The sequence below is a fragment of the Gordonibacter pamelaeae genome, from assembly GCF_003340385.1.
GTDB classification, from domain to species: domain Bacteria; phylum Actinomycetota; class Coriobacteriia; order Coriobacteriales; family Eggerthellaceae; genus Gordonibacter; species Gordonibacter pamelaeae.
This window is the reverse complement of sequence record NZ_PPTS01000002.1, coordinates 227,332-455,958: the sequence shown is the minus strand read 5'-3', so window position 1 is coordinate 455,958 and position 228,627 is coordinate 227,332. Positions and strand designations below refer to the sequence as shown.

At 68.2% G+C, this 228,627-nt stretch carries 208 protein-coding genes, 1 tRNA gene and 1 riboswitch (2 of these 210 cut by a window edge); of the genes, 160 read left to right on the top strand and 49 right to left on the bottom strand.

Annotation, left to right across the window (positions count from 1 at the left end; translation table 11 throughout):
* The 21 genes from C1877_RS04615 to C1877_RS04510 all read left to right on the top strand — a co-directional run.
* Positions 1-1,210, top strand: partial view of a DUF4430 domain-containing protein gene (locus C1877_RS04615; protein WP_147274504.1) — the final stretch only. 4,262 nt of this gene lie to the left of the window's left edge; the window shows 1,210 of its 5,472 coding nt (coding positions 4,263-5,472); its start codon lies off the left edge, out of view; the stop codon is at positions 1,208-1,210.
* A gap of 2 nt (positions 1,211-1,212) precedes the next feature.
* Positions 1,213-2,076: a DUF4430 domain-containing protein gene (locus tag C1877_RS04610; protein ID WP_181813788.1), complete on the top strand. Its 864-nt coding sequence runs from the start codon at positions 1,213-1,215 to the stop codon at positions 2,074-2,076.
* A 17-nt stretch (positions 2,077-2,093) separates the two neighbouring features.
* Complete coding sequence (locus C1877_RS04605; RefSeq protein ID WP_114568498.1) at positions 2,094-2,975, top strand: energy-coupling factor transporter transmembrane component T family protein; 882 nt, start codon at positions 2,094-2,096, stop codon at positions 2,973-2,975.
* Complete coding sequence (locus tag C1877_RS04600) at positions 2,963-4,504, top strand: ABC transporter ATP-binding protein (protein WP_114568497.1); 1,542 nt, start codon at positions 2,963-2,965, stop codon at positions 4,502-4,504. Before C1877_RS04605 ends, C1877_RS04600 begins: the two co-directional genes overlap by 13 nt.
* On the top strand, positions 4,501-5,208 hold the full coding sequence (locus C1877_RS04595; protein WP_114568496.1) for an ECF transporter S component: 708 nt from the start codon (positions 4,501-4,503) through the stop codon (positions 5,206-5,208). The genes C1877_RS04600 and C1877_RS04595 overlap by 4 nt, the downstream gene beginning before the upstream one ends.
* Positions 5,209-5,330: 122 nt before the next feature.
* The gene (locus C1877_RS04590) at positions 5,331-5,933 is read left to right on the top strand and encodes an L-threonylcarbamoyladenylate synthase (protein WP_114568495.1); all 603 of its coding nucleotides are present in this window, start codon (positions 5,331-5,333) and stop codon (positions 5,931-5,933) included.
* A gap of 384 nt (positions 5,934-6,317) precedes the next feature.
* Positions 6,318-7,298 (top strand): alpha/beta fold hydrolase, encoded by a 981-nt coding sequence (locus C1877_RS04585; RefSeq protein WP_114568494.1) that lies wholly within the window; start codon positions 6,318-6,320, stop codon positions 7,296-7,298.
* Positions 7,277-8,773 carry a glycerol kinase GlpK gene (gene glpK / locus C1877_RS04580; RefSeq protein WP_114568493.1) on the top strand — a complete coding sequence of 499 codons (1,497 nt, stop codon included), beginning with the start codon at positions 7,277-7,279 and terminating at the stop codon, positions 8,771-8,773. Before C1877_RS04585 ends, glpK begins: the two co-directional genes overlap by 22 nt.
* 47 nt (positions 8,774-8,820) lie before the next feature.
* Positions 8,821-9,261, top strand: coding sequence for a ribose 5-phosphate isomerase B (rpiB, locus tag C1877_RS04575; RefSeq protein WP_015540413.1), 441 nt, complete (start codon positions 8,821-8,823; stop codon positions 9,259-9,261).
* A gap of 118 nt (positions 9,262-9,379) precedes the next feature.
* The gene (gene glyA / locus C1877_RS04570; RefSeq protein ID WP_015540412.1) at positions 9,380-10,636 is read left to right on the top strand and encodes a serine hydroxymethyltransferase; all 1,257 of its coding nucleotides are present in this window, start codon (positions 9,380-9,382) and stop codon (positions 10,634-10,636) included.
* A 20-nt stretch (positions 10,637-10,656) separates the two neighbouring features.
* A complete protein-coding gene (upp, locus tag C1877_RS04565) occupies positions 10,657-11,298 on the top strand; it encodes a uracil phosphoribosyltransferase (RefSeq protein ID WP_015540411.1) in 642 nt (213 codons plus the stop codon).
* A 255-nt stretch (positions 11,299-11,553) separates the two neighbouring features.
* The gene (locus C1877_RS04555) at positions 11,554-12,015 is read left to right on the top strand and encodes a deoxycytidylate deaminase (RefSeq protein ID WP_015540410.1); all 462 of its coding nucleotides are present in this window, start codon (positions 11,554-11,556) and stop codon (positions 12,013-12,015) included.
* A 417-nt stretch (positions 12,016-12,432) separates the two neighbouring features.
* Positions 12,433-12,714: a hypothetical protein gene (locus tag C1877_RS04550; RefSeq protein WP_015540409.1), complete on the top strand. Its 282-nt coding sequence runs from the start codon at positions 12,433-12,435 to the stop codon at positions 12,712-12,714.
* A gap of 18 nt (positions 12,715-12,732) precedes the next feature.
* Complete coding sequence (gene atpB / locus C1877_RS04545; RefSeq protein WP_041239755.1) at positions 12,733-13,518, top strand: F0F1 ATP synthase subunit A; 786 nt, start codon at positions 12,733-12,735, stop codon at positions 13,516-13,518.
* 146 nt (positions 13,519-13,664) lie between these two features.
* Complete coding sequence (atpE, locus tag C1877_RS04540; protein WP_041239754.1) at positions 13,665-13,883, top strand: ATP synthase F0 subunit C; 219 nt, start codon at positions 13,665-13,667, stop codon at positions 13,881-13,883.
* Positions 13,884-13,968: 85 nt separating this feature from the next.
* On the top strand, positions 13,969-14,553 hold the full coding sequence (gene atpF / locus C1877_RS04535; protein WP_015540408.1) for a F0F1 ATP synthase subunit B: 585 nt from the start codon (positions 13,969-13,971) through the stop codon (positions 14,551-14,553).
* Positions 14,554-14,581: 28 nt separating this feature from the next.
* The gene (gene atpH, locus C1877_RS04530; protein WP_227153853.1) at positions 14,582-15,121 is read left to right on the top strand and encodes an ATP synthase F1 subunit delta; all 540 of its coding nucleotides are present in this window, start codon (positions 14,582-14,584) and stop codon (positions 15,119-15,121) included.
* Positions 15,115-16,686: a F0F1 ATP synthase subunit alpha gene (atpA, locus tag C1877_RS04525; protein WP_154270391.1), complete on the top strand. Its 1,572-nt coding sequence runs from the start codon at positions 15,115-15,117 to the stop codon at positions 16,684-16,686. Before atpH ends, atpA begins: the two co-directional genes overlap by 7 nt.
* Before the next feature lie 12 nt (positions 16,687-16,698).
* On the top strand, positions 16,699-17,628 hold the full coding sequence (gene atpG, locus C1877_RS04520; RefSeq protein ID WP_015540407.1) for an ATP synthase F1 subunit gamma: 930 nt from the start codon (positions 16,699-16,701) through the stop codon (positions 17,626-17,628).
* Entirely contained in the window at positions 17,629-19,077 is a 1,449-nt protein-coding gene (gene atpD / locus C1877_RS04515) for a F0F1 ATP synthase subunit beta (protein WP_015540406.1), read from the top strand.
* On the top strand, positions 19,070-19,522 hold the full coding sequence (locus C1877_RS04510; RefSeq protein WP_049784192.1) for a F0F1 ATP synthase subunit delta/epsilon: 453 nt from the start codon (positions 19,070-19,072) through the stop codon (positions 19,520-19,522). Before atpD ends, C1877_RS04510 begins: the two co-directional genes overlap by 8 nt.
* 96 nt (positions 19,523-19,618) lie before the next feature.
* Here C1877_RS04510 and C1877_RS04505 read toward each other — a convergent pair whose 3' ends face one another.
* A complete protein-coding gene (locus tag C1877_RS04505; protein ID WP_181813787.1) occupies positions 19,619-21,001 on the bottom strand; it encodes a helix-turn-helix transcriptional regulator in 1,383 nt (460 codons plus the stop codon).
* 303 nt (positions 21,002-21,304) lie between these two features.
* Here C1877_RS04505 and C1877_RS04500 point away from each other — a divergent pair, with 303 nt between their 5' ends.
* The 4 genes from C1877_RS04500 (at position 21,305) to C1877_RS04485 (ending at position 24,760) form a co-directional block, all read left to right on the top strand.
* Positions 21,305-23,539, top strand: coding sequence for a molybdopterin-dependent oxidoreductase (locus C1877_RS04500; RefSeq protein ID WP_015540403.1), 2,235 nt, complete (start codon positions 21,305-21,307; stop codon positions 23,537-23,539).
* A 3-nt stretch (positions 23,540-23,542) separates the two neighbouring features.
* Positions 23,543-23,884 (top strand): 4Fe-4S dicluster domain-containing protein, encoded by a 342-nt coding sequence (locus C1877_RS04495; RefSeq protein WP_114568491.1) that lies wholly within the window; start codon positions 23,543-23,545, stop codon positions 23,882-23,884.
* A gap of 59 nt (positions 23,885-23,943) precedes the next feature.
* On the top strand, positions 23,944-24,480 hold the full coding sequence (locus C1877_RS04490; RefSeq protein ID WP_015540401.1) for a hypothetical protein: 537 nt from the start codon (positions 23,944-23,946) through the stop codon (positions 24,478-24,480).
* A 73-nt stretch (positions 24,481-24,553) separates the two neighbouring features.
* Positions 24,554-24,760: a hypothetical protein gene (locus C1877_RS04485; RefSeq protein ID WP_041239750.1), complete on the top strand. Its 207-nt coding sequence runs from the start codon at positions 24,554-24,556 to the stop codon at positions 24,758-24,760.
* Between the two features lie 15 nt (positions 24,761-24,775).
* On the opposite strand, the gene C1877_RS04480 is transcribed toward C1877_RS04485, so the two are convergent.
* Positions 24,776-25,501, bottom strand: coding sequence for a B3/B4 domain-containing protein (locus C1877_RS04480; protein ID WP_015540400.1), 726 nt, complete (start codon positions 25,499-25,501; stop codon positions 24,776-24,778).
* Between the two features lie 257 nt (positions 25,502-25,758).
* Here C1877_RS04480 and C1877_RS04475 point away from each other — a divergent pair, with 257 nt between their 5' ends.
* Positions 25,759-27,171: an ATP-binding protein gene (locus C1877_RS04475; protein WP_114568490.1), complete on the top strand. Its 1,413-nt coding sequence runs from the start codon at positions 25,759-25,761 to the stop codon at positions 27,169-27,171.
* A gap of 58 nt (positions 27,172-27,229) precedes the next feature.
* Here the strand turns inward: C1877_RS04475 and C1877_RS04470 are convergent, their stop codons facing one another.
* Positions 27,230-27,721, bottom strand: coding sequence for a pyridoxamine 5'-phosphate oxidase family protein (locus C1877_RS04470; protein WP_015540398.1), 492 nt, complete (start codon positions 27,719-27,721; stop codon positions 27,230-27,232).
* Positions 27,722-27,965: 244 nt separating this feature from the next.
* On the opposite strand from C1877_RS04470, the gene dnaE reads away from it, so the two are divergent.
* From dnaE to C1877_RS04445, 5 genes are all read left to right on the top strand, one after another.
* Entirely contained in the window at positions 27,966-31,430 is a 3,465-nt protein-coding gene (dnaE, locus tag C1877_RS04465) for a DNA polymerase III subunit alpha (protein WP_015540397.1), read from the top strand.
* A 97-nt stretch (positions 31,431-31,527) separates the two neighbouring features.
* The gene (gene truA, locus C1877_RS04460; protein WP_114568565.1) at positions 31,528-32,379 is read left to right on the top strand and encodes a tRNA pseudouridine(38-40) synthase TruA; all 852 of its coding nucleotides are present in this window, start codon (positions 31,528-31,530) and stop codon (positions 32,377-32,379) included.
* Positions 32,380-32,482: 103 nt separating this feature from the next.
* Positions 32,483-33,445 carry a hypothetical protein gene (locus C1877_RS15435; protein ID WP_220149895.1) on the top strand — a complete coding sequence of 321 codons (963 nt, stop codon included), beginning with the start codon at positions 32,483-32,485 and terminating at the stop codon, positions 33,443-33,445.
* A 98-nt stretch (positions 33,446-33,543) separates the two neighbouring features.
* Positions 33,544-35,556: an arsenosugar biosynthesis radical SAM (seleno)protein ArsS gene (arsS, locus tag C1877_RS04450; RefSeq protein WP_220149894.1), complete on the top strand. Its 2,013-nt coding sequence runs from the start codon at positions 33,544-33,546 to the stop codon at positions 35,554-35,556.
* Between the two features lie 147 nt (positions 35,557-35,703).
* Positions 35,704-37,215, top strand: a complete 1,512-nt coding sequence (locus C1877_RS04445) for an SLC5/6 family protein (RefSeq protein WP_220149893.1) — start codon at positions 35,704-35,706, stop codon at positions 37,213-37,215.
* Between the two features lie 152 nt (positions 37,216-37,367).
* On the opposite strand, the gene asnB is transcribed toward C1877_RS04445, so the two are convergent.
* Together asnB and C1877_RS04435 are read right to left on the bottom strand one after the other, a co-directional pair.
* Entirely contained in the window at positions 37,368-39,350 is a 1,983-nt protein-coding gene (asnB, locus tag C1877_RS04440) for an asparagine synthase (glutamine-hydrolyzing) (protein ID WP_114568488.1), read from the bottom strand.
* A 131-nt stretch (positions 39,351-39,481) separates the two neighbouring features.
* Positions 39,482-41,311 (bottom strand): amidohydrolase, encoded by a 1,830-nt coding sequence (locus C1877_RS04435; RefSeq protein ID WP_015540390.1) that lies wholly within the window; start codon positions 41,309-41,311, stop codon positions 39,482-39,484.
* A 379-nt stretch (positions 41,312-41,690) separates the two neighbouring features.
* Here C1877_RS04435 and C1877_RS04430 point away from each other — a divergent pair, with 379 nt between their 5' ends.
* From C1877_RS04430 to C1877_RS04415, 4 genes are all read left to right on the top strand, one after another.
* Positions 41,691-43,073 (top strand): sodium-dependent transporter, encoded by a 1,383-nt coding sequence (locus tag C1877_RS04430; protein WP_015540389.1) that lies wholly within the window; start codon positions 41,691-41,693, stop codon positions 43,071-43,073.
* A 251-nt stretch (positions 43,074-43,324) separates the two neighbouring features.
* Positions 43,325-43,678, top strand: a complete 354-nt coding sequence (locus C1877_RS15880; RefSeq protein ID WP_015540388.1) for a hypothetical protein — start codon at positions 43,325-43,327, stop codon at positions 43,676-43,678.
* A gap of 6 nt (positions 43,679-43,684) precedes the next feature.
* The gene (locus C1877_RS04420; RefSeq protein ID WP_114568487.1) at positions 43,685-44,734 is read left to right on the top strand and encodes a hypothetical protein; all 1,050 of its coding nucleotides are present in this window, start codon (positions 43,685-43,687) and stop codon (positions 44,732-44,734) included.
* Positions 44,731-45,690, top strand: coding sequence for a peptidase U32 family protein (locus tag C1877_RS04415; protein WP_015540387.1), 960 nt, complete (start codon positions 44,731-44,733; stop codon positions 45,688-45,690). Before C1877_RS04420 ends, C1877_RS04415 begins: the two co-directional genes overlap by 4 nt.
* A gap of 53 nt (positions 45,691-45,743) precedes the next feature.
* Here the strand turns inward: C1877_RS04415 and C1877_RS04410 are convergent, their stop codons facing one another.
* From C1877_RS04410 to C1877_RS04395, 4 genes are all read right to left on the bottom strand, one after another.
* Entirely contained in the window at positions 45,744-46,448 is a 705-nt protein-coding gene (locus tag C1877_RS04410; RefSeq protein WP_015540386.1) for a TorD/DmsD family molecular chaperone, read from the bottom strand.
* Positions 46,449-46,590: 142 nt separating this feature from the next.
* On the bottom strand, positions 46,591-47,733 hold the full coding sequence (gene nrfD / locus C1877_RS04405; RefSeq protein ID WP_114568486.1) for an NrfD/PsrC family molybdoenzyme membrane anchor subunit: 1,143 nt from the start codon (positions 47,731-47,733) through the stop codon (positions 46,591-46,593).
* A 12-nt stretch (positions 47,734-47,745) separates the two neighbouring features.
* On the bottom strand, positions 47,746-48,309 hold the full coding sequence (locus C1877_RS04400) for a 4Fe-4S dicluster domain-containing protein (protein WP_015540384.1): 564 nt from the start codon (positions 48,307-48,309) through the stop codon (positions 47,746-47,748).
* 65 nt (positions 48,310-48,374) lie between these two features.
* Positions 48,375-50,804: a molybdopterin-dependent oxidoreductase gene (locus C1877_RS04395; RefSeq protein WP_114568485.1), complete on the bottom strand. Its 2,430-nt coding sequence runs from the start codon at positions 50,802-50,804 to the stop codon at positions 48,375-48,377.
* Positions 50,805-51,129: 325 nt separating this feature from the next.
* Between C1877_RS04395 and C1877_RS04390 the strand changes: the two genes are divergently transcribed.
* From C1877_RS04390 to ychF, 3 genes are all read left to right on the top strand, one after another.
* Complete coding sequence (locus C1877_RS04390; RefSeq protein ID WP_167536687.1) at positions 51,130-52,047, top strand: LysR family transcriptional regulator; 918 nt, start codon at positions 51,130-51,132, stop codon at positions 52,045-52,047.
* Positions 52,048-52,102: 55 nt separating this feature from the next.
* Positions 52,103-52,366, top strand: coding sequence for a LysR family transcriptional regulator (locus C1877_RS04385; RefSeq protein WP_015540381.1), 264 nt, complete (start codon positions 52,103-52,105; stop codon positions 52,364-52,366).
* 77 nt (positions 52,367-52,443) lie between these two features.
* The gene (gene ychF, locus C1877_RS04380; RefSeq protein WP_015540380.1) at positions 52,444-53,508 is read left to right on the top strand and encodes a redox-regulated ATPase YchF; all 1,065 of its coding nucleotides are present in this window, start codon (positions 52,444-52,446) and stop codon (positions 53,506-53,508) included.
* Here the strand turns inward: ychF and C1877_RS04375 are convergent.
* Positions 53,394-55,385, bottom strand: coding sequence for an oleate hydratase (locus tag C1877_RS04375; RefSeq protein ID WP_244909791.1), 1,992 nt, complete (start codon positions 55,383-55,385; stop codon positions 53,394-53,396). The two genes, ychF and C1877_RS04375, sit on opposite strands and share 115 nt — an antisense overlap.
* A gap of 204 nt (positions 55,386-55,589) precedes the next feature.
* Here C1877_RS04375 and C1877_RS04370 point away from each other — a divergent pair, with 204 nt between their 5' ends.
* Entirely contained in the window at positions 55,590-56,081 is a 492-nt protein-coding gene (locus C1877_RS04370; RefSeq protein ID WP_015540379.1) for a hypothetical protein, read from the top strand.
* A gap of 120 nt (positions 56,082-56,201) precedes the next feature.
* On the opposite strand, the gene C1877_RS04365 is transcribed toward C1877_RS04370, so the two are convergent.
* A complete protein-coding gene (locus C1877_RS04365; protein ID WP_015540378.1) occupies positions 56,202-57,128 on the bottom strand; it encodes an alpha/beta fold hydrolase in 927 nt (308 codons plus the stop codon).
* Positions 57,129-57,402: 274 nt separating this feature from the next.
* Here C1877_RS04365 and C1877_RS04360 point away from each other — a divergent pair, with 274 nt between their 5' ends.
* The 6 genes from C1877_RS04360 to C1877_RS04335 all read left to right on the top strand — a co-directional run bounded on the left by C1877_RS04360 (position 57,403) and on the right by C1877_RS04335 (position 63,164).
* Positions 57,403-58,524, top strand: a complete 1,122-nt coding sequence (locus C1877_RS04360; protein ID WP_114568484.1) for an aldo/keto reductase — start codon at positions 57,403-57,405, stop codon at positions 58,522-58,524.
* A 420-nt stretch (positions 58,525-58,944) separates the two neighbouring features.
* Positions 58,945-59,811 (top strand): ATP-dependent sacrificial sulfur transferase LarE, encoded by an 867-nt coding sequence (gene larE / locus C1877_RS04355; RefSeq protein WP_244909790.1) that lies wholly within the window; start codon positions 58,945-58,947, stop codon positions 59,809-59,811.
* Positions 59,811-60,593: a nickel pincer cofactor biosynthesis protein LarB gene (larB, locus tag C1877_RS04350; protein ID WP_114568483.1), complete on the top strand. Its 783-nt coding sequence runs from the start codon at positions 59,811-59,813 to the stop codon at positions 60,591-60,593. The genes larE and larB overlap by 1 nt, the downstream gene beginning before the upstream one ends.
* A 5-nt stretch (positions 60,594-60,598) precedes the next feature.
* Positions 60,599-61,153 carry a nickel pincer cofactor biosynthesis protein LarC gene (larC, locus tag C1877_RS04345; RefSeq protein ID WP_114568482.1) on the top strand — a complete coding sequence of 185 codons (555 nt, stop codon included), beginning with the start codon at positions 60,599-60,601 and terminating at the stop codon, positions 61,151-61,153.
* A gap of 145 nt (positions 61,154-61,298) precedes the next feature.
* Positions 61,299-61,805, top strand: coding sequence for a GNAT family N-acetyltransferase (locus C1877_RS04340; RefSeq protein WP_041239744.1), 507 nt, complete (start codon positions 61,299-61,301; stop codon positions 61,803-61,805).
* Positions 61,806-61,853: 48 nt separating this feature from the next.
* Positions 61,854-63,164: an amidohydrolase family protein gene (locus C1877_RS04335; RefSeq protein ID WP_154270437.1), complete on the top strand. Its 1,311-nt coding sequence runs from the start codon at positions 61,854-61,856 to the stop codon at positions 63,162-63,164.
* Here C1877_RS04335 and C1877_RS04330 read toward each other — a convergent pair.
* From C1877_RS04330 to C1877_RS04320, 3 genes are all read right to left on the bottom strand, one after another.
* Positions 63,161-64,984, bottom strand: coding sequence for a vWA domain-containing protein (locus C1877_RS04330; protein WP_227155043.1), 1,824 nt, complete (start codon positions 64,982-64,984; stop codon positions 63,161-63,163). The two genes, C1877_RS04335 and C1877_RS04330, sit on opposite strands and share 4 nt — an antisense overlap.
* A gap of 106 nt (positions 64,985-65,090) precedes the next feature.
* Complete coding sequence (locus C1877_RS04325) at positions 65,091-65,984, bottom strand: hypothetical protein (protein WP_147274501.1); 894 nt, start codon at positions 65,982-65,984, stop codon at positions 65,091-65,093.
* Positions 65,971-66,480, bottom strand: a complete 510-nt coding sequence (locus C1877_RS04320; protein ID WP_227155042.1) for an RNA polymerase sigma factor — start codon at positions 66,478-66,480, stop codon at positions 65,971-65,973. Before C1877_RS04320 ends, C1877_RS04325 begins: the two co-directional genes overlap by 14 nt.
* Before the next feature lie 661 nt (positions 66,481-67,141).
* Between C1877_RS04320 and C1877_RS04315 the strand changes: the two genes are divergently transcribed.
* Positions 67,142-69,094, top strand: coding sequence for a RecQ family ATP-dependent DNA helicase (locus C1877_RS04315; protein WP_114568479.1), 1,953 nt, complete (start codon positions 67,142-67,144; stop codon positions 69,092-69,094).
* A 69-nt stretch (positions 69,095-69,163) separates the two neighbouring features.
* Here the strand turns inward: C1877_RS04315 and C1877_RS04310 are convergent, their stop codons facing one another.
* From C1877_RS04310 to C1877_RS04300, 3 genes are read right to left on the bottom strand one after another with little or no spacing between them, the layout of a single operon-like run.
* Positions 69,164-70,222 (bottom strand): DUF4097 family beta strand repeat-containing protein, encoded by a 1,059-nt coding sequence (locus tag C1877_RS04310; RefSeq protein ID WP_114568478.1) that lies wholly within the window; start codon positions 70,220-70,222, stop codon positions 69,164-69,166.
* A complete protein-coding gene (locus tag C1877_RS04305; RefSeq protein WP_114568477.1) occupies positions 70,206-71,045 on the bottom strand; it encodes a DUF1700 domain-containing protein in 840 nt (279 codons plus the stop codon). The genes C1877_RS04310 and C1877_RS04305 overlap by 17 nt, the downstream gene beginning before the upstream one ends.
* Positions 71,042-71,356 (bottom strand): PadR family transcriptional regulator, encoded by a 315-nt coding sequence (locus tag C1877_RS04300; protein ID WP_015540377.1) that lies wholly within the window; start codon positions 71,354-71,356, stop codon positions 71,042-71,044. The genes C1877_RS04305 and C1877_RS04300 overlap by 4 nt, the downstream gene beginning before the upstream one ends.
* A 614-nt stretch (positions 71,357-71,970) precedes the next feature.
* Here C1877_RS04300 and gatC point away from each other — a divergent pair.
* The 21 genes from gatC to C1877_RS04195 all read left to right on the top strand — a co-directional run bounded on the left by gatC (position 71,971) and on the right by C1877_RS04195 (position 98,151).
* Positions 71,971-72,282 (top strand): Asp-tRNA(Asn)/Glu-tRNA(Gln) amidotransferase subunit GatC, encoded by a 312-nt coding sequence (gene gatC, locus C1877_RS04295; RefSeq protein WP_041239741.1) that lies wholly within the window; start codon positions 71,971-71,973, stop codon positions 72,280-72,282.
* Positions 72,282-73,787 (top strand): Asp-tRNA(Asn)/Glu-tRNA(Gln) amidotransferase subunit GatA, encoded by a 1,506-nt coding sequence (gene gatA / locus C1877_RS04290; protein ID WP_114568476.1) that lies wholly within the window; start codon positions 72,282-72,284, stop codon positions 73,785-73,787. Before gatC ends, gatA begins: the two co-directional genes overlap by 1 nt.
* A 2-nt stretch (positions 73,788-73,789) precedes the next feature.
* Positions 73,790-75,364, top strand: coding sequence for an Asp-tRNA(Asn)/Glu-tRNA(Gln) amidotransferase subunit GatB (gene gatB / locus C1877_RS04285; protein ID WP_015540376.1), 1,575 nt, complete (start codon positions 73,790-73,792; stop codon positions 75,362-75,364).
* An 82-nt stretch (positions 75,365-75,446) separates the two neighbouring features.
* Positions 75,447-76,961, top strand: a complete 1,515-nt coding sequence (locus tag C1877_RS04280; RefSeq protein WP_015540375.1) for an alanine/glycine:cation symporter family protein — start codon at positions 75,447-75,449, stop codon at positions 76,959-76,961.
* 148 nt (positions 76,962-77,109) lie between these two features.
* On the top strand, positions 77,110-77,394 hold the full coding sequence (locus C1877_RS04275) for a hypothetical protein (RefSeq protein WP_015540374.1): 285 nt from the start codon (positions 77,110-77,112) through the stop codon (positions 77,392-77,394).
* A 219-nt stretch (positions 77,395-77,613) separates the two neighbouring features.
* Positions 77,614-80,841, top strand: coding sequence for a hypothetical protein (locus C1877_RS04270; protein WP_015540373.1), 3,228 nt, complete (start codon positions 77,614-77,616; stop codon positions 80,839-80,841).
* 207 nt (positions 80,842-81,048) lie between these two features.
* Entirely contained in the window at positions 81,049-81,966 is a 918-nt protein-coding gene (locus tag C1877_RS04265; protein WP_114568475.1) for a DUF2797 domain-containing protein, read from the top strand.
* A gap of 203 nt (positions 81,967-82,169) precedes the next feature.
* Positions 82,170-84,074, top strand: coding sequence for an ATP phosphoribosyltransferase regulatory subunit (gene hisZ, locus C1877_RS15615; protein ID WP_244909789.1), 1,905 nt, complete (start codon positions 82,170-82,172; stop codon positions 84,072-84,074).
* 10 nt (positions 84,075-84,084) lie between these two features.
* Complete coding sequence (gene hisD, locus C1877_RS04250; RefSeq protein ID WP_041239734.1) at positions 84,085-85,455, top strand: histidinol dehydrogenase; 1,371 nt, start codon at positions 84,085-84,087, stop codon at positions 85,453-85,455.
* Positions 85,448-86,539, top strand: coding sequence for a histidinol-phosphate transaminase (gene hisC / locus C1877_RS04245; protein ID WP_114568562.1), 1,092 nt, complete (start codon positions 85,448-85,450; stop codon positions 86,537-86,539). Before hisD ends, hisC begins: the two co-directional genes overlap by 8 nt.
* Before the next feature lie 91 nt (positions 86,540-86,630).
* A complete protein-coding gene (hisB, locus tag C1877_RS04240) occupies positions 86,631-87,224 on the top strand; it encodes an imidazoleglycerol-phosphate dehydratase HisB (protein ID WP_114568474.1) in 594 nt (197 codons plus the stop codon).
* A gap of 77 nt (positions 87,225-87,301) precedes the next feature.
* Complete coding sequence (hisH, locus tag C1877_RS04235) at positions 87,302-87,988, top strand: imidazole glycerol phosphate synthase subunit HisH (protein WP_114568473.1); 687 nt, start codon at positions 87,302-87,304, stop codon at positions 87,986-87,988.
* Positions 87,989-87,991: 3 nt separating this feature from the next.
* On the top strand, positions 87,992-88,765 hold the full coding sequence (gene hisA / locus C1877_RS04230; RefSeq protein WP_114568472.1) for a 1-(5-phosphoribosyl)-5-[(5-phosphoribosylamino)methylideneamino]imidazole-4-carboxamide isomerase: 774 nt from the start codon (positions 87,992-87,994) through the stop codon (positions 88,763-88,765).
* A 174-nt stretch (positions 88,766-88,939) separates the two neighbouring features.
* Positions 88,940-89,704, top strand: a complete 765-nt coding sequence (hisF, locus tag C1877_RS04225) for an imidazole glycerol phosphate synthase subunit HisF (protein ID WP_114568471.1) — start codon at positions 88,940-88,942, stop codon at positions 89,702-89,704.
* Between the two features lie 593 nt (positions 89,705-90,297).
* Positions 90,298-90,615, top strand: a complete 318-nt coding sequence (gene hisI, locus C1877_RS04220; RefSeq protein WP_015540371.1) for a phosphoribosyl-AMP cyclohydrolase — start codon at positions 90,298-90,300, stop codon at positions 90,613-90,615.
* A gap of 252 nt (positions 90,616-90,867) precedes the next feature.
* On the top strand, positions 90,868-91,530 hold the full coding sequence (fsa, locus tag C1877_RS15425) for a fructose-6-phosphate aldolase (RefSeq protein WP_220149892.1): 663 nt from the start codon (positions 90,868-90,870) through the stop codon (positions 91,528-91,530).
* Positions 91,527-93,218: a transcription termination factor Rho gene (gene rho / locus C1877_RS04215; RefSeq protein WP_220149891.1), complete on the top strand. Its 1,692-nt coding sequence runs from the start codon at positions 91,527-91,529 to the stop codon at positions 93,216-93,218. The genes fsa and rho overlap by 4 nt, the downstream gene beginning before the upstream one ends.
* A gap of 15 nt (positions 93,219-93,233) precedes the next feature.
* Positions 93,234-94,304: a signal peptide peptidase SppA gene (gene sppA / locus C1877_RS04210; RefSeq protein WP_114568469.1), complete on the top strand. Its 1,071-nt coding sequence runs from the start codon at positions 93,234-93,236 to the stop codon at positions 94,302-94,304.
* Positions 94,285-96,339: a methionine--tRNA ligase gene (locus tag C1877_RS04205; RefSeq protein ID WP_244909788.1), complete on the top strand. Its 2,055-nt coding sequence runs from the start codon at positions 94,285-94,287 to the stop codon at positions 96,337-96,339. Before sppA ends, C1877_RS04205 begins: the two co-directional genes overlap by 20 nt.
* Before the next feature lie 47 nt (positions 96,340-96,386).
* Positions 96,387-96,863, top strand: coding sequence for a ribonuclease HI (gene rnhA, locus C1877_RS04200; protein WP_015540368.1), 477 nt, complete (start codon positions 96,387-96,389; stop codon positions 96,861-96,863).
* Between the two features lie 169 nt (positions 96,864-97,032).
* Positions 97,033-98,151 (top strand): coiled-coil domain-containing protein, encoded by a 1,119-nt coding sequence (locus C1877_RS04195; protein WP_015540367.1) that lies wholly within the window; start codon positions 97,033-97,035, stop codon positions 98,149-98,151.
* A gap of 86 nt (positions 98,152-98,237) precedes the next feature.
* On the opposite strand, the gene yihA is transcribed toward C1877_RS04195, so the two are convergent.
* Positions 98,238-98,819 (bottom strand): ribosome biogenesis GTP-binding protein YihA/YsxC, encoded by a 582-nt coding sequence (gene yihA, locus C1877_RS04190; RefSeq protein WP_015540366.1) that lies wholly within the window; start codon positions 98,817-98,819, stop codon positions 98,238-98,240.
* A 288-nt stretch (positions 98,820-99,107) separates the two neighbouring features.
* Here yihA and C1877_RS04185 point away from each other — a divergent pair, with 288 nt between their 5' ends.
* The 16 genes from C1877_RS04185 to rpmE all read left to right on the top strand — a co-directional run bounded on the left by C1877_RS04185 (position 99,108) and on the right by rpmE (position 115,511).
* On the top strand, positions 99,108-99,653 hold the full coding sequence (locus tag C1877_RS04185) for a YbaN family protein (protein WP_114568467.1): 546 nt from the start codon (positions 99,108-99,110) through the stop codon (positions 99,651-99,653).
* 7 nt (positions 99,654-99,660) lie between these two features.
* Complete coding sequence (cydC, locus tag C1877_RS04180; RefSeq protein WP_114568466.1) at positions 99,661-103,179, top strand: thiol reductant ABC exporter subunit CydC; 3,519 nt, start codon at positions 99,661-99,663, stop codon at positions 103,177-103,179.
* Positions 103,180-103,429: 250 nt separating this feature from the next.
* Positions 103,430-104,239: a 30S ribosomal protein S2 gene (gene rpsB / locus C1877_RS04175; RefSeq protein WP_114568465.1), complete on the top strand. Its 810-nt coding sequence runs from the start codon at positions 103,430-103,432 to the stop codon at positions 104,237-104,239.
* Positions 104,240-104,379: 140 nt separating this feature from the next.
* On the top strand, positions 104,380-105,246 hold the full coding sequence (gene tsf / locus C1877_RS04170; RefSeq protein ID WP_041239727.1) for a translation elongation factor Ts: 867 nt from the start codon (positions 104,380-104,382) through the stop codon (positions 105,244-105,246).
* A 174-nt stretch (positions 105,247-105,420) separates the two neighbouring features.
* A complete protein-coding gene (gene murA, locus C1877_RS04165) occupies positions 105,421-106,710 on the top strand; it encodes a UDP-N-acetylglucosamine 1-carboxyvinyltransferase (protein WP_015540365.1) in 1,290 nt (429 codons plus the stop codon).
* Between the two features lie 12 nt (positions 106,711-106,722).
* Positions 106,723-108,219, top strand: coding sequence for an LCP family protein (locus tag C1877_RS04160; RefSeq protein ID WP_114568464.1), 1,497 nt, complete (start codon positions 106,723-106,725; stop codon positions 108,217-108,219).
* A 148-nt stretch (positions 108,220-108,367) separates the two neighbouring features.
* Positions 108,368-108,604 carry a NifU family protein gene (locus tag C1877_RS04155; protein ID WP_015540363.1) on the top strand — a complete coding sequence of 79 codons (237 nt, stop codon included), beginning with the start codon at positions 108,368-108,370 and terminating at the stop codon, positions 108,602-108,604.
* Between the two features lie 17 nt (positions 108,605-108,621).
* Positions 108,622-108,912: a hypothetical protein gene (locus C1877_RS04150; RefSeq protein ID WP_015540362.1), complete on the top strand. Its 291-nt coding sequence runs from the start codon at positions 108,622-108,624 to the stop codon at positions 108,910-108,912.
* A gap of 150 nt (positions 108,913-109,062) precedes the next feature.
* Entirely contained in the window at positions 109,063-109,953 is an 891-nt protein-coding gene (pdxS, locus tag C1877_RS04145) for a pyridoxal 5'-phosphate synthase lyase subunit PdxS (RefSeq protein WP_015540361.1), read from the top strand.
* A 9-nt stretch (positions 109,954-109,962) separates the two neighbouring features.
* Positions 109,963-110,553 carry a pyridoxal 5'-phosphate synthase glutaminase subunit PdxT gene (pdxT, locus tag C1877_RS04140; protein ID WP_041239725.1) on the top strand — a complete coding sequence of 197 codons (591 nt, stop codon included), beginning with the start codon at positions 109,963-109,965 and terminating at the stop codon, positions 110,551-110,553.
* A 73-nt stretch (positions 110,554-110,626) separates the two neighbouring features.
* Positions 110,627-110,845 (top strand): UDP-N-acetylmuramoylalanyl-D-glutamate--2, 6-diaminopimelate ligase, encoded by a 219-nt coding sequence (locus C1877_RS04135; protein ID WP_041239724.1) that lies wholly within the window; start codon positions 110,627-110,629, stop codon positions 110,843-110,845.
* Positions 110,846-110,940: 95 nt separating this feature from the next.
* Positions 110,941-111,780 carry a prolipoprotein diacylglyceryl transferase gene (lgt, locus tag C1877_RS04130; protein WP_015540360.1) on the top strand — a complete coding sequence of 280 codons (840 nt, stop codon included), beginning with the start codon at positions 110,941-110,943 and terminating at the stop codon, positions 111,778-111,780.
* A gap of 94 nt (positions 111,781-111,874) precedes the next feature.
* Positions 111,875-112,255: a desulfoferrodoxin family protein gene (locus C1877_RS04125; protein WP_015540359.1), complete on the top strand. Its 381-nt coding sequence runs from the start codon at positions 111,875-111,877 to the stop codon at positions 112,253-112,255.
* Between the two features lie 180 nt (positions 112,256-112,435).
* Positions 112,436-113,893 (top strand): pyruvate kinase, encoded by a 1,458-nt coding sequence (gene pyk / locus C1877_RS04120; protein ID WP_114568463.1) that lies wholly within the window; start codon positions 112,436-112,438, stop codon positions 113,891-113,893.
* 95 nt (positions 113,894-113,988) lie between these two features.
* On the top strand, positions 113,989-114,897 hold the full coding sequence (gene rhaD, locus C1877_RS04115; protein WP_114568462.1) for a rhamnulose-1-phosphate aldolase: 909 nt from the start codon (positions 113,989-113,991) through the stop codon (positions 114,895-114,897).
* A gap of 134 nt (positions 114,898-115,031) precedes the next feature.
* Complete coding sequence (gene rpmE / locus C1877_RS04110; protein WP_015540358.1) at positions 115,032-115,511, top strand: 50S ribosomal protein L31; 480 nt, start codon at positions 115,032-115,034, stop codon at positions 115,509-115,511.
* Between the two features lie 118 nt (positions 115,512-115,629).
* Here the strand turns inward: rpmE and C1877_RS04105 are convergent, their stop codons facing one another.
* From C1877_RS04105 to C1877_RS04090, 4 genes are all read right to left on the bottom strand, one after another.
* A complete protein-coding gene (locus C1877_RS04105; protein WP_114568461.1) occupies positions 115,630-116,769 on the bottom strand; it encodes an ABC transporter substrate-binding protein in 1,140 nt (379 codons plus the stop codon).
* A gap of 36 nt (positions 116,770-116,805) precedes the next feature.
* Positions 116,806-117,588 (bottom strand): ABC transporter ATP-binding protein, encoded by a 783-nt coding sequence (locus tag C1877_RS04100; RefSeq protein WP_114568460.1) that lies wholly within the window; start codon positions 117,586-117,588, stop codon positions 116,806-116,808.
* Positions 117,585-118,562, bottom strand: a complete 978-nt coding sequence (locus tag C1877_RS04095) for a FecCD family ABC transporter permease (protein ID WP_244909787.1) — start codon at positions 118,560-118,562, stop codon at positions 117,585-117,587. Before C1877_RS04095 ends, C1877_RS04100 begins: the two co-directional genes overlap by 4 nt.
* 504 nt (positions 118,563-119,066) lie before the next feature.
* A complete protein-coding gene (locus C1877_RS04090; protein WP_114568458.1) occupies positions 119,067-119,960 on the bottom strand; it encodes a DUF364 domain-containing protein in 894 nt (297 codons plus the stop codon).
* A gap of 153 nt (positions 119,961-120,113) precedes the next feature.
* On the opposite strand from C1877_RS04090, the gene C1877_RS04085 reads away from it, so the two are divergent.
* Both C1877_RS04085 and C1877_RS04080 read left to right on the top strand, forming a co-directional pair.
* Positions 120,114-120,956, top strand: coding sequence for a hypothetical protein (locus C1877_RS04085; RefSeq protein ID WP_114568457.1), 843 nt, complete (start codon positions 120,114-120,116; stop codon positions 120,954-120,956).
* Between the two features lie 69 nt (positions 120,957-121,025).
* The gene (locus C1877_RS04080) at positions 121,026-121,715 is read left to right on the top strand and encodes a flavin reductase (protein ID WP_114568456.1); all 690 of its coding nucleotides are present in this window, start codon (positions 121,026-121,028) and stop codon (positions 121,713-121,715) included.
* A gap of 97 nt (positions 121,716-121,812) precedes the next feature.
* On the opposite strand, the gene C1877_RS04075 is transcribed toward C1877_RS04080, so the two are convergent.
* Positions 121,813-122,760, bottom strand: a complete 948-nt coding sequence (locus tag C1877_RS04075) for a LysR family transcriptional regulator (RefSeq protein ID WP_114568455.1) — start codon at positions 122,758-122,760, stop codon at positions 121,813-121,815.
* A 543-nt stretch (positions 122,761-123,303) separates the two neighbouring features.
* Here C1877_RS04075 and C1877_RS04070 point away from each other — a divergent pair.
* The 5 genes from C1877_RS04070 (at position 123,304) to C1877_RS04050 (ending at position 128,931) form a co-directional block, all read left to right on the top strand.
* Entirely contained in the window at positions 123,304-124,554 is a 1,251-nt protein-coding gene (locus tag C1877_RS04070) for an MFS transporter (protein WP_015540355.1), read from the top strand.
* 90 nt (positions 124,555-124,644) lie between these two features.
* Complete coding sequence (locus tag C1877_RS04065; protein WP_015540354.1) at positions 124,645-126,861, top strand: molybdopterin-containing oxidoreductase family protein; 2,217 nt, start codon at positions 124,645-124,647, stop codon at positions 126,859-126,861.
* On the top strand, positions 126,861-128,321 hold the full coding sequence (locus tag C1877_RS04060; RefSeq protein ID WP_114568454.1) for an MFS transporter: 1,461 nt from the start codon (positions 126,861-126,863) through the stop codon (positions 128,319-128,321). Before C1877_RS04065 ends, C1877_RS04060 begins: the two co-directional genes overlap by 1 nt.
* Positions 128,322-128,396: 75 nt before the next feature.
* Positions 128,397-128,591, top strand: coding sequence for a zinc ribbon domain-containing protein (locus tag C1877_RS04055; RefSeq protein WP_114568453.1), 195 nt, complete (start codon positions 128,397-128,399; stop codon positions 128,589-128,591).
* Between the two features lie 112 nt (positions 128,592-128,703).
* Positions 128,704-128,931, top strand: coding sequence for a hypothetical protein (locus tag C1877_RS04050; protein ID WP_114568452.1), 228 nt, complete (start codon positions 128,704-128,706; stop codon positions 128,929-128,931).
* A gap of 294 nt (positions 128,932-129,225) precedes the next feature.
* Here the strand turns inward: C1877_RS04050 and C1877_RS04045 are convergent, their stop codons facing one another.
* The gene (locus C1877_RS04045; RefSeq protein WP_147274500.1) at positions 129,226-129,660 is read right to left on the bottom strand and encodes a hypothetical protein; all 435 of its coding nucleotides are present in this window, start codon (positions 129,658-129,660) and stop codon (positions 129,226-129,228) included.
* A gap of 158 nt (positions 129,661-129,818) precedes the next feature.
* Here C1877_RS04045 and C1877_RS04040 point away from each other — a divergent pair, with 158 nt between their 5' ends.
* Positions 129,819-133,637, top strand: a complete 3,819-nt coding sequence (locus C1877_RS04040; protein ID WP_114568450.1) for a BadF/BadG/BcrA/BcrD ATPase family protein — start codon at positions 129,819-129,821, stop codon at positions 133,635-133,637.
* Here C1877_RS04040 and C1877_RS04035 read toward each other — a convergent pair.
* Positions 133,618-134,562: a class I SAM-dependent methyltransferase gene (locus C1877_RS04035; RefSeq protein WP_114568449.1), complete on the bottom strand. Its 945-nt coding sequence runs from the start codon at positions 134,560-134,562 to the stop codon at positions 133,618-133,620. The two genes, C1877_RS04040 and C1877_RS04035, sit on opposite strands and share 20 nt — an antisense overlap.
* Before the next feature lie 112 nt (positions 134,563-134,674).
* Here C1877_RS04035 and thyX point away from each other — a divergent pair, with 112 nt between their 5' ends.
* From thyX to C1877_RS03990, 9 genes are all read left to right on the top strand, one after another.
* Positions 134,675-135,355, top strand: coding sequence for an FAD-dependent thymidylate synthase (gene thyX, locus C1877_RS04030; protein WP_015540351.1), 681 nt, complete (start codon positions 134,675-134,677; stop codon positions 135,353-135,355).
* 1 nt (position 135,356) lies between these two features.
* A complete protein-coding gene (locus C1877_RS04025) occupies positions 135,357-136,691 on the top strand; it encodes a DUF1385 domain-containing protein (RefSeq protein ID WP_114568448.1) in 1,335 nt (444 codons plus the stop codon).
* Positions 136,692-136,733: 42 nt separating this feature from the next.
* Positions 136,734-137,660 (top strand): CPBP family intramembrane glutamic endopeptidase, encoded by a 927-nt coding sequence (locus C1877_RS04020; RefSeq protein ID WP_015540350.1) that lies wholly within the window; start codon positions 136,734-136,736, stop codon positions 137,658-137,660.
* 148 nt (positions 137,661-137,808) lie between these two features.
* Positions 137,809-138,585 carry an ABC transporter ATP-binding protein gene (locus C1877_RS04015; RefSeq protein ID WP_015540349.1) on the top strand — a complete coding sequence of 259 codons (777 nt, stop codon included), beginning with the start codon at positions 137,809-137,811 and terminating at the stop codon, positions 138,583-138,585.
* Positions 138,582-139,757, top strand: coding sequence for an ABC transporter permease (locus tag C1877_RS04010; protein WP_015540348.1), 1,176 nt, complete (start codon positions 138,582-138,584; stop codon positions 139,755-139,757). Before C1877_RS04015 ends, C1877_RS04010 begins: the two co-directional genes overlap by 4 nt.
* A gap of 184 nt (positions 139,758-139,941) precedes the next feature.
* Positions 139,942-140,673 (top strand): amino acid ABC transporter ATP-binding protein, encoded by a 732-nt coding sequence (locus C1877_RS04005; protein WP_041239717.1) that lies wholly within the window; start codon positions 139,942-139,944, stop codon positions 140,671-140,673.
* A 7-nt stretch (positions 140,674-140,680) separates the two neighbouring features.
* Positions 140,681-141,505: a transporter substrate-binding domain-containing protein gene (locus tag C1877_RS04000; RefSeq protein ID WP_015540347.1), complete on the top strand. Its 825-nt coding sequence runs from the start codon at positions 140,681-140,683 to the stop codon at positions 141,503-141,505.
* Complete coding sequence (locus tag C1877_RS03995; RefSeq protein ID WP_114568447.1) at positions 141,498-143,213, top strand: amino acid ABC transporter permease; 1,716 nt, start codon at positions 141,498-141,500, stop codon at positions 143,211-143,213. The genes C1877_RS04000 and C1877_RS03995 overlap by 8 nt, the downstream gene beginning before the upstream one ends.
* Positions 143,210-143,872, top strand: a complete 663-nt coding sequence (locus tag C1877_RS03990) for an amino acid ABC transporter permease (protein WP_015540346.1) — start codon at positions 143,210-143,212, stop codon at positions 143,870-143,872. Before C1877_RS03995 ends, C1877_RS03990 begins: the two co-directional genes overlap by 4 nt.
* A gap of 100 nt (positions 143,873-143,972) precedes the next feature.
* On the opposite strand, the gene C1877_RS03985 is transcribed toward C1877_RS03990, so the two are convergent.
* Positions 143,973-144,440: a hypothetical protein gene (locus C1877_RS03985; protein WP_015540345.1), complete on the bottom strand. Its 468-nt coding sequence runs from the start codon at positions 144,438-144,440 to the stop codon at positions 143,973-143,975.
* A 572-nt stretch (positions 144,441-145,012) separates the two neighbouring features.
* Between C1877_RS03985 and C1877_RS03980 the strand changes: the two genes are divergently transcribed.
* The 5 genes from C1877_RS03980 to C1877_RS03960 all read left to right on the top strand — a co-directional run bounded on the left by C1877_RS03980 (position 145,013) and on the right by C1877_RS03960 (position 150,897).
* Entirely contained in the window at positions 145,013-145,369 is a 357-nt protein-coding gene (locus C1877_RS03980) for a type II toxin-antitoxin system RelE/ParE family toxin (protein ID WP_114568446.1), read from the top strand.
* Entirely contained in the window at positions 145,362-145,634 is a 273-nt protein-coding gene (locus C1877_RS03975) for a helix-turn-helix domain-containing protein (protein ID WP_114568445.1), read from the top strand. The genes C1877_RS03980 and C1877_RS03975 overlap by 8 nt, the downstream gene beginning before the upstream one ends.
* 254 nt (positions 145,635-145,888) lie before the next feature.
* Entirely contained in the window at positions 145,889-148,450 is a 2,562-nt protein-coding gene (locus C1877_RS03970; protein WP_114568444.1) for a DNA topoisomerase I, read from the top strand.
* A gap of 400 nt (positions 148,451-148,850) precedes the next feature.
* Positions 148,851-149,774: a malate dehydrogenase gene (mdh, locus tag C1877_RS03965; RefSeq protein ID WP_114568443.1), complete on the top strand. Its 924-nt coding sequence runs from the start codon at positions 148,851-148,853 to the stop codon at positions 149,772-149,774.
* A gap of 331 nt (positions 149,775-150,105) precedes the next feature.
* Positions 150,106-150,897 (top strand): nitroreductase family protein, encoded by a 792-nt coding sequence (locus tag C1877_RS03960; RefSeq protein ID WP_114568561.1) that lies wholly within the window; start codon positions 150,106-150,108, stop codon positions 150,895-150,897.
* 43 nt (positions 150,898-150,940) lie between these two features.
* On the opposite strand, the gene C1877_RS03955 is transcribed toward C1877_RS03960, so the two are convergent.
* Positions 150,941-151,951, bottom strand: coding sequence for an NADP-dependent oxidoreductase (locus C1877_RS03955; RefSeq protein ID WP_220149890.1), 1,011 nt, complete (start codon positions 151,949-151,951; stop codon positions 150,941-150,943).
* A 292-nt stretch (positions 151,952-152,243) separates the two neighbouring features.
* Between C1877_RS03955 and C1877_RS03950 the strand changes: the two genes are divergently transcribed.
* The 12 genes from C1877_RS03950 to C1877_RS03895 all read left to right on the top strand — a co-directional run bounded on the left by C1877_RS03950 (position 152,244) and on the right by C1877_RS03895 (position 163,635).
* Positions 152,244-152,564 (top strand): hypothetical protein, encoded by a 321-nt coding sequence (locus C1877_RS03950; RefSeq protein ID WP_114568442.1) that lies wholly within the window; start codon positions 152,244-152,246, stop codon positions 152,562-152,564.
* Between the two features lie 12 nt (positions 152,565-152,576).
* Positions 152,577-152,768, top strand: a complete 192-nt coding sequence (locus C1877_RS03945; RefSeq protein WP_041239713.1) for a helix-turn-helix transcriptional regulator — start codon at positions 152,577-152,579, stop codon at positions 152,766-152,768.
* Between the two features lie 80 nt (positions 152,769-152,848).
* Positions 152,849-153,718 carry a fumarate hydratase gene (locus C1877_RS03940; RefSeq protein ID WP_114568441.1) on the top strand — a complete coding sequence of 290 codons (870 nt, stop codon included), beginning with the start codon at positions 152,849-152,851 and terminating at the stop codon, positions 153,716-153,718.
* Positions 153,715-154,257 (top strand): FumA C-terminus/TtdB family hydratase beta subunit, encoded by a 543-nt coding sequence (locus C1877_RS03935; protein WP_114568440.1) that lies wholly within the window; start codon positions 153,715-153,717, stop codon positions 154,255-154,257. Before C1877_RS03940 ends, C1877_RS03935 begins: the two co-directional genes overlap by 4 nt.
* A 43-nt stretch (positions 154,258-154,300) precedes the next feature.
* Complete coding sequence (tmk, locus tag C1877_RS03930) at positions 154,301-155,242, top strand: dTMP kinase (protein ID WP_181813786.1); 942 nt, start codon at positions 154,301-154,303, stop codon at positions 155,240-155,242.
* Positions 155,243-155,245: 3 nt separating this feature from the next.
* A complete protein-coding gene (locus tag C1877_RS03925) occupies positions 155,246-156,415 on the top strand; it encodes a DNA polymerase III subunit (RefSeq protein WP_041239354.1) in 1,170 nt (389 codons plus the stop codon).
* 13 nt (positions 156,416-156,428) lie between these two features.
* Positions 156,429-157,991, top strand: a complete 1,563-nt coding sequence (locus tag C1877_RS03920; protein ID WP_114568439.1) for a PSP1 domain-containing protein — start codon at positions 156,429-156,431, stop codon at positions 157,989-157,991.
* Positions 157,992-158,072: 81 nt separating this feature from the next.
* Complete coding sequence (locus tag C1877_RS03915) at positions 158,073-159,551, top strand: nicotinate phosphoribosyltransferase (protein ID WP_181813785.1); 1,479 nt, start codon at positions 158,073-158,075, stop codon at positions 159,549-159,551.
* 57 nt (positions 159,552-159,608) lie between these two features.
* Positions 159,609-160,511, top strand: coding sequence for a DegV family protein (locus C1877_RS03910; protein WP_114568438.1), 903 nt, complete (start codon positions 159,609-159,611; stop codon positions 160,509-160,511).
* A 56-nt stretch (positions 160,512-160,567) separates the two neighbouring features.
* Entirely contained in the window at positions 160,568-161,494 is a 927-nt protein-coding gene (locus tag C1877_RS03905; protein WP_041240313.1) for a DegV family protein, read from the top strand.
* A 59-nt stretch (positions 161,495-161,553) separates the two neighbouring features.
* Entirely contained in the window at positions 161,554-162,516 is a 963-nt protein-coding gene (locus tag C1877_RS03900; protein WP_114568437.1) for an NAD(P)-binding domain-containing protein, read from the top strand.
* 168 nt (positions 162,517-162,684) lie between these two features.
* Positions 162,685-163,635 (top strand): radical SAM protein, encoded by a 951-nt coding sequence (locus C1877_RS03895; RefSeq protein ID WP_114568436.1) that lies wholly within the window; start codon positions 162,685-162,687, stop codon positions 163,633-163,635.
* Positions 163,636-163,813: 178 nt separating this feature from the next.
* Here the strand turns inward: C1877_RS03895 and C1877_RS03890 are convergent, their stop codons facing one another.
* From C1877_RS03890 to C1877_RS03880, 3 genes are all read right to left on the bottom strand, one after another.
* Positions 163,814-164,944, bottom strand: a complete 1,131-nt coding sequence (locus C1877_RS03890) for a DUF362 domain-containing protein (protein WP_114568435.1) — start codon at positions 164,942-164,944, stop codon at positions 163,814-163,816.
* Positions 164,945-165,068: 124 nt separating this feature from the next.
* The gene (locus C1877_RS03885; RefSeq protein ID WP_244909786.1) at positions 165,069-166,172 is read right to left on the bottom strand and encodes a TIGR03915 family putative DNA repair protein; all 1,104 of its coding nucleotides are present in this window, start codon (positions 166,170-166,172) and stop codon (positions 165,069-165,071) included.
* Positions 166,169-167,680: a putative DNA modification/repair radical SAM protein gene (locus C1877_RS03880; protein ID WP_114568434.1), complete on the bottom strand. Its 1,512-nt coding sequence runs from the start codon at positions 167,678-167,680 to the stop codon at positions 166,169-166,171. Before C1877_RS03880 ends, C1877_RS03885 begins: the two co-directional genes overlap by 4 nt.
* 145 nt (positions 167,681-167,825) lie before the next feature.
* On the opposite strand from C1877_RS03880, the gene C1877_RS03875 reads away from it, so the two are divergent.
* A tRNA-Thr gene (locus tag C1877_RS03875) sits at positions 167,826-167,900 on the top strand.
* Between the two features lie 219 nt (positions 167,901-168,119).
* Here C1877_RS03875 and C1877_RS03870 read toward each other — a convergent pair.
* The gene (locus tag C1877_RS03870) at positions 168,120-169,214 is read right to left on the bottom strand and encodes a hypothetical protein (protein WP_114568433.1); all 1,095 of its coding nucleotides are present in this window, start codon (positions 169,212-169,214) and stop codon (positions 168,120-168,122) included.
* Positions 169,215-169,643: 429 nt separating this feature from the next.
* Between C1877_RS03870 and C1877_RS03865 the strand changes: the two genes are divergently transcribed.
* The 3 genes from C1877_RS03865 to C1877_RS03855 are packed head-to-tail and all read left to right on the top strand — an operon-like array spanning position 169,644 to position 172,037.
* Complete coding sequence (locus C1877_RS03865; RefSeq protein ID WP_114568432.1) at positions 169,644-170,294, top strand: TetR/AcrR family transcriptional regulator; 651 nt, start codon at positions 169,644-169,646, stop codon at positions 170,292-170,294.
* On the top strand, positions 170,291-171,247 hold the full coding sequence (locus tag C1877_RS03860) for an ABC transporter ATP-binding protein (protein WP_114568431.1): 957 nt from the start codon (positions 170,291-170,293) through the stop codon (positions 171,245-171,247). Before C1877_RS03865 ends, C1877_RS03860 begins: the two co-directional genes overlap by 4 nt.
* A complete protein-coding gene (locus C1877_RS03855) occupies positions 171,240-172,037 on the top strand; it encodes an ABC transporter permease subunit (RefSeq protein WP_114568430.1) in 798 nt (265 codons plus the stop codon). Before C1877_RS03860 ends, C1877_RS03855 begins: the two co-directional genes overlap by 8 nt.
* A 133-nt stretch (positions 172,038-172,170) precedes the next feature.
* Here C1877_RS03855 and C1877_RS03850 read toward each other — a convergent pair whose 3' ends face one another.
* Entirely contained in the window at positions 172,171-173,004 is an 834-nt protein-coding gene (locus tag C1877_RS03850) for a nitroreductase family protein (protein WP_220149889.1), read from the bottom strand.
* Entirely contained in the window at positions 173,001-173,387 is a 387-nt protein-coding gene (locus C1877_RS03845) for an ArsR/SmtB family transcription factor (RefSeq protein ID WP_114568429.1), read from the bottom strand. The genes C1877_RS03850 and C1877_RS03845 overlap by 4 nt, the downstream gene beginning before the upstream one ends.
* 305 nt (positions 173,388-173,692) lie before the next feature.
* Between C1877_RS03845 and C1877_RS03840 the strand changes: the two genes are divergently transcribed.
* A complete protein-coding gene (locus C1877_RS03840; RefSeq protein WP_181813784.1) occupies positions 173,693-173,983 on the top strand; it encodes a hypothetical protein in 291 nt (96 codons plus the stop codon).
* Positions 173,984-174,060: riboswitch (Fluoride riboswitch) on the top strand.
* A 90-nt stretch (positions 174,061-174,150) separates the two neighbouring features.
* Entirely contained in the window at positions 174,151-174,552 is a 402-nt protein-coding gene (gene crcB / locus C1877_RS03835; protein WP_114568427.1) for a fluoride efflux transporter CrcB, read from the top strand.
* A 42-nt stretch (positions 174,553-174,594) separates the two neighbouring features.
* Here the strand turns inward: crcB and C1877_RS03830 are convergent, their stop codons facing one another.
* Positions 174,595-176,094: a response regulator transcription factor gene (locus C1877_RS03830; RefSeq protein ID WP_181813783.1), complete on the bottom strand. Its 1,500-nt coding sequence runs from the start codon at positions 176,092-176,094 to the stop codon at positions 174,595-174,597.
* Between the two features lie 356 nt (positions 176,095-176,450).
* On the opposite strand from C1877_RS03830, the gene C1877_RS03825 reads away from it, so the two are divergent.
* The 12 genes from C1877_RS03825 to C1877_RS03770 all read left to right on the top strand — a co-directional run bounded on the left by C1877_RS03825 (position 176,451) and on the right by C1877_RS03770 (position 189,339).
* A complete protein-coding gene (locus C1877_RS03825; protein ID WP_162524397.1) occupies positions 176,451-177,698 on the top strand; it encodes an MFS transporter in 1,248 nt (415 codons plus the stop codon).
* Between the two features lie 226 nt (positions 177,699-177,924).
* On the top strand, positions 177,925-178,161 hold the full coding sequence (locus tag C1877_RS03820; RefSeq protein WP_087191976.1) for a hypothetical protein: 237 nt from the start codon (positions 177,925-177,927) through the stop codon (positions 178,159-178,161).
* 30 nt (positions 178,162-178,191) lie between these two features.
* Positions 178,192-180,504, top strand: a complete 2,313-nt coding sequence (locus tag C1877_RS03815) for a molybdopterin-dependent oxidoreductase (RefSeq protein WP_114568424.1) — start codon at positions 178,192-178,194, stop codon at positions 180,502-180,504.
* Positions 180,505-180,537: 33 nt separating this feature from the next.
* Positions 180,538-180,870 carry a 4Fe-4S dicluster domain-containing protein gene (locus C1877_RS03810; protein WP_114568556.1) on the top strand — a complete coding sequence of 111 codons (333 nt, stop codon included), beginning with the start codon at positions 180,538-180,540 and terminating at the stop codon, positions 180,868-180,870.
* Positions 180,871-180,940: 70 nt separating this feature from the next.
* Positions 180,941-182,446: an MFS transporter gene (locus C1877_RS03805; RefSeq protein ID WP_114568423.1), complete on the top strand. Its 1,506-nt coding sequence runs from the start codon at positions 180,941-180,943 to the stop codon at positions 182,444-182,446.
* A 134-nt stretch (positions 182,447-182,580) separates the two neighbouring features.
* Positions 182,581-182,817, top strand: coding sequence for a hypothetical protein (locus C1877_RS03800; RefSeq protein ID WP_087191973.1), 237 nt, complete (start codon positions 182,581-182,583; stop codon positions 182,815-182,817).
* A gap of 34 nt (positions 182,818-182,851) precedes the next feature.
* Entirely contained in the window at positions 182,852-184,150 is a 1,299-nt protein-coding gene (locus C1877_RS03795) for a trigger factor (RefSeq protein ID WP_114568422.1), read from the top strand.
* A gap of 6 nt (positions 184,151-184,156) precedes the next feature.
* Positions 184,157-184,432, top strand: coding sequence for a hypothetical protein (locus C1877_RS03790; protein WP_114568421.1), 276 nt, complete (start codon positions 184,157-184,159; stop codon positions 184,430-184,432).
* On the top strand, positions 184,425-186,731 hold the full coding sequence (locus C1877_RS03785; RefSeq protein ID WP_114568420.1) for a molybdopterin-dependent oxidoreductase: 2,307 nt from the start codon (positions 184,425-184,427) through the stop codon (positions 186,729-186,731). Before C1877_RS03790 ends, C1877_RS03785 begins: the two co-directional genes overlap by 8 nt.
* Positions 186,732-186,751: 20 nt before the next feature.
* Complete coding sequence (locus tag C1877_RS03780) at positions 186,752-187,087, top strand: 4Fe-4S dicluster domain-containing protein (RefSeq protein ID WP_114568419.1); 336 nt, start codon at positions 186,752-186,754, stop codon at positions 187,085-187,087.
* A gap of 155 nt (positions 187,088-187,242) precedes the next feature.
* Positions 187,243-188,415, top strand: a complete 1,173-nt coding sequence (locus C1877_RS03775) for an MFS transporter (RefSeq protein ID WP_114568418.1) — start codon at positions 187,243-187,245, stop codon at positions 188,413-188,415.
* 210 nt (positions 188,416-188,625) lie between these two features.
* Positions 188,626-189,339, top strand: coding sequence for a VanZ family protein (locus tag C1877_RS03770; protein ID WP_114568417.1), 714 nt, complete (start codon positions 188,626-188,628; stop codon positions 189,337-189,339).
* Between the two features lie 127 nt (positions 189,340-189,466).
* On the opposite strand, the gene pyrE is transcribed toward C1877_RS03770, so the two are convergent.
* A complete protein-coding gene (gene pyrE, locus C1877_RS03765) occupies positions 189,467-190,144 on the bottom strand; it encodes an orotate phosphoribosyltransferase (RefSeq protein WP_114568416.1) in 678 nt (225 codons plus the stop codon).
* A gap of 597 nt (positions 190,145-190,741) precedes the next feature.
* Between pyrE and C1877_RS03760 the strand changes: the two genes are divergently transcribed.
* Positions 190,742-192,487 carry a sensor domain-containing diguanylate cyclase gene (locus tag C1877_RS03760; RefSeq protein WP_114568555.1) on the top strand — a complete coding sequence of 582 codons (1,746 nt, stop codon included), beginning with the start codon at positions 190,742-190,744 and terminating at the stop codon, positions 192,485-192,487.
* 28 nt (positions 192,488-192,515) lie between these two features.
* On the opposite strand, the gene C1877_RS03755 is transcribed toward C1877_RS03760, so the two are convergent.
* A complete protein-coding gene (locus C1877_RS03755; protein ID WP_114568415.1) occupies positions 192,516-193,358 on the bottom strand; it encodes a hypothetical protein in 843 nt (280 codons plus the stop codon).
* A gap of 134 nt (positions 193,359-193,492) precedes the next feature.
* On the opposite strand from C1877_RS03755, the gene C1877_RS03750 reads away from it, so the two are divergent.
* From C1877_RS03750 to C1877_RS03735, 4 genes are all read left to right on the top strand, one after another.
* Positions 193,493-194,191, top strand: a complete 699-nt coding sequence (locus tag C1877_RS03750; RefSeq protein WP_114568414.1) for a lantibiotic protection ABC transporter ATP-binding protein — start codon at positions 193,493-193,495, stop codon at positions 194,189-194,191.
* On the top strand, positions 194,188-194,964 hold the full coding sequence (locus C1877_RS03745; RefSeq protein WP_114568413.1) for a lantibiotic immunity ABC transporter MutE/EpiE family permease subunit: 777 nt from the start codon (positions 194,188-194,190) through the stop codon (positions 194,962-194,964). The genes C1877_RS03750 and C1877_RS03745 overlap by 4 nt, the downstream gene beginning before the upstream one ends.
* The gene (locus C1877_RS03740; RefSeq protein WP_244909785.1) at positions 194,961-195,779 is read left to right on the top strand and encodes an ABC-2 family transporter permease; all 819 of its coding nucleotides are present in this window, start codon (positions 194,961-194,963) and stop codon (positions 195,777-195,779) included. Before C1877_RS03745 ends, C1877_RS03740 begins: the two co-directional genes overlap by 4 nt.
* Before the next feature lie 227 nt (positions 195,780-196,006).
* Positions 196,007-196,966: a sensor histidine kinase gene (locus tag C1877_RS03735; protein ID WP_244909784.1), complete on the top strand. Its 960-nt coding sequence runs from the start codon at positions 196,007-196,009 to the stop codon at positions 196,964-196,966.
* Between the two features lie 79 nt (positions 196,967-197,045).
* Here C1877_RS03735 and C1877_RS03730 read toward each other — a convergent pair whose 3' ends face one another.
* On the bottom strand, positions 197,046-197,630 hold the full coding sequence (locus C1877_RS03730; protein WP_096228211.1) for a type 1 glutamine amidotransferase family protein: 585 nt from the start codon (positions 197,628-197,630) through the stop codon (positions 197,046-197,048).
* Positions 197,631-197,691: 61 nt separating this feature from the next.
* Entirely contained in the window at positions 197,692-198,579 is an 888-nt protein-coding gene (locus C1877_RS03725; RefSeq protein ID WP_114568411.1) for a helix-turn-helix transcriptional regulator, read from the bottom strand.
* Between the two features lie 301 nt (positions 198,580-198,880).
* Here C1877_RS03725 and C1877_RS03720 point away from each other — a divergent pair, with 301 nt between their 5' ends.
* Both C1877_RS03720 and C1877_RS03715 read left to right on the top strand, forming a co-directional pair.
* Complete coding sequence (locus tag C1877_RS03720) at positions 198,881-199,090, top strand: helix-turn-helix transcriptional regulator (protein ID WP_087191957.1); 210 nt, start codon at positions 198,881-198,883, stop codon at positions 199,088-199,090.
* Positions 199,087-199,569: a hypothetical protein gene (locus C1877_RS03715; protein WP_114568410.1), complete on the top strand. Its 483-nt coding sequence runs from the start codon at positions 199,087-199,089 to the stop codon at positions 199,567-199,569. Before C1877_RS03720 ends, C1877_RS03715 begins: the two co-directional genes overlap by 4 nt.
* Positions 199,570-199,684: 115 nt before the next feature.
* Here C1877_RS03715 and C1877_RS03710 read toward each other — a convergent pair whose 3' ends face one another.
* The 5 genes from C1877_RS03710 to C1877_RS03690 form a co-directional block, all read right to left on the bottom strand.
* Positions 199,685-200,476 (bottom strand): class I SAM-dependent methyltransferase, encoded by a 792-nt coding sequence (locus C1877_RS03710; protein WP_114568409.1) that lies wholly within the window; start codon positions 200,474-200,476, stop codon positions 199,685-199,687.
* Between the two features lie 24 nt (positions 200,477-200,500).
* Positions 200,501-200,857 carry a DUF1048 domain-containing protein gene (locus tag C1877_RS03705; protein WP_114568408.1) on the bottom strand — a complete coding sequence of 119 codons (357 nt, stop codon included), beginning with the start codon at positions 200,855-200,857 and terminating at the stop codon, positions 200,501-200,503.
* Positions 200,854-201,177, bottom strand: coding sequence for a PadR family transcriptional regulator (locus tag C1877_RS03700; RefSeq protein ID WP_114568407.1), 324 nt, complete (start codon positions 201,175-201,177; stop codon positions 200,854-200,856). Before C1877_RS03700 ends, C1877_RS03705 begins: the two co-directional genes overlap by 4 nt.
* A gap of 218 nt (positions 201,178-201,395) precedes the next feature.
* Positions 201,396-201,875: a type III toxin-antitoxin system ToxN/AbiQ family toxin gene (locus C1877_RS03695; protein ID WP_114568406.1), complete on the bottom strand. Its 480-nt coding sequence runs from the start codon at positions 201,873-201,875 to the stop codon at positions 201,396-201,398.
* Between the two features lie 325 nt (positions 201,876-202,200).
* The gene (locus C1877_RS03690; protein ID WP_244909783.1) at positions 202,201-203,133 is read right to left on the bottom strand and encodes an EamA family transporter; all 933 of its coding nucleotides are present in this window, start codon (positions 203,131-203,133) and stop codon (positions 202,201-202,203) included.
* A 279-nt stretch (positions 203,134-203,412) separates the two neighbouring features.
* Between C1877_RS03690 and C1877_RS03685 the strand changes: the two genes are divergently transcribed.
* The 17 genes from C1877_RS03685 (at position 203,413) to C1877_RS03610 (ending at position 221,947) form a co-directional block, all read left to right on the top strand.
* A complete protein-coding gene (locus tag C1877_RS03685) occupies positions 203,413-204,528 on the top strand; it encodes a helix-turn-helix domain-containing protein (RefSeq protein ID WP_114568404.1) in 1,116 nt (371 codons plus the stop codon).
* A 217-nt stretch (positions 204,529-204,745) separates the two neighbouring features.
* The gene (locus C1877_RS03680) at positions 204,746-205,432 is read left to right on the top strand and encodes an ABC transporter ATP-binding protein (RefSeq protein ID WP_114568403.1); all 687 of its coding nucleotides are present in this window, start codon (positions 204,746-204,748) and stop codon (positions 205,430-205,432) included.
* Positions 205,433-205,436: 4 nt separating this feature from the next.
* Positions 205,437-206,966 carry a hypothetical protein gene (locus C1877_RS03675; protein WP_244909782.1) on the top strand — a complete coding sequence of 510 codons (1,530 nt, stop codon included), beginning with the start codon at positions 205,437-205,439 and terminating at the stop codon, positions 206,964-206,966.
* A gap of 255 nt (positions 206,967-207,221) precedes the next feature.
* Positions 207,222-208,634, top strand: a complete 1,413-nt coding sequence (locus C1877_RS03670) for a DNA polymerase Y family protein (protein WP_114568402.1) — start codon at positions 207,222-207,224, stop codon at positions 208,632-208,634.
* 267 nt (positions 208,635-208,901) lie between these two features.
* Positions 208,902-209,222 carry a hypothetical protein gene (locus C1877_RS03665; RefSeq protein ID WP_015540267.1) on the top strand — a complete coding sequence of 107 codons (321 nt, stop codon included), beginning with the start codon at positions 208,902-208,904 and terminating at the stop codon, positions 209,220-209,222.
* Positions 209,223-209,562: 340 nt separating this feature from the next.
* Positions 209,563-210,579 (top strand): GNAT family N-acetyltransferase, encoded by a 1,017-nt coding sequence (locus C1877_RS03660; RefSeq protein ID WP_390624758.1) that lies wholly within the window; start codon positions 209,563-209,565, stop codon positions 210,577-210,579.
* Between the two features lie 974 nt (positions 210,580-211,553).
* A complete protein-coding gene (locus C1877_RS15610) occupies positions 211,554-211,967 on the top strand; it encodes a response regulator transcription factor (RefSeq protein ID WP_227155001.1) in 414 nt (137 codons plus the stop codon).
* Positions 211,961-212,254 (top strand): winged helix-turn-helix domain-containing protein, encoded by a 294-nt coding sequence (locus tag C1877_RS15605; RefSeq protein WP_244909781.1) that lies wholly within the window; start codon positions 211,961-211,963, stop codon positions 212,252-212,254. Before C1877_RS15610 ends, C1877_RS15605 begins: the two co-directional genes overlap by 7 nt.
* Before the next feature lie 261 nt (positions 212,255-212,515).
* Positions 212,516-213,466, top strand: coding sequence for an ABC transporter ATP-binding protein (locus C1877_RS03650; protein ID WP_015540265.1), 951 nt, complete (start codon positions 212,516-212,518; stop codon positions 213,464-213,466).
* The gene (locus C1877_RS03645) at positions 213,463-214,236 is read left to right on the top strand and encodes an ABC transporter permease (RefSeq protein ID WP_157007776.1); all 774 of its coding nucleotides are present in this window, start codon (positions 213,463-213,465) and stop codon (positions 214,234-214,236) included. Before C1877_RS03650 ends, C1877_RS03645 begins: the two co-directional genes overlap by 4 nt.
* Before the next feature lie 27 nt (positions 214,237-214,263).
* A complete protein-coding gene (locus tag C1877_RS03640) occupies positions 214,264-215,211 on the top strand; it encodes a sensor histidine kinase (protein ID WP_041239692.1) in 948 nt (315 codons plus the stop codon).
* A gap of 140 nt (positions 215,212-215,351) precedes the next feature.
* Complete coding sequence (feoB, locus tag C1877_RS03635) at positions 215,352-217,946, top strand: ferrous iron transport protein B (RefSeq protein ID WP_114568400.1); 2,595 nt, start codon at positions 215,352-215,354, stop codon at positions 217,944-217,946.
* Positions 217,947-218,128: 182 nt separating this feature from the next.
* Positions 218,129-218,692 (top strand): alkyl hydroperoxide reductase subunit C, encoded by a 564-nt coding sequence (gene ahpC / locus C1877_RS03630; protein WP_114568399.1) that lies wholly within the window; start codon positions 218,129-218,131, stop codon positions 218,690-218,692.
* Between the two features lie 105 nt (positions 218,693-218,797).
* Positions 218,798-219,268 (top strand): GNAT family N-acetyltransferase, encoded by a 471-nt coding sequence (locus C1877_RS03625; protein ID WP_015540261.1) that lies wholly within the window; start codon positions 218,798-218,800, stop codon positions 219,266-219,268.
* Positions 219,269-219,315: 47 nt separating this feature from the next.
* Positions 219,316-220,005, top strand: a complete 690-nt coding sequence (locus C1877_RS03620; RefSeq protein WP_114568398.1) for an MBL fold metallo-hydrolase — start codon at positions 219,316-219,318, stop codon at positions 220,003-220,005.
* 146 nt (positions 220,006-220,151) lie between these two features.
* Positions 220,152-220,748 carry a hypothetical protein gene (locus C1877_RS03615; protein WP_114568397.1) on the top strand — a complete coding sequence of 199 codons (597 nt, stop codon included), beginning with the start codon at positions 220,152-220,154 and terminating at the stop codon, positions 220,746-220,748.
* A gap of 71 nt (positions 220,749-220,819) precedes the next feature.
* A complete protein-coding gene (locus C1877_RS03610) occupies positions 220,820-221,947 on the top strand; it encodes a DUF3810 domain-containing protein (RefSeq protein WP_015540258.1) in 1,128 nt (375 codons plus the stop codon).
* 115 nt (positions 221,948-222,062) lie between these two features.
* Here C1877_RS03610 and C1877_RS03605 read toward each other — a convergent pair whose 3' ends face one another.
* From C1877_RS03605 to C1877_RS03590, 4 genes are all read right to left on the bottom strand, one after another.
* Positions 222,063-222,941, bottom strand: coding sequence for a sensor histidine kinase (locus tag C1877_RS03605; RefSeq protein WP_114568396.1), 879 nt, complete (start codon positions 222,939-222,941; stop codon positions 222,063-222,065).
* 3 nt (positions 222,942-222,944) lie between these two features.
* A complete protein-coding gene (locus C1877_RS03600; RefSeq protein WP_244909780.1) occupies positions 222,945-223,817 on the bottom strand; it encodes an ABC transporter permease in 873 nt (290 codons plus the stop codon).
* Complete coding sequence (locus C1877_RS03595) at positions 223,810-224,721, bottom strand: ATP-binding cassette domain-containing protein (protein WP_114568394.1); 912 nt, start codon at positions 224,719-224,721, stop codon at positions 223,810-223,812. Before C1877_RS03595 ends, C1877_RS03600 begins: the two co-directional genes overlap by 8 nt.
* 244 nt (positions 224,722-224,965) lie before the next feature.
* The gene (locus C1877_RS03590; RefSeq protein ID WP_114568551.1) at positions 224,966-225,670 is read right to left on the bottom strand and encodes a response regulator transcription factor; all 705 of its coding nucleotides are present in this window, start codon (positions 225,668-225,670) and stop codon (positions 224,966-224,968) included.
* A gap of 1,113 nt (positions 225,671-226,783) precedes the next feature.
* Here C1877_RS03590 and C1877_RS15600 point away from each other — a divergent pair.
* Positions 226,784-227,404: a hypothetical protein gene (locus C1877_RS15600; RefSeq protein WP_244909779.1), complete on the top strand. Its 621-nt coding sequence runs from the start codon at positions 226,784-226,786 to the stop codon at positions 227,402-227,404.
* Positions 227,405-227,837: 433 nt separating this feature from the next.
* Here C1877_RS15600 and C1877_RS03580 read toward each other — a convergent pair whose 3' ends face one another.
* Positions 227,838-228,494, bottom strand: a complete 657-nt coding sequence (locus tag C1877_RS03580; RefSeq protein ID WP_015540254.1) for a DUF6320 domain-containing protein — start codon at positions 228,492-228,494, stop codon at positions 227,838-227,840.
* Positions 228,491-228,627 carry the 3' portion of a phthiocerol/phthiodiolone dimycocerosyl transferase family protein gene (locus C1877_RS03575; protein WP_244909778.1) on the bottom strand. 1,375 nt of this gene lie beyond the right edge of the window, so 137 of the gene's 1,512 nt are visible here — the last part of the coding sequence; the start codon falls outside the window, past its right edge — the gene reads right to left on this strand; its stop codon occupies positions 228,491-228,493. The genes C1877_RS03580 and C1877_RS03575 overlap by 4 nt, the downstream gene beginning before the upstream one ends.

Below are 228,627 nucleotides of genomic sequence, written 5' to 3'. Positions count from 1 at the left end.
CGCCGCCGTGTCGGGCGCCGACCTCGTGGTGGGCAACGATGCGGGTCTCGTGCAGCTGGTGGACGGCGGGACGGGCCGGGTGAAGGTGACGGTCGACGTGGGGGCCCCGATCCGCGCGGGCGTCGTCGCCCTTCCCGGGTCGAGTCGGACTGGTGCGGCCGATCGGTTCGTCGTGGTGTCGAGCGACGGCGTGCTGCACCTCGTCGCCCGCGAGGGCGACCAGCTGGCGGAGACGGGCTCGGCGAGGTTCGCCGCCAAGTCGACCTCCACGCCGGCCGTGTCGGGCGGCAAGGCGTTCGTGTGCGGTGCCGACGACCAGTGGTACGGCACGCTCTCGGTCATCGACTTGGCGTCGCTTGCCGTGGAGCGCACGGTGCGCGGCGGGAAAGGCGAGGCGCAGTCGTCGCCGCTCGTGTCGGTGCAGGGCGACGGCACGTACGCGTACTTCACCTGCAACGGGCTGCCCGGCGGGGTGTACGGCTACCGGTTGGGCGACGAGGCGGCCTATGCGCTGTTCACGCCCGCGGCCGATGGGCAGGACTTCTGTTTCGCCTCCGTCGTGGCCGATGGCGCAGGCAACCTGTACTACACGAACGACGCGGGCCGCCTGTTCGCCCTGAAGGGGCTGGAGGGCGTGCAGGTGACGTTCGACGTGCAGGGCGGCTCGTTCGTGCCGTCGGCCTTCGTGGCGCTGGGCAAGCCGGTGCTCCAGCCGGCGGACCCGGTGCGCAGCGGGTACACGTTCGCGGGATGGTTCTCCGACAAGGCGTGCACGACGGCATGGGACTTCGCGACGCCGGTCGATTCGGCCCTCACGCTGTACGCCAAGTGGGAGGGGGCATCCGGCCAGCAGGGAGGGTCGGCGGAGGGCGAGGCCCCGTCGGGCACGGCGCCCGGCTCCCGCACGCCGCTCGGCGGTGCGCCGGCGGCCGCGCATGCCCCGCTCGTGCAGGAGGCTGCCGCCAAGGCGCAGGACGAGAAGGCCGCGGCCGCGAAGCAGGCCTCGACGCGTGCGGGCGGCGCGTCGGCGGCGACGGCGGTGTCCGCGGATAGCGGCGCCGCGAGCGCCGAGACGACCGGCGGCGCGAACCCATGGGCCGTCGGCGGCATCGCCGTGGGCGTCGCGGGCTTGGCGGGTGCCGTCGCATACGCGTTGCTGGGTCGTCGGCGGCCGGACGCCCCGGCGCCGCGCGGGAAGGGAAGGAGCTAGCCATGGCCGAAGGCAACAAGCCGGACGAGCGCATCGCCCCGCGCGCCCCGCGCGCGGCGGGCGAGGCCGCCGCGCCCTTTGAGGGGCGGGACGAAAGTTCTTGCACTTGCGGGGGCGAGACGGAGGGAGCGCCTGCGCCCTGCGAGGAAGCGGCCGCGCCCGCCCGCCCAGACGGTGCGGAAGGACATGCTGTCGAGGCCCCGCGGGCGAAGCGCGCCCCGCTGAGCGCTGCTCAGAAAGCGGGCGTCGGCGTGGCGGCTGCGCTCTCCGTGGCCCTCATCGCCGTGTCGGCGTACTTTGTCGCCGCCCCGGCTGCCGAGGGGTCCCGGGCTGGCGACCTGCTCGCCACGACCCAGGAGGCGGAGCCCTCTGCCCCGGCCGACGAGCCCGTCGCGGACGACCCGCAGCCGGCAGAGGAACCGGGCGGGGCGGACGCCGCCGCGACCGGGGACGCCGCAGGGGAGGGCTCGTCGGGTCCTGCGGCCGAAGCGGTGCCGTTCGAGTCCGGTGCCGCTTCGGCCGGCACCGTGTCTCCCCCTTCGGCTGCCCCCGCGCAGCCGGCCACCGTCACCGTGAGTGTGAGCGTGGATTCGTCGGCCGCCGACGGGCGCGTGTCGGGCGGCGCCAATCCCACGTTCGAGCAGGGCGCCACCGTCTACGACGCGCTCATGGCGTGCGGCCTTTCCGTGAACGCGTCGAGCACGCCGCTCGGCATCTACGTGAGCGCCATCGGCGGCCTGGCGGAGAAGGAGTATCCTGGCGAGAGCGGATGGAAGTTCTCCGTCAACGGCGAGGTCATCATGAGGGCCTGCGATAGCGTCGTCCTCCAAGACGGCGACGTCGTGCGCTGGTTCTACGTCCGATAGGGAAGGGAGGCGCGGCGATGCTCGGCAGCGGGGGCTCGAAGCCCACGGCGTTCGACCGGTACCATCCGGCGGTGGCGTTCGGCTACTTCGCCTGCATGCTCGCGTTCAGCATGGCGGCGATGCAGCCGGTCTACCTCGCCCTCTCGCTCGCTGCCGCGCTTGCGTACAGCGTCGTCCTGCGGGGCATGCGCGCCACGCTGCGCACGGTGCTGTGGCAGATGCCGCTCATCTTGGTGATGGCGGTGGCGAACCCGCTGTTCTCGGCCATGGGCTCCACGGAGCTCTTCCGCATCGGCCTGCGGGCGTTCTACCTTGAGAGTCTCGTGTTCGGCGCCTGCATGGGCGCCATGCTGTCGTGCGTGCTGCTGTGGTTCTCGAACGCCTCGCGCGCGCTCTCCTCGGACAAGGTCATGGCGCTGTTCGGCAACGCGGCCCCCACCATCGGCCTCATGCTGTCCATGGCGATGCGCCTCGTGCCCCAGTTCATGCGACGGGGCGCCGCGGTGGGCGACGTGCAGCGCGCGTGCACCTCGGCGGGCGCCGCGGGGCCGCGCGAGGGTGCGCGCTCGCGGTTGCGCCTGACGTCGGTGCTGATGGGATGGGATATGGAAGACTCGCTCGATACCGCCGACGCCATGCGCGCCCGCGGGTGGGGCGCCTGCGCGCGGCGCACGACCTACCAGCGCTGCCGTTTCCGCGCCCGCGACGGCGCGGCGCTCGGTGTGCTGGCGGCGCTCGTCGCGCTGAACGCCGTGCTCGCGTACGCTGCCTGCACGCAGTTCCATTTCTACCCTGTGCTGAGCGTGCTCGCGGTGTGGTGGGGCTACGTCCCCTTCGCCGTGCTGGCGTTCGCGCCGTTGGCGCTCGAGGCGAGGGAGCGTGCGCGATGGACGCGGTGAGGGCGCAGGGCTTCGCGTTCACGTACCCCGATGCGCCGGCGCCCACGTTCGGTCCGCTCGACTGGCGGGTGGCGGAAGGATCGTTCACGCTGCTTCTGGGCGCCACCGGCTGCGGCAAGACCACGCTTCTGCGCTGCCTCAAGCCGGCGCTCGCCCCGGCGGGCGCCCAGGAGGGCGCGCTCGAGGTTTTGGGCCGCGCCCCCGCAGCGTTCGGTGCCGCCGAGGGGGCCGCGCAGGTGGGCTACGTCGCGCAGAACCCGGAGAACCAGCTGGTGTGCGACACCGTATGGCACGAGCTGGCGTTCGGGTTGGAGAACGTGGGCCTCGGCCAGGACGCCATGCGGCGGCGCGTGGCCGAGGTCGCGCACTTCTTCGGCATAGAGCCGTGGTTCCGCGCGTCCGTGGCCGACCTGTCGGGAGGCCAGCAGCAGATGGTGAACCTGGCGGCCGTGCTGGCCCTGCAGCCGCGGCTGCTCGTGCTCGACGAGCCCACCGCGCAGCTGGACCCGGTGGCCGAGAAGAACTTCCTGCACGCGCTCTTCCGCGTGAACCGCGAGCTGGGCATCACCGTCGTCATGGCCACCCACGCTCCGGAGGCCACCGCCCCCTACGCTACCGACCTCGTGGAGCTGGCGAACGGCCAGGTGCGCCCGGTTGCCGTTCCCCCGATCCTCGCACCCGTCCCTGCTTCCGCACCTGCGGCGCCTCGCCTGACCCGCGAGGTGTCCTCCGCCCGCCCGATCCACGAGGCGCTTCCCGCCGCAACCCGCGAGGCGCCCCCCGTCCTCTCTTTCCGCGATGCGCACTTTCGCTACGCGCGCGAGGACGGCTGGGTGCTGCGCGGCTTGGACCTGGACGTGCGCGCGGGCGACGTCCATGCCGTCGTGGGGGGCAACGGCTGCGGGAAGTCCACGCTCCTGCGCCTGGCGGCCGGCGTCCTCAAGCCCGAGCGCGGCCGCGTGGCCAACCGCCTGGCCGCCCGCCAGGCGCTGCTGCCCCAGAACCCGAAGGCGCTCTTCGTGTGCGACACCGTGGCCGACGAGCTGCGCGAGTGGCAGCGCGGTTGCGGCTACGGAGACGATGCGGTGGATGCGGCGCTCGAGCGCTTCTCGCTCGCGGCGCATGCCGCGCGGCATCCCTACGACCTGTCGGGCGGGCAGCAGCAGCTGCTCGCCTTCGCGAAGATCCTGCTCACCGACCCCGACCTGCTGCTGCTCGACGAGCCCACCAAGGGCCTCGACACGCCCACGAAGTGCGCGCTGGCCGGCGCGGTGCGCGCCTGCGCCCGCCGCGGGGCCACCGTCGTGCTCGTGACGCACGACCTGGCGTTCGCCGCCCGCGTGGCCGACCGCGCCACCATGCTGTTCGACGGCGAGGCCGCCTGCACGGAGCCCGCCGGCGAGTTCTTCGCGGGCAACCTGTTCTACCGCCCGGTGCCCGATGCGTTCTTCCGCACCTGGCGCGACGGGGCGGAAGTCGGTTCGCCCGGCTCCTCCGCGCCCGCTTCCGACGGCGGGACGGCCCGATGAGCGCCGCCCGCGTGCTGCGCGCGCTGGAGGCGCCCGCGCTTGTGGCGGTGCCGCTCGTGCTGGCCGCGTGCGCCTTCCTGAACCTCGACCAGAGCGCGCTGCTCACCGTGGTCACGGCGTTTTTGGCGGTGGGGGTGTTCTTCGCCTCCTTCGAGACCTCGCGTCCCTCCTTGCGGCAGGTCATGCCCACGGTGGTGCTTGCCGCCCTCGCGGCGGCCGGCCGCATGCTGTTCGCGCCCATCCCCGACTTCAAGCCGGTGTCGGCCATCTGCATCCTGGCGGGCGCGGTGTTCGGTCGGCGCAGCGGCTTCATGGTGGGCGCGCTCGCAGCGCTCGTGTCGAACTTCTTCTTCGGGCAGGGGCCGTGGACGCCCTGGCAGATGTACGCCTGGGGACTCGTGGGCTATCTGGCCGGCGTGCTGGCCGACCGCGGCTGGCTCGACCGCACGCCGGTGCTGCTCGCGTTCGGCTTCTCGTCGGCGCTCCTGTACGGCCTGCTGCTGAACGGCTGGAACGCCATCGGCTTCATCCACCCGCTCACCGTGCCCGCCGTGCTCGTGTCGTTCGGCGCCGCCCTGCCGTTCGACCTTCTGCACGGCGTCGCCACGGTGGTGTTCCTGGCCGCCCTGTACCTGCCGTGGAAGAGGAAGCTCGAGCGCATCAAGAGGAAGTACGCGCTCATGCCGGATGGCGGCGCGCGATGAAGCCCCATCAGCCGGCCGGCTGCACGGCGCCCGGCGACGTGCGTCGCGGCGCGCCTGGGGCGGCGTGCTACAATGGCGGCTCCCCGCACGGTGCGGGGAGGGCGGCAGGAGGCGAGAATCCCATGCGAACCAGCACGATCGACCAGGCGGTCTGCGCGCTCAAGCGCGGCGAGGCGGTCATCTTCCCCACGGAGACGGTGTACGGCCTGGGCGTGTCCGTCGAGGCCGCGGCAGGCCCCGACGTGCTCTACGACCTGAAGGAGCGCGACCGAGGCAAGCCCATTTCCTGGCTGGTGGGAGACGCGGACGACCTCGACCGCTACGGCGCGCGCGTGCCCGAGCTCGCGCGCAGGCTGGCGGGCGCGTACTGGCCCGGCCCCCTCACCCTCGTCGTGCGAGCCGCCGACGAGGTGCCCGAGGCGTTCCGCTCGAACGCGGGCACCATCGGCCTGCGCATGCCCGACAACGCCACGGCCCTCGCGCTCGTCCGCGCCGCCGGCTGCCCGTTGGCCACCACGTCGGCGAACCTCTCGGGCCGTGCGGCTGCCGGTGCCCTCGACGCCCTCGACCCAAAGCTCGCCGCGCGCGTCGGCACGATCGTGCCCGACGGGGCCGACGACGACAAGAGCGGCGTGGCCTCCACCGTGCTCGACTGCACGCAGGACCCCCCTGCCATCGTGCGCGAGGGCGCCGTGACCCTCGCCGACATCCGCGCCCTCGCCTAAGGGCGCCGCTCCCTATTCGGCACAGCAATCACCGATTTTCGACGTTATTGCGCGGGAAAATGTCGCTTTCCCTGTCTCGCGGTGCGAACGATTCCCATTTCGCCTGGTCGCGTCGCTTCGAGGAAGCGCAGATCCTGCCGAGGTGGATGCAGGGCGTAGAAAATCGGTGATTACTGTGCCGAGGTCTCGACCAGCCAGACAGGGGGCCGCCCGCCCGGCCCGCCGGCATCCATCCGCCCGGCACACCGGCATCCGCCTGCCCAGTTTGCCGAAGGGCGCCCGCCCGACCCGCCGGCATCCAGCCATCGTGCCCATCCGTCCGTCCGCCGCTCGCGGCTTCTCGGGTATAATGGAACCTCCACACGATTCCCGGGGAGGGCGCACATGGCTGCTACGGTTTCCACTGCTCCGATCGGCTTCCGGTCCCACGACGGCACGTCCCAGATCAGGGGCCTGATCTGGGCACCCGAGCGTCCGGCAGGCACGCGCGCGCCCGCGCCGCGCGGCGTCGTGCAGATCGTGCACGGCATGTCCGAGCACCTGGGACGCTACGACGGGTTCGCGCGCTACCTGGTGGGCCGCGGCTTCACGGTGTGCGCGAGCGACCACGTGGGCCACGGGAAGAGCGTGCCCGGCCCCGAGAAGCTGGGGTGCCTGCCCGCGCAAGGCGGCAAGGACGTGCTCATCGAGGACGTCCACGAGCTGCGCCGAACGGTGGCCGCCCGCTACTCGCGCCAGGCGCCCTATATCCTGTTCGGTCACTCCATGGGAAGCTTCGTCGTGCGCGCCTACCTGGCCCGCCACGCCGAGGGCCTGGCCGCGGCCGTCATCTGCGGCACCGGCACCCAGCCGCTTGCGCTGTCGAAGGCAGGCAGCTTCCTCGCGCGCCGCATCGCGGCGTCGAAGGGGGAGGACTACCGGAGCGCCTTCCTCGACGGCCTGGGCGCCGGCGCCTTCGCCAAGCAGATCGAGAACGCCCGCACGCCGTTCGACTGGCTCTCCACCGATCCGGAGGTCGTGGACGCCTACATCGCCGACGAGATGTGCGGCGCCATGTTCTCCGCGGGCGGCTACGCCACGCTCACCGACCTCACGGGCGAGGTGGTGACGCGCGCTTGCGCCGCCAAGGTGCCGCACGACCTGCCCGTGCTGTTCGTGGCCGGCGCCGAGGACCCGGTGGGCGGCTGCGGCAAGGGCGTGCACGCGGCCGCGGAGCTCCTGCGCGGCGCGGGGGTGCGGCGCGTGGACGAGGTCCTCTACCCGGGCATGCGCCACGAGATACTCAACGAGCCCGGCCGCGCCCAGGTCTATGCCGACATCGCACAGTGGATGGAGGAGCACGCATGCGAAAAGCCTACGTCATAGCGCTCGACCAGGGCACCACCTCGTCGCGCGCCATGCTCGTCGATGCCGACGGGCGCGTCGTCGATGCGGTGCAGAACCCGTTCCCGCAGCGCTACCCGCAGCCGGGCTGGGTGGAGCACGACCCGCTGGATATCCTGTCGTCCCAGCTGGGCGCGCTTGCCGAGCTCACGGTGTCGCACGGGCTGGGGCCCGCCGACATCGATGCCATCGGCATCACGAACCAGCGCGAGACCACCGTCGTGTGGAACCGCGAGACGGGCCGGCCCGTGGGCAACGCCATCGTGTGGCAGTGCCGCCGCACGGCCCCCATCGTGGAGGAGCTCTGCGGCGACCCGGCCGTCGCCCGTCGCATCGCGGACACCACCGGCCTCGTGCCCGACGCCTACTTCTCGGCCAGCAAGGTGAAATGGCTGCTGGACAACATTCCCGGCGCCCGCGCTGACGCCGAGGCGGGGAAGCTCGCGTTCGGCACCGTGGACAGCTGGCTCGTGTGGTCGCTCACGGACGGGCAGGTGCATGCCACCGACGTCACGAACGCCAGCCGCACCATGCTCTACGACATCCACGAGATGCGCTGGGACCCGTGGCTGCTCGACCTGTTCGGCATACCCGCCTCGATGCTTCCCGACGTGTGCCCCTCGTCGGCCGATTACGGCGTGACGGCGAACCCCGGCGTGGTGCGCGGCGTGCCCATCCGCGGAGTGGCGGGCGACCAGCAGGCCGCGCTCTTCGGCCAGTGCTGCTTCGAGGCGGGGCAGGCGAAGAACACGTACGGCACCGGCTGCTTCCTGCTCATGCACACGGGGCGCGAGGCGTGCCGCTCCACCCACCGGCTGGTCACGACGCTGGCCGCCTCGGCGCCGGGCGCGCCCGGGCCCGAGTACGCGCTCGAGGGCAGCGTGTTCATGGCCGGCGCCCTCTTGCAATGGCTGCGCGACGAGCTGGGCCTCATCGACGACGTGGCCGAGACGTGCGCCATCGCGCGCAGCGTGCCCGACACGGGCGGTGTGTACGTGGTGCCCGCCTTCACCGGGCTCGGCGCGCCGTACTGGGACGCCGAGGCGCGCGGCGCCATCTACGGCCTCACGCGCGGCGCGGGCCGCGCCCACATCGTGCGCGCCGCGCTGGAGTCGCTGGCCTACCAGGTGCACGACCTGGCCGTGGCCATGGAGGCCGACGCGGGGATGCCGCTCAAGGTGCTCAAGGTGGACGGCGGCGCGTCGGCGAACGATTTTCTCATGCAGTTCCAAAGCGACCTCTTGCGCACGCCGCTGCACCGTCCCCAGAATACGGAGACGACGGCGCTCGGCGCAGCCTACCTGGCCGGCTTGGGAACTGGTTTCTGGAAGGACACCGCCCGCCTGTGCGACCTGCGCTCCTCGGACACGGTCTACGCGCCGGGCATGGAGGACGCCCGCCATGCCCGCCTGCTGGAGGGCTGGGCGCGCGCCGTGCGGCGCACGATGGCGCCCTGATCGGGCGGAGCGAGCCGAAGAACCCACCACTACGAAAGGAACCGCCCATGAACATCAGCATCGCCAGCGACCACGCGGGCTTCGAGCAGAAGCAGGCGCTCGTGGACTACCTGGCCGCGCAGGGTCACGACGTGATCGACCGCGGCCCGGACACCGACGACCGCGTGGACTACCCGGACTACGCCGAGCTCGTAGCCCGCGACGTGGCGGGCGGGGCGGCCGAGCGCGGCGTGCTCGTGTGCGGCACGGGCATCGGCATGGCCGTGGCCGCGAACAAGGTGGACGGCATCCGCGCCGTGAACGTGGTCACCCCGCAGTTCGCCGAGCTGTCGCGCGAGCACAACGACGCGAACGTCGTCACGCTCTCCGGCCGCTTCGTGGACGAGGAGACGAACCGTGCCATCCTCGACGCGTTCCTCGCCACTCCCTTCGGGGAGGGCCGCCACGCCGGCCGTGTGGAGAAGATCATGGCCCTCGAAGCCAAGTGAGGCCGAACCGACGGCCCGCGCCTGCTCAACCGGTGCGGGCCGTTGTGCTAGCATAAGCTGCATCATCAGCGACGCCGCCTTTCGCGCGACCCGCGCCCGTATCCCGAAAGGAACCGCCATGCCCTTGACCTACCTGCCCGAGCAAGACCCCGCCGTCGCCGACGCCCTGCGCCAGGAGCTCGCCCGCGAGCGCGACTCCGTGGAGCTCATCGCCTCGGAGAACTTCACCTCACCCGCCGTCCTCGAGGCCGTGGGCAGCGTCCTCACGAACAAGTACGCCGAGGGCTACCCGCGCAAGCGCTACTACGGCGGCTGCGAGAAGGTCGATATCGTGGAGGACCTCGCCCGCGAGCGCGCCTGCGCCCTCTTCGGCGCGAACTTCGCGAACGTGCAGCCCCACTGTGGCGCGAACGCGAACCTGGGCGCGTACGAGGCGCTCATCGAGCTGGGCGACACGGTGCTCGGCATGAGCCTGGCCGAGGGCGGCCACCTCACGCACGGCTCGCCGGTGAACTTCTCCGGCCGCCACTACCACTTCGCCAGCTACGGCGTGGACCCCGAGACCGAGACCATCGACTACGACGAGGTGGAGCGCATCGCCAAGGAGGTGCGCCCGAAGCTCATCGTGGGCGGCGCGAGCGCGTACCCGCGCATCATCGACTTCGAGCGCATGGGCGCCATCGCACGCGAGGTGGGCGCGTACTTCATGGTGGACATGGCCCACATCGCCGGCCTCGTGGCCGCGGGCGCGCACCCGAGCCCCGTGCCGCACGCCGACGTCGTCACCTCCACCAGCCACAAGACCCTGCGCGGCCCGCGCGGCGGCTTCATCCTCGCAAACGACGAGGACATCGCCAAGCGCGTGGACAAGGCCGTGTTCCCCGGCTCCCAGGGCGGCCCGCTCATGCACGTCATCGCCGGCAAGGCCGTGGCGTTCGGCGAGGCCGCGCAACCTTCGTACAAAGAGTACATCGGCCATGTGGTGGAGAACGCCGCGCGCCTCGGCCAGGGCATGATGGACGGCGGCTTGCGCCTCGTGTCCGGCGGCACCGACAACCACCTGTGCCTCGTGGACCTCACGCCCGCCGACGTCACCGGCAAGGACGCCGAGAAGCTCTTGGAGAGCGTGGGCATCACGGTGAACAAGAACTCCATCCCCAACGAGCCGCGCAGCCCCTTCGTCACGAGCGGCATCCGCGTGGGCTCCGCCGCCGCCACCACGCGCGGCTTCACCGCAGAGGACTTCTACGAGGTGGGCCAGCTCATCGCCGCCACGGTGTTCAACGCCGAGAGCGACGCCAAGCTCGCCGACATCCGCACCAAAGTGGACGCGCTGCTCGCCGCCCATCCCCTGTACCCGGAACTCGACTACTAATTAAAGAGGAGCACTTTCCCATGACGAAAGAGTACGACCGCGTCACCGTCGTCGACCATCCCATGGTCCAGCACAAGCTGTCCAAGCTGCGCAACAAGGACACGTCCTCGAAGGACTTCCGCGCCCTCGTGCGCGAGCTCGCCCTGTTCGAGGGCTACGAGGCCACGCGCGATCTGGCCCTCGAGGATGTGGAGGTGGAGACCCCCATCTGCAAGACCACGTGCAAGCAGGTGTCCGGCAAGAAGATGGTGATCGTGCCCATCCTGCGCGCCGGCCTCGGCATGGTGGAGGGCGTGCAGGAGCTCATGCCGTCCACGTTCGTGGGGCACCTCGGCATGTACCGCGACCCCGACACCCACGAGCCGCACGAGTATTACGCCAAGATGCCCGACAGCATCGCGCAGCGCGACGTGCTCGTGGTGGACCCCATGCTCGCCACCGGCGGCTCGGCCGTGGCCGCCATCCAGTACCTGCGCAGGATCGGCGTGAAGAATATCAAGCTCATGGTGCTCGTGGCCGCCCCGGCGGGTATCGAGGCCGTGCTCGCCGCCGACCCGGACGTGCAGATCTACACCTGCGCCGTCGACGAGGGCCTGAACGACCACGCCTACATTGTCCCCGGCCTGGGCGACGCCGGCGACCGCATCTTCGGCACGAAGTAGGACGAAGCCTCCCGCCCAGGTTGAACCCCTCCAAACGGGAGACCAGATCCATGAACCCCCCCCGCCGGAGAGCGCTTTGCGCGTCTCCGGCCCGGACTCGAAGCACCGGAGAAGGCGGAAGGGCGGCGCAGCGCCCACCAAGCGAGTTCCGCACGAGCCGAAACGTCCACTGGACGTTTCGTGCGAGCCAGGACTGCCGAGCGACTGGGCGCTGCGCCGCCCTCCCGCCGCCCCGCAGGTTGAAAGGAAGCACGCATGACCGAGACGATCGACCACCGCCCCAGCTGGGACGAGTACTTCATGAAGCTGGCGAACGAAGTCGCCACGCGCACCACCTGCATGCGCCGCGGGGTGGGGGCCGTCATCGTGAAGGACCGCCGCATCCTGGCCACGGGCTACAACGGCGTGCCCACCGGCATGCGCCACTGCGCCGAGACGGGCTGCTTGCGCCAGCAGCTCGGCGTGCCGAGCGGCCAGCGCCACGAGATCTGCCGCGGCCTGCACGCCGAGCAGAACGCCATCATCCAGGCGGCGCGCTACGGCATCAACATCACGGGCGCGTCCATCTACGTGAACACGCAGCCCTGCGTCGTGTGCGCCAAGATGCTCATCAACGCCGGCATCGAGGAGATCGTCTACCAGAACCCGTACCCCGACGAGCTGGCCATGTCCATGCTCGAGGAAGCCGGCATGAAGCTGCGCGTGTTCGAAGGGTAGGGCGCCCGCGCTCCGGGGAGGCCGCCCGGCGCATCCGTCCAACCTCCGGGACCCCCTTATGCGCCGGACCTGCCGCATCTGCTCGCACGTCCCCGTCCGGCTGACGGGAGCGGCACTGCCGGTCGCGTCCGATCCGTCCCTCTCCGCCCGGCTGAAAAGAGACGGCGCCTTCCGACCGCTCACCCCCGAAATGGGGTTATTCACCTAGCATTTCAACCGCCCTCTTTTTGGCGTGGAATATACAGTTTCGCCCCTCCGCACCGCAGGGTTTATTCAGTTTTCTGCCGGATTTATCCACCACTCACCCGAAAATCGGATGTTTTTGTTACCTTCTCGTAGAATAAATCGAACGTTCCGTTATCATACGTACCGGTTTAATAGGGCGCGTCTGCGAGCGCATGGATTTGAAAGCAGGCTATGGTACTAGCGATCGTTTTGGGGGCGTTGTCCGGGGCGCTCGGCGTGTTGCCGCTGTTTCTCGGATTGCGAATGACGAGGCGGGTGACCGACACCAGCAATTTGGGCCATGCAGGCGCCCTGATGCTCGGTGTGCTGTTGTCGTTCGTCATCCTTTTCCTCGGAGCCATCGCCTGCGTCGTCCTCGCGCGCGACATAGCGGTGCCCTTCGTCTTGGCGGAAGCGGCGGTGCTCGTTGCCTGCGCAATCGGCTACGGCGTATATACATTTGTACGGAAGTAGGATGGGAAGGTAAGACACGTGAATCCACTTGATCAACTAGCGGCCGAGGTGCCCCATCTGCAGCATTCGTTCGACCCGGTCTTTGTGTTCGGCTCGGGCTCGTTCGGCATGACCCAGTACGTGCTGTGGATGATCATCTGCTTCGTCATCACGCTCATCGTCGTGCTGACGGCGGGGAAGCGCCTCACGCTCATCCCCACGAACAAGTTCACGAACATGGTCGAGTACGGCTACGAGTTCGTGAAGAAGGACATGGGAGAGAGCGCCATCGGCCACGGCTACAAGAAGCACATCCCGTTCTTGGCCACGCTGTTCTTCTTCATCCTCATCAGCAACTTCGTGGGCCTCATCCCCGGCTGCAAGACGCCCACCGGGTCCATCTCCATCACGTGGGCCCTCGCCGCCATCTCGTTCGTCTACTTCATCTTCTACGGCATCAAGGTCAAGGGCCTGGGCGGCTACCTCAAGTCGTTCGCGCCGTCCGGCCTGCCCGTGGTCATGGTGCCCATCGTGTGGTTCCTCGAGCTCTTCTCCACGGTGCTGCGCGTGCTCACGCTGGCCGTGCGACTCTACGGCAACATGTTCGCAGGCCACATGGTGCTCGGCATCTTCGCCTTGCTCACCAGCGTGTTCATCGGCTCCGCCATCCAGGGCGCGGGCGTTGCGGTGGGGTCCATCTCCATCGCCTGGATGCTGTTCCTGTTCGCCATGTACGCGCTCGAGGTGCTGGTGGCGTTCCTGCAGGCCTACGTGTTCACCATCCTGAGCGCGGTGTACATCGGCCTGGCCACGTCCGACCACTAGGATCGTCCCCGCCGTCCGCGCGAGCGGACGGCATGCGCCCGACGGGCGCGGAACCACGGTTCATACCGGCACTCCACGGCCGGTTGACATAAACAGGTTGTCCAAAGTCTCCGAGGTTGGCTCGGAAACGGTAAAAGGAGGAAATTGTGGAAACTACCATCGTTCTTGCGGCTCTGAAGCTCGTGGGCTACGGCCTGTCGACCATCGGCCCCGGCGTCGGCATCGGCATCGCCTGCTACGGCTGCTGCGTCGCGACCGCCCGCCAGCCCGAACTGCAGGGTCGTCTGTTCACGAACTTCATCATCGGCGCCGCCCTCGCCGAGGCCCTCGGCCTCATCGGCTTCGTTCTGACCTTCATCGTGTAACTCGGCCTTATTCGGACATATTTGCCGCAAGAAGGCTAAAGGAGGTTACAACGTGAAAGACAGAGCGAAAAAAGCATCGACTCGCATGGGGGTCGCCGCAGTTGCCGGCGCCGGCATGACGTTTGCTTTTCCCGCGCTCGCGTTCGCCAGTGAGGAGGAGGCAGGCGGCATCAGCGCCATCCTGCCCGACATGGCGGAGTTCATCCCCATGCTCGTCATCTTCATCTTGCTGTGGATCGTCCTCGCGAAGCTCGGCTGGCCCAAGTTCGAGGCCATGCTGTCCAAGCGCGAGACGATGATCAAGGATGCCCTCGAGAAGTCCGAAGAGGCCCGCATCGAGAGCGAGCGGGTGCTCGAGGAGTACCGGGTGCAGCTGGCCGATGCCAAGGCCCAGGCGGCCCAGATCGTGGCCGACGCCAAGCAGACCGGCGAAGCCGCCAAGGCCGACATCACGGCCAAGGCCCAGTCCGAGGCGACCGACATGATCGCCAAGGCGCGCACGGCCATCGAGGCGGAGAAGAAGGCTGCCATCGCCGAGCTCCAGAGCTCCGTTGCCGACACGTCCGTCGCGGTTGCGGCGCGCCTCATCGGCGAGGACCTCTCTGAGAGCGAGCATCGCAAGATGATCGAGCGCTACGTGAACGAGGCGGGCAGTTTCGATGCCAACTAATCGTCTTATCGTCAAAGAGGAAGTGGCAGTGTATGCCGCCGTCCTGTTCGATGGGGCGTTCGAGGCGGGCGGCCAGGAGGCGGTCCTCGAGGTGCGCGACCAGATGGTCCGCGTAGCCGGGGCCATGCGCACGAACATGGAGCTGTCCGTTGCCTTGTCAGACCCGGGCTACACGCCCGAGCAGCGGGGCGAGCTTGCCAGGAACGTGTTCGCTGGCTGCAACCCGGTCCTGCTCGACGTGTTGGCGGTTCTGGCCGAACGGGGCGACGCCGCGCTGCTGCCCCGCGTGCTCGAGAACTACGCAGAGCAGCTGCAGAGCAAGTTGAACCTGTGCGTGGTGGACGTTACGACGGCGGTTCCGCTGGACGACGCCCTGCGACGCATCATTACGGAAAAAGCCGAAGCCGATCTGGACACGAACGTCGTCCTGCGCGAGAGCGTCGACAAGTCCATATTGGGCGGCATCATCATGAGCACGAACGGGAAGCGCATCGACGCCAGCGTGGCGTCCCAGCTCGACCATGCCCGCAACGTGCTCAAAACGACTACAGATGGAGGTGAATGCTAGTGACTGAAATCACCGCTAAGTCCATTGACGATGCGTTGCGCAAGCAGCTTGACGCCCTGAAGGTCAACATCGAGTCTCGCGAGGTCGGAACCGTTATCCAAATCGGCGACGGCATCGCCCGCGTCGACGGCCTGCGCGACGCCATGGCAGGCGAGCTCCTCGAATTCGTCGGCCAGGGCGGCAAGACCGTCTACGGTCTGGCCCAGAACCTCGAAGAAGACGAGGTCGGCGCCGTGCTTCTCGGCGATGTCACGGCAATCAGGGAGAACGACCAGGTCCGCACGACCGGCCGTATCGTGGAAGTTCCGTCGGGCAGGGAAATGCTCGGCCGCGTGGTGAACCCGCTCGGCATGCCCATCGACGGCAAGGGCCCCATCAAGGCCGAGGGCATGCGCCCCGTGGAGTTCAAGGCTCCCGGCGTTATCGCCCGCAAGCCGGTGCACGAGCCCATGCAGACCGGCATCCTGGCCATCGACTCGATGATCCCCGTCGGCCGCGGCCAGCGCGAGCTCATCATCGGCGACCGCCAGACCGGCAAGACCGCCATTGCGGTTGATGCTATCATCAACCAAAAGGGCAAGGACATGATCTGCATCTACGTGGCTATCGGCCAGAAAGCCTCCACGGTTGCCGGCATCGTCGAGACGCTCGAGCGCCATGGCGCCATGGACTACACGATCATCGTGTCGGCCTCTGCGTCCGACTCCGCGCCGCTGCAGTACATCGCTCCCATGGCGGGTGCCGCCATCGGCGAGTTCTTCATGTACAACGGCGAGGACGGCAAGCCGGCTTCCGCCGAGAACCCCGGCCGCCACGTGCTGTGCGTCTACGACGACCTGTCCAAGCAGGCCGTGGCCTACCGCCAGATGTCGCTGACGCTGCGTCGTCCTCCGGGACGCGAGGCGTACCCCGGCGACGTGTTCTACCTGCATTCGCGCCTGCTGGAGCGCGCGGTGAAGATGAACGACGAGAACGGTGCGGGCTCCCTCACGGCGCTCCCCATCATCGAGACGCAGGCCGGCGACGTGTCCGCCTACATCCCGACGAACGTCATCTCCATCACCGACGGCCAGATCTTCCTGCAGACCGACCTGTTCTTCCAGGGCCAGCGCCCGGCTGTCGACGTGGGCATCTCCGTGTCGCGAGTCGGCGGCTCCGCGCAGATCAAGGCCATGAAGCAAGTTGCCGGCTCGCTGCGCCTCGACCTCGCGTCCTATCGCGAGCTGCAGGCGTTCACGCAGTTCGGCAGCGACCTGGACAAGGCCACTCAGGACCAGCTGAACCGCGGCGCCCACATGACCGAGCTGCTGAAGCAGGGCCGCTACAACCCCATGCCGGTCGAGGAGCAGGCGGTGTCCATCTATGCGGGCGGGCACGGCTACCTCGACGACATCCCGGTGGGCGACGTCGTGCGCTTCCGCGGCGAGCTGCTCGATTACATCCGCGCCTCCAAGCCGGAGATCTTCGAGAACATTGTGAAGGAGCAGAAGTTTACCGACGCGATCGAAACCGAGCTGAACGCTGCCATCGAGGCCTTCAAGCTGACGTTCTCGGCTTCGGCTTAAGGCAGGTAGACCATGCCCAACCTTCACGACATAGAACGGCGCATCAACTCCGTCTCCTCGACGAAGCAGATCACGCGTACCATGGAAATGGTTGCGGCCGCCAAGATCCGCCGCGCCTCGGAGCGGGTGTACAACGCCCTTCCGTGGGCGAGCGCCATCTCGGAGATGCTCATTTCCACGGCGAAGTACGCACCGCTCGACTCCGAGCCGCTGCTCGCCACGCATGACGAGGTCAAGCGCGCTCTGATCGTGGTCATCGCGTCCGATCGCGGGCTTGCCGGCGGGTTCAACAGCAACGTGCTGCGCCATGCCGAGAAGCTCATCAAGGAGAAGGAGCGCCAGGGCATCGAGGTCGAGATCGTCGCCTGCGGCAAGAAGGCCATCGGGTACTTCAGCTATCGCAACATCGTGCCGGTTTTCGAGTTCCGCGACCTTTCGGCCGACCCGACGTACGAGGAGGCGGCCGAGATCTCGCAGTTCGCCGGCGACAGCTACCGCGAGGGCAAGCTCGACGAGGTCATCATCGTGTTCAACCATGCGAAGAACGCGGCCGAGCAGCGGTTGATCGAGCAGCAGGTGCTGCCCATCAACACCACGAGCTATGCCGATCTCCTGGGCCTGGCTCCCAAGGAGAAGGACTACTTCGAGCACTTCCGCGAGAAGGACCTCGACCACCTGCCCGGCGACATCGACTTCGAGCCCGATGCCGAATCGGTCATGCACTATCTGATGCGCGCCTACCTGCGCAACACGTTCTACTACGCGCTCATCGACTCGGCGGCTGCCGAGCAGGGCGCGCGCCGCACCGCAATGAAGTCGGCGACCGACAACGCCAGCGAGATGGTCAACACCCTGACCCGCGTGTACAACCGCGTGCGCCAGGGCGCTATCACGACCGAGATCTCGGAGATCGTTGGCGGCGCCGCAGCTTTGGAGGAATAAATGGCTGAAACCAAGAACACTGCATCGGCCACGGGCGCGACCGGACGCATTGTCCGCATCGTCGGCGCTGTCGTCGACGTTGAGTTTCCGCCGGATCAAATGCCGGCGATCTACAACGCCCTGACCGTGGATGCAACGACCCCCATCGGGGAAGTGAAGACCGTGCTGGAGGTGCAGACGCACCTCCCGGGCGACCTCGTCCGCACTGTCGCCATGTCGTCCACCGACGGCATGGTGCGCGGCCTCGAGGTCGTCGACACCGGCAACCCCATCATGATGCCCGTGGGCCCGAACACGCTGGGCCGCATCTGGAACGTGATCGGCGAGCCGGTCGACGGCAAGCCCATGCCCGAGGTTGCCGAGTGGATGCCCATCCACCACCCGGCCCCGGACTACGACACGCTGACTACCACGACGGAGATCTTCGAGACCGGCATCAAGGTTGTCGACCTCATCGAGCCCTACGTCAAGGGCGGCAAGACCGGCCTCTTCGGCGGCGCTGGCGTCGGCAAGACCGTTATCATCCAGGAGCTCATCAACAACCTGGCCCAGGAGCACGGCGGCACGTCGGTGTTCACGGGCGTGGGCGAGCGTACCCGCGAGGGCACCGACCTGTTCCTCGAGATGAGCGAGTCCGGCGTCATCGACAAGACCTGCCTGGTGTACGGCCAGATGAACGAGCCTCCGGGAGCGCGTCTGCGCGTGGGCCTGGCGGGCCTGACCGAGGCCGAGTACTTCCGTGACCAGGGCCAGGACGTGCTGCTGTTTATCGACAACATCTTCCGCTTCACGCAGGCCGGCTCCGAGGTGTCCGCACTTCTCGGCCGCATGCCCTCCGCCGTTGGCTACCAGCCCACGCTGGCAACCGAGATGGGCGACCTGCAGGAGCGCATCACGTCCACCGAGACCGGCTCCATCACCTCGGTGCAGGCTGTGTACGTTCCCGCCGACGACCTGACCGACCCCGCGCCGGCCACGACGTTCACCCATCTCGACGCGAAGACGGTTCTGTCCCGTTCCATCGCCGAGTTGGGCATCTACCCGGCCGTCGACCCGCTGGAGTCCACCTCCCGCGCGCTCGACCCGGAGATCGTGGGCGAGGAGCACTACCGCGTGGCCGTGGGCGTGCAGGAGGTGCTGCAGAACTACAAGGACCTGCAGGACATCATCGCCATCCTCGGCATGGACGAGCTCTCCGAGGAGCAGAAGCTCGTCGTGAACCGTGCCCGCAAGATCCAGAAGTACCTGGGCCAGCCGTTCCACGTGGCCGAGGTCTTCACCGGCAACCCCGGCAAGTACGTGAAGATGGAGGATACCATCCGCTCGTTCGCCGAGATCCTCGACGGCAAGTGCGACCATATCCCCGAGCAGTGCTTCGTGTACAAGGGCGCCATCGAGGACGTGTACGCGGCCTACGAGGAAATGACGAAGGAAGAAGCTCATGCCTAATCTGCTTTGCATGGTGGCTACGCCGACGCGCGAGCTGTTCTCGGGAGAGATCGCCTACGCGGACGTCCCGGGTTCCGAGGGCAACTACGGCGTGCTGAGCGGCCATGAGATGCTCGTGGCCAAGAACAGCCCCGGCGTCCTCACGCTCTGGATGGATGCCGCCGGCAACGAGAAGCGCCGTTTCGCCCTGTACGAGGGTGCAACGCAGGTGTATGCGGACCGTTTGACCGTTCTCGCGCGCTTCGGCGTGGATGTGGACAACATCGACGCGGAGGCGGTTCGCAAGAAGGCCGACGGGATGCGCGAGCGCGTCGCCGAGCTGGAGGCGAAGCATGCCGACGATCCCGAGGTGGAGTCCTACGGCGCCATCTTGGAAACGTCCCGGGCGCGCCTTGCCTGGTACGAGACCCAGCTGCGCGTGGCGGAAGGCGCACCTGCCAAATAGCGCGGCCGCCGCATCATAAGGGTACCAACCGAGGAGGGGGACAGCCAAGCTGCCCCCTCCTCTCATGTTCGGCTCCGCTCTGGGGCATCCCTCGCCCTATGCGTCGTCGGGATTCGCAGCCTCGATGGCGTCGAGGAGCTCCTCGCGGGAGTTGATGCCCATCTTCTTGTAGATGTTGTACGTGTGCGACTTCACCGTGTGGCTGGAGATGCACAGCTTGTTCTGGATGTGCTCGATGCCGCGGCCCTTCGCCATGAGGAAGAACACCTCGGTCTCGCGCGCGGAGAGCTTGGCTTCGCGCGCCACCACGGTGCAGCGGGCCTTCCAGCGGCCCTGCTCGTGCTCCTGCTCGGGGGCCTCGGCGGCATCGTCGTCGTCGGCGGGGCGGCGGCTCGGGGCGAACGTGATGAACGCGGCCAGCACCACCACCAGTCCCAGCGCGACGCCCGAGAGCACGGCGTAGTTCGTGGCGCCGGCAGCCGCCGGCAGCAGCCCCAGCGCGAATCCGGCGGCCATGCCGCAGCCGAGCACGCCTTGGCTCATGCCCACGAAGTACAGGGGCGCCGCATGCCGGTTGTGCGCCGTGTGCACCTCGAAGGCCATGCTCACCACCACGAGGAACACGTAAACGGCCAAAAGCAGCAGGTTCGAGAGCGCGTACACCGGCCCGGTGAACAGGGCCATGGACACGAGCGACACCACGAGGAACGGGAACACCATGCGCAGCACGTCGATCTGGCGCATGCGCCCGGCGAAGCGGTGCATGAACGCGAGCGCCGCCAGCGCGCCGGCCAGCGCGAACCCGGCGATGCCGGCGAACAGCAGGGGGTCGCCGGCCAGCTGCGTGATGGAGCCGGCGCCGAGGCCGAACACGATGCCGTACACGATATAGATGACGCCGAACGCCCATGAGAGGCCCGCCTTCTCCTGGGAGACGGCCAGCGGTATGCGCAGGCCCTCGTCCGGCCCCGCCTCGTGCCCCACCACGCGCTCGACGGCCAGGCTGACCAAAGGGCACACCACGAGCATGACGATGCTGAAGTAGGACGGCAGCAGGTTGATGACCAGGTAGAGGAAGCCGCCGCAGGCAGTGGAGAGCGCCATGCAGCGTGCCACCGACCGCTCGTCGAGGCGCGAGACCGCGGGCATCCAGCTGAACAGCAGGCAGCCCAGGCCGGCCCCCGAAAGCCCCCACGCTGCGAGGTCGAAGGCGAGCGGCAGCGGCGTGCCGAGCACCGCGTAGGCCGTGGACGACACGGCGGCGATGAGGCAGAACGCCGCCACGAATCCCGTCATGGCGCGCCGCGCGCGGGGCGACGGCAGCCCCTCGGGTGCGCGCGATATCGTGAGGCAGCAGGCCCCGAAACCGATGAAGAACGCGATGCGCAGGGCAAGGTGGTACCACAGCCGGTCGATGCCGGGGTCCAAGAACGAGTTGCGCATGAGCATGGCGAAGAAGCAGGCCCAGAAGAGCGCCATGCCTCCCACCATCGTGAGAAGCATGGTGGGAGATACGCTCTGACGTGGTGTTTCGTGGCTATTCAGACTTTTTTCCATAGGCGTTTGCGCGGCCCCCTCCCGCTTATCGCCGAGGCCCCTCCGAAGAAACCAGACGATTTGTCGATGGCGCCCATGATAAACGGTCTCTAGGATCGTGGCAAGGAAAGGCACCACCGCCGTTGCGAACCCCGAAGACGGGGAGTGGAACGGGGAGGCCCTCGGGCCGCCTCCCGCGGGGAGCGGGGCGGGTGCATCCGAGACGAAAGGACGAGGAGGCAAGGTATGGCTGAGGAGTATCGAACCGTGCAGCACGACAAGCCGTTCCAGTACGAGGAAGGCGGCTACCAGGTCACGCGCGGCTGCGCATGGACGGGCCCGGGCTGCCACCTGGGTTGCGGCGTCATCATGTACCAGGATGCCGACGGCAAGCTGGCCAAGTGCGAGGGCGACCCGGAGGACCCGTGGACGAACGGACGTCTGTGCATGCGCTGCCTTGACGTGCCCGAGGTGACGCACCACAAGGAGCGCCTGCAGTATCCCATGAAGCGCGCCCGCGAGGACCGCGGCCTCGACAAGTGGGAGCGCATCTCGTGGGACGAGGCCTACGACCTCATCACCGACGAGTTCATGGCCATGAAGGAGAAGTACGGCGCCGAGTCCGTCATCTTCGCGCAGGGCACCGGCCGCGACATCGCCGCGTACATCACGCGCCTGTCCTGGTCGTTCGGCAGCCCGAACTACACGGGCCTGCTCTCGGGCCAGGCATGCTACCTGCCGCGTATCGCCGGCATGGCCGCCACCACGGGCGCACCGTGGATCCCCGACGCCGCCCAGCAGTTCCCCGAGCGCTACGACCACCCGGACTACGAGGTTCCCGAGGTCATGTTCGTGTGGGGCAACTACCCGCTTAAGTCGAACATCGAGGGCTTCTACGGCCACTGGGTCATCGACCTCATGAAGCGCGGCATGAAGCTGGTCACGGTGGACCCGAAGGTCACGTGGCTGGCGTCCAAGTCCGAGCTGCACCTGCGCGTGCGCCCCGGCACCGACGCGGCGCTGGCGCTCGGCATGATGAAGGTCATCATCGAGGAGGACCTCTACGACCACGAGTTCGTCGACAACTGGTGCTACGGCTTCGACGAGCTGGCCGAGCGCGCCAAGGAATTCGACGTGAAGCGCGTGAGCGAGATCACGTGGGTTCCCGAGGAGAAGATCATCGCCGCCGCCCGCATGCTGGGCAACGCGAAGAACTCCACGCTGCAGTGGGGCGTGGCCGTTGACATGACCCGCGAGGCCATGCCGGCCGGCCAGGCCATCCTCGCCCTCTGGGAGATCACGGGCAACATGGAGCGCCCCGGCGGCATGATCGTGGCACCGGAGATCCTGTCGGTGGCCGGCGGCTGGGGCCGCGAGATCCTGGGCCCGGAGCAGGAGGCCAAGCGCATCGGCATCAAGGACTACCCGCTGTACAACTTCGGGTTCGCCGTGTCGCAGCCCGACGAGACCGTGAAGACCATCGAGACGGGCGTGCCCTACGAGATCCACGGCGCCTGGCTGCAGACCACCAACCCCATCGCCTGCATGGGCGCCGACCCGCAGCGTTTGTACAAGGCCCTGAACAAGCTCGACTTCATCGTGGTGGTGGACCTGTTCAAGACCCCGACCATCGCCGCTCTGGCCGACGTGGTGCTGCCGGCCTGTACGTTCCCCGAGCGCAACGGTATCGCCTTCGTGTCCGGCGCGCAGCGCGGCTCCACCATCAACAAGGTGACGGACGTGGGCGAGTGCCGAAGCGACATGCAGATCAACCTTGAGCTCGGCAAGCGCTGGAACCCCGAGGCGTGGCCGTGGGACAACGTGGACGAGATGTTCACCGACATGCTCAAGCCCACCGACATGAGCTTCGAGGAGCTGCAGGAAGTGGCGCCGGCCTACCAGCCCATCGAGTACTACCGCTACAAGACGGGCAAGCTGCGCAAGGACGGGCAGCCCGGCTTCAACACGCCCACCGGCCGCATCGAGCTGTGGAGCAACTTCTACAACCAGGCCGGCCTCGACCCGCTGCCCTACTTCGAGGAGCCCGAGCCCGGCCCCGGCTCCACGCCGGACCTCATGGGCGAGTACCCGCTGGTCATGACGAGCGGCGCGCGCACCTGGGGCATGTTCCACTCCGAGCATCGCCAGATCGAGCGCATGCGCCACTACCGCCCGTGGCCCCTCATGGAGATCCATCCCGAGACGGCTGCCAAGTACGGCATCAAGGACGGCGACTGGGTGTGGATGGAAGGCCCCATGGGCCGCGCGAAGCGCAAGGCGAAGCTCACGCCCGTCATGGATCGCCGCATCGTGTCGTGCGACCACGGCTGGTGGTTCCCCGAGGGCGACCCGGAGAAGTTCTACGACGTGTTCGACCTGAACATCAACAACACGCTGCCGTGGATCCCGGGCAAGAGCGGCTTCGGCTCGAACTACAAGAGCTCTATCTGCAAGATCTACAAAGTGGAAGAGGGGGAATAGACCATGGCTAAGTACGGAATCCTGGCCGATGCGCAGTGGTGCTCGGGCTGCCACAGCTGCGAAGTGGCCTGCCAGATGGAGCACGGCCTGCCAGTGGGCGAGACCGGCATCAAAGTGGTGAAGATCGGCCCGTGGGCCATCGGCGACGAGGCCGACGAGAACTGGCAGTTCAGCTACCTGCCCATCCCCACGAAGCAGTGCGATACCTGCGCCGCGCGCCGGGGCCTGGGCAAGGTGCCCACCTGCGTGCAGCACTGCCAGTCGCAGTGCCTGGAGTTCGGGCCGCTCGACGAGCTGTCCCAGCGCATGGACGTGAAGCAGAAGACGCTGTTCGTGGTGGCGTAAAGGAGCTTTCCTGATCTGAGCGGGCCCGCCGTGCGCGGGCCCGCGGACAAGGGGCGGATATGCATTCCAAGAAGTACTACATCGTGTACGGCCTGTTCTTCTCGCTCATCGTGGCGGCGGTGCTGTGCCTGTGCCTGACCATCATGCAGGGCATGCCGCACATCGATCCTATGTTCTACCTGATGAGCTTCGGCGTGGCGTTCGTCACCTCGTTCGTGGTCACGGCGGTGCTCCCGCTGGCGCGCATCGCCGCGGCGTGCGCCGTGTACTACGACGCCAAGCCGGGCAGCGTGGCGTTCCGGCTCATCCAGAACGTGTTCTTCAGCACGCTCATCATGTTCGTGCTGGGCATCGTCATGACGGCGTTCATGACGGGCGTGGGCGAGGTGGAGGCCATGAGCACCATGACGGGGCAGATGATGGGCACGAACCTGTTCGACCGTTTCGTGAGCCTGTGCCTGCAGTTCTGGCCGACCATCGTCATCGTGGCGTTCCTGTCCGATCCGGCCGCCGGTGGCCTGGCCGGGCTGCTGGTGAAGGAGAAGGCGCCCGGGACGGACGGCGCCCCCGCACCGAAGGAGGCGCCCGTCGCCTAGGCGCTGTCCAGGGGTTCGGAGCTTGTTCGGGGAGCCGGCCGCGTGCCGGCTCCCTGTGTTCGAAAGGAAGGATATGGAAGATCGTGACGACCGCGCGCTGAGCCAGAAGCTGGCGACCCCCACGCCCGACGAGATCGACGAGGTTATCGACGCTGTGACGGGTGCCACCTGGGGCGAGCGCAACCGTATCATGGAGAACCGCTTCGCCGAGCGCCTGAGCGAGAACCCCGATGCCGTGCCCGCCTTCAGCCCGCCCGGCACCCCGCTCTCGCAGGCTTGAACCGCAGGCGGGGCGCTACGGCTCGATGACCAGCTCTGGGTGCGCGCGGTCCACCACGGCGCGCACCTCGATGGACGCCCCCAGGTAGCGCTCCATGAGGGCGGCGAACTCGTCCAGGGCGGCCTCGAGGTCGGCGCGGCGGGCCGGGTCGACGCATTCCACGACCAGGATGGCGTTCGCGGAGTCGTCCGTGAGCGCCGTGCGCTGGCCGTCGCGCCAGTTCCAGCAGCGGCACACGGCCCCCTCGTCGTCGCGGTAGCAGAGCTCGCCCGGCAGTGTGGGGTCCTCGGCGTCTTCGCCGAGCGGCAGAAACGCATCGCCGCCCTCGGTGACGCCCAGGCGCAGGTCGCCGGCGAGTGAGTCCAGGTCCTCGCCGCCCACCGGAAGGGCGTACTTGAGCGAGATGGCGTTGTACACGTCCACCGACGGCGTGATGGAGCCCACCGGGTTGCCCTTGAGCACGCGCTTGAGCAGGTTCTCGATGGAGCAGCGCGCCCCCTTCTTCGTCTTGAACATCCGGTACGTCTCGCGCCATACGCGCACGGCCTCGTTCTCGGAGATGGTGTTGCTGGTCAGGTGGCGGTTCGCCTGCTCGTTCGCGTCGCGCAAAAGCCGCGCGACGGCGGCCGCGTCCTCGGGCGGCACCTCGGCGGCCGGCCTCATGTCGCGCACCGCCAGGATGCCGATGGCCGCGTCGGGGAACAGCTCCCAGAACGAGTTCTCTGCAACGAGCTTCTTCATTCGTCCTCCTTAACGAGAAAAGCATGCGGCCTCCCTCGTCTTCTAAGGCCTAACGACGAGGGCGCGCATGCTTGCGTTGGTCTACCCGGCGGCAGACGGTTCTATGGGGTTGGCCCGCAGGTTACTACACCGGGAGGGCCCGGTCAAGGTGAAGGCCGAAGTGCCCAGCGGGTGTGTTTTCCGACCAAGGCTTGCATTCTGGTGCTCATGATAAGATAATTAAGATTATTATAAGTACGATTATCTTAGGAGCACCTATGGAGAGCTTCATTGGTCGCCGAAGCGAGTTGGCGGTTCTCGAAAAGCAGTACGAGCGCAAAAGCGGATTCGTCGTGCTCTACGGGCGTCGTCGCGTGGGGAAGACCACGCTCATAAAGGAGTTCATCAAGGGCAAACCCGCCCTCTACTTCCTCGCGTCCCGCGAGGCGGAGGCGCTGAACATCCGCCGCTTCGCCGGGGACATGGCAGATTTCGTCGGCCAGCCAGCTCTCAAAGAGGGGAACTACACAGACTGGCGCCCTCTGTTCAAAGCCTTCGCCGACCATGAGGCATCGGAGCGCAAGGTGCTGGTCATCGACGAGCTGCCGTATTTGGTGAAGGGCAACCCCGCCTTTCCCTCCGTCCTGCAATACGCATGGGACGAGCTGCTGCGAGACGCCAACGTCATGCTTGTGATCTGCGGCTCCTCTGTGCATATGATGCGGGATGTGGCGCTCTCCCACGACAGCCCCCTCTACGGAAGGCGCACGGCTCAGATTCGCCTCAAGCCCATGCGCTTCTCCGAGATGGCCTCTGGTTTCCCGGAATACGGGTTCTCGGATCTTGTCGATTTGTTCGCGCTCACCGGCGGCGTGCCCAAGTACTTCGAGTTCTTCGAGCCCATCGACCGGTTCGAGGAGTGTGTCAAGGAGAACGTGTTCTCCACCTCGGGATTTTTGTATGAGGAGCCGCGATTCCTCCTCGACGAGGATATACGCGATCCTATGAACTACCTATCCATCTTGAGGGCCGTGTCGGCGGGCAATCGGAGGCAGTCGGATATCGCGGGGATGCTCGGCAGGAAGACGGGCGAGATGTCCCCCTACCTCAAAACACTCGCCGGACTCGGCTTCATAGAGCGGCGCGTGCCGTTCACGGAGAAGTATCCCGAGCGCAGCAAATCGGGCCTCTACTACATCTGCGACACGTTCGTGGACTTCTGGTTCCGCTACGTGCAGCCGTTCACGGGGGAATTGGAAATGGGGAACATGCGGCCGAGTCTCGAGGCGGTTGAGAGGACGTTCCAGAGCAACTTCGTACCCTTCGTGTTCGAGACGGTGTCGCGCCAGGCGTTCGCGGATCTCTGCGCGGCGGGCCAGATCGACTTCGCTCCGAGTCGCATCGGCTCGTACTGGAACAGGCGAGGGTCGGTCGAGATCGACGTGGGGGCGGTCGACAATTCCTCCGGCCGCTGCTTCTTCGGCGAGTGCAAGTACCGCGAGCGCGAGCCTGTCTCGATGGGGGACTTCGAGGTGCTGCGCGTCAAGGCGGAATCCGTGCCCGGACCGTTCGACGCGCCGCCCCTGTTCGGACTGTTCTCGAGGACGGGGTTCTCGAAAGAGCTGCGGGCGCATGCGGCGGGTACGAGCGACGTGGTGCTTGTGAACGAGAACGAGGTAGTCGAAGGGTGAGGGAGCGGCCTTGATCGCGCCTCGGGCGGGATCAAGGCTCTTCTACGTTGCCCACAGTTCAGCGGGGGAGGCGCCGGGCGCCCTTGCCGCGCACTTCCTCCAGGTCCACGGCCCAGATGGCGGTGTCGTCGATCTCGCGGGCGATGCCCTCGCCGATCTTGTCCTTGTACTCGGGCAGGTACTTCATGCACAGCGCCACCAGCACCTTGCGCATCGCGGCGCCGTCCTCCACCCGGCGCACGCGCCCGCGCGCGATGACCGACGCGAAGCGCGTGGTGAAGAAGTCGTCCTCGTAGCAGGCCTCCACCTCGGTGGCCACCGTCACGCACGCGCGCCCGTCGCGCGCGAAGTTGTCAAGCTTGTGCCCCGCCTTGTTCGTGGTGTGGAAGCACAGCGCGCCGTCCAGCATCACGTAGGACAGCGGCACGCCGTAGGGCATGCCGTCGGCGTCCACCGTGGACACGACGCAGAACTCGCCCTCCTCCAGCACCTCGAGCGCCTCGTCGGCGGAAAGCTCGCGGTCCTTCGCAAGCAGGGGGTAGTCGATCATGGTTCGTCTCCTTTCGTGCGCGCGTCCTCGCCGCACGCCCTCGTGTTGCCGCACGATGATTATAAGGCAACGCCGCCGGCTGCGCGCCGGCTCGCGCATCCGCGCAAAAATCATCGTTTGTTCGCTGTTTGTGGGCGGCGCCCGTCGGCCAATGCTGCTAGAATGTCAACGACACCATGACACCGCGCGCATACACCCCGGACACCCCACCAAGCGCATTTCTGACTGATTAGAGGCACAAGATATGGCATTCGTCCACCTGCACAACCATACCGAGTATTCCCTGCTCGACGGGCATACGCACATCTACGACATGGTCAAGCGCGCAGCCGACCTCGGCATGCCGGCCGTGGCCATCTCCGACCACGGCGTGATGTCGGGCGTGCCGCAGCTGTGCGAGATGTGCGACAAGGTGGAGGAGGAGACCGGCAAGCGCGTCAAGCCCATCTACGGCTGCGAGGTGTACTTCACCACCGACGAGGAGCTCAAGCGCGACGGCAAGCCGAAGCTCTACCACCTGCTTCTGCTGGCCAAGACGAACGAGGGCTACCACAACCTGGTGAAGCTGGTCAGCGAGTCGCACGTCGACAACTTCTACTACAAGCCCCGCACCACGTTCTCCATGCTGCAGAAGTACGGCAAGGGCATCATCGGCTCGTCGGCCTGCATCGCCGGCATCATCCCGAAGCTGCTCGACAACCGCCAGTTCGACGACGCCGTGGCGTGGGCCAACAAGTTCGCCAGCTGCTTCGAGCCGGGCGACTTCTACATCGAGCTCCAGAACCAGGGCATCCGCACCGACGCCGGGTTCACGCAGACCGAGCTCAACCACATGCTCACCGACGTGGCCCGCGCCGCCGGCCTGAAGACCATCGCCACGAACGACTTCCACTACCTCACGAAGGAGGACGCGAAGGCCCAGGACTACATGTTGTGCGTGGCCCAGGGCGCTGCCGTGAACGACGAGAAGCGCATGCGGTTCTCGAACGACGAGTTCTACATGAAGTCCGAGGAGGAGATGCGCGAGGCGCTGAAGGACTTCCCTGAGGCCTGCGACACCACGGTGGAGGTGGCCGAGAAGGTGGACGTGGTGCTGGAGCGCGACTCCATCCTCCCGCGCTTCCCCTTGCCCGAAGGCGAGACCGAGGAGAGCTACTTCCGCCGCCGCGTGCAGGAGGGCCTGGTCAAGCACTATGGCAGCCCGGTGCCGCAAGAGGCGCAGGAGCGCGCCGACTACGAGATGGGCATCATCATCCAGCAGGGCTTCCCGGCGTACTTCCTCATCGTGCAGGAGTACATCGAGTGGGCGCGCAGCCAGGGCATCGGCGTGGGGCCGGGCCGCGGCTCGGCCGCAGGCGCCATCGTGGCCTACGCCATGGACATCACCGCGCTCGACCCGCTGTCCAACGGCCTGCTGTTCGAGCGCTTCCTCTCGCCCGAGCGCGTGGAGATGCCCGATATCGACGTCGACTTCGAGCAGGGCCGCCGCGAAGAGGTCATCAACCACATCAAGGACGTGTACGGCGAGGACCATGTGTCCCAGGTCATCACGTTCGGCACCCTGCAGGCCAAGAACGCCGTGCGCGACGCCGCGCGCGTGCTGGACTACCCGTACAACACGGGCGACCGCATCTGCAAGCTCATCGGCGACGAGCTGGGCATCACCATCGACAAGGCGCTCGCCACGAACCCCGACCTCAAGAAGGCGTACGAGACCGAGGAGGACGTCAAGGCCGTCATCGACGCCGCGAAGTCCATCGAGGGCCACGTGCGCGGCGAGGGCGTGCACGCGTGCGCCACCATCATCTGCCGCGACCCCATGGCCGACCACGTTCCCATGAAGCGCGACACCAAGGGCGGCGGCATCATCACCCAGTACGACGGCCACTACACGCCGGAGCTCGGCCTGCTGAAGATGGACTTCCTGGGCTTGCGCACGCTCGACGTGCTCTCCATCGCGTGCCGCAACGTCGAGCAGCGCTTCGGCACGAAGGTGGTCCCCGAGGAGATCCCGATCGACGACGAGGCCGCGTTCAAACTCATGCAGTCCGGCAACATGGACGGCCTGTTCCAGGTGGAGGGTGCGCTGTACGTGAGCCTGTTCGCCCGCCTGCCCCCCACGCGCTTCTCCGACATCGTCGCCTCCATCGCGCTCAACCGTCCGGGCCCGCTGGAGTCCGGCATGGTCGACGACTACGTCAAGGTGGCCAGCGGCAAGACCCAGATACACTACTACGACGACCGTCTCCGCCCCATCTTGGAGGAGACGTACGGCACCATGGTCTACCAAGAGCAGATCATGCAGATCTCCATGGCCATGAGCGGCTTCTCCGCCGGCAAGGCCGACAAGCTGCGCAAGGCCATGGGCAAGAAGAAGCTCGACGTCATGCGCGCCCTGCAGGAGGACTGGAACACGGGCGCCGTGGAGAACGGCTTCTCGCTGGCCATCGCCAAGCAGATCTGGGAGGATGCCGAGAAGTTCGCGAAGTACGCGTTCAACAAATCGCACTCCGCCGCCTACGCCATCCTGGTCATGCGCACGGCGTACCTGAAGGCGCATTACCCGAACGACTTCATGGCCGCCGTGCTGTCGTCCTACATGGGCAACACCGACCGCCTGATTCGCTACATTGCCAGCTGCAACCACAACGGCACGCCCGTGCTGCCGCCGGACATCAACTCCTCGAACGCGGAGTTCACGCCCACCGACGACGGCATCCGCTTCGGCCTGGTGGGCGTGCGCGGCGTGGGCGCGAACGTGGCCGAGGCCATCATCGAGGAGCGCGAGGCCAACGGCCCGTACACGAGCCTGCACGACTTCGTGAACCGCCTGGATGCGAAGTGCTACAACCGCAAGACGCTCGAGGCGCTCATCAAGGGCGGGGCGTTCGACTCCACCGGCTACACGCGCAAACAGCTCATGTACTTCGTGGACGAGACGCCGCTGCTGGAAAGCGCGTCGAAGCGCCAGAAGGACCGCGACCGCGGACAGGTGTCCATGTTCGACCTGTTCGGCGACGATCCCGACTCCGGATTCGAGGAGGAGGTGCCCGAGCCCGACGGCGTGGAGTGGCCCAAGCGCCAGCTTCTGTCCTACGAGAAGGAGATCATGAAGATCTACGTCTCGGACCATCCGCTGCGCCCATACGAGGGCACCATCGCCCGCATGACGAAGTTCCAGCTGGGAGACCTGGCCGAGCGCACGAAGGAGATCAAGTCCGCCACGTTCGTGGGCATGATATCCACCGTGGTGACGAAGCTCACGAAGCGCGGCACGAAGATGGCCACGTTCACGCTGGAGGACACGACGGGGCACATCGAGTGCATCTGCTTCAAGTACGACGAGAACGCCGAGGCCATCCAGGAGGATGCCATCGTCAAGATCAAGGGCAAGTTCGAGCACAGCGACCGCGGCAACCAGATCATGGCCTTCGAGGTGGAGGCCATCGAGCTGAACGAGGCTGACGCGCGCCCGTCGCATCTGGAGCTGAAGGTGTCGTCCGCCGACTTCAACCAGGCCACGTCGCAGCGCTTGAACCGCATCCTGAAGTCCTATCCGGGCCGCGACGGCGTGGTGCTGTTCGTGAGCCAGGGCGACGGCCGCAAGTTCCGCGCCGAGCTGCCGGTGACGGTGGACGCCCGCTCCCAGATCATGCTCTCGGAGATTCAGGACCTGTTCGGCCGCCCGGTGTGGAGCCGCGCGTCGTAGGGGAGGGCCGCCCGCCGCGGCGTTTCATTACAGTTTGGCAAGCGGAAACCGGTCGCGCTTCGCAGGGCGGCCGGTTTCGTTTATGATGGAGCGCATCATGACTCAGACTACTCAACATACCCAGACGCGCCCTGCCGGATCCGCTGCGGGAGCTCTTGCCGCCGCCGACGGAGAGCGCCCGGTGCGCGAGCACACCCTCGCGCTCACCCTCTCGTACAACGGCGCTCCCTTTTCCGGGTTCGCTCGGCAGCCCGGCCAGCTCACCGTGCAGGGCGACGTGGAGGCGGCCCTCGAGCTGCTGTTCCGCCGGCCCATCGAAACGACGTGCGCCGGCCGCACCGATGCGGGCGTCCATGCGCTCGGCCAGGTGGTGAGCTTCGACGTGGACGACGTCGACATCGCCGGGCGCTCGCTGCCCAGCCTGCGCCGCTCGCTCAACGCGCTCACGAACGACGCCATCACGGTGCGCGAGGTGGAGCCGAAGCAGAAGGGCTTCTCGGCCCGCTTCGACGCCCAGGCGCGCGAGTACCACTACCACCTGTGCGTGGACAGCACGGCGCCCATCTTCATGAAGGACTTCTCGTGGTTCGTGCCGGGCGGGTTGGACGTGTCGGCCATGGAGGCCGGGGCCCAGTACCTGCTGGGCGAGCACGACTTCAAGAGCTTCTGCATGGCGGCATCGGCCGTGGGCAAGCCCACGAACCGCAACGTGCGCGAGATATCGTTTCATCCCGAGACGGTGCTTGGCGAGAACATCCTGGCCATCAAGGTGGTGGGCAACGCCTTCCTGCACTCCATGGTGCGCACTATCGTGGGCACGCTCGTGATGGTGGGGAAGGGCCAGCGCCCCTCGTCGTGGGTGGGCGAGGTGCTGGAAGCGCGCGACCGGCAGGCGGCCGGCGAGAACGCTCCCGCGCAGGGCCTCGTGTTCTGGCGCGTGATCTACTAGCGGTCCTGTTCCGCTGCGCCCGGGCGAGGAGCCTCGCCGGATCGGGATGCGTGCTATACTGGACGAACGCTTGTATCAACCACCTGTTCGGTAAAAGGAAGCCATGCTGTTCGGTAACACGCCAGAGAAGCGCATCGCCCGCGAGGCCGACAAGGTCGCGTCGCTGAAAGAGGATCTGGACGCGCTCTCGTGGGGGCGGGTGCTCGACATAGGCAGGGAGCTCCAATCCAAGGGTGCCGAAGGCGCCGAGCTGGGCGCCGAGCTGGTGTCGATAGCCCAATCGAACTTGTCGCTGGCCACGCGCCTGGACATCGATCCGGCTCCGCCCGAGAACCGCGTGATGGCATCGGGCGTAGAGATAGTCGAGGGCGGCCTGGCAGAGGCCGCGCTGGCCGTGGGCGAGACGGCGGATGCCGATGCCGACACGTTCGACCCGCAAGAGCCCGTCGAGGAGCTTGCGTTCCGCTCGACCACCGAGCTTCCGATTGCCGTGCCGTCGTTGGCGCATGCCGTCGAGGTGCGGGCGGTGCGCACGGAGGCCGCGGTGGATGATTGCGAGGAGGCGGGCGAGCCGCTTTTCGATCCCGAGCCGGCGCCGGAACCATCGTTTGACGTGCCGGTGGCGGAAATCGCCACCCTTGGCACGCCTTCCCCGTGCGAGCCTTTCCCAGAACCAGAACCAGAACCAGAACCAGAACCAGAACCAGAACCAGAACCAGAACCAGAACCAGAACCAGAACCAGAACCAGAACCAGAACCAGAACCAGAACCGGAACCGGAACCGGAACCGGAACCGGAACCGGAACCGGAACCGGAACCGGAACCGGAACCGGAACCGGAACCGGAACCGGAACCGGAACCGGAACCGGAGCCGGAACTCGTGGCGGGCGAGCCGGCGGCTTGCGGCGGGGATGCGCCCGATGAGGCCGGCGAGTGCGCCGAGCGCCCGCAGCGCGCGCGGTTCGCACGGTTCCGCAACCTGTACGAGAGCCGCGACGGGGCCCTGTGCGTGTTCGAGGACGAGCACGGCCATCTGGTGGCGGTGGACGCTTCGAAGCTCGCCTAGCCGAGCGCCCTGTTTTCGCCAACCTATCGTTGGCATTCCGCGATTATTGGATATAATCCTATAGTAACGAGAACCGCAGCGAGAAAGGACGCGCTCCCATGTCGTCATGCTCCGTGTCCGGCCAGGTGCGCCGGGTGTTCAAGGATGCAGGCCGGGTCTGCCCGGTCGACTACCGCTTGGCCCCCGACGCCTTCGCTGGCGGCCCCGAGGTTGCGTGCGACGTGCTGTACGTGGTGGGAGGCCTGTACGGCAACCCGTTCGCGCTCGACGCGGTGGACCGCCTGGTGGCGGCCGAGCAGGGCGACGTGCGCGTCGTGCTGAACGGCGACCTGCACTGGTTCGACAAGACGGCCGAGAACTTCGCCGCGCTGGAACGGCGGGCGGCGCGCTACACGCCGCTCGTGGGCAACGTGGAGGCCGAGCTGCGCCGCCAGGTGGACGTGGGCGTGGGGTGCGGATGCGCCTACCCGGACTGCACGGGCGACGATGCGGTGAGCCGCTCGAACCGCATCCACAAGAAGCTGTCCGAGGCCGTGGATGCGCATCCCGAACTCAAGGAGCCGCTGGCCGGCCGGCCCGCAACCTGCACGGTGGGCGTTGCGGGCAGGAAGGTGGCCGTCACGCATGGCGACGAGCAGCTGATAGGCGGCTGGGCCTGCTCGCGCGAGTCGCTGCAGGACGTGCTGCGCCAGGACGAGCTCGACCGATGGATGGCTGCCAACGACGTGGACGTGTTAGCCACTACGCACACATGCGCGCCTGCGGCGCTCTCGCTCGCGCGCGGGCTCGTGGTGAACAACGGGGCAGCCGGCCTGCCGAACTTCGCCGGGCAGCATTTCGGCCTGACCGTGCGCGTGGCGGCTGCGCCGCACCCGGACGCGCTGTTCGGCGCCGAACGCGACGGCCTCCACGTGGAGGCCGTGCCGGTGCGCTACGACCGCGACGCCTACCTCGCCTGGTTCGACGGCCTGTGGCCGGCGGCCAGCCCGGCAGCCGTGTCGTACCGCAGCCGTATCGTGGACGGCGCGGACGACCGGCTGGAGGACGCGCTGCTCGGCGGCTTTCGCCGCGGCCCGTCCGCCCGCACCGACGCCCCGCCGCGGCGCTCGCGCGCCACGAAGGACGACGTGGAGCTGGCACTGGCCGGGCTCGTGTACTTCGAGGACGTCGTGGACGATTCCTCCTGTCTGCATACGGCGGGCGAGCCGTCTACGATCCAGGTCAACGTCACGGCCCGCTGCAACCTGGCCTGCGCCCACTGCCATGTGGAGTCCGGCCCGCACCGCACCGAGGCCGCCGACCGCGCCGTGCTCGAGGCCGTGCTGGCCGTGGCCGCGCGCCCCGGCATCGACACGGTAGACGTGACGGGCGGCGCGCCCGAGCTGCATCCCGACTTCGCCTGGTTCGTCGAGCGCGCCTCCGGGGTCGCCCGCGTCATGGTGCGCACGAACCTCGTGATCCTGCGCGACCCTGCGTACCGGCCGCTCATGGACCTGTACGCCCGCTTGGGCGTGGAGGTGGTGGCGTCGCTGCCCAACGTGCACGACGCGCAGGCCGAGCAGCAGCGCGGCGGCGGCACGTTCGACCCGAGCATCGAGGTGCTGCGGGAGCTGAACGCGCGCGGCTACGGCCGCGACGGCGAGCACGTGCTGGACCTGGTGTTCAACCCGCAATGGCCCGTGCTTCCGCCCGACCAGGCCGAGCTCGAGGCCGTGTATCGCCGCCGGTTGGCCGCGCTGGGCGTGTCGTTCGACCACCTGTTCGCCGTTGCGAACAACCCTATCGGGCGTTACGGTGCGCACCTCATCGACACCGGAGCGTTCGACGGCTACCTGAACCTGCTCATCGACAGCTTCAACCAACAGGCGTGCGACGGGATGATGTGCCGCCGCCAGCTGTCCGTGGGCTGGGACGGGCGCGTGTACGACTGCGACTTCAACCAGGCGCTCGGCCTGCCCGTGCGCCGCGAGGACGGCGGCGACCGCACGGTGTTCGACTACGCGGCCGACCCTGCGCTGCCGCTCGCGCGCCCCATACGCTTCCGCAACCACTGCTACGCCTGCACGGCCGGCAGCGGCTCGAGCTGCGGCGGCACCATCGTGCGGGGATAGCCCCCGCCGCGCCGCCGCCTGGCTTGCGCGACGCCGCCCGCTTCGCCGGCCGCCGGGCCATCTTTCTAGTTGACATACCATATTAGTAGATATAATCTAATACTAGCATCAATCAAGTTAAGCGATCGTACGTAAGGGGACGGCTGCATGGATTCGACCACCGGGATCTTCTTCTGGGGATTCCTCATCATGTACGGCATCGTGATGTTCCTGCTCTCGCCGAAGACCGTCAGCCTGGGCGGGTTCTTCAAAGGCGAGGACAAGCAGGGCCGCGCCGCCAACCCGTGGATGATCACCGCCTCCATCTTCATTGCGTGGATCTTCGCGAAGTCGGTCACGAACGCCGCCAACATGGGCGCGAACTTCGGCATCGTGGGCGGCATCGGCTACGCCATGTACTGGCTGTGCATCCCGCTGACCGGCTGGGCGCTGTACCGCCTGCGCCGCAAGTTCAAGGCTACGGGCATGATCAGCTTCCTCACCGAGCACTACGGCATCGCGGCCGCGTTCTGCTTCTCTGCCGCCATACTGGTGCGCCTGTTCAACGAGGTGTGGTCTAACACGTCGGTCGTGGGCGCGTACTACGGCGCGTCCGGCTCGGCGCCGTTCGTCATCGCGGCGCTGCTGTTCACGGCCATCACCGTGGGTTATTGCTGCTGGGGCGGCATGCGCGGCTCCATCATCACCGACGTGGCGCAGGCCATCCTGTTCGCGGTGCTGCTCATCGCCGTGCTCGTGTGGGTGGTGCCGATGCACGACCTGTCGGATTTTGCGACGTCCGGCACGTGGACGCTCGGGGGCGGCGTGGACTTCATCATAGGCGCGGGCCTGCAGTGCCTGTCGTACGGCTTCCACGATGCCGTGCTCACCGACCGCGGCTTCATCTGCGAGGAGAGGAAGATGCTCAAGAGCTTCACGGTGGCGGGCCTTCTGGGCTTCGTGGCCATCGTGCTGTTCTCGCTCATCGGCGTGCACGCCTACCTCGACGGCATGAGCATCGCCGGTTCCAGCGCGCCGGTCGTGGTGGCGCAGAGCCTGGGCATTGTGGCGTTCTTCATGATGGCCGTCATCATGATTGCCACCGCCGGCTCCACGCTGGACTCCACGTTCAGCTCGCTGGCGAAGCTCACGGCGCGCGACCTGCCGGGCATCCTGGGCCGCACGCCCAAGATGAACCCGCGCATCATCGGCATCGTGTTCATGATCATCTTCGGCATCGTGGGCAACCTGCCCATGATCATGGGCGCCGATATCATCGCAGCCACCACCATCTCGGGCACCATGATCATGGGCCTGGGCCCCATCTTCCTGATGCACGGCGTGGTGAAGCCGACGAAGGTGGGCTTCCAGCTGGCCTTCTGGATAGGCATGGCGCTGGGCATCGTGGACACGGTGGCGCCGGCCGCGCTCGCCTTCATGAACGTCGGCGACGGATCGTACGCGAACTTCCTCGGCGTGAACCTGTGGGGCGCCGTGGTGTGCTGGGCCGCCTATATCGTGCCCGGCCTGGTGGCGCAAGCGGCCGAGAAGCGCGCCGGCATCGAGCCTGCGTGGAAGGGCCGCACGAAAGAGGAGCTGGCCCAATATGACGCGGACGTCAGGCGACGCGAGCTGGGCGTCGACCTGGACCCCGAGGACCTGGCCCCCACAGGAGCGTAGGAGCCGCAGGAAACGCCCCGCACCCGCGGGGCGTTTCCTGCGGCAAAGGGCGCACCGGCGCCCCTCCGGTCGGGCGATCGAAGGGGCGCCGGACCTCGCACTCATCCGCCAATGGGAAGCGCCTCGCGAACCGCGAGGCGCTTCTTCTTTCGCTACGCCGCCGGCTTCTCCGGGGCCTTCTGGTCCACGAAGTAGATCTTGTACCACATGAGGAACATGTAGACGATCCAGATCTTGCGGGAGCGGTCGGCGCCGGCCTTGTGCTCGTCGAGCAGGCGCACGAGCTCGCCGGTGTCGAAGAACTTGGCGGCGATATCGCCCGTGAACCACGCCTTGATCTCGTCGTAATAGCGCTCCTGGCGCAGCCAGTTCACCACGGGCACGGGGAAGCCCAGTTTCTCCTTCTGCGCCCAGTCCTTGGGGATGGCGCGCTCGGCGGCCTCGCGCAGCGTGAGTTTCGTCTGCTCGCCGTTCGCCTTCAGGCGGGTGGGGATGGTGGCCGACACCTCGAACACGCGCTTGTCCAAAAACGGCACGCGGCTCTCCAGCGAGTGCGCCATCGACATCTTGTCGGTCTTGAGCAGGATGTCGCCCACGAGCCAGAAGAACAGGTCGACGTACTGCATGCGCGTGGTGTCGTCGAGGCCCGCGACCTCGGCGTACGCCGGCGCGATGAGCTCCTGGGGGGACGCTGGGCGCAGCACTCCCGCCGCGCGCTTGCCCGCGCGCAGACGCTCGCGCTCCTCGGGGCTGAACGCAACGCCGTTCGCGTTGGTGTAGTACCAGTCCTCGGGCCGCTCGCTCGCGCGCTCAAGGTAGTTCGCGCCGCGCACCCCCAGCGCCCGAGCCGCCTTCGACGCGCCCTTGAGCAGGCCCTTCGGCGCCCAGGACAGCTTGGCGTTCGCGAACGGCGTCTGGTAGATGCGGTAGCCGCCGAAGAACTCGTCGGCCCCCTCGCCGGAGAGCACCGCCTTCACCTGCTCGGCCGCTATCTGGTCCACGAAGTAGAGCGCCACGGCGCTCGGGTCGGCCGAGGGCTCGTCCATGTGCCACTGCACGCGCGGCAGGCTCGCCCAGTACTCCTCCTCGCCGATGTGCTTGGAGCTGTTCGCGATGTGCAGCTCGTCGGCCAGCTCGCGCGCCCAGGTTATCTCGTCGCGCCCGCCCTCGTACTCGGCGAAGCCCACGGTGAACGTCTTGATGGCGGGGTTCTCCTTGGCCAGGCATGCGGCCATGTAGCTGGAGTCGATGCCGCTCGACAAAAACGAGCCCACCTCCACGTCGGCCACGTTGTGGTAGCGCACGCTCTCGCGCATGGCGGCGTCGATGGCCTCCACGGTGTCCTCGCGGCTGCGGCCCTCGTCGAAGGCGTACTCCGGGCGCCAGTAGCGGCGCATCTCGACGGCGCCGTCGGCGCGCACGGTCATGCAGTGGGCGGGGGGCAGCTTGAAGATGCCCTTGAAGAACGTCTCGTCGAGCGCCGAGAACTGGAAGCACAGGTACTGCTCGAGCGCGTCCTCGTTGAGCGCGCGCTCGTAGGCGGGGTGCTCCAGGATGCACTTGATCTCGGAGGCGAAGATGAGCTGCGGTCCGGCCGCGCCCTGCTGCACCGTGTAGTAGAGCGGCTTGATGCCGAAGAAGTCGCGCGCGCAGAAGAGCTCGCGGGAGGCGCGGTTCCAGATGGCGAACGCGAACATGCCGCGCAGGCGGTCGAGCACGCCCTCGCCCCAGGCGAGGTAGCCCGTGAGCAGCACCTCGGTGTCCGAGCTCGTCTGGAACTCCCAGCCCTCGGTCTCGAGCTCCGCGCGCAAGTCGCGGTAGTTGTAGATCTCGCCGTTGAACACGATGGCGTAGTCGCCCTTCGCGGCGGCCGCCTCAGGGCTCGCGCAGGGCGCGCCGTCGGGCATGAGCGCGGGGGAGGTGACGGCGGAGGCATGATCGCCGGTCGCGCGCACCATGGGCTGGTTGCCGCCCTCGAGGTCGATGAGCGAGAGCCTCCGGTGCCCGAGCGCGATGCCGTCGTCTATGTACTGCCCCTCGCCGTCCGGGCCGCGATGCGCCATGACGTCGCACATGGCCTTCAAGATGGGCAGGTCGGCCTCGACAGCCCCGGTGAACCCGCAGATTCCGCACATGGATGGTTCTCCTTCTCACGTTCGTCTGCAACCATGATAGTGGAAACCGCGCGAACCCCCAAGCGCCTCGCGCACCCCTCGCCAAAACCGCAGATTTGCCTTTTGGGCCCGCGCGGAACGAGGGAGCGGGGCTATTCCTTGGGGTCCGTAGCCTGCGCGGCGTCGAAGATCTTCTCGCCGCGCAGGTAGGTGGCGAGCACCTTCGTGTCCTTGATGGCAAGGGGGTCGGCGTCGAGGACGTTCTGGTCCACCACGATGAAGTCGGCCGACTTGCCGGGCTCAAGCGTGCCCGTCTCGCCTTCCAAGCCCAGGGCCCAGGCGGCGTCGGCGGTGAAGCTGCGGATCATCCGCTTGATGTCAACGCGCTCTTCGGGCCACAGCAGGTAGGCGGGATCGTCCATGTCGGTGATGTTGGGCACGCCGTAGGGCTCGCCGTCCACGAGGTTGCGCGTCACGCCGAACTGCATCGCGTAGAAGGGGTTGGGGTTCGAGGTCACGGGGAAATCGGAGGCGGAGACGAGCGTCGCGCCCGCATCCGCGAACGACTTCATCGGGTACATCTTCTCGGCGCGCTCGCCGAGCGCCGGGCTTTCCTTCGATTCCCAGTACTGCGGCTCCTTGAAGTGCCAGTAGGGGTCGGCCACGGCCGTCACCTCCAGCTCGGCGAAGCGCGGGACGTCGCCCTCCTTCACGAGCTGCAGGTGGGTGATGGCGTTGCGCTCGTCGTCGTCCGGCACGTTCTGCTCGGCGTACTCGATGGCGTCGAGCCCCATCGTCACGGCCTCGTCGCCGATGGCGTGGATGTGCGCGAGCATTCCGGTGCGGTTGATGGCCGCGACCGCCTGGTTGAGGGCGTCCTGCTCCCAGCCGGTCTCGCCGTAGCTGGAGGGGTCGTCGGTGTAGGGCTCGGACAGCAGGGCCGATTCGTTGTCCATCACGCCGTCGACGAATATCTTGCCGGCGATCACCTTGAGCGCGTCGCCGTCGTACTTCTTCTTCAGCTCCTCGAGCTTGGCCAGGTCCTCGTCGGTCTGCCAGCTGGTGACGATGCCCGCGCCGCGCACGCGCATGGTGAGCTCGTCGCGATCCGCGAGCGCCTGGTAGCCCTCGTAGGGCACGGGGAAGAAGCCGTTGCCGGGCGGCGTGAAGAGGGACGTGTAGCCCAACGCGTTGAGGCCCTGCAGAAACGCGGCCAGCCCGTCGGCAACGTTCTCCTGGTTGACGGGGTACTTCGAGGTCAGCGACATGGCGGAGTCGGCCAGCGTGCCCCACAGTCCGCCGTCCGCGTCCTTGTAGATCGCGCCGCCGGGCGTGGAGGGCGTGTCGGGCGTGATGCCGAGGTACGCGAACGCCTTCGAGTTCAGCCACGCGCCATGGCCGTCGAACGAGTACACGAGCAGCGGCTTGTCGGGGCTGATCTGGTCGAGGCGCTCCTTCTTGGGCCCCTTCTCCAGCTCCTCGCCGGGGTAGAGGCTGGCCATGTAGCCGTAGCCCAGGTACGTGTCCTTCTCGGGATGCGCGTCGACGTACTCCTTGATGGCGGCGAGCTCCTCTTCGGCGGTGGAGAGGCCGACGAGGCTGAAGTCGAAGAAGTCGGGCGATCCCGAGTGGATATGGCCTTCGATGAGGCCCGGCAGCACGAAACTGCCCTGGAGGTCCACCACCGATCCGGCCACGTCCTTGTATGCCTGGCCGTCGGCCGCCGAGCCGGCGAACACGATGCGCCCGTCCTTCACGGCCAGGGCCTCCACGATGTCGTCCTGATCGTTCACCGTCGCGATGGTCCCGTTCTCGAAGTACTGGTCGGCCCTTTTGGCTGCCTTTCCCCGGTTGACATGCGCGGCGCCGTTGTCGGCGGGCTCGGCGCAGCCGTAAAGGCCGAAGCCGAGCGAGGCGAACGCGAGCGCGCTGCCGGCAATGAAGGAGCGGCGCGAGATGCACGTGATCCCGGGTTGGTCCATGGGGTCCTCCGTTTCGGTAGGTCGGGGCCGCTGCGGCCCCGATACGCTTGCAGGGGAACCAGTATCGTTGGCGCGAGCGCCTTGCCCGGGTTGCGGGGCAAGGGGTCACAGCGGGGTTGCCCAACCGTCTGCGGGCCGTCATGCGCCGCGTGGGTCCCGGCGGCTTTGGAGGAGGCCCGGACCGTTCCGGATCGCTCCGGCGTCCCACACGGCGCCTTCTGCGAAAACGTGGTCGCCAGGCGGGGTTTTGCCGCTATAATGATGCATTCGGATCGTGGTGCCGAGGGTGAATGTTCGGCGGCGCCCCGTATCCGGGCTCCCGCGGACGCGTCCGCGCAGGGGCACCCTTGCATTGATCGATCGACAACGGAGGTTATCGATGTCTTCTACCGGCACGCCCGCGCGCTCGTCCTGGTCGGGCAAATGGGCGTTCATCCTGGCCGCAGCCGCTTCCGCCGTGGGCCTGGGGAACATGTGGCGCTTCCCGTACCTGGCGGCGAAGTACGGCGGCGGCACGTTCCTGCTCACTTACCTGGTGCTCGTGTTCACGTTCGGCGTGTCGCTGCTGCTCCTGGAGACGGCGCTCGGGCGCACGACGGGGCAGTCGGCCATCGGCGCGTTCAAGCAGTTCGGCAAGAAGTACGCCTTCATCGGCATCCTCGCCTCGGCCGTGCCGTTCATCATCACGCCGTACTACTGCATCATCGGCGGCTGGGTGACGAAGTACGCGGCGGCCTACCTGATCAACGGGCCCGAGGCGCTGGCCGACGGCGGCGACTTCTTCACGGGCTTCATCACCAGCAACACCGAGAGCTTCCTGTGGATGCTCCTGTTCATGGCCATCGTGTTCATCGTGGTGTCGCTGGGCGTGAAGGGCGGCATCGAGAAGGCGAACCTCATCATGATGCCGGCGCTCATCGTCATGGCCGTGGCCATCGCGGCCTACACGCTCATGCAGCCGGGCGCGGCCGAGGGCGCGCTGTACTACCTGGTGCCCGACTTCAGCAAGTTCTCGCCGGAGCTGGTCATCGGGGCGCTCGGGCAGATGTTCTACAGCCTGTCGCTGGCCATGGGCATCATGATCACGTACGGCTCGTACCTCGACCGCAAGTCCAGCCTCACGCAGAGCGTCACGCGCATCGGCTGCTTCGACGTGGGCGTGTCGTTCCTGGCCGGCCTCATGATCGTGCCGGCCGCATTCGTGGCCATGGGCTCGGGCGACGCCGTGGCGGGCGCGGCGGGGCCGTCGCTCATGTTCATCACGCTGCCCGGAGTGTTCGCGGGAATGGGCGACGCGGCCGTGGTCGTGGGCTTCGTGTTCTTCCTGCTGGTGCTGTTCGCGGCGCTCACCAGCGCCATCTCGCTCACGGAGACGTGCGTTTCCATCATCCAGGACGGCGCGGGCTGGTCGCGCAAGAAGGCGCTCGGCACGGTGATCGGCGTGGTCGTGGTGGCGGGCATCTTCGTGAACCTGGGCTACAACGGCTTGTCGTTCATCGAGCCCTTGGGCGCGGGCACCACGCTTTTGGACTTCTTCGACTTCTTCTCGAACTCGGTGCTCATGCCCATCGTGGCGCTGCTCACGTGCGTGTTCATCGGCTGGATCGTGAAGCCGGGGCTCATCGTGAAGGAAGTGAAGCTCTCGAGCCCGTTCAAGGCCGAGAAGGCGTGGACGGTCATGATCAAGTTCGTGGCGCCGGTGCTGGTGGTGGTGATCTTGGTGGCCTACGTGGCCGCGCAGTTCGGGCTGTTCAGCATGTAGCCTGCTCGGCAACCAGAGAAGTGCTTCGCGGGGCGCCCTCGGAAACGGGGGCGCCCCGCTCGTTTTCGGGATGCTGACGGGGCGAGTACGGGCGGGAAAGGGACGCCCGGCGCGGCGGCTCCTGCGCCCGGCGCGCGCTACCATGTTGGGAACGCGGCGCCACCGGCCCATCCTCCGCCGGGAGGCGTCGCGACGGCGGTCCGAGGGGCCGCCTTTTTCAACCGCGCATTCTACGACGAAAGGGGTCTGCCATGATGGAAGACACGATCGACGAGTTGAAGGGCCAGCCGCGCGACGAGGGCTACGGCAAGGGCGAGGGCTACGGGCACGGCGAGGGCGGCCGCGAGGGCGAGGATTACGGCAGGGGCGAGGGCGGCCGCGAGGGCCGTCGAAGCGGCGAAGGGTACGGCGAAGGGCACGGCTCCGGTGAAGGTGGACATGCCGGCGAGCGCTACGGCGAAGGCTCCGGCAAGGAGGCCGGCGAGCAGTACGGCCGCGGCGAGGGCTACGGCGAAGGCTCCGAGCAGGGCGAGCGGTATGCCTCCGGCGAGCGCTACGGCAAGGGCGAGCAGTACGGCCAGGGCGTCGCCGAGAACGAGCAGTAGCCGGCAATGCAATCGATACCCGCGTGCAGCGTGGCCGACGTGGCCGCGGCGGCCCGTGCGCACGGCATGACGCTCTCCACGATGGTGGAGCGCACCATGCAGGCGGCGGGCCGCCGCTCGGTGAGGCGGCTCTACGTCGGCTCCAACTTCTGCAGCCAGTACTTCCTGCGCCAACCCGACCAGGTGTGGCGCGAGGCGTTCTCGCTTTGCCGCCGCGAGGGCATACCGGCCACGCTCGTGGTGCCGGTGTTCTCCCAGAAGGACCTGGCCGAGGCGCGCCGCCGCATCGACGAGCTCGTGGGCGCGAACCGCGGCGTCGTCGACGAGATAACGGTGAACGACGTGGGCATGGTGGCGTACTGCCTCGACCGGTACGGGCTGCCGCTGAACGCGGGGCGCCTGTTCTCGAAGGAGCCGCGCGACCCGCGCTATGCGGAGCTCTTCGAGGAGCGGCATGCGGTGGGCGTTCCCGCGCTCGTCACCGAGCTGTTCCGCCAGGGCGAGCTGCAGGGGCTGGAGCTCGACCCCACGCATGCGGCGCTCGACCTGTCCGAGCTGCGCGGCTACATGCCGCATCTCGAGGTGGGCGTGCACATGCCCTACTGCTATATGTCCACGGGCTCGGTCTGCGAGCTGGCCGGCATCGGCCACCCCGTGCGCGAGAAGTTCCGCCCGAACGCGCCGTGCAAGCTGGAATGCACGCGCTGCGCCATCGGCTACGGGCTGCCGTACGGCGCGCGGCTGCTGAAGCTCGGCCGTGCCGTGTACTTTCCGAACCACAGCTGCACCGTGTGCGAGGGGGAGGACTTCCGCATGATCGTGTCGCCGTTCGACGTGCTGGTGCCGCGTCGCGACGCGCGGGTGGAGCACGGCCCCGCGGCCGTGCGCTTCCAGGAGGCGGAAGGGGCGGGGTGCGGGCGCGCGGCGGCCTGCGCGGCGGCGTCCGCTGGGGACCCGGCGGCGGCGCTCGGCTCGGGCAAAGGTCCGGCGGCCGCGCTCGATCAGGGCGGGGCGGCGGCCTGCATGCCCCTCGCGGCTGCCGGGAGCGCGCGATGAACCCGCTCGTGCCGGTGAACGACCGGGCGTACCTCGGGCGCTATGCCGAGGCGGGCGGCGAGGAGTTCTACGTGGGCTTCCACGATGCGGCCTGGCATGAGCGCTTCGGCGACGTGGCGGACCTCAACCGCATGACGGGCTTCCAGCGTCAGGCGAACCCCTACGGCTTCGACGAGGTGCTCGACATCGTGGACGAGGTGCACGGCCTGGGCAAGAGGCTCTACGTCACCTTCAACGCGAACGCCTACACCAAGGAGCAGCTGGATTTCCTATACGGCTACTTCGAGCGGCTGCACGCGGCCGGCGCGGCGGGGGTCATCGTGTCGGTGCCGGAGGCCGTGGAGCCGGCAGCCGACAGCGGCCTGGCGGTGGTGGCGTCGACCATGTGCGGCGTGTACAACGCCGACATCGCCCGCTTCTACCGCGAGCTCGGCTGCACGCGCGTGATCGTGCCGCGCGACATGGGCCTGGCCGAGATCGAGGCGCTGGCGGAAGCCGTGCCCGACCTGGAGCTGGAGGCGTTCCTCATGCGCAACGGCTGCATCTTCGCGGACGGCTACTGCCTGGGCCGCCACTTCCAGGACCGCAATGCGCTCTGCTGGGACGTGCGCCACGCCGATCGGGAGTTCTACACCGTGGGGCGCGGCAGCGGCCTTTCGCGTGCCGCACGCGAGAACAACGAGGCCTACGGGCGGTTCCACCGTACCGCCTGCGGCCTGTGCGCCGTGTACCGTCTGGAGCGCGCCGGCGTGGCGGCGGCGAAGATCGTGGGCCGCTCGGACGACTCGGCCTGCATCCTGCGCGACATCGAGGCCGTCGTGTGCAACGTGGAGATCGCGCGCGCGTGCGCCGACGAGCAGGAGTACCTCGAGCGCATGGACGTGCCGCCCGAGCGCGCCGCCGCCTGCGCGGACGGCCTGTCATGCTACTACCCGGAGGTGCGGTTCCCCCGTTAAGGAGCCTCTGCGCCTCCCTGGCGGGGGGCGCAGAGGCAGGGCGGGCCCTGCCGCTATGCGCGGTCCTTGAGATACCGTTCCATGAAGACCGCCCCTATCCGGCCGAGCCAGGGGTACACCGTGCCGCACCCCGAGCGCTCGCATGCGCTGAAGAAGTCGGGGACCCAGCTGGTCAGGTGCGGCTCGAATTCGGAGAGCGCCTCCTCCCAGCGCCGGTGCGCGTCGAGGTCGTTGCGCTCGAGTGCCTCGGCCAGGCGGGCGTTCAGGTAGGCCATGAACTCAAGCTCGATGGCGAGGTGGTCTCCCGGCTCGCGCGACCGGCTGCCGTCCAGGGAGAGGCCTGCCGCGCGGTAGCAGCTCTCGGCATGCAGGGCCGCCTCGTTGAGGAAGGGCGTGGAGGGCGTCTCGGCACGGTCGCGCCCATCCCGAAACCTCATCTCGCAGATTGCCACGAGAGGGCGTTCGGGATGGGTGAACAACGCGGTGTAGTCGCGCCGGAGCTCCGTTCTCATTTCGCTTGCCGTGGGGTTTTCCCGACGGAGCGCGCTCTCGTGCGCGAAAGCCGCGCATGAGGGGTCGAGGCCGGCGTCTTCGAAGATGGCGCGCATGTCGTCGAAGACGCTGCCGTCGATGACTCCCTGTGCAAGCTCCTCGGAGGGGCTTAGGAAGAACATCGACGCCAGCCTGAAGAAATCAGCGTATCCTTGGAACCGCAGAAGGTCCGGGTGCATCGGGTTGCCGGTCGCAGCGTTGCTCATCGAGGGTGCTCCTTTGCTCGTACGAAGGGAAAGGGCGGGAGGGCCGGAGGAGGGTGAGGGGAGGGCCTTCCCGCCCGAGGAGGGGTTGGCTGGGGTGCGGGTTGCCGCGCGCGCGGCGGGCATCCGCACCCGGGGGGCGCGACTACTTTCCCAGTTTGAGCTTGGAGATGCCCAACGTGAGGGCGAGCAGTCCGATGCCGATGATGCCGAGCGCCACGCCCCACTCGATCATTGCGGGGAAGTACGCGCCCGCCGGGGCTCCCGGCGCGGCAACGGGGCCCGCGAAGCCGATCAGCGGGTTGTGCAGCTGCGCTTGCAGCATGTTGTACTTCACCAGGAAGATGGATGCAAAGGCCAGGGCGGCTCCCGCGACGTGCAGAGGCTGCGACTTTTGCAGAAGCAGCGCGATGCCGGCTGCGGCGCATGCTGCCTGCATCCAGAAGAAGGGTGCTCCCGGTCCGCTTGTCAGCCAGGCGGCAACGGCGGCCTCTTCGCCCACGGCGATGTACAGGCCGCTGAACGCCTCGGCCAGCGAGAAGGCGAGCTCGGCGACAAGGAACAGGGCGACGGCGCGCGAGAAGCCGCGGGCCACCTTCGCGCTCATGGGCAGATAGCCGCTGCGGTCGAGCATGGCGTACACGATGACGAGCACCGATCCGCCGGCAACGACGGCCGCGATGAAGAACGAGAGCATCAGGCCGGGGTTGTTCCAGGTGGGACGTGCTACCTGGAGCGCGAATGCCAGCGAGGTCACCGTTACCAGCAGGGCGGCGACGAACACGGCGATCGCCAAGGGGCGCACGGAGCTTTCGGCCAACTTGCCTTCGGCCGCTTTGACGAGCGCGACGGTGAACGCGCAGCCCAGCGCCACGTAGGCAATCAGGATGACGGTGTCCCAGAACAAGGGGGACATGATCTGGAAGCTGGTCAGGATGGAGAACGCGCGAAGCGGGTTTCCCGTATCCACCAAGATGAACAGGCCCGCGCACAAGCATCCGTATGCTACGGCGACGAAGGAGGCCACGCGCGCATAGGGGCGGTAAGCTTCCAGGCCGGAGAAGACGAACGGTGCCGAGGCGAACAGCAAGCATCCTGCGGCAACGCCGGTGAACAGCAGGAAGCCGACGATGTAGAGGCCCCAGGTGACGTCGTTGCCCAGGTTTGCCACGTGCAGGCCCTGCATGGTCTGGAAGACGAAGCAGGCGGTTCCCGCAAGGGCGAACGCAGCGAATATCCCAAGCAGGACGGCGGTCGAGGAGCGTTTGATCGTGGTCGATTCAGTCATTGAGGCACTCCTTTACGCCAAGTAGTACACGGAAGGCTCCGTGCCTTTGTCTTCCAGCAAGCGAACGGTGGGACGTCCTGCGATCGCGCGAGACACGTCGCTGCCAGGATCGTCCAGATCGCCCCAGTACCGCGCTCGTCCGGGGCAGTGCTCCATGCAGGCGGGCTCTTCGCCGCGTGCAAGGCGGTTGGCGCAGAAGGTGCACTTCTCCACCGCGCCGGCAACGTGCTTGGGGGCATCGAAGTCGCCCAGGGGGAAGTCAACGGCGTAGGCCGGCTCTTCCCAGTTGAACGTGCGGGCGCTGTAGGGGCAGGCGCCCATGCACATGCGGCAGCCGATGCACTTGTCGACGTCCTGCACCACGATGCCCGTCTTCTCGTCGCGCCAGGTCGCCCCGACCGGGCAGACCTTCGCGCAGGCCGGGTTTGCGCAATGCTGGCACCCGACGGGGTAGTGAGCCATGCTTACCTGGGGATACGTGCCTTTTGCGGTGTCGGGGTAGTCACCTCCGTCGGTCAGCACGCGGTTCCACCACATGTTGTTGGGCAGGTTGTTGTTCGATTTGCACCCGCGCATTCCGTGCAGCCGAAGCACAGCTGCAGGTCGATTGCCATTCCGTAATGCATGCAGGCTCCTCCTTTCTAGACCGTTGCCTTCTCGATTTCGATGAGCGTGTCGAAGTAATAGCTGTTCGCCACCACGGGGGTTACGTTGTATCCCAGCAGGTCGCAGTAGAACCCGTCGACGAACTGGTCAAGATCCCAGCCGTGGTCGATCACGACCATGCCGGGGCGTATGCCGTTGTTGAACCGCACGCGCAGCGTGCAGGTGCCTCGATCGTTGAACATGCGGATGTAGTCGCCGTCGGCGATGCCGCGCGCTTCGCAGTCTACGGGGTTGACGGCAACGTAGGGCTCGTCTTCGAACTCGAGCAGCCAGGGCACGCGCGTGTACTGCGTATGGACCTTGTACTTGCTTCGCTCGGACGTGAACACCAACGGGTACTTCTCTGCCAGGGGGTTTTCCTTCCAGGCCTCCATGGGCGGCTCCCAGTAGGGCAGGCGCTCTTTCATGAAGTCGATCGTCTGGCCGTAGTCGGTGTCGAGCGGGATGGATTCCTGGTAGAACTGCAGGCGCCCCGTCGGCGTGCCGTACGTGCCCTCCTGGCCCATGACGCGATCGTCGGGCTCGAAGGTCAGGACCGATCCCTCTTCCTTCACGCGATCCCAGGTGAGATTGATCTTCTTCGCCGTGGGGTTGTCGAATACGGCGTTCATGAGCTCGTCGATGTCCTTGAAGTCGTACTCCTGCAAATCCATCTTCTCGAACAGCATCTTGAAGATGTCGAAGTCGCTCTTCGACTCGTACAGAGGCTCTGCGGACTTCGCGTTATGGAACACGTAGCGCGTGTCGTCGCCCGAGGCGGTTTCCGTTTCGAAGTAATGGCAGGCCGGCAAGACGATGTCGGCGTAGTTCGTGGTGCTGGTGGAGACCACGTCGGCCACCACCAAAAGCTCGACGTCTTCCAGGAACTTGCGCCAGCGCACGCCTCCCACCTGGGTGCCGAACAGGTTGTGGTCCCAGATGTAGAGGGTCTTGATGTTGATGTCCTTGTCGCCGTATTTTTTGGATTCCATGCAGTTGAGCAGGGCGGGCGAGTAGAACACCTGGCTGCCGGGCGCTCCCTTGGGGTTCGCGAGGCCGTAAGGCATCCATCCGATGGATATCTCGCCGCGGAACATGCCCTTCGCCGTGTTGCCGGGGTGGCCGTACTGGCCGGCGATCATGCACATGGAGAGGATGGACGAGAACGTTGCCATGCCGTTGGTGACGTGGTCGAGGCCAAGGCCTATGTTGACGGAGTTGTGGCCGTCTTGGACCAGGTGGGCAAGTTCCCTGATGGTTTCGACGGGAACGTCGCAGATCTCGGAAGCCTTCTCGGGGGTCCACTCGGACACGCGCTCAAGCAGCAGATCGTATGCCGTTCTCACCTCGATGCCCTCGATGGCGAACGTGCCGCGGATCACCGGGTTGGCAACTTCGCCCAGCGCGCCCAGGGATCCGTCCTCGGCGCGTACGACGCACTTGTCCTCGGGCGCGCCGACCGTGGCCTTGCCTATATCGCTCAGGCGGAGGTATTTGCCGTCCGCCTCCTTGACCAGGCACGGAGCTACGGTGTCCGACTTCAGGAAGTCTTCCTTGGCAAGGCCTTCGTTTACCAAGACATTGGCCATGGCCAAGGCAAGGGCGCCATCGGTGCCGGGGTGGATGGGGACGAGCAGGTCGGCTTTCGAGGCTGCGATGGTGAACGTCGGATCGATGACGATCATCTTGGCGCCATGCTCGACCTTTGCGCGCAGGAAGTAATGAAACGTCTGGCTATCGCCTTCGGAAGGGTTGAATCCCCAGATGAATATATGCTTGGCGTTCTTGAGGTCGTTGCGACCGCCTCCGCCGGCCCCCTTGAACGAGCCTACGATCGGGGGAAACGATGCGTAGAAGACGCGGTCTTGGGCGGCATCGAGCAGCGTTGCGCCCATGGCGGAGCACAGGCGCTTTCCATGTTGGGAGTCGGGGGTGATGTTTCCGGAGCCGCACAGGAAGCCGTTGGCTCGAGGGCCGTGCTTCTCGGCGACCTCTTTCCATTTGTCGGAAATGGTGGTGATGGCCTCGTCCCAGCTGATCTGCTCCCATTTGCCCTCGCCGCGCTCGCCTACGCGCTTCATGGGATATTTCAGGCGGTCTTCAGCATAGACGCGCAGCGCATGGGTCAGCCCCTTGTTGCAAACGCGGGTTACGTCGGGGTCGCTTTGCTTTCTCCGGGACGTCTTGACGATTTTCCCGTCTCGGACGTGCACGTTCATCTGGCAGCCGGCGCCGCAGCCCCCTCGGCAGGTGCCGGGCTTGACGATGTCCTCGCTTGCGCCGGTCTTCTTCTCGTCGGCAACGGCGGGCTGGCTTTCGCACAAGCTCGATCCCAGGCCGGCCGCGATGACTGCCGCGGCAGAGCCCTTCAGAAAGCTCCTTCTCCCAATGGCAGCGCCCAGGATGGTTCCTTCGACATGCTTCATGCGTATGCTTCTCCTTCTTTCTTGAAGTCGCGGTTTTTCGCGGCGAGAACTTGCTGGAGGTTGCAGAGATGCGCAAAGCTTCGCGCGTGAGCTTCGCGGACTCCCCTCAAGCTGTCCTGCGCCTTGCTCCTCGTTAACGGGCGTGAGTATCTTAACGAGGATGCGACAGGGGCGAGCGTTCGCATTTTTTATACGCCGATTCGATTTGGCTTCGCAGGTGGGATGCTTTGCCTGCGAAGAGGTGCGTGAAGCTGTTGCCGGGAAGGGGGACACCCGGTATCATCAAGGCGAATGCTCGGATCGGGATGGTCGGGGGAGGGACGCCGTGAAGCTGGAGCATATCAGGGAGTTCGTCGCATCGGCTCGATGCGACAGCTTCCAAGAGGCCGCAGACGGGCTGTACGTCGCGCGTCCGACGTTGAGCAACCATATGAGGGGTCTTGAGCAGGAGCTGGGGTTCGCCCTGTTCGATCGCTCCGACAGCAACGAGCTCACCGAGACGGGGATGGTGTTCCTTGACGGCATGGAACGGGCGCTGGAGGTAATCGACTCGGGCTTGGAGCGGTGCCATGCGCTTGCGGACCTGCGTGAGGAGCAGGACCCGGTGGTGAACATATCGCTGCGCTGCTCGGTCTTCGAACTGCGCGCTATGCTTGAGAAGAGCTGTCCGTGTCGTTACGCCTTTGCGAGCTACGACAACAAGAGGCCGATGCTGTACCCGTTCACGCAAGAGGGCGCCGATGTCATGGTCATGTACGATCTTGACCTGCTGCCGTCTTTGCGGGCGGAGGCCGCGGGCATGGGTTTGCGCTACGAACGGTACGGGCACGAGCCATGTGCCATCGCGATGAGGAAGGACCACCCGCTCGCGCAGGGCCCCCTGACGCGCGAACGCCTGCGCGGCGTAGAGATAGCCCAGCTCGACGTCATAGAGTCGGAGAGCTGGAAGCGCATCATCGTTCATATGTTGGGCGATGGCATGGACTTGAGGTTCCATCTCATCCCCATGGACAACCTCCTGAGCTTCTGGACCGTCGACTTGGGAGATTCGATCTTCATCTCCATCAAATCGATGCTCTCGCAGTATTTCGCCCGTCGGGAAGGCTACGTGATCAGGGACCTGGTCGACGATGCTCCTTTGCTGATGCCGCGAAGCCTGGTGTACCGGCCAATCTCCGAGCGACCTTGCATAGTGCCGGTCCTCGAGGCGTTTCGCGAGCATCTTTCCCGGGGCGGGCTATGAGGCGGGCGCGGGACGTGCGCAGCGGGCGTTCGAGGTTCGGAAGGGAGGGGCTTCGATGAAAATCGAGCTTTTGAGGGAGTTCGTGGCGCTTGCCCACTACGGCAGCTTCCGGGCGGCATCCGAGAAGCTGTTCGTCTCCCAACCCACGTTGAGCAACCATATCAAGGCGCTTGAGCAAGAGCTCGGCTTCGAGCTGTTCGACCGCTCGCGCGACAACGAGCTGACCGACGAGGGCGCGCTTCTCCTCGATGCGGCCCAGTCGGCCCTGCTGATCATCGATTCCACGCTGGAGGAGTGCCGCAAGAGGTCAGAGGGATAGCCGCGCGTACCTGCACAGCCTCTCTTCATTTGCTATCATGGGACGATACGTTTGCATCGATCGTCAAAGGAAGTCCCATGTCGCTTTCCATCGGTATCGTCGGCCTGCCGAACGTCGGCAAGTCCACGCTGTTCACGGCCCTCACGAACAAGGGCGGCCTTGCGGCCAACTACCCGTTCGCCACCATCGAGCCCAACGTCGGCATCGTGCCGGTGCCCGACGCGCGCCTCGACGCGCTGGCCGAGATCGACCATCCGGCGCGCATCGTGCCGGCCACTGTGGAGTTCGTGGACATCGCGGGCCTCGTGGCGGGGGCGAGCCAGGGCGAGGGCCTGGGCAACCAGTTCCTCGCGAACATCCGCGAGACGGACGCCATCTGCGAGGTCGTGCGCTTCTTCGGCGACCCGGACGTCGTGCACGTGGCGGGCAAGGTGGACCCGCTCTCCGACGTGGACACCATCAAGACCGAGCTGATACTCGCCGACATGGCAACGCTCGAGAAGGCGCTGCCGCGCCTGGAGAAGGAGGCCAAGCGCGACAAGGCGGGTGCGGCCAAGGTGGCCGCCGCGCAGAAGGTGTTCGAGGGCCTGAACGAGGGGCACCGCACCCGCACGCTCGACCTCTCCGATGACGAGCGCGCCGCGCTGCACGATTTGCACCTGCTCACGATGAAGCCGATGCTCTACATCGCCAACGTCGACGAGGACCAGCTGGACGCCGACCTGCCCGAGATCGACGGCTGCGCGCCCGTGCCCATTTCCGCGAAGGTGGAGGCCGACCTGGCCGAGCTCGACCCGGCCGAGGCGCGCGAGTACCTGGAGGCCATGGGCCTCGAGGAGAGCGGCCTGGCTCGCCTCGTGCGCGAGGCGTACAAGCTGCTGGGGTTGCAGAGTTACTTCACGAGCGGCGAGACCGAGACGCGCGCCTGGACCGTCCCCATAGGAGCCAAGGCCCCCCAGGCCGCCGGCGTCATCCACACCGACTTCGAGCGCGGCTTCATCAAGGCCGAGACGGCCGCCTTCGAGGACTACGTGGGCCTCGGCGGCGAGAAAGGCTGCCGCGACGCCGGCAAGCTCCGCCAGGAAGGCAAGGAGTACGTGGTGCAAGACGGGGACGTCATGCACTTCAAGTTCAACGTGTAGAGGCGCCTGCCGGCGTCCTGCTTGGCCGCATGCCCCTCTTCAGCAGGGGCATGCGGCTTTGAAACGTTTAGTGCATGCCGGGGTACACCGCTCCGGTGGCGGGCGCGGATGCGTTGGCGCCGTCGGACGGGATCACGCCGAACTCGGCCAGCAGCCCGTAGAGGTCGGTACCCTTGAGCTTCTCGAGGGGGGTTCATCTCCATGTCGGTGACGGGCTTGCCGTCCCTGATGAGCGTCGTGGCGTTCAGCAGGTCGCGGATGTCGAACGCGCTGCCCCACACTTCGGGCACGCCGCGGTCGACGTTGCACAGCGTGTAGACCGCCTCCATGCCGGTGCGCATGGAGTACTCGGTGGTGAAGATGGTGTCGCGCGGCGTTTCGGCGAACTGGCCGATGAACGCGAAGTTCACCGCGCCTTCGGGCACGACGTCGGGGCGGTCGCCAGCGGCGCGCGGCATGAAGAACGCCGTGATGTAGGGCATCATGCACGGAACCGTGTTGGCGCTGTTCTCGGCGAGCTCCTCGATCTGCGATTCGGGAACGCCCAGGTGGTACAGCCATTCCATGCAGACCTCCTTGCCGGTGCATTCGCGCAGGGCCTTCTTCACGTAATTCCCGGGCACATCGGTGAACAGGCCGTACAGCCAGCCGCACAGCTCGTTGCCGGGTTGGGCGCGGAACTGGGGCTGCCGGTTGAATGTCCAGCTCAGAAGCCAGTTCGAGTCTTTGGCGGTGACGATGCCGCCGGTTACGACGCCTCCCGAGAACGGATCGCGGCGGCAAATCCTCTCGATGTAGGGGACGATCTTCTCGTCGAGCGTCGTGACGGTGGCGCTCATCCAATTGGACTTCTCCGGATCGCCGATGAACTTTTCGGGGCGCCCGAACGACGGATCCTGCCGGGCGATGCGCCGCCACAGGTCGAACCCGGTTCCCGGTTCGAGCACGGTGTTGAACTGCGCCGGCTCGTCTTGCGACCCGAAGGACGAGTTGGCCACGCAGCTGCCGTTGGTGATGAACAGGAGATCGTTCTCGGAGAGGTGGAAGGCCTTGGGCGCTCCCTCGCATATCGTCTGCACCTCGGTGGCCACTTTGCGCTCCTCGGTGCTGGAGAACGTGACGTCGACGACTTCGGTGTTCAAATGGAACTGCACGCCGTGGCCCTTCAAGTAGTTCACCGTGGGCAAGATGAGGGATTCGAACTGGTTGTAGCGGGTGAAGCGCAGCGCGCTGAAGTCGGGCAGGCCGCCGACGTGGTGCACGAAACGTTGGATGTAGCGCTTCATCTCGAGCGCGCTGTGCCAGTTCTCGAATCCGAACATGGTGCGCCAATACAGCCAGAAGTTGGAATCGAGCACGTCGTCGGAGAAGTAGTCGGTGATGGCCTTGTCGTCGAGCTGCTCTTCGGGAGTGAAGAACAGGTTCATGATCTCCCTGCACGCCTTGTCGGACAGGCCGAACGTGTTGTCGAGACCGGCGTCTTCGCCCCGGTTGACCGTCGCGCGGCACAAGGAGTAGTTGGGGTCTTGCTTGTTCAGCCGGTAGTAGTAATCGAGGATGCTCATGCTCTCGTCCTCGATGGAGGGTATGGAGCGGAACAGGTCCCACATCACCTCGAAGTGGTTGTCCATCTCGCGCCCGCCGCGCATGGTGAAGCCGATCTGGGGATATTCCCATCCGTCGCAGGCTCCGCCCGGCACGGCGTCGCGTTCGAATATATGTACGCGCGAGCCGTCCATCTGAGCGTCCCGAATAAGGTAGCAGGCGGCCGTCAAGCCGGCCAACCCGGTGCCGACGATGTAGGCCGATTTGTCCTCGATGCCCTCTGGTTTTGCCGGATGGGCGAACGCTTCGTAGTTTCCGCTGGAATAGTACACGGGCTCTCCAATCTCTCAAGGTGAAGGTACGGCCCCATTGTGATGCGGGGTGCTCGTGGGCGAGGGAGGCGTATCGAGCTGATGACGTGCCGTTTGCGGGAGGTCATCAGGAGGCGTTGCCTCGAACGAGCGGTTCCCGCACCGGCTGCTCGGGTATACTTGATCGTGTGCGGGCGGGCTGGGACGAGATGGGAGGGCGCGCGTATGGACGAGTTCGTCAAGGCGCTGGTGAGCGACGGCAGGAGCCCGGAGCTTCCGGAGGAGCACGACTGGTTCGGGAAGCTTGTCGGTTCTTGGAGGTTGGACTACCTCGATCGCAACCTGTCCTCTTCGGTCGAAGGAGAGTGGATCTTCGCTCGGGTGCTCGAGGGCATGGGCATCCAGGACGTGATCATCCTGCCGGCGCGCGACGTGCGGACGGAGACGCCGCATCCCCTCGCCGAGTACGGCACCTCACTGCGCGTCTACAACCCGGGCACGCATGCATGGGACGTCGCCTACGCTTACGCGGGGAAGATCTTCCGGCTCGAGGCGCGGCGTGAAGGCGACATGGTCGTCCTCACGAACCTTGGCGACAGACGGCATAAATGGGTGTTCGCGTCCATCGAGGACGACCGCTTCCATTGGCAGAACGTCAACGTGCGCGACGATGGCTCCTGGCACGTGAACGCCGACATTTACGCCGAGCGCGTCTAGGGGGCGTGACAGGGGGACGGGGATAATGTCACGCTCCCTTTCGCTTCTCTCGGCTGTGGCGCGTCGCGGAGCGTGACATTATCCCCGTCCCCCTGTCACGCCCTTGTCACACCTTCGCGTCTACAGGTGCATCATCAGCCAGCTGATGAGGTCCTCCTCGACCTCGAACTTGAGGTCGTCGTAGTTGTGGATCTCGTGGCGGTAGCCGGTGTAGAGCTTCGTGGTCACCTCATGCCCCGTGTCGGCCAGCCAGTTGGCGCACTGGTAGACGCCCTCGCCGTAGTTGCCCACGGGGTCCTGGTCGCCGGCGACACAGAGGACGGGCAGGTCGGCGGGCACCTTCGCCGCCCACTCGGTGCCTTCGATGCAAAGCATCATGTCGATGAAGTCGCGCAGGCTCACGTTGTGCGTGGGATGCGTGAACGCGTCGAAGGGGTCCTCGGCGTGGTCCTTCTGCACGGAGGGGTCGTGGCAGATCCACTCGTTGCCGAGGGAGGCGCCCTCCTCGCAGCGGGCGAACATCCAGCCCATCAGCTCGCCCACGAAGGCCGGGTCGCTCTCGTGGCCCTTGCCGGCGGCGATGGCCTCGTCCAGCTTCGCGCGCACCTCGTGCGTGTTCTTGAAGATGCCGGTGGTGCCGCAGTAGACGGCGCCGGCCAGCTCGTCGCCGTACTTCGCGCTGAAGTCGCGCGCGATCATCGAGCCCATGGAGTGGCCGAACAGGAAGTAGGGCAGGTCGGGGTACTTCTCGCACACGAGGTCCTTGAACCGCTTCTCGTCCTCCATCATGGTGTGCGGTCCCGCGTCGCCCCAGTCGCCCCAGGTGCCGTTCGCGATGGCGGTTGCGCCGTGGCCCACGTGGTCGTCGGCGGCCACGATGAAGCCGGCGTCCATGAGCGCCACGATCATATGGAAGTAGCGGCGGGAATGCTCGCCGAAGCCGTGGATGAGCTGCACCACACCCTCGGGCTCGCAGGCAGGGACGTAGACCCAGCCCGTCACCTGGTCCCGGTCGTTCGACGATGGAAAGCTTATCTCGTGCAGCATGGCAAGTCCCTTCTCTCGCGTTCACGGAACGGCGCACGTGGAACGGCGGCCGTGGGTCGGCGCCCGCGAACCGGCGCCAGCGGGCCGCCTTCCTGCGGGCAGGCTCGCATGGGCTCCGTTGGGTGCCTGCGCCCATTATCGCAGACGGGAGCCTTTCGGGCTCCGTGTTTTTCGCAACGCGCCTTGCGGCCACACGCCGTTTTGCGATAATGGGTCAGATGCGCGCCGGATTTTTGGCGCGGCGGGGACGGCGTCGGGAGAAAGCGGGAAATCGATGGGCGAGATCGGGAAGCTGGGCTTCGGGTTCATGCGGCTGCCAGAGGTGGAAGGGGCGGACGGCTCCAAGGAGATCGACCTCGACACGCTAGCCGGCATGGTGGACACGTTCATGAACGGGGGCTTCACGTACTTCGACACGGCGCGCGGCTACCATGGGGGCCGTTCGGAGGCGGCGCTCAAGGCCGCGGTGGTCGACCGCTACCCGCGCGAGTCGTTCCAGGTGGCCACGAAGCTGCCGGCGTGGATGGCGAAGGACGCGGCCGACGCGCGCGCGATGTTCGACGCGTCGCTCGAACAGACGGGCGCAGGCTACTTCGACTTCTTCTTGCTGCACAACCTGGGCGAGGAGCGCACGCGCCTGTTCGACGACTGGGGGCTGTGGGACTACCTGGCCGAGAAGAAGCGCGAGGGGCTCGTCCGCAACCTGGGCTTCTCCATACACGACAAGGCCGACGCGCTGGAGGCGGTGCTCGACGCGCATCCCGAGGTCGACTTCGTGCAGCTGCAGGTGAACTACGCGGACTGGGAGAGCGAGACCGTGGAGTCGCGCAAGTGCTACGAGGCGGCGCGCGCCCGCAACCTGCCCGTCGTGGTGATGGAGCCGGTGAAGGGCGGCTCGCTGGTGAAGCTGCCCGACGATGCGGCCGCCGTGCTGCGCAACGCCGCGCCCGACGAGCCGCTGGCGGCTTGGGCGCTGCGCTTCGCCGCGTCGCTGCCCGGCGTGCTCACGGTGCTCTCGGGCATGTCCACGCCCGCTCAGGTGGAGGAGAACGTGCGCACCATGCGCGCCTTCCGCCCCGTCGGCCCCGAGGAGCGCGCGGCGCTCGACCACGTGCGCGCCATCCTGGACGGCATCCCCACGGTGCCGTGCACCGACTGCCGGTACTGCCTGAAGTCGTGCCCGCAGGGCGTGCGCATCCCCGCCGCGCTCGCATCGCTCAACATACTGGCGCTGTACGGCGACGAGCACCGCGCGCAGGAGAACTACGACTGGAACGCCTCGGCGGGCCCGGCGTCGTCGTGCGTCGCGTGTGGCGCGTGCGAGGACGTGTGCCCCCAGCGCATCGGCATCGTGCGCGAGCTCGTGCGGGCGGCGGGGCTGTTCGAGAAGAGGTGAGGCGCGTCGTGCCGATTGGCTTCCCGTGCAGTGCGGGGAGGGGAGCGCCGGTCCTGGTCGGCCGCGGGAGGGACGGGCGTCGAGTGCGGCTGTCGGAGGGGAGCGGGCGCTGACCGCAGCCGGCTGGAGGGGTTGCCGCGAAAATCGGCCTCTTCTGCCAAAAACGAGGCGGTTTGGCAATCTTGAGGCGCGTCTTCGTATTCGAAAAGCGGGCTGTGCGGATGAAATACCAGGTCGTCGGCGATCGACTGCTCTGTCACTCGTTGCCGCGATTGCCAAACCGCCTCGTTTTTGACACGGCGGGGCGTTTGACGCTACCGTGCGCCTTGCCGCGGGACCATGTGGAACCGATAGCCTGCTTGACTTGGAGCACGCTCCAAGTTGTATGGTGGGTGAAACCTTGTGGGAAGGAATGCATCGATGTTCGAACAGGATGAGGCCCCGTTCGTCGGCCTCGGCCAGGAAGCGGGCGCGGAGGCGCTCGACGCCTTCTTCGCGCGCACGCCGCGGCTGGCCGTGGCGTTCTCGGGCGGGTGCGATTCTTCGTATCTGGTGGCAGCGGCGCGCCATGCCGGCGTGGACGTGCGGGCCTACCTCGTGCGCACGGCGTTCCAGCTGCCCTGCGAGATAGCCGACGCCGAGCGGTTGGCGGCCGAACTGGGCTTCGAGCTGGCCATCGTCGACGCCGATGTGCTGGCAGAGGACGCCATCTGCGCGAACCCTCCCGACCGCTGCTACCGGTGCAAGCGCTTCATCTTCTCCACGATACTGAAGCGCCTCGAGGAGGACGGCCTCGCCGGCACGCCCCTGGCCGACGGAACGAATGCGACGGACGACCCCGCCCGCCGCCCGGGCTTCCGCGCGCTGGCCGAGCTGGACGTGGTATCGCCGCTGCGCCGTGCGGGCCTGGGCAAAGACGACGTGCGGGCGGCCTCGCGGGGGCTCGGGCTGTTCACGGCGGGCAAGCCCAGCTTCTCGTGCCTGGCCGTGTACGTGCCGGAAGGGGAGCGCATCACGGCGGCATCGCTCAAAGCGGCGGCGCGCTCGCCCGAGGTGGTCTCGCGGCTCGTGACGCGCAACGCGGCTATCGGGGTCGACCTGGACACCGTGTACTCGGCCGACGGCGTGGTCGCCCATCTGGTGGAAGGCGCGGAAGGCGGTCAAGGCGCCGCCGGTGCGACCGCGGCCGGCGCGCCTGCTGGCGGGAAGGCGCCGAATGCCGCCGCTGCGGCTGCTTTCGGCGGGGCAAGGGCTTTCGGCGGAATGGAAGCGGAGGGGGTGCGCTGATGGACGAGCGCGAGATGCGCGCGATGCTGGCGGCGGTGGCGGACGGGTCGCTCGACCCGGACGAGGCGGCGCTGCGCCTGAAGACGGCCCCGTTCACGGATCTGGGCTACGCGAAGGTGGACCACCAGCGCGGCATGCGGCAGGGCGTGGCCGAGGTCGTGTACGGGGCGGGCAAGACTCCCGCGCAGATGGCGGGCATCGTGGCGAGCATGCGCGCGGCGGGGCAGGGGCGCGTGCTGGTCACGCGGCTCGCGCCCGAGGCGGCCGAGGGGCTCCGGGCGCTTCTGGCGGAATCGGACCCGGAGGCGGCCGAGGCGTTCGCCTACCACGAGCTGCCGCGCATCGGCCTGGTGGGCGGCCTTCCCGAGCCCGACGGCAACGGGCCTGTCGTGATCGCGGCGGCCGGCACGAGCGACCTGCCCGTGGCCGAGGAGGCCGCGCTCACGGCCGAGGTGCTGGGCAATGCCGTCGTGCGCTTGTACGACGTGGGCGTGGCCGGCATCCACCGATTGCTGGCACATGCGGACGACATCGCGTCGGCGCAGGTGGTGGTGGCCGTGGCCGGTATGGAGGGGGCGCTCGCGTCCGTGGTGGGCGGCCTGGCGTCGTGCCCGGTCATCGCCGTGCCCACGTCCGTGGGCTACGGCGCCTCGTTCGGCGGCGTGGCGGCGCTGCTGGCCATGCTGAACTCGTGCGCCTCGGGCGTGTCCGTGGTGAACATCGACAACGGCTTCGGCGCCGGATACCAGGCGTCGGCCATCAACCACCTGAAAGCGAAGTGAATGCCATGACCACGCTCCATCTCGACCTGACCCGCGACGCCACGCGCCGATCCCTGCTTTCCGACCTGCGCGGGCGGCTGGATGCCGACGCCCGCACTGCGCTCGATGCCGCCGTGGAGGCGGCGGGCGTGCCCGAGCGGCACCACCACGACCTGCCCGACGTGCTGGCCACGATCGATGGCCTGCAGGCGAGCGACCGCGTGAAGGACGACATGCGCGCTGTATACCGCATCCTCGCCGAGGCCGAGGCCTCGGTGCACGGGTGCGCGGTGGACGAGACGCACTTCCACGAGGTGGGCAACGGCGAGGCCGTGCGCAACGTGTGCGCCGTGTGCCTGGCCGTGGAGGCGCTTGCGCCCGAGCGCATCGCGGCCACGCCCGTGCAGGTGGGCAGCGGCACGGTGACGTGCGCCCATGGCGAGCTGCACATCCCCGCGCCGGCCACGGCCGCCATCCTCGCGGCCGGCATACCCGTGTGCACCGAGCGCCTGGACGGCGAGCGCTGCACCCCCACGAGCGCAGCCCTCATCAAGCATTTCGTGGACGAGTTCGATGCCTGACGTCGGAGATCCCGTGCTTCTCAGACCCCGCGATGCACGGGGCCAGGCCGCGGGGTCCAAGGCACGGGACGCAAGGAGCTCGGGTGTCGGAACCCGGGACGTTGGCGGGCGGGGCGGCAAGGTAGTCCTCGAGACCGAGCGCCTCGTGCTGCGCGAGATGGTGCCGGATGATTTCGATGCTCTCTGTCGCACGCTGCAAGATGCGGAGGCCATGTATGCCTACGAGGGCGCGTTCTCGGATGCCGAGGTGCGCGCGTGGCTCGACCGCCAGATCGCGCGCTACCGCGACGACGGTATCGGCCTTTGGGCGGTCGAGCTGAAAGAGACGGGCGAGTTCATCGGCCAGTGCGGCCTGACCTGGCAGGACTTCGACGGCGGACGGGTCATGGAAGTGGGCTACCTCTTCGAGCGCGCGTTCTGGCACAACGGGTACGCCACCGAAGCCGCCCGCGCCTGCCGCGACCACGCGTTCGATGTGCTGGGCGCCGACGAGGTGTTCTCCATCGTCCGCGACACGAACGAAGCGTCCCTCGCCGTCGCCCATCGCAACGGCATGCGGCAGTGCGGCGCCCTCGTCAAGCACTACCGCGGTGTGCGCATGCCGCACCTCGTGCTCTCGGTGACGCGCGTCGAGCGTGACGGGGTATACTGACTCTGACGGAAAGCGCGCCGCGCACACGGCGAGGAAGGCGGGAAGATCATGGCGTACGTTCTCACGCATGCGACGGTGCTCGACGGCACGGAGCAGATGGAGCCCCAGCCCAACATGACGGTGGTAGTGGACGACGGCGGGCGTATCGACCGCGTGGGGCCGGCGGCCACCACGGTGGGGCCGATGGGCGCGCGCGAGGTCGACCTCGGCGGCGCGTATCTCATGCCGGGCCTGATCAATGCGCACGTGCACCTGTGCGGCTCGGGCAAGCCCATGAGCGCGGGCGGCGCGGGCGACCTCATCGACAAGGTGGTGGGCAACCCGGTGGGCATGTGGGCGCTGCGCCGCATGATCCGAGGCCACGCCCAGGCGCAGCTGGCGAGCGGCGTGACCACCGTGCGCAGCGTGGGCGACCCCGGCTTCGCCGACGTGGACGTGCGCGACGCCATCGACGCGGGCAAGTTCCCCGGGCCGCGCCTGCTCACCTCCGGCGTGGGCGTCACGGTGCCGGGCGGCCACGGCGCGGGGCTGTTCGCGCACATAGCGAAGACGCCCGAGGACGCCCGCGAGATCGTGCGCACCTGCTTCGCGCACAACTGCGACCTGGTGAAGCTGTTCGTTACGGGCGGGGTGTTCGACGCCGAGGTGGAGGGTGAGCCGGGCGTGCTGCGCATGTCGCCCGAGATCGCGCACGCCGCCGTGGACGAGGCGCACAAGCTGGGCATGCCGGCGGCCGCGCACATCGAGAGCGCCGAGGGCGTGCGCGTGGGCCTGGAGGCCGGCGTGGACACCATCGAGCACGGGGCGGAGCTGGACGAGGGGCTGATAGCGCTCTTCAAGGAGAATGGCGTCGGCCGTGCCTCGTCGCTCACCTGCACCGTCTCGCCGGCGCTGCCGTTCGTGGAGCTGCCTCCCGATAAGACGAAGTCCACCGAGGTGCAGAAGGCGAACGGCCGCATCGTCTACGAGGGCATCGTGCGCGCCGCGCAGCAGGCGCTCGCGGCCGGCATCCCCGTGGGCCTGGGCACCGACTCGTCGTGTCCCTACATCACGCACTACGATATGTGGCGCGAGGTGGTGTACTTCGAGCGCCTCGTGGGCGCGTCGCGCCAAATGGCGCTGCACACCGCCACGCTCGGCAACGCGCGCATCCTGGGGCTGGGCGAGGAGACGGGATCCATCGCGGAGGGCAAGGCCGCCGACCTCATCGTGACGAAGGAGAACCCGCTGGAGAACCTGGAGGCCCTGCGCGACGTGGGTATGGTGATGGCACGCGGCAGGCTCGACGAGCATCCCCGCGTGAAGCGCATCCCCGAGCTGGACGCCGAGCTCGACGGCTTCCTGCCGAAGCCCTGCTAGCGGTTGATTCGGCCCCCGTCCGCGTACGGTGAGGCCGCCGCGGGTTCGCGCGAGCGGAGGGCGAGGGCGTCCAGCAGGCGGGCGAACTCCGCGCGCTCCTCGCTGTCGGCGGCATCCACCAACTCGCGGGCCGACTGGAACGTCGCCGTGCCCGCATGGGGCGATTGGCGCAGCACCATGGCGCACTCGGCGACGGCGGCGGCAAGGCGCCAGTCGGTGCTCGGCTCGGCGGTATGGTCGGCGCGCCCGACGACGCGCGCCTGGTTCTGCGCCGCGTCCCCGCCGGCGGGGCGGTAGCGCACGGAGCAGGTGAGCCACTCGCTGCCGTCGGTGCAGATGGCAAGGCCGCCTTCCCCGCCGTCGCCCGGCGCGCCCGCCGCGCCCGTCACGGCATCTCCCGCCCTTGCGACGTCGCCGTCCGAGCGGCCGTACTTCAGCTGCGGGACGGCCACCTCGAACGGCGAATCGGCCGGCACCACCTCGTAGGCCACGGTGAACGCGTGCCCCGCGCCCACCTCGCCGGCGTCGGCCGCATCGTCCAGGAAGTCCTCGTCGGCCAGCGCGCGGTTCTCGTAGCCGATGAGCCGGTAGCCCTTGACCTGGGCTGGGTTGAACTCCAACTGCAGCTTCACGTCGTCGGCCAGCGGGGTGAAGTTCGCCAGCAGGTTGCGGCCGAGCACGCGCCGGGCCTCTTCGGCGCAGTCGATGTAGTGGTAGGAGCCGTCGCCGTGGTCGGCCAGCACCTCCATCTTGGCGTCCTGGTAGTTTCCCGTGCCGAACCCGAGCACCGATAGGTACACGCCGTGCCCGCGCCGCCCGTCCACGAAGTCGTGCAGCTCGTCCTCCGAGGCCATGCCCACGTTCAAGTCGCCGTCGGACGCCATGACGATGCGGTTCACGCCGCCTTCGACGAAGTTCCGCTCGGCCACGTCGTAGGCCGTGCGCAGGCCGGCCTCCCCGTTCGTGGAGCCCTCGGCCCGCAGGTTGCCCACCGCGCGCAGGATGCGCTGCCGGTCGGCGCCGCTCGCGCCCTCCAGCACCACGCGTTCCTCGCCGCTGTACGTGACCAGGGACACGCGGTCGTTCTCGCCCAGGCCTTGCACGAGCGTGGCGAACGCCTCCTGCAGAAGCGGCAGCTTGTCGGCATCGGCCATGGAGCCGGACACGTCGATCAGGAACACGAGGTTCGAGCCGGTTTCGGGCGCAGTCTCGGCCGGGGTGGTGGCGAAGCCCATGACCAGGAGCTTCGTGTCGGGGTTCCACGGACAGTCGGCCATCTCGGCAGAGATACCGAACAGGTCGTCGCCCTCGGGCGGGGCGTAGCGGTAATCGAAGTAGTTCAGCAGCTCCTCGGTGCGCACGGCGCCTGCGGGTATGTCGGCGGGCCACGCCCCGTCGCGCACCATGCGGCGCAGGTTGGCATAGGAGGCCGTGTCCACGTCGGCGGAGAACGTGGAGAGCGGCCGTGCGGCCGTGGACACGAAGCCGGGCTCCTCAGTGTTCGCGTACCCCTCGCCGGCGTAAGGGTCGGGGGGTGCGCCGCCGTCGGGCGCGGGAGGGCAACCGGCGGACGCGCTGCCCGCATTCAAGCCGGCCGCGCTAGAGGCTTCCGGCGCCGATTCGTCCCGGGCTGCGCCGAGGGCGTGGAATTCCTCGCACGACGCCGCCTGGGGGCTGGCTGGGAGCGTGCTGCAGTACCAGGCGCCCGCCGCCAGCACCGCCGCCAGCGCGACGGCTCCTGCGACGAGCAGGCGGGCATGCGGGCGGCGCGGGGCGGGGGATCGGCGCCCGTTCGCACGGGCGGGCATGGAGGCTTTCATGGGCGTTCCCTTTCTCGCTTGCTGCCCTTAACACGATCGGGGATGCCGGTTTGTCGGGGAGATTCCGCGCGATGGCTGCGTGCGGCTCCGGGCGCAGAAGCCCGCGCTACGCGGCTTCGTCGGCCCAGTAGCAGGCGGCGTCGCCCGGATAGCGCACGGCGTAGGGATGCGCGTCGCTCGCCGAGGCGAAAACCGTGCAGGTCACGGCAGGCCCTCCGGCGCCGTCGGAGGCGGTCGCCTGCTCGATCGCGGCGCCCACGAGGGCCGGGTTGGCGGCGAGGGGCTGTCCCGCCTCGTCGGTTGCGATGTGTAGGACCTGGCCGGAGGCGAGCGTGACGAGCGGGCAGCGCGCGCCGGCGCCGGTGCTGTCGCCGGAAGAGCTCTCGTTGACCGAACCGTCGGAGGAGGGCGCCTCTGCAGAGCCGCCGGACGGGGGCGCGCCCGCGGAGCCGTCGTCTCGGCTTGCCTCGGGTGCGCCGTTCGCGGCTCCGTCGGACGCCGAGCCGAGGTCTTCGGAAGCCGCGCTGTCCGAGATGCTGGCAAGCTCCCCGGACGACGAGGCGGTCCCGCTGCCCGCTGCTCCCTGCAGGCTGCCGTTCAGCTGTGCGGCGACGAGGCCTTGATAGGCGAGCGCGCCCACTCCGGCCAGCAGCACCAGGCACGCCGCCGCCGGAAGCAGCACCTTTCCTGCGCGCAGGCGCCGCGCACCGCGCACCGCGCCCGTCCGCTCGACCGGGCCGCGCCGTGCCAGATCGGCTGCAGCTGCGCCGTCGCCGCAGGTTGCGATCAGGGCGGCGAGCATGCGCTCCTCGGCTGCGGCGGACGGTCCCATGCGGTCGAAGGCGCTTGCGATAACCGCGTCGAGCCCCGGTTCGCAGAAGGGGGCTTCCGCCGCCTGGCGTGCGCCGGGCGCATCCGCGGCGATAGCCGGCGCGGGGGCCTGCTCGTCCTCGAAGGGGTCCTCGACGGTGAAAAGGTCCTTGCGGTCACGGTCGTTCACGGCGCTCACCTCCCAACATGGTCTTAAGCAGCGCGCGGGCCTCGCTCAAGTGGCTGCGCACCGTCGAGGCGGGCGTGCCGGTGATGAGCGCGATGTCGGCGGTGCGGTACCCTTCGTAGTAGTACAGGTACACGCACGTCTTGTACTTAGGGGGAAGGGCGAGCACCGCCTCGAGCGTCTCGTCGCCGCCGACGGCCGTCCGGTCGTCGGGCACGTCGTCCGGCAGCTCCGCGGCGCATCGGCGCGCCGCGCTCTTCAGCACGTCGCGGCAGTGGTTCTGGGCGCACACGATGAGCCACGCCTTCTCGTGCTCGGCATCGTTGAAGCGCCGCGGCTTGCCGAGCAGCTTCGCGAACACGGTCTGCACCGCATCCTCCGCATCGGCCGCGTTGCCGAGATAGGTATAGCACAGGCGGTAGACCGTCTTCGCATGGCGGCGGAACACCGCGGCTATGTCGTCGTTCTTCGGCAGGTTCTCCCTTTCTGCCCCTAACACGATCGCAGGGGCGGAAATGTCGGGAAACCGGCATACTTTTTTGCGCGCGATTGCCTTGTTCCCCGCTACGGACAGTGTAGCGGATGCGTAGGCGATGGAGGGAAGCGGCTCGGGCCGTGTCAGGTCCCGCTCGCCAACCGTCGAAATGCCGTTCGAATCTTGCGCGGCAACCGTGGGGATCTTGCAGGGATCAAGCAGATTGCCGGCTCAAATTCTAAACGAGATACCGCCTGATCAAACAGCAAAAATTGAAGACGCTTCACCATGTGAAACCAGTGCGGAACGTGCTAGAATGCCTCGCGACAGCGGTGTCCGCTTCCAGCGGGTGACGCCTTAGAGATAAGGAGGACCCTATGGATAGTTTCAACCTGATCGCAGGACTCTGTTCCATCTTGTCATTTCTTCTGGCAGCCTACGACTGGTCGCAGCGAAAACGGAAAGCGAGGGGCAAGGCGAAACGAGCACCAAAAAGGCGGTCGAGCTAGCACTCTGACCGCCTAACCAAGTCCCGCGTCACCCGCCCGGACTTCCAACCCCGCGGGCACCGCTGACACCCTGCATTATACACACCGCAACGCCCGGCGCAAGCCCGTCTTTTCGGCCGTTTGCGGTATGATGGCGTGACGAGCGAGGGCGCGAGCGCCCGGAGAGGGAAGGGCCCATGGTTGGGGAGTCGGCTGCGAAAGCGGCACTGCGGGAGCATTTCGGCTACGAGGAGTTCCGTCCGGGGCAGCAGGGCGTGGTGGAGGCGATCCTTGCCGGCCGCGACGCGCTCGCGGTCATGCCCACGGGCGCGGGAAAGTCGGTGTGCTACCAGGTGCCCGGCATCGTGCTGCCGGGGCTCGCGCTCGTGGTGAGCCCGCTCGTGTCGCTCATGGGCGACCAGGTGCGCGCGCTCCTCGACGCGGGCGTGCGCGGCGCCTACCTCAACTCCACGCTCACGCCCGGCCAACAGGCCACCGTGCTGCGCCGTGCGCTGGCGGGCGCCTACCAGATCATGTACGTGGCGCCGGAGCGCCTGGCCGACCCGCGCTTCCTCGAGTTCGCACGCGAGGCCGCCATCCCGCTCGTGGCCGTGGACGAGGCGCACTGCGTGTCGCAGTGGGGGCAGGACTTCCGCCCGTCGTACCTGGCCGTGGGCGACTTCATCGAGCAGCTGCCGAATCGGCCCGTCGTGGCGGCCTTCACGGCCACGGCCACCGAGCGCGTGCGCCGCGACATCGTGCGCCTGCTCGACCTGCGCGACCCCTACGAGGTGGTCACGGGGTTCGACCGTCCGAACCTGTACTTCGGCGTGGAGCGCATGGAGCCCAAGCGCAAGCTCGCCTGGATCGGGGGCTACGCGCTGGCGCACCCGGGCGACTCGGGGATCGTGTACTGCTCCACCCGCAAGGACACCGACAAGGTGCACGCCGCGCTCGTCGCCGCCGGCGTGCGGGCGGCGCGCTACCATGCCGGCATGCCGGCCGCCGAGCGCGCCGAGAGCCAGCGGGCGTTCATCGCCGACGACGCGCCGGTCATGGTGGCTACGAACGCGTTCGGCATGGGCATCGACAAGTCGAACGTGCGCTATGTGGTGCACCACAACATGCCCGGCAGCATCGAGGCGTACTACCAGGAGGCCGGGCGCGCCGGGCGCGATGGCGAGCCGTCCACGTGCATGCTCCTGTGGAGCGACGGCGACGTGTCCACCTGCCGCTTCTTTATCGAGCAGGAGTCGGGCAACGAGGAGCTCACCCTCGAGGAGGCCGACGCCGTGCGCGCCTCGCGCCGCCGCTTGCTGGAGGCCATGGTGGGCTACTGCCATACCACGGGCTGCCTGCGCAGGTACATCCTCAAGTACTTCGGCGAGGACGAGATGGCTCCCGCGGAGGCTCGGGGCAGGGTTCAGGAGGCTTACGTCGCGCTCGACGAGCCCGCGGGCGGCGTCGGGACTCCCGCCGACGGCTGCAACAACTGTTCCAACTGCGAAGGGGTCTTCGATGCCGTGGACGTCACGAATACGGCGCGCGCGGTCATGCGCTGCGTGCAGGAGCTGCGCGGGCGCTTCGGCAAGGGGCTCGTGGTGGACGTGCTGCGCGGGACGAAGAGCGCGAGGGTGCTGGACCTGCACCTGGACGAGGCGGCCAGCTACGACACGGTGGATGCCTCCGCCGCACAGGTTAAAGAAGTCATCGAGCTTCTGGCCGCCGGGGGCTACCTCGTCATAACCGAGGGAACGTACCCCACGGTGGGCCTCGGCCCGCGCGCCCGCGAGGCGGCGGGGGAGGGCTTCTCGCTCACCATGAAGAAGGTCGTGCGCAAGGCCGACCGCGTGCGGAGTGCCGGGGCGGGCGCCGGCCGCGCGTTCGGCGCCTCGGGCACGGCGGCCGCGTCGGGCGAGGCCGACCCGGAGCTGTTCGAGCGCTTGCGCACGCTGCGCAAGCGCTTGGCCGACGAGGCCGAAGTGCCGCCCTACATCGTGTTCTCCGACGCCACCCTGCGCGACATGTGCGCCAAGCGCCCCGCCACCGAGGACGAGTTCCTGGACGTCTCCGGCGTGGGCGCCACGAAGCTCGCCCGCTACGGCGAGGCGTTCCTCGCCGAGCTGGCGGCCTGGGGGCAAGAGGGGTAACGGGCGCCGGGCGCGTGCAGCCCGCGGGCCCGGAAGGCGCCGCGGGCTGCGAGGCGTGGTCGGCCGCCCTTACGAGGCTGCAGGGGCCTTGGGCGCGGCCGGTGCCTCCGGGGCAGCCGGCGCTTGGGGTGCGGAGCGGTCTGCCGGGGCGTCTCGGTCGACGCCCTCGGAGCCGTCGAGCGTCGCGCCGTCGCGCATGAACCTCAGGTCGATGCTGCCGCTCGTGGTGCTCGCGACGATGCGCTTGGCGGCCCCCGTCGTGCCGTTCGGGGCGCTCACGTGCCCGCTCGACGAGGAGGCCGTGGTGTCGTAGTCGGCCGCCGTGCCGGCGAACAGGGCATGGATCGACCCGCTCGACGCTTCCAGCTCGACGCCCTCCGCGTCGATGACCGCCGTCTCTATGTCGCCGCTCGAGCTGCGGGCGCTCAACGTGTTCGCGCGCACGTCTCCCAGGCTCTGGTCCCCGCTCGAAGTCCTCGCCTCGAACGAGGATGCCTCCACGTCGTCGAAGGAGAGCGAGCCGCTCGATGCCCGTGCCGAGAAGGCCTCGGCCTCCACGCCAACCGCGACGATGTTGCCGCTCGAGGTCTTCAGATCGACGCTGCCTGCGCTTACGCGCATGGCCGACACGTAGCCGCTGTTCGCCGAGAGCGCTACGGACCCGAGGCCGTCGAGGTCCGCCACGTCGATGCTGCCGCTGCTCGTCTCCACGGTTAGGGAGCCCGTGTAGCTGCGCGGCACCTTCACCACGGTGGCATGGTCTTGAAAACCTACCTTCATGAACTGGAAGCCAGCAAGCGACGTGCCTCGGCCGGTTATCGCAAGCGTGCCGCCCTCGTCGACGACGTCCACGGCCTTCTCGCTGCTGGTCCAGTACACGACCTCGATGGCGTCGCCGTCGGCCGGCTCGAAGCGCACCCCCTCGTCCCGATCGCTCACCACGATGGCCGTATGGGGCGTTTCGCTCTCCGCGTCCAGCGTAAGCGTGGTCGATGCCCAGTCGCGCGTGTCGTTCGACAGGTTCTCGAAGCGGAAGTCCGCCGCGGCGAACGCCCCGAGGGCGAGCGCTGAGCCGCCGACCAGTAGAACGGTAGCGACGATCAGGACTGCTTTACGCGCGGTTGTCATGGCTCTGCGCTCCTTCCGAGGCCGGGTATCCCGCCGCAGGTGCGTTCGGCGCGGTCGGGAAGGGGACGGTGCCCTGCGCGGCGACAGGGGAGGACGCGCCGGGGCAGGGGGCTGCGGCGTAGGCGCCGCCGGGGTAGGGCGCCCCGTACGGCGGGGCGGGCGGGGCGCCGGCGGCAACCGGCACGGCCGGCGAGCCAGGCGCGTAAGCATACGGCGGCGCGGCCGGGCCGTCCCCGCGCACCTTCTTCACGAACAGCCCCTTGATCCAGCGGGCGAACGAGTGGGTGAGCTGCACGAGCCCCTTGCTGGCGGCGAGGACGCCGAACAGGGCGAACAGCCCCAACCCCGCGGCGGCCATCCCGCAACCCAGAAGCCAGGCGGCCGTGAGCGGGTAGCCGGTGGCAAGGCACCACACCAGGCCCACGATCCCGATGGGGCCGCACAAAAGCAGCGTGGCGACGGTCGCCCACAGCGCCACGATGACCATCCAGATGGACAGGTGCACCATCAAGGCTGCCACGATCAGCGCCAGCACCAGGGGAACCCAGATGGGCGAGAACACCACGAGCAGCACCACGTTGAGCGTGCGGCTGCCGGTGTTCGCCTTGGCGATGGCCTTCGGTATGACCGGCGTCTCGGCGATGATCTGCGCGGCGATGGCTCCCACGGGCCCGAGCGCCGCCACGGCGTCGGCCTCGCTCATGCCGTCCTCCACGCGGTCGTCGATCATCTCCGAGTAGAAGGCGATCGACTGCTCCACCTCGTAGGACGGCAGCTTGCCGAGCGCGCGCCGCAGCGCGTCGGAGAACTCGGTCTTGTTCATTGTCTGGCACCTCGTTTCACGTAATCGTAGATGGAGACGACGTCGTCCCGCTCGCGCAGGAACTCGTCGATATGGCGCACGCCCGCCTCAGTGATGCGGTAGTACTTGCGCAGCCGCCCGCTGTGCTCGACGGAGTACGTCGTGAGCAGCCCTGCCGCCTCCAATCGTTTGAGCAGGGGATAGAGCGTCGACTCGGTCAGGTTCAGGATCGCGGGCACGTCTTTCACTATCTGGTAGCCGTAGGAGTCCTGCCGGTTGATCGAGGCGAGCACGCAGACTTCGAGGAAGCCTCGCTTCATCTGTGCGTCCATTGCATACCTCCTTTCGCCCGATACTATACAACGCATAGTATCGGGCGTCAACGGGTATTCAAAAAACCGATCAGCGAAAAAACTGCCGTGTCAGTTCGCCCGCTTCGCCCGTCCGCGCGCTTCGGCCTGTATTCGCATACAACGGCGGCAATCTATGTGTGTTCACCGTTTAAAGGGAATTTAAGAACAAATGTTTCACGTGAAACATGACTGATCTTCACTCCCGATGGTTTGCCGCGCCACTCGGCGGCGAAAGAGGTGGTAGGGGGTAGGTCGTGGAAACTGGGGCGTCCGGAACCTGATAAACGAAAGCACGATGCTCGGATGAATAAAAGCTCGATGGCCGTAAAAACGAAAGACGGATGATGGCCGAAAAACGAAAGACGGATAGTTGGGCAATGAAAAAACGGTTGGGAAATAATTACTTAAAAAGTTATCTTATATTTCGCGGCGGGTGCACAGGGTGCGGGCCGTTGTTTCCTTGCGTCGCCGCACCCGCAGCGAGCCTTCCTTTGCTATCATGGGCGACGTTATGTTTTCACCTGTTCCACCTTCGGTTCTGCCGGTGCTTGCCGCGGGCCGATGCGTGAAAACGAGAAGGGAAGAGCCACCCCATGACCCAACATGTAACCGAACATGATGTGCGCGACATCGCGGAGTACACGCGCATCGGCCTCACGGACGAGGAGGTTTCACAGATGACGGTCGACCTGAACGCCATCATCGACAGCCTCGCGCCCATCACCGAGTACGACCTGGAAGGCGTGGAGCCCACGTTCCACCCCATCGGCAGCCTGTCGAACGTTATGCGCGACGACGTGGAGGCACCCTCCTTCACGCAGGAGGAGGCGCTCGAGAACGCACCCAAGCAGCAGGACGGCTGCTTCCTCATCCCGTCCATCCTGGGAGAAGGGGGTGATCGCTGATGGGTGCCGCATCCGCTTCCGCGTTCGGCGCGATGGGCGCCCGCGAGATCCGCGCGGGACTCGCCGCCAAGGACTTCAGCGCGCGCGAGGTCGCCGAGGGCTCGCTCGCACGCATCGACGCTGCGAACAAGGACCTCAACGCCTTCCTCGAGACCACCGGGCAGCTGGCGCTCGACGCCGCCGCGCGCATCGACGCGGCCGTGGCCGCCGGCACGCTGGACGAGCTCGGTCCGCTGGCCGGCGTGCCCGTGGCTTTCAAGGACAATATGAACCTGGCGGGCACCCATACCACGTGCTCGTCCAAGATGCTCGAGAACTACGTCTCGCCCTTCACGGCCACGTGCGTCGAGCGCACCATCGCAGCCGGCGGCATCCCGCTCGGCAAGCTCAACATGGACGAGTTCGCGTTCGGCTCCTCCACGGAGACGAGCGCCTTCGGTCCCACGAGGAACCCGTGGGACGTCACGTGCGTGCCCGGCGGCTCGTCGGGCGGCAGCGCCGCCGCCGTGGCCGCGGGCCTGGCCACGGTCACGCTCGGCTCGGACACGGGCGGCTCCATCCGCCAGCCCGGCAGCTTCTGCGGCACGGTGGCCGTGAAGCCCACCTACGGCGTGGTCTCGCGCTACGGCGTGGTGGCCTTCGGCAGCTCGCTCGACCAGGTGGGCCCGTTCGCGCGCTCGGTGGAGGACGCGGCGCTCGCCATGAACGCCATCGCCGGACGCGACGTGCTCGACTGCACGAGCCAGGACGTCGGCACCGACTTCACGGCGAACCTCGCCGAGGGCGTGCGCGGCATGCGCATAGGCGTGGTGCCCGCGTTCATGGAGGCCAAGGGCCTCACGCCCGAGGTCAAGGCCAAGGTGGAGGAAGCCGCCGAGCACCTGCGCGCGCTGGGCGCCGAGCTCGTGGAGGTGGAGCTGCCCAACGCGCAGGCCGCCATGAGCGCCTACTACGTGCTGGGCCCCTGCGAGGCCTTCAGCAACCTGGCCCGCTTCGACTCGGTGCGCTACGGCTACTGCGATCCCGGCCATACGGACCTGAACAGCCAGTACGAGGCGAGCCGCGCCGTGGGCTTCGGCCCCGAGACGCGCCGCCGCGTGATGCTCGGCAGCTACCTCTTGTCCGCCGGCGTGTACGACCGGTACTACTATCCGGCGCAGCAGGTGCGCACGCTCATCACGCAGGACTACGCGCGCGCCTACGAGCAGGTCGACTGCATCCTTGCGCCCGTGTCGCCGCGCACGTCGTTCAAGTTCGGCGAGGTGAGCGACCCTACGGACATGTACCTGTCCGACATGTTCACCATCTCCATCAACATCGCGGGCAACGGCGGCATGAGCCTGCCGGTGGGCCTGGGCGCCGACACGCACCTGCCGGTGGGCGTGCAGCTTATCTCGCCGGCGTTCAAGGACGAGAACATGTTCCGCGCTGCCGCGGCGCTCGAGACGGTGTACGGCACGGCCCCCGTGGCGCCGGCCTTCGCCGACGGAAAGGCGGGTGAGTAGCCATGCGCAAGCTCGAAGAGGTCCTGCAAGATTGGGAGGCCGTCATCGGCCTGGAGATCCACGCGGAGCTCACGACGCTCGACACGAAGATGTTCTGCGGCTGCAAGCTGGAGTTCGGCGCCGAGCCGAACACGCACACCTGCCCCGTGTGCTTGGGGATGCCGGGCGCGCTGCCCGTGCCGAACCGCGCCGCCATCGAGTCCATCGTGCTGGCGGGCCTGGCCACGAACTGCGACATCGAGAAGCACTCGATGTTCTACCGCAAGACCTACATGTACCCCGACATGTCGAAGAACTACCAGACCACGCAGGGCCCGGTGGCCTTCTGCATGCGCGGGCACCTGGACCTCGACGTGGACGGCGCGGCCGCGAAGGAGCGCGCCGACCTGGACGGCCTTGCGGTGGGCGAGAGCCGCGGCAACGTGACGCGCACGACCGACGGCTACACCGCGCACGTGGGCATCACGCGCATCCACATGGAGGAGGACGCGGGCAAGATGGTGCACATCGGCGGCGGCGAGGGCCGCATCGCCGGCGCCACGCACTCGCTCGTGGACTACAACCGCGCGGGCACCCCGCTCACCGAGCTCGTCACCGAGCCCGACCTGCGCACGCCCGAGGAGGCGCGCCTGTTCATGCAGAAGCTGCGCCAGATCTACCTGGCGCTGGGCATCTCGGACTGCTCGATGGAGGAGGGCTCCATGCGTTGCGACGGCAACGTGAGCCTACGCCGCCGCGGGGCCAAGGAGTTCGGCGTGAAGACCGAGCTCAAGAACATGAACAGCTTCAAGAACCTCCACGACGGCCTGGCCTACGAGATCTGCCGCCAGGCGGAGGTGCTCGAGGAGGGCGGCCAGATCTTCCAGGAGACGCGGCACTGGGACCCCTCCAAGAAGCGCACCATCGTGATGCGCGTGAAGGAGACGGCCGACGACTACCGTCTGTTCCCCGACCCCGACCTCGCGCCCTACGACCTCACCGACGAGTGGATCGAGTCGGTGCGCGCCAAGCTTCCCGAGCTGCCCGACCAGAAGGCGGCCCGTTTCGAGGACGCGTTCGGCCTCACGCCCTACGACGCGCGCCACCTCGTGGAGCATCGCGAGACGGCCGACTTCTTCGAGGCGTGCATGGAACTGGCCGGCGACGAGGCGGCCAAGCTCGCGAAGCCGGTGGCTAACCTCGTCATCAACGACGTGACCGCCTACCTGAACGCGCAAGACGGCGTGAAGCTCGCCGACACGGCGCTCACGCCTGCGCGCGCTCTCGGCCTCGTGAAGCTGGTCGCCGCCGACGCCATCTCGTCCAAGCAGGGGAAGGTTGTGTTCGCCGCCATCCTCGACGAGGACAAGGACCCGGACGCCATCGTGGCCGAGCGCGGCATGGAGCAGGTGTCCGACACCGGCGCCATCGAGGCCGTGGTGGACGCCGTGCTGGCCGCGAATCCGGACAAGGTGGCCCAGTACCAGGGCGGCAAGACGGGCCTCATCGGCTTTTTCGTGGGCCAGTGCATGAAGGAGATGCGCGGCCAAGGCAACCCGAAACTCATCAACGAGCTTCTGGCGAAGAAGCTCGGCTAAAAGGATTGCGCTAGCAGACAAGGTTGCGGAGGCGCGCCAGGGGTGAGGGCGCGCCTCCGCTTTGAGGGAAAAGGGGATTCCAATGGACTTCAACGAATGGCTCGTCGGGTTCACCGGGGAGTTGAGCGGGTTTCTGTACACGTACATCCTGCTGTTGCTGCTCGTGGTGGTGGGCGTGTACTTCACCATCCGCACGAAGGCGGTGCAGCTGCGCTACCTCAAGGACATGTTCTCGCAGCTGACCGAGAAGAAGCATGTGGAGGGCGAGCGGTCCATCTCGTCGTTCCAGGCGCTCATGGTGTCCACGGCGTCGCGCGTGGGCACGGGCAACATCGCCGGCGTGGCCACGGCCATTGCGACCGGCGGCCCGGGCGCCGTGTTCTGGATGGGGCTCATGGCCATCGTCGGCGCGGCGTCGGCGTTCGTTGAGTCCACGCTCGCCCAGATCTGGAAGGTGCGCGGCAAGGAGGGCGAGTTCCGCGGCGGCCCCGCCTACTACATCGAGCAGGCGCTCGGGAAGCGCTGGCTGGGCATCCTGTTCGCCGTGCTGCTCATCCTGTGCTTCGCGTTCGGGTTCAACGGGCTGCAGGCCTTCAACGCCACGTCGTCGCTCGAGTACTACATCCCCGACTACGCTACGAACGGCGCGGCCATCGCCTGCGGCATCGTGCTGGCGGTGATGACGGCGTTCGTCATCTTCGGCGGGGCGAAGCGCATCAGCGTCATCACCTCCATCATCGTGCCCATCATGGCCGTCGGCTACATCGCCATCGCGGTGTGGACCACCATCGCCAACATCGGCGAGCTGCCGAAGGTGTTCGGCATGGTGCTCGCCTCGGCGTTCGACTTCCAGGCCATCTTCGGCGGGTTCGCAGGCTCGGTCGTGATGCTGGGCATCAAGCGCGGCCTGTACTCCAACGAGGCCGGCATGGGTTCCGCGCCCAACGCCGCCGCCACGGCCAGCGTGTCGCATCCCTGCAAGCAGGGCCTCGTGCAGAGCCTGTCCGTGTACATCGACACGCTGCTCATCTGCACGTGCTCGGCTATGATGGTGCTCGTGTTCTACGTGCAGGACCCCGAGGCCGCCGCCGCGCTCAACGGCATGCCGCTCGTGCAGATGGCGGTGAACAACTCGGTGGGCGAGATGGGCATCCACTTCATCACGTTCGCCATCTTCGCCTTCGCGTTCTCCAGCCTCATCGGCAACTACTTCTACGCCGAGAGCAACCTGCGCTTCATCAAGGGCAACAGCAGGGCGCTCTTGTTCGTGTTCCGGATCGTGTGCCTGGGCATCATCTTCTACGGAGCGGTGAACAGCTTCGACCTCGCATGGAACCTTGCCGACATCTTCATGGGCTTCATGGCTATGGTGAACCTCGTGGCCATCATGCTTCTGGGGAAGTGGGCGCTCAAGGTGCTCGACGACTACACGGCGCAGCGCAAGGCGGGCAAGGACCCGGTGTTCGTGGCGGACACCATCGAGGGGCTGCCGCCCACCGAGTGCTGGCATGTGGAGGAGCTGAAGGAGTACGGCAAACCGCCGGTGAAGGAATATCTGGACGACCAGATAGAGGTAGAGTACGCGGGGCTGAACTGACGGCGGCGCGTGTTCTTCGTCGGGCGCGTGGGCGGTGGTCTGGCGTTCCGGTAACGGAATGCCAACGCCCAGCGCCCGGCACGCCAACGTGGTAGGATGGCAGGAAACGCGGAAGCGCGCGGCTGCGCGCTCGAGGGAAGGGAGCGGCATGGCTGACGAGAGTCGACGCGCGGGCGACTGGCAGCGCAAGGACCTGCGCCAGAACGCGAACGACCTGATGGAGGACCCCAACCCGAAGAAATGGCACCAGCAGACGTTCTGGATCGTGTTCTTCCTGCTCGTCTTTTGGCCGGTGGGCATCGTGCTGGTGTGGCGCAGCGGTTGGCACGTGGTGGCCAAGGTGCTCGCAAGCGTCTACGTGGTCGTGGCCGTGTACTTCTCCTACAACATGTTCCTGACCGTTCAGGCAATGCAGGCAGCCGGCATGGCGTAGCGTCGAATTCGTTTCGAGCGGGAGCCTGTTTGTTTTCGAAAACGGTCGGTTCTGCTGCGTAATCGGTTATCGGGGCAGTGTGGGCGCTTTTATAATGGGAATGAGTCCATCCCGGTGAAAGAGACTGCCATGCTGCCTGTCGAGACGTGCCCTTCAGAATCTGTGCGATCCGATCGATTGGAAGTGCTTGCGCGATACCGCGATGCGGTAGCTTCCCGCATGCGGGCGTGCGCCTTCCTGGCTGTGGCGGTCTTGCTGGCCGCCGCGCTGCTGCCCACCCTCTGCCCGCAGGCCGCCTGGGCCGAAGGGGGTGCGGTGCCGCAGGTGGTGGGCTCGTTCGACAAAGAATCCTATGCCGCTGGCGAGGGCGCCACGGTTACGTTTCGCGTGACGAACGACGGAACGGCTGCTTGGAGCGGCGCGCGCTTGGAGGTGCGGCTGCCGCAGGGAATGAAGTTGGCCGGCGAGGGCGCGTCGACCGTTGCCGAGCGGGAGACGCTGCCTGTTGGCGAGACGCTTGAGCTGCGGGTTCCCGTTGCATTCGAGGCAGGATTTTTCGGCACGGCGCTCGCGTCTACCGGCGATGGCACGCCGGGCGCGGCCTTGGCGCTCACGGCTCTGGCGGCCGCAATCCTCGTGCTTCTGGCCGCGGGCACGCTTTCGCGCGACCGCGTGCGCGCCCGCCGGTCCCGCTCCGGCATGTCCGTTCTTCTAGCGGCGGTGCTGGTTGCAGGTCTTGCGCCAGCGCTTCCTGCCAAGGCGTTCGGCGACGAGGGCGGCTCGCCCGAACCCACGGTGTTTTTGGGGGAGGCCGTGTGCTCCTCGCCGGCCGCCACGGTAACGGCGGCGTTCACCATCCGGAATTCCAACGAAACGGCCTCCCCTGTGGCGAATGTTGCCGTGGCCGACGGGCAGGCCGTGCCCGCGAGCGCGAAGTACGCGCTGGTGGAGGTCGTTTCCGACCTTCCCTTCGCCGATGGGCTGTCCTCTGCCACCGTCAGGCTGGGCGACTCCTTCGAGGGGCTGCAGGTGACATCGGTCGAGCGCACCGGCGACAACACGGCCGTCGTTCGCGTGGAGGGCGGCGCGCCATCCGGCAGCGATGGGCTCATCGTGTTCGACGAGGGCTCCTTCACCGACGGGCGCGCCGTGGGCGGTGCCGCGGTGTCGGTGGAGGCGGCCACCCTGTCCTTCGACGCCGACGGAAGCTCTTACGGGAACGGTGCCTTCACGCTGCCGGTTTCGGTTGAGAACGGGCGCTTCGCCTGCACGGCTAGCGCGCAGGATTGGCTCTTCAGGGACGGCGCGGGGCTTGCGGCAACCTCGTTCAGCGTGGACCCCGACGACAACCGCCGGGGCACGCTCACGGTGAGAGCGGACCAGGCGATCGCGTCCGATCAAGTGGCAGCGCTGTCAGCAGCACTCGATCCGAACGCCTCGCAGCTGTTTCTTGCGCCCGCAGCGCTGGTGGGCGAAGCGGGCGCCAGCTTGGCGGCGGATGCTATCGAAGGCCGTGCGGGTACCTTGGCCGAGGCCGCGAGTGCGGTGCCTTACGGTGCGGTGGAGGCGACGGGCGTTGTCCGCAACGCCGACGGGTCGCTCACGGTGACCAGCAAAGTGACGCTCGGTGCGAAGGACGGGTCGGTGCACCTGACTGATCTGGCCCGTCAGATTATCCTGCCTGGACAAGAAAAGGAAAACGGGCTTCTGGAAAACAGCCAGGTGGAGCTCGGATCCATCTTGGACGACGGGAGAGGCTTCGACTTCACGTTCGATATCGATGCCGACACGGCGGCCAGCTGGTACGGTCCCTTCAAGGAGAGCGACCAAAGCGAGGCCGAGGCCGAGCAGCAGTTCCTTGTAGAGATCACCCAGCTCATGTGCGGCCGTGAGGTCGACCTGGTCGGCGGTGCGGTGCTAAACGCTTACGGCATACAGCAGGGCAACAGCGCGATAATCCTCTCGAATGTCTCCTCGCTCGACGAGCTGAACGGCGTAGCTGTTGCGAGCTCCTCCGAGGAAGACGCGAAAAAGGCGTTCGAGGCGCTTGAGAAGATCGTCAGCGCCATCGGATGGTTCAGCGCAGGGGGCGAAGGCGCGGCCAGCGGCATCAGCGAGCTGCTCGGCCTCATCGCCGCTATGATCGATCCGTCACCCAAGATCACGCTGCAGGACATCTACGACGAGCTGCAGCAGATGAAGGGCCAGCTGTCCCGCATGGAGACGAGCATCGACCGTATGGCGGTGGAGCTGCAGGCCGTGGACAAGCGTGCCGGGTTCGACTCGGAATGGTACGAGGTGAAGTGGCGCATCGACCACCTGAGCAGCTACGGCGGCCTGTACACCACACTCGCCAGCAAGCTGGACGCTGGCTCTGCGGATGATGATCTAGCTACGGTTATGAAGGCAAACGAGAAGCTGCTCAACCAGTACGCTAGCGCTATCGATAAGAAGGACAAGCTGCTGGGTACCACGGTGTACACCGACACGAGGAGCCTCGGCACCCTGATCCTCGGCACGGGCCAGAAAGGCATCGTGAGCGATTACTACAATTGGCTCGAAACCTACTACAACTGGGATCCCGAGACGTTCGTCGCGAAGGACGAGTACCTGGCCAGCGTCATGATGGCCTATCTCTACGGCTACGGTGCCTCCATGGCCTACCTGAACGTGAAAGCCTCGCAGGAGGATCCGGACGACCCGTTCGGCGAAGGGGACAACGCCGTATACGTCAGCTCCATGCGGGAGCTTAAGGAGCAGGCCGGGCAAGTGGTGAAGAAACTTGCCGGCGAGGTGGGAACCGACAGCAAGGGCAAGGCAACCATCGCGAAGAAATCGGCCTACCGACAGGCCACCGAACCTCTGCCGGGTGACGGTTACGCTACGGGATACGTCCGCAACCTGCTGAACAATCGCTCGTATCCGTTGGGCAAGTACATGCTGCAGGATATCTATGCGGACAAGAGCCCGAACTTCTATACCTCGGTGGAGAAGGATCGCCTGTATCCCTACACATTCAATGGCGACATCAACCTGGCCCAATTCCAGCAGATGGTGGCGAACCTGCCCCAGGTGCGCGGCCTTGGCGGAACGTATGCCGAGGTGGACAGCCTGTGGAAGGAGCTTGAGGCGCTCGGCTTCAACTTGGACGGCTGCTATGGCGGTGGCAGCAACATCGAGCATCACCCCGCTTGGTTGTACTGGCATAAGACTCCCTTGAACATGATTGCGGTGAGCGATGCCACGTACCATAAGCTGAAGGACCGCACCGCCATCGAGCATGTCCGCTCGATGACGCTCGACGTGTTCGACATGAAAACGGGTCAGGTGGTGCGCGACGTGATGGTGAGCCATCATGAGGAGCACTGGTCGTGTGGCGCTAGCGAATGGCAGTACAAGCACGACATCTACCCCGTGTGCACCATCGTGGACCATCCCTTGCATTAGGCGGGACCTCCGGCAGGCGTGCGGTTCGCGCGCCTGCCGCCTTCGGTGCCGACTCGGCGGAGCCCGACACTGCGCCATGCGCCGCATCGGCAATTCTGTGGGCTTTGCCGTCTTTCGCCGCGTCCCCCTCGCCGCTAATGCCCCTTGTGCGCTATCATTCCCTCGAAACCTGACGGAATGCATAGCAGTTAACGCGAGGTCACTTACATGGACAACATCGAAACCGGACGTGCGGCCGTGCTGGCCGGGCACGGCTGCGACGAGGACGGCCCCTACCTGCTGGTGAACGACCGCGTGCGCAACGTCCAGGTGCGCGTGAGCGTGCGGGGGCGCACGTTCTCGCTGCGCCGCCTGCCCGTGCGCCGCTGCGTGGGGCGCCACGACTTGGAGACCCATGCCAAGATGCCGTGCCCGCTGGACGTGGAGCTGCCGCCCGAGTCCAAGGTCACGGTGTGCCCGGCCTGCCAGGAGGCCACCGGGTTCAACCCCTCGTTCTACCACACGGACTTCGTCTCCCCGCAGCAGCGCGCCTACAACGCCGAGCCGCATATCGCCTATCTGGCGTACTTCTCGCCGGCGCACGTGAAGGCGGGCATCACGGCCGCGTCGCGCGGCGTCCGCCGCCTGCTGGAGCAGGGGGCGCGGGCCGGGCGCATCGTCGGGCGGTTCGACGATGCCTACGCGGCGCGCGAGCTGGAGGCGGCGCTCTGCGCGCAGCCCGGCATCGCCGAGACCATGCGCGCGTCCAAGAAGGCCGATCTGCTGGCGAACGAGCGCTTCGATGCCGCCGAGGCGGCGGCCGTGCTCGATCGCGAGGCCGCGCGCCTCGCGCAGGTGGAGGCCGTTGCGCGCGCCGGGTTCGCGCCCGAGCCGGTGCAGGACTTCTCGCCGTGCTATTTCGGCGGGCCCTCGCCCTCGTGCGACGACCTCCAGCAGCCGGATGGCGCGCGCGACGTGTGCGGCGGCCGCTGCATCGGCATGGTGGGCAGCGCCATCGTGTTCGAGCAGGGCGGCGCGAGCTTCGTCGTGTGCCTGAAAGACTGGGAGTCGCACGAGGTGGAGCTCGTGGAGAACGAGGTGCTGTGCACCTACGACTTCGCTCCCCAGCAGATGTCGCTGCTCTAGGCGAAGGCGCCGGGGCGGCGCCCGATGGGCCGTGGCCGCCCGCAGAGGGAAATTTCCTATTGCTTTATCACTCTACTGTGCTAAAGTATAGCGACGCGATGCGGAAGAGGCTGCGTGCTGCTGCAGGCGCACGGCCCAGTGGTATCATCGAGTCGAATCGCCGCGTCGCACCGGAAAACCACGAGGGAAAGAAGCGCGAACCTATGAATTACGTGACACCGGCAGGATTTCGCGATGTGCTCACGGACGAGGCGCAGCAGCGCGAGCGCATCACGCGCGCCGTGCAGGAGCGCTTCGCGGCGCGCGGCTACCTGCCTATCGAGACTCCCACGCTCGAGGTCATGGACGTCATGCGGGCGGGCGGCCGCCTGGCCGGCTCCCCGTTTCGCTTCTTCGACGCGCGCGGCGACCTTCTGGCCATGCGGCCCGACGTCACCTTGCAGGTCGCGCGCATGACGGCAACGCGCCTGGCAGGCCAGCCGGGGCCGTTCAGGTTCCGCTACCTTCAACGCGTGTTCCGCGAGGCCGAGGCGGAGATGCAGGCGAAGGCGCGCGAGCTCACGCAGATGGGCATCGAGTGCATCGGCGAGGAGGGCCCCGAGGCCGACGCCGAAGTCGTGGGCCTGCTCGCCGAGGCGCTCGACGTGGCGGGCGCGCGCGGCTACACGCTGGCGCTGGCCACGGTGGGCGTGCTGCGGGCGCTGCTCGAGGCGAGCGGGGCGCCCGCATGGTGGAAGGAGCAGGTGCTCGACGCCTACCACGTGTCGAACTTCGTGGAGCTCGACCGCCTGACGGCGCCCGCGGGCGCCGGCCCCTCTCCGGACGCGGAGCCGGGTGCGCGCGCTTCGGCGCCGCCCGTGTTCGCGGCCGCCATCCGCGCGCTGCCGCGCATCCGCGGCGGGCGCGCGGCCATCGACGAGGTGCGCGCGCTCGTGGCGCCGCTCGGCTGCGAGGACGGCCTCGATGCCTTCGCCCGCACGTACGACCTGCTGGAGGAAGCGGGCTTGGGCGAGCGCATCCTCGTGGACTTCTCGGTCATGAGCTCGTTCGACTACTATACGGGCCTCGTGTTCGAGGCGTACGCCCCGGGGCTCGGCACCCCGCTCGGCAGCGGCGGCCGCTACGACAACATGATAGCCGCCTACGGCGAGAGCCGCCCCGCCGCCGGCTTCGCGTTCTTCCTCGAGCAGGCCATGGCCGCCGCCGCGGCGGTTCCGCCGGCTTATCAGCCGGCGGAACCTGCCGACGCTGCGGCTTCCCCCGGCACCCGATCTCGCGGCGCTGCCGGAGGCTCGCGTACCGAAGTACGCTTCGCCTCCGGCATCCCCACGATCTCGAGCACCGGGGAAACCCTCGCTGACCTTGGTGGACCTGCGGACTGTCAACCTGCGCCCGGCGAACCCGCGGTTCCGGCCAGCGGGCGGTCGCTGCGCATCGCGGTGCCCAAGGGCTCGCTCAACGGCGACGCCATCGCGGCGCTCGCCGCGGCGGGGCTCGACGTCGCGGGGCTCGCGAACCCCGGCCGCCAGCTCATCATCAAGAACCCGGGCGTGGAGTACGTCATCGTGCGGCCCACCGACGCGCCGACGTTCGTGGCGCTGGGAGCGGCGGACTGCGGCATCTGCGGCAAGGACTCGCTCCTGGAAGCCGATTCGGACGTCGTGGAGCTGGTGGACCTGGCGTTCGGCGCGTGCCGCTTCGTGGTGGCCGAGCCGGCCGCCGCGGCGGGCGCGGCCGACGAGCGCTACCGCGAGCTCGGCTCCATCCGCGTGGCCACGAAGTACCCCGGCATCACCGCCGCCCACTTCGCCCGCCAGGGCCGGGAGGTGGAGATCGTGAAGCTGCACGGCAACATCGAGCTGGCGCCGCTCACCGGCATGGCCGAGCGCATCGTGGACATCACGGCCACCGGCACCACGCTCGCCGAGAACGACCTCGTGGTGGTCGAAGAGGTGCTGTCGTCGACCGCTCGGTTCTTCGCGAACGCGTGCGCGTTCCGCACCGACGAGCGTATCGTACAATTGGCCCAGGCGCTCGCGCAGGCCGTCCAGGCCGCCCCGCAGGCGCAGGACGACCCCGCGCCGCAGGCGCCGGCGAAACAAGGATAAGGAGCAGCCCATGCGTCGTGTGATACTCGAACCCGGCGAGGTTTTCTCGAACAAGCACCTGAAGCGCACCGGCGCGTTCAACGCCGCCGCGCTCACGGCGGCCACCGCCATCATCGAGGACGTGCGCGAGCGGGGCGACGGCGCCCTGCGCGACTACACGGAGCGCTTCGACGGCGTGCGCCTGGAGGATTTCCGCGTGCCGCAGCTGGCCGTCGACGAGGCCGCGGCCTACGTGGACGACGGCACGGCGCGCGCGCTGCGCCAGGCCGCGAGCCAGATCCGCGATTTCCACGAGCGCCAGCGCCAGCAGAGCTGGTTCACCGTGCGCGAGGACGGCGCGCTCGTTGGTTCGAAGGTGGAGCCGCTGGAGTCCGTGGGCATCTACGTGCCGGGCGGACGCGCGCTCTATCCCTCCACCGTGCTCATGAACGCCCTGCCCGCCGCCGTGGCCGGCGTGCCGCGCATCGTGTGCGTGACGCCGCCCGCGAAGTCGGGCATGCTCGATCCGGCCATCCTCTACGCCTGCCGCCTGGCGGGCGTCACGGAGATCTACGCGGTGGGCGGCGCGCAAGCCGTGGCCGCGCTCGCGTACGGCACGGAGTCCATCGAGCCGGTGGCGAAGATCACCGGCCCCGGCAACGCCTACGTGGCGGCAGCGAAGAAGGTCGTGTCAGGCGATGTCGGGATAGACATGATCGCGGGCCCGTCCGAGGTGTGCGTGGTGGCCGATGCCACGGCCGACCCGGCGCTCGTGGCCATCGACCTCATGGCCCAGGCCGAGCACGATCCGTTGGCGGCGTGCTACCTGGTGACGTTCGACGAAGCCTACGCCGACGAGGTGGAGCGCGCCGTGGAGCGACACCTGGAATCGTCCACGCGCGCCGAGATCACCGCGGCGTCGCTGGCCGACCAGGGGCTCGTCGTGGTGTGCCGCGACATCCCGCAGGCGCTCGAGGCCGTGAACGTCATCGCGCCGGAGCACCTGGAGCTGCACCTCGACCACGCCTTCGACCTCCTGGGCGCCATCCGCAACGCGGGCGCCATCTTCCTGGGCGCCTGGACGCCCGAGGCCGTGGGCGACTACGTGGCCGGGCCGAACCACACGCTGCCCACGGGCGGCACGGCCCGCTATGCCTCGCCGCTGTCGGTGGACGAGTTCGTGAAGAAGTCGAGCGTCATCCAGTACTCGCCGGCCGCGCTCGCCCGCGACGCCGACGCCGTCACCACCATCGCGCGGCACGAGGGCCTGTGGGCCCACGCCATGAGCGTGGAGATGCGCCGGAACCTGTTGCGCACGGGCAACGTGTTCGGCGAGGAGGGCGGCCCTGCGGGCGCGGCCTCGGGTGCCGGCGCCGTGGGAAGCGGGGGTGCCGATGCGTAGCGTGTGCTGCTCGGCCCCGCAGCTCGCGGGCCTTACGCCCTACGACCCGAAGTACCTGCCCGCCGAGGCCGTCCTCTCGGCGAACGAGAACCCGCACGACGTGGAGCAGGAGGTGCGCCACGAGATCATGCGCGAGGTGAAGCGCGTGGCCTTGAACCGCTACCCGGACCCGCTGGCCAACGATCTGCGCGACATGATCGCCGAGGCGAACGGGCTCGACCGCGACCAGGTGCTCGTGGGTAACGGCGGCGACGAGCTGCTGTTCAATATGGCGCTGGCCTGGGGCGGCCCGGGGCGCACGTTCCTCAACCTGCCACCCACGTTCTCGGTGTACGAGGCGAACGCGCGGCTCACGAACACGACGGTGGCGAACGTGCCGCGGCGTGCCGACTTCTCCATCGACGAGGAGGCCGTGCTCGCGCGCGTCGCCGAGGGCGGCATCGACTACCTCGTGGTCACGAGCCCGAACAACCCCACGGGCGAGCTGGCCGGCGAAACGTTCGTCTGCCGGCTGCTCGATGCCACCGACGCGCTCGTCATGGTGGACGAGGCGTACTTCGAGTTCTCGCGCCAGACAATGCGCCCCTATCTGGCACAGCACAAGAACCTCGTGATCCTGCGCACGTTCTCGAAGGCGTTCTCCCTGGCCGGCGTGCGCATGGGCTACCTTCTGGGCGACGCCGAGGTCATCCGCGAGTTCGTCAAGGTGCGCCAGCCGTACTCGGTGGACGCCGTGTCGCAGGCCATCGCGCGCGTCGTGTACGCGAACCGCGCGAAGTTCGAGCCGGGCATCCGCGCCATCATCGAGGAGCGCGCCCGCGTCGTCGACGGCCTCAAGCGCATCCCCGGCGTGAAGCCGTACCCGTCGGACGCGAACTACGTGCTGTTCCGCCTGGAGAACGCCGGCATCATCTGGGAGATGCTCTACGGCCGCGGCGTGCTCGTGCGCGATTTCTCGCGCGCGCCGGGTTTGGAGGACTGCCTGCGCGTGAGCATCGGCTCACGTGAGGAGAACGACGCGTTCTTGCGCGCCCTGCGCGATGCCGTGATGGGTAAGTGCGATCTGGAGGTTCCGTCGGCCTGACGGCCGCCGGAGCGGGCCGACGCTGCGGGCTTCCGCGATGCCCGGTCTCGCTGACGTTGCTGGACCAGCGAGCTTAGAGAAAGAGACGAACATGAACCAACGAACCGCCACCGTCGAGCGCACCACGAACGAGACGGATATCCGCATAGCCGTGAACCTCGACGGCACGGGCGCCGTCGAGGTCGAGACGGGCGTGCCGTTCTTCGACCACATGCTCACGGCCTTCGGGCGGCACAGCCTGATCGACCTGGCCGTGCGCGCGAAGGGCGACGTCGAGGTGGATGCGCACCACACGGTCGAGGACGCGGGCATCGTGCTGGGCCAGGCCGTCGCCCGCGCGCTCGGCGACAAGCGCGGCATCGCGCGGTTCGGCTCGCTCGCGCTGCCGATGGACGAGGCGCTCGTGCTGGCGGCCGTGGACATCTCCGGCCGCGGCCAGCTGCACTGGGCCGTGGACGTGCCGTGCGTCATGCTGGGCTCGTTCGACGCATCGCTCGCCAAGGAGTTCTTCGTCGCCTTCGCCGCGAACGCGGGCCTTACCCTGCATGTGCGCAGCTTGGCGGGCGAGAACGCGCATCACCTGGTGGAGGCTTCGTTCAAGGCCGCCGCGCGCGCCCTGCGCCAGGCCGTCGAATGCGACCCGCGCATCGGTGACGCCCTGCCTTCCACGAAGGGCGCGCTGTAGGTTACGACGGCCTGACGCTGCGGGCACCGCGAAAGCCCTCGCTGACATGATTGGCAAAGTGAGATAGGAATAGCTGAATGACGATTGCTGTGGTTGACTACCATAAGGGCAACCTGAAGAGCGTCGAGCGCGGCTTGGCGGCCGCGGGGGGCGACGTGCTCGTCACCGACGACGCTGCCGCCATCGCCCGCGCCGACGCCGTCGTGCTGCCCGGCGTGGGCGCGTTCGCCGACGCGGCCGCCACGATGGAGGCGCTCGGGCAGGCCGGCGTCGTGCGCGAGCGCATCGCCGCCGGCGTGCCGTTTTTGGGTATCTGCCTGGGAATGCACCTCATGTTCGAGGAGGGCGTCGAGGGCGCGCCCGACGAGGACGACGAGTCCTCCACGCACAACGCGCGCGGCCTCGCCGTCCTCCCCGGCGTCGTGGGCGCGATGCCGAAGCAGGACGAACAAGGCCTCTCCTACAAGGTGCCCCACGTGGGTTGGAACACGGTGCGGTTTCCTGGCGAGCGGCAGGAGGGCGAGGTCGATGGGAGCTCGCCCCTGTTCGACGGCATACCGTCGGGCACCTACTTCTACTTCACGCACGGTTTCATCGCGCCGTCGGGCCCGTTCGTCGTCGGCGAGACCGCGCACAGCGTGACGTTCCCGAGCGCCGTCCGGTACGGCGACGCCGCGTTCGGCGTGCAGTTCCATCCCGAGAAGAGCTCGGACGCCGGAGCGCGTCTGCTGCGCAATTTCGTGTCCATCGTGAAAGGGGCGTGAGCCGTGTACCTGCTTCCGGCCATCGACATCCTGGGCGGCAAGGCCGTCCGCCTCGCCAAGGGCGATTATAGCCGCGTGACCGTGTACCACGACGACCCCGCCGCGCAGGCGCAGCTGTTCGAAGAGCAGGGCGCGACGTGGCTGCACGTGGTGGACCTCGACGGCGCGCGCTCGGGCACGCCTGAGAACATCGCCATCATCGAGCGTATCATGCGCAAGACGCTGCTCAAGGTGGAGGTGGGCGGCGGCGTGCGCTCGCTCGACACCGTCGCGCGCCTGGCCGACGCGGGCGTGTCGCGCGTGGTGCTGGGCACGTCGCTCGTGGCCGATCCCGCCTTCGCCGAGGCCGCCATCGCGCAGTACGGCAAGCTCTTGTGCGCGGGCATCGACGCGAAGGGCGGCGAGGTGGCCGTGGCCGGCTGGCGCGAGGGCGCGGGCGTGGCGGCCGAGGAGCTGGCGCGCGACATGGCGGCGCTCGGATTCCGGTACCTCGTGTACACTGACATCGCGCGCGACGGGATGCAGACCGGCATCGACCCGGCCGCCTACGTGCGGATGGCCGAGGCGTTCGGCCATCCGGTGACCGCGTCGGGCGGCGTGGCCGGCATCGTCGACATCGAGGCGCTCGGCCGTGTGGCCGGCTGCATCGAGGGCGTCATCGCGGGGCGCGCCGTGTACGAGGGGGCGCTCGCGGTGGCCGACGGCGTGCGCGCCTGCGACGAGGCCACGCGCATCGCGGAAGCGGCCGCCGTGGCTGCGAATCCCTGCGGATTGTAGCGTTGAGGTTCCGGCACGGTCAGCGAGCGAGCCTCTCGCGAGCGCGGTTGCCGGGAAGGTTTGACGAAGCGTGCCTTGGCACGTGAGGAAAGCCTGGAGCGGCAAACGGGCCGCGAGAGGCCCGCGCAGCGTCGGCATGTCCGTCGTTGCGTCAGCGACGACGGAAGGACGAAAATGCTAGCGAAGCGCGTGATCCCCTGCATGGACGTGAAGGACGGGCGCGTGGTGAAGGGCGTCAACTTCGTGAACCTTCGCGACGCGGGCGACCCCATCGAGCTCGCGCAGCGCTACGACGAGGAGCGCGCCGATGAGGTGATCTTCCTCGACATCACGGCCACGAGCGACGACCGCGCCACCACCGTGGACCTCGCCAGCCGCGCGAGCGAGCAGCTGCACCTGCCGTACTGCGTGGGCGGCGGTTTCCGCAGCGTGGCCGATATCCGCACGATGATCGCGGCCGGCGCCGACAAGGTGTCGGTGAACTCGGCTGCGGTGGCGGACCCGTCGCTCATCACGAGCGCGGCCGCCGCGTTCGGCAGCCAGGCCATCCTCTGCGCCATCGATGCGAAGCACGTCGCGGGAGCGGGGGACAAGTGGGAGGTGTACGTGCACGGCGGCCGCAAGGCCACCGGCATCGACGCCGTGCAATGGGCGCAGGAGGCGGCGCGACGCGGGGCGGGGGAGATCCTGCTCACCAGCATGGACCGCGACGGCAGCCGCGACGGCTTCGACTGCGCGCTCACCCGCGCCGTCGCGCGCGCCGTGGACATCCCGGTCATCGCCTCGGGCGGCGTGGGCAAGCTCGAGCACTTCGCCCAGGGCGTCATCGAGGGCGAGGCCGACGCCGTCTTGGCCGCCAGCGTCTTCCACTTCGGCGAGCTCACCGTCCGCCAAGTGAAAGAGCACATGCGCGCCCAGGGAATACCGGTGAGACTGTAGCGCTGTCGCGCCACCGTGTCCCTGCATTTTCTTGAAAAAAGAATATTTGCTCTGGCTTTCCCTTTGACGCACATCCAGCCGATTAGCACAATCTGACGACCTTCGCGTGCAGTGGCCCTCGAAGCAGCCGCTCTACGCGCGGGGTATGCGGTGCTGTGGACAAGAAGGAGCAGTTGTCGCTATTCTGGATAAAAGATAATTAAACCATAGGCTGCTACCAGGCGTTTCGCAAACGCCGCATTCGCGACCCCTTGATTTATGCCCAAAATCTATAGACTACCGAGCCTTTTTGTCCATTATGCTTTCAATCATATATAAAATCACCGCGATCATGCGAAAAGCGCATCGCGCGTGCAGCACAATGCGCGATCACCGACTATGCGTGAAAGGAGCAGCCTGTTTACGTAGCTATAGTCGTCGAATTGAAGAACTCCGCGTTCAAGCCCGAGTTTGCGGGTAAACTGAACTTCCGCCGAGGTGCTGCCGGAAGGCTTCGCCGACCTGCTGCCGTCGACGGAGGACATCGAGAAGCGGATGTGAGAAGGCGCTAGTGCGGCAGCTGTTGCGCAATTTGCGAGCGAGGAGAAAGCATCATGGACGTCCCTGAACTGACTTACAACGCCGACGGGCTGATCCCCTGCATCGTGCAGGACGCGGACACGCTCGAGGTGCTCATGATGGCGTGGATGAACGAGGAATCGCTCGCGCTCACGATGGAGCGCGGCGAGACGGTGTTCTGGAGCCGCAGCAGGCGTGAGCTGTGGCACAAGGGCGCCACCAGCGGAAACACCCAGAAGCTCGTGGAGCTGCGCTATGACTGCGACGCCGACACGCTGCTTGCGCTCGTGCATCCGGCAGGTCCCGCCTGCCACACGGGGGAGCGCAGCTGCTTCTTCCGCGCGATGGGCTAGGCCCGCCCCGCGCCGAGGCGCTTTCCCACATCGCCTTGCTTGATGACGAAGCGTGCCCCAACCTCCATCGCAATTCCACGATATGCGGCCTGATGTGCTTGAACGATCGCGGATCATGCGCTAACATGATCGAAGTTCTGAATATCCCACCGTTGGAAAGCCATCTAACATCCAATATTCCACTTCAGGCATGCACGCGTGCGCTTGCGCGCGTTTCCAAGCAGATTTACCCATAAGCATAAGGAGGACTAGGTGAAATTCTTTCTGGACACCGCCGATCTCGCGGAGATCGAGGAGGCGGCCAGCTGGGGCGTTCTGGCGGGCGTGACCACGAACCCGACGCTCTACGCGCGCACGGGCGGCAAGCTCGCCGACTTCCACAACCATATCAAGCGCATCTGCGAGATCGTGGACGGTCCCGTGTCCGCCGAGAGCGTGGCCATGACGCGCGACGAGATGGTCCGCGACGGCCGCGAGCTCGCCGCGCTCGCCGACAACGTGGTGGTGAAGCTCCCCACCATGATCGAGGGCCTGGCTGCCACGAAGCAGCTGGCCGCCGAGGGCATCCCGGTGAACATGACGCTGTGCTTCACCGTGCCGCAGGCCATCATGGCCGCCCGCGCCGGCGCCCGCTACATCAGCCCGTTCGTGGGCCGCTTCGACGACATCTCCGAGAACGGCCTCGCGCAGCTCGAGGACGTGGTGGCCGCCGTGAACAACTACGACTTCGGCCACGACGTGGAGATCATCGCCGCGTCCGTGCGCAGCGCGAACCACGTGGCGCAGGCCGCCCTCATGGGCGCCGACATCGCCACCGTGCCCTTCGCCGCGCTCAAGAAGTGCGTGCAGCATCCGCTGACCGACCGCGGCCTCGAGGCGTTCCTCAAGGACTGGGAGAAAGTGCAGAACGCATGAGCGAGAACGAATCAGCAACCGTGGCGCCCGAGGCGCCCGCCCCGGCAGCCAAGCCCACGCGCCGCCGCTCAACGAGCGTGAACGCCGGAGCCGCCGCGAAGGCGCCGGCCGACAAGGCAGCGGAACCGCAGGCCGAGGCCGCATCCCCCGCACCGCGCACGGCCAAGACGCCGCGCAAGTCCGTCAAGGCCGGCGGCCAGGCCGCACCGCAGCAGGGCTCCGGAACCGCCAAGCGCCCGGGCCAGAACTCCAGCGGCAACAAAGGCGGCCAAGGCCAGAACCAGGGCAACCGCCAGAAGCAGAACAACCAGCGCCAGAACGCCTCCGGCGGCAAGCAGAACAACAACAACAACCGCCGCCAGCGCCGTCCGCACGACAACAACCGCGGTCCCCGCGAGGTGCAGCCCAGCGTGTCGCGCGACGATCTGGCCAAGCTCAAGGTGGCCGAGCTGCGCGAGAAGGCGGCCGAGCTGGGAGTGGACGCCGCCGGCCTCAAGAAGGCCGAGCTCGTCGAGGCCGTGTTCGGGGCCAGCGTGAAGGCCGAGGGCTTCATCGAGGTGTCCGGCATCCTGGACATCCTGGCCGACGGATACGGCTTCTTGCGCACGCAGGGCTACCTGCCCAGCGAGACGGACTGCTACGTGGGCCTGTCCACCATCCGCCGCAACGGCCTGCGCAAGGGCGATATGGTGTCCGGGCAGACGCGCCCGGCGCGCGAGAACGAGAAGTACGCCGCCATCCAGAAGGTCACGGCCATCAACGGAACGCCCATCGAGGAGTGCGGCAACCGGGTGCGCTTCGGCGACCTCACGCCGGTCTACCCCGACGAGTGCTTCCATATGGAGCACGGCAAGAACACCGTCACGGCCCGCGTCATCGACCTTGTGAGCCCCATCGGCAAGGGCCAGCGCGGCCTGATCGTCAGCCCGCCGAAGGCCGGCAAGACCACGGTGCTGAAGAACATCGCAGCCGCCATCACCGCGAACAACCCCGACGTGCACCTCATGTGCCTGCTCGTGGACGAGCGTCCCGAGGAAGTCACCGACATGGAGCGCTCCATCAAGGGCGAGGTCGTGTCCTCCACGTTCGACATGCCCACGGAGAACCACATCGCCGTGTCCGAGCTGGTCATCGAGCGCGCCAAGCGCCTTGTGGAGTGCGGCAAGGACGTGGTCGTGCTGCTGGACTCGCTCACGCGCCTCGCGCGCGCCTACAACCTGGCGCAGCCGGCATCGGGCCGCATCCTGTCCGGCGGCGTGGACTCCACGGCGCTCTACCCGCCCAAGCGCTTCCTGGGCGCCGCCCGCAACATCGAGGGGGGCGGCAGCCTCACCATCCTCGCCTCGGCGCTCATCGACACCGGCTCCAAGATGGACGAGGTCATCTTCGAGGAGTTCAAGGGCACGGGCAACATGGAGCTCAAGCTCGACCGCAACCTCGCCGACCGCCGCATCTTCCCGGCCATCGATCCCGTCGCCTCGGGCACCCGCAAGGAGGAGCTGCTGCTCGACCCGCAGGAGGCGCCGCTCATCTGGGCCGTCCGCCGCATCCTGTCGAACACGAACAGCACCGAGCGCGCCATGGACATGCTCATCAAGTCGCTCAAGCAGACCGAGACCAACCAGGAGTTCCTGCTGCGCACGGCCAAGAAGGCCCAGCACACCAAGGGCGACGCCATCGAGATCTAGCAACGGAGGACCACTATGCCCCAGGACAACAACTGGCAGCAGCAGGTGTGGCAGCAGCCCGCCGCCCCGCAGGGCGCCCCGGCCCCCCAGCCGCAAGGCTGCCCGCCGTACTACCAGCCCGAGCCGCCGAAGAAGAGCCGCGGCTGGATCGTCGCGCTCGTGGCGGTGCTGTGCGTGTTCGGCATCATCGCGCTGGGCATGTGGTCGTGCACGTCGGCCGTGTCCTCGTCGTTCGGCACGCTGGGCGCGCTGGGGTCCACGGCTACCACGTCGGACGTCGACTACCTGACCTCGGACGCGGTGGGCGTCATCGACATCGACGGCACCATCCAGTACGACGGCACGACCTGCAGCCCCGAGGGCTTGAAGGCGCAGCTCGACGTGGCCGCGGAGAACAAGCACATCAAGGCCGTGGTCCTGCGCGTGAACTCCGGCGGCGGCACGGCTACGGCCGGCGAGGAGATGGCCGCCTACGTGCGCGAGTTCTCCGAAAGCTCCGGCAAGCCCGTCGTGGTGTCGAGCGCCTCCATGAACGCGAGCGCCGCCTACGAGATATCGAGCCAGGCGGACTTCATCTACACGGCCAAGACCACGGCCATCGGCGCCATCGGCACGGCACTGCAGGTCACGGACCTGTCCGGCCTGCTGGACAAGCTGGGTATCTCCATCGAGAACGTCACGTCGTCGGACTCCAAGGACTCCAGCTACGGCACGCGCCCGCTGACCGAGGAGGAGCGCGCCTACTACCAGAACATGGTGAACCAGATCAACGAGACGTTCATCCAGACGGTCGCCGAAGGCCGCGACATGACGGTCGAGGAGGTGCGCGCGCTGGCCACCGGCCTCACGTTCACCGGCATGGAGGCTGTGGAGAACGGCCTGGCCGACGAGATCGGCACGCGCGAGGACGCCGTGGCCAAGGCCGCCGAGCTGGCCAACACGACCGCGTACAAGACCGTGAAGCTCGACAACCCGTCGTCGAGCTTGTCCGACCTGCTGAATCTGATGTCGGAGAGCCGCCTGTCGGCCGACGACCTGGCCCAGGCCTTGAAGGAGCTGGAAAACGATGGCAGCCTTGCCCGATAACGCACCAACTTTGAGCGCCGCTCCCGCCGAGGAGCGCGTCGTGTGGCCGAAGCGTGCCGTGGTCACGGCGGGCATGCCCTACGGCAACAAGCCGCTGCACTTCGGGCACATCGCCGGCGTGTTCGTGCCCGCCGACGCCTTCGCGCGCTTCCTGCGCGACCGCATAGGACCCGAGAACGTGCGCTTCATCAGCGGCACGGACTGCTTCGGGTCGCCCATCAACGAGGGCTACCGCAAGCTGGTTGAGGCCGGCGAGTTCGACGGCACCATCGAGGAGTACGTGCAGAAGAACCACGACGCCCAGAAGGCCACGCTCGACGCCTACGGCATCAGCCTGTCCATCTACGAGGGGTCCGGCATGGGCCATTCGGGCGACGTGCACCAGCTCATCAGCGGCAAGTTCATCGAGAAGCTGCACGAGAACGGGCATCTGCACAAGCGCGCCACGCTGCAGTTCTACGACGCCGAGGCGCACACGTTCCTGAACGGCCGCCAGGTGACGGGCCGCTGCCCCGTGCAGGGCTGCAAGTCCGAGCACGCCTACGCCGACGAGTGCGACCTGGGGCACAGCTACGCGCCCGAGGACCTCATCGCGCCGAAGTCGTCCCTCACCGGTACCGTCCCCGAGATGCGTCCGGTGGAGAACTGGTACTTCGACCTGCCCGCCTTCGGCGACTTCCTGCGCGAGCGGGTGGCCGCGATGGAGGCCGACCCGAACATCCGCGCCATCGTGCCGCAGGCAATAAAGGAGTTCCTGGCGCCGCCGGTCGTCTACATCAAGAACGACGCGCGCGAGGCCTACGAGGCCGTGGCCGCCGATCTTCCCGCCCACGAGCTGCGCGAGCCCGAGAAGGGGAAGCAGAGCTTCGAGATAGAGTTCGCGGACATCGACGCCCGCGACGCGGCGCGCGACGTGCTGGGGCAGGCGGGCATCCGCTTCCGCACCGGCAAGGCGCTCGTGCCGTTCCGCATCACGGGCAACATCGAATGGGGCGTGAAGGCCCCGGTCATCGAGGGGCTGGAGGGGCTTACCGTGTGGTGCTGGCCCGAAAGCCTGTGGGCGCCGATGTCGTTCACCATGGCTGTGAACGACCAGATGGGGCTGCCGCGCGGCAGCTGGCGCGACTGGTGGTGCTCGAAGGACGCCGAGGTCTACCAGTTCATCGGCCAGGACAACCTGTACTTCTACGGCGTGGCCCAGCCTGCGCTCATCGACGCGCTGCGCCCCGGCGACCTCATCATGCCGGGCGTGGCGGAGAACCCGCTGCGCCAGACGCGGCTCGTGGCGAACCACCACATCCTGTTCGGCGACAAGAAGGCGTCGTCGTCGGGCGCGGTGAAGCCGCCCACGGCCGACGAGCTTCTGGACTTCTACACGGTGGAGCAGCTGCGTGCGCACTTCCTGGCGCTCGGGCTCGACCAGAAGTCCGTGGGCTTCAAGCCCAAACCGTTCCTGGCCACCGAGGAGGAGCTTGCCGACCCGCGCGTGGCCGACCCGGTGCTCAAGGAAGGCGCGCTGCTCACGAACGTGTTCAACCGCCTGGCCCGCAGCTGCTTCTACGAGGCGCAGAAGAACTTCGAGGGCTACCTGCCGCTCGGCCGCCCCACGGAAGCCGCGCTCGCGCGCGCGAACGAGACGCTTGCCGCCTACGACCGCCTCATGCTGAAGGTGGAGCTGCATTCCGTCATGTCGCTCATGGACAACTTCATCCGGTTCGCGAACAAGCACTGGTCCGAGGGCATCCGCGCCGCCGAGCTGGAAGAGGACGACGAGGCGCGCCGCCAGGTGCTCGTGGACTCGTTCTACCTGCTGCGCGTGGCCACGCTGCTCATGCACCCCATCGCGCCCGCGGGCACCGAGAAGATCTGCGACTACCTGAGCTTCGAGTTCGACGACTTCTTCAGCTGGAACTACGACCTGGAGGACGTGGGCGAGCTGTGCAGCGCCGGCGAGATCGACGAGGGCCGCCACCGCATCCGCGAGCTGCTGCCCCGCTTCGACTTCTTCGAGAAGCACCCGTCCCAATACAAGTAACCCGAAGGCGCCGCTCACGCGGCGCCTTCCATCGCGAAAGGGCATTCATGCAGGTAGACATCTTCACTGACGGCTCGGCGCGGGGCAACCCGGGGCCGGGCGGGTACGGTGCGGTCATGCGCTTCGTGGACGGCGCCGGCAAGGTGCACGAGAAGGAGCTCTCGCAGGGCTATGAGCACACCACGAACAACCGCATGGAGCTCATGGCCGTGATCGCGGGCCTCGAGGCGCTGAAGCGCCCGTGCGACGTCACGCTGTACTCCGACTCGCAGTACGTGGTGAACGCCTTCAACCAGCATTGGGTGGACGGCTGGCTGAAGCGCGGCTGGAAGAACTCGCAGAAGCAGCCCGTGAAGAACGACGATCTGTGGAAGCGCCTGCTGGCCGCCAAGAAGCCCCATCGGGTGGAGTTCGTCTGGGTGAAGGGCCACGCCGGCCACCCCGAGAACGAGCGCTGCGACGAGCTGGCCACCGCCGCCGCGGACGGGGAGGGGCGCATCGCGGACCAGGGGTTCGCCGGGTAGGGGCCCTGCTCGTCCATCGGCGCGCGGCCCCGGCCTCGCCTTGCTCTCGCATCCGCTTGCGCTGTGATGTTCCTGTATCGATACGGTTGTGCCTTGGAAACGGCGGAGCACGGTCTGTTAGACTGTTGCTCAACGTATCGGAGCTAACGAAGCAGGTGGAGGCCCCCACATGCAGCACAGTGCAACGAAAGCGCGCGCCAAGGGCGCGCTGGCCGGATTCGTCGCGGCATCGCTCGCCGCATCCCTCATGATCCCCTCGCTCGCCTTCGCCGAGCCGACGTCCGCCGAGAAGCAGGCCGAGGCCCAGTCCGCGCTCGCCTCGCTCAACGCGATGCAGGACAAGCTGGAGCAGACGGCCATCGCCTACGACGAGGCGGTGGCGGCCCAGAAGGAAGCCGAGGCCAACCGCAACGAGGCGCAGGCGCGCATCGACGAGGCCACCGGCCAGATAGCCGATCTGCAGGACCATCTGGGAACCCGCGCCCGCAGTATGTACCGTACCGGCAACAGCACCCTGCTCGACCTGCTGTTCGGCTCCACCACGTTCGCGGCGTTCGCCACGAACTGGGATCTGCTCAACACCCTGAACCAGAACGATGCCGACCTCGTGCAGCAGACGAAGGACCTGCGCGCCGAGGTGCAGGAGCAGGAGGCCGTGCTCGCCGAGCAGGAGCGCATTGCCAAGGAGAAGGCTGACGAGGCAAAGCGCAGCAAGGACGAGACGGCGGGAACCATAGCCTCCATGCAGGCCACGTACGACAGCCTGAGCGCCGAGGCCGCCGCCCTGCTCGAGCAGGAGCGCGCCGCCCAGCAGGCCGCCGAGGCCGCCAAGGCCGAAGATGTGGTGAACGCCTCGATCCAGCAGGCGGCTGGCGGCAACGCGGGCAACGCCGGCAACACAGATGGCGGCAACACGGGCTACACGCCCTCGCCGTCGCCTGCACCCTCCTACGACGAGGCCATCGCCGGTACCGTGGTCGGACGCGCGTACAGCCAGATCGGGAAGGCGTACGGATACGGCGACCCGAGCTACGGCGCAGGTCCGAACGAGTACGACTGCTCCGGTTTCGTGTCGTTCTGCCTGTTGGGCAGTTACTCGCGCATGGGCAGCACCTCGACGTTCATGGCTTGGCCCACCGTAAGCGACCCCCAGCCGGGCGATGTGTGCGTCAACTCGGGCCACTGCGGCATCTACATCGGCAACAACCAGATGATCCATGCGGCCACCTACGGCGTGGGTGTCGTCATCGGTCCGGTGCAGGCGGGCATGAAGATCGTCCGCCCGTAAGCGCAATCCGGATGCAAACGCAAAGGAGGGCGGCCGACCGGCCGCCCTCCTTTGCGTTTGTGCTTGGCGCGTAGGGGCGTCGGCTCCTAGGCCACCGCGTCCCTGATGATCTTGCGCAGCTCCTCCATGCCGTCGCCCTTCGCGGACGACGTCACCACCATCGAGGCGTCGTCGCCCAGCGCGAGCTGGCGCTTGAGGGCGGCCTTCTGCTTCATCTGCTGCTGGCGCGACAGCTTGTCGGCCTTCGTCAGCGCAACGACGAAGGGGAGGTCGGCCTCGCGCAAGAAGCGGATCATGTTCTCGTCCAGCTCGGACGCCTCGTGGCGGATGTCCACGAGGGCCACCACGAGCGCGAAGGAGCGGTCCTGGTTGAAGTATCCCTCGATGAGCTCCGACCAGCGCGCCTTCTCCGATTTCGACACCTTGGCGTAGCCGTACCCCGGCAGGTCGACGAACGTCACGCCGTCGCCGTCGAAGAAGTTGATGGTGGCCGTCTTGCCGGGCGTCTGGGACACCTTTGCCAGGCCCTTACGGTTGAACAGCTTGTTCAAGAGCGACGACTTGCCCACGTTCGACCGTCCCGAGAACGCGACCTCGGGAGCCGTCGAGGGCGTAAGCTGCGCCGAGGTGCCGAACGACCGCTCGAACCGTACGTTGTTGAAGTTCATTGCGCTTTCCTTCCGGAGGGGGCTGCATGCCGGTGCGCTCGGAATAGCGGTAGGCGCCGGCCGCTGTTCCATGGTACCGGAACCGCCCCGCCCCGGAGGCTAGAACCGCCGCCCGAACGCGGTTTTTCCACGTTGCCCCCTGCGGGCGGGCGGATTGCCGGCACCGGTTCTGCGGGCACGGGCGATCTAAAAATTACCCATGGTCTACTTTCTGCCCGGCTTCCGCTATCATACCCAATAAGTTACCTATGGCAAACTATAGAGGGATGATCGAGAGGGAGGAACCGCATGAGGGAGATCGAGGCGGCGCGCGGCAACGCGGCACCCCAAGGAACCGATGCGGCCGGGGACGGCCCGGCCGAGCGGCAGGGGGCGCATGCGGTCGCGAGCTCCCGCGGCGGCGGCAGGGCCGTGCGCGCCCTGTGGGCGGCGGGCGGGTTCGCCGCTTTCGGGCTCGGGGCGCTCGGCGCCGTGCTGCCCATCGTGCCGACCACCCCGTTTTTGCTGGCGGCCGCCTTCTGCTTCGCGCGCAGCTCCGAGCGGTCGCGCGCCTGGTTCCGCGGCACGAAGCTGTACCGCACCGTGCTCGCGGGCTATATGTCCAAGCGGGCGATGACCGTGAGGGCCAAGGTCGCCCTGCTCGTTCCCCTCACGGCCGTGCTGGCCGTGTCGTTCGCGCTCATGGGCTCCGTGCCGGTGGGGCGCGCCGTGGTCGCCGTCGTGTGGGCGGCGCATCTCGTGTACTTCGGCCTCGTCGTCAAGACCGACCGCGGTCCGTCCGAAGGCGCGCTCGCGGCAGCCGCGCCGCTCGGCACCGATGGGGAAGGGGCCTAGGGCAGCCATGTTCGACAAGAGACTGCTCTCCCTCGTGCCGGCGGCCGCCAAGTTCATCGCGGCCGACGTCGTGTTCCAGTGGATCGGCCTTTTGGCCAACATCGCGCTGTTCCTGCTCGTCGGATCGTTCATGCAGGGGCTGGTGGCCGGTACGGCTCACGCCGAGGCCGCCGCTCGGCTGGCCGGCGCCTCCGCCCTGGCCATCGCCGCGCGCCTCGCATGCCAGACGCTCGCGCAGCGCATGGGCCTGGCTGCAAGCGAGGCGGCCAAGCGCGCCGTGCGCCAGGAGGTGTACGACAAGCTCGTGCGCCTGGGGCCGTCGTACCGCGAGCATGCCTCCACCGGGGAGGCCGTGCAGATCAGCGTGGAGGGCGTCGAGCAGCTGGAGAGCTATTTCGGCTCGTACCTGCCGCAGCTCTTCTACGCGGTGCTGGCCCCGCTCACCCTGTTCGCCTGCCTGGCGCCCCTGTCCCTGCCGCCTGTCGTGGCCCTGCTCGCGTGCGTGCCCCTCATCCCGGCGTCCATCATGGCCATCCAGAAGATCGCCAAGCGCGTCATGAAGAGCTACTGGGGCTCGTACACCGATCTCGGCGGCAGGTTCCTCGAGGACATCCAGGGCCTCGCCACCCTCAAGATCTACCAGGCGGACGGGCGGGCGCACGAGCGCATGAACGACCAGGCCGAGAGCTTCCGCCGCGCCACCATGCGCCTTCTGCGCATGCAGCTGAACTCCATCACCGTCATGGACCTGTTCGCCTTCGGCGGCGCGGCGGTGGGCATCGTCATGGTGCTGGGGCAGTACGCGGCGGGCGCGGTCGGGCTCGGCGCGGCGTTCTCCCTCGTGTTCCTGTCGGCCGAGTTCTTCCTGCCCCTGCGCACGCTGGGGTCGCTCTTCCATACGGCCATGAACGGCATGGCCGCCGCCGACAGGATGTTCGCCATCTTGGACGCGCCGGAGGGGCGCGACGGCACGCGCTCGGTCGATCCGGCGCATGTCGGCGTTGCGTGCCGCGGCGTAGGCTACTCGTTCGACGGCGAGCGCGCGGTGCTTGCTGACGTGGACTTCGAGGCGCCGGCCGGCAGCTTCGTGGGCGTGGCGGGCGAGAGCGGCTCGGGCAAGTCGACGCTGGCCGGCGTGCTCTCCGGCGCGAACGCGGCCTACGAGGGCACGGTGGAGCTGGGCGGCATCGACCTGCGCGACGTATCGCGCGCCTCGCTGCGCGAGACGGTCACGGCCGTGTCGTTCGACAGCTACCTGTTCAAGGGCACGGTTCGCTCCAACCTGCTTTTGGCGAAGCCCGCTGCCTCGGACGACGAGCTGTGGGGCGCCCTCTCCCGCTGCCGCCTGGACGGTTTCGTGCGCGATGCCGGAGGCCTGGACGCGCCGGTGGCCGAGGCGGGACGCAACCTGTCGGGCGGCCAGCGCCAGCGCCTTGCCATGGCGCGGGCGCTGCTGCACGACGCCCCCGTGTACCTCTTGGACGAGGCCACGTCGAACATCGATGCCGAGAGCGAGGACGCCCTCATCGCGCTCGTGCACGAGCTGTCCCGCACGAAGACGGTCATCATGATCTCACATCGCCTGTCGGCCCTGCGCGAGGCCGATCGCATCTACGTGCTGGAGGACGGCCGCGTGGCGGAGCGCGGCACCCATGACGAGCTGGCCGAAGGGGGCGGCCCCTATGCGAGGATGTGGGGGCGGCAGGCCGAATTGGAGTCCTTCGGCGGCGCTTCCGCCCCTCTCGCCGTCGACGTCTCCGAGGGCGATCCCGGCCTATCGGCGCATCCGGAAGGCTCCGCCGGCCCGGCATCCGCCCCGACTCCCTCCGGCGCTGTGTCCGCCGCGCTCCCAGAGGCCCCTTCGGCTCCCCGCCGCTCCCACCTCTCCGTCATGCTGCGCCTCGTGAGGCTCACGCGCCCGCTGCTGCCCGTCATGGGGCTGGCCGTGCTGCTGGGCGCGGCCGGCTTCGCCGCCGCCATCTTCCTCACCGTGTTCGCAGGCTACGCGCTGCTCGGCCTGGCCGGCCTGCCCCAGCCCGTTGCGGCGGGCACGGCGACCGTGCTTCTGGCGGTTTGCGGCATCGTGCGCGGCCCGCTGCGCTACGGCGAGCAGCTGTGCAACCACTACCTGGCGTTCCGCGTCCTGGCGCTCGTGCGCGACCGCGTGTTCGCGGCCCTGCGGCGCCTGGCGCCCGCGAAGCTGGAGGGCCGCGACAAGGGCGATCTCGTGTCGCTCGTCACGTCCGATGTGGAGCTTCTGGAGGTGTTCTACGCGCACACCCTGTCGCCGGCCGTTATCGCGCTCGTCGTCTCGGCGGGCATGACGGCGTTCATCGGCCTCCTCTCTCCTCTGCTGGGCGCCTTGGCTCTGGCATCGTACGTGCTGGTGGGCGTCGTCGTGCCCCTCGCGGCGTCGAGGGCCAGCGGGAGCACGGGGCGCGCCGTGCGCGACCGGGTCGGCGATATGAACGCGTTCGTGCTGGACAGCCTGCGCGGCTTGGCCGAGACGCTCCAGTACGGCCGCGCCGCGGACCGCGCGCGCGAGCTCGACGCGCGCATGGACGGCCTGGCGCGCGTCGAGCGGCACCTCAAAGGCGGCACCGCGCTGCTCATGGCGCTGGTGGGGGCTATCGTGGTCGCGTGCGGCGTGGCCATGCTGCTGGCGTCTGCCGCGCTCGTGGCGCAGGGAGCGGTCGATGCAGGCGCCGCCGTGCTGGCAACCGTCGCGCTCATGTCGTCTTTCGGCCCGGTCATCGCCGTTGCCAACCTGGGGTCCACGCTCCAGCAGACGCTGGCTGCGGGCGCGCGCGTCGTCGACCTTCTGGACGAGCGCCCGCAGACCGACGAGGTGTCCGACGGCGTGGACCTCGGCGCCTTCGACGGTGCGGCCGCGCGGCGCGTGGACTTCGCCTACGGCGGCGTGCGCGTGCTCGAGCAGGTGGACGTGACGTTGCGGCCGGGCGAGGTCGTGCGCGTGACGGGCCGCAGCGGTGCGGGCAAGTCAACGCTGCTGAAGCTGTTCATGCGGTTCTGGGACGCCCAGAAGGGCGTCGTGGAGGTGTCGGGCCGCGACGTGAGGCGCGTCAACACCGCCAGCCTGCGCAACGCGGAGGGCTTCATGACCCAGGAGACGCACCTGTTCGAGGGCACTATCCGCGACAACCTCGTGCTGGCGCGGCCCGGCGCCACCGACGACCAGCTGGCCGACGCCTGTGCGAAGGCGTCGCTCTCCGACCTGGTGGAGCGCCTGCCGCAGGGCTTGGACACGCGGGTGGGAGAGCTCGGCGACGCGCTGTCGGGCGGCGAGCGCCAGCGCATCGGACTGGCGCGCGTGTTTTTGCACGACGCCCCGTTCGTGCTGCTGGACGAGCCCACGAGCAACCTCGACAGCCTGAACGAGGCTGCCGTGCTGCGTGCGCTGGCCGACAACCGCGCCAGCAAGACCATCCTCATCGTCAGCCACCGCGCGAGCGCCGCCGCCATCGCCGACCGCACGTACTCGGTGGAGCGCAGCCGCGCGTCCTAGCGCCGGGCCGCCCCCTTCGGCGGTTGCGGCTGCGGCGGTGCGGCTACGACGCGGCTGCGGCGGTGCGGCTACGACGCGGCTGCGGCTGTGCGGCTGCAAATCGCATCTTGCGTTCGATGCGCAGGTCGGTTATACTCCTACAGTTTTTAATTACGCATGCTCGTGCGACCCGCTCCGCCAGTGGCCAACCGGAAAAGGCTGCGGAGGCAGGGGATGACCGCGGGCAGAGGACTAACGAATGGAGAGAGAAATGACGAAAGTCAGCATTCAGACGCTGCTCGACGCGGGCAGCCACTTCGGCCATCAGACGCGCCGCTGGAACCCCAAGATGAAGCCCTACATCTTCGGCAGCCGCGGCGACATCTACATCATCGATCTCAAGCAGACGCTCTACGGCCTGGACGCGGCCTACACGTTCGTGTCCGAGATCGCCCGCAAGGGCGGCACCGTGCTGTTCGTGGGCACGAAGAAGCAGGCCCAGGAGGCCGTGGCCGACGCTGCCAACAAGTGCGGCATGCCCTACGTGAACGCCCGCTGGCTCGGCGGCATGCTCACGAACTTCGTCACCATTCGCTCCCGCGTGACCCGCATGGAGGAGCTGGAGGCCATGGAGGCCGACGGCCGCATGGCGGTGCTGCCGAAGAAGGAGCAGATCCTGCTGCGCAAGGAGCTCGGCAAGCTGCAGACGAACCTCAACGGCATCCGCAACATGAAGCGCGTGCCCGACGCCATCTTCGTCATCGACACGAACCGCGAGGCCATCGCCATCCACGAGTCCCGCCGCCTGAACATCCCCGTGGTGGGCACGCTCGACACGAACTGCGACCCGGACGACGTCGATTTCGGCATCCCGGCCAACGACGACGCCATCCGCTCCGTGCGCCTGTTGGCCGACTTCGTGGCCGACGCCGTGATCGCCGGCGTGGGCGTGCCGGTCACGGCCGCCGAGATCGCTCCGGCCGACGCCGAGGCCGCCCCTGCCGCCGAGGCTCCGGCTGCCGTGGAGGCCGCCCCTGCCGAGGCCGCCCCCGAGGCTGCCGCCGCCCCTGCCGCCGAGTAGGCTGCACGCGGCGAGCCCGTCCCGCTTTCCGCGGGAGCGGGCTTTTACGAGAGAAGAGACGCGCCCTCCCCGCCGATGCGGCCCGAGGGCGCTTCCACCCCGGCACCGCGCATGCGGCGCCGTAGAGAGAAAGGAACAACGTGGCTGAGATCACCGCTTCCCTGGTCAAGGAGCTCCGCGAGATGACCGGCGCCGGCATGATGGAGTGCAAGAAGGCGCTCGTCGAGGCCGAGGCCGACCTGGAAAAGGCCGTCGACGTCCTGCGCACCCGCGGCCTGGCCGCCGTTGCCAAGAAGGCCGGCCGCGCCACCAACGAGGGCACGGTCATGGCCATCGTCTCCGACGACGCCACGACGGGCGCCGTCGTGGAGCTCAACTGCGAGACCGACTTCGTGGGCATGAACGACAAGTTCAAGGCCTACGCCGAGAAGATCGCCAAGGCCGCCCTGGCCGCCAAGCCCGCCGACCTGGAGGCCTTGAAGGCCGCCGACGCCGAGGGCGAGACGGTGGAGGCCGTGGTGACCGACGCCATCCACACGCTGGGCGAGAACATCCAGCTGTCCCGCTTCGCGCTCGTCGAGGGCGGCGCCGTGTCGTCCTACATCCACGGCGGCGGCAAGATCGGCGTGCTCGTGCAGTTCGACGTGGAGGGCATCGACCCCGCGTCCGACGGCTTCAAGGCCTACGGCCGCGACATCGCCATGCAGGTGGCCGCCGCGTCCCCGGTCGCCGCGAACCGCGACGCCGTCGACCCGGCCATCGTCGAGCACGAGAAGGCCATCTACATGGCCCAGGCCGCCGAGTCCGGCAAGCCCGAGGCCATCCAGGAGAAGATGGCCACCGGCCGCCTGGAGAAGTTCTTCAAGGAGAGCACCCTCACCGAGCAGGCCTTCGTGAAGAACCCGGACCAGAGCGTGTCCGAGTACACCGACGAGGTCGCCAAGAACCTCGGCGGCACGATCGGCATCGTCGACTTCAAGCGCTTCGTGCTGGGCGAAGAGGCGTAAGGCGCCTCATAGCCTCGGCTCACCTGCTCTTCTGCTTTCGCTGTGAAGGCCCGCTTCGTGCGGGCCTTCGCTTTCTATAATGGCTGAGTGCTGCAAACGGCGCCGAACCGACGGCGCGTGGACGATAGACGGGCGATGCCCGGCCGCCTCCGGCCCGGGCGCGAAGGACGATCCATGGCTGAAGAAATCATCATCGTGCAGGGTACGGGCGTGCTGGCCGGCGAGGTGCCCGTGTCGGGCGCGAAGAACTCGGCGCTCAAGCTCATGGCGGCTTCCCTGCTGGGGGGCGGAACCACCGCCATCCACAACGTGCCGCTCATTTCGGATATCGCCATCATGTCCGAGGTGCTGCGCTGCCTGAACGCGCGCGTTGAGCGCGAGGGCCACACGCTCGTGGTGGACACCGGCTCCGTGGACAAGTGGGAGACCCCCTACGAGCTGGTGTCGAAGATGCGCGCGAGCATCGCCGTGCTGGGCCCGCTCATCGGGCGGTTCGGCCAGGCGCGCGTCGCCATGCCGGGCGGCTGCCAGATAGGCGCCCGCAAGATCGACATGCACCTCGTGGGGCTGGAGGCCCTGGGCGTGGAGTTCGTGGTGGACCACGGCTTTTTGGAGGCCACGACGCCGCACGGCCTGGCCGGCGCGCACGTCGTGCTGGACTTCCCCAGCGTGGGCGCCACGGAGAACCTGCTCATGGCCGCCGTGGCGGCCGAGGGCACCACCACCGTGGAGAACGCCGCGCGCGAGCCGGAGATCGTCGATCTGGCGAACATGCTGAACGCCATGGGCGCGCGCGTGTCCGGCGGCGGCTCGTCGTTCATCGAGGTGGAGGGCGTGCCCGTCGAGAGCCTGCATCCCTGCGAGCACACCACGGTGGGCGACCGCATAGAGGCTGGCACCTTCCTCACCGGCGGCGCGCTCATGGGCGGCCCGGTGACGGTGCGCGGCATCGACCCGTCGTACCTGCGCATGGCGCTCATGAAGCTGGAGGCCATGGGCTGCGACGTGCAGGCCGGCGCCGACTGTATCACCGTGCGGCGCGAGGGGCCGCTCGCGCCCATCGACCTGCAGACGCTGCCGCACCCGGGCTTCCCGACCGACCTGCAGGCGCAGTTCATGCTGCTGGCGGCCCGCGCCGAGGGGACGTCCGTCATCACGGAGAACGTGTTCGAGAACCGCTTCATGTTCGCCAGCGAGCTCATGCGCATGGGCGCCGACATCGTCATCGAGGACCATCATGCCCTCGTGCGCGGCGTGGACGGCCTTCAGGGCGCCGACGTGTCCTCCACCGACCTGCGTGCCGGTGCGGCGCTCGTGCTGGCGGGGGTATCGGCCGAGGGGGAGACGCGCGTGCACGACATCCGCCACATCGACCGCGGCTACGAGGACTACGTGGGCAAGCTCCGCCTGCTCGGCGCCGACGTCGAACGCGCCGTGGCGGACGACGCGCTGCCGGCGTGCTAGCGGGGCCGTTGCATGGCTAGGCGCAAGAAGGGCTTCACCGCAGCCCAGTCCAAGCTCACGTCGCACCGCATGAGGTCGGCGATGCTCGGCACGCATGTGCCGCGGCGCATCCGCCCGGCATCGGCCCGCATGAACGCCGATGCCGTGGGCTTCTCCAGCACGCGCAAGAAGAAGCGCGCCGCGCGCGGCGTGGTGGACACGCTGCTGCCCTCCACGGCCACGCGCGAGACCTCGTCGGACTACAGCCGCCGCGTGGGGCGCCGCGACATCGCCCAGGAGCTGCAGCGCAAGGCGCGCGTCCGCCGCATCGTGGCCGCCGTCATCGCCGTCGCGGTGGTGGCCGTGGTCGCCGGCGGCGTGGGGCTGGCCACGTTCTTCGGCTCGGTGGATGGGAAGATGGGGCTGGGCGACTCCGATGCGAAGGCCGCCCTCACGGCGCCGAAAGAGGGCGCCTGGTACGCCCTGCTTGCGGCCGACCTGGGCGCCGCCACGGCCACGCAGGAGCAGGAGGGCCCCGACGCGCTCGTGCTTGCGCGCGTGGACGCTTCCTCCCGTGCGGTCGCGCTCGTCTCGATTCCGGCGAACTTGCAGGTCACGCTCAAGGATGGCAAGGTGCATCCCCTGCGCGAGGCTGCGGCGCAGGGCGATGCGGCGCTCGTGTCGGCCGTGGCCGGTTTCGCGGGCGTGGACATCGCGCACTACGCGAAGGCCGACGCGGCGGGCATCGCCTCCCTGGTGGACCATCTGGGGGGCGTCGAGGTGGACGTGACTCAGGAGGTGGACGACCCCGCGGCGGGCGACACCTACCTGGCTCCCGGCGTGCAGACGCTCGACGGCAACGCCGCCGTCACGTTCCTGCGCGCGCGGAACTTCGCGAACGGCATCGACGACCAGGCGCAGAACCAACGCGCGTTCCTGGCGTCCCTGGCCGCGCGCATGCTCGAGGACGGCGGGGTGCTGGCGTTCGCCCTGCAGCTGGATGCCGTGGGAGGCTCGTTCAGCACCGACGTCCCGGCCGTGGACGCCCTCAAGCTGGCCGGCGCGCTGGGCGGCATCGACGCCGCGAGCGTGCAGGGCGCGCTCGTGCCCGGCTACGAGTCCACGCGCGACGGCGCGACCCGCTACGTGGCGTCGAGCGACGCGTGGGCGGGCATGATGGAGCTGGTGGACGCAGGCCAGCCGCCCGTTGTGGACGAGGATGCGTACGCGCAGGTCGACCGCGGCAGCTTCAAGCTGGAGGTGCGCAACGGCGCGGGCATTACGGGCGGGGCGGCCCAGGTGGGGGAGATCCTGGCGGCCGACGGGTTCAACGTGGCCGGCACGGGCAACGCCGACAGCTCCGAGTTCCCCGAGACGCTCGTGGTGTACGACGGCGAGGAGCACAAGGAGCAGGCCGAGGAAGTGGTGCGCGCGCTGGGCACGGGCCGCGCGATCGTGGGCGCCGGCTACTACGAGTACGAGACCGACGTGCTCGTGATCATCGGCAAGGACTGGAAGCCGGTGGCGTAGCCGGGGGGCCGGCCGCGGGCGGCCCCCCGGTGACGCGGCCGGCCAGTCGGTGTCGCCCGCGTGCATTTACGCCGCCGCGCGCGTCGCGCCCGCCGCGCTATGGTAGAATCGGCACCCGAGAAACATCATTTCGACGAAGGAGCTTTTCATGGTAGACAAGAACGACGTGGCGGCGGTGCTCGAGCTCATCCGCCCCAGCCTGCAGGCCGACGGCGGCGACGTGAGGTTCGTCGACGTGGACGAGGACGGCGTGGTGTCGGTGGAGCTGCAGGGCGCCTGCAAGGGCTGCCCCATGTCCGAGATGACGCTGGCGAACGGCGTGGAACGCATCCTGAAGGAGCGCGTGCCCGGCGTGACGAAGGTCGTCGCCGTCCACGAAGGCTAGAGCGGGGGACCGGGGCCATGGCGAACTGTTGGGAGCGGCGCGGGTGCGATGACGAGATGATGTCGCGCTGCCCGCACAACACGCCCGGCGAGCCGTGCCCGGCCGACTGCCACTACGCCGCCTGCGACCGGCCGACGCACGTGGTGGCGACCGACTTCGCGGTGCTGCTCAACCCCGAGCGGTACTACGATGCGGCCGTGAAGGAGGTGTGCCGCTTCTGCGAGCACTTCCTGGAGCACGGCCCGGACCTTGCCGACGCGCCCGCGGACGGGTCGCGCGCCGGCAACCCGAACCGCTTCCTGCTGTAGGGCGGGTCGCGGCTGCCGCTTGCGCGGCGGGACGTCGTTTCCGCCGTCCGCATGCGGCGTTTGGGGTATCATGAGCAAGGCAGGAACGCGCGGCCGCCCGGGAGGGCGGCCGCGTTGCACGCAGGGCCATCGATGGAAACAGGAGGAAGCATGACCGAGCAGGTGCAGGGCACGCTGAAGGTGAAGACCGGGTTCGCCGAGATGATGAAGGGCGGCGTCATCATGGACGTCGTCAACCCCGAGCAGGCGAAGATAGCCGAGGATGCGGGAGCCGTGGCCGTCATGGCCCTCGAGCGCGTCCCCGCCGACATCCGCGCGCACGGCGGCGTGGCGCGCATGAGCGACCCCACCATGATCGAGGGCATCGTGGAGGCCGTGTCCATCCCCGTCATGGCGAAGTGCCGCATCGGGCATTTCGTGGAGGCGCAGGTGCTGCAGAGCCTGGGCGTGGACTTCATCGACGAGAGCGAGGTGCTCACGCCGGCCGACGACGAGTACCACGTGAACAAGTGGGACTTCGACGTGCCGTTCGTGTGCGGCGCCCGCAACCTGGGCGAGGCGCTGCGCCGCATCGCCGAGGGCGCGGCCATGATCCGCACGAAGGGCGAGCCGGGCACGGGCAACGTGGTGGAGGCCGTGCGCCACATGCGCACCGTCACCACCGACATCGCCCGCATCAAGGGCCTGCGCGACGAGCAGCTGTTCACGGCCGCGAAGGACTTGCAGGCTCCCTACGAGCTGGTGAAATGGGTGGCCGAGCACGGGTGCCTTCCCGTGGTGAACTTCTCCGCCGGCGGCATCGCCACGCCCGCCGACGCGGCGCTCATGATGCAGCTGGGCTGCGACGGCGTGTTCGTGGGCAGCGGCATCTTCAAGTCGGGCAACCCGGCCAAGCGCGCCCGCGCCATCGTGGAGGCCACGACGAACTACGACGACCCCGACACCATCGCGCGCGTCTCGCGCGATCTGGGCGAGGCTATGGTGGGCATCGAGATCTCGGACATCCCCGAGAACGAGCTCATGGCCGGACGCGGCTGGTAGGGGCGTTTCGTGGCTGCGTTGCGCATCGGCGTCCTAGCCCTGCAGGGCGCCTTCCGCGAGCATCGGCGCATGCTCGACGGGCTGGGGGCCGAAACGCGGCTCGTGCGCTGGCCGGCCGAGCTGGACGGGCTGGACGGCCTCGTGATCCCGGGCGGCGAGTCCACGGCCATCGCGAAGCTGCTGGCCATCCACGGGATGTACGGGCCCCTGCGCGACGCCTTCGCGGCCGGCATGGCCGTGTTCGGCACGTGCGCCGGCGCCATCCTCATGGCACGCGACATCGAGGGCGCGCGCCCCGACCAGGAGCCGCTCGCCCTCATGGACGTGCGCATCCGGCGCAACGCCTACGGGCGGCAGATCGACTCGTTCGAGACGGCGGTGCCGTTCGACGGGGTGGCGGGGGGCCCGGTGAAGGCCGTGTTCATCCGCGCACCCCGCTTCGCCGACCTGGGGCCGGGCGTGCGGGTGCTCGCTGTCGGCGACGGCGGCGAGCCGCTCGCCGTGCGCGAAGGGCGCGCGCTGGCCGTGGCGTTCCACCCCGAGCTCGCCGACGATGCTCGCGTGCATGCCTATTTCCTCGAAAGCGTGGCCGGCGCGTGACGTTCGGCCTCGGGGAAGTCTGCTACAATGAGGTTCGTTGGCGGACCCGGCAAGGCGAAGGAGCGTGAGGCACGTGAGTCAGACGATTACCTGCCCGGCGTGCGGCGCGTCCGATCTGGACGTGTGCTGCTACGACTCCATGATGGTCGTGCGCGCGGACCTCGCCATGTTCACGTTGCGCTGCCCCTCGTGCGGCGCCAAGGTGTCCAGCATGCAGACCATACCCTCCCAGCTGCGCGACGAGGTGCGGTTCGCCGCCATCGAGGTGGGCGCGGGCATGGGCCGCGAGTAACGTCACGCGCCGGCTGCGCGGCGGGGCGGGCCCGCACGCGGCGGGTTCTCCCGCCGACGTCGCAGCTCCGGCGATCGGCAAGGCAAAGGAATCCTATGCTCAACGATATCTACTGGAATCTCGACCCCGTCCTGTTCTCGGCGGGGCCGTTCACCGTGCGGTGGTACGGCATCGCCTACGTGGCGGGGTTCGTGTGCGCCGCCCTGCTCATCTGGCGGCTGGCCAAGCGCTGGCGCATCCGCGTGGACGCCGACGCGCTGCTCACCATCATGTTCTGCGTCATCATCGGCGTCGTGGCGGGCGGACGGCTGGGATACGTGCTGTTCTACGGCAACGGCCTGGAGTTCTACCTGCAGAACCCGCTCGAGGTGCTCGCGTTCAACCACGGCGGCATGAGCTTCCACGGCGGGCTCGTGGGCGCGCTCCTCGCCGGCATAGCGGCGGCGAAGATGACGGGCATCCCGTACCTCACGCTGGCCGACCTGGGCTGCGTGGCGGCCCCCATCGGGCTCTTCTTCGGGCGGCTTGCGAACTTCGTGAACGGCGAGCTGTGGGGCGGTCCCACCGACCTGCCGTGGGGCGTCGTGTTCGGCGGGGCTGCGGGCACCATGCCGCGCCATCCCTCCCAGCTCTACGAGGCGCTGCTGGAGGGCGTGCTCATCTTCGCCGTGCTGTTCATGCTCTCGCGCAGGCTCCCGCCGCGCCCGCGCGGCACGTTCCTGGGCGTGTTCCTGATTATGTACGGTTGTTGTCGGTTCGCCATCGAATTCGTGCGCCAGCCCGATGTGCAGCTAGGATATCTGTGGGGCGGTTGGCTGACCATGGGCCAGCTCCTGTCCGTCCCGCTCGTGCTCGTGGGAATCGGCGTGCTCGTTTATGCGCTTCGGATGAAGAAGCCGCAACAGGGTCTTCCGGAATTGCCACAAGGCGAGTAACATATAAGGCGTGCCATCAAGGAACGAACCTGAAGCCCGGACGGGCCCCGCGCAGGCGGCGGCTGCGGTCGGGAACGACCTCGAAGGGGGAACCATGGAGCTCAAATTCTACCATTGCCGCCATTGCGGGAACATCGCCGTCAAGCCGTTCGACTCCGGCGTGCCGCTGGTATGCTGCGGCGAGCAGATGGAGGAGCTTGTCGCCAACACCACCGATGCCGCGCTCGAGAAGCACGTGCCCAACGTGAAGGTGGACGGCTCGAACGTCCACGTCCAGGTGGGCAGCACGCTGCACCCCATGACGCCGGAGCACTACATCACGTTCGTGTGCCTGCAGACGAAGAACGGCTACCAGTTCGTGCAGCTCACGCCGGAGGACGCCCCCGTGGCCGACTTCGCCGTGGCCGAGGGCGACGAGCCGGTGAAGGTGTACGAGTACTGCAACATCCACGGCCTGTGGGCAGCCGAGCTCTAGGGACCCCGCCTCTCAAGCCGCATCGAGCGCCCGTCCCGCACCGCGCGGGGCGGGCGCTCGCACGTTTCCCTTTGTGAAGCTCCGCTTCCGATTCGGCCGCCGCCCGGACGCGCGGCGGGGTTCGCGGTATCATGCAACGTGAAGGGCCCGATCGGAGCACCGCATGGCGGAAGGAGCAGCATGGCAAGGCGCACGAAGATCGTTTGCACGCTGGGCCCGTCGGTGGACGACGAGGCGTCGCTGCGCGTCCTGCTGGGGGCGGGCATGGACGTCGCGCGCTTCAACTTCTCGCACGGCTCGCACGACGAGCACCGCGCGCGCATGGAGCGTTTGCGCAAGGTGCGCGGCGAGCTGGACTCGCCCTGCGCCATGCTGCTCGACACCCGCGGGCCGGAGATCCGCACCGGCCGCCTGGCGGGCGGCCGTCCGGTGGAGCTTGCGGCCGGCAGCCGGATCGTGCTCGTCGAGCGCGCGGTGGAGGGCACGCCCCAGCTGGTCACGCAGAGCTGCCCGGGCCTGGCCGCGGCCGTGGGGGAGGGCACGTCCATCCTCGTGGACGACGGGCTTATCGAGCTCGAGGTGGAGGGCGTGGACGGCACCGACATCCGCTGCATCGTGAGGAACACAGGCACGCTCGGCGAGCGCAAGTCCGTGAACGTGCCGGGCGCAGCGCTTCCCCTGCCGGCGCTCACGGACCAGGACCGCGACGACCTGCTGTTCGGTATCGGGCAGGAGGTCGACTTCGTGGCCGCGTCGTTCGTGCGCGACGCCGACGGCGTGCGGGCGGTGCGCCGGTTCTTGGACGGGCACGGCGGCGAGGGCATCAGGATCATCGCCAAGATCGAGTGCTCGGAGGCCGTGGAGAACTTCGACGCCATTTTGGAGGTCGCCGACGGCATCATGGTGGCGCGCGGCGACTTGGGCGTGGAAGTGCCCGCCTGGCGCGTGCCCCACATCCAGAAGAACATCATCCGCGCGTGCAACCGCGCGTCGAAGCCCGTGATCACGGCCACCCAGATGCTGGAGTCTATGGTGCGCAACCCGCGCCCCACGCGCGCCGAGGTGGGCGACGTGGCCAACGCCGTGTACGACGGCACCGATGCCGTCATGCTGTCGGGCGAGACGGCGTCGGGACGCTACCCGGTAGAGGCCGTGCGCATGATGGCGCAGGTGGCGGAGGCGAGCGAGCCGTACCTGCACGACGAGGCCGCGCCCGACCGCAGCCGCGAGCACGCGCGCGTGGCCTTGGCCGTGGGCATGGCGGCCGTGCAGGCCGCCGAGACGCTGGGAGCCTCGTGCATCGTGGCGCCCACGATGTCGGGGCGCACGGCGCGGCTCATGTCAAACCTGCGGCCGCGCGTGCCCATCTACGCGGTCACGCCGTTTCCGCGCGTCATGCGCCAGCAGCAGCTGAGCTGGGGCGTCACGCCCATGCTGGGCGACGTGCAGGGCGACATGCAGCACGTGGTGGAGAACGCGCGGGCCAAGGTGCGGGAGCGCGGCCTGGTGGAGCCCGGCGACATCGCCGTGTTCACGGCGGGCGACCGCGCCACGAGCCCGCTGGAGGACGTGGGCTGCGGGCGCACCGACGCGGCGGCCACGAACGCGCTGTACGTGGTGCAGATCCGGGAGGACTAGGACGCGCGGGCGGGCCCGGTTCGCGCCGAGGGCGCGGGCTGCGGGCGCGCCTGCAGACGAGGGGCCGCCGCGGGCGGCCGGACAAGGAGCAGGACATGGGCTTTTTCGACAACGCGCAAGAAGTGATCGACCGCGGCGTCTCGGTGGCGAAGGGCGCCGTCTCGGGCGTGGCCGTTGAGCAGCAGGGCTTCGTGAAGGGCTTCGTGCGGCTGTGCAACGACGGCTGGGAGCAGGGCTGGCACGAGCGCAACGGCGGCAACGCGACGTACCGCCTCACGCCGGAGGACGTGGCGTCGTGCCGCTCATTCTTCTACGACACGGCCAGCTCGTGGGTGCCGCTGGGGCTTGCCGCGCCGGGCATGCGCCGCTCGTTCTTCCTGGTCACGCGCGCCGGCGCGTTCATGCGCAACGTGGCGCTCGACCCGGACGCCACGCTGGGCATCGTGGAGCTGAACGACGAGGGCGATGCCTGGCGCATCGTGTGGGGCTTCAAGGAGGGCGGCATGCCCACGAGCGAGCTGGCCAGCCACGTGCTCATCCACGAGAAGCGCGCCGCCGCCACGGCGGGCGCGGCCCGGGTGCTCTACCATGCTCATCCTGTGAACGTGGTGGCGCTCACGGCCGTGATGCCGCTCGATGCGCGCACGTTCACGCGCGCGCTCTGGAAGGCCATGACCGAGTGCGTGATCGCCTGCCCCGAGGGCCTGGGCGTCGTGCCGTGGATGGTGCCGGGGGGTGCGGACATCGCCCGCGCCACCGCCGAGCTCATGGGGCGCTACCCGGCCTGCGTGTGGGCGCAGCACGGCCTGTTCTGCTCGGGCGCGGACTTCGATGCCACGTTCGGCCTCATGCACACGGTGGAGAAGGCCGCCGCCGTGTACGCGCAGGCGCGCCTGCTCAACCGCGGCAGCGACGCCTTCCCGAACACGATCCCCGACGCCGGTCTGCGTGCCATAGCGGAAACGTACCACCTGCCGATCAACGAGGAGTTCCTGGAAGGGTAGGATGCCGCCGTGCGCTGCTGTGCGTGCTGTGCGCGTTGCCTGTTTTCCCCTCGCATGCGCGTTTCAACTGTGCTATCATGCAAAGGCTTGTCTTCGCCTTGGTCGGAAACCAAGGCCTGTCTAAGGAGAACCAAATGAAACAGGGAATTCATCCGGAATACGTCGAGTGCACGGTGAAGTGCAGCTGCGGCAACACGTTCACCACCATGTCGACGAAGCCGGAGCTGAAGATCGACATCTGCAACGTGTGCCACCCGTTCTACACCGGCCAGCAGCGCTTCGTGGACACCGGCGGACGCGTGCAGCGCTTCGCCGACAAGTTCGGCTCCGCCAAGGAGACCGTGGCCGAGCGCGAGGCCGCGAAGAAGGCCGCCAAGGCCGCAGCCGTGGCCGAGGCCGAGGCAAAGCGCAAGGCCGAGCGCGAGGCGAAGGCCGCCGAGAAGGCCAAGCGCGCCGAGGAGTTTGCCAAGAAGGCCGAGCGCGACGCCGCCAAGGCCGCCGAGGCCGAGGCTGCCGCCCCTGCCGAGGATGCCGCTGCCGAGGCCACGGCCGAGGAAGTCGCCGCCGTGGACGCCCTCGTGGAGGCTCCGGCCGAGGAGAAGGCCGCCGAGTAGCGCGCAACCGAGATCCGGTACGAAACAGGAACGCCCGGCCGATGGCCGGGCGTTCCTGTTTCGGGGCCCGGCCATCGGCCGGGCGCTTCTGCTTCCGAAGGAGGGGGGGGGAAGCCGTTTACTTCGCCTGCGCGTGCGCGGCGATCTCGTCGAACTCGGCCTGCGAGAGGTCGTAGCCGTAGAACGTCTTGAAGTAGCCGGCCACGGTGTCGTACATATCGTCATCGTAGTGGTCGGGGTACAGCAGGCGGGGCAGCCACTGCATGCCCAGCACCTGGTTCACGGTCGGGGGGTTGTTGAGCCAGCACCACGGCGCGCCGGGCACCTCGTAGTAGTTGCCGCTCTTCACGGCCGAAAGGTCGGCCCAGGCCGGGTCGCTGCCCACGGTGTCGTATATGCTGCCCTCCTGGAACAGGATGAGCTCGGGATCCCAGAGGGACACCTGCTCGAGGCTCACCTCGGTGCCGCTGCCGCTGCCCGACACCTTGCCCAGGTCGGCCACGTTGTTCGCCACAAGGTCGACGACCTGGCCCTGGTAGGAGTTCTTCGCGATGGTGTTCGTGCCCGCGTCGCCCAGCAGGTAGGCCACGCGCACGCGCTGGTCCTCGGGAATGCCCGCCATCACGGACACGGTCTCGTCGTAGGCGTTCTTGCAGTAGGCGGACAGCTCCGCGCCGCGGTCCTCCATGCCCAGAAGCTCGCCGAGCATCTCGTAGGCGTCGCCGTAGGTGTCCATGGTGGTCTCGACGAACACGACGGGGATGCCCAGCTGGGTCTGCAGCGTGTCGAGATCCTCCTTGATGCCGTCCTTGGCCTCGCCGGTGTCGATGAGGATCTGCGCGCCAGCCGCGGCCACGGCCTCCTTGTTGAGGTCGCCCTTGGCGCCGAACGCGGCGCCGGTGACGGGCAGGTCGGCGTAATCGCCGCCCAGGTACTTCGCCTGATCGGCGGTGAGTTCCTGCGAGAGCGTGGCCAGCTTGTCGGGGGCCATCGTCAGCAGGACCTGCGTGGCGGTGTGGCCGGCGGGGGCGATGCGGTCGATCTGGGCGGGAACCTCCACCTCGCGCCCGGCCGAGTCGGTGAACGTGCGCGTGGCGCTCTCCGCCGCCTGGTCGTTCTTGGGGGCGTCGCCGCCCGACGCGCCCTCGCTGCCGCCGCCGGAGCAGCCGGCGAACGCGAACGCCAGCCCCAGGCAGAGCGCGCAGGCGGCCAGCAGCCGCACGAGGCGCGTGCGTTTCAAAGTCCTCGTTCCTTCCATGTTCCTTCCTTTCCTTCCGTTCCCTTTTCCTGGAACCTATCGCCGTATCTCGCGTACGGGCACGCAGACGCGCACCTTGTCGCCGTAAAGGGAGTTGACCTCCACGTCCACGCCGTAGATGGTGCTCACCAGCTCGCGCGTGATGACGTCCTTCGGGTCGCCGTGCGCGAAGACGCGGCCCTCGTGGATGACGAGGGTCTGGTCGGCGTAGAGGAACGCCTGGTCGGGCTGGTGCGTGGACTGCACGATGCTCAGGCCCTCGCGGGCCAGCTGCCGCACGCACGACAGCACCCGCACGGTGTTGCCGTAGTCGAGCGCGCTCGTGGGCTCGTCCATGATGATGGTGCGCGCGTTCTGCGCGATGGCGCGCGCGATGAGCACGAGCTGCTGCTCGCCGCCGGAGATCTGCGTGTAGGGGCGGTGGCCCAGGTGCGCGATGCCGATGCGCTCGAGCGCGTTCCACGCCTGGTCCACCTGGCCGCGCTTCGGCGTGCCGAACAGGCCCACGCGGCCGCCGGCGCTCATGAGCACCACGTCGAGCACCTCGTAGTTGTACACGGGGGCGTGCGACTGGGGGATGTAGGCTATCTCGGAGGCGCGGTCGCGGATGGACAGGGCGCGCAGGTCCTTGCCGTTCACCGTGATGCCGCCCTCCCAGTTCCTGTTCAGGCACAGGATGCAGCGGAACAGGGTGGACTTGCCCACGCCGTTCGGACCCAGCACGTTCACCAGCGTGTTGTCGGGGATGGAGAACGTCAGGTCGTGCAGCACCTCGCGGCGCCCGTACGAGAAGCTCAAGTGCTCGACGTCGATGCTCATAGCTGCTTCTTCCTCGTGATGAGGTACAGGAAGAACGGCGCGCCGACGAAGGCCGTGAGGATGCCGATGGGTATCTCGGAGGTGGTGGCGAGGCGCGCCACATCGTCCACGATGAGCAGGAAGCTGGCGCCCATGAGCATGCTGGCCGGCAGGAGCTTGCGGTAGTCGCAGCCGATGACCATGCGGGCGAAATGGGGGATGACGAGGCCCACCCAGCCGATCATGCCCGTGACGGCCACGCTGGCCGCCGTCACGAGGGTGGCGGCGAAGATGACCACGATGCGCACGCGCTGGGCGTTCACGCCCATGGTGGAGGCCTCGTCATCGCCCATGGTGAGGATGTTGATGCGCCACCGGAGGGCGAACAGGGCCAGGAGGCCGGCTGCCATGGGCGCGGCCGCCATGGCCAGGTCGGCGGGCTTCGCTCCGGTGAGGCTGCCCATGAGCCAGTAGGTGATGGCCGCCAGCTGGTCGGTGGGATCGGCGATGAGCTTGGTGTAGGACACGGCCGCCTGCAAAAGCGAGCTCATCATCACGCCGGCCAGCACCACCACCATCATGTGGTTGCCCTTGGCGCGGCTGCTTACCAAGAGCACCAGCAGCACGGTGACGATGGCCGCCGCGAACGCGAATGCGGAGATGCCGAAGGCCCCGAGCCCCAGGAGGATGGCCACGGCCGCGCCGAACGCCGCGCCCTGCGAGGCGCCCAGGATGTCGGGCGAGACGAGCGGGTTCTGGAACGTGCCCTGGAACGCCGCGCCGGCGGCCGCGAGCGAGCAGCCCACGAGCAGGGCGAGCACGATGCGCGGCAGGCGCACCTGGAAGAACAGCGTCTCCTGCTGGGAGGTCCAGAACGGCTCGATGGGCACTACCTGGCTCGCCAGCATGCCCCCGGCCTCGGCCGGCGTGATGGGGAAGCGGCCGAGCATGAGCGAGGCGAGCGTCGCGACCACCACGAGCACGCCGAGCGCCACGAGGACGATGGTCGCGCGGCGTCGCTGGTTGCGCGAGGCGCACCGGGCGGCGTGGGCATCGTCGCGGGAGGTTTCGCGAGAGGCGTCGCACGTGGCGTGGCGGGCGGCTTCGTCCGCGCGCCGAGGGGGTGCCCCCTCGGCGCCTCTGATGCTTCCAGCATCAGAGGCGCCCTCATCCCCCCTGAAGGTCTGCTCAAGAGCCCCGATCGTTCCCGCCCCCTATAACCTGTAATAAGAATAATATTTGAAACAATATATCCTAAAAAATGAATATTATCAATTGGGAATATATAAATCGAGGATCAGGAAAACGGGTGGGCAGTGTGAACGATGGAGGAGAGGGGCGGTTTCCGATGCCCTGGACGGCTCTCCCAATATAAAGGCTGCCGACCGAAATACGGAACGGATGTTTCACGTGAAACATCCGTTCGGTGGCTGTGCATGTGTGCATGATTTTTTCATTTGCCTGGCGATGGGCTTCGCCGAGGGGTGGGTCTGATCCGTCTACGCCCCTGGCCGGGTGATGGACATCATCTGCAGCGCCTCGCCGAAGAACTGGCCGGCGCCGTTCTGGACGGCGAAGCGGGCCTTGTCCGGGTCGGCCACCACGCTGCCGGCCAGCATCTCCACGCCCCAGTCGAACAGGAAGGGCGACATGACCACGCTGGGGCCCACCATGACGGTGGTGCCGTTCTTCGTGAGGTCGAGCAGGCGCGGGGCCGTCTTGTTGATGATGGTGACGCCGGTGATGAACGTGTAGTCGCTTTTCGGCAGCACGTACTCGCAGGCGGGGTCGGGCGTGTCGAGGGCCTGCGTGCAGTTGCGCTCCAGCACGGTGAGGTCGGCGTACTCGGCGATGCGGTCGACGTGCGGGAAATGGCCGATCACGGTCACGCGGGCGCGGCCGTCCCCGCCGCGGGCCTCCCCGGCGGCCTCGATGCGCGGGCGGTACTGCTCGAAGGCGTCGCGCGGCGGCACGCCTCCGCGCGAGCCGCGCTCGGAACGCTCGACGGGCGGGTCGTACACGGCGCCCAGCGGGTCGAGCAGGGGCTTCTGCGCGTAGTAGGCGTTGAGGGCCGCCACGCCGAGCGTGGCCTCCTCGAAGCACCACGACTTCGCCAGCTCCGCCACGGCGCGCAGCGGCAGGCCGCGCAGGTCCATCGTGTGCTTGCGCTTGGCGCCGCCCTTGCAGGTGAAGCTGATGCCCATGCCGCAGTCCGCCTCCACGTAGGACCAGTGCGTGCCCAAACAGTAGTCGCGGACGACCAGGTCCTCGGGAACGTGCCCTATCAGGTGGTTGTAGAACTTCCACGGCGTGTCGTGGCCGTGCGTGCCGGGGAAGCTTATAGCGTCGTTGCCGGGGTTGTTCGCGCAGCAGTCTTTCTCGGGGCATCCCATGGTCGTACCGTCCCTCTCTCTCGTGCGGAGCCGCCGGACGGGCGTCTCCTTCGGGGCCGTTCACGGCGGCCCTGTCCGTATCTTCAATAGAGTATAATACAGAATCAAGGAGAAATAAATGCAGGGCGAGGGCGACGCGAGGAAGGGGATGCGATGCTGTTCATCTTGACGGGGGACGTGCAGTCGGGCAAGACGCGCTGGCTCGAGCGTCTGGTTGCCGAGCTGGCGGCCGACGGCGTGGAGAGCCGCGGCGTGCTGGCGCCCGGCGTGTGGCGCCCGCGCGCGGACGGGGACGATGGCGGCCTGCGTCCGCCCGGGTCGGGAGAGGGGGCCTACGAGAAGCTGGGCATCGACAACGTGCTGCTGCCCCAGGGCGAGCGCCTGCGCTTCGCCCGCCGCCGCGACCTGGCCGAGCGCGACGGCCAGCTGAACCCGGCCAGCCAGAGCGCGGCGGCGCAGCTGGCATGGGAGATACCCGGGGAATCCCTCGCACGTGTGAACGCGCACTTCGAGATGCTGGCGAAATCAACCCTTCCCGAGCAATGGACGTCCGATGGCGCTGCGGTTTCCACGCGCTCCGGACAACGGGCGCCCAACGCTGCCGTGAATTTTCCGCATTCCGAAAAACGGTCGCCGGATGGACGGCCGTTCGAAAAAGCGGCAAGTGTTTCACGTGAAACATTTGTTCGTGAAGAAGGCGAGGGAGGTGCGCCCGCGCCCGTGCGCCCTTGGCTGCTGGTGGTGGACGAGCTCGGGCGCTTGGAGCTGGAGCGCGGATGCGGGCTGACCGCCGCGCTGGACCTGGTGGAGCGGGGGCCGGTCCCCGGGTGCCCGCATGCGCTCGTCGTGGTGCGCGCGCGGCTGCGCGATCGCGCCGAGGAGCGCTTCGCCGCGGCATGGGGCGGCTGCGAAGCGCTCGCGCCCGGCGACGGGGCGCGCACGGCCGTCCGCCGCGCGTTCGGCCTTGCTTCCCTTATCGATAACGAGTATCATTAGGTTACAGAGAGGCATCCGAAGGTCTTATCGCAAGCCGGGCGCGTGCGCGCCGCGGCGGAAAGGCGCACCATGATCGATCAAACCGCGTTCTTCAGCCTGAGCTACGGGCTCTACGTGATCTCGTCGAAGGACGCAGGCCGCGCAGCCGGTTGCGTGGCCAACACGTTCCAGCAGGTCACGTCGTCGCCGATGCAGGTGAGCGTGGCGCTGAACAAGGGGAATGCCACCACGGGCGTCATCCGCTCGGCGGGCCGCTTCTCGGCCACGTGCCTCGCGCAGGACGTGCCGATGGAGCTCATCGGCACGTTCGGCTTCCACTGCAGCGATGATCTGGACAAGTTCGCCGCCTGCGAGCATGCCTTCGATGCCGCCGGCCTGCCCTACGTGGCCGAGCATGCCTGCGCGCACTACTCGGCGCGCGTGGTGCAGGAGGTCGACCTGGGCACGCACGTCCTGTTCGTGGGCGAGGTGGAGGAGGCCGAGAAGCTCGCTTCCTGCGAGCCTATGACCTACGCCTACTACCACCAGGTGAAGGGCGGCAAGACCCCGCCGAAGGCCTCGAGCTTCCTGCCCGACGCCGCCGACGCCCCCCTGCCGGCCGACGCCCCCGCCGAGGCGGCCGCCGAGCCGGGCCGGCCGAAGGTCGCCTGGCGCTGCACCGTATGCGGCCATATGGTGTACGAGGACGAGCTCCCCGACGACTTCGCGTGCCCCGTGTGCGGCGTGGGGAAGGATATGTTCGAGCGCGTGGAGCTGTAGCGCTCGCGCAAGCGGAATGCCCCCGCAAGGGCGGCTCTGCCGGAGGCGAGCCGCCCTTGCGGCGAGAGACCCCCTCGAACCTGCTCCCGTCGGGCGCTCACACCGCGTACTTGCCGAGATAGTGCCGGTGCTTGTACCTGATGAGCGCGCGAAGCCGTTGCACATAGCCGTACTGATCGGAGCTCTTCTGAAGGCCCGCGTTCTCAAGCACGCCCACGAAAAACCAGTGAGGCGGGTTCAGATCGAGCGATATGATGCCCTCGGCCTCCTTGCGAATCGATTGGGTGAACGTGTCGCTGAAGGTTACCGCCTTGGAATTTCGCACCAGGGAGTTGATTCGCTCGATGTTGGTGCTGTGCAGGACGATGGTCGGCGCTTCGCGGTCGGGGCCTTGGAAAGCGCGCTTGACGAATTTGTTGAGGACCGGCTCGTTGAAGTAGGCAAGCGACAGGTCCGACATCTGCCGAGGCGTGATCTGGCCGTCGGGGAACTGCGGGGCCAGGCTTTTCGGCGCCTTGACGGTAATCCGCATGGTGAGGAAGGGGGTGAAGGTGAGGTAGGGGAATGCGTCGAGCTCCGCAACGTCCTCTTGGAGGATGTTGACCAGGCCGAAGTTGGTCTCCCCGCATTCGATGGCCGCGATGATCTCGTTGAGCTCGCATTCGCTGACGGAGCAGTTGTCCAGGCCATGCTCGCCCAGCTCCTCGTCCAGCAGGTTGAAGATCGCGTTGCATACGTACGAGGTTGCGAACACGTTCACGGTCGCGTCCGTCGCTGAGGGCCCGACCTGCATCTTGAAGAAGCGCTCGCGGGCGCGGTCGTTCTGCCTCACGATCTCCGTTGCGTGCGACTTAAGTATCGAGCCCTCCTCCGTCAGCTCGATCCCCCTGCCCTTTTTCCTGAAGAGCACGACACCCGGCTCGCTTTCGAGTGCGCGCATCGCCTTGCTCAGCCCCTGCTGCGAGATGAAGAGGTTGCTGGAAGCTTGCGAGAACGATCTGCATTCGGCTATTTCCAAGAAGTACTCGAGGACCTCGATGCGCATACCTATCCCCTTACTTTGGCTTATGGCATCTTGAAAGCGTTGGGTGCGTTGGGCTCGGGCAAGTCCATTGTATCGGGTATAGCCAAATATTCAAACGACATTCGGTTGGGCCAACCAGATACGAAAAGTTGTCGAAAAAGTTCCACCCTCACATTGACGAAGCCCTTGAGCTGGTGTTAAGCGATTCTCTCCCTCGCCTCCGCCTTCCTCGCGGCCGTCCGAAACGGAAACCTCAGGTTTGCCTGCCGGGCGAGCGAACCCTGTTGGATTGTTCTGCAAGAAGCCCGTACAATCATAGCCATCGATCGAAGCGAAAGCCGATCCGGCCCCGCTCACCTGGCCGGCGGCTATGAGCGAAGAGTCCCTCAACGCGAAAGAGAACCCGTTAGGCGGGTTGGATTCGCGCACCCTTTTTCGGGTTTGCGGTGCAGCGTTCCCGCTATCGCCGATCAGCGGGGACGCGAGGCGGCTCGGGGCGCTTCGGTTGGGGAACGGGGCCTTGCGCCCCTCGGATGCACGGGCGAGGAAGGGGATGAATTCACTATGGGCTACAGCAAGGGAAAGAGGGTCTCCGCGGCGGTCGGCGTGACCCTTGTTTTGGCGAGCGCCTCGGGAGGGACGTCCGTCATGAACGCGATCGTGCCGTTTCTGCTCGAGGGCATGCAGGTCAACCTCACGACCTTCATGATAGGCCCGACGGTGGCGACGATACTCTCGTTCGCCATGAGCGCGATAGGGGTGAAGATCATCGACATCATCTCCCCGAAGTGGTGCATGCTGATCGGCTCGGTATGCAGCGCGCTCACCATGTACATGGTGGGGACCGCGACATCGTTCGTCTTCTGGATCATCGCGAACATCTTGAACGGCATCGTGCTTGCGTTCGCCACGTATGCGGCGGCGGGCGGGGTCATCGCGGTGTTCTACGGCGAGAGCACGCAGAAGGCGTTCGGCGTCGTGGGAGGAATGACGGCCCTGCTCGTGGCCGCCTGGATGGCCGCCACCTCGGGCCTGCTCCACATCATGCCGTACTCCCAGCTCTTCACAATCTACGCCGTCGGCATCGTGGTGGTCGGCGTCTTCTGCAACCTCGTGCTCATCGGCAAGGTTCCCCGCCGCAAGGCCGCGTCGAAGGCGCAGCCCGCCGCCGGGGCGGAGCAGGGTGACGCTGCCGCACAGGATCTCCCCGGATACACGTTCGGCGAGACGCTGAAGAAGGGCGCCTCCATCTACTTCTTCCTCATCGCGATGTTCCTGGTAGCCTGGTGCGCCTCGGGCATAACCTCGTACGCGAGCGTCTACTACACCTCGTTCGGCATGGCCGCCACCACGGCAGCCGCCATGCTCAGCCTGTACTCGTTCGCCGCGGCGTTCCTCAAGCTCGCCTCGGGCTTCATCCTGAAGAAGATCGGCGCGAAGGCCATGAGCATCGTGATCTACCTCGGGTTCGCGGCGGGCATCGTGTGCCTGCTCGTCTGGAGCCAGACGCAGCTGTTCCCGTTGGCGATCGCCGGCATCGTGCTCTGCGCGTTCATCTCGTACGCCACGATGATCCCCGGGCTGTTCGTGCCCGACCTGTACGGCATGAAGGACTACACGGGCATCAACTCGGCCGGCGTCGCCGGATACTACGCGGGTGCCGTCACCGTGCTGTTCGGCCTGTCGATCGTCATCGGCTTCCTCGGCTACTTCAACGCCTTCGTCGTGCTGGCAATCGCGGCGCTGGTGACGATGGCCTTCATGCTCGCAGCGGTTGCAACCAGCCCTATGAGGGGCATGAAGGGGAAGGAGTGATGCGCAGGGCGGTTTCATGAAGGGGGACGGCCGCGGGCGGGCATCCGAAACCGCGCGCCCGCGGAAAGCAAAGGAACGAAAGGAGAGGAAATGGCGCTGAAGAAAACGCGAACCATGTGCACGACGTGCCACGCACGCTGCGGCGTCCTGGTCTACTCGGACGAGGACAACCGGATCGTCAAGATCGAGGGCGATCCCGACAACGTCAAGTCGAAGGGCGTGATCTGCGGCTCGGGCATGTCCGAGCGCGAGATCCACAACAACCTGGAGGGCCGCCTGCTCTATCCCATGAAGCGCGTGGACTGGGACCCCAAGGGCGAGCGCAACCCCGAGAACCGCGGCAAGAGCGCGTTCGAGCGCATCAGCTGGGACGAGGCCATGGATATCATCGCCGACGAGTGCCTGCGCATCAAGGAGGCGTACGGCCCCGAGGCCATCATCACCGGCCAGGGCACGGGCCGCGTGGCGAACCACTGGCACTGCCGCATCAACTCGTCGCTCGGCCTGGAGGGCTGGAGCCTCGTGCCCACGCACGTGTGCCTCATGCCGCACATCCTGCCGAACGCGTTCACGCTGGGCGTGTTCAGCTCGGCGGCCGGCGACATGCGCAACGCCCACTGCGCCGTGCTCTGGGGGCAGAACCCCGCCATGGAGACCGCCTGGTGCAAGGAGGTGTTCAAGAACCAGGCCGCCGGCATCACGAAGCTCATCGTCATCGACGTGCGCTTCCAGGATATGTCCAAGCACGCCGACGTGGCCCTGCAGCCCCGTCCCGGCACCGACGCCGCCCTCGCGCTGGCGTTCATGCACGAGATCATCGAGCATGGATGGTACGACCCCGAGTTCATCGAGAACTGGACGTACGGCTTCGACGAGCTGGCCGAGCGCGTGAAGGACTGGACCCCCGAGCGGGCTGCCGAGATCTGCCAGGTGGATGCCGACGACATCCGCCTTGCCGCTGAGTACATGGGCAACTGGGGCCCGGTGGGCATGTGCATAGGCCTCGGGCCCGGGTGCATGCACACCAACGCCATCCAGAACGGCCGCGCCATCGCCTGCCTGCAGGGCATGCTCGGCTACCTGGACGTGAAGGGCGGCATCCCCGTGCCCCTGTCATTCTCCGTCATGCTCGACGACAAGATCACCCTCTGGGACTCCCAGAAGGACCCCGGCCGTCCCGAGCTGTTCACGTTCGGCGGCGAGGAGCATCCGCTGTACAAGTCGTTCGGCCGGTCGAACGACCCGCACGCGGTGTTCAACGCCATCATCACGGGCGAGCCGCGTCCCGTCAAGGCGTACATCGCCATCGCGAACGACCCGCTCCTTTGCTACGAGAACACGAACCTCACGTACCAGGCCATGACCTCGCCGAACCTCGACTTCGTGTGCGTGAAGGACTTCTATATGTCGCCCACGGCCAAGATCGCCGACCTCGTGCTTCCCTCGGCCGACTGGTCGGAGCGCTATTCCTACGACGAGGAGCTCGACGGCAACTTCCTGTTCACGTTCGACAAGGCCGTGGACGCGCCGGGGGAGTGCTGGTGCGACTGGCAGTTCTTCCTCGAGTGGGGCAAGCGCATCGACCCCGACAACTGGTGGTGGAACGACGTCCAGGAGATGGTGCTGTGGCGTATGAAGGAGTTCTACGGTTTCGATCTGACCTGGGACGAGTTCCAGTCCGAGAAGTACCGCTCCACCGAGCCCGGCGGCAAGCAGGGCGAGGTCGTGGAGAAGAAGTACGAGAAGGGCCTGCTGCGCCCCGACGGCTCGCTGGGCTTCCCGACCCCGTCCGGCCGCATCGAGTTCTGGTGCGAGTCGCTCGCCGCGTTCGGCTACGACCCGCTGCCCGACTTCGAGGAGCCGGCCGAATCGCCCGTTTCCACGCCGGAGCTGGCGGAGGAGTACCCGCTGGTCGTGGTCACCGGCATCCGCATCTACTCCTTCTTCCACTCGGCTTGGACGAACACCCCCGCCCAACGCAAGATGTACCCGGACCCGTTCGTCATGATCCATCCCAACGATGCGCGCAGGTACGGCATCACCGACGGCGAGTGGGTGACCGTCGAGTCCCGGGTGGGGCATATGATCTCGAAGGCCTACGTCACCCGCGAGATCAAAGAGGGCGTGGTGGGCGTGCCGCGTCCCGGCTGGCGCGACGAGTGCAAGGAGCTCGGCCTTCCCGGATACGGCTGGGACAAGGCGAACGGCAACGTGCTGATCCCCTCGACCCCGGCGGAGCCCGGCTACGGGGCTACCCCCATGCGCTCCTCGCTTGTCAAAATCTATCCTGGAAGGGGTGACCTGTAATGAAGAAGCGCGTGAACGGGGAGGGCATCGCCCTTCTCCATGACCTCGACGACTGCACCGGCTGCTTCGGCTGCGAGGCCGCTTGCCGGGAAACCTGGCGCTATCCCTACGATGAGGATTGGATGCGCGTGATACGACGCACGCCTTTCGTGGTCGATGGGAAGCTGCGCACCTACCATGTGGTGGCCCCCGTGCTCGACAAGTGCGCCGCCTGCTATGCGAAGGACCCCGATCCGCTGTGCGTGACCGGATGTCCCGGCCAGGCGTTGAGGATCGGGATGACCGAGGCCTTGGGCGCGCAGCCGGCGGAGGTCGCGCTCGGCTTCTCCATCTACGCCTTGGCGGCGGGTTTCGCAAGCCTGGTGGTAGGGGACGTCATCAACAAGATCAAGCTGCGCGGCTCCATGCTGTGCTCGGCGGTGCTGTTCTCGGGAGGTTTCCTCATCCTGGGGCTCATGACCGAGATCTGGCAGGTGTACGTCGCCTACGTGGTCATGGGCGTCGGCTCCGCCCTGGGCGGGATGGTCATCCTCTCCGGCATTCCCAACAATTGGTTCAACAAGCGCCGCGGCATAGTCACGGCCATCATCTGGTCGGCCATGTTCCCCGGCTCCCTGGTCGTCGGCCAGATCATACCTGCGGCCACAGCCTCGGGCAACTGGCAGATGGCGCCGTTCGCCCTCGCCGGCATCGCCTTCGTCGTCCTTATCGTGGGCGCGTTCCTGCTCAAGTGGCAGCCCCAGGAAGTGGGCCTGCTGCCCGACGGCATGACCGAGGAGGAGGCCGCCGCCCAGGCCGAGGCCGCCGGTGCGGCGAAGCTCGTCGGCCTCACGCGCGGCGAGGCGCTGAAGACCACGACGTTCTGGTTCATCGCCATCGCCTTCGCCCTCATCGGCATCGGCGAGCAGGGCCCGTTCCAGAACTTCCCCGCCTACATCGTGGGCAACGGCTTCGACCTTGCCGTCGCGGGCGCGTTCATGAGCGCCATCTCGCTCTCCGGGGTGGTGGGCAAGCTCGCCTCGGGCGTCATCATCGACGCCGTCGGGCCCCGCATCGCCTACTGCATCCTCAACTCGCTCGCGGTCGTCGGCCTCGTGCTGATCATCTTCGTGGGCGACAACATCGTGCTGCTGTTCGCGAGCTCCATCCTCTTCGGCGTGGCCCTGAGCTCGTCGGCCGTGTGCTTCTCCACGGCTACCGCCATGTACCTGGGGCCGAAGCATTTCGGCGCCATCTACGGCTTCGTGTTCCTGGGCAAGCCCATCTGCGACGCCATCGGCGTGCCGCTGGTCGCCGCGATATCGGGGACGGCGCTCGGCTTCTCCGGCGCGTTCGGCATCTGCGCCGTGTTCGTTGCCGGCTCGACCATCTCCATGTTCATGGTGCGCAAGAACAAGAAGCTCGTCCAGATGGAGGAGGAGGCCGCCAAGGAGCTTCAGGCGGAAGTGGCGGCCCAATAGCTCGAACGCCCCCGAATTCGCGCTTCGGGCTCGACCGGGGGCCTGGAAGAAACCACGTTTGCAAGGAGGTTGACCATGTGCTTCAGACCAGCTGCCGCCGCTTCCGGCGGACCGGTTAAGTGCCCCAAGTGCGGCGCTTCGGTGTCGGCGTCCGCCGACGCCTGCCCGAGCTGCGGCGCCGTTGCCGCAGGGCCGGCCAAGCCCGCACCGCCCGGCGCGCCCGGCGCCCCCAAGGCCCCCGGCCCGCCGAAGGCTCCGGGCCGGCACTAGCGGTTGGAGGGGCTGAAGGAGGCGCGGGCACGGTCCGGCGAGAAGGAGCTCGCCGGACCGTGCCTCCGAGTCGATCGATGCCCTTGGCGGCGCATCGGGGAGGGAGAAGGCGATGGCCTGCGGATTCGCCTGCGAGCTGTGCGGGAAGTGCAACGGCGAGAACAAGAGGAGGGCTGCAGGGGGCGGCTCGAGGCTCGTCACCCAGCCGCGCGGCCTGTGCGACGCGTGCGGCACGCTCAACAAGCCGTCTGCGAAGGTGTGCGCGGAGTGCGGATGCGAGCTCAAGGTTCCCGAGCGGAAGGTCCACGTTCCGGGGCTGAACAATTCGGACAACGGGTAGGTGGGGCACATGCTCTCCGAATCGCCGCTGGCACTGTGCTCGACGTTCTCCCTCATAGGGGCAGGCGCTTTCATGGTCCTTGCCGTTCTGCCGAACGGGCCGCTGCAGCGGCAGGGGGTCCGCAGAAACGTGGACGTGCTGTGCGCCATGCCCTGCCTTGCCGTGGTGCTCGGTTGCAGCCTGCTTCGGCTTCCAAGACCAGAGCGCCGCCGTGGCCCTGCTCCGCGACCACGGCGGCGCGGCGCTAATCCTTGCCGCCGTGGCGGACGTGCTGCTGGCGTGCGCGGCTGTGGCCTACTGCCTCTGCGTCAACCTCGGGAAGGACGCAGAGGGCCGGCGGCGCAGGGCGCTGCTCCGTATCGTGGGCGCGCTCGCCGCGCTGTTCTCGTGCGCGTCGGGGCTCGCCCACCTGGCGGTGCCCGAGCCGTCTTGGGCGACGCTCGCCACGCCGCTGCAGATGCTCGGCTTCTCGCTGCTCGGCGGCTCCGCCCTCGTCGTGCTGATGCTCGAGAAGGCGGGCGCGTTGGACGACCCCTCGGTGAAAAGGCTGCTGACCGTTGCCGCCGTGCTGGGCGCCGTGCTGGGCGTCGGCGGCTTTTCCGCCCAGGTGCTCGCCGTCTCGGAGATGGCAGGGGCGGCGGGCGCGGGCGCCGACCTTGTGCGCGCCGCGTCGATGCACATCGCGGTGGGCGTCTTCTGCCTTGCCGCGACGCTCGTTTTCGGGGTCATGGCCATTCGCATGAAGGAAACGGGCTTCCACTCAGTCATCGCGGTTGCCAGCGGCTTCGTAGGCGTGTCGTGTTCTGCCTGCGCCTGGCATTCTACGCCTTGCAGCTTGCGGGAGCCGCCTAGCTGGGAGGCGGAAGAGAGGTCGGGAGGGGTTCCACGTGGCGAGCGTCGGCATAGACATAGGGTCGAAGACGATCAAGGTCGTCGTCTTGGATGGGGAGGGCGCCGTGGTCCATTCGGTGTACCGGAGGCACCGTGCGGACGTCGCGTCGACGCTTGCCAGGGCGTTGCACGAGCTGACATGGCGCTTCGGCGACACCGTGGGCACCGTGGGCGTCACCGGCTCCGCCGGCATCGGGATCTCCGGCCTGCTCGGGCTTCCGTTCGTGCAGGAGGTGGTCGCCACGACGACGGCGGTGCGCAGGGAGTATCCCCAGGCGGACGCCATCGTGGAGCTGGGCGGCGAGGACGCGAAGCTGGTGTACCTCACCCACGGGCTCGAACAGCGCATGAACGCCACCTGCGCAGGCGGTACCGGGGGTTTCATCGACACGATGGCGTTCATGCTGGGCTTGAGGACGGAGGAGCTGAGCAAGCAGGCGCTCGGCGCGAAGCGCACCTACCCCATCGCGTCGCGTTGCGCCGTGTTCGCCCAGACGGACGTCCGGCCGCTGCTCAACGAGGGGGCGCGCACGGCGGATATCGCGGCGAGCGCCTTGGAGGCCGTAGTGCGCCAGACGCTCGGAGGGCTTGCCTGCGGGCGCCCCATCGAGGGCACCGTCGTGTTTCTCGGCGGCCCTTTGGAGCACATCCCCGAGCTTGTGAAGCGGTTCCGCTCGGCCTTGGGCCTTGCGGTGCGGGACGGCATCAAGCCCCCTGACGCGCACCTGTTCGCCGCGCGCGGCGCGGCGCTGCACGGTGCGGAGGCTTTCGGCGACCGCGATGGCGCGGACGTATCGCTGGTGGTCCTCGAGGAGCGCCTGTCCTGCCTGCCTGCCTTCGCGGACGACTTTCCCCGGCTGCCCCGCCTGTTCGCGTCCGAAGGGGACCTCGCCGCCTTTCGGGAACGCCACGCCTCCTGCACGATGCCGCGCACGAGGCTGTTCGACTGCGAGGGCCCGCTCTACCTCGGGCTGGACGCCGGGTCGACGGCCGTCAAGCTGGCGGTGCTCGACGAGGCGGGGCGCCTCGCCTACGCCGATTGCCGTCCTCCCCGCGGCGAGGTGCCGGAAACGGCTATCGCCATGCTCGGCGACTTCCATGCCGCCGTGCCGCGCGGCGCCGACGGGGAGCCCTACGCCTACGTGGCCCATGCCACGGCCTGCGGGTACGGGGAGAACCTGCTCAGGGCGGGGCTGGGACTCGATTCCGGGGTCGTGGAGACGCTCGCCCACGTGCGGGCCGCACGGAGCTTCAGGCCGGATCTCACGTTCCTGCTCGATATAGGCGGCCAGGACATGAAGGCCGTCTGGGTGCGGGACGGGCGGGTGCTCAACGCCGTGCTGAACGAGGCCTGCTCCAGCGGATGCGGGTCGTTCGTCGAGGGGACGGCGCATTCGCTGCAATCGTCCCCCGAGGAGTTCTCCGAAAGGGCTCTCTTTGCCGAGTCGCCCGTCGACTTGGGAACCAAGTGCACCGTCTTCATGGCCTCGCGCGTCCGCCACGCCCAGAAGAGCGGCGTTGCCGTGGAGGACATCGCCGCCGGCATCGCGTACTCCGTCGTGCGCAACGCGCTGTTCCGCATCATCGGCCTCGATCGGCTCGATTCGCTCGGCGGCTGCGTGGCGGTGCAGGGCGGCGCGTTCATGTCCGATGCCGTGCTGCGGGCGTTCGAGCTGGTGAGCGGGAAGGAGGCGGTCCGTCCCGACACGGCGCACCTCATGGGCGCCATCGGCGCGGCGCTCACCGCGCGGGAGCGGGCGCACGCCGCCACCCGGGAAGGGGAGGACGCCGTGCGCAGCAGCCTTGCCGGCCGCGAGGAGCTCGACCGTCTCCGGCCGACTCGCAGCAGCCGGCGCTGCGAGGGCTGCGGGAACGGCTGCCTGCTCTCGGTGGTCGACTTCGGCGGCGGGCGCCTGTTCGTGGGCGGCAACCGCTGCGATCGCGCGCACGGCATCGTCGGTGCGCGCCGCGCCTCGACGCAGGACGGCAGGCGCCCGCCCAATGCGGTCGCGCTCGAGCGCGGGCTGCTCGCGCGGTTCTCCGGGTCGGAGGGTGCGGGGCCCCGCGCGCGCCTGCGCGTGGGCATCGTGGGCGCCCTTGCCGGGTATGCCCAGATTCCGTTCTGGCACACGGTCCTCGCGGCACTCGGGTTCTCCGTCGCGGTGCCCGACGACGGGCGCGCGGAGGAGAGCGGGGCTGCGCGCGAAGGTGCGGCCACCATCCCCTCGGAGAGCGTCTGCCATCCGGCGAAGCTCGCGCACGCGCGCCTGTACGACCTCGTGCGCAACGCGCGTGTAGACGCGGTCTTCATGCCTCGCCGCGTGAGGGGGAGGAAGTGCGCCGTGGCGTGCGGCTACGCGGACGCCGTGGCCGACTGCGCTCCCATTCTGCGCGACGAAACTGCGGCGCTCGTCTCGCCGATGCTGCGCACCGGGGAACCTGCCGCCCTTGCAGACGATGTGGAGGATAGGGCGGCCCTGCTCGCAAGCCTGAACGCGGTGGTTGAGGCGGCGGGCCTGCCGGCGGTGGCGGATGGGGAGCTCGCGGAGGCGATCGCCGCCGGGCTGGCGGCCCAGCGGCGGTTCGAGCGGACGGTGGGCGAGGCGAACCGGCGGGCGCTGGCGTGGGCCCATGCGGCTGGCCGGCGGGGCGCGGTCCTGGGCGGCCGTCCCTACCATGTCGACCCCGCCGTCATGCACGGCATCGACGGCATCCTGGCGGGCCTGGGCTTCGCCGTGCTCTCCCCGACGGCGCTAGACGCGCCCCGCGAAGGGTTCGGGGAGCGTGCGGGCGCGTGGGAGCGGCCTTCCCGCCTCGAGCGGCTCGCCGGGTTGGTCCTCGCGGACCCGGCGCTCGAGCTCGTGTGTCTCCAGTCGTTCGGTTGCGCCTACGACGCGGTGGCCCTGCCCGTCGTGCGCGGGGCCCTGGAGGCGGCGGGCAGGTCCTTCACCTCGCTCAAGATCGACGGCATCGCCGACACGGCGCACATCCGCATCCGCCTGCGCACGCTCGCCGAGGCGTGCGCAGGCGAGCCTGCCGGCCGGGCGGTCGGGGGGAGGTGCCGCACCGCCGATGCGGCACCTCCCGAGCGCGGAAGCGGCCTCCCTGCGCATTGGGGCCTTCTCGGGCCCTTGGGGAAGGCCGATGCCGACACGGCGCTGGGCGCGGTTCCCGACGGCGTCTGCTTCGTGGCGAGGGTGCTCGCCGGCAGGCTGATCCGCATGGCGCGGGAGGACGGGGACCTGGACGTCGTGGAGATGCCGGAGGTTTGCGAGAGGTGCCTGCTGGAGTCCGTCCCCGAATTGGCAGGCCGCGCCGTCGGGCGCCGCATCGCCGTGCGCTGGACGAAGGCGTGGCGCGCCCCTTCGCCCGCCGCTGCCGGCGAAGGGGCCCGGTGCGCATCGGCACGTCCCCGCATCGGCCTTCTGGGGAACGCCTTGATGGTGTTCGAGCCCTTCATGAGCGACGGCATCGTCGGCCTGATAGAGGGGGAGGGGTGCGAAGCGGTCCTTCCGCGCCCCGAGGGATTGATGGCCGACGACGTGCGCTACCTGTCCGAGCTCGACCGCTTCGCCGGACGGGGCGTCGACCATGTGATCTACCTGCAGGCGTTCGGGTGCCTCAAGGGCCACGTGCAAGCCCGTGGAGCGCTTCACGGGCTTGCGGGCCGGTATCCGGGCATGCCCGTCACCGTGATCGACTGCGACCCGGAAGCCTCGGCCCTCAACCGCGAGAACCGGGCCCTCCTCGCGATCGCGGCCGCCAAGGAGACATGCTCCGGCGCGCCGTCCGGCGTCACTTGTCCCAGGCGATGAACGCCCAGGTGATCTTACGGGGCTCGCGCAGGGCGAGGCGCTTCTCGGGCTCGCCCTTCCTGTCGGGCCGGCCGGCGCGGGGGTTCTCCACCAGGTTGTCGGCGAGCCAGGGGCGCAGGCGCGCGAGGGCGGCGTCCCGCTCCGCGGCGGAGACGAGGGCGCCTGCGGCGTCGTCCACCATGCGGGAGAACGTCTCGTAGGCCTCCTCGGGCGTGTCGAACGTGTCGGGGCGCGTGCTCTCGATGTAGGACACCTCGGGCTTCAGGCCCTCCTCCGCGAGGATGGCGAACGCGTAGAGGTAGTCGCGCCCCAGCTGGTTCTGCAGGCCGACGGCGGTGAGCACGCGCTCGTCGGTGCGCGGCGAGCCCCCGGTGGGCAGCGTGATGCACACGCGGCGGCGCGCCGCGTCGGTCAGGCGCATGAGCGAGTCCTTCAAATCGGCGGTGGCGATGGAGCGCGAGGCCACGGCCACGTCGACCGAGCCGGGGAGCACGCCGTGGGCGGCCCAGTCATCCTCCCAGCTCATGAGCTTGGGCGTGACGGATGCAATGCCGCGCTCCGCAAGCTCGCCCTCCAAGACGCCCAGCATGCCCCGCGAGAAGTCGGCGGCCACCACGAGGTGCCCCGCCGCGCCCAGCGGCATAGACAGCGCGCCGGTCCCGCAGCCCATGTCGAGCACCGATTCGCCCGGCCGGATGGCCGCCAGCTTTAGGAACCGCTCCACGTAGGGGTTCGGGGCGTCCTTCGAGCCGAACGTGGCCGCGCGCTTGTCCCAGTGCGAGGCGTCGTCCGCGGCGCGGCGGGCCTTCTGCAGCTCCTTCCACTCCTCGTTCCAGTCGCGGGTGGTGAGCAGCGGGGTGAAGGCGGCTGCGGGCTTGTCGGGGCGGGAACCGCCGGGCGTTTCGTGGATGGAATTTTCGACCATAGGGAAGCCTTTCGCATCGCGGGTTCTCGGCATCGGTTACCATACTAGCGAAAGATAATGCCGAAACGAGCCGCATCGCCAAATTTATCCCGAATTGAGGAGCATCCGACCCATGCACGTCGAACTGCTGTACCACACCCCCGACCCCGAGCGCGCCATCGCCACGGCGGCGCGCCTGTGCTACGCGCCCGTGGGCGCGGCCGAGCTCATGGAGACCATGCCCGAGGAGCGCGTGCAAAGCGTGCTCTCCACCATCATGGGCAGCGGCCACTTCTCCACGCTCGAGCACGCCAGCTACACCTTCGCGGTGGACGGCGTGTCGCGGGCGCTCACGCACCAGCTGGTGCGCCACCGCATAGCCAGCTTCAACCAGCAGAGCCAGCGCTACGTGAGGTTCTCGGACGGCGTGGCCACGGTGAAGCCCGAGAGCGTCGCGGCGAGCGAGGAGGCGAGCGCGGTGTTCGACAGGGCGATCGACGCCGCCGTCGAGGCGTACGGGAAGCTGCTGGAAGCGGGCGTGCCGGCCGAGGACGCGCGCTACCTCCTGCCGAACGCGGCCGAGACGAAGATCGTCATCACCATGAACGTGCGCGAGCTGCTGCACTTCTTCCGCCTGCGCTGCTGCAACCGTGCGCAGTGGGAGATCCGCGACATGGCGCACCGGATGCTCGAGCTGGCGCGCCCCACGGCGCCGTTCATCTTCCTAGACGCCGGCGCCCCCTGCGTGGGCGGCGCCTGCCCCGAGGGAAAGATGGCTTGCGGGAACCCGTATCCGCGGGTGACGAGGGGCTAGCATGGGCGAAGAGAAGAGCGACCTCTCGCGCGCGTTCTCGGAAGACGGCGCCCGCAAGACGCACGTGGGCGGGCAGGCCCTCATCGAGGGCATCATGATGCGCGGCAAGTACAACTGGTCGGTGGCCGTGCGCGAGCCTGCGGGCGAGATCTACGTGGAGGAGCACGACCTGGCGAGCGGCCGCAAGAAGAACGGCTGGCTGCACTGGCCGCTCGTGCGCGGCTGCCGGGCGCTCGTGGAGTCGCTCGTGCTGGGGTTCAAGGCGCTCGAGATCGCCGCGGAGCATGCGTTCGCGGAAGAGGGCGACGAGGCCGAGGAGTCGGGCGAGGGACCTTCCCGCGACCGCGCCGGCTCGCCTGCGCGACGCCCCGCCGGCTCGGCGGGCGCCCCTGCGGGCGGAGAGGGGGAGGCGCCGGGCGCGGCGGGGGCGTTCTCGTGGAAGGACGACTTCGGGCGGCCGGACACGATGATCGACGCCCTCGGGGCGCAGACGACGCTCGAGGTCGTCGGCGGGCCGGATGCCGCAGGCGGCGAGGGCGCCGGCGCCCCGTGCGACGAGGGCGCCCCCGAGGCCGAGAAGAAGTCCTTCCTCGACCAGGAGGCGGAGTTCGGCAAGGGGGCCATGGCGGTTTCCATGGTGCTGGGGCTCGTGCTGGGCGTGGTGCTGTTCATCGTGGCGCCCGCCTTCGTCACGAACCTCCTGGTGGGGGAGTACGACCAGAACACCGTGCTCTGGAACGTCGTGGACGGCCTTCTGCGCGTGGCCGTGTTCGTGTTCTACCTCTGGCTCATCGGGCGCATGGCCGAGATCAAGCGCATGTTCGGCTACCACGGCGCCGAGCACAAGACCATCCACTGCTACGAGCACGGCCTGCCGCTCACCCCCGAGAACGCGCGCAGCTTCCCGCGCCTGCACGTGCGCTGCGGCACGGCGTTCCTCATCATGGTCATGATCATCGCCATCCTGGTGTACACGGTCACGCCCATCAACGGGCTCATCGCGGCCTGGGGCGTTCCCGACGGCGCGCCGAAGCTGGCGCTGGTCATCCTCGTGCGCATCCTGCTCATGCCCGTCATCGCCGGCATCTCGTACGAGATCACCGTGCGCTGGGCGGGCAGCCACCCCGAGAACCCGCTGGTGAAGGTGGTGCTGTGGCCCGGCATGCAGATGCAGTACCTCACCACCAACGAGCCCGACGACGGCCAGATAGAGTGCGCCATCGCGGCCATGCAGCGCGTGCTGGAACGCGAGGAGGCCGAGGCGGCGAAGGTCTCGGGCGCGCCGTCCTCAACGCGCGGGGGAGACGGGATGGAGCAAGCGGAACCTGCCGTCTGATCAGGGATCCTGCCCGCAGGTCGGGTGGAGAGAGGGAAGACGATGAACGTTGTGCTCAAGAACAGGCGCGGCATGGTGCGGTCCGGTTGGATCATCGCGCTGTGCCTGCTCGCCTATAACGCCCTCATCTACTCGCTCACGGACTGGGCCGGTGCCGCGTTGGGCGCGGCCGCCGATGCCGCCAACCTCGATGCCGCATCGTATGCCGCGTTCGTCGAATGGATGAACGGGCCCGAGATGTACCTCGCCATCCAGTATCTGAACGAGGCCGTCTTGCTGGTCGTTCCCCTGGCCGCATGGAGGCTTATGCGGTACCGTTGGCAGGATATCGGGCTCCGGGATTTCCGCACCCGGCTCAAAAAGGACGGCGTCGCAGGCCTGGTGCTGGGCTCCGCCCTGTGCACTGCCATATTCCTGCTGCTGCTCGCCACGGGAAACATGGTGGTCGAAGGGCTGAACTCCCCGCTCTCCCTCCCGCTGCTCGCCTGGGCGCTGCTGTTCGTGTTCGTGGGCGTTGCCGAGGAGGTCATGTACCGCGGGTTTATCATGTCGGTGCTGCGCAGGACGAACAGCAAGGTCTTGGCGATAGCCGTGCCGTCGCTGATGTTCGGTGCGCTCCACCTGACCAACCCGAACCTCACCCCGCTCTCCGTCGTCAACGTCATGCTGATCGGGGTGGCGTTCTCCGTCATGTACTACAAGTCGGGCAACCTGTGGATGTGCATCGGGTACCACATCGCGTGGAACCTGTTCCAGTCGGTGGTCTACGGTATGCCGGCAAGCGGCGTGGACGTTCCCTCGATCGTGGTGGGCGGCTACCCGGTGGGCAACCTGCTCAACGGCGGGGCCTTCGGGATCGAGGGCGGCGTGCTCGCCACGGTCGCTGCGCTCCTGGCGCTGGCGTACGCCCTCTTCCGCTACCGCGCTTCCCGCTATCGTTTCTTCGAGGAGGCGGGGAAGGAGGGGTGACGCCCCTTTCGCGCCCCCGGCGTTTGCCTCCGCTCGGCGAGGACGGGGCGGAGCCGCCCTCGCCGACGTGAGAAAAATGCTTGCCCCCCCCCCCTGACTGCTACACTGTTGCGGAACCGTTTCCGATCCGACTCCGAAAGGCGGGCCGATGGAACCAGCCATCACCGTTACGAACTTGCGGAAGACCTTCAGGCTCTCCGCCAAGCAGCGCAAGCTCGAGCGCACCGACGCGAGGACGAAGACCGCCGTCGACGGCCTCACGTTCGAGGTGCGCCGCGGCGAGATCTACGGCCTCTTGGGCCCGAACGGCGCCGGCAAGACCACCACGCTGCGCATGCTGGCGGCGCTCGTGAAGCCGGACGAGGGCAGCGCGTTCGTGGAAGGCGTCTCCGTGGTGGACGACCCCATGAGGGTGCGCGGCATCATCGGGTTCCTGACGAGCGAGCTCAAGCTGGAGGAGACGTTCTCGCCGGACTACCTGTTCGACTTCTTCTCGGAGCTGCACCACGTGGAGCCGGCCGTGCGCGACGCGCGCAAAAAGGCGCTGTTCGGGCGCTTCGGCATCGACCGGTTCGCGCAGACGAAGGTGGCCGACCTGTCCACCGGCATGAAGCAGAAGACGTCGCTTGCGGTATCGCTTGTGCACGACCCCGACGTCATCATCTTCGACGAGCCCACGAACGGCCTCGACGTGCTCACGGCGAAGGTCGTGACCGACTTCCTGGCGGAGCTGAAGGGCCAGGGCAAGACCATCCTCTTGTCCACGCACATATTCAGCCTGGTGGAGAAGGTGTGCGACCGTGCCGGCATCGTCATCGGCGGACGCATGGCGGCCAGCGGCACCCTGCCGGAGCTCACGCAGGGACGCTCCCTCGAGGACGCGTTCTTCGACCTGTACGCCGCGAGCGTGGGGGAGGCCTCATGAGAAGCAACGTGCTTACGATAGCCAAGAAGGAGCTGGCGAGGTTCTTCAGCAACAAGGCGTCGGCCTTCGTGTCCATCGCGCTGCCCGGCCTGCTCATCTTCGTCATGTGGACCGTCATGGGCGACGCCATGGGCTCCCTGTTCTCGCCCGACGAGGGCAAGCGCCCCGTGGTGGCCGCGGTGAACGTGCCGGCGAGCATCGAGGCGCTGGCGCCCGAGGGCGGCATCGACGTGGTCGACGAGGCGGCCCTGCCCGGGCCCGAGGAGATGCGCGAGCGCATCGGGCAGGGCGACGTGCAGGCGTTCGCCGTGTTCCCTGCCGGGTTCGACGAGGCCGTGGCGGCCTACGACCCGGCATCGGGCGAGCCGGCTCCGCAGGTGGAGGTCTACTACGACTCCACCGACCCCAACTCGTCGCAGGCGTACGCGGCCTTCACCGGCCTGCTCGACGCCTACGAGTCGTCGCTGGCGAACCGTTTCGACGTGAACGCGGGGCAAGGCGCCTACAACGTGGCCGCGGAACGCGACATCGCCGGCTCGCTCGTGGTGTCCATCGTGCCCATGCTGCTGCTCATCCTGTTGTTCACCAGCTGCATGAACATCGCGGCGGAGTCGGTGGCCGGCGAGAAGGAGCGCGGCACCATGGCCACGCTCTTGGCCACGCCCATCAAGCGGCGCGACATAGCGCTCGGCAAGGTGCTGGCCATCACCCTTATCGGCCTGGCCATCGCCGCGTCCAGCATGCTGGGCATCTTCGCGGGGCTGCCCGGCATCATGCAGGGTGCGGTGGACATGAACGTGTACGGGCCGGCCGACTACCTGCTGCTGGTGCTGGTGGTGGTGTCCACCACGCTGCTTGTGGTCATGCTCATCACCGTGGTGTCGGCCTTGGCCAAGACCACGAAGGAGGCGGGCATGTACCTGACGCCGCTCATGATCGTGGTCATGCTCGTAGGTATCCTCGGCATGTTCGGCGGCGGTGCGCAGGAGGATATCTGGTTCTACCTCGTGCCGCTCTACAACTCCGTGCAGTGCATGATCGGCATCTTCACGTTCGACTTCCAGCCGCTGAACGTGGCCGTGTGCGTGCTGGGCAACCTGGTGTACACGGGCGTCGGCGTGCTCGTGCTGCAGCGCATGTTCAACAGCGAGCGGCTGATGTTCGCACGCTAGGCCGTGCGCCGGTTTCGCGCGCATTCCCGCCGATTTCGCTATCGTCAGCCTTCCGTAACCTACCCGCCATCTGGGGCGATGACGTGCATGCTAGACTGGTCGATGCACTTCGTCATGAAATCTTGCAAGACCGCGGCGCGCTGACGATCGCGGCCTTTCACGCGGGAAACGGGAGGCTCCGACGGTGGGAAGCGCGATATCGGTCAAGGACATACGCAAGAACTTCGGAACGGTCGAGGCGCTCCGGGGCGTGTCGCTCGAGGTCGACGAGGGACAGAAAGTGGTGGTCATCGGCCCGTCCGGCTCGGGCAAGAGCGTGCTCATCCGCTGCATCAACGGGCTGGAGACGCCGGACTCCGGCTCCATCACGGTGGAGGGCATGGATCTCGCCGACCGGCATGTGAACGCACGCGCCCTCGCCCGCGACGTGGCCATGGTGTTCCAGAGCTACAACCTCTACCCGCACAAGACGGTGCTGGAGAACGTGACGCTCGCCCCCATCAAGGTGCTGAAGGTGCCGCGCGAGCAGGCCGAGCGCGACGGCCGCGCCTATCTGGACCGCGTGGGCCTGTCCGACAAGGTGGACAAGTATCCCGACCAGCTCTCCGGCGGCCAGCAGCAGCGCGTGGCCATCGCCCGTGCCCTCAACATGCATCCCAAGATCATGCTTCTGGACGAGCCCACGAGCGCGCTCGATCCCGAGATGGTGCAGGAGGTGCTCGACGTCATCAAGTCGCTCGCCGAGACCAGCATGACCATCGTCATGGTCACCCATGAGATGGGCCTGGCGCGCGAGGCGGCCGACACGGTGGTGTTCATGGAGAACGGCCTGATCGTCGACCAGGGCACCCCGCACTACCTGTTCGACGAGACCGACAACGCCCGCGTCAAGAGCTTCCTGTCGAAGATCCTGTGAGGCGGCCATGATCACGAGACGCACCTTCATTCGCACGTCGGCGCTGGCCGTGGCCGGCCTCGCGCTGGCCGGCGGTCCGATCGCCCTCGCGGGCTGCGCGCCCGACGGAGACGTGCTGCGCGTGGGCACGAAGATCGACGTGCCGGGCTTCGGCTTCCAGAACCCCGAGACGGGCAACATCGAGGGCATGGAGGTGGACATCGCGCGCGAGCTGGCCAAGCGCATCAAGGGCGACCCGAACGCGCTCCAGGTGACCGGGGTGAACGTGACCACGCGCGGCGCGATGCTCGACAACGGCACGCTCGACGCGACGCTGGCCACGTTCACCATCACCGAGGCGCGCAAGAAGAGCTACAACTTCTCGCGCCCGTACTACACCGACCACATCGGCGTGCTGGTGAAGAAGTCCTCCGGCATAACCGACCTGGCGGACCTCGACGGGAAGACCGTGGGCGTGGCGCTGTCGGCGACGACGCGCGACAAGCTGACGGCCGCCGGCGACGAGATCGGCATCCATATGAAGTTCGCCGAGTACTCGACGTATCCCGAGGTCAAGATAGCGCTCGTCACCGGGCGCGTCGATGCCTTCTCGGTGGACCGCTCCATCTTGAACGGCTACGTGGACGATTCCACCATGCTGCTGGACGCGCAGTTCGCGCCGCAGGAGTACGGCGTGGCCACGAAGAAGTCGAACACCCAGCTGGCCGACCAGATCGATGCCGCCATCGGCGCCATGTCCGACGACGGCACGCTGCGCTCGCTCCAGGAGCGCTGGGGGCTCGTGGACGACGCGCCCGCCGGAGACGGGAAGGACGGTGGGCAGGATGCTTGACATCTTCGCGCCCTACAAGTGGGAGGCGCTCTTCCAGCGCTGGCCCGACATCCTGGCCGCGTTCGGCACCACGGTGGGCATCTCCGTGCTCGCGCTCGTCATCGCGCTGGCGCTTGGCATCGTGTTCGGCGTGCTGTCGGTGTCGCGCATAGCGCCTTTGCGCTGGGTGACCCGCGTGTACGTGGAGGTGGTGCAGAACGTGCCGCTGCTTCTGCAGGTGTTCGTTTTCTACGCCATCTTCCCGCTGCTGGGGTTCTCCCTCGCCGCGTTCTGGATCGGGGTTCTGGCCATCGGCATCTACCATGGCGGCTATATCTCCGAGGTGGTGCGCAGCGGTATCGGCTCCATCCATCGCGGGCAGTTCGAGGCGGCGAAGAGCCAGGGCTTCTCGTACTGGCAGTCGATGTTCGTGATCATACTGCCCCAGGCCATCCGCATCATCATGCCGCCTTTGGCCGTGCAGGCGGCGAACCTCGTGAAGAACACCTCGGTGCTGGCGCTCATCGCGGGCGGCGAGCTCATGTACTTCTCGAACTCGTTCGCCGGCGCCACGAGCTACTACGGCCCCGTGTACGTGGTGGCGGCGCTGCTGTACTTCGTCATCTGCTTTCCGCTGTCGCGCCTGGCGCTGTACCTCGAGCGCCGCACCCGCGCGCACCGGCATCTGTCCACGGGCGACGCGACCGAGGAGCTGGCCGAGGATGCGCTCGAGGTCACGCCGGGCACGCACGACATCACCGGGCGCGCGGCGGCCGACGCGCTTGCCGGCGGCGTGGGCACCATGTTCGAGACGGTGGATATAGCCCCGGCCCGCCAGGCCCCCTCTCCGCGCCACCCGCTGCACGTGCTGGGAGACGAGGCGGACGGCCCGGCCGAGCGCGGGCCGATGGAGCAGGCGTACACCGGCCGTGTGGCCGCCGAGATCGCCGACGAGATAGGCCGCGAGATAGCGCAGGAGATAGCCGAGGAATGCGGCGACGACGAGGCCTGCGCAGCGCGCGCGATGCGCACGAAGGCCGGACGCGTGAAGGCTCACCGCCGCCTGGAGCGCCGCGCGGCCGCCCGCCGCGGGGTGGAGAGCACGGTTGCCGGCAAGGCCGAGGCCGGCGCCGCCGCGCCCGCGTCGCCGGATGCCGTGGCCGAGGGCGTGCGCGACCTGGGAGCGAGGCGCTCGCCGGAGGCCGACGAGGCCTTGGCCTCGCGGGCCGAGACGGCCACGAGCGACCGCATCACCCGCGACGTGCGCAAGCGCGTCGACGGCGGCGCCGCGTTGGAGGCCGATGCGCAACGTGCTCCCGTCGAGGCTGCTGGCGCGGAGGGCGGGCGCACGGTGCATCGCCAACGTGCCGACGCGCACGACGAGGCCGAGCTGGGAGCGGAGGCCTTCCTCGACAACGACTACGTGCCCGGCGAGCTGGACGCGCCGGCAGAGCGGCCCGCCCACGTGCGCGCGCCGCACGACGAGGCCGACTTCGACGCCGAGAGCGAGGATGCGGCCGCGCGCCAAGCTCGGCGCGAACGTCGCAGCGGCGACGAGGAGGCGAGGGAGTCCAGCGGGCCGGAAACGGTCGTGCCCGAAGACGTGGACATGGAGGCGTTGGCCGGCATGGCCGCCCGCGCGGCCGACGATGCCGCCGCGCGTATGGAGCGCCTGCGGCGCGAGGGCCTCGAGGGCCTTGGCAAAGACGAGCGAGGGGAGGGCAAATGAGCGACATAGCCGCCCTATTCACCTGGGTGAACATACGATTCCTGCTGCAGGGCCTGGGCATGACGCTGCTGATATCCGCGCTGGCCATCCTGTGCTCGGTGGTGCTCGGCGCCGTCATCTCGGTCATGCGCACGTCGAACAGCCGCGTGCTGCGCGGCGTGGCCACGGTCTACATCGAGATATTCAAGAACACCCCGCTGCTCCTGTGGATCATGTTCACGTTCTTCGTGGCGCAGCTGCCGCCCATCGGCGCGGCGGTGCTCGCGTTCACGCTGTTCACCAGCGCGAGCGTGGCCGAGATCGTGCGCGGCGGCCTGGCGAGCGTGCCGTTCGGCCAGTACGAGGCCGCGAAGTCGCAGGGCTTCTCCACCGTGCAGACGTACCTGCTGATCATCCTGCCCCAGGCGCTGCGCAACATGGTGCCCGCACTGCTGTCGCAGTTCGTCACCACCATCAAGGACACGAGCTACCTCTGGGGCGCCATGGCGCTGCAGGAGCTCATGGGCCGCGGCATGATACTCATGAACAGCTACAACTCGACGGTGCAGATCTTCGCCATCTTCGGCATCATGGCGCTCATCTACTTCGTCGTGTGCTTCACGCTCTCGCAGATCGTGCGCGCCTATCAGCGCCGCCTGAAGGAGGCGCGCACGGCGTAGGGGTGTGACAAAAGGACGGGGATAATGTCACATTCCTGGAAGTTTCGCAGGGTCGTACCGCGTCGAGGAATGTGACATTATCCCCGTCCTTTTGTCACACCTACTGTGCGAGCGCCAGGTACGGCAGGTACGCCTGCGCGCTCTCGGGGACGGCGAGGGTGACGTTCTGGCCGTAGGCCGAGATGGTGACGTAGCCTGGGTCGTCGTAGGTGGTGATGGTGCCGTCGATGCCCGCGTACGACCCGTCCACGGTGCCCGACTCCACGGCACCCGCGGGCAGCGCGGCGGCCTGCCAGCTGTCGATGTCCAGCTCGGCCACGAGCGCGTCCACCTGGTCGGCCGTGAGGCCGGTTGCGGCGGCTATGTCGTCCTTGCGTTCGTCGATGGCGCTCTTCACCTGGCCTTTGAGGTCGGTTGCGTCCATGGCGGCGTTCGCGACGGCGGCCTTGGCGCCCTGCGCCGCATCGCTCACGGGGCCGAGCGAGGTGTTCGAGAACACGACGACGCCCACGCCGACGAGCACGACGACGGCGAGCAGGGCGAGAAGCGCTCCGAGGACTTTCTTCATGAGGTGCCTCCTTGCGGTTTGGATGGCCTGCGCGGCGTGCGGTGCGCCGTGCGGCGCTGCTGCGCGGTCGCGCGGCTGCGGGCGGTTCCGCCGCTGGTGCGTTTCGTGGTCGATGCGCGCGGCGGTGGGTGTCGTGGTTCGGCGGCCTACCCGAAGGATAGCCTACCCGAGAATCGCCCGGTTCACGAAACGCCCGCAGCTTCTCCAACGCGCGGTAACGAAATCCCCATCGCATTTCCCGAAGCGGTTCGGCGTCCCTCCGGGCATGCAGTACGCCGTCAGGGATTTCTGCAGCGGAGCGAAAACCGCAAGATTCGTGCGCCGATCGTGCGAGGATTCGGCAAGAAACAGGCGGCTGCCGCGCAAGAAGCGCACGGCCGGATCGCGCGAAACGCGCAAGGTTCCCGCGGTTTTGCGACGGTCGGCTCACGGTCGCCGCGCAAGGTCGGCGCTATGATCGGAGGAGGATTGCGAGAATGGGCGGCAGAAGGCAAGACGGGTATAAGACGGGATGGTACTTGCGAATATAACATATATGTTATATATTGTTCGTACCCTCGCAAGGGGGAGAAATGGAAGAGTTCGAGGTTGTTTTCTACCGAAGGCCGAACGGGACGACGCCCATGGACGAGTTCCTCGAATCGCTTCCCCCGAAGCTGAACGCGAAGGTGCACCGCGACCTCGGGGCTTTGCGCGAGGAGGCCCATAGGCTGCGCGAGCCGCAATCGAAGTGCATGGGAGGCGGGTTGTTCGAGCTGCGCAGCAGGCAGGGCGACGACATCGCGCGGTCGTTCTACTTCTTCTTTTCGGGCGACCGCATCGTCGTGACGAACGGGTTCGTGAAGAAGACGCGGAAGACGCCTTGCAGGGAGCTCGCCCGCGCGCTTGCCTACAAGGCCGATTGGGAAGAGAGGTTTGACAATGGATGATCTGGACAGGAGCCATCAGAAGTACATGCAGGACCCCGAGTACGCCGCCGAGTACGAGCGCTTGGAGCCGGTGTACGACATTATCAGCGCGATCACGCTGGCGCGCGCCGAGCAGAACCTCACGCAGCGCGAGCTCGCAGAGCGCTGCGGCATGAGGCAGAGCGCGTTCGCCCGCCTGGAGTCCGGCAACGCGAACCCCACGCTCAAGACGCTGCAGCAGGTGGCAAAGGGGCTTGGCAAGAAGCTGCGCATCAGCTTCGTGTGACGCGAAGCCGCCGCGTCCCCTCGGCGCTGCGCGACCCGCTGGTTCCGCACTCGCTTCAAGATACGTAATTTTCGCCGCAACCGCCGCAAATCGTGTATGCTGGCGTCTGTTGCGCCCGACGACGGGCCGCGCGCCGCCTTGCCGCGGCCGCGCCTGCCCGAGCGCGCCATCCCCGCACACGTTAATAAACGAATGGGGCATCGTGTGAACGCGATCAGGCCGCGGGAGGCGGCCGGAAGAAGAGGAGGAACCGCGTGAAGCTGGTGGTAACCGAGAAGAACGACGCGGCTCAGAAGATCGCCGACTTGCTCGGCGTCAAGAAACCCAAGGCGGACAAGGTGTATTCCACGCCGGTGTACCGCTTCGACGTGGACGGCGAGGAGTGGGTGACCATCGGCCTGCGCGGCCACATCCTGGAGCCCGATTTCACCCCGACCATGGTGTACAAGAAGCGCGGCGGCTGGCAGGGCGTCACGGAGGAGGGCGAGACCTTCCCCGCGCAGCTGCCCGCGACGCTGCCCAAGCCCCCCTTCAAGAAGAAGAAGCCCTTCACCGAGGACGGCGTGGAGCTCAAGGCCTGGAAGATGGACGCGCTGCCGTACCTCGTGTACGCGCCCATCAAGAAGCAGCCCAAGGAGAAGGAGATCATCCGCTCCTTGAAGAACCTGGCGAAGAAGGCAGACTCCATCATCATCGCCACCGACTTCGACCGCGAGGGCGAGCTCATCGGAAGCGACGCGCTCTCCTGCATCCAGGAGGTGAACCCCGACGCGCCCGTGTCGCGCGCGCGGTACTCGGCGTTCACGAAAGAGGAGATCACGCACGCCTTCGACAACCTGGTTGAGCTGGACGTGAACCTGGCCTCCGCCGGCGCCTCGCGCCAGGACATCGACCTCATCTGGGGCGCGGTGCTCACGCGCTACCTCACGCTCGTGAAGTTCGCCGGCTACGGCAACGTGCGCTCGTCGGGCCGCGTGCAGACGCCCACGCTCGCCCTGATCGTGGCGAAGGAGCGCGAGCGCCTGGCGTTCGTGCCCGAGGACTACTGGGTGATCCGCGGTGCGTTCGGCACCGATCCGGACGCCTTCGAGGCCCCGCACGCCACGGCCCGTTTCAAGGTGGAGGCCGAGGCGAGCGCGGTCATGGCGCACGTGGAGGGCGCGACCACCGCCCGCGTGTCGGGCGTCGAGAAGAAGAAGCGCACGGTCCAGCCGCCAGCACCCTTCAACACCACCTCGCTCATGGCCGCCGCGTCCGCCGAGGGCCTCTCGCCGGCGCGCACCATGCGCATCGCCGAGAGCCTCTACATGGACGGCTACATCTCGTATCCCCGCGTGGACAACACGGTGTACCCGAGCTCGCTCGACCTCGCCGAGACCGTGCGCGCCATCTCCGGCAACCCCGCTTACGCGCCCTACTGCAAGGAGCTCCTGGCGAAGGGCGAGCTCAAGGCCACGCGCGGCAAGAAGGAGACGACCGACCACCCGCCCATCTACCCCACGGCCAAGGCCACGCCCGACGACCTCGCGCCCGCCGACTACAAGCTGTACAACCTCATCGCGCGGCGCTTCCTGGCCACGCTATCCGAGGCGGCCGTCGTCGAGGGCACCAAGGTGTCGCTCGACGTGAACGGCGAGCCGTTCGTCGCAAAGGGCGATGTGCTGTCGAAGCCGGGCTTCCGCGCCATCTACCCGTACGGCCTGAAGAAGGACGAGCAGCTGCCCGCGCTCGCGGAAGGCGAGACGATCGCGTTCAACGGCGCCGTCTGCACGAAGAAGCAGACCGAGCCGCCCGCGCGCTACAGCCAGGGCAAGCTCATCCAGGAGATGGAGAAGCTGGGGCTGGGAACGAAGTCCACGCGCCACTCCATCATCGAGCGCCTCTACGCGGTGAAGTACATCGTGAACGACCCCATCGAGCCCAGCCAGCTGGGCATGGCGGTGTGCGACGCGCTTGACAAGTTCGCGCCGCACATCACGCACCCCGAGATGACGGCCGAGCTTGAGGAGGAGATGGACAACATAGCCGAGGGCCGCACCACGAAGGCCCAGGTGGTGGACACGTCGCGCAACCTCCTGTCCGACCAGCTGGCAAGCCTCCTCCCGCATTCGGAGGAGGTGAAGGACGCGCTCGCCGACGCCGTGGCCGCCGACGCCTACGTGGGCCCGTGCCCCAAGTGCGGCAAGGATTTGCAGTTGCGCGCCAGCCAGAAGACGCGTGGCATGTTCATCGGCTGCGCCGGCTGGCCCGACTGCGACGTCACCTACCCGCTGCCCAAGGGCAAGGTGGAGTCCGTGCCTGAGCCGTGCCCGACTTGCGGCATGCCCCAGGTGAAGGTGACGGCCTTCCGCAGCAAGCCGCGTACCATCTGCATCGACCCGAACTGCTCCACCAACAAGGAGCCCGACGTGATCGTGGGCGAGTGCCCCGTGTGCAAGGAGAAGGGCAAGCAGGCGAACCTCGTGGCGCAGAAGAACCCGCGCACGCTCAAGCGCTTCATACACTGCGAGAACTACGAGGAGTGCGGGGTGGGCTACCCGCTTCCGCAGTACGGCGCGCTCCAGGCCACGGGCGAGGTGTGCGAGCACTGCGGCGCGCCGATGGTCATCGTGACCACCGCGCGCGGGCCCTGGAAGCTCTGCCCCAACTTCGACTGCCCCGGCAAGGAGCAGGACGAGGAGAAAAAGGGCGCGTCGGGCGCGAAGGGGGCCGTGAAGAAGGCCCCGGCCAAGAAGGCGCCCGCCAAAAAGCCCGCGGCGAAGAAGGCTCCCGCGAAGAAGCCGGCTGCCAAGAAGGATTCCTCCGACAAAGCCTAGCGGCCGATTCCCGATCGATCGTCTGGTCGGCCCTGACCGACCTCGACAGCGCAGCCCCGCGGCTGCGCTGTCCTGTACCTGCGCATCGACCGGTCGGCCGGGCGAAGGCTTCGGGCTCTTGCCGCACACTTTTCACCAGTTTTTTACGTTGGAAGGCGGGTTTTCCGACCTGTGAAGCCGGACAGGCTATCAGCGTTGACCGTTTCCCCTGATCGCGTTTCCTTGCGGCGAAGTCTCAAGTGCCAGAGTGCAGAAATCTGGTGAAAAGTGTGCCTCGCGGTTCCGCATCACCAACTGCGACGTGCCGTTTCGCTGGAGATGCGCGCCTTTCGGTCGCCGCCGGCAGTGCGGGGCGCTACAATGCGGGGCGCAGAACCTGACTTCGAAGGAGAGCAATCACATGCCCAAGGTAACCATCGTCGGCGCCGGCAACGTCGGTGCCACCGCCGCCCACATCATCGCGTCCAAGAACCTGGCCGACGTCGTGCTCATCGACGTGGCCGAGGGCCTGCCCCAGGGCAAGGCGCTCGACATGATGCACATGCGCAGCGTGGAGAAGTTCACGGTCAAGGTGGCCGGCACGAACGACTACGCCGACACGCGCGACTCCGACGTGGTGGTCATCACCGCCGGCATCGCCCGCAAGCCCGGCATGACCCGCGAGGACCTGCTCGGCGTGAACGCCGGCATCATGAAGTCGGTGATCGGCCAGGCCAAGGAGGCGTCCCCGAACGCGGTGTTCATTTGCGTGACGAACCCGCTCGACGTCATGACCACGCTGGCGTTCCGCGAGAGCGGCCTGCCGGCGGAGCGCCTCATGGGCATGGGCGGTGTGCTGGACTCCTCGCGCCTGTCGTTCGCGGTGTGCGAGAAGCTCGGCTGCGAGCCGGCGGCCGTGGAGGCGTGGGCCGTGGGCGCGCACGGCGAGGGCATGGTGTGCTGGCCGCGCTTCACCACGGTGGACGGCACCCCCATCACCGAGCTCATGGACGAGGCGGCCGTGGCCGAGGTCGTGCAGCGCTGCGTGAAGGGCGGCGCCGAAGTCGTGGCGCACCTCAAGACCGGCAGCGCCTACTACGCGCCCGGCGCGTCCATCGCCAAGATGGTGGAGGCCATCCTGGGCGACACGCACGAGATCATGAGCGTGTGCGCGCACATCGACGGCCAGTACGGCATCGACGACCTCTACATGAACGTGCCCGTGCGCTTGGGCCGCGACGGCGTGGAGGAGGTCGTGGAGTTCGACCTCGACGACGAGGAGCTCGCGGCGCTGCGCGCGTCTGCGGACAGCGTGCGCGCGGGGTTGGCGAACCTGCCGGAGTAAGTGCGAAGTGGCGCGGCGAAGGATTGGGATGCGTGTCGTGCATCCCGCATCCCAATCCTGTGCCAGTTGTCCTGCACCAGGCATTCCGCGTTGCACCCCCTACGACGCCCGCTTCCAATCCTTTCTTCAGTCCTAGCTCCACTTGCCCTTCGGGCGCGGAGGAAGGCTTCGGGATGCGCGCGTCCTGCGCCGCGCCGATGGCCTGACGCGTCCTTGGCGAATCGGCGCGGCGTGCGTTAGCCGGCCGCACGCCGCCCCCGCGCCAAAGAGGGGGCGTGGGACAGTGGGGAAGCGCCCGTGTCGGGCGCTTCCGTTTTCAAGGAGGATGTTCATGCTGATCGAAATAGATGCCGAGCGCTGCATCGGGTGCGGGCGGTGCGTTGCCGACTGCGTGGGGTCGAACCTGCTGGTTGAGGATGGGACGGCGCGCGTGAAAGGCCGCTGCATCCTGTGCGGGCACTGCGTGGCCGTCTGCCCGACGGCGGCGGTGTCCATTCCGGGTTACGACATGGCCGACGTGGAGCCGTCTGCGCCGGCGGGCGAGACGATCGACGCCGCCGACCTCCTGCGCGCCATCAAGTCGCGTCGCAGCGTCCGTTCGTTCAAGCCGGAGCCGGTGGGACGCCAAGAGCTCGAGTTCGTGCTGCAGGCAGGTCGCTACACGGCCACGGCGAAGAATGCGCAAGGCTGCCGGTTCATCGTGGTGCAGGACGGCCTCGCCGAGCTCAAGCGCCTCGTGTGGGATGGCATCGGGGATCTGCTCGCGCTGCCGGCCGAGGAGAAGCCGCGCTGGGCGAAGCTCTACAAGCCGTTCCTGCGCGACGCGCAGGCCGGCAAGCAGGACTTCCTGTTCCGCGACGCGCCGGCCGTCGCGTACGTGGCCGCCGAGCGCGCCGACGACGCGGGCCTGGCGGCGCAGAACATGGAGCTCATGGCCGCCTCGCTCGGCCTGGGCGTCCTGTTCAACGGCTACCTCTGCCGCGCCTCCGAGGAGCTTCCCGCCGTGCGCGCGTTCCTCGAGGCAGGGGAGAAGCCGCTGCAGATGTGCCTGCTGCTCGGCTACCCCGCCGTGTCCTACCCGCGCACGGCCCCGCGCCTGCCGGGCGACTTCGTGGTGAAGTAGCGCGCTCCGGCCTGTTCGAAACGCGCTGGGGTCGGGCGCGGCCTCACCTCACCTTCAGGACGATCTTGCCCTTGGCGCGGCCGGACTGCGAGTAGTCGAGCGCCTGCTGCGCTTCGGCCAGGGGAAACACCTTGTCCACGACGGGCACGAGGCGGCCTTCCTCGTAGAGCCCCGCCAGGACGGCGAGCTGGCGGGCGTCGGGCCGCACGAAGATCATGTTGTACGTCACGCCGTAGCACTTCTCGCGCAGGGTGAGGGGAAGCGACGCTGCGCGCAAGGCCTCGGTCTTCCAGAAGCCCAGGTGCTGCGCCTTGCCGAAGCGCGCGTTGGGCGTGCCGTTGAGCGACACAACGCGCCCGCCGCGCCGCAGGATCTTGAACCCCTCGTCCAGGCTCTTGCCGCCGAACACGTCGTAGAGGCAGTCGTAGCCGTGGAGCACCTTCCAGAAGTCGACGGCGCGGTAGTCGATGACCTCGTCCGCGCCCAGCCGTTCCACCAGCGCCCGCCCGCGCTCGCTCGCCGTGGTGGCCACGTAGGCGCCCATGACCTTCGCCAGCTGGATGGCGAAGGTGCCGATGCCGCCCGCGCCCGCCTGGATGAGGATGCGCTCGCCGGATCGCAGGCCCATGAGCTCGTTGAACGCCTGGTAGGTGGTCAGGCCCACGAGCGGGACGGAGGCCGCCTGCTCGAAGTCGAGGTTCTTCGGCTTGAGCGCGATGCCCTCGGCCTTCACGGCGAAGAACTGGGCGAACGTGCCCACCATGGTGCGGCGCGGCAGGCCGTACACCTCGTCGCCCACTTTGAACCGCGTCACCTGAGAGCCCGTCTTGACGACCGTGCCCGCGAAGTCGAAGCCCAGGACGAGCGGCATGCGGTAGTCGATGAGCAGCCGAAGCACGCCGTCGCGGATCTTGAAGTCAACGGGGTTCACGCTGGCGGCATGCACCTCCACGAGCACCTCGTCGGGCGCGATGGCGGGGATGGGCAGCACGAACTCCTCCAGCTGCTTCTGGTGGTAACGGGATATGCCCATCGCCTTCATCATGGTGGTCATAGGATCCTCCTCGCGTGATGCGGATGCTTGCGGAGGATCATGGTAGGCCGTGCGGGGGCGGTTTGCTCACGTCGGCAGGCTCCGGTTGCCGTGGCGTTGGGCGCCCGTATGGCCACGGGGGGCGGCGCGGCCCGGTTCAGCCTTAGTGAAAGAGGGTATGGTGTAAGGGTTTTCGAGGTGTGCTCCCGCTTTAGGCGCATCGCAAAAAAGTAAAGAACTCTTGACATTCTGACATGAACGAGGCATACTGCGAAATGTCAAGAGTTCTTTACTTTTACGAGAGGAGCCGATCATGGACGAGATGGAGAAGTCGATCAGGACGAAGTCCCAATCGCTGGGGTACAAGTTCGCGGTCCTGCTGCTGGCGACATGGACGCTCGTCAACCTGGTGCTGTACGTGGCTGCGGGGCGCGCGCACGACATGCTGCCCACGCTCGTGCTCATAGCCGTGCTGCTGGCGCAGGGCTTCTCCGAGGAGTCCATGAAGCGCCGCATGGTGGAGGGCGACGACGAGTACCATGAGCCCAACCGGACGGTGCGCATCGTCGTGGGCGCGTTGGGCGTGGCGCTGGTGACGTTCTTCGCCGGCTTCTTCGCCCTGTACGCGGCGTAAGCGGGCGGCACCATGCGCAACGACATCAAGCGCCTGCGCAAAGCGCTGGGCCTGCGGCAGGAGGACCTGGCCCAGCGCTGCGGCGTGAGCCGCCAGACCATCGTGGCCGTGGAGAACGACAAGTACGACCCCACGCTGCCGCTCGCCCTGCGCCTCGCCCGCGAGCTCGGCACGACCGTGGAGGAATTGTTCCACCTGGAGTGACCGCTCGGGTCGGGATCCTTGCAGGCACGTCCCGGCAACGTGGGAGGCGGATCGGGCGGGTTGCGGTATAATTCATCCCCATGGAAACCATCATCACGAAATCACAGGTCGCGGACGCCGTCTACGCGGCCATCCCGCGGCTGGCGTGCGAGCTGCCGGCCGACATCGAGGCGGGGATCGCATCTGCGCGCGCCGCGGAGGACAACCCGCGCGGGCGCGCCGTGCTCGACCAGCTGGCGGAGAACGCGCGCATCGCACGCGAGGACCGCGTGCCCATCTGCCAGGACACCGGCACGGTGTGGGCGAGCCTCGAGATAGGCCCCGACGTGCTCGTGCGCGGCGACGTGCTCGCCGACGTGGACGACGCGGTGGCCCGCGCTTACGACGAGGCGCGCCTGCGCAAGTCGGTGGTGCGCGACGCTGTGCTCGACCGCGCGAACACCGGCGACAACACCCCCGCGTTCTGCGACATCCATCCGGTGGACGAGCCGGGCGCGGCGCGGCTGCACCTCATGCTGAAGGGCGGCGGCTCGGACAACGCGAGCCGCGTGGTCATGCTCGTGCCGGGCGCCGGCAAGCAGGGCATCGTGGACGAGCTTACGCGCTGCGTGCGCGAGAAGGGCGCGAACGCCTGCCCGCCGCTCGTGGTGGGCGTCGGCATCGGCGGCACGTTCGACAAGGTGGCGGGCCTTGCGAAGCGGGCGCTCATGCGCCCGGTGGACGAGCCGGCGGCCGACCCGCGCGTGCGCGCGCTCGAGGAGGAGCTGCTCGCGGCCGTGAACGCCACGGGCGTGGGCCCCGGCGGCCTCGGCGGCAAGACGACGGCGCTCGCCGTGCGCGTGGCCACGGCCCCCTGCCACATCGCGGCGCTGTCGCTCGCCATCAACATGGGATGCTCCGCCATGCGCCGGTGCACGATCGACCTTGCGGCGGAAGGGGGCGCGCGATGAACGGCGAGCCTGTCCGCCTGTCCCTGCCTCTCGACCGCGCGCGGCTCGCCGAGCTCCATGCGGGCGACGCGTGCCTGCTCACGGGCCCCCTGTACACGCTGCGCGATGCCGGGCACGTGCGCCTCATGGCCGAGCTCGAGGCCGCGGACGGCACGCTGCCCTACGACCTGGACGGCCAGGCCATCTTCTATGCCGGTCCCACGCCCGCGGCCGCCGGCCGGCCGTTCGGCGCGGTCGGGCCCACCACGGCCAGCCGCATGGACTTCGCCGCCCCGGCGCTGCACCGCGCGGGCGTCGCGGCCACGGTGGGCAAGGGGCGCCGTTCCGCCGAGGTGCGCGACGCCTGCCGCGAGACGGGTTCCGTTTATTTCGTGGCGTGCGGCGGCGCTGCGGCCTACCTGGCCAAGTGCGTGGCATCATCGGAGACGGTGGCGTACGACGACTTGGGAACCGAGGCGCTGCGCCGCATCGAGGTCGTGGACTTCCCCGTGTTCGTGGGCGTGGACGTCCAGGGGCGCGACGTGTACGACCTCGCCTGAGCGCGCCGCTTCCGGCGCTGACCGTTAGGATCGAAAAGACACCGTGACGCAGGAACTTGCCGAAAACGATGCCCCGCGCGGCATCTTCATAACGTTCGAGGGCGGCGAGGGCGCCGGCAAGACGACGCATATCCGCTTCCTGTCCGAGAAGCTGTGCGAACGCGGCCGCGAGGTCGTGCGCCTGCGCGAGCCCGGCGGCACCGCCGTGGGTGAGGAGCTGCGCGCCGTGGTGCTGGACCCGAAGAACGACAACCTCTCCGACGAGGCCGAGCTGCTCATCTACGAGGCCGCCCGCGCGCAGATCGTGGCGGAGGTCATCCGCCCGGCGCTCGAGCGCGGCGCCGTGGTGCTGTGCGACCGCTTCGCGGACTCCACCATCGCCTACCAGGTGCACGGGCGCGGGCTGGACGCCGCCTTCGTGGGGCAGGCGAACGCGTTCGCCTGCCAGGGCATTTCGCCCGACCGCACCATCCTGCTGACCACGGGCGGCTCGGCGCGCACGGGGCTCTCGCGCGCCACGCACCGCGGCGCCGACCGGCTGGAGCGGGCGGGCGAGGAGTTCCACACGCGCGTGAACGAGGGCTTCCTGGACATCGCGCGGGCCCACGCCGACCGCGTGCGCGTGGTGCAGTCGGCCGCGCGGAAGTCGCGGACGTCGGAGCTCGTGTTCCGCGAGCTGGCCGACCTCTTCCCCTGGATGGCGGACGTCGTGGACGACCCGTCGTACTTCGCCCCGCTCGACGTGCGCCGCCCGCGCCCTCAAGGAGCGCGCGGCGGTTCGGGCCATCGCGGCGGCAGCAACGGCAACAACCGTGGCAGCGGCGGCACCCGCAACGGCGCCGAGGGCGGCGCGAAGGGGAAGGGCGGCAACCGCGGCAACCCCGGAGCGAAAGCCGGCCGCAACGGCGGCGACCGGGCCAGGCAGGGGAAGCCCTCGCAGGGCTTGGACGGCGGCGCCCCGCGCGGCAAGGGCCAGGGGAGGTAGGCCGTGGCCGACGCCTTCGAGAACATACTCGGGCAGCCGCAGGTGCGCGAGTTCCTTCGCGCGAGCGTGGCGAGCGAGCGCGTGACGCATGCGTACCTGTTCACGGGCCCGGCCGGCTCGAACAAGACGATGGCCGCCTATGCGCTGGCCCAGGCGCTGCTGTGCCCGAAGGGCCCCCACGGCCCACGGGGCGGCGAGTGCGGCGCCTGCGACATCTGCCGGCGCGTCAAGCGCAAGAAGCACCCCGACGTGCGCTACTTCGCGCCCGAGGGCGCCGGCGGCTACCTGGTGGACCAAATCCGCGACATCGCGGCCGACACGGTGCTCGCGCCCATCCAGGCCGACCGCAAGATATACATCCTCGACCGCGTGGACCTGCTGGGCGTCCAGGCGGCCAACGCCTTCCTGAAGACGCTGGAGGAGCCCCCGTCCGACGTGGTGCTCATCCTCTTGGGCCGCACGCGCGAGAGCGTTCTGCCCACCATCTTGTCGCGCTGCCAGGTGGTGCCGTTCCGCCACATCCCGGCCAGCGAGGCCGCCGGCATCCTGGCGCAGAACACGGGCGCGTCGCGGGAGAAGGCCCGCATCGCCATCGAGGCGTGCGACGGCTCCATCACGCGCGGCATCGAGTTCCTGAAGTCCAACGAGCGCCTGGCGTTCCGCGCCCGCGTGCTCGAGGCGCTGGCCCTGCTGCGCAACGCCGACGACTGGGACCTCGTGGGCCAGGCGGGCGAGCTCGTGGTGCTGGCGAAGGCCCCGCTCGACGTCGTGCGCGCCGCGCAGGAGGAGGAGCTGGCCGAGAACGCGGACTTCCTGGCGAAGTCGGCCATCCGCCAGATAGAGGCGCGCAACAAGCGCCAGCTGACGGCGAAGAGCCTCGAGTCGCTGCGCCAGCTCACGGCCATCATCCGCTCGTGGCTGCGCGACGTGCTGGCCGTGTGCGCCGAGACGCCCGAGCTCGTGATAAACGTGGACGCCCGCGGCGCGATAGAGGACGCCGCACGCGCCACCGACGAGGCCCGCGTGGCCGCCGCGCTTTCGGCCGTGCGCCGCTGCGACGAGGCCATCTCGTATAATGTATCCCCTGAGACATGCATCGACGCGCTGCTCTTCGAAACAAGGGACGCGCTCTACCGCCCCCGCCCGCCCGCGGGCGCCGGGGCCGTGAGATAGAGAGGTATCGGCAATGGTTCGCATAGCGCCCATCAGGCTCGCCTACAACCCCAAGACGCTCTGGTTCGACCCGGGCGACCTGGAATTGAAGAAGGAGGACCCCGTCGTGGTGTCCACGGCGCGCGGCCTGGAGTTCGGCCGCATGGCCGATGACGTGTTCGAGGCCGACGAGGCCCAGGTGAAGAAGCTGAAGACCGCGCTCAAGCCGGTGAAGCGCCTCGCGAGCGAAGAGGACGTCGCCCGCGCAGAGGAGATGTGCCGCCGCTCGGAGGAAGCGCTGCCCGTGTTCAAGCAGATGGCGGCCGAGGCGAGCGAGGACATGCACCCGGTGTCCGTGGAGTTCCTGCTCGACGGCGACAAGGCCGTGTTCTACTTCGAGGCCGAGGAGCGCGTGGACTTCCGCGAGCTCGTGCGCAAGCTGGCCGCGCACTTCCACGTGCGCATCGACATGCGCCAGATCGGCGTGCGCGACGAGGCCCGCATGGTGGGCGGCCTGGGGCATTGCGGCCAGGAGCTGTGCTGCAAGCGCCTGGGCGGCGAGTTCTGCCCCGTGTCCATCCGCATGGCCAAGGAGCAGGACCTCTCGCTCAACCCGCAGAAGATATCAGGCGTGTGCGGCCGCCTCATGTGCTGTTTGCGCTACGAGTTCGACGCGTACAAGGATTTCAAAAGCCGTGCCCCGAAGCAGAACTCGCAGGTGGAGACGCCGGCTGGCATGGCGAAGGTCGTGGACTTGGACGTGCCGCGCGAGATCGTGTCGCTCAAGGTGGAGGGCGAGAAGCCGGTGAAGGTGCCGCTCGCGGACTTCGAGCCGCCCGACGAGGGCAGCAACCGCCCGAACCGCGTAGGGCAGGACGCCTGGGACGAGGCCACGACTCAGGCGGTGATCGGCGTGGCGGGCGAGAGCTCCATCTTCGCCACCTCGCAGCTGACCGGGTCCGACAAGCTGGCCGACCCGAAGGCCGTGCGCCGCACGGGGTCGGGAGGCAAGGGCAGCTCGAAGGGCCGCGGCGGCGCAGGGAAGGGCTCCGGTTCCGGTGCGGGAACGGGCGGCGGCTCGGCCGGCTCCGGCAACGAGTCGCGCAAGCCGCGCCGGCGCCGCTCCACGAAGGTGGCGGCCGACGGCACGGCCCAGCCTGCGACGACCGAGGAGTCGCCGTCCAAGCGCAAGCCGAGGCAGGGAGGCGCGACGGCCTCCGGAGGCGGAAAGAAGCAGGGTTCGAAGAAGGGCGGCAGCGGCGCCCAGGGCGGCGGCAACGGCGGCAAGAAGGGCTCCGGCTCCCAGAACGGCCAGGGACGCAATGGCGGCGCGCCGACAGGCGGCGGCCGCGGCGGCGCGGACAAGAACGCCAAGAAGCAGGGCGCGAAGGGCGGCCAGGGCGCTGCCAAGCAGGGCCCGCGTCCCGGCCAGCGCTCGTCCGGCCTGCGCCAGCAGGGCGCCGGGGCCTCCGCGTCGGGCGCTCCCGGGGCCGCGCCGGGCGGCGAGGGCGGACACCGCCGGGCGCGCCGCCGCAGCCACAAGGCCGGCGGCCCGCAGGAGGGCCAGGGTGGCGCCGCGGGCGGCAAGGCCGAGTAGCCGGATGCTCGGGGAGGCGGCCCGCACCCTTGGCGGTGCCGCCGGGACGCTGCCGGCACCGGAACGCTGACGGAACGCCGCATGCTTGAGGAGGATGCATTGAAGCTCGATTACGCGCTGCTCACGGACCTGTACCAGATCACCATGGCGCAGGGGTACTGGGAAAGCGGGAAGGGCGCCACGGAGGCGTGCTTCCATATGTACTTTCGCGATTACCCGTTCAAGGGCGGCTACGCCGTGGCCTGCGGCATGGCCCAGCTCGCCGAGCTGGTGGAGGGCTTCGCGTTCTCCGAGGAAGACCGCGCCTACCTGGCGTCGCTCGACGCGCCGGGCGGTGGAAGGCTCTTCAAGCAGGAGTTCCTGGACTACCTGGCCGGCTACCGCCTGTCCGTGGACATCGACGCGGTGCCCGAGGGCACGGTGGTGTTCCCGCACGAGCCGATCGTGCGCGTGTGCGGCCCCATCATGGACTGCCAGCTTATCGAGACGGCGCTTCTGAACTGCGTGAACTTCGAGACGCTCATCGCCACGAAGGCGGCGCGCGTGTGCCAGGCGGCCCAGGCGCCCGTGGCGGAGTTCGGCCTTCGCCGCGCCCAGGGCGCGGCAGGCGGCCTCTGGGCGAGCCGCGCCGCCGTGGTGGGCGGCTGCGCGTCCACCTCCAACGTGCTGGCCGGCAAGCTGTTCGGCATCCCCGTGTCGGGCACGCATGCGCATTCGTGGGTCATGTCGTTCCCCGACGAGATATCCGCCTTCCGCGCCTACGCCGAGGCGTTTCCGAAGAACTGCATCCTTCTCGTGGACACCTACGATGTGGCCCAGGGCGTGAGAAACGCCATCACCGTGGGGCTGGAGATGCGCGCGCGGGGCGAGCGCCTGGCCGGCATCCGCATCGACTCGGGCGACCTCGCATGGCTCGCGAAGATGGCGCGGCGCATGCTGGACCAGGCGGGGCTCTCCGATTGCGGCATCGTGCTGTCGAACGACCTGGACGAGTTCACCATCCAGTCCATCCGCGACGAGGGGGCCCAGGTGATGTCGTGGGGCGTGGGCACGAAGCTGGCCTGCGCCTACGACCAGCCCACGCTGGGCGGCGTGTACAAGCTGTCGGCCACGCGCGAGCCGGGCGAGCGGGAGTGGACGGACCGCCTGAAGATCTCGGAGTCCGTGGGCAAGCTCACCACGCCCGGCGTGCTGGACGTGCGGCGCTACTTCTACTGCGACAACGGGCGGCTGGCCGGCGACATGGTGTTCGACGTGAACGCGCCGGGCGACCAGAGCCGCGAGGTGATCGTGGACCCCGCCGACGATCTTAGGCAGAAGAACCTTGCGGGGCTGTGCTCCAAGACGCTGCTCGAGCCGCTGGCGCGCGACGGCAGGACGGTGCTCGACGCCGCCGGGCGCGACGCGCAGGCGGCGCGCGCGCGGGCGCAGAAGGGGCTCGCGCTGCTCGACGAGAGCCAGAAGCGCATGCTGAACCCGCATACCTATCCTGTGGGCCTCGAATATGGTCTTTTTGAGCGCCGCCGCGAATTGGTTGCCCGCATGCGCGGCATCGCGTAGTTTAATGGGAGAACGATAACCTCGCGCCCCGTGCGCCCTAGCCCAAGGTAACGTGCCATGATCAAGATACTCACCGATTCGGTCGCCTCCATCCCCGCCGACGCTGCGCGGGAGGCGGGCATCGACGTCATAACGCTCTACGTGAACCGCGACGGCCGCGAGCTGGCCGATGCGGACATGGACCTGGACGCGTTCTACGCGGACATCTACGATATGGTCGACAACATCCCCACGTCGAGCCAGCCCTCGCAGGCTGCGTTGGAAGCGGTGTTCGAGGAGGCCGCGCAGGCAGGCGACGAGGTGCTGGGCGTGTTCATCTCCACGGGCCTCTCGGGCGCCTACGAGGGCGCGGTGCGCGCCGCGCGCGCCGTGGCCGCCCGCAACATCGGCTTCTCCTACGCGCTCGTGGACTCCAGCTCGTGCGGCTACGACGAGGCGTGGCCGGTGTTCGACGCCGTGGCCGCCCGCGCGGCCGGCGAGGACCTGGAGGGCTGCACGCGCGCCGTGCTGAAGGGCATCGAGTCCACGCGCTTCTTGTTCACGCCCGAGACGCTTACGTTCCTTCAGAAGGGCGGGCGCATCGGCAACGCGGCGGCGCTTCTGGGCAACCTCATACAGCTCTCGCCCGTGCTCACGGTGAGCGACGGCAAGGCCACAACCCTCGCGAAGGTGCGCACGCGCAAGAAGGCACTGGAGAAGATATTGGCCACGTTCAAGGACGACGTGGAGAAGCACGGGCTGAAGAACGTGGTGGTGCACTACATCGGCGACAAGACGCCGGCCGTGGCGTGGGCCCACGAGGTGGTGGAGCCGCTCTTGGGCCGCACGGTGCCGGTGCTGCCCGTGAGCCCCGTCATCGGCCTGCACGTGGGGCCGGCGGTGGGCATCGCCTACGAGTGCGCGAGCGCGCTGGCCGGCAAGCTCACGGCCCCGGTGCAGGCGCGCCTGTGCACGTCGTGAGCGTGCCGGCCCGCCCGATGGACGAAACCGTATTCGACAAGGAGGCCGACGCCCCTATGCCGCATTCCTGCAACCTTATCATCGACTCGTGCTGTGACCTGCCGTTCGAGACAGTCGACCGCGACGGGGTGGAGCTCATCGAGTTCCCCTACGTCATGAGCGACGGGGAGCACGCCGACGACCTGTACCGCGCATCGAGCGCCCACGACTTCTACCAGGCCATGCGCGACGGTGAGGAGCCCACCACGGCGCAGGTGCCCGTGCCGGTGTTCCGCGCAGCCTTCGAGCGAGCCGTCGAGAGCGGCGTGCCCACCGTGTACCTGAGCTTTTCAAGCGGGCTGTCCGGCAGCTTCGACGCGGCCGTGCTCGTGCACGGCCAGATCATGGCCGAGCATCCCGATGCGGAGCTCTACCTGGTGGACACGCACCTGGCCTCGGTGGCGGAGGGGTTGCTGGTGCACGAGGCGCTGCGCCAGCGCGACAAGGGCCTGACGGCGCGCGAGCTGGCCCAATGGGCCGAGGAAGCCCGCTACTTCGTGGACGCCGAGTTCATGGTGGAGGACCTGGATGCGCTGCGGCGCGGCGGGCGCATCCCGGGCTCGGTGGCCTATGCGGGTTCCAAGCTGGACGTGAAGCCCATGCTCACCATCGCGCCGGACGGCAAGCTGTCGCTGGCGGGCGTGGCGCGCGGCCGCAAGAAGGGCATCAAGCAGCTGGCCGAGTACTACCAGAAGCGCGTGGCGGAGAGCGTTCCCGGCCAGTGCGTGGTGGTGGCGGGCGCCGACTGCCCGAAGGACGTGGGGCGCCTCAAAGAGGCTCTGGGCAAGGTGGACGACTCCATCCTGTTCTTGGAGAGCAGCATAGGGCCCGTCATCGGCTCGCATGTGGGGCCGGGCATGATAGCCGTCGTGTTCTGGGGCGGCGACAAGCGCGAGGACATGTCGGTGGCCGACCGCATAGCGCGCAAGGTCAAGCAGGGATAGGCGCCGCCGAGGCGCGCGGCACGCATTCGAGAAACGACGCCCGGAAAGGGGCTGCTCTTATGGACAAGCGGTATGCATTTATCGGGAACGAAGCGGTGGGCGACGTGGTGCGAGAGCGCCTGGACGCGGCAGGCTGGACGCGCACGGCCGACGTGGCGAGCGCCGGCATGGTGGTAACGTACTGCACGTCCCAGACGGCGCTTGAGGACGCGTACTTCGACGAGAACGGCATCGTGCAGGCGGCGTCGCCGAATACGGTGCTCATCGACCTGTCGGCCTCGACGCCGAGCTTCGCGCGAGAGCTGAACGCCGTGGCCATCGTGAGCGATTTGGCGGCCGTGGAGGCGCCGCTCGTGGTGGCCGACCCGATGCTGTCCGACGCCCTCTCCGACCGCGACAACCTTATGTGCCTGGTGGGGGGCGAGGAGGACGACGTGGAGGCGGCGCGCCCCGTGCTGGACGCGCTCGTGGGCACCGTGCAGGAGACGGGCGGATCGGGGTCGGCCCAGCTGGCGCGCGCAGCTTACACGCTGCAGACGTCGGCGCAGATCATGTCGGCTATCGAGGCCGACGCGCTCTACCGCGCCGTGCAGCGATCGTCCGCCGCGTTCGGCGCCACGTTCGGGCGCGCGGGCGCCACGACGCCCGAGGCCGAGCAGGTGCTCGCGGCCGTGAACGCCGGGCGCTTCGACGGCGCGTATACCGTGGAGATGCTCATGTCCGAGCTGTCGGCCGCGCTCATGGCCGCCGACGACGTGGACCTCATCCTGCCGCAGGCCGAGGCGTGCCTGCACCTGCTGGAGCTTTTGGCCGTGATCGGCGGCGCCGACAAGGCGCCCTCGGCACTGGCCCTCGTGTACGGAGAGGAGGCGGCCTGCGCCGAAAACGGCTTGGATTGGACGCGCGCCGAGCAGGCCTACGCCTCCGAGGAGGCGGGGGAGGACTGCGACTATGACGACGACGGCGGCGACGGCGACGGTGGCGACTTCCCCGGTGGCTTCGGAGCGTATTCGGCGAATTGAGCTCAGCCGTTCTGACGAGCGACGGAACGGGCCGACGCTACGGGCCGCCCTCGTACCCGATCTCCGCTCCTTCTCGCTTGCGCCTCGCGAGAAGCACGTGCGGCCGCGATACGGGTTGACCTTGGGCGCGAGGACGGCCCTCGCTGACTGATTTGGATCGGTGGGGATATGAAGCACAACCTTTCAACCTCCTGCGACCTCTGCCCTCGCCGGTGCGGGGCGGATCGTGCGGCGGGGGAGCGCGGGGTTTGCGGGGCCGACGATGCGCTCGTGGTGGCACGGGCGGCGCTGCACTTCTGGGAGGAGCCTCCCATCAGCGGCAGCCGTGGCAGCGGCACCGTGTTCTTCGCGCACTGCCCCCTACACTGCTGCTACTGCCAGAACGCCGTGATAGCCGCTGGCGAGGCGGGGCGCGCCGTAAACGTGGACCGGCTGGCGGAGATGCTCTTGGAGCTGGAGGCGCAGGGCGCGCTGAACGTCAACCTCGTCACGCCCACGCACTACGCCCCGCAGGCGCGCGCCGCCGTGGCGCGGGCGCGTGGGCGGGGGCTGGCGCTTCCCGTGGTGTGGAACACCTCGGGCTACGAGACGGTGGCGGCCGTGCAGGCGAACGCAGGTACCGTGGATGTGTACCTCGCCGACTTCAAGTACGCCGATCCCTTGCTGGCGGTGCGTTACTCGAAGGCGCCGGACTACCCGGATGCAACGCTGGCCGCCCTTGGCGAGATGGTGCGCCAGACCGGCGCCCCGGAGTTCGACGAGGTGGACGGGGATCCGCGCCTCGTTCGCGGGACGGTGGTGCGCCACCTCATGCTGCCGGGAGCCCTCGAGGACTCGAAGCGCGTCGTGCGCCTCGTGCACGAGCGCTTCGGCGACGACGTGCTGCTGTCGCTGATGAACCAGTACACGCCGGTTCTGGCCGATGCGGCCGCCGCGGGCGACGAGCGCGCCGCGGCGGCGCTGCACCGCTGCCCAGAGCTTGCCCGGCGCGTCCCGGACGAGGACTACGAGCGCCTGCTGGACTACGCCGATGCGCTGGGTGTGGAGGACTACTTCTGGCAGGAGGGCGGCGCGGCCGAGGAGAGCTTCATCCCCCCGTTCGACCTGACGGGGGTGTAGGGGAGACGGCCACAACAAGGCGCGCGGGGAACGTGCGCTCCGCCGACGCCATCGCGCCGGTTCGACAAGGACGTGGCGTGCGAATGGCGCGGCCGAAGATGTTCGTTTTCGCATGTCTTCGGCCGCCCTTGGGAGGGGCCGAAGACATGCGGAGGCAGCGGGTGAAATAGCCCCTATCTCACATCCTCACCAGCTCGTACTTCCGCGTTCCCAGGCCGATCTTCTCGGCGTGCTCTAGGCAGGTGCGCCATTCCGACTCGGGGGTGGAGTTGGCGAAATGGTCGCCCGAGGGCTCGAAGCCGGGCGTGGCCAGGTTGTCCGAGAGCTTGCTGCCGGGGAGGGGGGAGGCGGCCAGACAGGCGTCGACGCAGGCCTGGTCGAGGGCGAGCGGGTCCATGGAGGCGAACATTCCCAGGTTCGGCAGGATGGGGGCGTCGTTCTCGGCGTGGCAGTCGCAATGGGGCGACACGTCCACCACGAGCGAAACGTGGAGCTGCGGCCGGCCGTCCACGACGGCCTTCGCGTACTCGGCCATGCGGCGGTTGAGGTCGGCGTTGGCGGCGTCCTGCGCGAAGTCGATGGCGTCGAAGTTGCAGGCGCCCAGGCAGCGCCCGCACCCTACGCAACGTTCCTTGTCCACGCCCATCTTCCGGGCGGCCTCGTCGAACACGAGGCCGCCGTTCGCGCATTCGGGCAGGCACTTCTTGCAGCCGCGGCACTTCTCCCCGTCGATGTCGGGCTGGCCGTTGCTGTGCTGCTCGGTCTTGCCGGCGCGCGAGCCGCAGCCCATGCCGATGTTCTTGATGGCGCCGCCGAACCCGGTGAGCTCGTGGCCCTTGAAGTGCGTGAGGCTCACGAACACGTCGGCGTCCATGACGGCGCGGCCGATCTTCGCCGCCTTCACGTACTCGCCGCCTGCCACCGGCACCTCCACGTCGTCGGTGCCCTTCAGGCCGTCGCCGATGAGGATGGGGCAGCCCGCCGTGAGCGGCGTGAAGCCGTTCTCCCATGCGCATTCCAGGTGCTCGAGGGCGTTCTTGCGGCTGCCGGGGTACATGGTGTTGCAGTCGGTGAGGAACGGCTTGCCGCCGAGCTCCTTCACCACGTCCACGAGGGCGCGTGCGTAGTTCGGGCGCAGGTAGCTCACGTTGCCCAGCTCGCCGAAGTGCAGCTTGATGGCCACGAACTTGCCTTCGAGGTCCAGGTCGGCTATGCCCGCACGGCGGACGAGCTTCTTCAGCTTCGTGGGCAGCCCGTCGCCGAACGCCTGCGTGCGGAAGTCCGTGAAGTACACCTTGGCCGGTTCCATGGGATCCTCCTTCTAGCGGCTCGCCGCCGCACCGTGCTGTTCTCTCGTCGGGTTCCATGATAGCGCCTCGCGGGTTCCGGGGAAACGCCCGGCTGCGGGAGACGCTGTCGCAGCTCCCCCTCCTTCAGCCGCGCCAGAGGCGCTCGGCTTGCGGGGCGGCGGCGCGGGCCAGCTCGGTGCCGGGGAGGTCCTCGTGCATCTCCAGGATGTTCTTCCACAGGCGCTTGGGCATGAACTGGCGGCGGAGCTCCGGGTTGTAGCGGGCCTCCACGGCGACGGTGCGGTAGAAGCGCTTCCAAGCTGCCTGCATGAGGTTCTCCTCCGCGGCGCGGTCGGGCACGTCCAGCTCGTCGGTGCGCACGAGGTACCAGTCGCGCCCCTCGTAGACGCCTGCCAGGTGGTGCACCTCGTCGTAGATGATGAAGGGCTGCGTGTTGAAGCGGCCGGCGAACCAGTCCATGAGCAGCGGCACCACCGAGGCCTTCGGGTTGCAGCGCGCGAGCCACACGCCGTTCTCCAGGTGCTCGAAGCGCAGGAACTGCACCATGTGGTGGCGCTCGTTGCCCACGGAGCGCACGAGGCGGTGCAGGGGCTCCACGGCAGGGTGGGCGAGGTCGTTCAGCACGCTGCCGCGCGCCTTTCCCGAGCAGCCGAGGGAATCGGTCGGCTGCGACGAGGCCATGGGGCCGCTGCACGATCCGCGCCGGCGGCATCCCGTGCAGTCGTGCGGGCGCTTGGCCGCCATGGCGTAGCGCACGAAGCGGTAGACAACGGTGCCGGCACTCGGGTCGTCCGAGAGCGAGGCGCGCATGACGGCGTCGTAGGCGGCGTGGCCGCAGACGCGCTTGATGCCGCGCTGGACGCGCACGGCGCGCTCCATGTCCGTCTCCACGAAGCGCACCGTCTGCCCGAGGCGTGGCTGGAGCGCGGCCTGCGCCGTGACGTCCTGCGGGTCCTCGCGGCGCACGTACGCCTCGAACACGGCCGACAGCAGGCCTTCCAGCGTCCCGTCGTAGGCGTAGGCCACGTTGGCGAGCGGCTCTTCCGGCGTTGCCGGCCCATGGGGGGCATCGCCGGCTGCGGCGGGCTCCCGTCCCGCTCCCGTCGCAGCCAAAGCGGCCGAACGGTTGCGCGCCCCCTTGTCCGGGGCGGCCGAGCGGCCGGAACCGGCCTCGGCCGCCGCAGCTCCCGAGGGCCGTTCGAAGCCGGTTCTGTGGTCGGTGCTCATGCGCAGGCCGCCTCGGGTTGCTCGAGGGCGTGCTGCCAGCCAAACGCGCCGTCGGCATTCCCGCGGCGCTGCCCGTTCGCCGCGTTGTCGTGCTGTCCGGCAGGCGCCGTTCCCAGGCGCTCGCCGGCCCCCGCGCCCAGGTGCCCGCGGGGATCGACACCCGCGCCCTGCGCGATGCGGGCCTTCTCGGGCGTTTCCACGCTCTCGAACAGGCTCAGCTGGCCGGGGATGGCCTTGTCTGCGCGACGGCCGTGGCCACCGCCCTTCGGCGTTGCGGCTAAATGCGCCCGCAGGCCCTCTCGAGAGAAGTCCGTTCCCTGGCCGGCGTAGCTGCCGTTGCAGGTGATGAAGAAGCGCGCCCGCTTGTAGGCGATGCCCAGCTTGCGCAGCTCGCGCTCGCCGAGCGTGGTGGAGTGCCGGGCGCGCATGATGGAGTGCGCGCCCTTCACGCCGATGCCGGGTACGCGCAGCAGTGCCTCGAGCGGCGCCTTGTTCACCTCCACGGGGAAGAAGTCCAGGTTGTTGAGGGCCCAGTTCGCCTTCGGGTCGACCTCGGGGTCCAGGAACGGGTGCTCCTCGTCGATGATCTCGGTGACGTCGAAGCGGTAGAAGCGCAGGAGCCAGTCTGCCTGGTAGAGCCGGTGCTCGCGGTTGAGCTGCAGGGCGTCGGTGCCGGGCAGGCGCGCGTCGTCGTTCACGGGCGTGTAGGCGCTGAAGAACACGCGCTTGAGCGAGAGCGTGCGGTAGAGCGCGGCCGAGAGGTTGAGTATCTGGAAGTCGCTCTCGGGCGTGGCCCCCACGATCATCTGCGTGGACTGGCCGGCGGGCACGAAGGCCCGCTCCTTCTTCTTCGGCTTGACCGCCTTCATGTAGGTCGTGTTCTTGCGCACGAGCGCGCGGGTGTCCTTGTCCACGGCGATGTTGTCGCGGATCTGGCGCATGGGGGCGATGATCTGCTGCTTGTTCTTCTCGGGGGCGAGCAGGGCCAGGCTCTGCTGCGAGGGCAGCTCCATGTTCACGCTCATGCGGTCGGCCAGATGTCCCAGCTCGTCCACGAGCTCGGGTGAGGTGCCGGGCACGGCCTTGGCGTGGATGTAGCCGCGGAAGCCGTGCTCGCCCCGCAGGAGCGACAGCGTCTGGATCATGAGCTCGGTGGTGTAGTCGGGGCTCTTGATGACGCCCGAGCTTAAGAACAGCCCCTCGATGTAATTGCGACGGTAGAATGCTATGGTGAGGTCGGCCAGCTCCTGCGGCGTGAAGGCGGCGCGCCTCACCTCGTTGGAGCAGCGGTTCACGCAGTAGGCGCAGTCGTAGACGCACACGTTGGTCATGAGCACCTTCAAGAGCGTGATGCAGCGCCCGTCCGCCGCGAAGCTGTGGCAGCATCCCGCCGCCATCGTGTTGCCCAGCTTCCCCTTCTGGGCGTCGCGGTCGATGCCCGAGGAAGTGCAGGCCACGTCGTATTTCGCCGCATCGGCAAGTATCTCCAGTTTGTCGATCAGTTCCATACGCACGCCCGTTCGCCAGATCAAGTGTTCGCGAGAATATCTGTTCGCTTAGTATGGGCGAACGGATATTCGTTGTCAAGATGGGGGACGCTTCTTCCCGAAACGGGCAGGATGTCGTACAATACGCAGGCACGACAATTCTTATGCCAGTGTGGCGCAATGGTAGCGCAACAGTTTTGTAAACTGTGGGTTGCAGGTTCGAGTCCTGTCACTGGCTCCAGGAAACAGCAGGCCGGAGGGCACAGCCCCCGGCCTTTTTCGTCGCCGTGCGGCTCGAGGGGTGCGGGTGGCTGCGGTCTGCTCGGGTACGGCTTGCACGGTTGCGGTCGGCCCGGGCATGGCTCGCTTGGCCGGTCCGGCTCGGGCGGGCGATGCCGGGTCGCGGCGATGCCCGGATCGAGGCCATTTCGTCGCGGCCTGCGATGCGCCTGCGCTGCCGTTAGCGCAGGCGCGCTCCCACCAGGCGCTTGAAGGCGGCGGCGTTGTCGGGCGACACGTTGATGGCGCGCACCGGGCGGCGCGTTCCGGCGAACGTGCGGACCTCCAGGGGCTCGGAGAGCTCGATCCAGCAGGGCGGGGCGCCCATGACGCCCAGGTCGAGGCGCTCGCGCTTGGGGACGTCGGGCGCGGCGGCACCCACGCCGGTCACGAGGTGCAGCGGCACGTCCTCGCAGACGAAGGCGGCCCAGCGCACGGTGAGCGTCTCGTCGTCCACGAGCAGCGGGTTCAGCACGCTGGCGCGCGCGGCGGCCACGAGCCACAGAAGGGCGTACAAGGAGGTGGCGGTGAGCAGGCAGGCCGCGATCGTGCTCCACTGCGCCACCAGCAGGTGCACGGCGAACGCTTCCACGGGCAGCAGCGCCGCGATCACGCCCACGAGCGCCAGGAAGCCGCTTTCCCTATGGTAGCTGAACGCGTGTCGGCCGACGGGCGCGTCGGGGCGGGCGCGCCACGAGAACAGGGCGTAGTACCAGGTGGCACCTTCGATGCCTGCCAGATGCGCCGCGCGCCCACCCGGCGCGAGGACCTTGAACGCCTCGGCGAACCAGTCGTACGGGCGCGTGGAGGCGCCTCGTGCGGCGCGGAAGGCGCGCACGAGGCGGCGCGCCTCGCAGGCGATCACGGCGGCGTCGAGCGCGAGGGCGGCGGCGAACAGGGGCGGCAGCAGCGAGAACGTGCCGGCCGACCCCGCCGCCGCGGAGACCGCCAGCGGCGAGAGCAGCCCCGGCGCGACCAGCTGGGACGCCGCGAGGTACCCCGCCCACACCACCGGCAGCACGGCCAGGGGCGTGAGGCCGCGGCGGCGCACTACCAGCAGGTAGAACGCGGCGGGCACGCACACCATGAGGTCGAACGGCACGGCCACGTTCACGGCGAACGCGTGGGCCGAGGCGGGCACGGTGGTCGCGCACGCCAGGTCGACGGCGTAGAGCGCCAGGACGACGGCGAGCGCCAGCAGCAGGCGGCGCGCTCCGAGCGCACGGACGGGAGCGGCGGATGCGGTGGGTTCGGGGAGGTTCGAAGAGCGGGCCATGGCGTCTCCTGTCGTCGGCGGGAGGGCGTGTCGCGCGATGCGGGTCCATGATAGCAGACGGGCGAAGAGGGGACCGGGCCGGCTGTCGCCGGAGGAGCGGGCGGGAGTGAGCAGGAGGGGGAAGGGGGCTGGGGGTGCCCCCCCCGTTTCAGCCGGTCGCAGGGGAGGGCGGCAGCGCGCGCTGGTGGGCGCAGCGTGACATGCCGGCCTTGCGCGTCGGTCTTGCCCGTCTGCCTCGCATGCGAGGCAGACATGGCTCGGGGGCGCCGGCCTCGGATGCGGGCCCGGCGCGCTACGGGCTTGGCGGCTCTCCCAATGAAAAAACCCTCCTCGACCCCTTCTAAAAAATAGTCAACGGGGTAGCATGATCTCCAATCCGTTGACCGAGCGGTCAACGGCCGCAGAGCGGCAGGAAGGGAGGCGGCGGCAATGAGCGCAACGGACGATAGGGGGCATGCGGACTTCAGCAAGTTCGAGAGCCTCCCCGAACAGCGACGCGAGGCTATCGTCAACGCCGCCGTGGAAACGTTCGGTCGATGCGACTACAAAAGCGCTTCGACCGAGGACATCGCACGGCGCGCTGGCATCTCGAAGGGTCTTCTGTTCTTCTACTTCAAGAGCAAGAAGGAGCTGTACCTCTACCTCATGGAGCACCTCATGGAGAAGGTGTCCGATCTGGTGGTGGACGACGGATTCTACGAGATCGACGATTTCTTCGATCTGCTCGTGTACGCAGCTGAAACCAAGCGCAAGGTGCTTTCGCGTTTCCCCTACCTGCTGGAGTTCTCCGTCCGGGCCTTCTACCCGGAGCACAAAGACATCAAGGACACGATGGACAGCTGGACGCAGAGGCAAATCGACCTGATGTTCTCCGCGTACTTCAGATGCGTGCGGTTTGACCGGTTCCGCGACGACATCGACCCGAAGTACGTGCTCGACCTGCTGATTTGGCTGGCTGACGGCTACCTGCACCAGCAGCGCGCCCTGCATCAGCGCCTCGACATGGATGCGATGCTGGACGAGATGTACCGCTGGTGCGACATGCTGAAAGCCTATTCGTACAAGGAGGAATACCGATGAGCGCAACAATCGGCCCCGCGATTGCGATCGAGGGGCTCAAGAAAGATTACGGAAGCGGACGCGGCGTGTTCGGCGTGTCGTTTGCCGTGGAGCGGGGCGAGGTGTTCGGCTTTTTGGGACCGAACGGCGCCGGCAAGACGGTGACCATGCGCAACCTCATGGGCTTCATCCGCCCTGATGAGGGAACCGTGAACATCAACGGCCTGAACTGCTTCAGCCAGCGCGCCCGCATCCAGGAGCACCTGGGCTACCTGCCCGGCGAAATCGCCTGCATGGACGAGATGACCGGCACGGCGTTCCTGGAATTCATGGTGCGCATGAAGAAGCTGCGCGACCGCACGCGCATGGAACAGCTGATCGAGTACTTCGAGCTGGACCCCGCGCGGCGCATTCGCAAGATGTCGAAGGGCACGAAGCAGAAAGTGGGACTGGTCTGCGCGTTCATGGCCTCGCCCGACATCGTCCTGCTCGACGAGCCCACGAGCGGCCTCGACCCCCTCATGCAGAGCCGCTTCATCGACCTCGTGCTGGAAGAGAAGCGCCGCGGCACCACCATCTTGCTGTCGTCGCACCTGTTCGAGGAGGTTGAGCGCACGTGCGATCGGGTGGCGTTCATCCGCGGGGGCAAGCTGGCCGCCGTAGAGCGCATGGACGACGTGCGGAAGTCGCGCAAGCGCATGTTCGTCGTCACGTTCGCCGACGAGGCCGCGCGCGACCGCTACGCGGCGGCCCACCGCGATACCGGTGTCAGCGTGCAGAAACAGGGGACGACCAGCGTGGAAACGGCCGTGTCCGGCAACCTCGACGCGTTCGTGAAGGACCTGGCCGCGAACGAGATCGTCGATCTCACCGTGCGCGAGCAGACGCTCGAAGAGCTGTTCATGCACCTGTACGGCACCTTCGGCGACGCGTCGAACCGCAGGTCGGGGTTGAAAGGAGGCTCCCATGAATAAGACGCTGTTCGCGAAGGAGCTGCGCGCCAACCTGTTCGTCAGCGACATCATCGCCGCGGTGCTGGCTATGTACATCGGCATGATCGTGAGCATGTTCGATCCCGAGCTGGGCGAGAGCCTCGATCTCATGATGCAGAGCATGCCCGAGGTGTTCGCCGCATTCGGCATGTCGACGCAGGCCACCACCCTTATCGACTTCATGCTGAACTACCTGTACGGGTTCCTGCTGACTATCTTCATCCTCGTGCTGATCCTGATCATGGTGAACAAGCTGATGGTGCGCTACCTCGATCGCGGCGCGATGGCGTACCTGCTGGCAACGCCGAACAGTCGCACGCGCATCGCATGCACGATGATCGGCGTGATGGTGGCTATCCTTGCCGCCCTCATGGTGGCGGTTACGGCGCTCGAGGTGGGATTCGCCGAGACTCTGTTCCCCGGCGAGCTGGACATGCAGGCGTTGTTGCAGGTGAACGCGGGGCTGTTCGCGCTGTGGCTGGCTATCGCGGGCCTGTGCTTCCTGTCGGCCTGCCTGTTTTCGAACGCCACGGCGGCTTTGTGGGCGGGCGGCGGTCTTTGCATCCTGCTCTTCCTCATGCAGATGGTGTCGAAGGTGGGCGACAAGTTCGAGCTCCTGGAGAACGTCAACCCCTTGACGCTGTTCGACTATTACGGCTTGGCCGCAGGCGACGCGTCGGCAGTCGGCGGCGCGATTGCGCTGGCCGCGAGCGCGGTGGCGCTGTTCGCTGCGGCAGTTGCGGTGTTCGACCGGCGCGACTTGAGCATCTAGCAGATTCGAGGGCGTGACAGGGGGCGTGACAGGGGGACGGGGATAATGTCTCATTCCGCGATGCGGCAAGGCTTCGGCAGACGTATTGGAATGAGACATTATCCCCGTCCCCCTGTCACGCCCCGTCCCCCTGTCACACCCAGGCGAAGCTCTCCGTGCCGGCGCCCACCTCGAAGTGGTATTTTGCGATGCCCAGGTCCACGGCGGTGTAGGCGCCGGAGAGGGTTTGGGCGCGCACCGTCTTGCCGTCGGGCAGCAGCTCGAAGCGGAACTTCTGCTGGTTCAGGGCCGTGGGGGCGAGCAGCGCCGCCCGCACGCCGCGTTCGAACCATTCCGGCGGCTTCCCGGCCGCACGGCTCACGTCCTCGGGTGCCTTCGACTTGCGCGGTCTGCCCTGCGTGGCGCCGTAGCCGAGCGCCAGCGCGCAGACAAGCCTCTCTTCCGGCCCGGCGAGGCGGCGGACCTGCCGCTTGCTGAACGTGAGGGCTGCCCAGCACGTGTTCAACCCGAGCGCCTGGGCCGCGAGCACGAGGCGCTCGCCGTAGTAGCCCGCGCGCCCGTCCAGGTCGTCGGCCGTTTTCCCGATGATCGCCACGTAATTGCGCACGTTGGCAAACTTCCCGTAGCGTGCCAGCATGCTGGAGAACGCCCGCGGCTCGTCGAGCACGACCTGCATGCGCAGGCCGCCCTCGCGGTTGCAGGCGTCCAGCTCGTCGCACAGTGCGGCGAGCACCGGGCCCTCGATACGTTGGCCGGTGAAGCTGCGCACCGAGTGGCGGCGCTCCATCGCCTCCTCGACGGTGCAGAGGGGGAGGGCGCCGCCTGAGGGGGTCGTGCGATCCTCGCACGCCGCAGCGTCCTCATACGCTCTCCCGGGCATGTCCTCGTCTTCGCGGGCGCCGCCGGGCCCTTCTTCGACCTTCTCCATAATGCCGCGCTTCTTCTGCTCGTGCGGGTTCGTTGTCATCGCTGCACCTTTCCTTCGCTGTCTTGCAGGTAGCCTTCGAGGTTGGCCTGCTGTACCAGCTCGTAGACGCGGTCGACGAGCTGCTTGAGTTGCGCCCACTGCGCGTCGTCGGCGGCAATGTGGTAGAAGTTCATGGTGCCCGCGCGCCGAAGGGCGATGATGTTCGCGTCGCGCAGGATCTTCAGGTGGTGCGACACGGCGGGGCGGGAGAGGTGCGTGCGCACCGTGATCTCGCCCACGCGCAAGCCGCACTCCTCGGCCTCCAACAGCGCCATGATGATCTGCTGGCGCGTCTCGTCGCCCAGAGCCCCGATGATGCCCCGGCACTTCTTGAACCCCTCTGCGAGGTCCTGCCTGCTCTGCGCCCATTCGCGTTCGTCCATCGATGCTCCTTCGTCCATCGCGTCTTATACGGTTCGATTGTTCGAACCATTAAACCATGAAGAGGCTGCTCGCAAGGCGGGGGAAGGCTGGCGTTTTCCCTTGGGAAAGAAATTCGAGACGGAGGCCGGGGCCCTCCGGTTCCGCCCTGGCTCTTACCGCCGAGTGCCCCGTGACCGCTGGTGCGCCGCCGACCCCGTACCGCCGGCGCTTGCACCGGCCGTCGCGCATGACGCGCGGGCATTCGTTTCGCTACGGGTCGATGCGGGCAATTGCGCCGGGGTGCCGGGCATGGTTGCATGGGCGCATGGGATTTCGCAAGACATACGTGGACGTGGTGGCGAACATCGACGTGGACGGGCGCGTGACGCCGCTGTCCATCCGGTGGCGCGACGGCCGGACGTTCGAGATCGACCGGGTGCACGAGGCCATCCGGCGCGCGTCCACCCGGGTGGGCGGCACGGGGATACGCTACCTGGTGACGGTTCACGGCCGCGACAAGTACCTGTTCTTCGAGGACCCGCGCTGGTTCGTGGAAGAGGTCGTGCCCGAGAACGAGGGGAGCGCCCCGCTTGCGGGCGGGGCCCGCAAGCGGTAGAATGCCTGCGGGAATGAGGTTCTCCCTAAGCCGCTCGAAGGCTTGAACCGCGTAAAGCTGATGACTTCTGCAAACGGACTCCCCATGGGGGAGCGCCCGCGCGCGGGTCGTCGGCTTTTTTCATGCCGCGCGGCCGGCGGGGGAGGGTGTGTCGGAAAGGATGGGATATGGCAGCGGTGCTCTGGGTGGGCGCCGGCGGGTTTCTGGGCGCCGTCGGGCGCTACCTGCTGGGGCTCGTGCCCTTCGAGGGGGACTTCCCCCTTATGACGTTCCTCGTGAACTTCGCCGGTGCGGTGGCCATCGGCGCGATAACCGAGGTGGCGGGTGCCACGTCGGCCCTGTCGGCCGAGGCGGCGCTCTTCTTGAAGACGGGCGTGTGCGGCGGCTTCACCACGTTCTCCACGTTCTCGCTGGAGACGCTCGCGCTGTTCGAGGGCGGCAAGTACGCGACGGCCGCGCTCTACGCCGGCGGCAGCCTTGTTGCCTGCGTGTTGGGCGTAGCGGCGGGCAAGCTTGCCGTGCGCGGCGCGCTGTCGCTCGTGCAGCTCATCGGCGCACAGGGCGCCTGACGGAGCGGGAGGCGCGTTGGACGCGCGGCCGGCCGGCGCGCTTCACGCCGTATCGCCGGCCTCCTGGGCCTCCACGATGTCGATGAGCTCCTGCTGCGAATGAATGCCCATCTTCTGGTAGATGTGGTAGGTGCGCGTCTTGACGGTGCGCTCGGCCACGTAGAGCTGGTCGGCGATATGGCGCGCGTTGCGCCCCTTCACCAGGTAGAACAGTATCTCTCCCTCGCGTGGGGTAAGGTTGAAGGCGCGGGTCGCCTCGGCGCATTTGTGCTTGTAATGCTGCTCCACCACCGCCTCGGGGTCGGTCTCGGGCTCGGACATCGGGGCGGGAGGCGCCTCGACGGGCTCGGGCTCCTCGGCCACGATAGCGTACTGGTCGGGCCTGACGGTGGCGACCACGATGTAGGCGCATACCAGCATGATGAGGACCATGGCCGCCACGGTGAGCCAGCCCTTGCCGAAGTCCGTGGCCACGAACGCGCCGGCGAACCAGCCGAGTGCCTGGCCGAGGACGATGAAGAAGCGTCCTCTCGCGAAGCAGTAGCACGGCGAGATGGACAGCAGCGTGCCGCGCAGCGACAGCACCGTGGCGTTCGTGTAGTCCAGCAGGTACAGGATGACGAAGAGCGGCGGCGCGGCGACGGTGTTCCAAGGCGCCTGCAGGAATCCGGAGAGGATGAGCCCGCACACGAGGAAGGGCAAGAGCACGAGCTGCACCCTTCCCATGGCAAGGAGCCGGGGCGCCTTCCGGCTCAGGAGCAGGAAAATAAGCGCGACGCAGACGAACGCCGCGCCCATGGTGATGGGCGGCAGGACGCCCTTGCTGATTCGCGCGACGACGAGCCCTGCTATCACGCCGCACATCATGCCGTCGACCAGCATGATGTAGGAGCCGTTCGGGCTGTACCGGCTCGTCTCCGCCAGCCAGCGCTCGTCGCGCTCGCTCGTGAGCTCGGTCGTGCTCGGCGGTGAGGCTGCGAGAAGCGCGAACGAGCTCGCGCACAGCAGCAGGAACGCCGTGATGGCGGCAGGGCCGGGCATGGCCAAGACGCCGGCCACGATGCATCCTGCCAGTCCGAACGACCATAGGTTGGCTGCGCGGATGCGCTCCTCGCCAAGCGAGCTGCGCACGTCCGCCCAGACGCACGAAAAGTAGGCGCCCGAGGCGCCGAACACGGCCCAGAGCGCGAACTGGAGTACCAGGGGAAGTGCGAACGCGAGCACCGTCTCGAGCAGGACGATACCGGGCAACAGCAGCTGCAGGGCCAGGAAGCCGGTTCGCACCCGGTTGGAGGAGACGAGCTCGTTGCGACCCTTGCAGCGCGTGACGACGAAGTGGAAGCCTGCCATGGCGGCGAACATCGTGCCGTGGGTGAGGCCGTGCATGACGGGCGTGTTGGTTGCGACCGTGGCCAGCAGCGGGCTGAAGGCGGCAAGCAGCACGGACGCGGTGAAGAGCGTGAACCCCGCGATCCCCGCCAGCTCCCGCTCGCTGTAGCGGTTCGCCTTGCGATTTGCATGCCCCTTGGTGGTTTCGGCCATGGTCGCGTATCCCCCCTGATTCCACGTACCCATGCGAAAGCCGGCGCGCGGCTCGGCTTGGGAGGGCCCGCCCTCCGATGCGCTGCTCCGCAGGTTTCGGATATATCGTATTCTATCGCGTGCGGTATGCTATCGAGAGTACGTTTTCTCGTTTCGATGCCGCTGGAGCCGATTTAATCCTCTGAGTAGCAAGACAAAAACCGTCCCCGTGGCAATTATGGCCAAGCGACGGGCGGATGCCCTGCGGCGCGCGAGGGGTGCGGTCGCAGGCGCGGCCTCCGTCGGTCCGGCGGCAGGGCCCGTGCTGCGTTGTACTCGGCGACGCAAGCGGCCCTCGGCGTAAAGGGGAAGGCGCCATGAGAGAGACGTTTCGCAGGTTCTTCGCCTATTTCAGGATCGAGCACGCGCTCGTGCTCGTGCCCGTGTTCGGGTTCGCGGTGTACGACAGCGTGTTCTCGGCGTTCTCGTCGATTCTCGGCGTGCTGGGCGACGCGTATCCGGACGTGCCGCGCACGATGGTGCAGATGGTGCTCTCGGTGCCGCCCCTGGTGAGCATCCCCGGAACGCTGTTATCGGGGTTCTTGTCCTCGTACGTGCGCAAGAAGCGCATCGCGGAGTTCGCGCTGGCGGTGCTGTTCGTCGGGGGCATGATCCCCGCAGTCTTGCCCGAGCCCAGCATCTTCGCCCTGTTCGCGTGCAGCGCCTGCGTGGGTCTCGGGCAGGGCCTCCTGCATCCCATGGCGAACGCTTTCATCTGCCAGACCTGGGACGACGACGGCGAGCGCAGTCGCGCCCTCGGGTTCAAGCAGGCGTTCAACTTCATTGGGGAGGCGCTGGTCGCCCTGCTCGTGGGGTTCTTGGCGCTTTCCCATTGGGGCAACGCGTTCCTCGTGTACCTGGGTGTGATACCCGTGTTCGTCGTAGCCCATATCGCGCTCCCCGAGGGCGGCCTGGACAAGCGGCTCGTCGGCGGGAAGGGACGTGCGGCCGGTTTGGGAGAGGTATTCAAGCCCCGCGCCGTCTACCTGTTCGCCCTGTTCTTCTTCGCCATGATGTTCCTGTTCGGCTTCCACACCAATATCGCCATGCTGGTGCAGGAGCGCGGCCTGGGCACGACGGCCGACGTGTCGGTGGTGGCCTCGTCGGTGAGCGTCGTGTCCTTCCTTGTGGGCATCGCATATGGGAAGGTGTCGAAGACGTTCGGCCCTTCCACGCTGTGCATCGGGTTCGGGTGCCTCTCCGCGGGAATGCTCGCCGTGGCGGCGTTCGGCTACAGCTTTCCGGTGATCATGGCGGGCGGGGTGCTGTTCGGCATCGGATCAGGCATCCAGCAGATCAGCACCATCTACTACATCTCGAAGACGGTGGACAAGAACGTGGTGACCATGGCCATCTCGGTGCTGGTCTCGTTCGTCTCGCTCGGCGCCACCTTGTCGCCGCTCGTTATCAACGGCCTGCAGGTGCTCGTGTGGGGTGCGGAATCGGCAGCGGGCTCACTCGCCGTGGCCGGATGCGGCTTCGCGGCGCTCGTCGCGGTGGAGGCGATGTCCTCCCGATGCAAAAGAGGGGCGGGTCGGCAGGGAAAAGGTGCTGGGCGCGGCTAATACCCAGAGTATCGCACCCCGTTGGAACAGTTTCAAACCGCCAGTTCAGAGCATGGTTTCCAAGTTAATACCCAGCAGCAGATGCGTCGGCGCCGCCAACCGGGGAAACTCGTCGGCATCGAAGCCGCCGTGGGCCAAATGAGCCGAGACGCGGTGGGGTCGAAGGATGAAGGAGGGCCTCGGGGAAGTTGGCGGCCCGAGGGAGTTGCGAGGAAGGAAGGTTCATATGGCAGATCAGGAGTTGCTCGCCCGGTATGCGCCGACGATCGATTCGCCGGAGACCAAGGAGGCTTACCTGCTCGACGGCGAGCTGTACATCCGCCACGAGTTCCGCGACCCGGCCGAGCTCCAAACGCGCATGACCTACCACCGGGTGGGGGAGGACAACGTCGTGTCGAACGACAACCTTGTCATGCTGGGCGTGTGGGCGCGCGCCCAGAAGCAGGGCGAGCAGGTGAAGTGATACGAGAGCGAACGCTGGAAGGAGAATTGCATGAGAGAGTGCTTCGATCCTCAAATCTACAAGAAGGATTGGCAGTACCAGGAAGGGGACCTCACCGTCACGCGCACGTGCCAATGGTCGGCTCCCGGCTGCCACCAGGGGTGCAGCATCCTGTTCTACACCGACAAGGAGGGCAAGCTCGTCAAGGTGGAGGGCGACCCGAACTCGCCGGTGACGGACGGCCGTTTGTGCATGCGCTGTCTGGTCATGGTGGAGGCCGTGTACCATCCCGACCGCATCATCCATCCGCTGAAGCGCGCCCGCGAAGACCGCGGCAAGGACAAGTGGGAGCGCATCACCATGGACGAGGCGTACGAGCTGTGCGTCGAGATGGTGAAGGACACCACCGAGAAGTACGGCGCGAAGTCCATCTGCACCGGCGCGGGCACGGGCCGCAACGCCACCTGGCAGTCCAACGTGCTTGGGCAGGGCGCCTTCGGCACGCCGAACGACAACTGCGGCCTGCTCGCGGGCAACTGCTGCTACACGCCGCGCATGCAGGGCATGAACGCGGTCTTGGGCGACACGTTCATCGCCGACTGCGGACAGCTCAACGAGGCGCGCTTCGACCACCCCGACTACCGGCGCCCCGACCTGTTCATCATCTGGGGCAACAACCCGCTTCGGGCCAACGCCGACGGCTTCTACGGGCACTGGATCATCGACTGCATGCGCCGCGGCTCGGAGCTGTTCGTGGTCGACCCGCAGGTGACGTGGCTCTCGGCGCATGCCAAGCTCTACGTGCAGGTGCGTCCCGGCACCGATGCGGCACTCGCTCTGGCCATCGGGCACGTGATGGTGGAGGAGGAGCTCTACGACAAGGAGTTCGTGGAGTGCTGGTGCTACGGTTTCGACGAGTACAAGGAGCGCGTGAGCGATTGGACGCCCGAACGCGCCGCGGAGATCTGCTGGTGCGAGTCTGAGAAGATCTACGAGGCAGCGCGCCTCATTGGCACCGCCGGCGTGACCACGCTGCAGTGGGGCGTGGCCTTCGACCAGACGAAGTGGGCGAACGGCACGGCGCATGCGGCCGTGGCCGTGCAGGCGCTTACCGGCAACATCGACAACCCCGGCGGCTTCGTGGGCATCAACTTCGGCTACGTGCAGTCCGACATCCGCGAGAACATTGCCAAGAGCCTGCCGAACGTCCGCGAGGGCCGCTTGGGCGACGACGGCAACTGGGGCCTCATGAACGCCGTGGGCAAGGGCGGCCACGCCATTCCCGAGGCCATCCTCGACGCGGCCGAGACGGGGGTGCCGTATCCGGTGAAGATGCTGTTCATGTGCTCCACGACGGCGTTCACCAACATGGCCGGCCAGGCACGGCGCGTGTACGACGTGTACAAGGACATGGACCACGTGGTGGTGTGCGACCTGTTCATGACGCCCACCGCCATGGCCATCGGCGACCTGTTCATCCCTATGGCCATGGGCTGCGAGCGCAACGGCGTGCGCGGCTGGTACACACCCCTGCGCTCCATCGTGAAGGTCACGCAGACCGGCGACGCCGTGGGCGACGAGCAGATGATGCTCGAGCTCGGCAAGAAGATGAACCCCGACCTGTTCTATTGGGACGACGTGCCCGAGATGCTGGAGTTCTGCACGAACAACATGGCCACGGTTCCCATCCATATCACGTTCAGCGAGCTGCGCGAGAAGGTGATCGTGTACCCCGAGTTCGAGTACTACAAGTACAAGACGGGCAAGCTCCGCTTCGACGGCAACCCCGGGTTCAACACGCTGTCCGGGCGCGTGGAGCTGTTCTGCAACATGTACAACAACGTGGGCATGGACCCGCTGCCCTACTTCAAGGAGCCACCCGAGAGCCCCGAGAGCACGCCCGAGCTGTTCGCCGAGTACCCGCTCGTGCTCACGACCGGGCGCCGCTGCTGGGAGTACTTCCATTCCGAGCATCGTCAGCTGCGCTCCATGCGCGAGTTCCACAAGTGGCCGATGTTCGCCATCAACCCGGCCGACGCCGAGGCGGCGGGCATCAAGGAGGGCGACTGGGCCGTCATCGAGAACGCGCACGGCAAGGCCATTGAGGTGGCCCATGTCACCGACACCATCATGAAGGGCGTGGTGAGCGCCGAGCACGGCTGGTGGTTCCCCGAGCGCGACAAGGAGGAGCCGTCGCTTTACGGGGTGTGGGAGTCCAACATCAACTGCCTCACCGTGCAGGGGGACTTCGGCCCGAGCGGCTACGGCTCGTCGTACAAGACCCAGCTCTGCCGTGTCTACCCGGCGCCGGAGGGATACGGGGCCGAGTTCGAGAGGATGTACGCGGAGCACCACAACCTGTAGGCGCCGCCATACTAAGGAAAGGAGATGGGACGCATGGCACAACATGGTCTTTTGATCGATTACGAGTTCTGCACGGGCTGCCACGCCTGCGAGATGGCGTGCAAAGTGGAGAAGGGCCTGGGCGAGGGCGAGTGGGGTATCAAGCTCGCCCAGATAGGGCCTTGGAAGCTGGACGGCGACGCGTGGGAATGGGACTACGTCCCACTGCCCACCCAGCGCTGCGACCTGTGCGCGGAGCGCGTGGCGGCGGGCAAGGTCCCGGCGTGCGTGCACCACTGCCAGTCGCTGGCGATGGAGTTCGGCCCGGTGGACGAGCTTGCCAAGAAAGCGGTCAAGCCGCGCATGGCGCTGTTCACGGTTTGGTAGGGGATTATGCCCCCGCAGTGCACCGGGAGGGCGCGCCGCGGGGGCCGGCATACGGCAAAGGGGGTTTCGCATGAGCGAGAAGGTTTCACAGCTAGGGGACCGGGCGGTTTCGGCCATCCAGAACAACGTTGGGCAGGCGCTCGGCCTGATATACGGCCTCGGCATGCTCACCTGGACGGCGTTCAACCAGATGAACAGCAACTACTGGTCGTATTTCCTCACCGAGATCTGCGGTCTCGAGCCCACCGTCATGGGCACCGTGAAGGCGGTCACGGGTGTGGGCGAGTGGTTCTTCGTCATCATAGCCGCCATCATCATCGAGCGCGTGTGGCTCAAGCACGGCCAGTACCGCAGCTGGCTTCTGGTGGCGCCGCCGGCGACGTTCGTCTGCCTGCTCATGACATTCGTCGATCCCGTGTTCCTGGACATGGGCGCCAAGACGGCTTGGATGATCTTCTTCCAGATCGTGGGCGGGTTCTTCTCCAGCTTCTTCATGATAGCCGCCACGTCCATCGTGCCGGTTATCAGCCGGACCGAGGCCGACCGCACGCTGCTCTCGCAGCGCAAGGCGCAGGGCAACATGCTGGTGAAGGTGCTGTTCGCCGCCATCTCGCTGCCGGCCATCCTGGCCATCAACGGCCTCGTGTACCGCGTGCCTGCCGGCGAGAACGCCCAGAACGCAGGGCCGGCCGGCTTCACGGTGCTGGCGCTCGTGTTCGGCATCATCATGATCGTCATGTTCGTGGTCATGTACAAGCGTATCGACGGCATGGATCCCACGCAGAAGATATGCGAGGAGCGCGCTGCGGCCAAGAAGCGCGGCGAGAAGGTGCCGCCCCTCGCCGCCGGCGAGAAGGTGGGCCTGGGCGAGATGCTCAAGTACTGGCTCACGAACCTGCCGGCCGTCATCGGCCTGTTCGCCGAGATCATCCGCTTCGTGGCGCAGATGACCATCCAGAGCATGGCCATGTACGTGTTCACCTACGCGTTCGGCGACGTGGCCATGGCGGCCGTCATGCTCACGGCGTGCAACGTCACGGGCCTCGTGGCCACGTTCGTGTCCGAGCCCGTCGCCCGCAAGGTGGGCATCCGCGCCACGTACCTGGTGGGCATCGGGGTGTCGTTCGCGTTCTCCGTTGTGTGCCTCTTCGTGGGCGCGTCGAGCATGATGGCCTTCATCGTGTGCATATGCGGCATCTACTTCGGCATGAACTTCATGAACGGCACCATGATGGGCATGCAGTCCAACGCCATCGCCTACGGCGAGTGGCGCGACGGCAAGACCGCCAAGGCGTTCATCATGTCCACGTTCCAGTGGTGCCCGAAGATTGCCAACGCGGTGGCCGGCCTGCTCACAGGCTTCGGCTTGGCCGCCATCGGGTTCGTGTCGGGCATGGAGGCGTCGCCCGAGCTCGCACAGGGCATGGTGAACATCATCTGCCTCATCCCTGCCGTGTGCTTCGGCGTGGCGTTCGCGGCCTTCTTCTTCGGCTACCGTCTGACACCGAAGAAGATGGAGCGGATCGCCGTCGACCTCGCTGCTCGCGAGGCTGAAAAGGGCGCGGACGGTAAGTAGCCGGCCGCCGATCGACTACAACCGGGCGGGCCGCAAACAGCGTGCTTGCGGCGGGGACCGAGCGTCCCGGTCAGCGACCTGCGCCGCGGCGAATGGCTGCGGACGGCCCGTCCCCAACGGAAAAGAGGACTCACATGTGCTTCAGACCAGCTGCCATCAGCATGGACAAGACGTGTCCCGCCTGCGGCGCGACCAACGATTTCAATAACGAGAACTGCGACCAGTGCGGCGCGACGCTGCCGAGCGCCCCGCCTATCGCGGGCATGCCGGGGGCGCCCGGGGCGCCAGGTGCCCCCGGAGCGCCAGCTGCCCCGAAAGCCCCGGCGGCGCCGGGAGCCCCTGCGGCCCCGAAGGCCCCTGCGGCCGAGTAGCGCCGGAGACGCAGCCAAGGACGGGAGGCGAGCCATGGACTTCAAGAAACTCGAGAGGGCGGACGATGAGGCGACCGGCGCGGTGGAGGTTGCCGTCGTGCTGGACGCCGCCGAGGTGCACCGACAGCTGGCGGAGTTCTACGGCGCGGCGGGCGCGGCGTGCAAGCTGCCGTCCGATGCGCAGTGGGACGATGTGGACGCCGCCGCCGCGCGCACGATGCCGCCGGAGGACTACCGCGAGGTGCGGCGCGACTTCGTGGTCAACCGAGCGGCGGGCGAGGCGCTCGCGGCGCTCGGCATCGAGCCGGCGCTCACGCCGCGCGTCCGCGCCACGGCGTACCCGGACGCGGGCGAGGACTTCGCCTTCGAGCTGTCCGCGGTGGAGAAGCCGGCGCTTTCGCTGTCGTCGGCGAACCCCGTGGAGATCGAGACGGAGGATGTCCGGGTGACCGGCGAGCTGGTCGATGCCCGCATCGCGGAGCTCATGGAGGCGCGCGCGGAGTTCCTGCCGGCCGACCCGCACCCGGTCGTGCTCGGCGACGTCGTGAGCGTCGACGTGGCCACGTTCTTGGAAGGGCGGCCGGTGCCGCGCCTCACGGGCAAGAGCATGGTGCTCGAGCTGGCGGACGGCTCCATGCCCGAATCCTTCGTCGAGCGGCTCGTGGGCATGGACGTGGGCCAGACGCGCACCTTCGACTACGAGGTACCGCGGCCGCGAGCCCTCGGCGACGGCGACGTGGAGTGCTACACGGCCACGGTCACGGTTCTCGGCCAGCTGCGCAAGGAAGTGCCGGCCCTCACCGACGCGTGGGTCGCCGAGAGCATAGAGGGCGCCTCCACGGCGGCGGAGTTCCGGGCTGCGGTGGCCCGCGGCCTCGAGGCTGAGGCTACGCTGCTCAACCGCGACGCGCATGCCCGCCTGGCGAACATCGAGCTGGAGAAGCGCCTGCAAGGGGTTATTCCCGACGCGTTCTACCAAGCCTCGCGGGACGGCCTGCGCCGCTCGCTCGAACGCGAGCTGGCCGGCAAGGGCCAGACGATCGACGACTACTACGAGCAGGAGCGCATGAACGAGGAGGAGCTCTCCGTGCAGCTGCTCATCAAGTCGGGCGAGAACCTGCGCCAGGGCTTCGCGCTGGAGGCCCTGTTCGACGCACGCGGCATGGAGCTTGCCGAGGATGACCTTCGGCTTGCGTGCGAGGAGGCGTTCGGCGCCGGGTCGTACGACCTGGAAACGCTCGAGCGCACGGGGAGGCGCCGTGTGGTGGAGGATGCAGCGAAGCGCATCGCCGCCCTCAACTGGCTCGCCGACACGGCGGTCGTGAAGGGCTGACCGGTCATGGAGCGCTGCTACGTGTGCAACCACTGCGGGAAATGCGACGAGATGGAATGGGGTATCGCCCCACCGCCGCCCGTCTGCCTCGACTGCGGGCATGTTGTGGAGCCGGGCGAGAGCCTCGTCCGCTGCGCCGTGTGCGGCAGCGGGCTCTTCGCGGCGGCCGACCGGGCCGCATCGCCCGGGCCCGGCGGCGCGCAGCCCTCCGTCGGCCCGCACAACCAGGGAAACCGCTTCGCTAACGGGCGGAGCGCAACAGAGAGGAGAGAGCATGAGTGAGTTGACCCGCGTGTCCGAGACGCCTCGCGTCACGGAGCTCGAGGATGGGACGAAGGTGTACCGCACGGCCCAGTGGTCGCCCCCGGGTTGTCACGGCGTCGGCTGCGGCCTGAGGGCGTTCGTCAAGGACGGCAAGTTGGTGAAGGTGGAAGGAGACCCCGACCAGCCCATCACGAACGGGCGCCTCTGCGTGCGCTGCCTGACGCTGCCCGAGTACCTCTACCACGAGGACCGTCTCCTGTATCCCATGAAGCGCGATCGCGCGTACCGCGGCCAGCCCGACAAGTGGGAGCGCATCTCGTGGGACGAGGCGTACGATATCATCGTGGAGAAGTACCGCGAGCTTACCGAGAAATACGGCCCCGACACGGTGTCGGTTTGGACGGGCACCGGCCGCGAGGCCAGCGCGTACCAGTTCCAAACGTGCAACCAGGTGTTCCACAGCCGGACGGCCATCCACGCCAACGGCGGCTGGTCGTGCGTCATCCCGCGCCAGACCGCCATGGACTGGCTTCTAGGCTGCGCCTACGTGGAGTACGACGGCGCCTTCGGCTTCAAGGACCGCTACGACGACCCGCGCTACGAGCTGCCCCGCTACATGCTCGTGTGGGGCCGCGACACGCTGTGGTCGAACCCGGACGGCCTGTTCGGGCACAGCACGGTTGACATGATGAAGCGCGGCATGAAGGTCATCGTGGTCGACCCTCGCGCCAACTGGCTCGCCCGCCACGCCGCCTACCATTTCCAGATCCGGCCCGGCACCGACGCGGCGCTCGCCATGGCATTCAACGCGGTCATCATCAAAGAGGACCTCTACGACCACGACTTCGTGGAGAAATGGACGTACGGCTTCGACGAGTACGCGGAGCGCTGCTGCACCATGACGCCCGAGAGGGCCGCCGAGATCTGCGAGGTGCCGGTCGAGGACATCTACGCCGCCGCCCGTTGCCTTGCGCAGAAGCCGTGCACGGCGTCGGTGGGCCTCAAGACCGACCAGAACCCCAACACGCTCCAGATATGCCATGCCATCTGGGGTATCTTTGCCATCTGCGGCAACCTGGACAACCCGGGCGGCATCAAGCTGGGACAGACCATGCTCAACGGCGGCTCCACGGGCCGCAAGGGCGTGGGCATGCTGGTGGAGGAAGAGGACACGAACCCCATCCCCATCGCCGGCCACGACCAGTATCCGGCCATGGACTTCATCATCAACACCACGCAGCCCGACTGCACGTTGGACACGCTGCGCACGAACATCCCGTACCCGATAGAGTTCCTGTTCATCCAGAGCTCGAACTTCATCTCGTCGTGCATCACCCAGCAGCCCATGCAGTGGATGGAGGCATGCCGCCACAAGGAGTTCGTGGTGGCCACCGACATCTTCATGAACCCCACTATCCAGGCGCTCGCCGACGTGGTGCTTCCGGTGTCCACCTCGCTCGAGCACGAGGGCATCGTCACGTTCCACGGCTGCAACCAGCCCGGCCAGTTCCATGCGCTCACGAAGGTGCTCGAGCCGCTCGGCGAGTGCAAGTCCGACCTGGAGATCATGCTCGACCTCGACCACCGCATCAACCCCGACCGCACCGAGGACGCCGAGAAGTGGTCGAGCCCGCATGCGTACCTGGACAACAAGATCCAGAACATACCCTACACGGCCGACCCCGACACGGGCGAGGACATGACCTACGAAACGCTGCGCGAATGGGTGTACGGCCGCTACGAGATTCCCTACTACCAGTACGAACTGGGGTTGCTGCGCGCCGACGGCAAGCCGGGCTTCAAATCACCCACCGGGCGCGTGGAGCTGTGGAGCACGGTGAAGCAGCACCTGGGCGAGGATCCGCTGCCCTACTACGAGGAGCCGCGCTTCTCCAAGCGCTCGCGCCCCGAATGGATCGACGAGTACCCGCTCGACTTCGTCACGGGCGCCCGCCGTCCCACGTCGTTCCACACCGAGCACCGCATGATCGATTCGCTGCGCGAGATACGCACCGCAGCCACGGTGGAGATCCACCCCGCCACCGCCGAGAAGCACGGCATCGGCCAGGGCGACTGGGTGACCATCGAGAACCCCTGGGGGAAGTGCCAGATGGTTGCCGACATCACGCCCATCGTGAAGGAGGGAGTCATCGGGTGCGACCACGGATGGTGGTACCCGGAGGACAAGGACGCCGAGCTGTTCAGCGTGCGCAAGTCGTCCATCAACTCGCTCATGCCGTGGAAGGAGATCGGGAAGCTGGGCCTGGGCTCCCACTACGGAGCGCTGCCCTGCAAGATCTACCGGACCGAAAACTAGCCTGGAAGGGAGGTATTGATATGGCCACCTATGGACTGATGATAGACAACGAGTACTGCACCGGCTGCCACACCTGCGAGATCGCCTGCCGCAACGAGCTGAGCCTGCCCTTGGGGCAATGGGGCATCAAGCTTTTGGAGATGGGGCCGTGGCGCAAGACCGACGGCACCTGGGAGGGTAAGTACGTCCCCGTGCCCACCACCTCGTGCAACCTGTGCGAGGGCCGTGTTGCCGCGGGCGGGGAGCCCTCGTGCGCGCTGCACTGTCTAGCTAACGCCATCGAGTATGGCACGCTCGAGGAGCTGGCCGCGAAGATGTCCGAACGCGGGGCGCAGTGCTCGGTGTTCCTGCCGTGAGCGCTGGGAGCCGGGCTCAAGGCACGCGGTCGGGAACGGCCGCGCCCGGCTCCTCTCCAGCTTGAGCGGCGCCGGTGCTTGGCGCGTACGACGTGAACTTGGCTCGGCCTGGATTCCAGCTTTGGGAGCCAGGGCCGCGGGGAGGGGGGGGAGGCATGGGGAGGGCAAAGCTGTGGAACCCGAAGTTCGCGCAGCTGTTCTGCATCGAGGCGATGCTACAGTTCGGACTGTACCTCACGCGCCCCCTCGTCGCAGGCTATGCGGTTTCGTTGGGAGCGTCCCTGACCTTGGCAGGGTTCCTCGCGGGGCTCCTTGCCGCAGCAGCCCTTGCCGCAAGGCCGGTGAGCGGAATCGCGGCGGACAGGCTGGGGAAAAAGGACCTGCTCTCCGTGTCCTGCGGGCTTTTCGCGATATCGGCTTTGGGGTGCGCCCTGTTCCGGTCGATTCCGCTCATGACGCTTTTCCTGACCCTGCAGGGGTTTGCCTTCGCCTTCAAATCGACCGTCGTCGTATCGCTTGCATCGCTTGTGGTCCCCGAGGAGAGGGTGGGGAGCGGCGTGGGGTGGCTGGGGGCGGCCTACACGATAGCCTGCGCCCTCGGTCCTGCGTTCGGCTCCCTCGTCGGCGACACGGCAGGTTATGCGGGCGCCTTCGCCGTCTCGGGGGCTTTGCTCTCGGCGGGGTTCGTCATGGCGGCCCTGTTCAAGGCGCCTCCCGCTGCGGGGGCTCGCGCGTCGTCGGGCGGGCGGTTTCGCGGTGGGCCCTCAGATTGGCTCTACGGCCCCGCGCTGCTGCTTTCCGCGATAGCCGGCCTGCTGATGGTGGCGCAGGGTGTGACGTCGTCGTTCGTGCTCGTGGTAGGCGAGATGCGCGGTATCGAGGGTGCCTCCCTGTATTTTCTGCTGTACTCCTTGGCAACGGCGACGGCGCGGCCTTTGGCTGGGCGCATCAGCGATGCGCGTGGTGTCCGCGCGGTAGCGGCTCCCATGATGATGCTCGCCGCATTCGGGATGCTGGCGGCGGCGTTCGTGGACTCGTTCGCGGGCATCGCCGTGGCGGGAGTGTGCATGGGGGCGGGGCAGGGGTCCGCGTACTGCGCCCTGCAGGCAGAGTCGGTGCGCGGGGTTTCGAAGGATCGGATTGGGCGCGCTGCGAACACGTTCTATCTCGGACCGGATCTCTGCATGGGCTTGGGTCCTGTTCTGGGAGGTTTCGTACTGCAGGCGGCGGGGGCGGCGGCCCTGTTCCTGTTCAACGCAACGGCCGTCCTGGCAGGCTTGGGGCTGCTTGTCGTTTGCGGAAGGCGGCGTGCCGACAGCGCCTCTTGACGGCAGCCGTGCAGCCACGCTCCGTCGGCTGCGAAGGCTGCCGTGCCCCCTCATGCTCCCGTCCCTTAAGCGTTCCTTAACCGGCGCTGAAGTTGCGGCTACGGTTGGCGCGCGCGGGGTGGGGCGGGGGCCTCAGGGCGGTACGCTTCTTCCTGCCCCGGTTGCGCGCACCGGGGCGCAACCGGGCGGAAGCGGAGAAGGAGCGGCCTTATGGAGCAGTCAAAGGCTTGCGGCGGTGCAGGCAAGGCAGCGGTCAGGGCGGACGGCCCTGCGAGGGACGGCGAACGCGACGGCGGGCCCCGCGGCGCGACCGAACGCGGGCTGGGACGCAGGGCCGGGCACGGGGCAGGTGGCGTGGCGGACGGCCTTCCGGGTATCGCCGCACCGGCGGCGTTCCAGATGGAACGGCCGGCGGGGTTCTTGGGAAGCCGGGCGCTCACCGGGTTCCTCTTCGCGGTCTATCTGGCGTTCTTGGTATGGATCGTCCTGCTTAAAGGGCAGTTCTCGCTTGACGTGGCAGGCACGATGCGCAGCGTGAACCTGGTGCCGTTGGCGGGCGCGACGGTCATCAACGGCGCGGCCGACTACCGCGAGACCGTGGAGAACCTGGTGGCGTTCGTGCCGTTCGGGCTGTACCTGGGCATGCTCGCAGGGCGCCAGCCGCTGTGGCGGGGCATCGCGGCCGTGGCGGCCGTGAGCCTGGGCTTCGAGGTGCTGCAGTTCGCGTTCGCCATGGGGGCGTCGGACGTCACCGACCTGATCGCGAACACGGCGGGCGGCGCGCTGGGGCTGGGCTTCTACGCGCTCGCGCGCCGCGCCTTCCGCTCGGAAGGGCGCGCGCTGCGCTGGTGCAACGCCGCGGGGCTTGCCTGCACGCTGCTCGTCCTGGCGCTGACGGCCCTGCTCGTGGCGGCGAACGGGTAGCGAGGCGACCTGGGTCTGCCCGGGAGGAACGACAGGGGGAGCGCACCATGCGCTCCCCCTGTCGTTCCTCCCGATGGCCGTCTTTTGCCTCGTTCGGCCTGACGGCCGCACCTGCGGGAGGGCGGGGCTACCTCGCGCCGTACTGCTCGTAGTAGGCGTCCAGTGCGGCCTTCACCTCGTCGTCGATGACGACGCGGCCCTGGCACTCGCGGTTCAGCAGGTGCTCCGTGACCTCGGCCATGTCCACGATGGACGCGCATGCGAAGCCGTAGCGCTCGCGCACCTCGTCGAGCGCGCAGATTTCGCCGCCCTTTCCGACTTCCATGCGGTTGAGCGACACCATGAGGCCCACCACCTCCACGTTCGCCTGCTGCATGAGGATGGGGTGCGTCTCCTCAATGGACTTGCCCGACGTGGTCACGTCCTCCACGATGACCACGCGGTCGCCGTCATGAAGTGCCGAGCCCAGCAGGATGCCCGTGTCGCCGTGGTCCTTGACCTCCTTGCGGTTCGAGCAGTAGCGCGCCTCCTTGCCGTAGAGCTCCGAGAGCGCCATCGTGGTGATCACGGAAAGCGGGATGCCCTTGTACGCCGGGCCGAACACCACGTCGAAGTCCAGGCCGAACGCGTCGTGGATGGCGCGGGCGTAGAACTGGCCCAGGCGGTGGAGCTGCGAGCCCGTCACGTAGGCGCCCGCGTTCATGAAGAAGGGGGACTTCCGGCCGCTCTTCAGCGTGAAGTCGCCGAACTTGAGCACGTCGCTCTCCACCATGAACTCGATGAACTCCTGCTTGTAGGCCTCCATGGGCGCTCCCTTCCTCCCGCGTGCGGCACCGTGCCGCACGCGCGCGTTCCGTCGTGCAACCATGATACAAGAACGCGGCCCGCTCCGCGTCTATTCGCGAAAAACTACAATAGGAGTCATTGACAACTATTAGATTACGTCATACAGTAAGGGCGGTCTGAAACACAGGAAGGCGCGCCCGGCATCCCACCCCCCAAGGGATGCCGGGCGCGCCTCGTTCGTGCGAGCTGGACCCGCCCTTCGCCTTGCCGTTCCAGGTGCCGTGCTACGCGTGCGCAACTCCTTTCTTCCGACGCCGGCGCGTTCGACGACGGGGATCCGTCCCGGTTCTGCCTCGAGGCGAACGACTGCGACCCCGGCATACGCTTCCGGTCCTGGCTGGCCGGGGGCAGCACCAAACCTCTCCTGCGCCGCCGCTGCGCCCGGGCGTTCCGGTTGTCGATTTTTTCTCCCGATTGCCATGCGCGCCCGTCAACGCCTGGTTGAAAGGCCATACTGCCAGTGGCGCGCTATTGCCAAGGGGGTGCGCAAGCGACGATGAAGGGCGAGGGGAGCCCTCCGTCGAACCGTGAGGCTTGGCAGGCTGGGGGGATGGGCATGAACCCGCTTTTCGACAAGGCGATCGCGTACGTTTCAGAGACGGTGCGGCTGTTCTACTCCGGCAAGGACGTGGAACGCGTGGTCGGCCGCTTCGCCGACGGCTTCTCCTGGATAGGCGCCGGCGAGGTCGAGTTCTCCACCGATTCCGAGGGCATCGTGTCGTACCTGCAGGAGCGCGCCCCGCTCGCGCCGCCATGCGAGGTGTCGGACGAGGATTTCCGCCTGGTGAACGTGGGGGAGCGCTCCTGCACGGTCATGGGGCGCTACCGGGTGCGCACGAGCGCGGACTCGGGCCTGGTGCTGGAGGAGCGCCAGCGCTGCAGCTACGAGCTGGTGGACGAGGGCGGCGAGCTGAGGATCGGGCACGTCCACGTGTCGAACCCCTACCAGGCCATGAAGGACGAGGAGTACTTTCCCTTCGAGGCCGGCCGGCAAAGCTACGAGTACCTGCAGCAGCTGGTGCGCGAGAAAACCGAGACCATCGACCTCATAACGGCGAATATCGCCGGTGGCCTGAAGGTGAGCGAGGACGGCGAGCCCTACCGGTTGGTGTACGTGAACGAGGGCCTGGCGCGCATGCTGGGCTACACCACCGAGGAATTCATGTCCATGAGCGGGGGCACGGTCTCCGGTATCGTGCACCCGCCCGACCTTGACCAAGCGCTCGCGGACGTGCGCCGCTGCTTCGCGCAGGGGTCGTCGTACGAGACGGAGTACCGCGTGCGCAAGAAGAACGGCGAGCTGGCGTGGATCATGGACTCGGGTCGCAAGATGAAGGCCGTCGACGGGTCCGTGAAGATCAGCAGCCTGCTCATGGACATCACGTCGCGCAAGCGGGCCGAGCAGGCGCTGCTGCTCGAGCAGGAGCGTTACCGCATAGCGCTGCGCAGCGTGACCGACGTGCTGTTCGAGTACGACGTGGAGCAGGACGCGCTCATAGAGTTCGAGCGCGGAGCTGCGACTGCGGACGGGGCTCCGCCCGAGGAGCGCCGCTACCCGCGCTACACCGCGTCCGCGGAGTCGGGGCGCATCCACCCAGACGACTTCCGCCGCCTGTCCGAGGCGCTGCGCGACGACGGCTCCACCACGATGGAGGTGCACCACCGCGTTGCCGGGAGCGGCGATGCGTGGCGCTGGGTGCGCATGCATGCCCGCATGCTGCGCGACGCCGAGGGAAGGCCCGTGCGCACCATCGGCAGCTGGAAGGACGTTACCGAGGAGCGACGCCGCATCGAGCAGCTGGTCGACCAGGCGCGCCGCGACCCGCTGACGAAGTTGCTCAACCAGGGGGCGGCCGCCGAGTTGGTTGCGCAGCAGCTGCCTGCATGTGCCGAGCGCGGAACCGGCGCCCTGCTGGTGGCGGACATCGACGACTTCAAGGCCGTCAACGATACGTACGGCCATCTGGCGGGCGACGACCTGCTGGTAGGTGCGGCGGGCGTGCTGGCCGAGGGGCTGCGCAGCGAGGAGGGCTTCGCCGCGCGCATAGGCGGCGACGAGTTCGTGCTGTTCCTGCCGCACGCCGACGCGGACCGTGCGCGCAAGGCCGGCGAGCGCCTCGGCCGGGCGGCGTCGGCGCTGCAGGTGTCGGGCCGGCAGGTCACGCTCAGCGTGGGCGTGGCGCTGGCGGGCGCGGACGGCGACGACTACGAGCATCTCTTCGCCGCCGCCGACCGGGCGCTCTACGACGCCAAGCGCGAGGGCAAGGACTGCACCCGCTTCGCCGGCGGCCGCCGCCCGTGAAAGCAGGGCGCAGTGCCAGCGAGGACGTTCAGTTCGCGCCCGAAGTGTTGTCAGTCGTGCGCCAACCCAGGGAGGACTCGGCGCGCACGAACACGTTCGTGCGCGGGTAATAGGTGAGGCGCACGAAACCGCCGGTGTCCACGATCTGCTGGAGCACGGCGCGGTCCTGCTCCTTGATGGACACGTACACGTGCTTGTTGCCGACCCCGGTGGTGAAATCGATTACGAGGTCGGTGGCGTTGAAGGCGGCGCCGCGACCCGAGGGGCGCTGCTCTTTGAAGCCGTTGAGCATGCACGCTTCCTCGCTGGGGCCCTCGGCGGCATCCGCGATGGCATCGGCGGCCTGCATCCCTCCGATTATGCCGGCGACCAAGCCGAACGCGAGCATGATAAGGACGATGCCGAACGGCTTGAGGTGATCGTACGTGCAGCGGTGCTTCCATCGGTGCCACCGGTACCGCACCAGCACGGCGAGGGAGATCAGCATGGTGATGCCTGCGGCGACCGGCGCGCGGCCGAGCGCGGTGAGGGCGCCGAGGGCGACGAGCCCCGCGCCCACGTAGCACACGAGGTTGAGCGCGATAACGCCCGCCTCGCGTGCTGCCTCGCCCCGCAGCGTGCGCCAGCCCTCTTCGGTGCGGGGACGGGAGCGCCAGGGGTCGCGCAGGATCACCGGCACGAAGCAGACCACGCCCGTGCCCATGGCCACGAAGCCGAGGGCCCTGATGCCGTAGTCGATCACGCCTTGGAGCCCGATCGAAGGAGAGAATTCCCCGTACATGAGCACGGCGAACCCGCCGAACAGCAGCGCGATCCCGGCTATGACGAGGGCCTTCCACCCCCATGTGAAATCGGCGCGCAGAAAGCCCATGCGGTTCCTTCCCCTTCCGAGAACGAACTCCCATTATAGGGCACCGCGTGCGCGCGGCGATTGTTTCCCCTGCCTTTAACGAATCTTTAAGAACCGGGCGCATCCTGGGTTCAGGCAAGAGAAAGGAAAGGTCTATGGGAAACCTACTGGAAACGAACGCGCTCACGAAGACGTTCAAGGGGCAGACGGCGGTCGATCATGTGTCGCTGCACGTGCCGGAGGGCTCGGTGTACGGCCTCTTGGGGCCGAACGGCGCGGGGAAGTCGACGCTGCTTAAAATGGTGTGCGGCATGCTGCGCCCCACGTCGGGCAGCATCGCCTTCGCGGGGCGCCCGTGGACGCGCGCCGACCTCGACGGCATCGGCGCGCTCATCGAGACGCCGCCGCTCTACGACAACCTCACCGCGCGCGAAAACCTGCGCGTGCGCACGACGCTCTTGGGCGTGCCCGAGAGCCGCATCGACGAGGCGCTGGCCACGGTGGAGCTCGCCCATACGGGCTCGAAGCGGGCGGGGCAGTTCTCGCTCGGCATGAAGCAGCGCCTTGGCATCGCGCTCGCGCTCGTGGGCAGCCCGCGCCTGCTCATCCTCGACGAGCCGACGAACGGTCTCGACCCGGTGGGCATCCAGGAGCTGCGCGCGCTCATCCGGTCGTTCCCGGAGCGCGGCATCACCGTGGTGCTGTCGAGCCATATCTTGAACGAAGTGGAGCACGTGGCTGACCTCGTCGGCATCATTGTGGAGGGCCGGCTGGCCTTTGAGGCGCCGCTCGACACGGGCGTCGATCTGGAGAGGCTGTTCATGGACGTGTGCATGGGGAAGGCGGTGGCATGATGGGAGCTGCAGCAGGATCGTTTCCGACCGTGTTCAAGGCGGAGGTGCTCAAGGGCCGCCGCGGCGCCCCGCGCAAGGTGGCGCTCATCGCGCCGCTGCCGTTCTGCGCGCTGGGCGTGCTGTCCTTGGGCGTGATCCCGGGCACGGGCGCCATCGGCGGCATCGCGACGTGCTTGTGGAACTACTGGTACGCGCTCATGATGCCGGTGGCCATCGCGCTCATCTGCGCGTCCATCGCGAACCTCGATGCGCGGCAGAAGCTGCGCCCGGTGCTCGGGCTTCCGCTGCCGCCGGCGCGCACGTGGTGGGCCAAGGTGGCATACGCGCTCGCGCTCGTGCTGGGGGCGAACCTCGTCGTGCTCGCCTGCTCGACGGTGCTCACGGCGCTCGGCGCCGAGGGGCCGAGCTTCGCCGAGGGGCTGGCCGCGGCGGTCCTGCTGACCCTCGCCAGCTCGTGGATGGTTCCCGCCGCGCTCGCGCTGACCCTGCGCTTCGGCACGCTCGCCGGCATCGCGATTCCGGCTTTGGTGCAGGTGGGCGTGGGCATCGCCCTGTGGACGTCGGACGCGTGGTTCGCGTTTCCCCCGGCCACGACGCTGTGCGCGGTGGCGCCGCTCTTGGGCGTGGCGCCCTCGGGCGTGCCGCTCGAGGCGGGAGACGCGCTCGGCACGTTCGGAGGGGACGCCGTGCTCGGCCTCGCGGTGGCCGTCGCCCTGTTCGCCGCGCTCGCCATCGCCGGGGCGGCGTGGTTCTCGAAGCGCGAGGCCGCATGATGGCGCGGGTGACGTTCGCGCACGCGCTGAGCTCGGAGGCGGCGCGGCTGCGCCGCTCGCCCCTCGTGTGGCTCCATGCGGTGTTGGCGACGGTCCTCGGCGGGCTGGCGGGCGCGTACTTCGCGTTCTCGGCCTGGGATTCGCTCATGGGGACCGACGCGTTCTTCCAGCTGCTCGGCGCCGGCGCGCCGCTGCTGGCGGGCATCGCGTGCGGGCTGGCGGCCGACGCGGAGCAGCGCGCGGGCGAAGGGGCGAACCTGCTGGGCGTGTCGTCGCGTCGCGCTGCGCTCGCGGCGAAGCTCGCGGCGCTGCTGGCGCTCGGCCTCGCGGCGGCGGCGTGGGCGGCGGCGCTGTTCTGCGCGGCTTTGGCGCTTGCGGGGCGGGCGCTGCCGGAGTTTTCGGCCCTCGCGCTGGCCGTGCTGGGCATCGCGCTGGGAAGCGCGTGCTCGTACGCGATCTTCCTGCTCGTGGCGCTGAAATGGGGACGCAACGCGTCCATCGGCCTGGGTGCGCTCGGGTTCATCGCCGCCATGGCGCTGCTCGGCGGGCTGGCGAACGGGCTGGTGACGGGAACGCTGTCGGGCGCGCTGGGCATCGGCTTGGCCGCGGTCGTGCCGTTCGCCTGGCCGTCCCGCCTGGCGACGCTCCCGCTCGAGGCGTCCATAGCCTCGGCGATGGGCGCGGCTGGCCAGGCGCAGGCGCTCGCGTCGGCCTGGACGACGGTGGCGCTCGCGAGCGTCGTCGTGACGGCTTTGGTGCTGGTCGTAACGCTGGCCTGCGCGAACCGCTTCGAAGGCCGCCGCGGCGGGGAATGAGGCATCGCCCCTCCCGCCTCCGCTCTGCCTTCCGTGCCCGACCGGAGCCCGCCGATCCGCATATTCGCCCGAAACACACGCAAAACGGCCTCCAAGCGTGTGTTCGGGGCGAATATGCGGATCGGGACCGGCGGGAAGCGGTGGCGGGGCGCGAAGGCGGCGGAGCGGGGCGGCGGGACGGGGTAGCCGCCTCGTGCTACACTCGACGACGAAGGAAAGGAGCGACGATGGCGCGGATACTGGCGGTGGACGACGAGCCGGCGATCAGGAGCCTGCTCGAACGCACGCTCGGCAAGGACGGGCACGACGTGCGCGCGGCGCGCGTGCTGTCGCGCAAGATGGCCCCGTTGGCCGACGCCGCGCGCCGCATCGAGGAGCGCGACCTCGATTTCGAGGTGGGGACGTCGGGCGTGCGCGAGATCGACGGCGTGCTGGGCGCGATGGACGAGATGCGCGCCTCGCTGAAGGGCTCCCTCGAGGCGCAATGGAGGAGCGAGCAGGCGCAGCGCGAGCAGATCGCCGCGCTCGCGCACGATCTGAAGACGCCGCTCACCGTGGTGCGCGGCAACGTCGACCTGCTGCTGGAGGGCGAGCTGACGGACGATCAGCGCCCGTGCGCGGCCGATGCGGCCGAGGGGGCGCGCCAGATGGGGACGTACCTGGCTGCGCTCATCGACGCGACGCTGGGCGACGCGACGGTGTTCGCCCCGGTCGAACGTCCGCTGCGCCCCCTGCTCGTGCGGTTGCGCACGCAGGCCGAGGCGCTCGCGGCGTGCGGCGGCGCGCAGGTGGCGTGGAGTGAGGGCGCGGGGCTGCCCGAGGCGCTGCGGATGGACGAGGCGCTCGTGGAGCGCGCCGTGATGAACGTGGTGGCGAACGCCGTGGAGCACGCGCCCGCCGACTCGACGGTGGAGGTGCGCGTGCGGGCGGACGGCGCGGCCGATGCCGGCGGCGTGCTCGCGGTGAGCGTGACCGATGTGGGGCCCGGCTTCTCGCCCGAGGCGCTGGAGCGCGGATGCGAGCGCTTCTACCAGGGCGATCCCGCCCGCGCCGCGCGCGGGCACCGCGGGCTGGGGCTGCACGTGGCCGCGGAGGCCGCCGCGCGCCACGGCGGCTCGGTGGAGCTGGCGAACCGCGACGCCGCGGAGGGCGGCGCTTGCGTGACGCTGCGGTTTCCGCTGGGCTAGGGGCGCCCGCTCCCATGGTGCGGAGCGGGCGCCCTGGGCGGTCGAGCGCCCCTTCGCGGCAGGGGCGCCGCGTCCGGCGCTACCCGGGGTAGAAGCCGTCCTTGTGGAGCTTGAACCAGGCGTCGGGGTCGTCCTTCGCGCCCAGCTCACGCAGCACCTCGCGCGCGAACTCGAGCGCGGCGCTGCCGTTCGCCGTGACCACGCCGCGGTCGGCCACCGCCTGCGCTTCCACGAAGTGCTCGGCACCGCGGTAATGGGGTGCGCACTGCTGCACGTACTCGAGCGTGTTGCCCGTGTGGGCGCAGTCGTCGAGGAAGCCGTGCTCGGCCAGAAACGCGGCCGCGTTGCAGATGCCTCCCACGAGCGCCCCCTGCTCCCGCGCACGGCGGACGAGGGGCTCAACGGCGTCGATGCCGCTCGTCGGGTCGAGCCAGGGGTTGCCTCCGATGAGCAGCAGGGCGGCGAATTCCTCGGGGACGTCGTCCAGCGCGTAGTCGGGCACCACGGCGATGCCGCCCATCGAGCGTTTCGGGGCATGGTCGGGCGCGACGGTTTTCACCTCGAAGGAGTCGGTTTGGTTGAGCTCGGCGCACACGTACGAGCTTTCCCAGTCGGCGAAGCCGTCGAACACGTAGACGAGCACGGTTTTCTTCGGATGCTGCATGGTGGATCCTTTCCTTAGGGGGCGGAACCCATAGTACGGGAGCAACCATGACAGCTGTATGTCATGGTTTTCGAATATGTGCGAGATCGCCCAGGAATCCGCAGAGCCTTTGCACCCAGGCGGCGTCGTCGGTGCGGAAGCGCGCGACGCCGGCGGCTTCGTCCGCTCCGCGTTCGAGGAAGCGCGCGTCGATGGTTTCGACGAGGGCGAACTCGTCGGCCGCGTCGTAGTCGAGCTCTACGAGGAAGGTGCCCGGGACGTCCTCGTCGGGCGGCAGCAGCAGCGGGGCGTGCGGGGCGGAAAGGGCGAGCGCCGGGGTGTCGCGCGGTTCGAACGTTTCGCCCAGCACCTCGAGAGCGGCGATTCGTTTGAGCTTGAACAGGCGAAACGCCTCGCGTTCTCGGCAGAAGGCGTGGAGGTACCAGCTCGATTGCTTGTAGACGAGCCGCGCCGGCTCCACGGTGCGCGCGCTGCGCCCCGACCGCGCGATGTACTCGATCCGCGCGCAGCGCCGTTCGCGCACGGCGTCGAGCAGAAGGGCGAGCTTCTCTTGCGCGATGCCGTCGGCGAACCACGACGAGAGGTCGAGGGCGATGGGGCCGCTCGCGGTGGCCTGCGCGTTCTCGTCGGCGCCGGGGACGAGCCGGGCGATGAGCTGCGTGACGGCCTGGTCGCCGTCGACGCTGCGCAGCCCGTCGAGCACCGCGTACAGCGCTGCCGCGTCGTGCGTGCTCAGCAGGTCGCGGCGCACCTTGAAGCCCTCGACGACGCCCACGCCGCCGCCTGCGCCCGGGAACGTGACGAGGGGCACGCCCGCCTGTCCCAGCGTGTCGAGGTCGCGCGCGATCGTGCGCGTCGACACCTCGAACCGCTCGGCCAGTGCCCCGATGGTCGTGCGCTGCGCATCCGCCAGCACGCACATGATCCCGATGAGCCGTTCCATCCGCATGGGTCCCCCTTTCCCGCTCGCATTCAAGGTGCGAGCTTGCCGAGCGGCGCGCCAGAGCGCCAAGTGCCGGCTAGCCGTGTGCCAGCTTGCCGTGGTGCAAACCTGACGGGGCGCAAACTCGCCAAGCGCCAGCTTACCATGCCTCCGACGGAGTGCTTAGCGTGAAACATCTGTTCTCTTTATTATGCGCCGGCTGTTCTGTTCCGGGTGCCCGCGATGCAAGTAAAGTCAACTTGACATATCTTCGCCCGCCTGCCATACTAGGTAAAGTCAACTTTACTACTATCGAATCGAGCCGACCGTGGACACCATCAGGAACCGGGTGAGGGAGCTGCGCGAGGACCGCGGGCTCTCCCAAAGCGAGCTGGCGCGGCTCACGGGCGTCACCCGCCAGACCATCATCTCGCTGGAGAAGGGGAGCTACGTGCCGTCGCTGCTTTTCGCGCTCAACCTGTGCGAGGTGTTCGATGCCGCGGTGGAGGACGTGTTCAGCAAGGAGGAGCAATCATGAAGAAAGTGGTGTTCGAGAGCGTGGGCAACGTGCTGCTGTTCGTGCTCATGGGGCTGGCGTTCATGTTCCCGTTCTCGCGCTACGAGGGCGGTGCGACCGCAGACGGCTTCTCCCTTTCCGTCCACCTCTCGCCGCTCATGGCGGTGTTCGTGGTGTTCCTGGTGCTCTATCCCATCGCCCGTGCGGTGTTCGTGAGGCGCAGCGGGCTGCATGCGAGCACGCGGGACAACCTGGAGCTCGCAGCCGACGACGAGCGCGAGCTCCAGATAACGGGCCGCGCGCTCAGAACCGCGTACCGGGTGCTCATGACGTGCCTGATCGTGGGCCTGGGCGTGCTGGCCGCCGCCCAGTTCCTCTCCGCAACCTTCCTGGGCGACGCCGTAGCCGTGTACCGCACGGCCGTGGGAATCATCGCCGCCACCCTCGTTGCCGCGAGTGCTTCGTACTGCATCCGGTGGTGCCTCGAGTACCGGAAGTGAGGGGCGGCCCGCCTCCCGGCGCGACCCTCGCGGCATCGGGCAGGTCTTCCGGTGTCTCCACCCTCCAAGCCCCGAAGTCTCCCTGCTCCCGGCACCCGTGCCCACGTGCGCGCCGTCACGCCGAGGCGCGCAGGCTGAACGTCATCGGGAACCTGTCGTCGTTGCCGGGGAGCTCGTAGAGGCCCTTCTCGGGGGAGAGCTCGAGGCCGCCCGAGTCGAAGAAGTTCTCGGGGAACTCGTTGAACGCGTCGATGCGCAAGCCGGCCCCGATGAGCGCGTTCAGGATGTCCGAGACGGGGTGCATCCAGAAGTACGCCTCGACGCCCTCCTTCGGCTCCGAGGCGTAGCCGCCGATGCAGTCGTCCACGTCGGGCTCCTTGCCGAAGTAGGGGTACGCCAGGTCGTACTCGCCGCGTCCCAGCTTGGTCTCGTCGAAGGCCAGGTAGAACGGATGCGAGTCGAACACGTACAGGAAGCCGCCGTCCGCGAGCAGCCGTCGCACGCCGCGCGCCCAAGAATCGAGGTCGGGGAGCCAGCCGAGCACCCCCTCGGATGTGAACACCACGTCGTAGCGGCCGTCGAGGCTGGCGGGCAGGTTGCAGGCGTCGGCCTCGACGAAATCGACGTTCGCGAACCCGAAGTCCTCGGCGAGCATCCGCGCACAGCGCACGTTCTCGGGAGCCAGGTCAACGCCCGTTACGTGCGCCGCGCGCTCGGCCAGCGCCAGCGTGTCGAACCCGACGTTGCACTGCAGGTGCGCCACGCGCTTGCCGGCCAAATCGCCCAGCTCTTCCCGTATGTGGGCGTTCAGGCGGTTCTCCCCGTCCTCGATGCGCTTCCGGTAGTGGCGGTAATGGTCCTCGGCCAGCATGCCCCAGGCATGCCGGTTGCTCTCCACCTCGCTCATGCCAGGTCCTCTCCCCTCGTTGGGCTAGGGGCGGTTGCTCCCCAGCTTTCCCATGATAGCGCGGTTGAGGGCGTCCTGCTTCGTGCTCTGGTACGTTTTCGCGCCCGTCAGCAGGTCGTCGCAGAACGCGGCCACGTCCTCGCCGGTGACGTCCAGCACGTCCCGACCGGCCGCGGCACCCTGTTCGAACAGGTCCACGAGGTCGGCCAGCACCACGGTCATGTCCATGCCGTCGCCGGCCACATGGTTCCACATATAGTGCTGGATCTTGTCGTATACGAAGCGGTAGTCCTCGGGCAGCGCCTTGACGCGCTCCATGGCCTCGCGGTACTCGCGCTTCTCGCGGGCGACCTTCTTGAAATAGGCGACCGGGTTCTTCATCGGCTCTCCTTCAGCTCGTTGATCTTCGACGCGACGAACTCCCATTTCGCCCAGAAGCGCACGAGCTCCTCGCGGCCCATATCGTTCAGCGTGTAGAACTTGCGCGGCGGGCCCAGCTCGGACGGCTTCTTCTGGGTCTCCACCAGCCCGTTCCTCTCCAGGCGCACGAGGATGGCGTACACCGTGCCCTCCACCACGTCGGCGAAGCCCAGTGCGTTCAGGCGCCGGGTTATCTCGTAGCCGTACGTCTCCTCGCGGCCGATGATCTCCAGCACGCAGCCCTCCAGCACGCCTTTCAGCATCTCGGTTAGGTTCTCCATCGCTCCCTCCTTCCGGGCGGTTCGGGCGGATGGTATTCAGCGGTGCTTAGTACCAGTATTTAGTAACACAGAATAGTGAGGATCCAAGAGGGTACGGGCAAGGTGGTAAGGTGCGGGGGGCAGGAGCGCGGGCGGGCCGGATCGCGGGTATGGGCGCTAGGCGGGGCGCTGGGGGCGTGATACGGCGGCTCGCCTACCGCCGCGGCGTGCGAGCGTCCCTACGAGTTCGCCTGCCGCTCGCGCAGGTGCGCCTCGAGCCGCTTGAAGTCGCAGCACACCGCGGCCAGATGCGGGTCCTTTCCCGAGGTTGCCATATCGTAGACGTGCTGCGCCTTCGAGACGATCTGCCGCGCCTTGCGGTTGCAGTACTGGAGTTCCTCCAAAAGCAGGAAGCGTCGGGCGTCGTCTTCCTCCGAGAAGTTCTTCACCATGCGCAGGTCGGCGGGAATGGGGAACATGAAGCTGAATCGCACGCATCCGACCGGCTTCCCATTGGAGTTCTTGATGATGAAATTCGTCTTCTGCTGCTTCGTGAACGAGGAAACGGGCGCGAAGTAATCGAAGCCGTGGATGCGGAAAAGGATGCCGCACACGAACTTATTGTGCTTCTCGTACTGCACATTCGGCACCTTCGGTTCGATGGCCTGCAGCTCGTCGACGTAGACCTGATCGACGGTATAGAAGTTCAGCGCTCCCATAACATCCCCCTTATAACAAAAGATGAGCGGCTCGACTACTCGAACCGCTCATGCTCACCATCCGCAGCTTATCGGTGGCGGAACACCTTGCATAAACCATCCGCAGCTTATCGGTGGCGGAACACCTTGCATAAACCATCCGCAGCTTATCGGTGGCGGAACACCTTGAATAACCTTAGTATGGCACGCGCGCGTACGCAGCGCAAGCGAACAAACGATGGGGAAACTATGCTTTACGTCTATACGGCTCGAAGGCGCCCGTCGCGCTTGCCAATGCATATCCCAAAAGGGACGCCCCCATTAGGGGTGTTCCGAGGCGTGCCGGCTAGGCGGGGCGCCTCGCGGCATCCTTCGCATCCGCCGTATCCTCCGCAGCCTCGGCCTGCGCCCTCATGTGGGGAAGCTGCGAGATGGCGATGCCGGCGAGGATGGCGACGATGCCGACGGCCTGGAGCGCCTCCACCGGCTCGCCGATGACGAGCGCGGACAGGGCGATGCCGCAGGGAAGCTCGGAGGACGCCATGATGGCCGAGAGTCCCGGCGTCAGGTGCGGCGTGGCGATGCCGAACAGCACTACGGGGACGAACAGGGCGCACAGCCCCAGGACCAGGCCGAACTTCCAGATGCCGTCCTGCAGCGCGCCGCTGGCGAAGTAGTCGGGGCACAGCGCGAAGCCGAGCGCGCACGCGCCCAGGCACACGACGAGCCCGCGCTGGATGGGCGGCAGGCCGCGTCCGACGCGGCTTGAGAAGAACATGAAAAAGGTGCAGCTCGCGGCAGAGAGCAGCCCGCACGCCACGCCGACGGGGTCGAGCGCCCCCACGTCGCTCGAGAACGCCCTGCTGGCCAACAACGTCCCTCCCAGGATGACGGCGACGGCGACGACCTCGGCCGCGCGCGGGCGGCGGCGCACGACGACCAGCTGGAGGACGATGCTCATCCACGTGAACTGGAACAGCAGCGTGATGGCCACCGACACCGGCAGCAGGGTGAGCGCATAGTTGTAGAGCACGGTGCCGATGCACGTGTTCAACCCGAGGGCCAGAAGGGCGAGCACCTGTTTCGGCGAGAGCGGAACGAGGCGCCTGCCGCGCGAGCGTTGCACGAGCAGCGCCGCCGCGAACAGCAGCGCGGCGAACAGCGCCTGGCTTGCCACCGTCTGGGTCCAGGTGAAGCCGGCGGCGTAGGTGATCTTGACCGTGGTGGCCTGGGCGCCGTAGCTGGCGCCGGCGAGGAAGACGATCCCGGAGTATTTCAAGGTGTCCTTCTGCATGGGGCCTATTCTAGGGCATGCCGCGGGCGCCCGGAGGCGGGCGGGGCGGCGGGCCGTGCCGTCGGCAGAAGGCGTGCGCCGTGGGCCGCGCCGCGCCGCCTTGCCCGGTCGCGCGGTGCGCTACTTTCGCGTTCGAGAATCAACCGATGATCGCTTGCGTCAACCAATGCGACTCCCTCATACTAGAAGCGCGGAAAGCGCCCCGGACCCGGGCGCGGGCAAATCCCAGGAAGCGGCCGGGACCCGAAAGAGAGGAAGGCCACTATGAACGATGTGGGGATCGGCGCCACCATCGCGCGCGAGCGACGCGCAGAGGGCGTCACGCAGGCCCAGCTGGCGGAGCGCCTGGGCGTGACGAAGGCTGCCGTGTCGAAGTGGGAGCTGGGCCAGAGCCTGCCCGACGTGGCGCTGCTGCCGCGCATAGCCGCCTACTTCGGCATCTCGCTGGACGACCTGTTCGCGTTTCGGCCGCAGCTGGCCGAGGACGAGGTGCGCGACGTCTACCTGGAGCTGTGCCGCCTGTTCGCCGAAGACGCCGACGCCGCCTACGCGCGCATGGACGAGCTCGTGCGCGACTACGCCTCGTGCTGGAACCTGCTCATGCAGATGGCCTCGCTGTATTCGCAACGCTCGCTCGTGGAGCCGGAGCGCGCCGAGGAGCTGCTGGACAGGACGTGCAGCCTGGCCGAGCGGGTGGAGGCTAATGCCGACGACGTGGAGTTGGTGCGCTCGGCGCGCGTCGTGCGCGCGCTCGTCATCAGCCAGCGCGGCGGCATGGACGAGGCCATCGCCCTGTTGGAGGGCGTGAAGCCCGCACGTCCGCTGGGCATCGAGGGGATGCTTGCGGGCCTGCACAGTATGCGGGGCGAGCGCGAGGCGTGCCTGAAGCTCTGCCAGGAGATGCTGTTCTGGGGCGAGATGAACGTGATGCAGAGCATCGGCATGCAGCTTGCGCTTTACACCGAGGACCCGGCGCACCTCGCCGCGCTGCTGCGGGCGGCCGAGGGGGTGATGGAGGGCTTCGACGTTGAGGAGGTGAACCCCATGGAGGCCGCCACGTTCTGCGGCTCGGCGGCCACGGCGTGCCTGCGGGCCGGCGACGAGGAGGGCGCGCTGTCCTATCTGGAGCGGTTCGTGGGGCTGCTCAAGCGTTTCGACTTGGACGGCTTGCTGTTCCCTCGGCGCTCCGCGCTGTTCGACCTCGTGCCCGAGCTGGCGGAGACCGACGTGGAGCGCGAGCAGGCGACCGCCGACACGCTGTTCGGCGGTCTCGATATGAGGGGGCAGTGCAAGCTGGCCGTCACCGGCGATGCCGCGTGGGAGCGCGTGGCCGACGATCCGCGCTTCCGCCCGCTGCTCGACCGGCTGGCCGCGGCGTAGGGAGTGCGAGGCGATTCCAGCCGGCGGGACTGTGCCAACAGTTTCGCAATCGGCTTTTCGCGGCGGAACCATCCTGTAGGGCAAGGGCAGAGCCTTTGCCGCCACTTGCAGGACAATCTCGGTTGACGGCAAGGGCAGAGCCCCTTGCCCTACAGCGAACCTGGTGTGACTTCTGATGGAAACCTTGCGATCGGTCCAGGAAGACGAAAGAGGGCGAATGGACGCATTGGACGGAGAACCGCGCGCTGCGGCGCCCGCGCTGCGGGTGGAGGGGCTGGCGTACCGCTACGTGCGCCACGACGTGTGGAGCGACGTGTCGTTCTCTCTGGAGGCCGGGAGCATCGCGTTTCTGACCGGGCCGAACGGCGCGGGCAAGTCCACGCTGCTGCGCTGCCTGGCCGGATGGGACGCGCCGGCCGAAGGCACGGTGGAGCTTGCCGGCCGGCCGTTTCGGCCCGAGCGGCTGGATCAGCGCCGCTCCGTGTCGTTCGTTCCCGACGTGCCCGCCTTCTACGACGACCTGACCGCCGGGGAGCACCTTGACTTCGTGCTGAGGGCGAACCGGCTGCCCGCAGACGACGCCCGCGCGGCCGGGCTCGTGGAGGCGCTCGGGTTGGCGGGGCATCGCGACCAGTGCCCCTCGGCGTACTCGCGCGGCATGCGCCAGAAGCTCGCGCTCGTGCTGGCGCTGGCCGTGCGCCCGCGCCTGCTGCTGCTTGACGAGCCGTACGGGCCGCTGGACCCGGACGCCTCCGCCGTGCTGAGCGGCCTTCTGGACGCGGCGCGCGCCGAGGGCGCGGCGGCCCTCGTGAGCTGCCACCACGACGTGCCGGGCCTGGAGCCCGACCTGCTGCTGCACGTGGAGGGCGGGCGCCTGGCGGCGGCCGTCCCCGGGCGGGGCTGACGCCATGCTGTGCGACATCCGCCTGCTGCTGTGGCTGCGCGCCCGGCATGCGCGCACGGCTCTCGTGCGGCTCGTCCACTTCGGCGGCACCGACCTCGTGGACGACCGCAGTCCAGGGGAGCGCGCCTACCAGCTGTACCTGGCGGCCATCGCGGCGGTGTGGGCGGCGCTCATGTGGGCGGCCCTGCTGGACGCCACGGCGGCGGCATTCGCCGCGGTCGGGCCGGCATCGTCGGCCATGGCGCTGGCATTGGGCCTGCTGGCGCCTGTTGCCGTGTTTGCGTGGGCGGCGGTGCGGGCGCTGCGCACGTCGCCGGTGAAGCTGGCGCGCGCCGACATGCCCTTCGTCGCGGCGGGACCCTTGGGCATGCGCGCCATCGCGGGTATGGGCTGCGCCTCCTCCATGCTCGCGGGCGCCGCGGCCGGGGCGCTGGCGGGGTACGTGCTGGGCGTGGGGCTTGAAAGCGGGCTGGGGGCGTTCGCGCCGCCGGCGGCCTGCGCGCTGGCCGCCGCGCTGCTGGTCGCGGCGGCGGTGGGCGGCGCGTGGCTCTTAGGCGCGGCGCGGCTCGCCTGCCCGCGCGCCGTCCGGCGCCGGGGAACCGTCGCCCTGGCGCTCGCGGCCGTTGCGGCGGTCCTCGGCGTCGCCGCGCTCGCGCTGGGCGTACCGTCGGCCGCCTTCGCCCCTGGCGCCCCCGGCACGGCCGTCGCCTGCGCGGCGGGCATCGCCGCCTGCGCGGCCGAGGGCGGCCTGCTGGCACTGCTGGCCCCGCGAATCGACCGGACGGCCGTCATCGTGGAGAACGCGCTCTACGCCGACTTGCAGCCGTTCGGCCCCTTCTCGCCGCTCGACCCGCAGGCTGTCGCCGACTACCGGCGCCGCCGCAAGCTGGCCGCCCGGCTCGCGCGCGGGGTGCGCTTCCGCCTGCCTCTCGCCTCCGGCGCCGGCGCCCTCGTGTCGCGCGCGGCGCTCTCGCACCTGCGCCAGTACGGCGGCCTGCCCAGCCTGCTGGCGTTCGGCGCGAGCGCGGCGCCGCTCGGCGTGCTCGCGCTTGCGGGCGCCGGCGGCCCGGTGACGTTCCTGTTCTGGCTGGCGGCGCTCGTCATGTTCCCGCAGGGCGCGCGCGAGGCCACGCGCGCGTTCCGCGACGACCTGCGCGTGCGCCTCGTGCGCGACCGGCTGCCCTTCGGGACGCTCTCGCTGCTCGCGCCGGACTCGCTCCCGGGCCTCGCCGTGTCGAGCGCGGTATCGTGCGCGGTCGTGGCGCTCGTGCTGCCGGCGGGCTTCCCGCTGGCAGCGGGGCTGGTGCTGGCCGTGCTCGTGAACGCCGCCGCCGTGCTCTGCTGCGGCCTGGACGCCGTGCGCCTGTTCCCGGGCGGCCCGCAGCCGTTCTACGAGGCGGGCGCCCTCGTGCTCGTGGCGGCGACGGGCGCGCTGTCGCTTGCGGGCTCGCCGTCGCTCACCGTGGCCGGCGCCGCCGCCGTGTGCGCAGCCGTGGCGGTCGTGGTGCGCGGCGGCGCGGAGCGCGCCCGCTGACGCGCGGGCGGGGGAGCGCCGCCCGCGTGCGCCGCCTTGGCGCGCCGCCCAACACGCCGTCCACGCGGGCCGATAGATGATCGAAGCAGTTATTTGACCTGCGAAATCATGGTGCGAGCCGTTACGTGAAATCCACGGTCTGTTCGCTTGTGCGCCGTCCGATAGTATGCGAACATGCGTTCTTCTAGAGAAATTCGGAGCGGGAGGCCGACGGCAGGCGCGGCCTCTGCAGGCGTGCGGAAAGCGGGCGAGGTCATGGCGGATGCGGTGCGGCGGGAGGCCGGGGGCGACTTGCAAAAGCGGGCGCAGGTGCAGGAGCAGGCGCGGCTACGACCGCAGGAGCGGGCGCGCCCGCAGCCGCAGCAGCGGTCGTGCAACCGGGGGCCCGTGCAGGAGCGCAACCGGCGGCGCGTGATCTTCCACTCGGACATGAACGCGTTCTACGCGAGCGCCGAGCAGGCCGAGCGGCCGGAGCTGCGCGGGGTGCCGCTCGTGGTGGGCGGGCACGAGGAGCGCCGCCACGGTATCGTGCTGGCGAAGAGCGCGCAGGCGAAGGCGGCGGGCATCGTGACGGGCGAGGCGCTGTGGTCGGCGCGCGAGAAGTGCCCGGGGCTCGTGGTGGTGCCGCCGCGCTACGACGTGTACCAGAAGTACTCGCGCCTGGCGCGCCGGATATACTACCAGTACACCGACCTCGTGGAGCCGTTCGGCCTCGACGAGGCGTGGCTCGACCTCACGGGCGCGCTCGCGCTGTCCAGCCGCAGCGCGCTCGACGTGGCGCGCGAGATCAGCCAGCGGGTGAAGGACGAGCTGGGCTGCACGGTGTCCATCGGCGTGTCGTGGAACAAGATATTCGCGAAGTTCGGCAGCGACTACGAGAAGCCGGACGCCATCACGGCCGTCACGCCGGAGAACTACCGCGGCCTCGTGTGGCCGGCCCCCGCCGACGAGCTTCTGTACGTGGGCGGCGCCACGTGCGCCAAGCTGCACTCGTCGGGCATCGACACCGTCGGCGACTTGGCCTGCGCCTCGCCCGAGCTGCTGCGTCGGCGGCTGGGGAAGGTGGGCGGCATCCTGCGCACGTTCGCGCGCGGCGAGGACGCGACCCCGGTGAAGCCCTACGACGCGGCAAGGAACGAGGTGGACCGCACCGTGAAGAGCTTCGGCAACGGGCTCACCGCGCCGCACGACATCGCGTGCGAGGCCGACGCGCGGGCGCTTGTGTGGCTGCTGGCGGAATCGGTGGCGCAGCGGCTGCGCGAGGCGCGGTTCCGCGCGCGCACGGTGTCCATCGGCGTGCGCGACGCGGCCGACCTGTCCAGCTACGGGCGGCAGGTCACGCTGCCGCGCGCGACGAACGTGACGGGGCACATCGCGCGGGCGGCCTGGAACCTGCTGGTGGCAAACGAGCCGCTGGACGAGACGCGGCCCCTGCGCGGCCTGCACGTGCGCGCCTCGGGCCTGGTGCCCGTGGACGCGCCCGAGCAGCTGGAGCTGCCCTTCGACGCACGCCGGCGCGTGCTGGAGGACCTGGACGAGGCCGTGGACGAGCTGCGCCGCCGCTTCGGCAACACGTGCATCCAGCGCGGGACCGAGCTGCTGGACGAGAGCCTGCTGGAGCTGGACGTCAAGCGCGACAACGTGGTGCACCCGGTGGGGTACTTCTAGGTTCCGCCGTTCTCCGAACGGCGGAACAAGCCGACGCTGCGGCCGGCCGTGGCACCCGGCCTTCGCGCGATCCCGGAGGCTCGCGTACCGAAGTACGCTTCGCCCCCGCGATCCCGCGAATTCCGGGTGCCACGGCCGCCCTCGCTGGCTTACTACGCCAACCTGTGGGGTTCGGCAACCGGATCTGCGCGGTAAAGTTCGCGCTTCGCGCGAATCGGCGGAGGCCGAATAAGGGGGCGAGCAAGGAAGAAGGAGGCGCGAGGGCGCATGGTGCGGGGCATTGCCGGCAGGCGGAAGCGGTACGTGGAGGTGGAGGCCGAGTTCTTGGCGGACGGCACCGTCGTGCCGCGCGCCGTGGCGTGGCACGACGGGCGGCGCTTCCCCGTGCGCGCCGTGCTGGGGCGGCGTCGGTGTGCCTCGCTCAAGGTGGGCGGCGAGGGCGTGCGCTACGACGTGGTGGTGGGGAACGCCCATACGTTCCTGTTCCACGAGGACCCGCGCTGGTTCGTGGAGGAGATCGTGCCCGAGCCGTCGCCCGAGGATGCCGGGGCGTCCGCACGGTGCGGTGACGGAGCCTTCGGGGCATGATGCGCGCCGTGTCGGCCGCCCCTTCGTCCAAGGACGGCCGGCGGATGTCGGCGCCGGCGTGGGTGCCGATGGGACGCGCCGATGGGACGGGGGCTCCGATGGGCGACGGCATCGGTTTCCGCTAGAATGGTGCGAATCGACCGGGCGGAAGCATGCGAAAGGAACAGCCATGGACATCGAGGAGATCGAGCCGCAGGGGCGCGCGTCCGAGCTGGTGGGCCGGCTGGCGCAGGTGTGGGAGCGCTCCGTGCGCGCCACGCACGGGTTCCTCTCCGAGGACGATATCGCGGGCCTGCGTCCGGAGGTGGCCGCGGGCCTCGCTGCCGTCGGGCGCCTTGCGGTGGCCTGGCAGGATGGCGTCGCCGTGGGCTTCGCCGGCGCCCAGGACAGCCATCTGGAGATGCTGTTCGTGGACGATGCCGCACGCGGCGACGGCGTGGGCGGCGCGCTGCTCGCCCATGCCGTCATGCGTTGGGGCGTGCGCACGCTCGACGTGAACGAGCAGAACCCGCTGGCCGCGGGCTTCTACGAGCGTGCGGGCTTCGTCGTGGTCGGCCGCTCGCCCGTCGACGGCGCGGGCCGCCCTTTCCCGCTGCTGCATATGCGCCTCAGGCTGGCGGGGGAGGCGGGCGTTCCCGGGACGGCCGGGGGCTCGACCCGGTCGCCCGCGAGCCCGCCTGCCCAGGGTGCCGGTTTGCCGGGATCGCCTGTGCCGTCCCGCAAGGCCGCGGCCCGCGCCGCATCCGCATCCGCCGGCGGTGCCTGGTTCGACAGCGCCGACCCGGCGCTCATGCGCGACCATATCCGCGCCTGCGAGGTCATGGCGCGCTTCAACGCGCAGCAGGGCATGCTGGACGCCGACCGCATGAAGATGCTGCACGGCTTCCTGGGCGCTGTGGGCGAGGGCTCCTCGCTTTCGACGGGCGCGCAGGTGGACTACGGCTACAACCTGTTTTTGGGAAGGAACTGCTTCTTCAACTTCAACTGCACGTTCCTGGACGGAGCGCCCATCACGTTCGGCGACGACGTGGGGGTGGGGCCGGGCTGCTCGTTCGTCACGCCGCTGCACCCGCTGCTCGCCCGCGAGCGCGCCCGTTGCGAGGACGCCGGCGGCACCGGGCACGTGTGGGAGCGGAGCCTGCCCATCACGGTGGAGAGCGGCGTGTGGATCGCGGCGAATGTGACCGTGAACGCGGGCGTGACCATCGGCGAGGGCGCCGTCATCGGTTCCGGCAGCGTGGTGACGAGGGACATCCCGCCCCGCACGCTGGCCTACGGCAATCCCTGCCGCCCCGTGCGCGCGATCACCGAAGCCGACAGCGTCGCCGATGCCCTCGCCGAAGCCGGCCTGGTCTGAAGCATTGCCGGCAGGGCGGTGCGGTGGCGGGGACGAATGCAGAACCGCCCCTTTCTGCACGTTTTTCACCAGATTATTGCGTTTTGGGGCGGCTGCGCCCTCTCGGCGAGCCGTCGGCCCGTCGTCCTCGTGCTCTTGGCCGGCGTTTCCCCTGTTCGCGAGTTTCGGACTTGGGCAGAAGCCGTCCGCGGGAGGATGTGCGTGCAACATTCCGGTAAATAGTGTGCAAAAAACCGCTGTCGGCGATGCTCCTTAATCGCTGAACATTGTTTATTGACGATTGCTCAATAATGGAAGCCGAGTTCCGGACCATTCCGGGCCGTTTATTCGACGAGGCGTCGTGGCGCAAGGCGGGCTCTCGCGGCTGCATCGTCCGAGCCGTGAAGGCGGCTTGACCGCATGGGCGAGCGAGGGTCGAGTCCCGGGTTCGCCCGCGCCGGGAGCGCGCGGGCTGCCGTGGCCTGCAAGGCAGAGGGTGCGCGAATTGTGGAGAAAATGTACGACACAGGTAACTTCTCTTGCCCGCGAATTCATGTTAGCTTAATCTAACTTACATCGAAAGCGCAACGGAACGGCGCAGGCGAACTCGGAGCGGCTCGGCCGCTGGCAGCCTGCGGGAACGGCTTTCGACCATCGTCCGCCGACCCGGCGGCGGAGGCTCCTCTCGTCTGGCCATCCGCCGCACCTCCTAGCGGAGGGAAGATCCCCCCTCTTCCCTCCGCTTCTCCTGTTTTGCAGCGAGATAGCCGGCGGCGGCTCGGCAGCAGGTCTGCCGTCTGGGCGGCGCATCCCTGTTGCGAAAGTGCGGGCGGCCGGCAGAAGGCGGGAGGAGCCTGCGCTCTCGCATGCGTTCGTCTCGCCTCGACGGCCCGGCGGTTTTCGTTGATAATGGAGACGGATCCAGCACAGGGCATGTGTGCAAAGCGCGTGCGGAAGGGTGCGCCGAGGGCGCGCGGGAAGGGGGATGGGCCGGCGTGGACGCGAGCAGCATTCTCATCGTGGAGGACGACCCCGACATCAACGCCCTGCTCGCCAAGATCATGGCGCGCGCCGGGCACGAGCCGACGCGGGCGTACTCGGGCACCGAGGCGCTGCTGCACCTCGAGCGCGGATCGTTCGACCTCATGCTGCTGGACCTCATGCTGCCCGGCGCCAGCGGGGGAGAGCTCATCGCGCACCTGCGCGGCGAACGGGGGCTCGACCTGCCGGTCATCGTGGTGTCGGCGAAGGCGGGCCTGGCGGACAAGGTGGACGCGCTCGCCCTGGGGGCCGACGACTACATCGTGAAGCCGTTCGAGCCCGACGAGGTGCGGCGCGCGTGCAGGCCGTGCTGCGCCGGTACCGCGGCGGCGCGCCCTCGCCGCCCGGCGGCGCCGGCCCCGTGTTAGAGCATCGGGGCCTGCGGCTGGACGCGTCCGCCCGGCGCGTGACGCTCGCCGGCGCCGAGATAACGCTCACGGCGCACGAGTTCGACCTCCTGCAGACGTTCATGCAGGCTCCCGACAAGGTGTTCTCGCGCGAGCGCCTGTACGAGCTGGTGTGGAAGTGCGGCTACTATGGCGAGGAGAACGCCATCAACGTGCACGTGAGCAACATCCGCAAGAAGCTGGCTGCCGTCGACCCGGACGGGGAGTACATCAAGACCGTCTGGGGCATCGGCTTCAAGCTGGCGTGAGCGGCCGGACGCGTGGGGATGCGCCCGGGGCGTGCGGGAGCGTCCGATTCGGGCTCGGTGCCGGTTTGCCGCACCGGCCGTCCGCCAGGCCCGCCGCATCGGCCGCCTCGCCGGCCGAGCGCCGCGCCCCTGCCCGCCATGCCGCCGCGCGGCCCCTGCGCCTTTACGCTTTCCTTAACCTTTCTTGAGGACTTATTAAGCGCCCGTAGCGTAAGGTTCTCCCCACGGTCGGCGAATGCGAGAAAGAGGAGAAGCGACCCGATGGAAAATGTGATAGAGACAAGGGGCCTCACCAAGCGCTACGGCAGCTTTGCCGCGCTCGACGATGTGGGCGTGACCGTGCGGCGCGGAGAGGTGTTCGGTTTGGTGGGCGACAATGGGGCGGGGAAGTCCACCCTTTTCAAGTTGCTGTGCGGCCTGGCTTTTCCCACGATTGGCGAGATCCGGCTCTTCGGCGAGCACTCTCCACGCGAGCTTGAGCGCCAGAGGGCGCGCATCGGTTGCATTATCGAGCAGCCCGGTTTCTACCCGCACTTAAGCGTGGAGAGGAATCTGGAGTGCTGCCGCATCCAGAAGGGCGTGCCCGGCAAGAACGCGACTGACAGGATGCTCGAGGAGGTAGGGCTGGCCTATGCGAGGGACCACACCTGCAAGGACCTGTCGATGGGAATGAAGCAGCGCTTGGGCCTGGCGATGGCGCTCATCGGCGAGCCCGAGGTGCTCATCTTGGACGAGCCGGCGAGCGGTCTCGACCCCAGCGGCATCGTGGAGATGCGCACCCTGCTGCAACGCCTCAACCGCGAGAAGGGCATCACCGTGGTGCTGTCGAGCCACCACTTGGCGGAGCTGGAGCAGATGGCCACCGTCTACGCCTTCCTGTCGCATGGAAGGCTCTTGGAGCAGGTGGGCGCCGAGGAGTTGCGGGAGCGGTGTGCGGACCGCATCGAGATAGCAGTGTCCGACGCCGCGTGTTACACGGTGCTGTTGGAGCGTGAGCTGGGATGCACGACGTACCAGGTGCTCGGCGACGGCACGGTGAGCATCGCGAACCCGCGCTTGGACATGGAGGCGTACAGCGGCCTCGCCAGCGCGCACGGCCTGTCCATTCTGAAACTGGAGCGGCGGCGCCTGTCGCTGGAACAATATTACCTCGATATGAAGGACAAGGTGGATCCCTGGAGCTGGGATGCGCCGGAGATGGGGGTGGCATGATGCTGAACTACCTGAAGGGCGAGGCGTACCGTATCGCGCACGGCCGCGCGGCGTACCTGTTCGCCGGCACGCTCTGCGCCATCGTGCTGGCGGCCAACGTGCTGTTGTGGGCCATGTCCTCCACGCCCGGCTTTCCCTACGCCACGGTGCGTTTCTCCATGAGCAACCTCGTCTCGATGCTGCCTCTTCTATTCTATATGGCTGGCTTGCTGGTGTGGGTGCTGTTCGCCGACGACCGGAAGGACGGCACGCTCAAGAACGCCATCGCGCATGGCTGCTCGCGGCGCGACCTGTTCCTGGGGAAGTGCCTCGTGGCGACGGTGCTCGGGCTCGCCATCCTGGCCGTGGTCCTGGCCGTGTACGTGGGCAGCGCGGTGCTTCTGCTGGAGGGGTCGACCGAGGCCGTGGCCATTCTGCTCGAAGGCGTGGCGTCGGCGCTGCCATTCACCGCGGCCTGCGTTGTGCTGGGCGTTGCGGTATGCTCTGCGTTGCCGAAGACCGTCACCGCGTTCTTGGTGTGGGTGGCCGTCGTGAGCGTCATCCCGGCGGTGCTGAACGTGATCGGCCTGGGCGTCGAGCCGGTGGCCCGGCTGGCAAGCTGGCTGCCCGCGAACTTCTTTGCGAACGAGGTGGCCATCAACCAGAGCGGCCTGGCGCAGTTTCTGTGGGATACGCCTGAAGGATTGGCGAAGTGCCTGATCGCCGGGATTGCGGGCATCGCAGTGTTCGGTGCCGTGGGCTTGTGGCGTGCGGGCAAGGCGGAGCTGTAGGATCGGGGCATGGGAAGGGGCGCGGGCATGGCAGAGATCGTCCTCGGGGTGCTGCTGGCGGTCGCACTGGCGGCAGCGGCCTTCCTCGCCGCGCGGTACGCGCTGCTCAAGCGGTCGCTTCGGCAGGCGGATCGGGAGCTGGGCGAGATCGTGGGGCATCTGGAGGACAACCGCATCGTGAGGCTGCCGGCTCCCGACGCCGATTTGGAGGCGCTGCTCGGCACGGTGAACCGCGCGCTTGCGGGCATACGCGCGCAGGCGGCGGCCTGCGCGCGGCACGAGGCGGAGCTCAAGGCGCAGGTCGAGCACGTGAGCCACGACCTGCGCACGCCGCTCACGTCCATCCGGGGGTACCTGGCGCTCGTGGACGACGCGGCCCTCGATGCCGAGGCGCGCGAGGCGCTCGGCACGGTCAGGCGCAAGGCGGCGTCGCTCGAGCGGCTGGTGGCGCAGTTCTACGAGCTGTCCCGCCTGCAGGGCGATGATGTCCCGCTGGAGCTGGGGCCGGTGGACGTGGGCCGCATGTTGCGGGAGTCCGTGGCCGAGCAGTACCGCCTGCTGGCCGACCGGGGCCTGGACGTGCGCCTGGACGTGCCGGAGCATGCCGTTTTGGCGCGCGCGAACGGCGAGGCGGTGGAGCGCGTGCTGGCGAACCTGCTGCACAACGCCGGCAAGTACGCGAAGACGGCGCTGGAGGTGTCGATGGCCGGGGAGGGCGCGGGCGCTGCGGGGGCCGGCGGCCGCGTGGCGGTCGAGTTCGCCAACGATGCGGAAGGCCTGTCCGAAAGCGCCCTCTCGCGCCTGTTCCAACCGTTCTTCATGGCGGACGCGTCGCGTGCGCAGGAGGGCTCGGGCCTCGGCCTGGCCATCGCCCGCCATCTGCTGGAGCGCATGGGCGGCAGCATCGAGGCGAGCTCGGAACAGTGCGAGGGAGCGTGCTGGCTGGTGCTCCGCATCGAGCTCGCCGCAGCTTGAACGGTTCTCACAAATCGTTCACCTTGGAAAACTTTTTCGTGCCAATGGCGCCGATTCGCGGTACTATGATCCCTGAAAAGTAAACGCAGGCTAACGAAGCCGGGCGAGGGGGATCGCCGCGGCCGCAAGGAGACGAGACGTTGGGCACCCTGAACGACCTTCCCATCGGCAAGACCGCCACCGTGGTGGCGGTGGGCGGCGAGGGATCGCTGCGGCAGCACTTCCTGGACATGGGCATCATCCCGCAGGCCGACGTGGCCATGGTTAAGCACGCTCCCATGGGCGACCCGGTGGAGGTGCGCATCCACGGCTACGAGCTCACGCTGCGCCGCGACGACGCGCGCAAGATCGAGGTGGCCGACGAGCGCGAGGCCGACGCCGAACGCCTCGGCGGCGCGCGGCCGAGGCGCAGCTTCGCCGAGCGCGTGGAGCACCCGGGCCTCGGCGAGGGCGGCAAGTTCCACGACAAGGATGCCGAGCATCCGCTGCCCGAGGGCGAGCCCGTCACGTTCGCGCTCGTGGGCAACCAGAACTGCGGCAAGACCACGCTGTTCAACCAGCTCACCGGTGCGAACCAGCACGTGGGGAACTTCCCCGGCGTCACGGTGGACCGCAAGGACGGGCGTATCCGCGGGCATGCGGAGGCCGTCGTCACCGACCTGCCGGGCATCTACTCGCTGTCGCCGTACTCCAGCGAGGAGGTGGTCACGCGGCAGTTCCTGCTGGACGAGCATCCGCGCGGCATCATCAACATCGTGGACGCCACGAACGTGGAGCGCAACCTGTATTTGACCATGCAGCTGTTGGAGCTGGGCGTTCCCATGGTGGTGGCCCTGAACATGATGGACGAGGTGGAGGGCAACGGCGGCACCATCCGCGTGAACGAGATGGAGCAGCTGCTGGGCGTGCCCGTGGTGCCCATCTCCGCGTCGAAGAACGAGGGCATCGGCGAGCTCGTGGACCACGCCCTGCACGTGGCGCGCTACCAGGAGCCGCCCGTCTGCCAGGATTTCTGCGCGGCCGACGCGCACGGCGGCGCCGTCCACCGCTGCCTGCACGGCATCATGGCGCTCGTGGGCGATCACGCCGAGCGCGCGGGCATCCCCGTGCGCTTCGCCGCCAGCAAGCTGGCCGAGGGCGACGCGCTCGTGCTGGAGAAGCTCGCCCTCGACGACAACGAGCGGCAGATGCTGGGCCATATCGTGCGCCAGCTGGAGGAGGAGCGCGGCCTGGACCGCGCGGCGGCCATCGCCGACATGCGGTTCGCCTTCATCGGCAAGGTGTGCGACGAATGCGTGGTGCGCCCACGCGAGAGCCGTGAGCACGCGCGCAGCATGGCGCTCGACCGCCTGCTCACCGGCACGTTCACGGCCATTCCCGCGTTCGTGGCCATCATGGCGCTCGTGTTCTGGCTCACGTTCAACGTCGTGGGCGCGTGGCTGTCGGAGATGCTGGACGCCGGCATCGGCTGGCTCACCGACGTGGTGGCGAACGCGCTGGCGGCCGCCCAGGTGAACGAGGTGCTGCAGTCGCTCGTCATCGACGGCGTGTTCAACGGCGTGGGCAGCGTGGTGGGATTCCTGCCCACCATCGTCACGCTGTTCTTCTTCCTGTCGCTTCTGGAGGACTCGGGCTACATGGCGCGCGTGGCGTTCGTCATGGACAAGCTGCTGCGCAAGATCGGGCTGTCGGGGCGCTCCATCGTGCCCATGCTCGTGGGCTTCGGCTGCACGGTGCCCGCGGTCATGGCGGCGCGCACGCTGCCGTCGGAGCGTGACCGCAAGATGACCATCATGCTCACGCCGTTCATGAGCTGCTCGGCGAAGCTTCCCATCTACGCGTTCTTCACGGCGGCCTTCTTCCCGGCCACCGGCGCCGTGGTCATGGTGGGGCTGTACTTCGGCGGCATCGCGGTGGGCGTGCTGGCGGCGCTCGCCCTGCGCCGCAGCCTGTTCTCCGGCGAGGCGGTGCCGTTCGTCATGGAGCTGCCGAACTACCGCATGCCCAGCGCCCGCAACGTGGGCCAGCTTCTGTGGGAGAAGGCGAAGGACTTCCTGGAGCGGGCGTTCACCATCATCTTCCTGGCCACCATCGTCATCTGGTTTCTGCAGACATTCGACTTCGGGCTGAACGTGGTGGCCGACTCGGCCGACAGCATGCTGGCCGTGGCGGCCGGGTGGATTTCGCCGGTGTTCGCGCCCCTCGGCTTCGATGATTGGCGCATCTCCACGGCGCTCGTCACGGGCGTCATGGCGAAGGAGAGCGTGGTGTCGACGCTGTCCATCCTGTTCGGGTCGACGGCCAGCCTCGTGGCGGCCCTCACGCCGCTCGCGGCGCTGGGCCTGCTGGTGTTCTGCCTGCTGTACACGCCGTGCGTGGCGGCCATCGCCTCGGTGAGGCGCGAGCTGGGCGGGCGCTGGGCGCTGGCCATGGTGTTCGGCCAGTTCGCCGTGGCCTGGCTGGCCGCGCTCGCCGTGCGCGGGGCGGGGCTCGCGCTTGAGCTGCCGGCGGGGCAGGCGTGGAGCCTCGCCGTGGGGGCCGCGGTTGTCGTGGCCGTGGTGCTGGTGCTGCGCCGCCTGGCGCGCCGCCGCCGCGCGGGAGTTGGCGGCTGCGGCGCCGGATGCTCCGGCGGGTGCGCCGGCTGCAGCGCGACAACCTGCGCGGGATGCGCGCAGGAGGGCGAGAGCCGGCCTAAGCCGCCGGACGCGGAGACCCTCGCGGAGTCCCGCCGCTAGCGGAATCGCCCGGAGGATTTGCACGCCGGCGGCTTGCCGTGGAGATTCTTGGAAGATGCCCATAAATGTTGCAAAACAAGTAGCAAATATGGGAAAGTAAACCAAGGAAAACAAGTAAGGCGAGCCGCCGCGTGCGCGAACTACCGCATGCCGCCCGCCGAACGACGCGAAGGAGCGATACCATGTCCATGATCAACCGCGAGATCGACGACTTCTCCGTCCAGGCGTTCTGCCAGGACGAGTTCGCCACCGTCACGAAGGATGACGTGCTGGGCCACTGGAGCGTGTTCTTCTTCTACCCGGCGGACTTCACGTTCGTGTGCCCGACGGAGCTGGAGGACCTGGCCGCGCTGTACGACCAGTTCAAGGCCGCCGATTGCGAGATCTACTCCGTGTCGTGCGACACGCATTTCGCGCACAAGGCGTGGCACGACGCGTCCGAGAACATCAAGAACCTGCCGTACCCGATGCTGGCCGACCCCACGCACAAGCTGGCCGACATCTTCGACGTCTACATCGAGGACGAGGGCGTGGCCGAGCGCGGCAGCTTCATCGTGAACCCCGAGGGCCGCATCGTGTGCTACGAGGTGAACGCCGGCAACATCGGCCGCAACGCCGCCGAGCTTCTGCGCCGCGTGCAGGCGAGCCAGTTCGTGGCCGAGCACGGCGACTCCGTGTGCCCCGCGCGCTGGGTGCCGGGCTCCGAGGTGCTGCACCCGGGCATCGACCTGGTGGGCAAGCTGTAGCGGACGCAGCAGGCCGGGCGGTGCGCACGACGGGCCTCCGGGACGGTTCCGGGGGCCCGTGGTATGATGGGCAGAGCCGATACCCCCTCGAAAAGGAGCACCCCCATGGATGTGACCTTGAGGCCCTTCGAAGACGACGACCTTCCCCGCCTGCGACGATGGCTCGCTGCCGACCACGTGCGCCCCTGGTTCGAGCAGCCCGAGGACTGGATGGCCGAGGTGGAGGGCCGTCACGGCGAGTACGCCTGGATCAGCCACTTCGTCATCGAGGCCGACGGCGATCCCGCCGGCTTTTGTCAGCTCTACCCGTTCTCCGCAAGCGGCGAGGATTGGAACGGCGCGCTTCCCGTGGAGGGCACGTACAGCCTGGACTACCTGCTGGGCGAGCCGACGCTGCTGCGCCGCGGCATCGCCCGCGCGGCGCTCTCGCAGCTGATCGGGCTCATCGCCGCCGAACCCGATGCCGAGCGCATCATCGTGCAGCCCGATCGGGAGAACGTTGCCTCCCGCGGCCTTCTGCGCGCGCTCGGCTTCGCTTACGACGAGGCCGACGACCTGTTCGCGATGGACGTCTGACGCATGGGCGCGGCGTCGGGCCCCGCGTTTTCGGGGAGGGGGCTTCCATGGAGTTGAACAAGCTGGGCGAGCGGACGTTCTGGCTGCCGCACCAGCCGGAGAACGACCGGCCGACGCTCGTGCTCCTCAAGGGCGACCGCCTTGCGCTCGCGGTGGACGCGGGCGCGTCGGCTGCGCATGTCGAGGAGTTCTACGCGCAGCTCGACGACGCGGGCCTGCCCCGGCCCGACCTCACGGCGATCACGCACTGGCATTGGGACCACACGTTCGGCATGCACCGCGCGCACGGCCTCACCGTTGCGTGCCGGCGCACCGGTGAGCTGCTCGCTCAGGCGCGCGCTTCGCTGGCCGATCCCGCCGCCGTCCTGGCGCTCAAGCGGAGCGAGGAGCATATCGCCTGCGAGTACGCCGAGGCCGGAATCGTGGTCGCCCTGCCCGACGTGGTGTTCGACGGCGAGCTCCTCCTCGATCTCGGGGGCCTGACCGCACGCGTGCTCACAGCAGCCTCGCCGCATTCCGACGACACGGTGCTCGTGCACGTTCCCGAGGAGGGCCTGCTGTTCCTGGGTGACGCGACGTGCGGCGATCCTTTCGACGGGTGGCGCGTCGACGAGGAGAGGCTGCGGGCCCTGATGCGGACGATCGAGGGAATCGACTGCGAGACGTGCCTTCTGGGCCATGCCGACCCGCTGGGCAAGGGCGAGCTGCTGGGCTACCTGGCAACGCTCGCGGGTTGAGGACGCGCTGCCATCGGGCAGGTAACGGCGACCGGCTTTCCCCTGCTCGCTCGGCCGCAGGAGTAACCTTTATGCGGAAGCGGCCGGCCGGCGCCTTGCGCACCCACGGGCGCGGTGCTGGGCATGCGACGAGAAAGGACGATGCCATGGCCCCGATGGATGCGGCGGTGCCCGGAACCCTCGTGTGGGGGCATGCGGCGCTCGCAGTGTGCGCGGCGTTGTACCTGGCGTGGTGGTGGACGTTCTTCAACCCCGCGCTGCCGAAGGCGATGGGGGCTCTGTACGCGATGGGCGTGGGGTTCATCTTGGGCGCGGTGGCGTTCGGCATCGCGGCCGTCGTGTTGCTGGCGATGGGCTTGGGAGCGCTCGCGGGCGCACCCCAGGTTGGCGGCGCGGCGCCAGGGTGGGTGTTCGCCGTGGGCGGCGTGGCGGCGTATGCGGCGCTCGCCTTCGTCACCGTGCGTTTCTTCGGGCGGCCCGTGACCACGGAGCTGCTGCTGTTCGTGCTGTGGGCGGCGCTGGAGCTTGCCGTGCTGAACGCGCTCATGGGCGCAGGGATGCTCTTCGGCGGCGCGTTCTGGCTGCTCGCGGGCGTGGTCGCGCTTGTGACGGCGGCGAATCTCGTGTGCTACGTGCTGTACTTCCGGCTGCCGCCCGTGCCCTCGTTTATCGACGGAGCCGCGCCCCTTGCAATCGTCGGCGTGCTCGCGGCAGTGTTGGCTGCGGTTATCGCGCGGCTGTAAGCGCGTCGACCGGCTTGTGGCCGCGTGGGGTACAACGAGGGCGGCCGTGCTGCGCCGACTTGCGGAGGAACATGAGGAACTACCTGCTCAAACGCATGCTGTTCATACCTTTAGGGATCGTCGCCCTTGCGGCGACGGCGTTCGCGCAGGCGAATCCCGAGGCAGCCGAATGGTACGCGCACACGGTGTACCCCGCGGCGTCCTCGGCCGTGGGATTCCTGCCGTCGCTCGTCGGCTTCTCGGTGGCCGAGTGGGTGGCGGCGCTGTTCCTGCTGTTCTGCCTGGGGTACGTCGGGTACTGGGTTCGCAAGGTCGCCGTGAGCAAGGGCGAGCGCGGTATGATGGCATACCGCGGGATCATGGGCGCGGCAGCCGTCGCTTGCGTCGCGCTTTTCGCCTTCACGTTCCTCTGCGGGCTGAACTACCACCGCTACACCTTCACGCAGCACGCCGGCTACGATCTGGCGGAGGAGGGGGCCGATCCGGCCGAGCGCCAGGAGGAGCTCGTGAGCCTGGCCTCGTCGCTCGCCGAGGGCCTCGGGCGCGAGCGCGCAGAGCTCGGCAACGATGTCGACCTGTTCGCCGCCGAGCCGGGGGAGTTCGAGCGCTACGCGCAAGAATCGGTGGTCGCCATGCGCAAGCTCGCGGAGCGCTACCCTGCGCTCGAGCGGCCGCTGTACTCGCCGCCCAAGCCGGTGCTCGCGTCCAAGCTGATGTCGTATGCGAACATCGGCGGCATGTTCTTCCCGTTCACCATGGAGTCGAACATCAACGTGGACAACCCGTTCTCCACGGTGCCGTGGACGATGGCCCACGAGCTGGCGCACCAGTGCGGCTTCATGCGCGAGGACGAGGCGAACTTCATCGCCTACCTGGCCTGCAAGGAATCCGACGACGCGCTCATGCGCTACAGCGGCCTGCTGCTGGCCTACGACAACGCCACGGCCGCGCTGCGGAAGGCCGATCCGGAGGCTGCCACGCAGATCTCCGCCGGCCTTGCGCCTTCGGTGCAACGCGACCTGGCCGAGCGCGCGGAGCACTGGGCCCAGTACGAAGGTCCGGTGCAGGAGGCCTCAAACGCCGCCAACGATGCGTACCTTAAGGCCAACAACCAATCCGACGGCATGCGGAGCTACGGCCGCATGGTCGACCTGCTGCTCGCCGAGCAGAGGGCGGGGGAGGGCGACCAGTCGAGCTAGCGCCCCGCTTCATCCCGCTGCGTCATCCTGCGTCATCCGGCACTGCGTCATGCGGCAGCTCGGCCGGCAGAACTGGCGAGATTGATGCTGCGAGGGGGATCGGCTCGACGCCGTTTCACTCCGGGAACCCTAGCTCCACGGTGAGCACGTCGCCGTCCAGGCGGGCGGTGGCCTCGATGCGCAGGGCGCGCGCCAGCTGGGCGACGATGGCGAGGCCGAGGCCGCTGCCCCCGCCGCCGCGTGCGGCATCTCCCTGGTAGAAGCGTTCGAACAGGCGCTCGGCGTCCACGCCGTCCGGGTCGGCCACGCGGTTCGCGAACGCGACCGTGCGGCCCTCCTGCGCGATGCGCGGGGGCTCGCACCCGTAGCGCAGCGCGTTCACGGCCAGGTTGCGGAAGATGCGGGCGAGGGCGTCGGCGTTCGAGTCGACCATGAGCGGCTGGTCGGCAAGCTCGATCACAGGCTCCCACCCGCGCTCCTTGAATTGGCCGTACAGCGAGGCGAGCGCCTCGACGAGCACCTGGCTCGCATCCACCGGCTCGCGCTCCAGCCGGTGGTCGGGGTCCTGCACCTGGGCGTAGGCGTACAGCTGGTCGAGCAGGCCGCCCACGTCGTCCAGGCGGCGCGACACCACGTCCAGGTACCGGGCGCGCAGGACCTCGTCCTCCTCGGCCGCCAGAAGCTGCGCGTAGCCCTGCGCTCCCGCGAGCGGCGTGCGGATGTCGTGCGAGAGGTAGGTGAGGCCGCGGCGCAGCTCGCGCTTGGCCTCCTCGGCGGCGACGCGCTCGCCTTGGTGGCGGTCGATCTGCCGGTTCACCGCCTGCGCCAGCTGCACGAACCCGCGCGTGCGCATGGACAGCGCGACGCGGGCGTTGCTCGCCGACTCCCGGGTCACCAGGAACCGCGCGATGGCCCGCAGCTGCGCCTCCGAGCGGGCGAGCTGGACGGCGAGCACAGCGACGGCGACGGCGAGCAGAACGACCGCGGCTTCCATGGCCTAGACGTCCTTCCTCTTGAGGACGGCCGCGGAGAGCACCGCCGCGACGGCGATGAACGCCGCGCCCACGAGCGCGATGTGCACCGCGCCGAGGGGGCCGCCGAGCCCGAGGGAGAGCGATCCCATGCAGGACGACAACGTGTAGTCGGAGAGGAACGAGATGCTCGGAACCAGCATGCCGAGTCCTTGGATCCCAAGCGTCACCAGGCCCGAGGCCAGCAGGATGCCGATGCCGATGCCCGCCGCCATCTTGCGGGTGACCCACACCGCAAGCGCCGTCAGCATGCCGAAGCCCGCGGCCACGAGCGCCACGAGCACGCCCCACAGCGCGAAGTCGGGCAGGGGGGTGGAGACGAGCTCGAGGCCCGTCACGGCGGCCGTGGCAAGCGTCGCTGCGACGATGACCGCGGTGAACAGCACCGCGAGCACGAGGATCGCCACGATGCGCGCGCCGAGGAACGCGAGGCGGCTCGGCTGCACGGTGAACACGTTCTTGCTGAAGCCGCTCTCGAACTCGGCGGCAAGGAAGATGGCGAGGAACACGACGAACAGGCAGGAGAGCCCGCCTCCGCCGAGGAACACGTTGCCCACGAGCGCCTCCGGAGTCATGCCCTGGGAGAGCTGCGCCGCCAGGGCGTTCGTCTCGGCGAGGTCGTCCGCGCTCGGGCCGCTCCCGTTCGAGAAGCCGATGTGCACGCCCGTCGGCGCGCCGCTTGCGCTGGCCGCCTGCATCGACTGCACGAACGCGGGATCGGTGATGTAGGCCATGACAGCCGCGCTGATGGCGGCCATCACCGCGATGATGCCGAGGAAGATCCACAGCGACTTGCCGTGGACGAGCCGGTACAGATCCATTCTCAAGATATTAGCCACGGTACTCAGCCCCCATCATCTCAACGAAGAACTCCTCCAGGTCGCGCCGGTGCGCGTACAGCCCGCGGATGGCGATACCCTCCTCGTTCAGCGCGGCTCCTACCGCGCCCGCGTCCGCGCCGCCGAAGAGGCGGATGGCGCCGCCGGGCATGGATTGGAAGCGCAGGCCCGCGAAGCGCTCCTGCAGCACGGCCAGCGCAAGCGCCGGGTTCGCGGCCTCCAGCTGCAGGAAGTCGCTGCATTCCTGGTCGACCTCTGCGGCGGTGAGCTCGCGCACCATGCGGCCCTCGCGGATGACGCCGTAGCGCGTGGCCATCTTGCCCAGCTGCTCGAGCACGTGCGAGCTCACCACCACGGTGATGCCGCGCTCGTCGTTGAGGCGCATGATGAGCTGGCGGATCTCGCGGGCGCCCTCGGGGTCGAGGCCGTTCAGCGGCTCGTCGAGCAGCAGCAGGTCGGGGCTGCCCAGAAGCGCGAGCGCGAGCCCCAGGCGCTGCTTCATGCCCATGGAGAAGTTCTTCGTCGCCTTGGAGCCCACGCTGCCCAGGCCGGTGAGGTCCAACAGGTCGCGCACCTTGTCCTTGGGGTCGGCCAGGCCAAGCGCGAGCGCCTTCATCATGAGGTTGTCGGTTGCGCTCATGGAGCCGTACAGCCCCGGCGACTCGATGAGCGCGCCGATGCGCCTGCTCGCGCCCGCCTCGCACGGCGACGAGCCGAACACGCGCACCTCGCCGCCCGTGGGCTCGGCAAGCCCTGCGAGCATCCTCATCACCGTCGATTTGCCCGCCCCGTTGCGGCCGACGAACCCGTAGATATCGCCTTGGCCCACATGCATGTCGAACTGGTCGACGGCCATCTTGCTGCCGAAGGCCTTCGAGAGCCCGTTGGTTTCGATCACGTTCACGTTCCCGCTCCTTTCCGATCGTCGGATCGTTCTCTGACTGCCAACCACGATACGGAAAAGGCGTTCAGCAATTCGCTTCGAAACCGTTAAGAAAGTGCTAAGTTTGACGTGCGAGGGGCGAGACAGGGGGACGGGGATAACGTCACGTTCCGCGATGCGCTGCAACTGGGCGAAACGAAGGGGAACGTGACGTTATCCCCGTCCCCCTGTCTCGCCCGTCCCCCTGTCTCGCCCCTGTCTCGCCTCATTCGGCCAGCTTGAAGCCGATGCCCCACACCGTCTCGATGTAGCCGTCGGTGCCGGAGGGCTTGAGCTTGCCGCGGATGTTGCTCACATGCACGTTCACGGCCTTCTCCTCCACGAACGCCTCCTCGTTCCAGGCGGCCTGGAACAGCTCCCGCTTCGTGAACACCTTCTTGGGCCGGCGCACGAGCGCCTCCACGATGCCGAATTCCAGGCGCGTGAGCTTGACCGGCTCGCCGGCGGCGGCGAGCGTGCGCGCCTCGGTGTCGAGCACCCATTCCTTGAACCGCAGCGTGCCCGAGCTGCGGGCCGTACCGCGCGAGGCGTGGCGCAGCTGCACGGCCACGCGCGCCAGCAGCTCGTCGAGGTCGAAGGGCTTGGCCAGGTAGTCGTCGGCCCCCAGCTTCAGAAGCTCCACCTTGTCGCCGGGCTCGGCGCGGGCCGACACCACGATGACGGGCGCGTCGCTGCGCGCGCGTATCTCGCGCACGAGCTCCTCGCCTGAGAAGCCCGGTAGCATGAGGTCGGTGATGACGAGGTCGTACGGCGCCTCGCCCGCGGCGGCCCCCGCTTTCAGCAGGAGCCGCGCCTCGCTTCCCGAGAACGCCTGCGCGCAGGCGTAGCCCGCCCGCGCGAGCGCGGCCGCCACCACGTTGTTGATGTCGTCGTCGTCCTCGACGACGAGGATGCGGGCTGCGTGTTCCATACGCGTATTGTAGCTCAACCGGGTCTGGCGGGGCGCCACTCTTTCCTCGCCCTTCTCCCGTTCCCGCCCCGGCCCCGTACCGGCCCGCCCGCGCATTCGCACAAGCCCCGCATCCGCGTTCGCACACGCCCGCGTACCCGCGCTCGCTCCTGCCCACGCCCCGACCCCCCCCCGCACCCGCCCCGCCTTCGCCCATATCGTCCAAGGCGGGCAGCTCACCCGCCTGCGCATCGCTTGCCGCATTGGCCCGCAAGGGAGCGCGCCCCCTGCGCGCAGGCGGGCTTATCCGCACCCGCTCCCGCCTCGCCCCGACCCCCGCCCCGACTCCCGTCCACGCTGACGGCCAAAAGCGGGGGCGGGAAGCGCCAGGGTTTCGGGGGTGTTGGTTCTTACGGGCCGGCCCGCCGGCACGGTAATCACCGGTTTTCGACGGGGAGTGCCTTCCCCTCGGGCTGCGCCTTCCGAAATGCCGTTCTGCGACGAGGGGAAACGTCGGAACACCTCGCTTGCGCCCCGCTTGCCGCCAGCCTCTGCTTCCCAATCTGTAAAAATGCGGTGATTACTGTGCCGAGGCGCGGCCTGCTGGTAGAATAGCGGCACCACGGAGCCAGTGCAGGCGCTCTTCGCCTCGGCGAGCAGCCCATAGCGGGAACGGCGTGCCCCCCGTTCCCCTACCACGCTTGCAAGATCCTCTTAGCAAAGGGCTTGCAAGGAGGTTCCATGCCCGTCTCCTCCCATCCTGACCGTGAGCGCGCGCCTATCATCTTCGGACACAAGACCGCCTTGGCCATCCTGCGCTCGGCGGCCCCCCGGACGCTTCCGCCGGTTGCGGGGAGAGCACGGGTGCTTCCCAGCCGCACTCCGGCGAGGGGCGAGGTCGAGGCCGCCGTCGAGCATCTCGAGGCCTCATACCCGGATCTGCGCCTCGAAAGGCCTGCGCACGTGCTCGTTGGAAGCGCTGCGCTGGGGCGGCCTTCGAAGGCTGTCAAGTCGCATTCGCTGACCGTCCCTCTTTCGGGCACATCGTTTTACCGGTTGGGCGACGGCGTCTTCGCCTGCGTGCCGGCCCTCGCCTTTGTCCAGGAAGCCGCCCGGGGGAAGAGCCTGGTCGCCATGCTCGAGCTTGGGTACGAGCTGTGCGGAACGTACCGGACCCGGCGCACAGGGGCCGCAGCTGCCTATGGGGTAGAGCCCCTGGCATCCGTCAGGTCGTTGGGCGGCTATGCGGCGCGGAACGCCTCGGTCGACGGTGCGCGCAAGGTCGGCCGCGCCCTTCGCTACCTTGCCGACGGCTCGGCCTCGGCGCGGGAGACGAAACAGGCCCTCGTCTTGGGGCTGCCCCATCGCCACGGGGGCTACGGCCTGGGAATCCCCCGTATGAACTACGAGGTCGGGGCGAGCAGGGCGGCCGAGGCTCTCACCGGGAAAAAGTCGTTCCGCATGGATTTGTGCTGGCCGGAGCGGAAGCTCGACGTGGAGTACCAGAGCAGGGAATGGCACGAGGGGGAGGCGAGCCGCGTCTCCGACTCGAGGAGGGCGAACGCCCTCATGTCCATGGGCTGGACGGTGGTGGGGGTGACGAACGACGAGCTCGACAGTTTCGCGGCGACCGAGGCGATAGCGCAAACGCTCCGCCGGCACCTGGGCAAGCACTCGCAGATCCGTACGTCTGACTACCATGCGCGCAAGCTGGAGCTGCGCAGGCACCTGGGCCTTCCGATGGGATACGAGTAGCTGAAGGCGGCGTGGCGACGGCTCCCGCCCGGCGCGCCGCCCGCCGCCCCCTGCACCCGGTTGCCGTGGCACCGCCCGGCGCCCCTCTGCACCCGCTGTCCGTGGCGTCCCCCTCCCTGCATGGCCCGGTGCGGGGGAGGGGCGGGCGGGCGATGCATCGCTCTTCGAGCGCCATAACGCCCCACCGGCACAGTAATCACCGGTTTTCGACATGCGCGCGGTCTGGGACAGCGCGATGGGGTCCGAAGGCCGCCTCTTTCAGGCGTTTCCCCTGGTTGCTCGTAACGTCGAAGGCGAGGCCTGCTCTGCCGACGCGGCCTGCTGTAGAAAACCGGTGATTACTGTGCCGCACCATGCGCTGCGCGCCATGGCGCGACGCGCAGCGCGCCGAAGGCGGATGCGACGGACGCGCGTGCCTGCGCGCGCCGTGCCGTCACGCGGAGAACAGCTTGCGCACCTCGGCCACGAGCTGCTTGCGGGTGAACACGAGCAGGGCCAGCAGCAGCACGCTGGCCGTGAGCGCGCTCACGTTGGCCGGCACGTCCCACGTGGTCAGCCCCAGCGCCACGAGCGCGAGCGGGATCAGCCCCAGCACCACGTCGAACAGCAGGTACTTCGCGTAACCCGACACGAACGTGCCACGGAACACGGCCACCAGCACGGCGTCGAACACGAGCGCCACCAGGCATATGCCGGGTATGACGAACGTCGTGACCACGGGGTTGCGCGTGATGAGGTACCACAGCGCCGCGATGGCCAGCAGGATGAGGAAGTAGCGCACCACCACGCGCAGGAAGTCGGGCGTGTGCACCAGGATGTTGCGCACGAACAGGTAGTTCACCACCAGGCCCAGGCATACGGTGAGCACGATGTCGCCCGGCAGCCCCAGCGTCCGTCCCAGAAACAGCATGGCCAGCAGGCATGCGCCGCTCACGAACGCCAGCACGCTCAGCGCCACGGCGCCCGACTTGCGCACCTCGTTTCGGGGGAACGCCGACGGCTCGGCCTCGCCCGAGAGCTCCGCCTGGCAGAGCGGGCACCGGTCAAGGTCGCCCGTGAACGACACGCCGCACTTCCCGCATCGCCTCATTTCCCGGCCTCCTTCCGCCTCGCCTTTCGGTCGCCGCCTGCGTCAGCCGTGCGTGCGGTCCTCGCCTTTCGGTCGCCGCCCGCGTCGGCCCCGCGCCCTGCCTCCTGAGACGGGTCCGTCCCCGTCGCGTGCT

Bases quoted from the DNA above. Each gene is read 5' to 3' on its own strand.
- C1877_RS04610 (WP_181813788.1), top strand. From the start codon at position 1,213: ATGGCCGAAGGCAACAAGCCGGACGAGCGCATCGCCCCGCGCGCCCCG.
- C1877_RS04605 (WP_114568498.1), top strand. From the start codon at position 2,094: ATGCTCGGCAGCGGGGGCTCGAAGCCCACGGCGTTCGACCGGTACCAT.
- C1877_RS04600 (WP_114568497.1), top strand. From the start codon at position 2,963: ATGGACGCGGTGAGGGCGCAGGGCTTCGCGTTCACGTACCCCGATGCG.
- C1877_RS04595 (WP_114568496.1), top strand. From the start codon at position 4,501: ATGAGCGCCGCCCGCGTGCTGCGCGCGCTGGAGGCGCCCGCGCTTGTG.
- C1877_RS04590 (WP_114568495.1), top strand. From the start codon at position 5,331: ATGCGAACCAGCACGATCGACCAGGCGGTCTGCGCGCTCAAGCGCGGC.
- C1877_RS04585 (WP_114568494.1), top strand. From the start codon at position 6,318: ATGGCTGCTACGGTTTCCACTGCTCCGATCGGCTTCCGGTCCCACGAC.
- glpK (WP_114568493.1), top strand. From the start codon at position 7,277: ATGCGAAAAGCCTACGTCATAGCGCTCGACCAGGGCACCACCTCGTCG.
- rpiB (WP_015540413.1), top strand. From the start codon at position 8,821: ATGAACATCAGCATCGCCAGCGACCACGCGGGCTTCGAGCAGAAGCAG.
- glyA (WP_015540412.1), top strand. From the start codon at position 9,380: ATGCCCTTGACCTACCTGCCCGAGCAAGACCCCGCCGTCGCCGACGCC.
- upp (WP_015540411.1), top strand. From the start codon at position 10,657: ATGACGAAAGAGTACGACCGCGTCACCGTCGTCGACCATCCCATGGTC.
- C1877_RS04555 (WP_015540410.1), top strand. From the start codon at position 11,554: ATGACCGAGACGATCGACCACCGCCCCAGCTGGGACGAGTACTTCATG.
- C1877_RS04550 (WP_015540409.1), top strand. From the start codon at position 12,433: ATGGTACTAGCGATCGTTTTGGGGGCGTTGTCCGGGGCGCTCGGCGTG.
- atpF (WP_015540408.1), top strand. From the start codon at position 13,969: ATGGGGGTCGCCGCAGTTGCCGGCGCCGGCATGACGTTTGCTTTTCCC.
- atpA (WP_154270391.1), top strand. From the start codon at position 15,115: ATGCTAGTGACTGAAATCACCGCTAAGTCCATTGACGATGCGTTGCGC.
- atpG (WP_015540407.1), top strand. From the start codon at position 16,699: ATGCCCAACCTTCACGACATAGAACGGCGCATCAACTCCGTCTCCTCG.
- atpD (WP_015540406.1), top strand. From the start codon at position 17,629: ATGGCTGAAACCAAGAACACTGCATCGGCCACGGGCGCGACCGGACGC.
- C1877_RS04510 (WP_049784192.1), top strand. From the start codon at position 19,070: ATGCCTAATCTGCTTTGCATGGTGGCTACGCCGACGCGCGAGCTGTTC.
- C1877_RS04505 (WP_181813787.1), bottom strand. From the start codon at position 21,001: ATGGCGCTCTTCTGGGCCTGCTTCTTCGCCATGCTCATGCGCAACTCG.
- C1877_RS04500 (WP_015540403.1), top strand. From the start codon at position 21,305: ATGGCTGAGGAGTATCGAACCGTGCAGCACGACAAGCCGTTCCAGTAC.
- C1877_RS04495 (WP_114568491.1), top strand. From the start codon at position 23,543: ATGGCTAAGTACGGAATCCTGGCCGATGCGCAGTGGTGCTCGGGCTGC.
- C1877_RS04490 (WP_015540401.1), top strand. From the start codon at position 23,944: ATGCATTCCAAGAAGTACTACATCGTGTACGGCCTGTTCTTCTCGCTC.
- C1877_RS04485 (WP_041239750.1), top strand. From the start codon at position 24,554: ATGGAAGATCGTGACGACCGCGCGCTGAGCCAGAAGCTGGCGACCCCC.
- C1877_RS04480 (WP_015540400.1), bottom strand. From the start codon at position 25,501: ATGAAGAAGCTCGTTGCAGAGAACTCGTTCTGGGAGCTGTTCCCCGAC.
- C1877_RS04475 (WP_114568490.1), top strand. From the start codon at position 25,759: ATGGAGAGCTTCATTGGTCGCCGAAGCGAGTTGGCGGTTCTCGAAAAG.
- C1877_RS04470 (WP_015540398.1), bottom strand. From the start codon at position 27,721: ATGATCGACTACCCCCTGCTTGCGAAGGACCGCGAGCTTTCCGCCGAC.
- dnaE (WP_015540397.1), top strand. From the start codon at position 27,966: ATGGCATTCGTCCACCTGCACAACCATACCGAGTATTCCCTGCTCGAC.
- truA (WP_114568565.1), top strand. From the start codon at position 31,528: ATGACTCAGACTACTCAACATACCCAGACGCGCCCTGCCGGATCCGCT.
- C1877_RS15435 (WP_220149895.1), top strand. From the start codon at position 32,483: ATGCTGTTCGGTAACACGCCAGAGAAGCGCATCGCCCGCGAGGCCGAC.
- arsS (WP_220149894.1), top strand. From the start codon at position 33,544: ATGTCGTCATGCTCCGTGTCCGGCCAGGTGCGCCGGGTGTTCAAGGAT.
- C1877_RS04445 (WP_220149893.1), top strand. From the start codon at position 35,704: ATGGATTCGACCACCGGGATCTTCTTCTGGGGATTCCTCATCATGTAC.
- asnB (WP_114568488.1), bottom strand. From the start codon at position 39,350: ATGTGCGGAATCTGCGGGTTCACCGGGGCTGTCGAGGCCGACCTGCCC.
- C1877_RS04435 (WP_015540390.1), bottom strand. From the start codon at position 41,311: ATGGACCAACCCGGGATCACGTGCATCTCGCGCCGCTCCTTCATTGCC.
- C1877_RS04430 (WP_015540389.1), top strand. From the start codon at position 41,691: ATGTCTTCTACCGGCACGCCCGCGCGCTCGTCCTGGTCGGGCAAATGG.
- C1877_RS15880 (WP_015540388.1), top strand. From the start codon at position 43,325: ATGATGGAAGACACGATCGACGAGTTGAAGGGCCAGCCGCGCGACGAG.
- C1877_RS04420 (WP_114568487.1), top strand. From the start codon at position 43,685: ATGCAATCGATACCCGCGTGCAGCGTGGCCGACGTGGCCGCGGCGGCC.
- C1877_RS04415 (WP_015540387.1), top strand. From the start codon at position 44,731: ATGAACCCGCTCGTGCCGGTGAACGACCGGGCGTACCTCGGGCGCTAT.
- C1877_RS04410 (WP_015540386.1), bottom strand. From the start codon at position 46,448: ATGAGCAACGCTGCGACCGGCAACCCGATGCACCCGGACCTTCTGCGG.
- nrfD (WP_114568486.1), bottom strand. From the start codon at position 47,733: ATGACTGAATCGACCACGATCAAACGCTCCTCGACCGCCGTCCTGCTT.
- C1877_RS04400 (WP_015540384.1), bottom strand. From the start codon at position 48,309: ATGCGCGGGTGCAAATCGAACAACAACCTGCCCAACAACATGTGGTGG.
- C1877_RS04395 (WP_114568485.1), bottom strand. From the start codon at position 50,804: ATGAAGCATGTCGAAGGAACCATCCTGGGCGCTGCCATTGGGAGAAGG.
- C1877_RS04385 (WP_015540381.1), top strand. From the start codon at position 52,103: ATGAAAATCGAGCTTTTGAGGGAGTTCGTGGCGCTTGCCCACTACGGC.
- ychF (WP_015540380.1), top strand. From the start codon at position 52,444: ATGTCGCTTTCCATCGGTATCGTCGGCCTGCCGAACGTCGGCAAGTCC.
- C1877_RS04370 (WP_015540379.1), top strand. From the start codon at position 55,590: ATGGACGAGTTCGTCAAGGCGCTGGTGAGCGACGGCAGGAGCCCGGAG.
- C1877_RS04365 (WP_015540378.1), bottom strand. From the start codon at position 57,128: ATGCTGCACGAGATAAGCTTTCCATCGTCGAACGACCGGGACCAGGTG.
- C1877_RS04360 (WP_114568484.1), top strand. From the start codon at position 57,403: ATGGGCGAGATCGGGAAGCTGGGCTTCGGGTTCATGCGGCTGCCAGAG.
- larE (WP_244909790.1), top strand. From the start codon at position 58,945: ATGTTCGAACAGGATGAGGCCCCGTTCGTCGGCCTCGGCCAGGAAGCG.
- larB (WP_114568483.1), top strand. From the start codon at position 59,811: ATGGACGAGCGCGAGATGCGCGCGATGCTGGCGGCGGTGGCGGACGGG.
- larC (WP_114568482.1), top strand. From the start codon at position 60,599: ATGACCACGCTCCATCTCGACCTGACCCGCGACGCCACGCGCCGATCC.
- C1877_RS04335 (WP_154270437.1), top strand. From the start codon at position 61,854: ATGGCGTACGTTCTCACGCATGCGACGGTGCTCGACGGCACGGAGCAG.
- C1877_RS04330 (WP_227155043.1), bottom strand. From the start codon at position 64,984: ATGAAAGCCTCCATGCCCGCCCGTGCGAACGGGCGCCGATCCCCCGCC.
- C1877_RS04315 (WP_114568479.1), top strand. From the start codon at position 67,142: ATGGTTGGGGAGTCGGCTGCGAAAGCGGCACTGCGGGAGCATTTCGGC.
- C1877_RS04310 (WP_114568478.1), bottom strand. From the start codon at position 70,222: ATGACAACCGCGCGTAAAGCAGTCCTGATCGTCGCTACCGTTCTACTG.
- C1877_RS04305 (WP_114568477.1), bottom strand. From the start codon at position 71,045: ATGAACAAGACCGAGTTCTCCGACGCGCTGCGGCGCGCGCTCGGCAAG.
- C1877_RS04300 (WP_015540377.1), bottom strand. From the start codon at position 71,356: ATGGACGCACAGATGAAGCGAGGCTTCCTCGAAGTCTGCGTGCTCGCC.
- gatC (WP_041239741.1), top strand. From the start codon at position 71,971: ATGACCCAACATGTAACCGAACATGATGTGCGCGACATCGCGGAGTAC.
- gatA (WP_114568476.1), top strand. From the start codon at position 72,282: ATGGGTGCCGCATCCGCTTCCGCGTTCGGCGCGATGGGCGCCCGCGAG.
- gatB (WP_015540376.1), top strand. From the start codon at position 73,790: ATGCGCAAGCTCGAAGAGGTCCTGCAAGATTGGGAGGCCGTCATCGGC.
- C1877_RS04280 (WP_015540375.1), top strand. From the start codon at position 75,447: ATGGACTTCAACGAATGGCTCGTCGGGTTCACCGGGGAGTTGAGCGGG.
- C1877_RS04275 (WP_015540374.1), top strand. From the start codon at position 77,110: ATGGCTGACGAGAGTCGACGCGCGGGCGACTGGCAGCGCAAGGACCTG.
- C1877_RS04270 (WP_015540373.1), top strand. From the start codon at position 77,614: ATGCGGGCGTGCGCCTTCCTGGCTGTGGCGGTCTTGCTGGCCGCCGCG.
- C1877_RS04265 (WP_114568475.1), top strand. From the start codon at position 81,049: ATGGACAACATCGAAACCGGACGTGCGGCCGTGCTGGCCGGGCACGGC.
- hisZ (WP_244909789.1), top strand. From the start codon at position 82,170: ATGAATTACGTGACACCGGCAGGATTTCGCGATGTGCTCACGGACGAG.
- hisD (WP_041239734.1), top strand. From the start codon at position 84,085: ATGCGTCGTGTGATACTCGAACCCGGCGAGGTTTTCTCGAACAAGCAC.
- hisC (WP_114568562.1), top strand. From the start codon at position 85,448: ATGCGTAGCGTGTGCTGCTCGGCCCCGCAGCTCGCGGGCCTTACGCCC.
- hisB (WP_114568474.1), top strand. From the start codon at position 86,631: ATGAACCAACGAACCGCCACCGTCGAGCGCACCACGAACGAGACGGAT.
- hisH (WP_114568473.1), top strand. From the start codon at position 87,302: ATGACGATTGCTGTGGTTGACTACCATAAGGGCAACCTGAAGAGCGTC.
- hisF (WP_114568471.1), top strand. From the start codon at position 88,940: ATGCTAGCGAAGCGCGTGATCCCCTGCATGGACGTGAAGGACGGGCGC.
- hisI (WP_015540371.1), top strand. From the start codon at position 90,298: ATGGACGTCCCTGAACTGACTTACAACGCCGACGGGCTGATCCCCTGC.
- rho (WP_220149891.1), top strand. From the start codon at position 91,527: ATGAGCGAGAACGAATCAGCAACCGTGGCGCCCGAGGCGCCCGCCCCG.
- sppA (WP_114568469.1), top strand. From the start codon at position 93,234: ATGCCCCAGGACAACAACTGGCAGCAGCAGGTGTGGCAGCAGCCCGCC.
- C1877_RS04205 (WP_244909788.1), top strand. From the start codon at position 94,285: ATGGCAGCCTTGCCCGATAACGCACCAACTTTGAGCGCCGCTCCCGCC.
- rnhA (WP_015540368.1), top strand. From the start codon at position 96,387: ATGCAGGTAGACATCTTCACTGACGGCTCGGCGCGGGGCAACCCGGGG.
- C1877_RS04195 (WP_015540367.1), top strand. From the start codon at position 97,033: ATGCAGCACAGTGCAACGAAAGCGCGCGCCAAGGGCGCGCTGGCCGGA.
- yihA (WP_015540366.1), bottom strand. From the start codon at position 98,819: ATGAACTTCAACAACGTACGGTTCGAGCGGTCGTTCGGCACCTCGGCG.
- C1877_RS04185 (WP_114568467.1), top strand. From the start codon at position 99,108: ATGAGGGAGATCGAGGCGGCGCGCGGCAACGCGGCACCCCAAGGAACC.
- cydC (WP_114568466.1), top strand. From the start codon at position 99,661: ATGTTCGACAAGAGACTGCTCTCCCTCGTGCCGGCGGCCGCCAAGTTC.
- rpsB (WP_114568465.1), top strand. From the start codon at position 103,430: ATGACGAAAGTCAGCATTCAGACGCTGCTCGACGCGGGCAGCCACTTC.
- murA (WP_015540365.1), top strand. From the start codon at position 105,421: ATGGCTGAAGAAATCATCATCGTGCAGGGTACGGGCGTGCTGGCCGGC.
- C1877_RS04160 (WP_114568464.1), top strand. From the start codon at position 106,723: ATGGCTAGGCGCAAGAAGGGCTTCACCGCAGCCCAGTCCAAGCTCACG.
- C1877_RS04155 (WP_015540363.1), top strand. From the start codon at position 108,368: ATGGTAGACAAGAACGACGTGGCGGCGGTGCTCGAGCTCATCCGCCCC.
- C1877_RS04150 (WP_015540362.1), top strand. From the start codon at position 108,622: ATGGCGAACTGTTGGGAGCGGCGCGGGTGCGATGACGAGATGATGTCG.
- pdxS (WP_015540361.1), top strand. From the start codon at position 109,063: ATGACCGAGCAGGTGCAGGGCACGCTGAAGGTGAAGACCGGGTTCGCC.
- lgt (WP_015540360.1), top strand. From the start codon at position 110,941: ATGCTCAACGATATCTACTGGAATCTCGACCCCGTCCTGTTCTCGGCG.
- C1877_RS04125 (WP_015540359.1), top strand. From the start codon at position 111,875: ATGGAGCTCAAATTCTACCATTGCCGCCATTGCGGGAACATCGCCGTC.
- pyk (WP_114568463.1), top strand. From the start codon at position 112,436: ATGGCAAGGCGCACGAAGATCGTTTGCACGCTGGGCCCGTCGGTGGAC.
- rhaD (WP_114568462.1), top strand. From the start codon at position 113,989: ATGGGCTTTTTCGACAACGCGCAAGAAGTGATCGACCGCGGCGTCTCG.
- rpmE (WP_015540358.1), top strand. From the start codon at position 115,032: ATGAAACAGGGAATTCATCCGGAATACGTCGAGTGCACGGTGAAGTGC.
- C1877_RS04105 (WP_114568461.1), bottom strand. From the start codon at position 116,769: ATGGAAGGAACGAGGACTTTGAAACGCACGCGCCTCGTGCGGCTGCTG.
- C1877_RS04100 (WP_114568460.1), bottom strand. From the start codon at position 117,588: ATGAGCATCGACGTCGAGCACTTGAGCTTCTCGTACGGGCGCCGCGAG.
- C1877_RS04090 (WP_114568458.1), bottom strand. From the start codon at position 119,960: ATGGGATGCCCCGAGAAAGACTGCTGCGCGAACAACCCCGGCAACGAC.
- C1877_RS04085 (WP_114568457.1), top strand. From the start codon at position 120,114: ATGCTGTTCATCTTGACGGGGGACGTGCAGTCGGGCAAGACGCGCTGG.
- C1877_RS04080 (WP_114568456.1), top strand. From the start codon at position 121,026: ATGATCGATCAAACCGCGTTCTTCAGCCTGAGCTACGGGCTCTACGTG.
- C1877_RS04075 (WP_114568455.1), bottom strand. From the start codon at position 122,760: ATGCGCATCGAGGTCCTCGAGTACTTCTTGGAAATAGCCGAATGCAGA.
- C1877_RS04070 (WP_015540355.1), top strand. From the start codon at position 123,304: ATGGGCTACAGCAAGGGAAAGAGGGTCTCCGCGGCGGTCGGCGTGACC.
- C1877_RS04065 (WP_015540354.1), top strand. From the start codon at position 124,645: ATGGCGCTGAAGAAAACGCGAACCATGTGCACGACGTGCCACGCACGC.
- C1877_RS04060 (WP_114568454.1), top strand. From the start codon at position 126,861: ATGAAGAAGCGCGTGAACGGGGAGGGCATCGCCCTTCTCCATGACCTC.
- C1877_RS04055 (WP_114568453.1), top strand. From the start codon at position 128,397: ATGTGCTTCAGACCAGCTGCCGCCGCTTCCGGCGGACCGGTTAAGTGC.
- C1877_RS04050 (WP_114568452.1), top strand. From the start codon at position 128,704: ATGGCCTGCGGATTCGCCTGCGAGCTGTGCGGGAAGTGCAACGGCGAG.
- C1877_RS04045 (WP_147274500.1), bottom strand. From the start codon at position 129,660: ATGACCCCGAAAACGAGCGTCGCGGCAAGGCAGAAGACGCCCACCGCG.
- C1877_RS04035 (WP_114568449.1), bottom strand. From the start codon at position 134,562: ATGGTCGAAAATTCCATCCACGAAACGCCCGGCGGTTCCCGCCCCGAC.
- thyX (WP_015540351.1), top strand. From the start codon at position 134,675: ATGCACGTCGAACTGCTGTACCACACCCCCGACCCCGAGCGCGCCATC.
- C1877_RS04025 (WP_114568448.1), top strand. From the start codon at position 135,357: ATGGGCGAAGAGAAGAGCGACCTCTCGCGCGCGTTCTCGGAAGACGGC.
- C1877_RS04020 (WP_015540350.1), top strand. From the start codon at position 136,734: ATGAACGTTGTGCTCAAGAACAGGCGCGGCATGGTGCGGTCCGGTTGG.
- C1877_RS04015 (WP_015540349.1), top strand. From the start codon at position 137,809: ATGGAACCAGCCATCACCGTTACGAACTTGCGGAAGACCTTCAGGCTC.
- C1877_RS04010 (WP_015540348.1), top strand. From the start codon at position 138,582: ATGAGAAGCAACGTGCTTACGATAGCCAAGAAGGAGCTGGCGAGGTTC.
- C1877_RS04000 (WP_015540347.1), top strand. From the start codon at position 140,681: ATGATCACGAGACGCACCTTCATTCGCACGTCGGCGCTGGCCGTGGCC.
- C1877_RS03995 (WP_114568447.1), top strand. From the start codon at position 141,498: ATGCTTGACATCTTCGCGCCCTACAAGTGGGAGGCGCTCTTCCAGCGC.
- C1877_RS03990 (WP_015540346.1), top strand. From the start codon at position 143,210: ATGAGCGACATAGCCGCCCTATTCACCTGGGTGAACATACGATTCCTG.
- C1877_RS03985 (WP_015540345.1), bottom strand. From the start codon at position 144,440: ATGAAGAAAGTCCTCGGAGCGCTTCTCGCCCTGCTCGCCGTCGTCGTG.
- C1877_RS03980 (WP_114568446.1), top strand. From the start codon at position 145,013: ATGGAAGAGTTCGAGGTTGTTTTCTACCGAAGGCCGAACGGGACGACG.
- C1877_RS03975 (WP_114568445.1), top strand. From the start codon at position 145,362: ATGGATGATCTGGACAGGAGCCATCAGAAGTACATGCAGGACCCCGAG.
- mdh (WP_114568443.1), top strand. From the start codon at position 148,851: ATGCCCAAGGTAACCATCGTCGGCGCCGGCAACGTCGGTGCCACCGCC.
- C1877_RS03960 (WP_114568561.1), top strand. From the start codon at position 150,106: ATGCTGATCGAAATAGATGCCGAGCGCTGCATCGGGTGCGGGCGGTGC.
- C1877_RS03955 (WP_220149890.1), bottom strand. From the start codon at position 151,951: ATGACCACCATGATGAAGGCGATGGGCATATCCCGTTACCACCAGAAG.
- C1877_RS03950 (WP_114568442.1), top strand. From the start codon at position 152,244: ATGGACGAGATGGAGAAGTCGATCAGGACGAAGTCCCAATCGCTGGGG.
- C1877_RS03945 (WP_041239713.1), top strand. From the start codon at position 152,577: ATGCGCAACGACATCAAGCGCCTGCGCAAAGCGCTGGGCCTGCGGCAG.
- C1877_RS03940 (WP_114568441.1), top strand. From the start codon at position 152,849: ATGGAAACCATCATCACGAAATCACAGGTCGCGGACGCCGTCTACGCG.
- C1877_RS03935 (WP_114568440.1), top strand. From the start codon at position 153,715: ATGAACGGCGAGCCTGTCCGCCTGTCCCTGCCTCTCGACCGCGCGCGG.
- C1877_RS03920 (WP_114568439.1), top strand. From the start codon at position 156,429: ATGGTTCGCATAGCGCCCATCAGGCTCGCCTACAACCCCAAGACGCTC.
- C1877_RS03915 (WP_181813785.1), top strand. From the start codon at position 158,073: ATGCTTGAGGAGGATGCATTGAAGCTCGATTACGCGCTGCTCACGGAC.
- C1877_RS03910 (WP_114568438.1), top strand. From the start codon at position 159,609: ATGATCAAGATACTCACCGATTCGGTCGCCTCCATCCCCGCCGACGCT.
- C1877_RS03905 (WP_041240313.1), top strand. From the start codon at position 160,568: ATGCCGCATTCCTGCAACCTTATCATCGACTCGTGCTGTGACCTGCCG.
- C1877_RS03900 (WP_114568437.1), top strand. From the start codon at position 161,554: ATGGACAAGCGGTATGCATTTATCGGGAACGAAGCGGTGGGCGACGTG.
- C1877_RS03895 (WP_114568436.1), top strand. From the start codon at position 162,685: ATGAAGCACAACCTTTCAACCTCCTGCGACCTCTGCCCTCGCCGGTGC.
- C1877_RS03890 (WP_114568435.1), bottom strand. From the start codon at position 164,944: ATGGAACCGGCCAAGGTGTACTTCACGGACTTCCGCACGCAGGCGTTC.
- C1877_RS03885 (WP_244909786.1), bottom strand. From the start codon at position 166,172: ATGAGCACCGACCACAGAACCGGCTTCGAACGGCCCTCGGGAGCTGCG.
- C1877_RS03880 (WP_114568434.1), bottom strand. From the start codon at position 167,680: ATGGAACTGATCGACAAACTGGAGATACTTGCCGATGCGGCGAAATAC.
- C1877_RS03870 (WP_114568433.1), bottom strand. From the start codon at position 169,214: ATGGCCCGCTCTTCGAACCTCCCCGAACCCACCGCATCCGCCGCTCCC.
- C1877_RS03865 (WP_114568432.1), top strand. From the start codon at position 169,644: ATGAGCGCAACGGACGATAGGGGGCATGCGGACTTCAGCAAGTTCGAG.
- C1877_RS03860 (WP_114568431.1), top strand. From the start codon at position 170,291: ATGAGCGCAACAATCGGCCCCGCGATTGCGATCGAGGGGCTCAAGAAA.
- C1877_RS03855 (WP_114568430.1), top strand. From the start codon at position 171,240: ATGAATAAGACGCTGTTCGCGAAGGAGCTGCGCGCCAACCTGTTCGTC.
- C1877_RS03850 (WP_220149889.1), bottom strand. From the start codon at position 173,004: ATGACAACGAACCCGCACGAGCAGAAGAAGCGCGGCATTATGGAGAAG.
- C1877_RS03845 (WP_114568429.1), bottom strand. From the start codon at position 173,387: ATGGACGAACGCGAATGGGCGCAGAGCAGGCAGGACCTCGCAGAGGGG.
- C1877_RS03840 (WP_181813784.1), top strand. From the start codon at position 173,693: ATGGGATTTCGCAAGACATACGTGGACGTGGTGGCGAACATCGACGTG.
- crcB (WP_114568427.1), top strand. From the start codon at position 174,151: ATGGCAGCGGTGCTCTGGGTGGGCGCCGGCGGGTTTCTGGGCGCCGTC.
- C1877_RS03830 (WP_181813783.1), bottom strand. From the start codon at position 176,094: ATGGCCGAAACCACCAAGGGGCATGCAAATCGCAAGGCGAACCGCTAC.
- C1877_RS03825 (WP_162524397.1), top strand. From the start codon at position 176,451: ATGAGAGAGACGTTTCGCAGGTTCTTCGCCTATTTCAGGATCGAGCAC.
- C1877_RS03820 (WP_087191976.1), top strand. From the start codon at position 177,925: ATGGCAGATCAGGAGTTGCTCGCCCGGTATGCGCCGACGATCGATTCG.
- C1877_RS03815 (WP_114568424.1), top strand. From the start codon at position 178,192: ATGAGAGAGTGCTTCGATCCTCAAATCTACAAGAAGGATTGGCAGTAC.
- C1877_RS03810 (WP_114568556.1), top strand. From the start codon at position 180,538: ATGGCACAACATGGTCTTTTGATCGATTACGAGTTCTGCACGGGCTGC.
- C1877_RS03805 (WP_114568423.1), top strand. From the start codon at position 180,941: ATGAGCGAGAAGGTTTCACAGCTAGGGGACCGGGCGGTTTCGGCCATC.
- C1877_RS03800 (WP_087191973.1), top strand. From the start codon at position 182,581: ATGTGCTTCAGACCAGCTGCCATCAGCATGGACAAGACGTGTCCCGCC.
- C1877_RS03795 (WP_114568422.1), top strand. From the start codon at position 182,852: ATGGACTTCAAGAAACTCGAGAGGGCGGACGATGAGGCGACCGGCGCG.
- C1877_RS03790 (WP_114568421.1), top strand. From the start codon at position 184,157: ATGGAGCGCTGCTACGTGTGCAACCACTGCGGGAAATGCGACGAGATG.
- C1877_RS03785 (WP_114568420.1), top strand. From the start codon at position 184,425: ATGAGTGAGTTGACCCGCGTGTCCGAGACGCCTCGCGTCACGGAGCTC.
- C1877_RS03780 (WP_114568419.1), top strand. From the start codon at position 186,752: ATGGCCACCTATGGACTGATGATAGACAACGAGTACTGCACCGGCTGC.
- C1877_RS03775 (WP_114568418.1), top strand. From the start codon at position 187,243: ATGGGGAGGGCAAAGCTGTGGAACCCGAAGTTCGCGCAGCTGTTCTGC.
- C1877_RS03770 (WP_114568417.1), top strand. From the start codon at position 188,626: ATGGAGCAGTCAAAGGCTTGCGGCGGTGCAGGCAAGGCAGCGGTCAGG.
- pyrE (WP_114568416.1), bottom strand. From the start codon at position 190,144: ATGGAGGCCTACAAGCAGGAGTTCATCGAGTTCATGGTGGAGAGCGAC.
- C1877_RS03760 (WP_114568555.1), top strand. From the start codon at position 190,742: ATGAACCCGCTTTTCGACAAGGCGATCGCGTACGTTTCAGAGACGGTG.
- C1877_RS03755 (WP_114568415.1), bottom strand. From the start codon at position 193,358: ATGGGCTTTCTGCGCGCCGATTTCACATGGGGGTGGAAGGCCCTCGTC.
- C1877_RS03750 (WP_114568414.1), top strand. From the start codon at position 193,493: ATGGGAAACCTACTGGAAACGAACGCGCTCACGAAGACGTTCAAGGGG.
- C1877_RS03745 (WP_114568413.1), top strand. From the start codon at position 194,188: ATGATGGGAGCTGCAGCAGGATCGTTTCCGACCGTGTTCAAGGCGGAG.
- C1877_RS03740 (WP_244909785.1), top strand. From the start codon at position 194,961: ATGATGGCGCGGGTGACGTTCGCGCACGCGCTGAGCTCGGAGGCGGCG.
- C1877_RS03735 (WP_244909784.1), top strand. From the start codon at position 196,007: ATGGCGCGGATACTGGCGGTGGACGACGAGCCGGCGATCAGGAGCCTG.
- C1877_RS03730 (WP_096228211.1), bottom strand. From the start codon at position 197,630: ATGCAGCATCCGAAGAAAACCGTGCTCGTCTACGTGTTCGACGGCTTC.
- C1877_RS03725 (WP_114568411.1), bottom strand. From the start codon at position 198,579: ATGCGGATGGAACGGCTCATCGGGATCATGTGCGTGCTGGCGGATGCG.
- C1877_RS03715 (WP_114568410.1), top strand. From the start codon at position 199,087: ATGAAGAAAGTGGTGTTCGAGAGCGTGGGCAACGTGCTGCTGTTCGTG.
- C1877_RS03710 (WP_114568409.1), bottom strand. From the start codon at position 200,476: ATGAGCGAGGTGGAGAGCAACCGGCATGCCTGGGGCATGCTGGCCGAG.
- C1877_RS03705 (WP_114568408.1), bottom strand. From the start codon at position 200,857: ATGAAGAACCCGGTCGCCTATTTCAAGAAGGTCGCCCGCGAGAAGCGC.
- C1877_RS03700 (WP_114568407.1), bottom strand. From the start codon at position 201,177: ATGGAGAACCTAACCGAGATGCTGAAAGGCGTGCTGGAGGGCTGCGTG.
- C1877_RS03695 (WP_114568406.1), bottom strand. From the start codon at position 201,875: ATGGGAGCGCTGAACTTCTATACCGTCGATCAGGTCTACGTCGACGAG.
- C1877_RS03685 (WP_114568404.1), top strand. From the start codon at position 203,413: ATGAACGATGTGGGGATCGGCGCCACCATCGCGCGCGAGCGACGCGCA.
- C1877_RS03680 (WP_114568403.1), top strand. From the start codon at position 204,746: ATGGACGCATTGGACGGAGAACCGCGCGCTGCGGCGCCCGCGCTGCGG.
- C1877_RS03675 (WP_244909782.1), top strand. From the start codon at position 205,437: ATGCTGTGCGACATCCGCCTGCTGCTGTGGCTGCGCGCCCGGCATGCG.
- C1877_RS03670 (WP_114568402.1), top strand. From the start codon at position 207,222: ATGGCGGATGCGGTGCGGCGGGAGGCCGGGGGCGACTTGCAAAAGCGG.
- C1877_RS03665 (WP_015540267.1), top strand. From the start codon at position 208,902: ATGGTGCGGGGCATTGCCGGCAGGCGGAAGCGGTACGTGGAGGTGGAG.
- C1877_RS03650 (WP_015540265.1), top strand. From the start codon at position 212,516: ATGGAAAATGTGATAGAGACAAGGGGCCTCACCAAGCGCTACGGCAGC.
- C1877_RS03645 (WP_157007776.1), top strand. From the start codon at position 213,463: ATGATGCTGAACTACCTGAAGGGCGAGGCGTACCGTATCGCGCACGGC.
- C1877_RS03640 (WP_041239692.1), top strand. From the start codon at position 214,264: ATGGCAGAGATCGTCCTCGGGGTGCTGCTGGCGGTCGCACTGGCGGCA.
- ahpC (WP_114568399.1), top strand. From the start codon at position 218,129: ATGTCCATGATCAACCGCGAGATCGACGACTTCTCCGTCCAGGCGTTC.
- C1877_RS03625 (WP_015540261.1), top strand. From the start codon at position 218,798: ATGGATGTGACCTTGAGGCCCTTCGAAGACGACGACCTTCCCCGCCTG.
- C1877_RS03620 (WP_114568398.1), top strand. From the start codon at position 219,316: ATGGAGTTGAACAAGCTGGGCGAGCGGACGTTCTGGCTGCCGCACCAG.
- C1877_RS03615 (WP_114568397.1), top strand. From the start codon at position 220,152: ATGGCCCCGATGGATGCGGCGGTGCCCGGAACCCTCGTGTGGGGGCAT.
- C1877_RS03610 (WP_015540258.1), top strand. From the start codon at position 220,820: ATGAGGAACTACCTGCTCAAACGCATGCTGTTCATACCTTTAGGGATC.
- C1877_RS03605 (WP_114568396.1), bottom strand. From the start codon at position 222,941: ATGGAAGCCGCGGTCGTTCTGCTCGCCGTCGCCGTCGCTGTGCTCGCC.
- C1877_RS03590 (WP_114568551.1), bottom strand. From the start codon at position 225,670: ATGGAACACGCAGCCCGCATCCTCGTCGTCGAGGACGACGACGACATC.
- C1877_RS15600 (WP_244909779.1), top strand. From the start codon at position 226,784: ATGCTCGAGCTTGGGTACGAGCTGTGCGGAACGTACCGGACCCGGCGC.
- C1877_RS03580 (WP_015540254.1), bottom strand. From the start codon at position 228,494: ATGAGGCGATGCGGGAAGTGCGGCGTGTCGTTCACGGGCGACCTTGAC.